Consider the following 230,686-nt stretch of genomic DNA (forward strand, 5'->3'; position numbering starts at 1 on the left):
AGCGTTCGTCCTGAGCCAGGATCAAACTCTCCATTAAAGACCAACCGAAGTTGGTTATAGAAAGAGCGATTAGCTCATGTTGAAACTGACGAGATAAAATATCTCATTGTTGATTTTGCGAACAAAATCATTTACTCACTCGTTGTTCAGTTTTCAAAGATCAAACTTCATTCTTTCTTACTTTGTTTCACCACCGCGTCTCAGCGGCGACTTAAATAATGTAACACACAACCTCGTTTTTCGTCAAGCATTTTTTTAAAATTTATTTTCTTGCTTGATGCAACACCTTTTATCCTGCTTTAGACAGTTCTAAATTATTCATGTTGCTTAATGGGGCGAGTTATAACTTAGCACATATTTTACATACTCGTCAAGCTAAAATAATCATTTGTTTATTTTCATTTCCTGTAAATTCTAAATCGCGCAAGAAAAAAGGAAGAATAGATCGTTTATCGACCTTTCTTCCTGATTAATTAACCTCCGCTCATCAAAGAAGGGAGTAGCGCAGTTCACGATTTTGTCCGCGATCCCTAAATTCACCGATGGCTGATTCTCTAATAAGTGAACGATAAACCAGTTTACGGAGCACGACGGTAAGATCTAATTGTAGATTTTTTAACTCAGGATGATTCATAAGTTCATCTATAGACCAAGGTTCCCGTCTGCTGCCTAATATACGGAATAGCGGAGAGGAGCAGTCCTCCATTTTTGACATGACTGAAAATTCACAAGCAAGCAGTACCAGTTCAACCCGTTGCTCCAGAGTCTCCGTACTTAATGTGAGCTCGTTATACAGCTTCTCAATTGTTCGATCCAGCGGCTGCACCTGAACCCATAAGTGAACCTTCGGATAAATCCCACGTTCAATGAGTTCAATAGACGCCCAATGATCCAGTGCCTTCAGGACACTTTGATAAGCGTCAATGATTCGCCCTTCTCGCACTGCTTTCTTACCTTGAACGTAATTGACCAGAAAGCGCGAGAACTCATGAAATCGCTTCTGCTCCCGCAGTGGATCGTCAAATTCAATAATTTCCTGTCTTAAAAGACGTACCCTGTCATCCCGTTCCCAGACAATACGACCTTCTAGCACATAATCTATAATGTTGGCTTGTTCACCTGCGATAATCCAACCCTTCAGACAACTAAGCGTTGTGTACAACACTTGGCATTTTAATCCATTACTATATAAGTGTTGAATAGATCGAACTGGCTCCCGGCCTTCTTCAATAATTAGAATGAGTTCATCAAAGTCGTACAACATTGAACCATGAAAATATTCTCCTGGCTTTCTGTACGAAATAACACCTATTGAATCTTCCTGCAACAATTCATCATGCATCAGGTTTAATTTGGTTAGCTGCACTTCACCCTCCATACCTGCAAGGCGGCTATAACCGCTAAATTGGATATTTGGATACATGTGATCATTTCTACATAAATAAGAGACTTCCTTCTTCAATTGTATAAATTTTTATCTTATTTAATTATTTCTTTCAGTGTTATCCAAGCGTTTTTATCTGCAAAGCTTCGACTCCACACACCAATTCCACCCAAGTTCAGTGATTGGGCAAGTTCTACTCTTGCTTTCAGGGATATCTGATCCTCTAGCCAAATCTTTTTGACCACACCGTCTTCGGTATACTCCACATAATTCTGACCTTCGGAAGCTCGAAATTTGGGTTTCAACTTAAATTGGGCTACGATTTCCGCCGCTGACTCCATACCAATTGATTTGGAGGTGACCTTAATCTTCCCTTCTTTGGGAGTCTCGGACCAAACACGAGTATATAACGGAATACCTAAAATCACTTTTTGAGGCGGCACTTCGTCTTCCTGAAGAATGCGCTTAATTGACGCTTCTGTCCATGGTAACGAGGCGACCGAACCGGCTTTTGGACTAGCTGCCCAATGCTCATCATACGCCATTACCATGAGATAATCAGTGATCGCGCCCAATGATTTTCGATCCAAGAAGGCAGACCACATCTCACTTTGAGATTTAGGCGTAACATCAATGGACAGTATCAAATCATGTTCCCGAGCCATCGGTTTAAGTTCCCGTAAAAATTGGGTGACATTGGGACCATCCTTTGTATGAACATTTTCAAAGTCAATATTAATACCGTCCAGATCATTTTCTTGGGCAAGTGAAATCATCTGATCTACAATCGACTTTCGACGTTCAAAGGTAGATAGTGCCTCTGTTGTTATTTCGGGATTAAAGCTGTTGCTCAACAAGCCCCACACCTCTATCCCCTTACGATGTGCCCAGCTGACATATGCAGGGTCCGCCTTGCTTTCTACAGTACCCTCATGATCAACGACGCTGAACCATGTAGGGCTCACCACATTTACTCCAGGCATAGGATCAAATTTGGAAGGATCAGGCCTACGATTATAGACGGCTTCCCAAGCGAGATTCACAGGTTTACCCTGCCAATGCTTCTCCGAGATTGACAAATCGTCCTTAACCGAAGGTATCACAAGTTCTTCTCCTTCAGAGATACAGTCTGACTTAATGTATCCTGCATAACCATTGTCTAACTGCACAAAATACCAGTCGCCCTGTTGAGACCAGATGCGTACTTTCGTCTGCTGTGATACATCTGCCAAAATAAAGGATAGACTAGAGGCTTCTTTACGCAAAGCTATCCTAGCATCCTGTTGCCCATCTTTCTTTTCTACACTACCTAGCCTGACCTTCTCTCCGGCTTTCATCAGAATGACGGCACCTGTTACAGGGTCTTCGTGGATGGATATACCATATACTTCACGTACAGCCTCAATGGGGACATACACCTCTCCACTGATTATCTGAGGAGCAGCGCTAGACGTATATGTTTTACCATTCAGCTCGCCTTGTGTCTTTGAAACATTCATATGGAGCAAGCTTTGTCTCGTTGCCATAATGACGGTTTGGCTGTCATCCTCATAACGAATTGTAGGGTCAATTTGGCCTTGTATCAATTTAAGCGGCATCAGCATGTTCTTACCGGAGCTTTGAGCTTCATATCCGGTCAACTTGCCCTTCATAAAAATAGGTCGGACACTCCCCTGCCAATCGGGTTTCTCGTGAAGAGGATTACCGTACCATACGACAGTAATTGCACATATAATCGCTGCGATTAATAGCAGGCTTGCCGCTCCTTTGAATCGAGAACGTTTACGGCGGCGTCTGGAATGATTTCTGGCCAATATGGAACCTCCATTTTAAGAAATTTTGATTTCTGTATTTTGTAACTTTAACAGATTACTTGAAACAAAAAACAAAGTGATTCAAATAAAAAAACGCGGTAAATCCCCACTTATGGGGAATTCCTCACGTTTCCAATCCATTACAATATATACATACCGCACAAAAAACTTCTATTCCTTGTTTCGTTACGATTGTTTGTTACTACAAGCCTTGCATACTCCGTGTAACTCCATACGATGTCCATGCACCTCGAAGCCAGTTTCCAACGCGGCATGGCGTTCCACATCTGCCAAATACGGATAACTGAAATCTTCAATCTTTCCGCATTTTTCGCAAATGATGTGATAGTGCTCCGAAATATTGGCATCATAACGACTGGCGTTATCTCCATAGGTCAACTCATGTACCATACCCGCTTCTATAAACATCTTTAAGTTATTATAAACCGTAGCCACACTCATACTTGGAAACTTGGACTCAAGCGCACGATATATTTCATCTGCAGTCGGATGCCCCATAGATTCCATTAAATAGTTTAATATGGCATGGCGCTGGGGTGTTATGCGTACACCTGTCTTCTTCAGAAGTTCCAAAGCATGCTGGACGCGTGCTGCCATATATGTCCACCGCCTTATCCCTTACTTGCAATCCTATCAATTACCACGCATCTATTTACAATTCACTTCTAAAGCTATTCACATTGTACGGTCTACTCAAGATTCTTGTCAACGCGCCGTATTGTCCCTGGATGTTCCTATAGAAGTATCGTTCACAGGAACTTCAGCCTCATCTGGAGAAATTCCAGTTACATCAGGCACAGTCGATCCCCCAGAATCATCCAAGTCAGGTAACGACGGCATCAGCAACTTTTTAATGGTTAAATTACTGTTACCCTCTACGCTAATCACATATTTGCCATCTCCGTTTTGGCCTGAAATGCTTTTACTGTCTATTTTAAACGGAAAATCAGACTGAAGATTACCATAACTGCTTGAACCCTCTAACTGAAAATCTCCATTCGATGGAAGATCCAATACGATATCACCGACAGCACTGTATATTTTCCAATCCCCACCTACCTGCTCGCTATGCACTTTGATAGCGCCATTAAGCGAATTTGCATTCAGCTTGGCTGTAGAATTCAGCACATTCATGTCACCATTCTGAGTATCAACGGTGATATCCCCTTCCGAACGAGCGACCTGAATGTCACCTACCATGGTGTGGAGTGACACGGCCCCTTCAATATCCCCCGCCTGCATATCTCCACGGTTCGTGCGTACATCCACATCTCCGGAAATCCGATGCAATTTAATTTGTCCGTTCAGGGTGCCTCCTTTGACATTGCCAATAGCGTCATTAACTGTGAGATTCCCATTACCGCTCTCAAGCCGGATGCTGTCGATAGCGTCAACTCCATTCAAGGTGATATTCCCGTTGGAGGTTCTAATCTGCATGTTGAACCGCCGATCCTCTGGTACGGTGATCAACATGTTCATACGAGGCTGACGTTTACTTGATGCTCCGTATGACTGTACCTCTGGACGAATCTGGATGGTCTTGCCGTCGGTAGAAGTCAGTGAAGAAGCTTGAGCAATCTTCTCCGCTTCGGCAGCAGGCGCTTGATCCACCCATAGAGTCCCACGTACCTCTATATTGGATACCGGCCGTCTGATCAGTGTTATATCTCCATTCACTGAATCAACTACTAAATCGGACGTCTGCATAGTTACCGGTACCAGCACACCGCCCATATCATACCGATTCTCTTTAGCCTGGCTAAAATCCATAGAGGCCGATGTCAGATTGAGACTAACCCGGTTCCACAGGTACATATAATGGTTTTGCTGGGTCACGATAAAAACCGAAGCAGCCACTACCAAAGCGGACAGAATCCCCTTTAAGTCAGGTCTAAAACGTCGTCCGTTGTCAGGCTTGCCCTCTTTGCGATAATACACACCAAAAAAAATCAGATACTCCAGTCCCCAAAGCACAAAGATTACAGGCCACCACACAAGGAGCTGAAGCATATATTCCGTGTTCTGAAGCACATCTACAATCAGCAAAATGCCTACAGCCATCAACAGAAGCGAAGAGGTGTAGCGGCCGACTCTTATTTTGCGGTGCACGCCTACTTCACCCTCTTTCTTTCAACTTTTTACGTTTAAAGGATAGAAAGGCTTCCCTTAGAAAAAGGAATAAACCGATCATCATTAATATAATGGCCAGCGTCAGAAATCCATAATCTTCGAAGAAAATGCTTAACCAGCGAGGTTTCATGCGGAACAGAATCATAAGTCCACCGCCTGCCACCAGTAGCACTGCAAAAGCAAAACCTCTTTCCCATGCATAAAAAGGACTGCTTTGCTGACCTCTAGCATCCATTCGTGCATATTGATCCGGCTTGCGCCGATAACGAACCATGTAATCCGCTGACTGTAGTACATCATATACATTATAAAAATATAATACGGGTATGAACAATCCAAGCAAAATAAGTAATGGGATGTTAATTCTCAATCCATCTGAGGAAACATACAGCATCGCAAAAATATCTAGCAGGAGCAATACAATAAATGTAAGTCCCCTAATAAACAATCCTAAGAAAAGATGTCCCATTCCTGGTATCAGTGCTGCCATGATAATAGCAATTACTTTGCGAAATTTAGCGTATTGCAGACGTCCCCGCTGTTTCTGTCCATGTGGCTGCCCAGGCTGTCCAGACGGTAACGGTTGTTCCAAGTTCATGCCATCCTCCCCTTTGAATTCCATACGTAGCTCCGCTGAAAAATGCTTTGATGGTTACATAGTACCCCAATCAGATTTGATAGTAACTGTAAAAAAAAGGGTTATGATCACTCGACGGAGACTGCAGCTATATCTTCCCATTGTCGTAAATCAGCTGCAATTCGTACCGCATTAAAGTCATGTCGGGCCAGCACCTCCAGGGAAACCTCCATACTCTGACGATCCGGATGCAATTCATGAAATGGAACATGCTCATGTTCTTTAATCATAATTTTACGTATTTCCACTTTTTCTTGCTCTAAATAAGTCGAAATTTGATCGAGCAATCCGTGAGAGGACAATCCGTACAGTGTAATAAGATGAGGCTTGCGTCCACGCATATACCGAAGTTCTAATTTGTTGAACACCCATAAATTTAAAAATACGAGCACCGTTGCTGCTATAGAAGGTAAATAGAAGCCTGCTCCCACCCCAAGGCCAATGGCAGCTACGACCCAAATGGAAGCAGCCGTCGTGAGTCCAGTAATGGATTTACCTGTGAACATAATTGTACCTGCCCCCAAAAAGCCTACGCCAGTAATCACCGCCGTAGCCAAACGAGCTGGATCTATACGCACATTAGCTTCTTTAATAAAATCAGCAAAGCCGTAAATGGAGAGCAGCATAATCAGCGCCGAACCAAGACTGACCATAATGTGAGTCCGCAAACCAGCAGCGTGATTGGAACGTTCTCGCTCAAAGCCAATGAATCCACCGAGTAGCATGGACAGTAATAGCCGTAAAATGATATGTGAATCATCTATAATCCACGGATTATTCATTCGAGTCTCTCCTCCCGGTTGTGTCGTGCTTCCTTGTCCGGGCACGCGGTTTGTGAGTATTATTCCACGTTATGCAAATGGTAGGTGGTTAATTCCACACCTGGGGCCACTTCTGCCGCGGAAACGGGTCGAAAACCATGTTTTCGATAAAGTGTCACTGCAGGAGTGTTTAAAGTTCCTGTGGTGACGATAAACAGCGGGACATTCTGATACTCATTCAAAACATGCTTCATTAAGGAGTCCGCAATCCCTTTGCGAAAATGATCTGGATGAACCATCATACGTGTAAGGGTAAGCGAACCAGACGATTCAGACTGCACAGCTAGCGCTCCTAGCAGTTCATCATCCTCCAACCACCCATAAAAAGACTCTCCACAGCTTCTAAGTGTCTCCAATGTATCCATTAGTGGAGGAATCTCATCAAATCCAATCAGCTCAGCTTCCAGTCTATAAGCGACGTGCTGAAGACGCCATATCTGACTGACAATATCATCATCTTCCAATGAACATAGGGTAACCATGCTGTTTGCCCTCCTAAGGAAACTATAATATGTCATTACGATTCTGATACTTGTTCGATGCCCATACGTTCTCTGCACTTATGCAAAAGAGGCCTGTCCCTAAAAGACAAGCCCCTGTCATAACTATGCCATTAACGGTTCAACACTTCTGTCAGCAACTTATTAGCGAGACCAGGGTTGGCTTTTCCCTTGCTCTCCTTCATCACTTGACCGACCAAGAAGCCGATGGCCTTTTGCTTGCCAGCTTTGTAATCCTCGACCGATTGCGGGTTGGCTGCTACAACTTGCTCGACAATTGTCAGAATTGCACCTTCATCACTGATTTGCACAAGCCCTTTTTCTTCAACAATTTGCTGCGGCAGTTTATCACTTTCCAGCATTTCCTTGAAGACCGTTTTGGCTATTTTGCTATTGATCGTCCCCTTCTCCAGTAGTCCGATCATTTCACCCAAGCCCCGACCTGTCAATTTAACCTGCGACAGTTCTACACTGGCACTGTTTAAATAGCCGAGTAAATCTCCCATAATCCAGTTGGATACTGCTTTGGCATCCTTGGTGTACTGAAGACTATCCTCGAACAAATCAGCCAATGGTTTGGAGGACGTAATTACCTGTGCATCATACTCAGGTAATCCATATTCCGAAGTGTAACGTGTTTTGCGCTGGTCGGGTAATTCAGGAATCGAAGCACGGATACGTTCTTTCCACTCCTCATCAATATGCAGTGTAACGAGATCCGGGTCCGGGAAATAACGATAGTCGTGCGCCTGTTCCTTACCACGCATGGACAGGGTTTTACCCTGTGCCTCATCCCAGCGACGTGTTTCCTGTACGATCGTTCCACCTTCGTCCAGGGTCTGTTCTTGCCGGAACTGCTCATATTCCAGTCCGCGCTGTACGCCACGGAAGGAGTTCATGTTTTTCAGTTCCGCTTTGGTTCCCAACTCTTTTTGCCCATGCGGACGAAGACTGATATTGGCATCGCAACGAAGCGAGCCTTCCTCCATCTTCACATCGGATACGTCACAATACTGCATAATGGCACGTATTTTTTCCAGATAAGCCTTGGCTTCTTCCGGCGAAGATATATCCGGCTCCGAAACGATTTCAACCAATGGTGTGCCAACCCGGTTAAAATCAACCAAAGACGCATAGCCACCATCAACATGGGTTAATTTCCCCGCATCCTCTTCCAGATGCAACCGGGTAATACCGATACGCTTGGTTTCACCGTTCACTTCAATATCAATCCAGCCGTTCTCGCCGATCGGCTGGTCATATTGCGAAATTTGGTAAGCCTTCGGTGAATCGGGGTAGAAATAGTTTTTGCGGTCAAACTTGCTCACATCAGCAATGGTGCAATTGAGCGCCATTGCCGCTTTCATCGCATAATCAACGGCTTGACGATTCAATACAGGCAATACTCCAGGATGTCCAAGACAGACCGGACATGTATGAGAGTTTGGCGGCGCTCCGAAGGATGTCGAGCATCCACAAAATATTTTGGACTTCGTATGCAATTCCACATGGACTTCAAGTCCAATGACCGTCTCATACTTCGATGTAGTTGTAGACATGAATAGGTTCCCTCCTTTTTGCCAAATTACAGCTGCGGACGCTGCTTGTGAAATTCAGTATTTTGTTCGAATGCATGCGCTACGCGCAGTACAGAAGACTCGTCAAAGGCTTTCCCGATAATTTGTAGTCCGACTGGCATTCCATCTGCAAGACCACAAGGAATACTGATTGCCGGCACGCCAGCTAAACTCACCGGAATCGTCAAAATATCGTTCAAATACATCGTCAATGGGTCATCCACTTGGGAGCCGATTTTGAAAGCGGTAGTCGGTGCAGTAGGTCCGATAATCACATCATATTGTTCAAATACACGATCAAAATCCTGTTTGATCAGTGTGCGCACTTTTTGAGCTTTCAAATAATAAGCATCGTAGTACCCGGAGCTGAGTGCATAGGTACCGAGCATAATCCGACGCTTCACCTCAGGACCAAACCCTTGCGTACGGGACTGATGATACAGATCAAGCAGGTTATCTGGATTGTCAGCGCGCACACCATAGCGCACACCGTCAAAGCGGGCCAGATTGGACGATGCTTCGGATGAAGCCAGTAGGTAGTATGTCGCAACCGCATATTCCGTGTGCGGAAGAGATACCTCTTCCCATACAGCGCCCAATCCTTCCAGAGTTTTCAGTGCATCAAGCACCTTTTCCTTGACCTGTGGGTCTACGCCTTCACCAAGATACTCTTTAGGTACAGCGATACGAAGACCTTTTACATCTCCGGTTAAAGCGTTCAAATAATCAGGAATGTCTACCTTCGCAGAAGTGGAGTCCTTCTGATCATAGCCTGCAATGGCTTGCAGGACATAGGCCGAATCCTGAACATTTTTTGTAATCGGACCGATTTGGTCTAAAGATGAAGCAAAGGCCACCAGTCCAAAACGGGATACCAGACCATAGGTTGGTTTTAGGCCAACTACGCCGCAATAAGAAGCGGGCTGGCGAATGGAGCCGCCTGTATCGGAACCGAGCGTGAAATAAGCTTCACCCGCCGCAACAGCTGCAGCCGAGCCGCCACTGGAACCGCCGGGAACACGTTCTAAATCCCAAGGGTTACGTGCGGGGAAAAAGCTGGAGTTCTCGTTAGAACCACCCATAGCGAATTCGTCCATGTTCATTTTACCAAGTGTCACGGTTTGCGCTGCGCGTAACTTGCCAACCACTGTGGCATCGTAAACGGGATCAAAATTTTTCAAAAACTGACTGCCACATGTTGTGCGTAGCCCTTCCGTCACGATATTATCCTTAATACCAACCGGCAGGCCAAACAACAATCCTCTTTCCTCTCCGGAAATCAGCTGATCATCCAGCTGACGTGCGGATGCCCGGGCCTGTTCCTCGTCAACGGTAATATAGGCTCTGATCTTGTCTTCCCGCGCATCAATTGTCTCCAGAGCGTGCCCCACCAGATCACTCACGGAAATTTCCTTTTGATGCAGCTTGTTATGTATTTCCGGCAATGTGTTATTAAACAAGCTCAATTTGCATCCTCCTTTCAAATGTGAAATCTATTCCAGAACAGCAGGAACTTTAAACTGTCCATCTTCTTCTTCAGGTGCATTACGCATCACTTGCTCATGCGTCAAACTTTCGCGAACTTCGTCGTCCCGCATGACATTGCTGACGTGCAGCACATGAGTGGTCGGTTTTACCTGCTCCGTATCCAGCTCATTCAGCTTCTCCGCATAATGGAGAATGGCGTTTAATTGCCCTGTCATCGTTTCTTCCTCATTCTCGGTCAAATTCAACCGGGACAGCCTGGCTACGTGACGGACATCTTCCTTGGAAATGTTCATTCAAAACCCTCCTCATGTATATATAAAAATCCAATAAGCGACTGGAATCGGATTTTGCAAAATCCTGGTATCAAAAATGTTACACCGAACTTTGAAATAACGTTTTTAATTATAGGATAGAACCCTATACAATTCAATCTTTGACGCGGTACAGAAGCAGACTGTACATTAATGAGGTAAATGTTACTAAAAGAATATAAAAAAAGCACCTTTCGGTGCTCTTTCAAGAAAACTATAGCAGCTGAAATCGTGCCCATTATATATTGTTAAAAAGAGTCGGCAACAGCCGATTCCTATATCCAAGCACGCAAATTGACTTGTCTGATAAAATCAGCCTGTGACAACAACTCCGCCGCGGTTTCTTCTTCCTCAGTCTCTACCGAATCAATACCACCGTTCATCACATGCATGAACAGTTGCTCATTATGGGTAGCAAGGGCATAATCTATCAGCGCTTCACGCTCAATCCGCTCGGCTTCCAGCTTGAGAATACTCTCTTCCAGCTCGATGTCTCCGGATGGTACAAAAAAATTGCGGTTCACCTTCGGTACGCGAATGACATAGTCAAAAGCATTGTCCGCATTACGGTCGTAAGCAATGATATAACCATGTTCGCCCACAGGAAGATTCTGCTCAAAAGCATCCGCGACGATCATAATTCTAGCTCCTAAATGATGCATCGTTAGCCCCCCCGTTTGTCTGAACTTATCTGCTAAGTCTACTAAAAAAAAGGTAGCTTGTCTATATCATCTATGTATCTTCATAATCGATCGTCTCCACGTCCAAATCTATGCTCATTAAGCCGTATATGCCAGTTTTGCGTAAGGGTTCCGCCCCGCCGTTTTACCTTTTTCCAAGTTATGATCTTCGGTTCGGAACCTACCACAACATCTTCAATATCTACTATTTTGGAAAGACGGAAACTGCCTTCGTTCTCACGTTGTACACCATATATATGTTTTCTTTTCATTCTTGCTCCCCCTTGTGATCTGATGGCCTCATGCCTCTTTATCCTCTTAATGGGCAAAAAAAAGAACGCAAACCGGGATTCATCCACAGCTTGCGTGCTTCGCGAGTTTAGTATGTAACTTTAATAAATTTATGTTAACAAAAATAAAAACCTTTGTCTATACATAATTTATATTTTGTTGTCGAATTGAGGCAAAACCTGTCACTTCTTTGATTTTGCCTCAATTAATTAACGTTTATCAAATTTACCGAATATACGGATTGTTGGCTTTCTCATAACCAATGGATGTTTTGGGTCCGTGACCAGGATAAACTGTAACGTCATCTCCAAGCGGGAACAACTTATTCTGAATGGAATCATACAAGTCGCGTTCCCGACCACCAGTCAGATCTGTGCGTCCGACGCCCTGACGGAATAGCACATCCCCCGAGAAAAGATCTTTGCCACACAAGAAGCTAACACTTCCGGGTGAATGCCCCGGTGTATGGAGCACCTTGAACGTGTGTCCGATTAGATTTAATTGCTGACCTTCCGCCAAATCATATTCGGCAGGTCCTGTCGAGATCGGTGGAGATGCCTCTGGCCACATCAGGGAGCCATTCAGCTTAGGAGATGTGAGCCAGTCTTGCTCCAAAGCGTGCAGATACACCGGGCATCCTTTCGCATTGCGAATCTCCTCCCCCCCTCCAATATGGTCAAAATGGGCATGGGTCAGCAGAATAGCTTCAATGGTTAGAGACTCAATCGCTCTCAGCAAAGGACCCGGATTCATTCCTGGATCAATAATAACGGCGCGCTGTGGATCATCCCCTTGAAGCAAATAAGCATTTGTTTGAAGGGGACCCAGATTAAAGCTGCGAATTGATAAGGTCATAAGTTAAAATCCCGAGATCAGCTCGCGTAATTCCTGAACAATCACAGGATGGACCTCGGTTCCCTCCCCATATTTTTCAGCCATTTCTTTGCGAGCTACTGCAATTTTTTCTTGATAGTCATCGGCTTCCCGATCTGGATTTTCACGTTTGAATTCGATCATAATTTGTTGGACATGTGCAGGGCGTGGTCCCCAGTGGCCAAGTACATGACCTCCTGTATCCGCAAAAATCACAATCGGCACAGCACGTCCGCCCATTGTCAGGAAGTCGTCCATCAGCGCCTGATGATTTTCCAGAATCAATACTTCGGTTGGAATACCGCTATTCTCCAGCGCGCGGAACACAACTGGCACATTGCGTACGACATCCCCACACCAGTCGGCAGCCAAAATAAGCACACGCAGATCATCACGATGGTTCAGGCTTTCAAAAAACTCCCGATCCTCTTCGCTGCTCCACACAAACTGATCGTATCCAGAGCGGAAGGCTTCTTTGTTCTTTTCCATGCCCTCCATAAATTGTTCAGGACTCAAGCCCTTGCCGAAATATTGCGATACGTTAGTACGGCTCATGTTATACACTTCCTTTTTTGTTTTTGGCTACAATCCATTTGATAACAAAATAAATGATCAAGAGCGCAAGAGCAACCAGCAAAATGGGTTTGATGTAAGGTGCCGCCACTTCGTCAATTTGCTCCCACTTGTCTCCCAGCACCATACCTAAATATATAAACAAAACAGACCAAGGTATAATCGCCAGCGTCGTCAAAATAATAAAGCGCCATACGTTCATTCGAGCCAACCCGGCAGGGATTGAGATCGCGTGACGAACAACAGGAATAAAGCGAGCTGTAAAAATGACCCCTGTGCCATATTTATTGAACCAGGCTTCAGCGTGGTCAACATGACTTTTTTTGATGAGTATGTATTTACCATACTTATCTAATACGGGTCTGCCGCCATAGCGTCCGATCCAGTAAATAAACAGCTGGGCCAGCACCCCGCCAATCGTTCCAAACACGACTGCGCCAAAAAAATTAATATGACCTGAGGACACTAAAAAACCGCCGTAAGCGAGGACAATTTCACTTGGAATGACCTCCACCATCAAGCCTAGCATAATACCAAAATACCCAAGACTACGAATGATCTCAAACAAATAATTAATGATACTAGATATATGGTCCATTTTCCCTTCCCACTCCCTGCCTGTTTCTCTATTTTCATTAGTGTATCACAGCGGCAGAACACGCCGCCACTTCACGCAATTATGGAGGTCAGTGACCTCGGCTCCTATGCCCGCATAAGTTGTGAGAGAGAGGAGGGGGTACAATATGCCTCCCGGCAAATTCCCCAAACATGACAATCCACAATCCCGTTTACCCACGGCTCGTGGTATCCGCCGCGCATGCAGCAAAGAGTTGTACCGAACCTGCAAACGTCTGCCTGTTCACATTGCCCCTGATCTGGTCAAGCAGGGCGAGGAGCTATACTGCCGCAAGGTTGCTGGACACCTCATCTGGATTGCAGAAAACCATAGTAATCGCAAACTACTGTGCGACTGGTGGGACGAAGATGTCAGCGAGGAGCTCGCGGCATTGTGGAAGGTGGATCGTGATGTCTTGTGCACCGCTTTTAGAAGTGCCTATGGCGGGTAGATGTTTGCGTACAGCAACCATGAACTGTAAACTACAAAAAAGTGGAGCCACCCTGCAGTGGCTCCACTTTTGCTATATTCTTAGCTGTGTGTCTGCTGCTGTCCCGCCCCTTCGGGAAGCAAATCCGCACAGGCACGTTCCAAATAAGGATCAGCATGTATAAAATCCCGAAATGCTGTGTACTCACGCCACAGAACGGATCGTTCTCCCGCTTGGCCTTTGACAGCACGAATCAGAATATTTTTAGGTGTGTGCTCCATGTCGATAAATTCCAAGAGCTGTGTCCGATACCCCATCATATCCAGCAGCTTGGCCCGGATTCCATCCGTTGCCAGTGCAGAAAAACGCTCCTTTAAAATGCCATGGGAGAGCAAAGGCTCCAAGACCGGGTTTTCCAGTTGGCTAAACAGCTCATGCTGGCAGCACGGAACTGATAAAATGACAGACGCTCCCCAGCGGACTGCCTTTTCCAGCGCTGCATCTGTTGCTGTATCGCATGCATGCAAGGTAACGACCATATCCACCTGCTCCAGTTCATTGTAGTCTGCGATATCTCCGACCAGAAACTCCAACTGTCGATATTGCAGCTTTTGCGCCAGAACATTACAGGTTTCAATAACATCTGCCTTTAAGTCCAAACCGACAACCTGCAAAGGTCGTTTTTGCTGTACTGCCAAATAGTGATACAAGGCAAAGGTCAAATACGATTTGCCGCAGCCAAAATCCACAATCGTCAATGGGCGGCCTACCGGAAGGCTGGGCAATACATCCTGCACCATTTCGAGAAAACGGTTGATTTGACGGAATTTATCGTATTTGCGGGCCAGTACCTTACCGTCCTCATTCATAATCCCCAGCTCAATCAGGAAAGGAATACGTTCTCCTTCCTCAAGCACATATTGCTTTTTGCGATTATGAGACAGATCGGCTTTACTTTTGCTCGGTGACTTTGTCAGAATGGATACTTTATATTTTTTACTGATCAGCACCTGATAGTCTGCATCCTTGGCACATAGAAGTCCTTGGCGGAATGTGTCCTCAAACAAGGCAGTCATGCGCTCATTAGCTTCATCAGGGGTCAGATTTTCATGAATGACTTTGTTGCTGTAATGAAAGGCAAACTGGTAATGCAGTTTGTTTTTCAATTCCACAGGTTTGATTTGCACTTTAGTAAAAGAAGCATCCTCACGTTTGCGCAGCTGACTCAGCGTTGCTGTTATGAGGGAGCCTCCCGTGGTCAATTGGTATACAAGTTCGCGCAGTGAATCCAAAAGGTACATCTCACTTTCTTTCATGTAATTGGGTGATCTCGGACAAACCCTCGATGATTTCCCGGCGTGAAATTCCACCCCGCTCTAGCTCTGCATCGGTCTTATCCAGTAACTGACTGTAAAATGCCTCTGCTTCCGATCCCAGCTCTGGCTGCTCCCATGCCAATCCAAACCAGACATCTGCGGCTTGGTCCAGCCTGTTTTCCCGCTCATAATGAACAGCTAACAGCTTGCTGGTTTCCGGAGAGAGTTCATATTCATGAAGCAGTTTTACGATACACGCTATTCGTTCAGGCAGGACCTGTAGATCACGAGTCGCGCCATTCAGATCGCTGTACAAATATAAATGAAGAGATTTCATTAAAATTCGTATGCCCTCGTCTAATCTGCTGGTCTCCATGTATATAACAGCTTCTTCTTCCAGAATGCGAGCCACTTGCTGAAGCTCATCCGCTTCCATCCCAGGGCCCATTCGGAAAAGCTCAATAATTTGTTCCGGCGGCAATCGTCTGAGCAAATCTGAACGAAGGCGAAACTGCTTGTTAAGTAGTTCATCTAGTTGTTTTAGCGCTTCAACGTGTTTATTTTCACGCCTCAGACCGAGCACCGATGCCACTGCTGATGTCAATTCTTCCATCATGCTAAGCAAATAATCTTTTCTAAGCAAGCCGTTCCCTTCCTTTCATCCTGATGCCTAGAGACCCAGCAACCCTGTCCCTTCTGATTGTAAGACATCCTTGTCTAAAAGCCAAATGCCGCCGACATGGCGTAAACTCATTTAGCACAATTACAAATCATTTATAGCATCAATGATCCGGCACTCAGAAAATCACGTACAACACGTAACATTCGGGTAGCACAGTGTTTTATAGCCGATCATGTGACCAACTTCAAATACAAGTATTCAAAAATTTGATATTGATTCTCCGTTAGTCTCATGTTATTTTTGTTTCATACGAAACAAAAATAATCTTTTTTAACATATTGATTCGCGAAATAAAATATAATATTTATTTTCTCTAGAAACAAAATCATGAGTTAATATTTTACGGGAAGGATGTTGAAGTATGGGAAAACAATTTAGTTCGATACTACCGGAATATCAGGAGTTCATACAGCGGCAGCATATTTTCTTTGTAGGATCAGCACCTGTATCTAAGACGGGGCATGTGAATATTTCCCCCAAGGGCTACGATTCTTTTTGTATATTGTCAGATCACAAGGTAGCCTATCTCGACTTGTCGGGAAGTGGCAACGAGACAAGTGCGCACATTATAGAGAACGGACGGGTAACCATCATGTTCTGTGCATTTGAAGGCGAGCCCTGTGTATTAAGGCTCTTTGGTACTGGCACAGTCGTGTTGCCCAATACAAAGCGTTGGAATGAGCTCTATCCTCTCTTCAATCCACTGCCTGGGGCAAGACAAATCATTGTTGTTGATGTTCATATGGTGCAACATTCATGTGGTTTTGCAGTTCCCTTCATGACTTACACGAGCGAACGGGAAAAGCTGAAGGACGTGGCGATTCAGATGGGCGAAGAAGCACTTAAAAAGTATGCATACGAGAAGAATTTAGAGAGTATTGACGGTTTGCCGACGGCGTTTGCCTTGAACAAAAACAATATGACTTAGGCATTTTGCACATTAACCAATAGGAAGCAACAAGTCAGCAAAAAACCGGATCCCCTCTAATACCACATCAGAAGGTTCCGGTATCTAGACTTACCTTACTCTACTTTTTCAAGTTCTGGTCTAAAAATGACAAGATGGCATTCGCTAATAACTGCGGTGCTTCGATCAAGCTCATGTGTCCAGACTGCGGTAGAGTAACCTGGGTTACCCCGGTTCGATCTGTTGTAAACGTCCGTGCTGGAGGAACCGCCTGATCCTGCTCCCCTGCTACTAAAAGAGCTGGCAATGCAGAAGCTGACAGCACATCCCGACGGTCCGGGCGCTCGCGCATAGCCAGTGATGCTCCTACGGCTCCTTGAGGAGGTGTTTTGTAGCCAATTTCTTTGACTTTGAGTAGTTGGTTCGGCATCGACTCCACATGTTCAGGAGCAAACAATCCTGGTACGAGTCCATCTACAAAGGTTGTAATCCCTTCCGTTTGAATGGTGGATACAGCCTTGTTCCGCTTTTCTTTACCTTCGTCCGTATCTGCATAAGCCGTCGAATGAATCAGTCCAAAGGCTGTCAGACGCTCTGCATGTCTCTGTACCGCGGAAAGGGCCAAGTAGCCTCCTAGGGAGTGGCCAAACCATGCAGCCTGAGGAATGTCCAACTGTTCCTGAAGTTTAAGCACATCGTCTGCCATTTGATCAATCGTATAGGCTCCGAGTGGAGCATCGCTGCGTCCGTGTCCACGCAAGTCTGGAACAATACAACGATAGCTTGGGGATAGCAAGGGAACAACCTCATCCCAATAGGAGGAGCTTCCGCAAAATCCGTGCAATAGAATGATCGGATCTCCTTTTCCTTGTTCGGCATAGCAGATCGTCGTTCCTTCGCATAATACCTTTTCCATGTGGAACCCTTCCTTCTCTGTATATAATCTATTCGTTCTGAATATATTAGTAAGTAGAACATGCTGATGTATATTATTAAGCAGACCATCAATATCTGAAACGGTAACCCGCTGGAAAATCTTGCGAAGCTGTTTTTAAACCAAATTCACAAGCCGCTGCATCTGCAATATATGCAGCCATCGTCATGACCAGGTGAAGCGACGTCATCTGGAGTGTCCAGTACGGTTTGGCACTGCGCTCATTCACAATCGCTGCAACGCTATAATGCCCGACAGACGGCAGAGACAGACCAACCGATCGCGCAGGGGTTAGCGGTTCACGGGCAACAAGGAACATTCCCGTTGAGCCATGCTGTCCAAGACAAGCATCTATGGCGATCACATGATGATCTTGGGGAATACGCTCCAAGTATGAAACCAGATGATCCGCATCACAAGGCTCCGTCATTGTGCCAATCACATTCGGAAAGCCTTGCTCCTTGAGCATGGTGCCTACCAGTGGCCCGAGTGAGTCACCCGACGAGCGATCTGTACCGATACATACAAAAGTCAACTTATCCATAGCATGCTGATGTTGAATTTCTCGGAAAAACGGTGCGAGTCCGTCGCGATCTGTTTTCTCTACATTAGTAGGTTCTAAGGGTGAGCGACCGGATGTAGAAGCTCGATTATACAAAGACAACTTTGTCCATCCTCCTTCATTCAGTTGTATATCGGTAATCTGGCTATCAGTACATTCTACAACAAAAACATGATACAATACAGGCAACTTCCCCTGTTATGAAAGGATGGAACATTAACGATGGATTTGTCTGTACCGTCTCATGCCAACATTGAGTATATGATTGAGGGCATTAAAACCAAGCTTCGTATGGCGAGTGGTGCTGCTATGCAGGCTTCCGCTTTCTCGCTAGAGCAATACGAGGACATCCATGATGTCTACGATATGGTGATCAGCAAGCCTAACCTCAGCATTTCAGAGGTTGAAGCCATTGTCTCCGAACTGGGTAGATTGCGTAAGTCCTCCTAAACCAGCTTGTAGGACAGACAGCTTGGCTATTTAAAGTTTGTCACCATAAATAAAGCTCGTATCTCCGGTCGTCTTAACAGACGCACAAGGGATACGAGCTTTATTTTTTCGATGCATATACGTATTTTCATACACTTCTTCCTTTACCCATGGACACTTCAAGGCAAATCTACTAATACCAGTTCAGATATTTCCTCATTCCCTGTAGCTAGTATCTTTAATGTACAGCTTTTTTGAATTCGCGCGGCATCACCAGGTCTTAACTGAAATTCCCCATCCTGACACGTAACTTCGACATGACCGCTAATGATATAAATGTGAGTACGGCGCTCTTCTTGCTGCGGATATTCAAGCTGCTGTCCCTTTTCCAATCTACTCAGATACAGATTTATATCCTGTGCAATGGATAGCGCTCCCTCCACCTCTGAACCAGACACTACAGGCTGAAGTCGATTTAGGCGTTCACTATGCTTGAATCTTTGTACCTGATAAGAAGGCTGAAGGCCAGGACTCTCAGGTAGAAACCACATTTGCAAAAAGCGAACCGGTTTTTCATCCCCAGGATTTCGCTCCTCATGTTCAATCCCGGTGCCTGCACTCATAACCTGGATCGAGCCGCTTTTCAGATCCTGTTCGTGGCCCAAGCTGTCGCTATGATGCAGAAGACCTTCAATTACATAGGTAACGATTTCCAAATCATGATGCGGATGTCTTTTGAACCCTTGCTGCGGTTTAAGCTCATTATCATTATGGGCCAGCATACATCCAAAATGGGCATTGCTCGGATCTTCATAATCTGCAAACGAAAAGCTAAACTCACTATGAATCCATCCTTTATTTGAGGTATGTCTCTCTGCTGATGTCACTATTTTAATCATCCTTAACACCTCCATGGATTTCAGTTCCGTAAAGCAGCCCTTACTTCGTGATTCCTAATCCACTTCCGGCCCTGGCATTACAAACGCTGTAATACGATCCCTTTACCCCGCACTTATATGCGTCAATCAGCCTATTGTCTCTGTCTGATTTTGCTCTCCAGTTCATTTTTCGTTAAGTTAATAGTACACAAAATCAATCTATCACAGCCATAAGGAGGCGATTTACTACATATGCTATCCCATGAACCTCAACGATTCCGATTCTTACCAAGCTATTTGCGTCGCAGTCTGTCTGCATCTATGATCATGATCGCTGTCTTACTTCTCATTGCCTATTCAGTAAGATGGATTGGCACAGCTCCTTTTCTATATTGGGATGAGCGCATTCAAGATATTGTTTTTCCAGACACAGCTGCTACTCATTACCAACTGCTACCCGTCGCCATCTTCATTACATCGTTAGGCTCATTCCGCATATCATTACTGATAGCAATCGGTACCGCAATCTTGTGCTGGGTCTATCTCCGTTCAAAAGCGTACTCCTTTGCCATCCTAAGCAGCTTTACCGCGATGTGGGTGCTAAATACGATCATAAAAGAATTTTTACAACGGGAACGCCCGTCTCTTCAACATTTGGTGGAAGCGGGGGGTTACAGTTTCCCCAGCGGTCATGCGATGATTTCCATGGGATTTTACGGAATGATATTTGCCATTTGGGCTATAGAACGAATGGTTCATAAGCGAACATTCTTCCTTCCGTGTGTTCTTGGTGCATTGCTCATTCTCTTGATTGGCCTCAGCCGTGTATATTTAGGAGTTCATTTTCCTACCGACATTGTAGGCGGCTATATTGCAGGTATGATCTGGCTGGTATTTACCGTTCCCGTGGTCTATTGGCAAGCGCGTCTGTGGCCTTCCTCCCCTTCATCTCTCCCCCGTCCATAAGCGCTCTAAGATGGCTTTTTGTTTCACTCACGGTCACAACGTTTATATACGAAGTAAGCAAGGCGAAGAAATAACGAAAGCTCAGAGATTCATCAAAAACATTATCGTTGTGTGAACTCAAGATAAAGGAGGCGATCCTTGTGTGGGGAATTGTCCTAAGTATTGTAATGGCTATTATTATCGGATTGATTGGCGATGCACTAGCTGGTCATGAAATGCCTGGCGGCATTGCGGGCTCTATGATTGCTGGATTTGTAGGAGCTTGGCTCGGTGCCATGATTCTAGGAGACTGGGGCCCAGTCATCGGAGATTTTGCAGTCATTCCAGCCATACTTGGAACCGCATTGTTCGTGTTCTTGCTCGGACTTGTGTCCAAACTATTAAGAAGGGCTACCTAACATTTATATATATTTTTTATTCTATAAAAGGAGTGATATATCATGAGTAACATGGACAATCAAAATATGGCAAGCACTTCAGGTTTTGCAAAGGGTTTATTCATTGGAGGTTTGATTGGTGCTGCGGCAGCCCTGCTGTTCGCTCCAAAACCGGGCCGCGATTTGCGTAGCGATCTGTCCGAAAAAATGACCGTTGTCTCCGATAAAACCAAGGATGTCGCATCCGCAGTCAGCAGCAAAGCAACGGATTTGGCTAAAACCGTTTCCACCAAAACAGCAGATGTAGCCAAAACGGTAGCCGAGAGCAAAGACAACATCGTATCCAGCGTAACTAAAGCCTCTGCGGATGTCGCTAATGAAGCGGCCAAAGCGGATAAAGAAGTTATGGATGCAACGGCTCAGGCAGCCAAGGACACTCAGAAGCAATTAAATGCAAATTCCTAATAACAACATATTTCGATTACAACCAAAATAAGCTCCAAACACTGAACAGCCAGCATGCAAGAAGCTGGCTGTTTTTAAATGATAGAAAGGCTGGGATGACCATGAACAAACCACACTCCTATGGAGATGATCTTGCCCGGAACAACAAGAGAACCTTTCACCCCCTGCAGACACAAGATCAACTAGACGAGGTTTCATCCAAGCAGACCTCACCTACTCATGTTAAAAAGCATGATCATGAAAGAGATTTTGATGTGAATGAACATCCTTTTGAGCTGCGCCATGAGGTTAAGCGGCTTAATAAACGCTTAGATCAAATTGCAGATACATTGGAAAAAGCAGAATTCAAAGATATTATAGAGAACTACTCCAGCACAAAAAGAAGAATTATCAGCAATCTGACGGCTGGGATTTCACGAGGTCTCGGCCTTACACTGGGTACAGTCGTCGTACTCGCCTTACTCGCTTGGTTGCTCAGCTTCCTAGTGCAGTTAAATCTTCCGGTCATCGGAGATTTCATCGCCGAATTGTTAGGATATATCAAAATGAGTCAAGGTACTAAGTAATTGTCTTCTATCTCATATAAAAACGATCCATCGTAACCGGTATTGACTCCCAAAATGCTCCCGGTTGCGATGGATCGTTTTTTGAATGTACATTGTAATTAGTTAAGCAGCCGCTACAATTTGTTGCGCTTGTTCGTTTTTAATAAATCTCCCGTCCACCCCTTCATCATCAGCCAGCCGTACATCCCCGCCATACTTAGCAGAGTAGCAACAATCACAATGGTGAAGCCCCAGCCTGTTTTAATCCAAGGCAGATTTTCAAAGTTCATGCCCCAAATAGCACCCACTACAGTGGCAGGCGTAAATACAGCGGTCACAATGGTGAGCGTCTTCGTAATCTCATTGCCCCTAAATGCGGAAATGGCATCATCTATGGAGATCAATGTGTCGATTTCCTTTTCATAATGGCGGAAAAGTCCCTCCATCCGAGTGACACGGTACAATAACTGCTTAAAAAAGCGATTCTCCTCCAGCTTATCCAGATATGCTTCGCGGGAAGCCGTGACCAGCTCTGAAAAAGGGATGAACATATTGCTCCAATACAACAGCTCGAAACGCGCATTCAATATAGAATCCATCAGCGTACGTGCATTCCTTTTCTCCATGTCCTCTTCCAGTCTTCTCAGGTTGATCTCAAACTTATCCATTCCCGTATGAAAATAATGAAGCACGGCTCTCGCCAAAACGAACATGCCGTCTGCTGCATCCTCACACTGTTCCAGCATGGTTTGGCGTTCTGCGGTATGCATAATTTCACGGGTATTTTGGTCTAGATTTAAGGTCACTAGCTTCTGGTTTAGGACTAGAAAATAAAACTTGTTGCAATTACGCTGACTGTCGATCTCCTCCTGAACGGAGTAGATCAACGATCCGCACATCAACGGCTGATTGCCATCTGGAAAGCGCACAGAAATAAAACTGGATGGAATGTCCCCTACCTTATCCAGCCACTCTGCGGCTTCTGGGAGCTTCTCCTTCAAGTGCTGTATGACTGAATCCTGCCAGTCCGCAGCACAGATATCCCACCATTCCCAGCCTCCACGAAAGGTAGAAATCTGTTCAAATGCTGTCATGGATTCCATCCTTTCTTTGTTTTTTCCGCTTTATAAAAAGGACACGCTTCCCTAATTGGAATAACGTGTCCTTACGATGGGACGTCAAATATTATAAGCCATGAATTCAGCGATCTTGTCATGAAATAGAGGAATTAGACATAATCTGCTTCAACTTTTCTGTTGCCCGCTTCTGAATACGGGAAACGCTCATCTGTGATACGCCCAACGTCTGTGCAATCGCACGTTGAGATTGACCGTCCTGAAATGCCAGAAGAAGCACTTTCTGTTCCTGCTCTTTCAGTTGGCTTAAAGCCTGCTGAAGATCCATCCGTTTTTCCACCGTGTCAAAATCGTTAGCATCTGAGCTAATAAGCTCACCTAACGTAGCTGCACTCTCTTCCTGAGATAATGGCGAGTCCAGTGAAACATAGTGGTAGCACTCGCGACCAGCAAGCACCTCGATCGTCTCCTCAACGGTAAGGTCCAGATACTCCGCAATCTCGTTCACATTCGGTGAGCGTTCTAATTTGACGGTCAGCTCATCAATGGCATGTTGAACAAGCGCTCCCTTTTCCTTGATACGGCGAGGAACCTGTATGTACCAGGATTTATCGCGCAAATAATTTTTCATATGTCCCAGCATACTTTTCATAGCGTACGGCTCAAATGGGATACCCAAGCTGATATCGTATTGCTGGAGCAGACGTATCAAAGCCATCTGACCGGTCTGATATAAATCCTCGTATAAGTCCGGACGGTTACGGGATATCTTCCCGGCAGCCATCTTGACCATAGGCTCATACTTGCGGATCAGCACGGTAGCAATTTCGTTATCTTTGGTTTGCTGGTACTCCCAGATTAGACCAACGGCTTCATCCATCGACTCCGGGGGAGTTACCTTTTCATTCATACTGTTTCCTCACTTCTGGTCAGACGCTTTACCAACACCACTTCGGTGCCTTTTCCTGTCTCATTCAAGATATGAACATCGTCCATAAGCGCCTGCATGAGATAAAAGCCCAATCCGCCGATCTGCGCATCATTCAACTCCTTGTCATGCAAGGATGCGATACGAGTCGGGTCCTCCACACGTTCAAAGCTCTCCCCTTCATCTTTGACACGAATGGACAACGAAGCTTCGTCAAATTCGAATGTTACTTCCACGACTCCTCCCTCATGACCATATGCATAGAGGACAGAGTTATTACAGGCTTCCGATACGGCCACTTTCATGTCTTCAATCTCCTCATAAGAGAATCCCATTTTCGCGGCAATACCATATAAATTTAATCTTACAATATCAACAAAGTCAGCTGTGGCCGGCAAATTAAGAACTACTTTTTGAATTTGAGCATTCATTTCTTTTTCTTTCCTTTCCTATTGGGAATTCTCCTGGGGGGCAAAGAATTTGGCAATACCGGTCATATCAAACAGTTTTTGAATCTGAGGCGGTACCTCTTGAACCGTAAACCGGGACTCCATCCCATGCCTTGCTTTTAAAATAGATAACAAAATACCAATGCCTGTGCTGTCAATGTATTTAAGGTCTCTCAAGTTAACAATCAAATCCTGGCTGGATTCCCCCACTAAAGGCTCCATGACCAGACGGAAATCAGGTGCTACCGAAAGATCCAATTCTCCACTCAGATAAACGGTATTTACACCATCGGCTGTTTCTGTGATCGCATTGAACTTCTCATTTTTATTAGTATTCATTGGCCTACTCTCCCAAAAAAAGATTTCCCTACATACTAACCCAATATACGAGTGTTTGAATCACGTTATAACTTTTTATACACCTGTAAAATACCACCAGCTAGGCTTCATTGATTCGGTCTTTACCTGGCTGCATTGGAAAATGGTCCGGTGAATGCCGGAGCAACGCCTGTTTTACACTGCTGATTTTAACGGGCTTACTAATATAATCGTTCATTCCAGCTTCAATACATCGGGGCTGAATCCCATCCATGACGTTAGCTGTCATAGCGATAATGGCAGGCTGAGATCTTCCCGCCAATTGTTCACGTACTCTACTCGTACACTCCAGACCGTCCATTACAGGCATCTGCAAGTCCATAAAGATATAGTCGTAGTCTTGATTCGCAGTGACCATATCAAGCGCCTGTTGCCCATCTGCTGCCACGTCTGAAGCCAAACCGAGCTTATCCAGTATATTCACCATCAGCTTCTGGTTGATGGGATGGTCATCCACGACCAGTACAGGTTTACGGGTTGGGGGCTCCTGTTGTGGAATTTCCCAATCGTGGCTGGACTCCCCCTCCAGTTCATTTTCCTTGGCAACGCCAAGCTTCATTGTAAAATGAAACGCCACACCCTGTTCTCCACTTGTATCCACACGGATATCTCCGCCCATCATATCCACTAAGGTTTTGCAAATAGCGAGTCCTAGACCCGTTCCACCATATTTGCGTGTCATTGAAGAATCCAGTTGGGAAAAGGGATGAAATAGCCTTCCAACCTTGGCAGGATCAATACCAATGCCTGTATCTTTTACAGAAAACTCAACGGTAAGCCCATTGTCGCTACGCTCTTTAACAGATGCGAAAACATATACCCCGCCCTGATCTGTAAATTTAACAGCATTGGAGACCAAGTTAATCAGTACTTGACGCAGTCTACCCATATCTCCATATAACACGGGAGGCATCTGTTCATCGAGAAAATAAACCAGTTCCAAATTCTTGCGGTTCACCTCTACGGTAAATAGGCTGAAAACTTCCTTGATACAGGAAACCAAATCAAATGGATACTCCTCAACTTCCATCTTGCCTGACTCCAGCTTGGTAAAGTCCAGAATATCATTAATGACTGCGACCAGCGCGTCCGCACTGCGACGGATGATATCGGCATATTCCTGTTGATCGTTTTGCAGCTCTGTCTCCATCAGCAGATCAATCATACCAATGACACCGTTCATAGGCGTGCGAATCTCATGGCTCATCATTGCCAAAAATTCGGTTTTGGCATTGGCAGCAATCTCTGCCGCCTCCTTGGCGGCAATCAGTTCGCTGTTCATCTTTTCCAGCTCCTGCGTCTTCTGATGAAGCAGCATGGACTGTGTTTTCAAGCGCTTGTTTGTTAGATACATTTGTACGAAGCCTTCAATTTTGGACTTGAGAATTTGAGGGATGAACGGCTTTACCATATAATCAATACCGCCCGCTGAATATCCCGCAAACAAATGCTCCGCTTCCTTGCTGTTAGCTGAAATGAAGATAATCGGAATATCCTTCGTCTTCTCTCTGGCCTTGATTAACTTTGCGGTCTCAATTCCATCCATACCCGGCATTTGCACATCGAGGACAACGAGTGCAAATTCATCTTTTAATAGACATCGCAACGCTTCTTCCCCAGATGTGGCCTTTACCAGATTATATTGTTCACTCTCCAGCACTGCCTCAAGAGCGAGCAGGTTCTCAGGTCTGTCATCTACCAGCAATATATGAATCGGTTCATGAAGCCCCATGGAATCCTCCTAAGCATCTCTATTTAATCTTCCGGTATATCTTCTCTACCCGGTCCAGCGGCTCGTAGGAATCACTATAATCGGTGAAATGTATGGATTCCTTGGCCCCAAGCACCAACACACCAAAATGACTCAAGCTATCGTAAAACAACCCATGTACGTGGTTGCGAAGTTCGTCGTTGAAATAAATCATAACATTCCGGCAAAAAATAACATTGAACTCGTTAAAAGACCGGTCTGTCGCTAAATTGTGCTCAGCAAAAATGATATTTTTTCGTAAAAAGGGGTGAAACATCACCGAATCATACTTGGCTGTATAATATTCAGAGAACGATTGTGTGCCCCCAGATTCCAAATAATTTTTGGTATACAGCTTCATTCGGTCGATCCCATATACGCCTTCCTTCGCTTGCTGTAAAGACAGGTTATTCATATCCGTCGCATAAATACGGGCCTTGTCATATAAGCCTTCCTCATGCAGCAAGATTGCCATAGAATATACTTCCTCACCTGTGGAGCAACCTGCATGCCAGATTCGGATATACGGATACGTTCGTAAAATAGGAATGATTTTTCGCCTGAAATTTAGAAACAGCTCCGGGTCGCGAAACATCTCGGTCACCGGAATAGAAAGACTCTGTACCAGTCTATCGAAGGCGCTGCGATCATGCAGCACCTTCTCCTGAAGTCCTGATATCGTGCTTACGTTCTCGGACTGCGCATGATAATAAATACGCCGCTTGATCGATGGCAGAGCGTAGTTGCGAAAATCGTAGCCGTACAGCCGATGTATACCTTCCAGCAACAGCTCAATCTCAATCATTTCCCGCTCATTGTCATTCGATTTCACTTCATTAGCAGCATTATCCGCCATATCCTTCGATGTCATAATCTCTCTCCAATTCCTAAATAGGTTTTGCCTGTATCGCTCTCAATCAAGTGTCAATTTATATTACCCATTTTTTTGGATTACGAATACAACCACACCCGCATTAATGATAAAAGCTGTTCGGTTTGAATCGGTTTTTTTACATAATCGGAGGCGCCTGCCTCAATACACTTGGAGCGATCATCCTTCATCGCCTTGGCTGTCAGGGCAATAATAGGCAACTTCTCGAATTGCGGCATTAATCGAATCCGTCGCATTGCTTCATATCCATCCATTTCCGGCATCATCATATCCATCAGCACCAGATCAAAATCAGGCGTCTGTTCGAGCATTTCCAGAGCTTCCCTTCCATTTTCCGCAAAGGTAACCTCCATACGATAGCTTTCCAGCACACTGGACAAAGCAAATACATTACGAATATCATCGTCTACCAACAATATTTTTTTGCCTTCAAACAGCTCTTCCTTGTTATAAAGCTTTTGCAGAATTTTACGTTTGTCCTCAGGAAGATTGGCCTCCACCCGATGCAGGAACAACGTAGTCTCATCCAAAAGACGTTCCGGTGATTTGACATCCTTAATAATAATAGACTCTGCATATTTTCGAAGTTGCGTTTCTTCTTTACTATCCAGATCTTTGCCTGTATAAATAATAATCGGCAGATCGGTGAGCTGCTCATTTTCCCGAATGCGGTCGAGCAACTCAAAGCCTGTCATGTCACTGAGCATCAGATCCAGTACCATGCAGTCATACCGCTGGGTGGCCAGCTCGTTTAGTGCTTCTTTACCTGTCGAGACCGCCGTAATGGCCACATCATCATGGTCGATGAGCTCAATAATGGACTTGCGCTGATTATCGTCATCCTCGACCACAAGGAGGCGTTTTACCATTTGGTCCGTATACGATTTTATGTGTGAAAATGCCTTATCCAGACTCTCCTTCGAAGAAGGCTTTTTGAGATAGGCAATCGCGCCCATCATCAAGCCCTGCTTCACATCATCAATGACCGAAATCACATGTACTGGAATATGACGTGTCGATGAGTTTCCTTTCAGCTCGCCCAAAATGGACCAGCCATCCATCACAGGTAACTGAATATCTAATATAATAGCGTCTGGCAAATAAGAATGAGCCATGTTCAGCCCATCGTCTCCTTTGAGAGCGATCAGCGCCTTAAAGCCTCGGCTACGGGCCATGTCGTACAAAATATTAGCAAAATTAATATCATCCTCAATAATCAGCAGCACTTTATCCTGCGGGGTAATCTCGTTTCGGTCGTCACCCGGATGTATGTCCTCCGCTCCGCTCTTCGCAGGCATCTGATATACAGGTAAGCGTTCAGCAGGCATAATCATTGGAAGATCTGCTTCCGCTGAAGTAGCGACACCCTCAAAATCCGGATGTACATCTGTACTGTCAAGCGCCTCTTTCGAATGAGAATCCATATTCTTTTCGGTAGGCGTTTGTTCCGGCAAATACAGTGTGAAGCAACTGCCCTGCCCCTGCTCGGATTCCACCGTAATGGCACCGCCCAACAATTTGGAAAGCTCACGGCTGATCGACAGCCCTAGCCCTGTTCCCCCGTATTTCCGGCTAGTCGTACCGTCTACCTGTTGGAAGGCTTCGAAGATCAGATCTGTTTTGTCTGAAGCAATTCCGATGCCCGTATCACGCACAGATAGAGCCAGATAGGATTTTCGTGGATTTAGCATACCCGGAAGCTGCTCTCCATTTACCCGAGATACCTTGAAACTTACAGAACCTTCCGTGGTGAACTTGAACGCATTGGACAGCAAGTTACGTAAAATTTGTTTGAGACGATAACCGTCACTAACAATGGCATCTGGCAAGTTCTCTTCAATTTCGGTATGCAGTTGAAGCTCACGTTTGGCCGCGACCGGAGCAAAATTCTGTTCAACAAACAGCTCCAGCTCCTTCAAATGGACCGTTTCATGATTAATATCCATTTTCCCAGCATCCACTTTGGATAAATCCAGAATTTCATCAATCATTTTCAACAAATCCGCGCCTGACATATAAATGGTTTGTGCATATTCGACTTGTTTGGGCTTAAGATTGCCTTCCTTGTTCTCAGACAGTAGCTGAGAAAGAATGAGCAAGCTATTTAGCGGAGTACGCAGTTCATGCGACATATTGGCCAAAAACTCGGATTTGTATTTGCTTGTGATCCCCAGCTGCATCGCCTGCTGCTCCAACTGGGCTCGTGCACGTTCGATCTCATCGTTCTTTTCTTCCACTTCTCGAACCTGTTCTTCCAGTGCTCTCGTTTTGGCAATCAGTTCAGTATTAAAATGCTCCAATTCTTCCTGCTGACGCTGTAACAATTCCTCGGAACGCTTAAGCTCCTCTGTTTGCTGCTCCAAATTCTCGTTGGAACGCTTGAGTTCTTCTTGCTGAGTTTGCAGCTCTTCAGACTGACATTGCAATTCCTCGGTAAGTGCCTGCGATTCGCGCAGCAATTGCTCAACTCGCATCCGTCCCCTGATGTTATTCAAAATGATCCCTAAGCTCTCCACTAACTGAGCAAACAGCTTCGTTTCCAGATCACTGAAGCGATCCAGTGACGCTATTTCCACGGCACCAATGCATTCATCCTCGAACATAATAGGGAAAATCATAATTCCCACTGGCTTACTTTCTCCTAAGGCGGAGCCAATGGACAAGTATCCTTCAGGCGCCTCTGTAATCAAGATCGGCTTACGATCCAGAACACACTGTCCAAGCAAACCTTCGCCCACTTGGATAACGTCTCTGATCGAGCCTTCGCCAGTCACCTTTGCATAGGAGCCATACAACTTGAATCGGTGGTCTTCTACATCTTTTCCTTGCAGGTAGATGGCTCCGTAACTGCCTCCCAGGATGGGCGTAAACTCACTAATGAACATCTGAGCAACCTGCTCCAGTGAATTCACACCACGAAACAGCTCAGTCAACCGAGCAGTATTGGCATTAAGCCAGGTTTGATCCTTCTGCGTTTGAAGGACGGAATGCTCGAATTTCCTTTTTTCATCCAGGTCTCCAGCCAATTGTTGAAACACACGAGCAACCTCTCCGATTTCATCTTTGGAGGCCACACTCATCCGGCTGATAGCCCTGTACTTTCCCTTGCCAAAGCCACTCATCATGAGGTTAACGGTATTTAGACCTTTGGCAATGCTCGGGAGCACCCACAAAATAACCAGTAAGCCCATGATCAGACCAGCAGCCATCAGGATTGTGGTAATCTGCACAGATTCCTCATAGGCCCGATTGGCTTGCTTCATATCGTTATCAATTTCCCGATCCTGAAAAACGGCAAGAGTATTAATGCTGTTCATTGCCTCCTCTTGAGCAGGCAGTCCAGTGCTATTACGGAAAGCATTAGCTTCCTCAATACGATCTTGTCCCAGTAAGGAAATGAGTCTCTCTTCGTAGTTTATGAAGTCTTTCCATGCAGCAGCCACCCTGTCAATCTGCTGTTGTTCTTCACTGGTGCCGGAATCCGTTTGCAGACTAGCCATCACTTTCGTACCCGCAGCGGAAAGATCATCGAGCTCGCGTTTGGCCTCACTGACAGAGGAGCCTGGATTCAAGATTAGATTGGCCATCACTTTAGCCATATCGTTCACCTGTCCGCGTATAGCTGTTGTTTTCCGGACCTTCACATATCGTTCTTGATAAACCTGGTTTAGCTGTTCATTCAGGCTCCCCATCCGGTCATAGCTGATTAGCGTCAGCACAAGGAGGATCGCCATAAGCGATCCAAAGCCAATCAGCAGCTTATTTCTGATTTTCATGCAAGCTCTCTCCCTCTTTCAGCGAAATCCAGATCAGGCACTTATCATCATCGCGATCCTGCGGTCCCCCGTCATTACGAAAAAATGCATCCAGCATCGCTTCTTCATTCCATTCCTCATACTTACGCAGACAGGCAGTCAGATAATCCAATTGTTCCTCATATTCACCTTCTACCGCCTCCAGCAAGCCATCTGTATACAAAGCGATATGCCCAGTTCCTTCGTAATAAATCGTGTGCATCTCTGCATCAATTTTATCAAACAATCCGACCGGGCTACACGCACGGTCTAATTTGGTTATACTGCCGTCCTGATTGAACAGCAAGCCGGGAGGATGCCCTGCATTTACATAGTCAATTCGCCGTGAACGAGTATCAATCACCATATAAATCGCCGTAAAATAATACTGTACCAGTTGCTTGCCCAAATCCAGTTGATTAAAACGACGATTCAGCTCTTGTATGACCTTCTCCGGCTCCACATACGTGGTCACCGTATCCTTAAGTACAGACGCAATGAACATGCAAAACAGAGAAGAAGAAATGCCATGGCCCATCATATCGAGCAAAATGACGGCATATCTCCCTTCCCCTAGCGGATACCATGAATATAAATCCCCCGCCAGTTCAAAGGAAGGCTGGTACAGTGCATTCGCTTGCAGCATCGGGTCCTGAATGGCAGGACTCAGCACCGCCTGCTGCACCATCGCAGCCAGCTTCAATTCATCCTGGATTCGCTGATCCCGGTCCTTATGCCAGTCCTTTTCCTGCTTGAGACGCAAGGCAGATCGAATACGAGCCATTAGCTCTACCTTGTTGATCGGCTTCGTGACATAATCGACGGCTCCCACATCCAAGGCTTCGGCCAATTTTTTAGAATCGCCTACAGCGGTAACCATAATAATCGGAATATCTTTTAAATGTTCATATTCCTGCACAATACTGCAAGCCTCAATGCCGTCCATTTCAGGCATCATCATATCCAGCAGCACCAAATCAATATCCGAAGGACGGGGCCGGAGACTAATGGTACGGTCGCCGATTCCCAGATGCTCCAGCATTTCTGCGGCCGAGCTGGCAGAGATTACATCGCGATAATTTTCTTTTTTTAGTATTTCACGAATAATAATGACATTCGTTGGATTATCGTCAACAATTAGAATTCTCATTGCTCTCTCCTTATCTGTAACCCATGTATTATACTATACCTGCTTAGGGGGCAACACCCATGTTGATTGGAAATAGCGTTTCCGTAAGCAGGCATTCCAAAAACATAGATAAGGAATGAGGCTGAAGCCCCATTCCTTATCTATGTTTTTGGAGGACCCGCGAAACACTTGTGCTGCGGCCAACATCCTCTTTTTCAAATCTAAGCTTGTTTGATCCTATGATGAGCTGGAAATATCACGCTTTTTTCGCAATAACCAGCACTTTACCCTGATCTAATTCTTTTTCATAAAAATCTGCTTCCGTATCTGTAAAACCCAAGGAAGTGATTTTAGCACGAAGCTCATCGCCACGGGAACGGAACAAATTCGCTAATGAGTCGAAAACGCCTTCTTCCTTAATCCCGATTTCCTTGGCAGCCACCGTATCGGCGATACGATCCGTCCGATCCTGATCATGAGCGAGCACGAACACATCCTCATAACGATAGCCCGTGTTACGCAACTCATTCACAGCTTCAACGGCTTGTACACCGTTCTCTACCACCTTGGCATAAGATTTATGATTGGTCTGATTCATGTTTCTCACGCTCCTTTAAGGATTGACTTCTCTGACTATTACACTTCATTCATCCATTTGAAACTTCCATATGATGTCACGCCTTGAAAAAATCGATCACCACTCCGTTTCATCAAAAAACTCAACATACTTCGGCTTATCAGACGTCTTATCCGTAAACACTTTGATCGCACGCTGCCCGCGTACATATACTTCTCCGTCTTCTGCCGTAAATTGCGAGCCGCCTAGCGCCTGATCCAGCGTTTTCCGTTGCAGTGGCAGCCACTTATCATTCACTTTGATTCGACCGGCAGCAGGATCAACATGCACATAAGAGACGACGTCATCACGCATACCTACCACGACATCCGGATATTGATATTCTGTAGAAAGCAGCAGCATATCCTTCTTGACTCGAAGTGGCTTGCCCAGTTTTTTTAATACATCCGCACGAGTATCATCCAGAGATATGCCATTTAAGGTCTGAAAATCAGCTGGCACAGCATGTGGAGCGGTTATCGTCTGAACAGCCCTTACCATATGCCCCGCTGTCTGCGGAGAAACGGTTTGCTGAACCGTATCCTGTCCGGAAAAGGGAGTGAGCAAACCAGCGGCTAGTAATAATGTCTTCATCATAATTCTCACCCTTTCAATGAATTTCCAATAGTTTACGGTTCAGCACTATACTACTGACGCATTTTCTGCCACACCCCAGCAGCGATGTCTACATAACCCAGCCAGTTCTTAGCCGGCTTGCCCGCAGGTTCCCCATAAGTGGCATTGTAGCTCTGAACCGTCCGCTCTGTTGCAGTCAAAGGTCTGTTCGATACCGTTGACTTGATTGTCTTCTCCGTTCCGGAAGGGCTGCTCGCAGTGCTTCGCGACTTCTGAAGCCGTGTCATTAACGCTGTTGAAGCCTGCTTGGCGGCCAGCGTCACTTCACTAAGTACCTCCCCCAGGTTTTTAACCGACTCCATCACAGGTTCCACTTGCTTCAATTTATGATCAACATCTGCGGTGATGTCATTTGCATGTCGAACCGTTTGTTTTACTTCATAACTCAGTTCATCGACTGTCTTTTGTACTTCCTGCAAGGTTTGAGTCACCTTATCCAGAGAACCTTGGGCTGCTTTCAAAGTCTTAATAAGGTAAATAACGAGAACGGCAAATGCGATAGCAATAATAAAAATGCTGACCTGTGTTAACATAGCGTAACCTCTCTTTCGTCTTTCACGATGATGTTTATGATTACTGCATAGTTACCCTCTATATTCGGACACGAAACAACGTCCAGACTGGTAGCATCTTGTGCTCCAAACGTTATGATTCACAGGCCCTTGCACCGTTTAAAACACCATATAATGATGGCACAGCCACGTTTAATCTGTAGAAGTCACCGTCATCTGCTACCACGCTCAATCAGGGCGCGAGTATGCCACATTATATACAATCAAAGGAGGATACAGAACATGCTGAAATGGTCGGCTTTATTCTTAGTTTTTGCTGTGATCGCCGGGATTTTAGGTTTTTTTGGTATCGTCGTCTCCGTAGCCGCTACAATCGCCAAAATGTTATTTGTACTATTTTTGGTGTTATTCGTTATTTCACTCTTTACCGGAAGAAAACGAGCCTCATAGGCATTGGATAATTGCTACGTCCAAAAGTGTTATGTATCATATGCTTATCAAAAAAGGATGTTCCCACCCTAGTCAACAGAGTTGTGGAACATCCTTTTTTGATGCAACTTTTAACAGTGAACGGCGTTATTATTGGATCACGCTGCCTCCAAACAGGAAACGATCCTGCCAAGGCTTGCTGAAATCCGTAACTTTTACACCACCGGCCGCTACAGAAAACGTATGGAGAAGCTTGTTGTCTCCCAAGTATACAGCTACATGCGTAATCGTTTGGGAGGAATTATCCAAGGACGTGTACGCCCCTGAAGATGCATTATAATTTGTAAAAAAGAGCAGATCGCCACGCTTCAGTGTAGTCATATCCGTATTCGGCTGACTATTCTGCTTGATCCATTCACCCTGTGAACGAGAATCTGCCGGAAGCTGGATACCTACAGCCTGACGGAAAATTTGGCGAGTAAATGCCGAGCAATCAAAAGTAGCCGTACTGTTGCGATCAGAACCATATTCATAAGGTGTTCCAAGGTAAGTCATACCTGTGTCAATAACCTGTTCAATTGCAGCCGCTGCATCACCAGAAGACAAGCTAACCGTCGATACAGGAGACGCTACCGCAGGTAGAGCAGTAGTATCTGAAGCTGGTGCAGCCGCAGAAGCTACTGCCTGCTGCACAACAACGCCCTCACCAATACGAATATATTGTGGAGATGAGCTGACATAGCCTACTGTACCGTCAGCAGTGGTGACCTTGAACCAATATGCGTTGCTTGAATCGGTAATCGTAACGACATCCCCTGTGTTCATATAGCCCAGAACCTCGGAAGAAGTGGATGCCTCCGCCCGCAAACGAACGGACGTTTGAATCGTAGCTTTCGTTTGACCGGCAGAACTATTCACTGAAGCCGAAGCCTCTTTAGTTGAAACATTTTTAACTGAAGCTGAAACAGTTTTAGCTGACTCTGAGGCTTCCGTTTTACGGCTGACAGGCGACGTGGCAGCAGCAGCGACGCTGGTAGCGCCAACTTTTATGTACTTGTCAGAGCTGCTTGTGTAGCCGGTTACTCCATCAGAAGTCTTGACCTTATACCAATAGTTGTTTGTTTTCTCCAATACCGTTACGGCCTCTCCCTGCTTCATAAAGCTGACTACATCGCCCGTAGTAGAAGGGCCAGATCTAAGCTTTACAGCCGCCTGGATAACCGCCTTCTGGCCTGTGGATGCTGTAGTCGATGCCGCTGCGTCAACCTGACCCGGCGCCACATGAATTGCTGCCAACAGCGCGGCTGACGTCATGAGCATTCCCATCACGCGTCTTCTCAATGTTGCACCTCCTGGCTGTTTTTACGAATTTGAAGAGCATAATTCCGACGAATATAGCCGGACATGCCTTCATTATAGTAAAAGCAGCAGGAAGAGAGATATAATCCAAACGTCACAAAAGATAGCGTGTACACCATTTTAGGTATAGGTCTAAAGTCACTTTTTATACTAATTATTTAATAATTAATCTATAATTTAGGTTCTACATGGACATGAACGTGCATCGTATTATGAACCTCTTGTAGACGTTCCTCAATCCGGTCGCTGATCCGATGTCCTTCGATCAAACTGAGCTGCGGATTGACCTCAATGACCACATCCACCAGCGCATGGTTACCGTGTACCCGTGCCTTAACGTCACGAATTCCCTCTACTCCAGGTATAAGAGCAATCGTACTCCGTAAGTCGGACAGTTCTTGCTCATCAAATCCATCAGTCAAGCTATGTGTGGAATCCCTAAAAATCTCCCACGCTGTTTTACAAATGATGAACCCTACCACAATCGCCGCAACAGTATCCAACCACGGCAGCCCAAACTGTGCCCCGATAATGCCCACTGCTGCTCCAACACTGACAAGTGCATCCGATAGATTATCCTTGGCCGCCGCCAGCAACGCCTTGTTGTTGATTTGCCGAGCCAGCCTGTTATTGTACAGGTACACTCCCAACATAATCACTGCACAAATCACAGCCACACCCGCAGAGGTAATATCCGGTGTTTGCTTTCCTCCCTTAAAAATGCTTCCGATTCCGTCAATCAGCACCTGCAAACCAACGACAGCCATAATAAAGGACGCCAGCAACGCCGCGATCGTTTCGGCCCGAAAATGTCCATAGGTATGGTCGGAATCTGGTGGTTTCTGGGAGATTCTTAGACCGATTAATACAGCAATCGACACCACAATATCGGTGACATTGTTGAATCCATCGGCCAGCAACGCGCTAGAAGCAAATATATATCCGCTAATCAGCTTAAAGGCGGACAGCAAGAGATAAGCAGCAATACTCACCCACGCCCCTCGCTCACCTTTTCGTATTTCATCATAGACATTTACCACAACCGAGGACACTCCTTCAAATAGATAGTTTGCAGCATAGAGACCTGCCCAGAAATAAAAATAGCAGCACAGCTGTCCTTACACTACTCCTCAAACAAGCAGCATAGCTGCTACTAAAAATAACAATTTTCCTTTGGATAACTGTTATTTTCAGGATAACAGACGTACTTTGTGTGGGTCTAGAGAAACAGTCTTTCCGCTCTACATCGCTGTAGGAACAACGAAAAAGTATTGCCAGGCACCATCCCTGTAGGTTACACAAAACAATTTTTCCTTCATGCAAAAAACAGACATTTTCCCTCCTGCCTTACTCCAGCGATGTGTTATCATTGTTGCCCTTGTCCCTTCTTTTAAAAACGTATAAAATGAGGACACAGCCGCGTTTTTCTTCAATCCAGCATGATTGACTTGAATCTGGCGGCAACAGGAGGAATTTATTCATGAGCGATGCTAACGAACCACGTAAAATTAATCTCGCAGATGCCATTCGGGAAAAGCTGGCACAAAAAAAACAGCAGTCCGGCGCTTCACAGCAGGGCGGCTTTCAAGGCGGTTCCACCAAAACACTGAAAAGCCAAAATACGAAGAAGCCGAACAACCAACGCCGTCGTACAGGCGGATCATAAGCCACCCCATAGGCTATATAGGGTACCGAAGAGCAGGCAAGATCTATCTTACCTCATTCTCGGAACCGATTAAGCTAAGGGCATGGCACAAAACGAAAAAAGAGGAGTCTCCCGGCCATATCAATGGCCTGATGGAGCTCCTCTTTCGTTTATCTATTTGCTGAAATTAGCAGTTCGGATGTTAGCCGATTTCTACCGGGTACATGCGTTCACGTAATTTAGCGATTTCTTCATTTTCCAAGTATTCATCATAGCTCATCGTACGGTCGATTACGCCGTTTGGTGTAATTTCCACGATGCGATTCGCAATGGTTTGAATGAACTGATGGTCATGAGAAGTGAACAAAATAGTCCCGTCAAAGTCGATCAGACCATTGTTCAGCGCTGTGATGGACTCCAGATCCAAGTGGTTGGTCGGTTCTTCCAGAAGCAGTACGTTAGCACCGTTCAACATCATTTTCGCCAGCATACAGCGAACCTTTTCTCCCCCGGACAGTACACTTGCTTTCTTAAGCGCTTCTTCGCCTGAGAAAAGCATACGTCCCAAGAAGCCGCGCAGGAACGTTTCATCCTGATCCTTGGAATATTGACGCAACCAGTCCACAAGGTTCAGATCCACACCTTCAAAATAAGTGGAGTTATCTTTCGGGAAATACGCTTGGCTCGTTGTAATCCCCCAGGAAAATTCACCTTTATCCGCTTCCAGTTCGTTCATCAAGATCTGGAAGAGCGTCGTTTTAGGCAGACCGTTCGGACCTACAAACGCAATTTTATCGCCTTTGTTCACAACCAGACTGAACTCGTTAAGCACTTGCTCGCCTTCCACGGTTTTGCTGACACTATCTACAGTCAGCAATTGTTTGCCCGCTTCACGCTCAGGCTTGAAGTTAATGAACGGATATTTACGGTTCGATGGACGGATGTCGTCCAGCGTAATTTTATCCAGTTGCTTTTTACGCGAAGTCGCCTGTTTGGACTTGGAAGCATTCGCAGAAAAGCGCTGAATAAAGGCTTGCAGTTCTTTGATTTTTTCTTCCTTCTTCTTGTTCGCATCGCGAGCCAGTGTAAGCGCAAGCTGGCTGGATTCGTACCAGAAGTCATAATTGCCGACATACATCTGGATTTTACCAAAATCAATATCCGCAATATGCGTACATACCTTGTTCAGGAAGTGACGGTCATGGGATACAACGATGACGGTGCCTTCATAGTCCATCAGGAAGTTCTCCAGCCACTGAATGGATTCGAGGTCCAAATGGTTGGTAGGCTCATCAAGCAGCAAATTGTTCGGACGACCAAACAACGCTTGTGCCAACAGAACGCGCACTTTGTCGTTGCCGCTCATCTCAGCCATTTTTTTGTCATGCAGATCGCGTGGAATACCGAGACCGATCAGCAATGCAGCCGCATCCGGCTCGGCATCCCAACCGTTCAGCTCTGCAAATTCGCCTTCCAATTCACCAGCACGCAAACCGTCTGCTTCGGAAAACTCTGCTTTAGCGTACAGTGCATCCTTTTCCTTCATGATTTCATACAGACGCGTATGACCCATAATAACGGTTTCCAGAACCGGAAATTCATCGTATTCATAATGGTTCTGCTTGAGGACAGCCATCCGTTCGCCCGGTGTCATGTGAACCTCACCTGAATTGGCTTCGATTTCACCGGAAAGAATTTTCAAAAAGGTGGACTTACCCGCGCCATTCGCCCCAATCAGGCCGTAGCAGTTCCCAGGAGTAAATTTGATATTTACGTCTTCAAAAAGTGGGCGTTTACCATAACGAAGCGTTACGCCGCTTGTACTGATCATATAAGCATACCATCCTTATCATTAGTAAAGTGCTAAACACAAAATTACCGACGGCAATAGTATAACACACAAAAGATCGGATTCGAACCGTAGTCTAAGCAGAACTGTCTCTGAATCTCATCCAATATCTTATAAATAAAATAAAAAAATGCTTCTGTCTTCACGATTGTCACCTGACAAACACCTCGACCAGAACCATTTTTATGTTTCAAATTCAATGAGATAACTCAAGGACAGATACCTTACACTCTCTCTGTACTTGTAAATGTTCGGAAGCTCCGACGCCTATCGGAATAAGATACATCCCCGCCTCCTCGTCCTGTCTTATGACTACTTTGACACCATAGACTGCCTGAATCAGTTCGGATGTAACGACCTCTTTAGGCGGACCATTCGCTATTATGCGTCCTTCCTTCATAGCGATCATCACGTCGCTATACCGAATAGCCTGATTAATATCATGCAGGACCATCACGATGGTCAGTCCGTGCTCCCGATTGAGCTGCCGAATAAGCTCCAAAATCTCAAGCTGGTAATACATATCCAGATAGGTGGTCGGCTCATCCAAAAATAAAATCGGCGTTCGCTGTGCCAAGGCCATCGCAATCCACACACGCTGCCGTTCTCCTCCTGAGAGCTGATCCAGTGTATGTGTTCTGCGTTCCTCCAGATTGGTGCAGGCTATAGCCCATTCGACTGCTTCCTCGTCCTCGTCTCGGCTGGTTGTGAACATGCTCTTATGAGGCAGTCTTCCGAAGCTGACAAGTTTTTCTACTGTCAGGTCGGAGGGAGCTTCGTTCTGCTGATGAACTACCGCTAATTGACGGGCCAGCTCCTTGGGCTTGTAGTGGGCTATCTCCTTGCCGTCCAGAATCACCTGGCCCATGCGAGGAACAGCATTGTTGGACATCACGCTGAGCAGTGTCGATTTGCCACATCCATTGGGGCCAATAATCGTAGTAATTCGTCCCCGCTCAATAACAGCATTGATCGCATGTAAACGGTCTGTTTTCCGATCATAGGAGAAGGTTATATCTTTAATGTCCATAGGTGCGATCCGCCTTTCTGATCAGGAATATTAGGAACGGTCCGCCAATGACTGCCATAATAATAGAGGCTGGAATTTCATTGGGAGCAAGCACCGTTCGCCCCAGTGTATCCGCAAGCAACAGCAGCAAACCGCCGCATAAGGCAGAGAACGGAATCAGCCACTTATGATCCGAACCAACCAGGTAGCGGGCACAATGCGGAACGAGCAGGCCGATAAAAGCAATCACCCCTGCGATAGCTGTAGCAGTTGCTGCAAGCAGCACTGCAATCACAGAAATCAAAAGTCGTGCGCGCGTCACGTTAAGACCCAAATTTTTAGCCGTTTTATCTTGAAGTGACAAGAAATTACACCAGGAGAAGACGAGCATGGCTAAAATTAGCCCAATCCCGCCATAGGTCACAATTACCTCAACATCTACCCATTTTTTCATAGACAAGGTTGAGGTGGTGACCTGATTAATGCTGGTGACCGCATAACTGCCCCGATAGTTAAACGACTGACCTAGGCCGGAAAAGATGGCGTTTACTGCCACCCCAATCAGAATAAGGCGAATGGGATGCAAGCCGGATTTCCATGAAAATCCGTAGACCATTAGACAGGCCAACGCACCGCCAATAAATGAAAAGAACGGCATCCAGAAATAAAGCGCGGGAAAGATGGTCACCGCGATCAGCGAGACCAAGGCCGCTCCCGAAGAAATGCCGATCACGCCAGAATCCGCCAGCGGGTTTTTCATGACAGCTTGCAGCAAAACACCCGCCACCGCAAGTGCTGCTCCCGCCATCACAGCTACGATAATTCTCGGTAGTCTGAGGTCCTTGACCACATTCACCTGATCATCTGTACCTGTCCACAATCCGGTCACCAACTGGCTCAAATTCACCTTGAGGCTGCCTGTCATCGCTGAATACAGCATGAGAGCGACGAGTAAGACAATTACAACAATAAGGCTCCATAATTTTTTGGACATGTCATCAGCTTCCTTTAATTCGAAGGATACAGCATTTTCATCAGCTCATCCAGCGCAGAGCTTGCCGCTAAATTCCCTGTGGTGCCAAACAACGGTTCAGGCAGGTCATAAACATGCCCTTTTTTCACAGCGTTGAAATGCTTCCAGATATCGTTAGTTTTGAACTCTTCATCGAACATTTTTACGACCTCATCCGGCATCCCGTGTGCAGCACGCAAAATGATATCGGGGTTGGATTGCTGCAAGGCTTCGGTATTATGGGCTATGAACTCCACTTTCTCGCCTTGAACTACATTTGTTCCGCCTGCAATTTTAACCAGATCTCCAATATAGGAATGTTCGGTAGCCACCAGATAGCTTCCCGGAACACCCAGTAGAATTAGTACTTTAGGAGACTTCTTGCCTTTGATTTTTTGCTGAATCTCAGCAACTTTGGCATCCAAGGCCCCATTAATCTCTTTCGCCTTTTCAGCTTTATCAAATCGGTCTCCCAGCTTTTGAATTTCCTTTTGCATATTCGCAAGGCTTTCAAAATTCAAAAATTCAGCATTGATGTTCAGGTCCTTAAACTTGGGTTCCAAATCATATTTGAGTGTGGTCACCGATAGTACATCTGTAGGTTTTAAGGACATTACTTTTTCCATATCAGGACTCATTGGATTTCCCACATCAGGGACATCCTTGTAACGATCAGGTAATACTTTGGTGCTTGTCGGCTTGCCGGCCAAACCCAAGCCCAGCGCATCCGTAATTTCAGAAATGGCTACTGTAGTCGCCACAATACGTGAAGTTGCTGTTTTATCATTAGACGACTTTCCGGTTGCATCTGATGCTGCCGTTGAAGTCGAACCATCGCTAGGGTTCTGTCCAGCCTGTGCTCCCCCGGAGCATCCGGCCAGCAATAAGATCATAATGCCGATTAACATATAGAAAACAAACGATTTCTTTTGAGTCAAAGCTGCATACTGTTTCATGAAAATCCAATCACCTCAATTCAAAATATAGAGCAACAGCGTGGGTCCCAATTTTTCGGGTATGTAAATGCTGACAAGTCTTGATGCCGGGGCACCAAGACTTGCTCGCATACAAGCTTTGCTGTTATTCAGGCTTTATTGATGGCATAACCTGAGGTTATTTCACCTTTAGGCTTGCTTCATCAAATTGGAACTGAACCGTATACCAGTGATCATATGGTACTCCGCCAAGGACCAAACCAGGCACAATGACGTGTGTGTAAGCACTGATTTTCTGGGACAAGTCCCCTACCTCAAATTGGACGATACGTGTATCACCGGATGTCGAGATCACTTCCACATCTTTTAGGGTACCGTTTTGCTCCACTTGTAGGGTTGGCATCCAAGAGCTGTTTTTCAAAGAGACTTGGATATAACGCTTGTCTCCCTTTTCAATCAATGTGGCTGGTTTATCGAGATAACCATCCATAACGGACGCTTCATTTGTTTTGTCTTTAAATACGTTGTAATTGATCGTGTATTGCTTCTCGGAAGCCGTTTGAACTGGTTGCTCAACTGCTGGTTTTGCTTCAGCTACCGGTGTGGTCGTTTCTGCTGCTTTGTCCGTAGAAGCTGCTGTCGGTTCAGTAGCGGTTGCAGTTGTTGCTGCATTAACTCCCTCACCTTTGAGTGACGCACGGTCAAATTGAATCTGTCCGCCGAATTTCTCATTAAAAATGTACTTCTCAGGCAGATATACCTGTGTGTACACACTCAGCTTTTTATCCAGATCAGGTACTTCGAAGGCAATTGTGTGTGTATCCCCTTTTGTGTCGGAAGCAACAATCGTTGGATTAGCATAACGGCCCTCAAAGTCCGTTTGGAATAATTTCAAAGCCTGATTGTCCGTTACGGTTACATGGGCCTGAACCTTACCATTTTTCACAATCAACTTCGCCAGACTCTGTACAAATGGAGCCACCAAAGAATCCTTGTCCGTTCCGTTTGCAAGCACACGGAAGTTCGCAGTGTACTCTCCATCGGCTAAGTTATTTTTCCCCTGTTCTACTTTGTCTGCTTTGGTTTCGTTGTGATAAGATACATTACTGGTATCGAATTTAAATTCAAAATCATATACCTTTTCTACTCGATCCTCCGCCTTGAAAACCATCGGCGCGCTACTTGCCACTTTAGGAGCTTCGTAGACAACCAGTTGACCTTTTACGTTGATCTTAAAGTCACTCACACTGAAACGAACGTCCTTCGTATTACTTGCTGCATCTTCCCGGGTCACTTCTGCATCCTGATAACCTCCACTTGCGTTATCCCAAATGCGCAACGCCTTAACTTCATTACTGTTTTGCAGCTTCAGACCTACAAACCGTTTGTCGCCTTCCACGACCAATTGCGCTGGTTCATTAGTGATGAAGCGTTGAGCCGGAGAATCAGATCCTGTGACACCATCTGGCAGCACAATGCTGAATTTCAATGCATATTTACCATTGGCAAGCTTGTCGAAATCCAATTTAACGATAGGATCAGCTGCCCCTGAAGAAGTAGGCTCCACAAAGCTGCGAATGGTGGCAGGCTCGAATTGGAACTGCACATCATATACGTGGTCGTAAGGGATGCCACCGAAATCCAATCCAGGTACGATGACATGCGTGTTCACTGTAACTTTATCTGAAAGATTAGGCACTTCAAATTGTACTGTTCTTGTATCTGCAGAGGTGGACTGTTCAACCACCTGAGCTTCAGAACCATTTACTTTAAACGTTTTAATCCAGCTGCTCTTGTCCATTTTAATTTGAATGATATTTTTACCAGACTGTTTTAACAGTGTAGCTGGCTTTTGCATATACCCATCCATCACAGATATGTCATTGCTTCCGTTTTTGAGTACGGAGAAATCAATGCTGTATCTGCCATTTTCAACTGGGGTTGTGGTTTCGTTATCCGGTCCTTTAGCTGTAATGCTGCTGCGGTCAAATTGAAGACGAAGCTTATGATCCATCTCATAAACCCCACCTGGATAGGTGGTGCTCACATGCACTTGTGCATTCAAAATTGCATCCAAATCGGCTACTTTGAATTTCACAACACGTGTATTGGCTGTCTTATCCTCACTTACAATATCTGCATCCGTAAGTGTCCCGTTTTGCTCTGTTTTGAATTCTGTTACAGTAGTGCTGTCTTTAATGGTGAAAGAAACTTCCTTTTGTCCCTTCAATACCGTCAAAGTCGCTGGAGACAACAGATATTGTGCCATGGTTGATGGCTGATCTTTGGTTGCGTGCAGGGTGTTAAAGTTAATAGAATACGTTCCATCCGCCAAGCTAGGTGATGTGGGCACAGATGCCAATTGAAGATCTACATTATAAGTATGCACGTAGCCCAGCTCAGGCCAGTTGATGCTTACCCATGCGCTTAACTTAGCAGGTATTTCTTCAACCTCGAATTCAATAACTCGTGTATTTGCAGTTTTGTCTTCACTTACTGTAGCAACATTAGTTAATACTCCGTTTTGCTCTACCTTAAAGCCGTCAATTTGCTTACTGTTTTTCAAGGTAAAACGGACATACTTCTTGCCATTACGTTCAATCAAGGTGCCTGGTTTCTCTGTATACCCATCCATCATAGACTTTTCATTCGTTCCATCCTTCAAAAGAGTGAAGTCCAGATTGGATTTTGTTTCCGGAGAGGTTCCATTTTCTGTGATACTATTTTTATCGAACTGAAGACGAAGTTTATGATCCATCTCATAAACCCCACCTGGATAAGTCGTACTCACATGTACCTGTGCATTCAAAATCGCGTCCAAATCGGCTACTTTGAATTTCACAACACGCGTATTGACTGTCTTGTCCTCACTTACAATATCTGCATCCGTAAGTGTCCCGTTTTGCTCTGTTTTGAATTCTGTTACAGTAGTGCTGTCTTTAATGGTGAAAGAAACTTCTTTTTGTCCTTTCGCTACTGTCAAAGTCGCTGGAGACAACAGATATTGCGCCATGGCTGATGGCTGATCTTTAGTTGCGTGCAGGGTATTAAAGTTAATAGCGTACGTTCCATCCGCCAAAGTTGTTGGTACAGGTACAGAAGACAGCTGAAGATCTACATTATAAGTATGCACGTAGCTAAGCTCAGGCCAGTTGATGCTCACCCATGCGTTCAGCTTGGCTGGCAGTTCTTTTACTTCAAACTCGATAACTCGTGTATTCGCATTTTGATCTTCACTTACAATAGAGGTATCGGTTAACACTCCATTTTGCTCTACTTTGAAGCCATCAATTTGCTTGCTATTCTTTAATGTAAACCGGGCATATTGTTTACCTCCACGCTCTATTAGTGAGCCTGGTTTCTCTGTATACCCATCCATCATAGACTTTTCATCTGTTCCATCTTTCAAGAGGGTAAAGTCCAAATCAGCTAATTTTTCTCCTGTGCTAGGAGGCGTTACCGGCGGTGTCACTGGTGGAACGGTTGGATTCTCCGTTGAGTTTTTGAGTCTCAAACTGGAAGGATCAAACTCAATCCATTCCTTCACTGAACGGTCTGGATCGGTATCTACATACCATGGAGAACTGCTGTTAAATCCAAACTCTGTATTTACATTTTGATGAAAATCATAAACATCGAAGCTAACAGTTCCCGAAGCTTTTCCGGAATCTACTTCTATTTTGGCGGGAACCGTTTCCCCGTTTTGTTCTACTAAAAATTTCGAAAGTCCTTGAGCCTCCGCAAATTTAAATGAAAAATGGTATTTTCCATCTTTAATGATCAAGTCTCCAGGATAGGTATAGTTTGTTTTAAAACTCGAGTCCTTGGTGCTTCCGCTGACTGTCTTTCGTAAAGGCTTATAATCAATCAGGTATTCTCCATCTGCATAAGTCGCTTCAGTAGTAGTTATAGCATTGGTAGGCTCAACATATGGACCGGGCAGTTCTACCGGATACTCATAAGTAACATACGTAGCACTAGTCACTGTAGTGCTTGAGTCAGGCAAATTCGACGAAGTGGTTTCATCCTCGGGTGTTGCTCCTGCGTATGGTGAAAATAAAGAAAACAACATTAGAATAGCAGCGAATGTCGTAATATATTTGTTAAATCGGCTTTTCAAGGTGATATATCCCCCTACTTAAAATATACTCATTTGGAGCTCTGGAACTGAGCTCCAAATGAGTATTCAATTCAAAATCATATTTTCAAAAAGAAACCCTTAGATATCGCTGTCGTCGAATTGGAACTGAACAACATAGTCGTGATCGTAAGGAATACCGCCAGTGTATTCTTTAGGTACGCTTACATGCAGTTTGACATTCAATTTTTGAGACGAGCTAGTTACCGGAAATTCAACTATTCTTGTATCGCCGGATGTGCTGACCACAGCCGCATTCACATACTGACCGTTTTGTTGAGTTTTAAATTCAGTAACCCAAGCACTTTTGGTAATAGCTACACGCACTTTGTATTGACCATTCGTAACAATCAGTGTAGCTGGTTTTTTCACATAACCATTGGTATCCATGTAAGATGGCTGAGTGGTTCCATCCTTATAAACGGTATAAGGCAATTGATACGTTCCATTAGGCAAAGCCGCGTTCGCTTGATTAGCTGAGAATGGGGCTAGTACCACAAAAACAAGCGCAGCCATCAATACAGTGAGCATTACTTTTTTCAGAGACAACTTCTCCATACGATTCATAATCATGTTCATGTTTTCAATCTCCTTTTACGTTTTATTTTGGATTAGATTTCGTCGAATTGCAGTTGTACATCGTACTTGCCTGTGTAGTTAACTACTGGGATTGTGATTTCAGCGTAAGCATTTACTTTTGCATTCAGGTCAGCTACTTCGAATTCCACTACACGAGTGTTGTTCGCCGTATTTGTGCTGACTACAGTCGCATCTTGCAGTACGCCATTTTGCTCTACTTTGAACGCTGTAATCAGATTGCTGCTCTTCACAGTCAGACGAACGACATTTTTGCCATTGGCTACCGTAACCTGAGCAGGCTTTGTCAGATAGCTGTCTAATCGAGAAGTTTCATTGGTTTGATCCTTCAGAACGGTATAATCTACGTTATAAGTGCCGTCGGCTGCTGCTGCTTTAGCAGAGAGTGGAGCCATCAGTGCAAAAACAAGTGCTGTCATGATCAATGCTACGAATACCTTCTTGAAAGAAAATTGCTCAAAGCGATTCATTACCATATTCATATCTACACACACTCCTTCATTTTTTATGCTTGAATTTATGTTGATTTTATGAACGATAAAGATAGCCTGAATTTACTTTTTGGAAGATTTGGCTGATTTCGCTGACTGGACGGCTGCAACTTTTTTGATGCTTTTGGAATCAAAAGCGAAGCGGATCGTATAGTCATGATCGTAATTGTATGCAGGGACAGTAACATGAATTTTAGAGATCAACGGGCTGTTGACACTCGCAATTGGAAATTGCACGGTGCGAGTATCGGTTTTGGCATCCTTTTGGATGACTTTGGTATCGATGATTTTGCCTTTATAATCCACTTTAAACCCGGTTGTCCATTCGCTATGATTCAGCTTAATTTGCATGGTCATTTGACCTTTCTTTACATACAACTTAGCTGGTTTTTCAAAATAATCATTAGCCATGGACACTGAATCATTTTCTGCCTTGAGAATATTGTATTTGAGCGTGTATGTACCATCCGCCAATTTTGGAGAAGCCGCAGCGGCTCCTACAGATGACGAAGTTGGCCAAAAGCTCAGCACACTCACCAGCAGAAACACAGCAATAATTGCAGAATACCCCTTCTTCATTTTGACAGCAGTCCCTCCCCACGAGAATAAACTAATTGATTATCATTCTCAATTAATAATTTAAAAAAAATAGCTCTTTTCGAGCTTGTCTCCCCACCTCTCTATTCCATAATTTCGCAAAATCAAGTAAACCCATCACCAATATATCTTACACTTTTCGAAAATGTCAATATGTATTTGTGTGTACGTAATCCCTTGATATATGCTATTTTTTAATAAAAATTTGTAGTTCCTTCTTCTATAATTCGAATGACTCTCTTTTATTTTTAGTTCAAAATTTATTTAAAAATTTGCTTTTTTCAATTGACAATCCTCAGTGATATTCATTATCATTCTCTTATACATAAATGAAAATGATTATCATTATTGTTTAACTTGAAAATTGCAGGAGGAATAACATGAAATCTTATGTGTTGTGGTCATCCGCAGCGCTTTTAATGGCAGTTACCGGATGTAGTAATGGTACCTCGACCGCAGATCACAAACCAGTCAGTGCTTCCGTATCTACCACTTCAAGCACGACAAGCGGCGCGACGATTCAAGTTACTGATTTCTCAAAACGGACGTTGGCGTTTCAAAAGGTCCCTCAACATATCGTTGCGCTCAGTAATGGCGATCTAGATATTATTTACGCATTGGGCGGGACAGCCGTGGGGAGGCCCAACTCCAATGGACCTTCCGTCGTACCTGCTGCTGAAAACGTTCAGCAAATAGGTTCCACTCATGAAGTAGATCTGGAGAAAATCACGATGCTCAAACCGGATGTCGTACTAGGCAACTATCCTATGAATGAAAAAGACATCCCAGCCATTGAAGGAGTCGGTTCACAGCTGCTGCTGACTGGGGCTAATTCAGTTCAGGATATCCAGTCACAAATTACGCTGTACGGACAATTACTGCAAAAGCAGGACGGGGCCGTAAAGCTGAACCAACAAATTGACCAACAAGTAGCCAAGCTGCAAAAAGAAACAGCCTCTACCTCCAAACCGAAGGTGTTGCTGGTTTACGGAGCCCCGGCCACGTACATGGCAGCGCTGCCGAATTCTCTAGGCGGAAACATTTTGGAAGTTGCAGGTGGTTCCAATATCGCCGCTGATTTTCCGGGCCTGCAAAATTTCCCGCAATATGCGCAGTTGAACACAGAACGTATCGTACAGGCTGACCCTGACTACATTTTCATCATGACCCATGGTAATACGGAAGAGGTTAAAGCCGCATTTATAAAAGAAATGCAGGAAAATGCAGCTTGGAACGGAATCCGGGCAGTCCAAAACAGCCAGGTCGAGGTTTTACCTTCAGATTTGTTCGGGACAAATCCAGGGACACGGGTCACTAAAGCGCTGGATTTGATGCACCAAAAGCTGTATCCGGCGAAATAGGCGATGGCGATGAACAAACTACAGCGCGCCAGAAGACGCACCATCGCCTGGATTATCCTTCCGATCTTATTGCTAGCCGTCTCTGTGTACGGTCTGGCCTACGGTTCGGTGTCGATTCCACTTCAAGAAATCAATCAGATTTTGCTACATAATGATGAATCCACATATCGCACGATCCTAATGGATCTCCGACTCCCCAGAGTATTGGTAGGTTTATTGGTAGGCGCTTGTCTCGCAGCTTCAGGAGCACTTCTTCAAGGCGTCATGAAAAATCCATTGGCTGACCCAGGCATTATTGGTGTATCGGCTGGAGGTGGACTTGCTGCCGTTATTACGATGGTGATGCTTCCACAGCTTAGTTACCTTCTTCCGGTAACCGCCTTTTTGGGAGCCTTTCTGAGTGCGATCGTCATTTACCTGCTGGCTTGGGACCGAGGGGCTTCCCCTGTCAAAATTGTGCTGGCTGGCGTTGCGATCAACGCGTTGTTGGGCGCGCTCACCAACGGCGTGATGGTCATGTACAGCGACCGCGTACAGGCAGTACTTCCTTGGCTATCTGGCGGGTTAAATGGACGCAGCTGGCATCATCTGGAGTTCATGGCTCCTTATGCTATCATTGGCTTAATCGCCTCTTTGTTTGCGATTAAGCCTGCGAATTTGCTGCTGCTGGGCGACGATTCAGCACAGTTGCTAGGCCAGCGGGTAGAGCTTCAACGGATGCTCATTATCTTGCTCTCTGCCCTGCTCGCCGGCACAGCGGTCAGTGTAGCCGGGCTGATCGGGTTCGTAGGACTGGTCGTTCCCCATGTTATAAGGCTACTCATCGGGGAAGATTATCGTTTCCTCCTCCCCCTTTCCATTGTGGGCGGTGGAACACTGGTTGTCCTAGCGGATACAGTCGCACGCTCTTGGTTTGACCCGATTGAGCTGCCTGTCGGTATTTTGCTGGCCGTCATTGGGGCACCGTTCTTCTTAATCCTGCTCAAGAAACGAGGGAATTTCGGATGACAGCCATTCAGGGTGAGCATCTCTCCTTACAACGCGGATATTTCCAGCTGGACGATGTGAACATTACCTTGCCCGCTGGCCAGCTCACCGCCATTGTCGGTCCCAACGGCTCAGGCAAGTCTACGCTTTTGCGGATTTTGACCCGGCTGCTCAAGCAGGACCAGGGCAAGGTTTCTGTACTGGGCAAGCCCGTGGAGGAATACAAGCGGCGTGATTTGGCTCAAACGATTACAATGCTGCCGCAAATGAAGGATATGCTGCCGTTATTAACGGTTCATGAGCTGGTCGCTTATGGAAGATCTCCTCATGCCAAGGGCTTGAGGACACGACCTACCAGACAAGATCAGCAAATTATCGACCATGTCATGGAAATCACGGGCATTCAGCCCTATGCAGATCGGATGTTCCATACTCTATCGGGAGGTGAACAACAAAAAGCGCGAATTGCAATGGCCTTGGCCCAACAAACGGGTATTCTTTTGCTCGATGAACCGACCACTTTTCTGGATATCGCCCACCAATTTGAAGTTATGGATATGCTGCGGCGTATTAATCACGAGTCCGGCTTGACGATTGTTATGGTACTGCATGATTTGCAGCAAGCTGCGGCCTATTGTCATCATATGATTGCGCTTAAAAGGGGACGAATCGCCGTTGCTGGCGAACCCCGTCAGATTTTGACGTCTGCTTTTCTTCGCGACATTTATGAAATGAACGCTACTATCAAATTTGAGGATGGCTATCCGGTTATTATACCGACCATACCACATCATTCAGGAGGAATTTAATATGGTTATCGTTACAAACACATCTAAAATCACACCAGGCAATGCCCATTTGCTCATCGAAAGATTTAACAAAGAGGGACAGGTTGAAAAGATGGAAGGCTTCCTCGGTCTGGAAGTGCTGCTGACGGAAAACACGAAGGATTATGAGGAAGTAACGATTAGCACACGCTGGAAGGAAAAAGAGAACTTCCAAGGCTGGACGAAAAGTGAAGCGTTCCGCGAATCCCACAACCACCGTCAAATTCCAGACTATATTATTGAAAATAAAATCACGTTCTATGAGGTTAAAATCGTTCGTCACCCCATTGCGAACAATGACTCCTCTTTGGCGAGTGAGATCGAAGCCGTTTAATTTTGGACGGTAGCATAGAACTAAAAAAAGCGGCTCGGCAGGCATTATTAATTGTCCGCTGGGCCGCTTATTGGATTTTTGCAAAATCCCCTTATATACGTATTTTATTGAATCCCTCAGATTCTGGTTGAGCAACGGCGTCCAATTTTCAGCGTCTCTCCGTGCCCCAGTACATGGATGCGTTCCTTTGCAATCCCCAAGCGCTCTCGCTCTACTTCGAGACGATCCAGCGCCTCTCTCGGCGTATCGTCCGCCAGCTTAAAGGCTCCATAGTGCATCGGGATCATCTGATCTGCGCCGCAATCCACAAAGCCCTGCAACGCCTCTTCTGGTGTCACATGCTGTGAGGTCATGAACCATTCCGGTTCATACGCGCCAATCGGCATAAAGGTCAGATCAATGGCAAAGCGCTCGCCAATCTCCTTAAACCCACGGAAATATCCAGTGTCTCCCACAAAATACAACGTAGGTGCCTCCGCTGAATCGGATTCTGCATGAGCATCTGAGTCTGTAACAGACGTGGCAGAGCCAATCACCTGCTGCTCACTTTGCAGAACGTATCCACCCCAATGCGAAGTATTGGTATCAAACGGCGTACGCCGTGTCCAGTGCTGTGCCGGAACAAATGTAATCCGCACCCCGCCTACCGTAAAATGCTCCCACCATTGCAGCTCATGGCAGTTGCGAAAGCCTTTGCGGATCATTTTCGACTTTAACCCCGAGGGTACGAGCATGAACGTGTCTGCACGATATAACTTCCGCAACGATGCCAAATGTAAATGATCATAATGCGAATGTGATAGCAGAATGATATCCAGTGGTGGCACATCCTGAATGCGAATGCCGGGTGGAGCCAGCCTTTTATCAAAAGCCATACGCTCTGCCCACACCGGATCAGTGACAATATTCAGCCCAAGGTACTGAATAAAAAAGGTGGAATGGCCCACCCATGTCGCCGTCGCCATTTCCCGATTATGATGCAGAAACTCCAGCTCCGGGGGATGGTTTGGCACAACGAACGTATAATCCTTTATTTTGCTGCGTCGCTCCTGTCGCCATTGTCTGAATTGCTTGATGGTTTTATCGGTATTTACATGATCCATATTGTTAAAACGCACTTTAGGCATGATGCAGCCCCCTCCCTGACAGACCCGTTCTCCAAAAACACAACGGTTCAATTTAACTATATATTGTCACTCAAATGTGAACATGAAATGATGCAACATCCTGATATATGTAAAGTATAATTCAATCACATCTGTAAAGGAAATTCAGCGATAATATAGCAAAACAGACCTCCCGGGTCTATCAGAAGGCCTGCTCCACATGTTATTGTCAGTCCTGTGGGTTTTTAAAGCGTGCCGAATAAATAAACAAAAACACAATCGCCACCACGATAATGATCGGCGACTCATACATGATCGTAAAATGCTCGAAAGCAACCACTCTAACTCACCCTTTCTTCCCCGCTTGTCCTCTTACATACTTTGCATCGAACAGGAACAATCTCAATATCAGGATCAGCGAAGGAATCAGCACTAGCAGACCCGCAACAAACGCCGTAATCAATGCATATGCCATCGTAGAGTTCGTAAAGCTGTCATATACATTAATGTAGGGATACAGAACATACGGAAGATGTGACCGGCCATAGCCATACCAGGCAAATGCAAATTGCAGCATCACCAGGATAAAGGAAATACCCAAATGGCGCCGCTGCCAGACCAGATAAACTGCCCCCACAAAGCATATGAAGGATGCGACAAACATCCAGGCCATACTGAGCATATTGGCAAAATGGTCCGGATTTTGTTTGTTAATCTGAAAAAATGCGAACAAACTCGCCAAAATCGTAGGAGCACTCCAGAGCAACGCGTACCCTCGTACAATTTCGAAAGCGACCTTGTCCCCTGCCCTTTTGGCATAAAAGCACAAAAACATCGCCGATATATACAATACACTCACCAGCGCCAGAATAATAACCGCCCACGTGTAAGGATTGCTTAGTAGCTGACCCCATTGGAGATGAACACCTGTGCTATTTTCCAAAATAATGCCGCCTTCCGAAATAGCGAGGACCGTCGACAGTGCCGCGGGAATCAGTAATCCAGTCGCACCGTACAACGCCATGTAGACGATATTATTTTTACCCGAATGCCCATACGTATTGTAAGCATAATATACTCCCCGGATTGCGAGCAGCACGATTGCAATACTACCGGGAACGAGTAACGCCGTCCCATAGTAATAAGCTGCATCCGGGAAAAAACCGTTCAATCCCACCACAAAAAAGATGAGAAATACGTTCGTAACCTCCCATACTGGAGACAGATACCGTTGAATGATATTGTGGATTTTGTTCTGGTGGCCTGTCAGCACACTGTAAAAGCTGAAAAAGCCTGCACCAAAATCAATGGATGCCACAAGCAAATATCCAAACAGGAAGGTCCACAAAATGGCGATGCCTACAATTTCATAGTTCACTTGCCTTCAGCCCCTTCCAGGCCCAGCTGTCTTATCTCTTCCACGGCATCCTTATTACGGAATAGTTTGCTGAGTACCTTGATGGCCGAGAAGCACAACACCAGATACAAAATAACAAACAACACTAGCATCCACCCAACACTTGTAGAAGTAGTTGCTGCTTCGGACACCTTCATATATCCGCGTAAAATCCACGGCTGTCTGCCGACCTCCGCAAACATCCAGCCCAGCTCAATAGCTACCATCGCCATCGGTCCGACCAGAATGAGCGCTAACAGCAGCCATCTGGGGTAGGGTTTGCGACCTGGCAAACGCTTGCGGATCAGATATAGCAGTGGGATGACGAGAATCAGCACTCCTGTGGTGATCTTGAGGTCAAACATATAATGAATAGACAGCGGCGGACGCTCCTCCACCGGATAGTCATTTAACCCCTTAACCTCCGTACTAGGCAAATTTCCGGCCAACACACTAAGTGCATAAGGCACTTTCAAGGCATATTTGATTTCACCGTTTTCATCCATAAAGCCACCATATACAAAGGGGGCGTGCGTCATCGTATCAAAATGCCATTCGGCGGCAGCCAGCTTCTCCGGCTGATATTTGGCCAGAAATTTACCTGATGCGTCTCCAATCATCACTGTACTGATGGCAAACACAATGGTACAGGTGGCCGTCAGCTTCAGCGCCTTTTTAAAATAAGGGTGGTTACGCCCTCGCAGCATGCTGTAAGCAGCCAGCCCCATCAGCACCCCTGCGCTCAATGTATACGAGGAAGCCAGTACATGAGACACTTTGGTCGGCGTGGCCGGGTTTAGCATAGCCTCGATGGGATGAATATTGGTCATGACTCCATTTTTGAGTGTAAAACCTTGAGGTTGGTTCATGAACGAGTTCACAGTCGTAATAAAAACCGCTGATGCAGACGAGGCAATCGCTACCGGGATGAGCAGCATTAAGTGAAAATATTTACTTTTAAACCGATCCCAAGTATACAAGTAGATGCCTAGGAATATTGCTTCGATAAAAAAAGCAAACGTCTCTAAAAATAGGGGCAATGCAATCGCTTGTCCAGCCACCCGCATAAAGGTAGGCCAAAGCAAGCTGAGCTGCAGCCCAATGGAGGTGCCTGTAACGACACCCACGGCAACAGTGATGACAAACCCTCGCGCCCATCTCCGGGCCAGTAGTGTATAATGCGGATCACCGGTTCGCAGCCCGCGCCATTCTGCAAGTGCAATCATTAAAGGTACACCAACGCCGATGGATGCAAATACGATATGAACAAACAGGGTAATCCCGGTCAGCATCCGGCTTAGCAATACAGGGTCCAGTGAAGACAAATGGGTTTCACTCCTTCATTTCACATTTTTAATAGGGAAAACTTCGAAATTACTCTTGATTACCAACTAGGGAGTCAAGCGAGCTATGCTTTTAATTACGGCATATAGCATAATGGCCGCAATTACTATACATACAATAATGAGCGTTCTTTCCTGCTTGCGGAACATAGGAACGCCTCCTTCACTTATCTATTGGCGCAATTTGGTAACCTACTCACAGTTTGGTTCATTCAACTGATTTTTAACCCTGCTTCTGTATGGAATGTAGCAGTATTTCTTGCTAGATATTGTCTTTTGCATGGCAATACGTTATATTAGTGATAGTTAGATAACCTAATTATATGAAAAGAGTGAACTTATGCCGCCAAAACAAAGTAAGCGGGACACCATCCAGCAGCCTCTTCCTCGTCTGGGACCAGAACCTTATCTGGAGTTAATGGATCAAACTGCCCTTGCAGAAACGGATCGGCAACTTGCCCGTATTGGTCTCTTCTTGCTATGGACCAGTGATAATACGCTCGACGCAATAGATTTGGATCTGGCTGCTTACGGCCTGACAGAGAGTAAGCTAGATTTATTGTTGCTGTTGACACTGCACCAATCCCAAGCTCAGATGAGCCCCTCTATGATTGCCGACCGTCTGGGAATTCGTCGTGCATCTGTTACATCTCTCCTGGACTGGACAGAGCAACGAGGCTGGATTATCAGAGAACATAGTTCTATAGATCGGCGAAAAATTCATGTACGCATTACAGAAGCGGGATCTCACCTTGTACAGCAAGTGCTTCCTGTATTTTGGTCTTCCTGTGCTTCCCTAGCAAGTATTTTGGAGCCCGAGGAGCAGATCGTTTTTTTGCGAATTATAGAAAAAATTCATCATCATATGGAAGATAAACTGGGGGTGGGCAGATAATTTTTTTTAAACATATAATTAGGTTATCTAATATATTTAATTGTTTGTATCTCAAACTACTTATTTGATGAAGGAGTGTTCTACTGATGAGTAAATTACGAACAAATGATAGCGTTATACAGAAGGAAAATGTTGCTCTCCCTTATACATGGATGATTGTAATCCTATGCTGGTCAGCGGTTGCCGTGATGTCCAGCCTGTACGTAACGATCCCTTTGGTCCCTCTCTTCGCTAAAGTATTTGGAAAAACACTAGCTGAAGCAGCTCTGCCGGGAAGTATCTTTTCCTTAGGCTTTGCGGTGGGATGTCTTATTTATGGAGGATTGTCTGATCGCTTTGGACGCAAGCAGGTTATCGTCGCTGGACTGCTCGCATTGACAATTCTATCGTTTTCCCTCAGCTTAACCAGTCAGTATTCCGTATTAGTTGCACTACGCTTGCTTCAGGGTTTGGCGGCAGCCACCTTTTCCCCCGTTGCTCTCGCATATGCCGTAGATATGTTTCCGACTGAAAAACGGGTAACAGCTATCGGCTTTATCAGCACTGGCTTTCTCGTGGCAGGTATTACCGGACAGGTATTTAGTATTGTCATTAGCGAACAAATCGGATGGAATATGGTATTTCGGATGCTAGGTGTTTTGTACGCCATCACCTTCCTGATCGTTCTTTTTTTCCTGCCTAAAGCTCCCTCTCCGCAACGAGGGGTTCGCATTTGGGCAGCCTTCGGCCAGTTGGGGAGCGTTCTGCGTTCGTATCCTTTATGGTTAAGCTACACAATCGCTTTTGTTCTTCTGATGTCCTTTGTGAGCATGTATACGGTTTTGGGAAGCTACCTTGGCAGTCCCGAATTTGGTCTGAATAGCAGACAGATGCTATACGTCAGATCCGCTGGCATCATCGGCATGCTTCTCTCACCGTTCGCCGGAAAACTGGCCCTGAAGTTCGGTGTTCACCTTTTACTACGTACAGCTCTTCTTCTTTCCATTCTCAGCTTGGCGCTGATGGGAATGGCGCATTCTCTAATAGCTATCGTGGTATTAAGTGTATGTTTTGTTAGCGGCATTGCCCTAAGTGTCCCTTCACTCATTACAATGGTTGGCCAGCTCAGCGGTACAGCAAGGGCCATAGCCGTCTCACTGTATACCTTCATTCTGTTTGCTGGTACGAGTCTAGCACCTATGCTTTCCATTCGTTTGATGGGAAATGGCGGCAATCAGATGACTACGTTTATGCTGCTGGCGGCAGTTCTATCTGTGGGATTTATCGCTTCTCTCCTGATCCATCAGAAGCAAAACGATTCGTTGAAGCGGAATGCATAGACAGCACCATCCTGCCTACTCCGTTTCCCTGTGACTTTTTTGAGTTCGGCCCATATAGCTGTTTTTATTCAAACAACCTCCATATCCATCAGGTATGCTTATATCAATAATGTGATATATGTCATTGTATTTTCTTCGTAAATAAAAACTCTCTCTTTGGAGACATACACAGAATGAGGTACAATACAGATAAGCTATATATGATATATGGAGAACTTTTGAACAGGAGGCTGTACCGAGCTATGAAGATAACATCTATCGAGCCAACTCCCAGTCCGAACACCATGATGCTGCATCTGGATGAGCGACTGGAAGCAGGTATCCGCAGAACATATACACGGGACAATGAACGTTCCGCTCCCCCATTTATCCGGCGTATGCTGGCGATTGAAGGGGTCAAAAGCGTGTTTCACACGACCGATTTTGTAGCCCTTGACCGTAAAGGAAATGCGGATTGGTCTACTATTCTGGGCCAAGTCCGGGATCAGCTAGGCGAGGAAGGTGCTGACGCAAACTGGGATTTACCGGAGGAAACCTCTGGGGAAGCGTTTGGCGAAGCACAGGTTTTTGTACAATTTTTCCGCGGTCTTCCCATGCAAATTCGGGTTAAGGCAGGACAGCAGGAGGAACGAATTTCCTTGTCCGACCGCTTCGTGCAAGCCGTTACCCGCGTGGCAAGTGCAACACTGATCAAGGAACGCAAGCTGAGCGATTACGGCGTCCGCTACGGTGAGCTGCCGGATATTGCCCGCGAGGTTGAGCAGGAATTAGAGGCAGCCTTTCCGCAGGAACGGCTGGAACAAATTATCCAGCAGGCGATTGCCCACGGCGCGGACAACAGCGAATTCGTAGAGGAACGCCGCGAGTGGAGCGATGCCGAGCTGAAGCAGGCCCTCCAACACGAGGACTGGCGCACACGCTATGCTGCGCTGGATCGGCTGGAGCCGACGCCTGAGCATTTGCCGCTGATCCGGCAAGCGCTACATGACGACAAAATGCAGCTACGGCGGCTGGGAGTCGTCTATCTGGGCGATATTCGCTCACCGGAGGCGATGGAACTGCTGTTCGAGGCGCTGCGCGATCCTTCAGCGGCAGTACGCCGCACTGCTGGCGACACGTTGTCGGACATTGGCGATCCCGTCGCTACCAGCGCTATGATCGGAGCCCTGTCGGACAGCAGCAAGCTGGTTCGCTGGCGTGCAGCCCGTTTTCTATACGAGGTTGGAACCGAGGATGCGCGTGATGCGCTGGAGAAGGCCGTCGATGACCCCGAATTTGAGGTCAGTCTGCAAGCTAAAATGGCACTGGAGCGCATCGAATCAGGTGAACAAGCCGCAGGTACGGTTTGGCAGCAGATGGCCAAGCGGAACTCTTGATTTAAGAATCGATAAGTGGATTTTCAAAAAATTGTCGATTGTCAGAAGGTGTACAGGTACGATATACTGTAGTTCGCTATACAATAAAATATCATGTCATACACCTCATCAACCTGTTTTATGATGAGGTAGAGGTCGCGGATGTAATCAGTACACTGGAGGAGACGCCAAGAGCCGTCTGAGATTCCAGTAGAAAGGTACACCCGCCGAAGTATGCGGAGCTGACTCTTTGTAAATACTCCGTATGCTGGGGCTGCTAACCGAAAGGAGCAGAACTGTCACGCGATGTCCTAACACAGACACGTGTGTTGAGCTATCTTGTTATAGAAGAAGGTATGGTGCGGAATGCATAGACAAGACCGCAGGCGTATTCCCTGCGGTCTTTTGATTTATACTCCCCCTCCTTCTGGCTCTTGCCCTGACATGAAATACAATTTCATGAAGGAGTGTTTGAACGTGCAACACAAAGCAACATCTGACGCAACCTTGCGTAAAAGTCTCAAAGCCCGTCATATGACGATGATCGCCCTCGGCGGCTCTATCGGAACAGGGCTATTCCTCGCCAGTGGAGGCGCGGTCGCCGAAGCTGGACCCGGCGGTGCCCTGCTGGCTTATGCAGCAGTTGGCCTCATGGTCTACTTCTTAATGACCAGCCTCGGTGAGCTGGCTACGTTTATGCCTGAATCCGGCTCTTTTAATACCTATGCAGGTCGCTTCGTCGATCCGGCTTTTGGTTTTGCCATGGGCTGGAACTTCTGGTACAACTGGGCAGTGACAATTGCTGCCGAATTGGCAGCAGCGACCGTGCTAATCAAATACTGGTTCCCGGAAAGCCACTCTGCCTGGTGGAGTCTGTTATTCTTGGCCATAATCTTCTTGCTGAATGCATTGACGGTCAAAGGCTACGGTGAGTCCGAATACTGGTTTGCGATGATTAAAATTGTGACTGTAATCATCTTTTTGGCCGTAGGGGTGCTGATGATTTTCGGCATCATGGGTGGTCCTGCGGTTGGCTTTGCCAACTTCACGGTAGGAGATGCCCCGTTCCATGGTGGATTCTTCGCTGTATTGGGCGTATTTATGGCTGCGGGCTTTTCCTTTCAGGGAACCGAGCTGATTGGGGTAGCCGCTGGCGAAAGCGAAAATCCGCGTGACAATGTGCCACGTGCCATCCGTCAAATCTTCTGGCGTATCTTGTTCTTTTATATTCTCGCGATTCTCGTTATTGGTTTGATCATTCCATATACGAATCCGAATCTGCTGCGGGGAGATATCAGTGATATCGGAGTCAGTCCGTTCACGCTCGTATTTGAAAAAGCAGGGCTTGCCATTGCTGCCTCGGTCATGAATGCCGTTATTTTGACTTCCGTACTGTCAGCAGGCAACTCGGGTATGTATGCAGCGACTCGGGTACTGTACGCTTTGGCGCGGGAAGGCAAGGCTCCCCGTTTCCTTGGGCGTATCAATCGACGTGGTATTCCTATGAATGCACTTTTGATCACGACTGCTGTTGGTATGCTTGCTTTTCTCGCCTCCTTGTACGGAGACGGTGTAGTCTATAACTGGCTTCTCAATGCCTCTGGAATGTGCGGATTTATTACGTGGGTCGGTATTGCCGTCAGCCACTATCGTTTCCGCCGTGCCTTTACTGCACAGGGTCACAGTCTGAGTGAGCTTCCCTACAAAGCCCGCTGGTTCCCGTTCGGACCGTTGTTTGCCTTTGCTCTATGTATCATTGTCATTATCGGGCAAGGGACGGATGCCTTCACTGGACAGGAGATTGACTGGAAAACGATGATCGCTACGTATATGAGTGTGCCGCTGTTCCTTCTGCTGTGGCTTGGCTACAAATGGATCAAACGTACTAAAATCGTTCCGCTAAAAGAATGTGATTTGAGTTCAAATCCGTCTTCGGATAAATAATAGAACATAGTGATAAAAGCCCGTCTCCACATATCAGGGAAAACACGCTGGTACACCTGGTCCCAAGACCATTATCCGCATGTTCCCCTGTATATGCCCGGAGACGGGCTTTTTCTTTTTCTGTTTATTTGGAAGAAGTAGCTACTTCAGCTGATAAAGACATAGATAAGGCACGACGACTAAAAATACCGTATATGACAGCAATCATCGTTAGCACTGCTGAAAACAAGTACAAATTAACGATACCCAGATGATCTGCAATCCAGCCCATTAAAAGCAGCGAAATACAAAACGTCAGGCTTGTCAGCGTAGCCTGGGCGGACAGCACCTTGGGCAAATCATGTACTGACACACTCATTTGCATCATCGTGCGGCGGGAGACGACCGACATTTCCGCAGGTAGTCCCATCAACAGCACGATAAGCAGCGTTAGCGGCGGTAATGTGTTCAGTGCATACCAAGCCGTCAGCAGCCCGTAGCCTGCCATCCCTGCCAGCATAGCGGGCAGCAGTCTGCGCTGCAAATGCTTGACACAGGCAAGGACTACGATGCCACCACCAATCGCACCTGCAAAATACGCCGCATTAATGTATCCCCACCATGCCTCGCTCTTGTGCAAAACCTGCTGAGCGAAGGCAAGCGTGAACGCGCCTACCCAAACCGATCCCCCCAGCAGGTCAATCATATCCATAAAAATAAGAGCCTTCAGTCTGTGACTGGCTCCGATGAGACTCCAGCCTTCACGCAGTATTTCTTTTTTACGTTTAGGAGGCACCGCTGGGCTCTCTGATTCCGGACCATACAGCTTATCTTCCAACTGCGCTGGAGGCAAGTCATGTTGCCCTTGTCCCGGCTCGGTTACAATCTCAGAAGCCAAGACATCCCCATTTTGTACCCTTGTTCCAGGCTGAAGCAAATAATGAGCTTTGCCCTCTAGGGGATCTCGAATCAAGCTGGTGAAGATCAGCGCTATCAAATACAGACCGCCAGCCACCAGCAATGTTTTTTCCGAGCCCAGCATAGCTACGAGCACACCACTAAGCCCCCACCCTGCTAATTGCACCGTCTGATCACTGACCGATACCAGACTGTTTGCCCGCATGAGTCCTTCCCCAGAAGCAAGGCGGGGAATCAGTGCATTGCGCGCAGGTGTAGTCCAGCCGTCCAGAAAGGACATGGCTGCCACCAACGCGAACACAATTACCCATACGGGCTCTGTGCCCGCTGACCATAAGTGTCCCAGCAGAATAGCGAAGAAAGCCAGTTGTCCAAACTGGGAAACGAATAAAATAAAAGGAAGCTGGAATCGGGCCAAAATGAGCGGTGCTAAAAAGCCGCTGATCATCTGCGCCCCCATCCGCAGCAACGGAACGAGCACCGAAGAGAAGATCGAGTCTGTTTCATGAAAGACCAAAGACACAAGTGCCATAATGTAAAGAATGTCGGCCGCATTGGACATCGTCTGCGTGCCAAGCAAATAGGTAAAGGAACGCTTGTGCATATAAATTAGAATACTCCTTTGATAAGGTGGCTTTTTTACAGCCGAATAATTAAGTCCATTTCAGGGTTACCCGAAGATTGCCGGTACTTCCGAGATCCGTAATCTGATAGGAAATGGATTTCAAGTCGAGTTGATACAAGGACTGTAAATCCTCCTTAAGACTTCGTTCCGTCCCTTGATAGCCAAAAGTAAGTGACGTTTCTCCCTTAGTTATCATCTTCCGAACCTGTTCCTTGATGTCAGCTGATGATTTAACCAGTCCCTTGCCGTCTTGCAATGGATATTCCAGGTTATTGTACAGTTTTTGATACACGGCAGCCTTTGCTCCTCCGGCAGCTATCAATGCCGATAACGTTTCGCGGTACGATGTGTTCGCCTGAGGGTACTGTTTCACCCACGAGTGATCCCGTCGCATTTCTGAATCCGTCAGCAGATAATATGAAGTGCTTACCTCGTTCGCGCGATCGGGGGTAGGGTCATCCCACGTCGTATCCATGTGATACCATCGGCCATCTAATAAAACAAGATTCCATGCATGCAACTGCCCTCCTGCTCTACCTTCCACAATCCGATTTGTAATCCCTGCTCGTTCGAGCATTTTATAAGCCAACAGCGAATAACCCTGGCAGACCGTGCTTCCCGTTTTCAGACCATCATAGGCTGTGTACTTTTGCTGTGCTTCATCATACTTCAGGCGAACGACGATCCAATCATGGATGGCCTTCACCTTTTCATGATCCGTCATTCCCTTCGTAATGATATCCCCCAGCACAGCTTGCACTGTGCTATCCACATATGCCGTCTGTTCCTTCGTTTCCCGGTAGCTTAAACGAATCGTAACCTGGGCGGAGGTGGTTGTGCCTGTATAGCTGAATGCGTAGCTTTTGATCGTATAATTCACATACGGATCGCTCTCCATCGCCTGTTGGATGGCTGTCTGTAACTGCTGCTTGAGACCGTTCACTCGCCCTTGATATGTAAAGGTCAGCGTTTCACTCCGCGTAGCCATTGCCTGTAAAAGCTTGTTTTGAAGCTGCTGCGATGATACGGAGGGAGTCGGCTTGACCGACGCCGCATACACATTGTTGCCCCACTCTACAGCCTGCGGCAGCAACACAGCCAGCGCTGCACCTGCAACCAGACATTTTACAAGCCTAACCCCGATTTTTCTGTTCATACAGAGCGTTCCTGCCCTTCTTAGCATAGTTGTAAACAGCTCTATCTTACCATAAAAACAGTTGCCCCAAACGCTCTAGTTTTGTCGGTTGCAGGCGGGTATGAGTGCATTTAAAGGCAGGTTGCGACACCTTAATCTGTTATATAACAGAGAGGGCTATACATAAACATGTCGTTCGCAGAGAATTTTATCACAGCAATCTAGTACTCCTCATGATATGGTACTGGCATCGGAAGTAAATGATATTGATTCTCATTCTAGATCAGAAAGGCTGAGCACCATGGCAGAATGTATCTCACTCCTTCGTACACCATTAGGTCAGACTGTGCGTTTGCAATCTCTTGCCCCTCTTCACCCCTCATTGCGCCGCCGTTTAACAGACATGGGCATCAACGAAGGCTCCATTATACGCTTAAAAAAGATCAGTTTATTGGGCGGCCCGATCGTCATTGAATGCAACGGCCAGTTAGTCGGCCTCCGCCAAAATCAAGTGAAGCAACTGGAGGTCGTTCCGACATGGACATGATCGCTCTTTTCGGTAATCCCAATACAGGAAAAACCTCATTATTCAACAAGTTGACTCGTACGTATGCAGAAGTAGGCAACTGGTCCGGCGTCACTGTGGAAAAGAAAACAGGAATCCTGCGTGACAAGTCTGCCGTATTGGTGGATTTGCCGGGTGCCTACTCTTTACTCCCTCTGTCGCTGGATGAAGGCGTCGCAACCCGTTATTTGCTGGAAGAACCGCCTGCGGCGCTAATTAACATCGTGGATGCTTCCCAGCTCCAGCGCAATCTATATCTGACCGTACAATTATTGGAATACGGCCGTCCGCTTGTACTTGGCTTAAACATGACCGATGTAGCCGATGCCACCGGTCTTCGGGTGAACAAGGAACTGTTGGCTGATCAATTGAACGTTCCCATTATTCCGATGGTGGCACGTACAGGTAGTGGAAGTAAGCAAATGCTTGCTTCCCTTCGAGAGGTCAGACATACATCCAATGCTTTTCAACTGGATTACGGTCCTGCTGTCGAAGCTGCTATTGCGGATATTTGCAACTTGCTGCCGCATACATCTGTGCCTCAGCTCCGCTGGGCTGCACTGCAATGTCTGGAAAACAATCCGGTCGTCATGGAATGGATGACGAATGAGACACTGCGTGAACAAGTAACTGCACGCATCCAGCGCTGCGAGGAAGAGCTTCTCAGGGAAGGGTATGCCAGCACCCCTGCTCAACATATTCGTTCTGTAAGAACAGCATGGATTGCTGAGCTATGCACCAAGGCAGTTGACACATCCAAACTCAGACCGCACAGCCTGACTGATAAACTGGATGCACTGCTAACTCATCGGTACTTGGGGATTCCGATCTTTTTACTGTTAATGTACGCTACCTTTAAGTTTACCTTCGATTGGGCGGGTACCATTCTTTCAGATATGCTGGATGAATTTTTTTCAGGGACACTCAGCAGCTGGATTACTGAATTACTCGTTCACTTGGACGCGTCCGCTTTTACGCAAAGTCTAGTCGTGGACGGCATCGTGGCTGGGGTCGGGGGTGTGCTTGTTTTTCTGCCTCAAATTGCTATTTTATTTCTGATTATCTCGGTAATCGAAGACTCCGGGTATATGGCACGGGTCACGATACTCATGGATCGCTTGATGCAAGCCGTGGGCTTGAACGGAAAAAGCTTCATTCCCTTCATCATCGGATTTGGCTGTAATGTGCCAGCTATTATGGCAGCACGCACCATTGAACAACCAAGAGAACGCCTCATTACAACGTTGCTGGTACCCTTTATGTCATGCTCGGCCCGCTTGCCAGTCTATGCGTTGTTTGCAGGTGTGTTTTTCCCGTCACATGCGGCGAGCATTATCATGCTGATGTATGTGTTAGGGATCACGGTATCGCTTATACTTGCCAAAATTTTTTCCAAAGTATCTATTTTATCAGGTGAGCCCTCCCTCTTTATCGTAGAGCTCCCTCCCTATCGGGTGCCGCAGGCTCTTACATTATTTCGCAGCACATGGGAGAAGGTCAAAGGCTTCGTCCGTAAAGCCGGAACGATTATTCTTGCAGGCTCTGTAGGCATCTGGCTCTTGTCCAATTTCGGTCCGCAGGGCTTTGGCGTAGAAATGGATGACAGCCTGCTCGCTACGATTGGAGGATGGTTTGCACCTCTATTGGCCCCTCTTGGTTTTGGCACCTGGCAAGCAGGCGCGTCTCTGCTTACAGGCTTTATGGCCAAAGAGGTTATCGTCTCAACGATGAATATCATTTATCATGTTCCCGATATGCAGGGATTGGAACTGCAAGTCAGTCATGCTTTTACATCGCTTGCCTCATTTAGCTTTATGGTGTTCATTCTGTTGTATGTGCCGTGTCTGGCTACAGTAGCGGTTATTCGCAAGGAGACACTCTCCTGGCGCTGGACCGCATTTTCTGTGATCTATCCTTTGATCGTGGCATATATCATCGCCGTCTTGGTCTATCAGTGTGGCAGATTATTAGGTTGGAGTTAAGTCAGACCCTAGAGTATATAAAAGGAAGTGGATTCCATGGTCAATATCATTATTTTATTGGTGATCCTCGGTTACAGTGCATGGGTGCTGGTAAGATTTTTGCGAAAAAGCCGCCAAGGCGCCTGTGCTGGCTGTTCATCGAGCAAGTCATGCCCAGGCTGTGCCGTGAGCTCGGTGAATGAGGATACCAGAAAAACAACGGCAGCTCACAAAGGTTAACCATAGTCATCTCACAATGGACGGATAGCAAGAAAAAAACTTGGCGACTGCTCTCTAAATACATTACAGGGAGCACTGTTAGCCAAGTTTTTTCATTGTTACTCTATTCCTTGAAAACATTTTAATCAGGGGTACTAATAAGCTAGTCATGTTGATGTGCTATATATAGGCGTTCAAGGTCAATTGTAGATCTTCCTGCATATGTTATCCGACCGTTTCGAAGAATGGCAACCTGGTCTGCTAATTTCTCAGCTAATCCTATAATATGAGTAGATAACAATATAACTCTGCCTTCTGCTAGATACTCCCGTAGTGTACTTCTAACAATCATCACTTGATCAGGATCTAATCCGTTAGTCGGTTCATCTAATATAAGAATTCTAGGTTCATGTAAGAGCATTGAAGCTAATGCAACTCTCTTTTTAGTTCCTTGTGATAACTCTTCCATTTTTATATTTTGATAATCTTCTAATTTGAATCTGTCCAGCCATTTAGCGATGCGCATTTCGAGTTGGTCCTTCGGTACCTGTCGTAACCCCCCAATAAGTCGCATCATTTCCAATACAGAAAGTGCAGGATAATAAAAAGGGAATTCTTGTAGATATCCTACCATTGATTTATAGTTTTGATTTTCAAAATCAATTATGGTTTGATTGAAGCGAATTGTACCTTTTTGTACCTGATGGAGACCAGCAATTAAACTTAATAAAGTTGATTTACCCGCTCCATTAGGACCTAGCAACACAGTAATTTGGTGGTCTGGGACATCCCAATTTAATCCATGTATAATTTCTCTGGAGCCGTAACTGAAAGAAACTTGATTCAGTTGTAAAAATGATGATTTATATTCTTGGGTCATCGTTGACTCACTCCTAAGATACCTTTTTATAAAAAAGTATAAATCTTGTATAGATCATAACTGATATAGCTACAAATAATACTTTATGAAATTGATGAAGATACAATAGTAATAGCATGCTCATTGCTATGACCCAGCTCCCAAGAAACTTGATACGGTAATTTCCTAAATAGTCTATGGATAAAAATTTGTAACCCAAAGGCATGCCCAAACTAATTAAAGTAGTTGAGAGGAATATACTCCATATAGTTTGGATTGATAAAATCACTGGATTAATCTGTAAATAAATCCCCCAAGACCACTGATGCATAAAAATAATCCCTATGTTTAAAACACATAAAATTAACCATTTAGTGCGCAGCATCTTCTTCCAGGCAAATAACGTTGCTTTATATATTAGTAGTCCTTTTTCCTCTATAATAAGACTCTTGACAGCCCAGATATCAACAGCAAACCATGATAATATCGCGCTACTGATTGAAAGAATAAACGGGCTTTCTCTAATAATATAAGAGTTTAAAACTTCAATTCCCAAAGCTAAAATAAAAAAAGAAAACAGGTTAACTGGCCTAATAATAAATAACAATTCCTTTTTTAGGAGTGGACATTGAGATAGCCATCCACGTCGTCCCAAAACTTTTTTTGAACCATGATACTGTAAAAAAACAGACCAAGAGCGTTGTGCAAAATAGAGAGTTATATATCCCATGCTTATACATAACAAAATCCAAGTCAAAATACGTACTGACAGAGACATTGGCAATATGAAATAGACTACAACCAGTGATAGAAAGAAAAAGCTTATTGCATAGCCAGAGAACTTTCTAAATAACGTTATATACCAAAATATCTCTGCTAAAAGCACACCTAAGATCAATCCTGAAACCATACTAAAAATGTAATTATGATGAACACCCCATAAGATCTGGCCAACTACGATCCATAAAAGTAATATTAGAAAAGGAATTTTCTTTACAATAGTATATTGGGTTAAAAACCAATTTCCCTTTCCTATAGACCACAAAAAACGTACTTCCTCCATTTTAGAAATCGATATACTTATACCAAATTGAATCAAAAAACCAATGATTCCATATATGATAGCCCACATCATTGCTTTAATACCCAAGCTGTTTAACCTTAAGGTAGCATTAGCTAATCCATTGGGAATTAAAATTAATAAAAAAATGAATAAAGCAGCCTCCATTTTAGTTAGCTTTCTGAGTTGCTTTAGATACAATATTTCACATAACTTTATACTTGTCATTTTTCTCGTCTCCAAGTCACAAAACTGGCTCAACCTGAAAATCAGTTTTCTTCAAATTATACAAATCAAAATATTTACCTTTTAAACCGATCAATTCCTGATGATTTCCTTGTTCTATTATTTCCCCTTGATCAAGCACAATTATTCTATCAGCTCGTTGGACTGTACTAAGACGATGAGCAATAATGATCTGTGTACAATGTCTCTCTTGTAAGAAATCTGTTATCAATTGCTCTGAAACACTATCAAGCGAACTTGTTGCCTCATCTAAAAGGAGAATTTGAGGTTCTGCCAAAAAAGCACGCGCCAATAAAATACGTTGCCGTTGTCCCCCTGAAAAGTTTAATCCGTTCTCGGAAACAACAGTTTGATAGCCTAAAGGGAGACTCATAATAAAACGGTGAATGTCGGCTTGCTTTGCTGCCCGAACTACCATATCTATGGTACAATCTCCATTGTCCATGGCGATGTTATCCAATATAGAAACATTGAATAATTTTGTCTCTTGTAGAATAACACCTATTTTTTGACGAAACTCTCTCAAATGCCATTGATCCAGCGGGATATTATCGACGCTGACTTCTCCCATTGAGGCCTTATAAAGTCCTAGTATTAACTTCGCCAAAGTACTTTTACCTGAGCCTGATGCACCCACAATTGCAACCTTTTCACCTGGGAATATTTCAAGATTAATATTTTTTAAAACATATTTTCCAAATCGATGATAATTAAAGGAAACATCTTTAAACTTAATATATCCTTTAAAAGTATGGTTCGGTTTATGGTTACCTGAAGGCTCCTCTACATTTTCAATAACATCTTGAATTCGTTGAATATATGTGCCCACAGTGACAAGTTCACTAAGAGTCGATCCTAAGGAAACAAGCGGTACCATAAAAGCAGTTGACAATGTTTGTAAGCCCAGGAGTCCCCCGAAAGTTATCCATCCCTCAAGCACATAATGGAATCCAATCCATAGAATTAGTAGGGGAAAAATAAACTGGATGCTAACTGTCATGGAATCAAGTGATGCATTCCAAATGACACGTTTTTCCGTATTAGTTAGTTGTTTTTTAAAAAGCTCCTCCCACTTCTTAAATACTCTACTCTCAAACCCTAAAACTTTTATGTCTGTAATTCCATGTATATGTTCTGATAAAAAACCATGCATCTCAGCCTGGCTCGAAGTCTCCTTTCGAGATAAACGGTGAGTAGTAAAAGAACTTAAAACGGTAATAAGTAACAATAGAAAACCTATAATTGTAACTAATAATCCAATTTGCCATAGTAGATTAATCATTAAAGCTGCATAAGTTATAAGTAAAAGCCCGTCAATAAAAATAGTTATAACTCGATTAGATAATACCCTTCTAATTGTTACATTAGAGTTAGCTCTAAATACCAATTCTCCTCCTTTTCGATTTTCAAAGAACTCAAAAGGAAGTTTGAAAAGCTTAGCGATAAATTGTGTCATCATAGAAGTATCCATTTGGGATTGTAATTTGGCAATCATGTAACCCCTTAAAAATTGGAATAACTGTGAAAATAAAAATATTGTAAAAATAGCCCACCCCAATGGGACCAGAAAAGAATTATTTTTGGATTCTAGTAAGTTGTCAACAGAGAATTGGGTGATCTTAGGTATTAAAACACCTAATCCTTGAAGAAGTATTGAGACCAAAAATACAGAAATAAGAAGTTTCCTACTCTTAAAGGCTAATTTGATATAGAACATCCATTTTGGCCTTTTTCTTTTACTCCGAAAATCCTTTAACGGGATTAAAGAAAGTGCAAAACCCGAATACTTCTCTGTGAATTCTTTGAGAGGAAGAATGAGTCTTCCAAAAGCCGGATCAAGGATTATTACCTTTTTCTTTTTTATTTTCTCAAGAACCACAAAATGCTGGTTATCCCATAACAAAATCAGAGGAGCGATTAGCTCATTTAATTGAGATGCAGTTGCCCGATATCCTCGTGATTTTAAATGATATGTACTTCCTATTTCTTGAAGTTGTTGCATAGATATACCTGCGCGTACTGCACCAACCTGATTTCTTAACTCTGTTAAAGAAATATTATGTCCATAAAAACCCAAAATCATAGCCAAGCTGGCTAATCCACATTCACTATGTTCCATCTGTTCAATAAAAGGTACTTTCTTATTAAAATTCAGAGGAATGCACCTCCATACCTTCTGTCAAAAAAACTAAGCCGTAATGATAAGCGAATATACCAATCTCAACTCTTGTTTTTATATTCCATTTCTCTTTAATTGAAGCCACAATTTCGGCAGTACGTCTCATACTGATAGATAAATTCTGGGAGATTTCGCTGTCTTTGTATCCTTGAGCTATACAAATTGCAACTTTTTGTTCTTTTGGAGACAAATTTTGATTTTCTCTCAATTTTCACTCCCCCTATGTCTTTTATGAATATTTTTTCATAATTAAGGAAGAAATTCAATACATATTCAATGAATATATTTGTAAAATTAAAAATAAAATCGTTTTTTTTGAATTTTTATAGGTTTTTGCATTAAAATGCACTTTTATGAAGTGCAAATTTTTAGGGAATATGATTATCATTAGGTTTGTCTTATATCACTACATTCCCGAGAGGAGTAAAGAATAATGACAAAAGAAGAAATGATCCAAGCATGGAAAAATCCAAAGCTTCGTGTAGCTGGAGAAGGGATTGAGCATCCTGCAGGCGACGCTTTGGTCGAGTTGAGCGCTGACGAGCTTTCTCGTGTACATGGCGGTTTAGGAGTGCAACCAGATTCTACTCCAACTATTACTGTTACTGTTATTGGTGTCACAGTACTAGTTTGTTTTCCAGGGCATGCCGGATAAAATAAGTGAATGCCACTCAGGTATACGCCTTAATTGGCGTATACCTGAGTTATTTTATTTCCTAAAATTGAGTTTTTTAACTTCATATAAACGAGGACGGGGTATTTATGAAAGAGCAGATCATGCGTGCTCTCTTTTTACAAGAACGTAAGAACCTTTTTGATCAAGCCTTTCAAGATTTTAATTATAAAAATTGGAAACAAGATAAAGAGAAGACGACAGAACTGATTGACGAATGGTTTAAATTTGCTCTTATTAGTACAGAATCCAAAAAGGAAGCTCGATTTAAAGCTTTAAGTATGAATGAAGAAATATTTGGAGCCTTGATTCAATCTACGGAAAATCTTAAATGGGATGAGAACTATTTAACGGTTATTAAAGAGTATCAAGCAGATTGGTTTCAAGTTTTGGAAGAGGCTCTAAAAATGAATGAAAATCAACCAGTTTTGCAAAATGAGTCTCGAACAATGGATATTCTTGTTCGTCCATTTATTATTTGGTCCAGAAATCAATTAAAACAGCACTTATGCAATATAGATAATGCTCAGGATTTTATTCTACATGAGAGTACGATAAATTCGGTCTTGCATACATTATCTTTTCAATTGACCCAAATCGCTGGTCGATCATTTGTCTTAGAACTAAATATAGCTAAAGCTTTGGGAGAATTAGAAGGGCTAACTCCGGAGGAACGATTTATCTCTTTCATTGAGAAAAAATTTGTAGGACATAAACAACTTGTATCATTTTTTTCTGAGTATGCAGTTATTGCCCGGACTTTAGCTGAAAGAACTATGCTTTTTGTAAATGTAACAAAAGAGACGTTAGACCGTTATCTCCTAAACAGATCTATGATTATCGATACATTTTCTTTACATTCATCAGAACTTATACGTATCGATGCTGGGTTCGGTGATTCTCATCAGCAAGGTCGCACAGTAATGCGGTTATATCTTGCAAACGGGCAATCGTTTATATATAAGCCAAAGCCATTAGATATCTCCCTCCATTTTCAAGAATTAATTCAATGGTTTAATGATAAAGGGTTTTCTCCTTTTCTCCAAAGAAATTCTGTTATCGCATTAGACGGTTATGGTTATGAAAAATTTATCGAAGCAAAACCTTGCAAAACTGAAGAAGAAATTCAATGTTTTTATACACGTTTAGGAGCGCTTTTAGCCATTATATATGTACTGGATGGGACCGATTTTCATTTTGAAAATTTAATTGCTTTCGGGGAGCATCCAATGCTGATTGATTTGGAAACCCTCTTTCACAACCAGGTATATCATAATGTCCCCGATTCCGCAGATATAGAAGCTCAGTTTAAAATCCGTAATTCTCCATTGGGCACTTCACTCCTCCCTATCTTGTTTCATCAAGATGATAAAGGATTTGGACTTGAATTGAGTGGTGTAAATGGGGAACGGCAAATGACACCCTACCCGGTGTTGAGTTTAGTAGATGTAAATACTGATAATATGAGATACATTAGAAAGTCTCAGTCCACTTCAACTGGTAACAATCGCCCTTCATTGGAAGGAGAATTTAAAAATGCAGGTGACTACACTGCTGAAATTGTAAATGGTTTCCAATCATTGTGTTCCATGCTTCTTCAATACAAAATGGATTTACTAGTCCCAACAAGTCCTCTCTTTAGTTTTAATAATACGCCAGTTCGTATCGTATTGCGATCAACACAATTTTATACAAATTTCCTTCTCGAATCTCGACATCCTGATTATGGTCGCGATGCTCTAAATCAAGAGAATCTACTTGATCGGATTTGGTTTTCTTGGCTGGATGATCGGATTATTTCTTCAGAACTGCAAGATTTACGAGCAGGAGATATTCCATATTTCATTGGTACTCCCAATTCACTTGACCTTTGGGATAGTTATGGCAGATGTATAAAAGATGTGTTTACCCGAACAAGCATGTCAATAGTAGAAGATAGATTGAGATCCTTAAGTACTGACAGTATTTCTTTATACAGCGATTGGATCTCTTCTTCCATAGCAGGCTCATCATTAGGAAAACATGTACATAAAGTACATGCTCCCTCTCAAAATGAAAAAGTAATGACAAGCGGCTACAGTCCAAAACCATTACACTCTGAAAACTTTCTTGAGACAGCAAAAATCCTTGGCGATGAGTTAATTGAAAAATCAGTGTTTAGCCAAAGCAAAAGGTATGTAACTTGGATTGGAATGAATCTAAATTATCGCGGACAACTTTATTTGTCTGCCTTAAGCCCTGGATTATATGATGGTACGGCAGGCATTGCATTATTTCTAGCATATCTCGGAAAAATCTCAAAAGAGGAGAAGTACACCAACATAGCTCTAGCTGCACTTGAAACAGCGCTAAGTAAAATACCTGTACACCTAAAATTCCCATCAGCCTTTTATGGCCAAGCTTCTCTCTTATATACTCTCTCTCATTTTGAGAGTTTATTAGGTTTTAACGATGCTTGGAGCAAGCGGAAATTGGACATTATAAGTAATTTGGAAGATAGCATAGACGAGGATACTTTCTTCGATCTCTTAGGAGGTTCGGCTGGAGTTATTCACGTTCTTTTAAATGAATATAGTCTTACAAAATCGGTTAAGACTCTAGAGGTAGCAACTCAATATGGAGAACACTTGTTAAAACATGGAGAAAAAAATAATGAGATGATTTCATGGACATCTAGTGTATCTCCAACCCCCTACGTAGGCTTTGGCCACGGTAGTATTGGTATTGCTTCAGCCTTGTTTCGTCTTGCAGCAGTTACTAAAAATAATTGCTACTATGCTACTGCCGAGAAAGCATTTGCTCACTTAACAGAATCCTATTCTCCAAACTATTTTAACTGGATTGATCAAGATATTAAGGAGAATCATGATCTGGCTAATTGGTGTCATGGGGCTAGTGGAATTGGCATAGGATTAACCTTATGTATGCCTTATTTAAAATCAAGTTTAATACCTGATATCGTCCAAAATATCGAAATAGCAGTTAATACAACTTTAAAATACGGATTTAATAAAAGTCACTGCATTTGTCATGGAAGTCTCGGAAATATTGAGTTATTAATTTTAGCTGGACAAGCTCTTAACCGTCCAGAGTGGGTTGCGGAGGCAAAGAAACAAGGCAACATTGCATTAAATTATTTTTTCGAGCATAGTAAATTTAAGACTGGTCTGCCCACTGCGTTAGATTCCCAGGGTCTGTGGCTAGGTTTGTCTGGAATAGGTTATCAATTCATGCGTCTCCATTCGTTAACTTCCTTACCAAGTATCCTCTCACTACAGGAGCCACTTTATAAGGAGTCCTCTTGCACTAAACGTCCTTAAAATTCAAAAGCCATAATAAAGGTGTCCTCATCAGGCAACCCTTATTATGGCTTTTATTAACGTAAAGTCTATTCAGCGATAGACCGCCAATTGCTCACTTAGCTCCCGCGTGTGTAGATAAACTTCACGGTATAGCTCATATAAGCCTTCATACTGTGCCACACGTTCCGGATTTGGCGTATATCTTGCTGCTTCACGCAGAAAAGCTTCAGCGCACGCTTGCAGCGATTCAAACCACCCGCTACCATATGCAGCCAGCATAGCCGCTCCCAAGGCAGGACCCTGCTCACTTTCCAGCTTGACGATATCCGCGTTAAAAATATCGGCCTGCATTTGCAGCCATGCCTCATTACGCGCACCGCCGCCGATGGAAATCACTTCATTCACCGTTTTGCCCGTGCCTCTGAGAATATCAATGGATTCCTTGAGCGAAAACGTAATTCCCTCCAGCACTGCTCGTGTAAAATGCGGAAGCTTATGCCCTGCATCCATCCCGATAAAGCTGCCTCGAATAGCTGCATCCGGATGAGGGGTACGTTCGCCCACGATATAAGGCGTGAACAACAGCCCTCGGCTGCCCGGCTCGATCGAATTTACATCCTCCAACAGTGCGTCAAAAGAATGTTCCGGCGCAAAGGTATCCTTAAACCAGGTCAAGCTATATCCTGCCGCGAGTGTAACCCCCATGATATAATAAGCATCCTGCTCACTATGATTAAAAAAATGTGCCCGTCCCTGAACGTCGATATCCTTGCGTTCCTCATAGGAAAGCACAACTCCTGAGGTGCCGATACTGCACAAGGTGCGGCCTTCGCTCAAAATGCCGGCACCAATCGCGCCACATGCGTTGTCTGCTCCACCTGCATAGACCTTGGTTTCAGACGAAAGCCCACTCTGCTCCGCAATCTCCGGCAATAGTGTACCCGTCTGGTCAAAGGATTCCACCAGCGGCGGGAACAGCGACAACGGCAGATCAAACGCAGCTGCGATCTCTTCGCTCCACTGCTTGTTCGCGATGTCTAGCAGCAGCGTGCCTGCCGCATCCGAATACTCCATCGCCAACTCTCCTGTGAGACAGTAGCGCACATAATCTTTGGGTAGCATAAAATGGGCCGCACGAGCCAGCACGTCTGGCTCATGCTCCTGCACCCACAGCAGCTTGGGTAGCGTGAAGCCTTCCAGCGCGCGGTTGCGCGCGATACTTAGCAGCGCTGGCCCGAGCTGTTCTTCAATACGGCGGCATTGTGCCGTTGTGCGCGTGTCATTCCATAGAATAGCTGGACGAAGCACTTGGCCTTCCTTGTCAGTCAGCACAAGCCCGTGCATCTGCCCCGAAAAGCTGATGCCGTCCACAGCATCTGTTCCGGTGATTCCGGCCTTCTCTACAAGCTCTTTCAACGATGCTAACGTCCCACGCACCCAGTCTTCAGGCTGCTGTTCGCTATACCCTGCTTTCGGCTGATGAAGAGGATATGACTGAGAGGTTTCATAAGCCACCTGCCCCTTGCGGTTGACCAGCACCGTTTTGACCGCACTGGTACCCAAATCCACGCCGATGACATAGCGCTCCAGCTCCTGTTTTAGCTTCTCCTGCATTGGAGTTCCTCCTTCCCTGTGATCGTACGGCCCTTATTCATATATAAATTCCGGCATTAATCAGCCAAAATGTATTGATTCAATGTTGCTTTCAGATATTCCTGACGACCGGACACGTTTTTGCGTGGTGCTTCGTTCGCCAGAGCATATTCAGCCAGGGAAGCAAGCGTTGCTTTTCCGGATACAATGTCTGCTCCAATGCCTTCTTTAAAGCTACTGTACCGCTTCTCAATAAAGTCCTCAAACACACGATCCTCGATCAGTTTGGCGGCTACCTTCAACCCTTTCGCATACGTATCCATACCTGCGATGTGCGCGAGGAACAAATCTTCTGGCTCAAACGATGCTCTGCGCACCTTGGCATCAAAGTTGATACCGCCACGGCCTAATCCTTCATTTTGCAGTACTTCATACATGGTTAGTGTGGCATCATACAGATCAACCGGGAATTCGTCCGTATCCCAGCCCAGCAGCAAATCACCTTGGTTAGCATCCAGGGAACCCAACATGCCGTTAACCCGTGCTACACGTACTTCATGATCAAAAGTATGACCCGCCAAAGTGGCATGGTTAGCTTCCAGATTAAGCTTGAAATGCTGATCCAGATCATATTTTTGCAGGAAGGCAATCGTCGTCGCCGCATCAAAATCATACTGATGCTTGGTTGGCTCCTTCGGTTTTGGCTCAATCAGGAATTGAGCGTCAAAGCCGATTTCACGCGCGTAGTCCACGGCCATATGGAACATCCGTCCCAAATTGTCCTGTTCCAACTTCAAATCTGTATTCAGCAGTGTTTCATAGCCTTCACGGCCTCCCCAGAATACGTAGTTATCTGCGCCCAGACGTTTGCCCACTTCCAGTCCTTTTTTAATTTGAGCAGCTGCGTGTGCGTATACATCTGCATTGCAAGTCGTCGCAGCTCCATGCAAATAACGTGGATGGCTAAACATGTTCGCCGTGTTCCACAGCAGCTTTTTCCCCGTAGCCTTCATGTGCTCCTCAATCAGATCCACGATGGTATCCAGATTGCTGTAAAATTCCTTCAGTGACGCGCCTTCAGGAGCAATATCCACATCGTGGAAGGCGAAATAAGGTAAATTCAGTTTATCCAGCAGCTCAAAGGCAGCTTCCACACGTGCCTTCTCCAAATCAAGTCCGGTAAACTTGGACCATGGGCGTTCCGCAGTCTCTACTCCAAAAGGATCAGAGCCGCCTGCAACCAGCGTATGCCAATAGGCCATACTAAAACGCAAATGCTCCTCCATCGTTTTTCCCGCTACTATTTCCTGAGGATTATAAAATTTGAACGCAAAAGGATTATCGGATTGCTTGCCCTCAAAGTTAATTTTGGATACTTGTTCGAAATAAGCCATTATAAGTTCCTCCTTTGTAGTAAACGTTTACAAAAATGATTCTAGCACAGCCAAGAAACTTTGTCTATTGCTTAAACTAAGTTTATTTTTATGATATAATAACGGGAATTACATCAACAGGAAGGGAAATAACCATGAATGTTACTGGCGATCAGGCGCTTGTCAAAAAGCTGAATAAATCCATTGTATTGGAGCGCATCCGCCTTCATGCCCCTCTATCCCGGGCACAGTTATCCAGTCAAACCGGATTAAACAAGGCCACCGTGTCCAACCTGGTTGCAGAGCTTATCACCGATGGATTGGTGTATGAGACAGGATTAGGAGAATCCAGCGGTGGGCGCAAACCTTTAATGCTGCTGTTCAACAGCCGTGCAGGCTTTGTACTTGGTATCGAGGTTAGTGTACAGTACATCAAGGGCGCTCTGACCGATCTGGCAGGTACCATTGAAACAGAGCTTACCCTTTCTCTAACCCAGCATGATCCTGACTTTGTCATCGAACAAATCCGTAAGCTCGTTCAGAAGCTCATGCAGGTCACCCCTCCCTCCCCTCACGGTATTGTCGGCATTGGGTTGGGGGTACCAGGGATGGTGGATGAAACCGGAAATGTTTTATTCGCACCCAATCTGGGCTGGGAAGAGGTTCCGCTACGGCAGCAGCTGGAGACAGAGCTGGGTCTTCCCATAGTGGTGGATAATGAGGCCAACGTCGGTGCACAAGGCGAATTGTACTATGGTATGGACGCCGATCATCGGCAGCTGGTGCGAGATCTTGTCTACATCAGTGCAGGCTCCGGGATCGGGGGCGGAATTATCATTGATGGCAAGCCGTATCAAGGGGCTTGGGGATACGCGGGCGAGAGCGGGCATATGTCCATTGACTGGAATGGGCGCCTCTGCTCCTGCGGCAGCCGAGGCTGCTGGGAGCTGTATGCTTCGGAGAAGGCGTATGTAGCATCCACATTGAAGCTGCCCGCACATAATACAGCGGGATTATTACCGTTTGCCCAGCAAGGTGATGTGAGTACATTAAGCGTCCTTGGTGAAATCGGGCGATATTTGGGTGTGGGTATTACCAACATTGTGAACAGCCTCAACCCTGGCATGCTTATCATTGGCGGCCCACTCGCGGAAGCCAGACCTTGGTTGGAGCAAAGTATGCGTGAAGTGATTGACGAACGTGCCCTGCCCTATCACCGCCGGCAACTACAGATTCGTTTCTCCACGCTTGGCAGCCGTTCGACGATGCTAGGTGCCGCCTATGCGGCAACAGCTCCTTTTCTCGGGCGTGTACGTGTATCTTTATAAAAAAAGCGTACAGGAACACTCAGGTTCCTGTACGCTTTTTTTGCTTAGGATTTTGCAAAATCCGTTGTCTGCTATAAGGTTGGATTAAGCGTTCAACACTTTTTCAAACTTGGTTTTGTTCATACCGGAAATACGTTCTTCTCCGATCAAAGTCAATGGAACAGCGCGAATGCCCATATCCCAAACCTCTTGCGCAAAAGCTTCATTGGTTTCAATGTTGCGTTCTTCGTATTCGACACCTTTTTCAGCCAGGTAGCTTTTTACTTGACGGCAATGCGGACAGTTTGTAGATGTGTAAACTATTGCTTTTTCCATGAATATCACCTCATCATTTATTTTGTTACATTATATTTATTCATACTTCCAAATATCATTACAGGGCCAGTGCGCTGTGCTCCAGACTTTCGATGTATTTCTCGCTGTCCATAGCAGCCATACAACCACTACCTGCTGCGGTAATCGCTTGTCTGTAGCGTGTATCCTGTACGTCGCCACAAGCGAATACGCCAGGCACGTTTGTTTCGGAGGTACCCGGATTGACGACGATATAACCGTTCGCATCCGTTGTAATTTGTCCTTCGAGGAAGCCTGTATTCGGATGATGACCAATTGCCACGAATACGCCGCTCACTGTAATGATTTCCTCTTTACCTGTTGCGTTGTTTAGCACTTTCAAGCCAGTTACTCCGTTTTCGTCTGCAACTACTTCGACAGGAGTACGATTGAGCGCCCATTCAATTTTGCTGTTCGCACGAGCACGATCCTGCATAATTTTAGAAGCTCTCAATTCTTCACGACGATGTACCAACGTTACTTTGGAAGCAAAGCGAGTCAGGAAATTAGCTTCTTCCAGTGCAGAGTCCCCACCGCCGATAACAACGATTTCTTTGCCGCGGAAGAAGAACCCGTCACAGGTAGCGCAAGTGCTCACGCCGCGTCCGATATTATCTTGTTCACCGGGTATCCCCAGGTATTTGGCAGTCGCCCCTGTGGAAATAATCAGCGTATCGGTAACCAGTTCACCCAAACCTTCTACATCCAGTGTAAATGGACGAGCAGTTGTGTCTACCTTGTTCACCCAGCCTGTGCGGAATTCAGCGCCAAAACGCTCCGCTTGCTTACGCATATTATCCATCAAATCAGGTCCCATGATTCCTTCAGGAAAGCCTGGAAAATTCTCAACTTCTGTAGTCGTGGTTAATTGTCCACCTGGCTGTGGTCCCTCGATTACCAGCGGGTTCATATTAGCACGTGCCAGGTAAATAGCGGCGGTCAAACCGGCAGGGCCGGTACCTATAATAATGGACTTGTACATATCTTGGTTCCTCCTAAAATATCATAAGTATTATATAGCGAGTTTTCGGTACCGGGCGCTGGGCTGCTGCATATACTCTAAAAGTAGTGCCAGCAGAAGCTCATCCCAAAAAGTGGACACCCGGATGTTGTAAAAACGAATTACTTGTTTTCTAGCTTCTTATGACTTAGACTGATTCTAAATCCTAATTTCATTATGCGGAAAGAGCTGTAGACAGTCAAATGAAGTTTTCATGAAGCGAAGTTTAAAGATAAATGAGGTATGGAGGGATTATCCCGATTATGAATGACGTTTTCGTAGGTAGCTTAATTTCTGCCCTGTCCACCGGACTCGGCGCCGTACCTATATTGTTTATGCGTAATATCACGCATCGGCTTCGCGATGTTCTGCTGGCTTATGCCGCAGGAATTATGACCTCTGCATCCGTGTATAACCTGATTCCAGAAGCGATCCAGCATTCCAATTGGTTCGTGCTGACTGCGGGAATTTTGCTTGGTTGCCTCGTATTACTGGTGATGGAAATGTATATCCCCCATGCCGATTTGGAGGACCCGGATTCCAAAACTTTTCAATTGGAGTCCAAATCTTTTCTCATTATTGCAGCTATTACGTTGCACAACTTGCCGGAAGGGCTCTCTGTTGGGGTCAGCTACGCGAGTGAGACTCAGAATCTAGGCAATCTCATTGCCTTCTCTATCGGTCTGCAAAATGCCCCTGAAGGCTTTATTGTAGCGTTATTCCTTGTGAATCAAAACATCGGTCGTTTCAAGGCATTGGGCATTGCTACCCTAACGGGAGCTGTGGAAATCATCACCAGTCTGATCGGCTTTTATTTAAGCAGTTGGGTGAACGGACTGGTGCCGTATGGCCTTGCTTTTGCCGCCGGGGCTATGATGTTTATTGTCTATAAGGAACTGATTCCCGAAAGTCACGGGGACGGTAACCAGCGGATCGCCACATTCTCTTTTATTCTTGGCTTGATTACGATGATCGGGCTAACCGAATGGCTATAGCCGCGCAGCACAAAAAGGCTGCTTTTCTGCCTGTAATTCAGACAGAAAAGCAGCCTTTTTGCCATGTTCAAATGATGGGACCTCATTTTTTTTGGTTCATGGAACGCAGTGCTTCACGGTACTGTTCGTCCTTACTTTTGGAAGTCCCTTTCTTCCCATTGGATCTTGGGGAACCTCCATCCTTTTCTCCGTCCTTTCCAGCAAAACCACGCAAAGCTGCACGATAATCCTGATCCCCGTAAGCACCTTCTATGTTCTTGCGATCTTTTTCCACCTTCATATCCGTTTGGATATCAGGCAACTTCTGATGCTCCTTGGCACGATGTTCTTCAACTTCGGAATCCTTAGGCGGCATCTCTCCGTTATGTTCCGCTAATTCATGCGCCTTGGGTTCCACTTGCACAGGATAAGGACGTTTACTTCTTTGCCGGGATTCCTCTTGGCTGGGGCGATTCTTGGCCGAGGACTTGCGCGTCATCTTTGTGTTAAATACCAGCAAAAAGATCAAGGCAACCACAGCTACTGCGATAAAAGCAATGGTCATCGGCGGCCTCCTATTCTCTTTCAGCGCTACGGTACCGTCCCGCCATCTCAGCAACCCGTTTGCCCAAAGAGCGACCTAACGCAAGATCATCGTCCGTTGGAAGGTTGGGCGGTCCATCGGGGTCTGTCTCCACCGGACATGTTACCCCTACACCGTAATAGGAGCCGTAGAGCGCATTTTCCGTGATGCTAGCGGGCAGGCCTACAATAATCATGCCTTGATGAAGCATAGGAGTAATCAAATTCAAAAGCGTTGATTCCAATCCACCATGAACGGTAGCAGTTGTGCAAAATACTGCACCGATTTTGTCCACCAGCTTGCCCTGCGCCCACAAATATCCGAGCTTGTCAATCCAGCTCTTCAGACCGCTGCTGATGGTACCAAAATGACCCGGGCACCCCCATATGATCGCATCCGCGCTTACTAGCTCATTCACATCGGCCTCATTAACATGCTTTAGCGCCACTTCTGTGTGATCTAGACGTGCGCCTTCTGCGATCGAGCGAGCGAGACGTTCGGTATGTCCATTTTCACTGTCATATACAATCATGATTCTGGTCGTCATTATGCGCATCATCCTTTATCAGCATGATCATCCTTTTTGCATACGCTCTTAACCTTTCCCAGAATCCATCTGAATATTATGAATCGTTTGACGCATACTTTGAACATCCAAAAACACTAAGGAGGCATGCACAATATGAATTCGCGCGCCATATTAGTTAATCTGCTAGTAATTATTATTATTCTGGCAGGAGGTGGAGCCGCCGCCTATTACTACAATCAATCCGCCAACTACATAAAAACCGACAATGCACAAGTGAGCGGACAAGCAGTTACTGTTGCCTCTCCAAGCGGAGGAAAGCTCACGGGCTGGAACGCTGAAGTTGGTAAAACGTACACCGCTGGCAGCTCGCTTGGTAGTGTAGAGGGAGGCGGAAGCCGGATCAGCGTTACGATCCCGACTGACGGTACCATCGTACAGCAAACTGCAGTCAACAACTCAGTTGTCGGGGCGGGCACACCTTTAGCGAAAGCATTTGATCTGAACAATCTTTGGATTACTGCCAATATAGACGAAACGGCTGTGCAGGATCTCCAAGTAGGCCAGACCGTAGATGTGTATATTGATGCTTACCCAGATACATCCCTGACCGGTAAACTCGAAAAGATCGGTCTGGCAACCGCATCCACCTTTTCACTGCTGCCCACCTCCAATACCACTGCCAACTATACCAAGGTGACGCAGGTCGTGCCTGTCAACATTTCCATTCAAGGTTACAAGGGCCTAGGTATTATCCCGGGAATGAGTGCAACAATCAGAGTTCACAAGTAGGAGGCTGTCATGGATCAAAAAATGTCCGTCGGACGCATTCTGTCCGTGCTACTGCTAGGCGCCTTCATTTCGATTTTGAATCAAACGCTGCTTAACGTGGCTATTCCACACTTGATGAATGACTTCAATGTATCTGCCACAACCGTTCAATGGTTATCCACCGGATATATGCTAACAAACGGAATTTTGATTCCTATCACTGCTTTTCTGATTGAGTCATTCGGAACACGTGCACTGTTCATCTCCGCGATGGGGTTATTTACTGCCGGGTCTGTCGTCTGTGCTGCCAGTACCGGCTTTGCGCCTATGCTGGTTGGACGTGTTATCCAGGCCAGCGGAGCAGGCATCATCATGCCTGTGGTCATGAACGTTTTCCTGACTGTGTTTCCTCCAGAAAAACGGGGCGCTGCCATGGGTACTATGGGAATCGCCATGATGTTTGCCCCGGCGATTGGACCGACTTTATCCGGCTATATTGTGGAGCATTACAGCTGGCGGCTGCTATTTTTACTCGTTATTCCGCTGGCGGTCATTGATATTCTGTTTGCCATACGCTGGCTCAAAAATGTATCCAAGCTAACGAAACCGAACTTTGACCTGTTGGGAACCATCTTCTCCACCCTTGGGTTTGGCTTCCTGTTGTATGGCTTTAGTTCGGCTGGAGACAAAGGCTGGAGTAGCAATACGGTAATCCTTACACTCGCTGCCGGGGTTGTGTTTATTGTATTGTTTATCGTGCGCGAGCTAAATATGATACAGCCGATGCTGGAGTTCCGTGTGTTTAAATATGATATTTTTACTGTATCAACCTTAGTTGGGGCTACCGTCAACATGACGATGTTCGGCGGGATGCTGCTACTGCCAATCTATTTACAAAATATACGCGGCTTTACACCGCTGCAATCCGGTCTGCTGCTGTTGCCGGGTGCACTGCTGATGGGTGTGATGTCACCGATATCAGGGGCAGTATTTGACCGTATAGGCGCAAGGCCGTTGGCGATCATTGGACTGATCATTACAGCAGTCACGACATGGGAATTTAGTCTGCTGACCGATGCCACCACCTACGGACATATTATGATCATCTATACGATTCGCAGCTTCGGAATGTCATTGCTGATGATGTCCGTCCAGACGGAAGGGCTAAACCAGCTACCTGCCCATCTCGGCAGCCATGGTACTGCCATGTCCAATACAGTACGGCAAATCGCTGGATCTATCGGTACCGCTTGGCTTATTACAGTAATGAGTAGCCGGACTACAGTTCATATGGCAGATTATGCGAATGTCGCTACCACAGCGAATGCTTCTGTAACGGAAGGCGTATCGCAACTGGGACAAACCCTTGCACAATCGGCGGGTATTTCTGCGGAAAGCGGCTCTGCACTCGCGCTACAACAGGTATACCGAAGCGCTGTTACAGAATCGACGATCCATGGCATTAATGATGCCTTCATCATTGCAACCGGGATTGCGCTGGCGGGATTATTGTTTTCCCTGTTCTTGCGGCGATCTACACCGCGTCATAGATAGGTGTACAGCAGTCGCAAATTAAAGATATGAGATGAACCTGCTTTGCATACAAAATAGACTGATACTGCCAAAGAAGGAGCATTCATCCCCCTTGGATGTAAGAGGGTTGAATGCTCCTTCTTGTTTGTAATCTTGTGATTTGTGAATTGGATTATGGTCTTATGAGCGCAATAAACGCAGGCCGTTCAAAATGACAAGGAGTGTGCTGCCTTCATGTCCAATGACCCCAAAAGGCAGGGCTATATCTTGCACAAAGTTACTGATCACCAGCAGCACAATGACACTTACCGCGAAGATCATATTTTGTTTGACCACTCGCTGCGCCTTGCGCGCCAGTGCTATCGTCGGAGCAATCTCCTCGATTCCGTCGTTCATTAGCACCACATCTGCAACCTCCAGTGCTGCTCCGCTGCCATGCATCCCCATGCCCAGTCCTACGGTTGCTGCGGTCAAAGCCGGAGCGTCGTTCACACCGTCGCCGACCATAACGACATGCCCGTATTGCTCTCGCAGCATGCGAATATGACTGACTTTGTCCTCCGGCATTAAGCCAGCATATACGGCGTCGACTCCAGCCTGCGCCGCGATCACGGCAGCCGTTTCCGGTCGGTCTCCAGTCAGCATGACGACCCGGATACCCTGTGCTTGCAGACGTTTCACGGACTCTTGTGCCTGTGGACGCAGCTCGTCACGCAGCGCCAGCATCCCGGCAATCCGATCATCCGCAAGAATGATGGATACGGTTTTGCCCTCGGCTTCCAGTCGGGCCCGACTCTCCACCCACTCTGGTCCAGCCAGAAGGCCAGGTTCATCCAGTACATTCGTGCGACCGATTTTCCATTTCACCCCACCTATGATGCCTTCCATTCCCCATCCGGTAAGAGCCTGCACTTGCTCGGCTGTGAGAAGCTCTCTCTGTTCCAATTCAGCTTCGGCTTTGGCTACAATCGCTCGTGCCAGCGGATGTAAGGAATAGCTTTCGATTGTCGCGACAATGTGCAATAGCTCATCAGCATCGTAATCTGGGGCGGTAATCCAGTCCGTGACCACGGGTGAGCCCTTCGTTAACGTGCCCGTTTTGTCAAAAGCAACGACAGATGTCAATGCCATATTCTCCACATGCGCGCCACCTTTGAACAGAATGCCCCGCCGGGCACGGTTGGAAATGGCCGATAGCATCACTGGCATAATGGATGACACGAGCGCACAAGGTGAGGCCACGACAAGGAACACCATCGCCTTGTAAAAAGCCGCTGCCCATGTCCAGCCCAATACAATGGGCGCACCTACAATGACGATCAACGTGACGGCAACAACAATTCGGGCGTATACCGATTCGAATGTTTTAATAAACCGCTGGGAATCGGGAACTTCGGTCCGTGCCTCTTCTACCATACGAATAATTTTTGAAAATAAAGTATCTTCCGAGGACTGGCTGACCTCCACATACAGCACGCCTTCTCCATTGATGGTGCCTGCATATACTTCGTCACCTGCCATCTTGTTTACCGGAACAGATTCCCCGGTAATGGATGCCTGATTCACTGCCGACACACCTTTGGAGACTCGACCGTCCGCCGGAATTAGTTCGCCCGGCTTAACCAGCAGCAGGTCGCCTGGCAACAGCTGCTCAATGCCAACCGTTTCTGTTCCCTCGTGAGACAAGCGCAAAGCTGTTTCCGGCTTCAACGCCATGAGCTCGGAAATATCCTTACTACTACGCTCCGTGGTATAGCTCTCCAGCGCACCGCTGAGTGCAAAAATAAAAATCAGCATGGCTCCTTCATTCCAGTAGCCAATGGCCGCAGCTCCTAAAGACGCAGCGATCATGAGTAAATTAACATCCAGATCATGTTCTCGGATCAGGGTTTCAATCCCTTCTCTGGCTTTGGACCAGCCTCCAAGGGCATAAGACACCACATAGAGAATGACGGATAGCCATTGCCACCAATGTGAAACCCCCCATGCCATCAGCATTAGTATTCCACTGCCTAGAGCAGCCTGCATCTCCTTATTTTTCAGCATGCTTTTGAGCTGAAATTGCGGCTTGCGATTTGGACCGGGGCGTCCGCTGCCACTGTTTTTTGAAAGTGCTCGGTTAGAGGGAGACAATGTATCTTGTAGTCGTTGAACTGCTTGCATCATGTCACGTTCCTTTCCATTTTTTGTTCCTTGTACTTGCATTTCATTGAGAATGATATCCATTGTTAAGTGCCCTAAAATAGCACATGCTGCTTCGGGAAGCCCGAAGCAGCATGTTTGGCAATGAGAATGATAATCATTTTTGCATCTATACAATTATTTTGGCTTAGAGAAACTTTTGTTTTATTATATACCCTTTCTTTTCCGCTTGTAAACTGCTAATAGCCTAAATAAAAAAGATACCCGCGTAAACAACGCAGGTATCCTCAATATTTCAAAGCGTTCTATCACATAAATTCTTCAGGCTAAAGTGGAAACTTCCACGCATGGGTGTGTGCAGTTTCTGAAGTGTGTTGCCGATTGGCTTGCTGTTGCAGCCTCCAACGCGCAGCCGCAAGACGTACAGTAGGAACTGCTGGGTCTGAGCAAATGACCCCCGTTAGCTCGTTCTCCCAGATCCAATTCCCATCTAGGAAATGGTGAATTTTATCTATCGCCACCCATATAGGAACCTCAGGCTTTACACGCCGAACAGCTTCCATTATGCGTTTTATCGTATCATTAGCATTCTCATGCCCATCAGCAACAGATGGAATCAACGGATCCCCAGCTCTGATACCATCAGATGGAGCTGATAAAACTTCTAAAATGACCGTATCGGCAAAGCGTGCCAAATCTGCGGCTTGAGCCGCCTGCTTGGTCTGTCGTGCGCTCACTTCGGACATGTCATCGGCGTTGTCCGACTTCTCCGACTGTGCGGATTGCTCATCCCCTATTTGACCTGCATTAGGCAGCAAACTTGTATCAACCGTCAAAAGTACACCTACCCGATATGGAACGCACCGCAGGCGGCCACATAACGTTTGCTCGGCAACGCCGTCAATCCAGTCTCGGATGGTCTGGAACTGGTTTACGTCAGTAGGATTGCGTACCATAATCTCCAGCCGTGGTTCTCCTCCCTGTCGCATGCTTCGCAACGCTGCACGCAGTAGGGCCTCCAACTGCATATCTTGCAGGCTTCCAATGCCCACTGCATTGTTCTGCTCAGTCAAAGCTATAGTCAACGGCAATCCGTCCAGCAACTCAAACAAGCCTTCGTACTCTGTTTCCAGCAGGCCAATGATTCGTCGGGACAGGTGCTCACACAATCCAGGCAAACCAGATGCTTTATTAAATGTTGTGTACGTCTCGGATGCACGGGAACCGGGGACAAGGATGGGATCGGGCTCCCCGGCAAGGGCATGAATCTTTTGTCCAGACTCTGCCGCGTCCAAATAGGCATAGCATAATTCCCTCACGCGGCCGGATGCCAGTGACAATGGACCATGCAGAAGGCTATAACCGTCAAGATCGCGTATTCCTGTACTTTTACGACTCATACTTGCAGGAGCATCAGCATAAAGCCGTATGGAGGTGTCGCTGTATTCATCGCTCCATTTTAGTAGTGTGTCCATGGCTTGCTCTGTATCATTGCCGTTATTCAGCATCGATTCTCCAAGTAATTCCGGGTTTGCAGCCAGCAATGCCTCCGCTCGACTGATTGCACCCTGCTCGGCTAAACCAACCAGCCAGCCCAATGGATCTTCCTCCTGTGCAGCAGATACTTGATGGCTTCCTGCTCTTAGCGTCTCCATAGCCAATCTCCGTGCAGCAGACTTCTTACCTGGCTCTGGAACGTTGCAATCCCTGCTGTTTATGCCACCCAACAGCTCTGCGAATACATGCATCAGTTTAGCCTCCATGCTATTAATCCATCCTTTCTTTCGTCAGCAAGTTGGCACACACGAATTCGAGTACCCCTCCAAATAAAGAAAACGCTTACTCATTACTGAGCAACCGAATGTTACGTGGGCCTTACTTATTAAGTCCCTACCTTAAACGTATTAGGCCCTCCCCACATTTATACATCTCTGCACAACTACTATATATGAGAAAAATAGATCTATACTGCGGAAAGCACATGTCTGCACAAAAAAGGCAGCTATAAAGAAACACCCCCTGTTTTCATAGGATGCCTACATCCAATGTTAACGGGGGGTTCCCTTTTTATTCGTCAGTACCAACCTTCAGCACACGCATCACATTTAATACAGCTAGCAGTGTTACACCAACATCGGAAAATACAGCCTCCCACATGGTAGCAATACCAAACGCGCCCAATGAGAGAAATACTACTTTGACACCTAGCGCAAATATAATGTTTTGCCATACGATACGGCGTGTGCGTTGAGCAATATGAATCGCCGTCACCAGCCTTGAAGGCTCGTCGTTCATGATTACGATATCTGCTGCTTCAATTGCAGCGTCTGAGCCCAAACCACCCATCGCCACACCAACATCTGCCAAAGCAAGTACAGGTGTATCATTAATTCCATCGCCTACAAACAAGATTTTATCGCTCGTTTTTTTACTTGCAGACAACTGCTCAATGGCTTCGGCTTTATGCTGAGGCAACAGTTCTGCCCGTACTTCATCCAGGCCTAACTGACGTCCTACAGCTTCGGCAACTGTCCGATTGTCACCTGTTAGCATGATGGTTTTTACCACCCCCAGCTTTTTCAGCGAAGCAATCGTCTTGGCCGCGTCCTCCTTAACCTCATCCGATATTAGAATGCACCCGACATACGTTCCGTCTACAGCCACATGTACGACCGTTCCTTTATCCAATGGTCCTGCTTGCTGCGCCACATTAAAAGCAATATGCTCCCGCTCCATCAGCTTAGCGTTTCCGGCCAATACCAAGCGCCCATCGATCTGAGCCTGAATCCCGTGACCGGATATTTCGCTATATTGCTGGACTCGCTCCGTTTGAAGTTCATTGCCATAAGCTTCACGCAGAGAAGCTGCGATAGGATGCGTGGAGTGCATCTCGGCCAATGCAGCAGTCTCCAGCAGACTTTCCTTCGTAAAAGTTTCGGCAGGATAAATCCCTGTCACGTGGAAAACACCTTTGGTGAGCGTACCTGTTTTATCAAAAACAGCATATTTCACATGATTCAGGGCTTCAAGATAATTACCGCCCTTGATCAGCACACCTGAACGGGAGGCTGCCCCGATTCCGCCAAAGAAGCCCAGTGGAATAGACACCACCAGCGCACACGGACAAGAAATAACGAGGAAAACAAGCGCACGATATAACCAATCTGCAAACAATGCACCCGGCACAACCAGCGGAGGAACAACCGCCAGCAATAACGCTACAATAACCACTACAGGAGTATAATATCTGGAAAATTTCGTGATAAACTTTTCAGTCGGCGCTTTTTTGGCACTCGCATTTTGCACCAGTTCCAAAATTTTAGAGACCGCGGATTCACCAAATTCTTTGCTGACCTCTACCGTCAGAAGTCCGTTCGTATTCACAAATCCACTCATCACGCTGCTTCCCGGCTCAACGGTACGAGGCACAGATTCACCGGTCAACGCCGAGGTATCGACATGCGACTTGCCTTCTACAACCTTACCGTCCAGCGGGATCTTCTCACCCGGCTTGATCACTATCAAATCTCCAATACGGACCTCTTCTGGGGACACCCTTCGTACGGACTCAGCCGTCTTCAGGTTGGCATAGTCTGGTCTAATATCCATCAGATCGCTGATGGACTTACGTGAACGGTTAACTGCAATGCCTTGGAATAGCTCTCCGATTTGATAAAAGAACATGACAGCCACGCCTTCGGGGTATTCCCCAATAGCAAATGCGCCCACCGTAGCCAGCGTCATCAAGAAATACTCATCAAAGGCCATTCCACGCACCAAGCTGCGTGCAGCCTGCAAGACAACATCACCGCCAACGATGATATATGCCACTAAAAATAGAGCCAGCTTGCCCACACCTTCGACAGGTAACCACCAGGCAACAGCCGCAATAACCGCTCCTATGGACAGACGTGCAATCATGCGGCGCATACCGTCCGTACCATGATCATGCGTATGCCCGGCATGACTATCGTCATCATGCGAATGTGAATGTGAATGAGCATGGGTAGCTTCACCATGATCGTGCACTGCATGGTGATTGTGGTGCATGTGTGCATGATTACCGTGGTCGTGCCCATCGTGTGCGTCATGTGCTTCATGGCTATGACCACCATGACTGTGAGCAGCATGCTTTCCATCATTGTGATTATGTCCTTCACCATCATGGTCATGACCGCATGCGCAATCCTCTGTGCAGCTTGCCTCTACTGCACCAGCGCCACTTCGACTGTCTTCGCGCAAGCGTCCACCCGCACTTTTGGCAACCATCCGAACATGAGGCTCAAGTCTGTGGACCTTCCGTTCCGTTTGGCGAAAAACCTCTTCTTTTTGATCCGAAGTTGTGGTCATCGTCAACGTTTTTGTTACAAAATTGACCGAGCAATCAAGGACCCCTTCTATTTTACTGACTCCATTTTCAATCTTTAGAGCACAGTTGGCGCAATCCAAACCTTCCAAAACCCATTCATGCCGTTCATTTCTTTTTAGAGCATCCATAATAATTGGCCTCCAATTAGCTATATATGAGCAACTGTTCATATATTATTTGTTAAGGTCATTATATTCAGGTTTAGGGGCAAAAGTCAATGATCATAGCCCTTTTTAACGAAAAAAAATCGACTTCAATGGACAAACACCAAAAGAGCGCCAATTGCTTGGCGCCCTGCTGTTGGTTTGTCAAAAATCATTGATGTGATATGTGCTGATGGGTTTGCAAAAAAATCTGCTCCACATGATTATCATCCAGTGAATAAAACACTGTCTTGCCTTCCTTGCGTCGTTTGACAATGCGCAGGTTGCGCAAATAACGAAGCTGGTGGGATACCGCAGATTGGCCCATGTTCAACACCTGTGTTAAATCATGAACACACAGTTCCTTTTGAGCCAGGGCATAAATCAGCTTGATCCGTGTCGGGTCACCTAGCGCTTTAAACAGCTCCGACATTTTGTATGCGATGGAATCCTCAACTAGGGAAGATTTTATACGCTCAATTTCCTGATCTGAACCGTGACAAGCCGGCTCACAATCCAAAGCTTCCGTTTCAGAATTCATCCTTTTCACCCCGTGTATTTCGACTTGATGCTCCTATTATAGCAAATTCGTAGAATTTACGAATAGCTTATATTACAGCTTGCCCTGTAACCGAAATTTTCCTAATTCAACGTTTTTAATACTTCATCATTGTAAGGAAATATTTCTTTTATCTGTTGATCACGTAATTTTACTGCAAATGCCGGATCAACCAGCAATGCACGTCCAACTGCAACCAGATCAACTTCCTCTCGTTCTACTAGCTCCACGAGTTGTTCTAATCTGGCCTCTACACTACTCGATTGATCAGTCTGACGATCATTGTTTTTTTCCAAATCACTCAAAAAGGCCTTCTCCAAACCAATTGACCCCACCGTAATCACTGGCTTGCCTGTTATCTTTTTGGTCCATGCTGCCAGGTTTAGATCTGACCCTTCGAATTCTGGCTCCCAGAAACGGCGGCTTGAGCAATGGAATACATCCACCCCAGCTTGTACCAATGGGGCAAGGAACTGTTCAAGTTCCTGTGGTGTCTGTGCCAGCTTTTCTCCATAATGGTACATCTTCCACTGGGAGAATCGCAGTACAATTGGAAAATCCGGGCCTACTGCACGGCGACAAGCCTCAATGACCTCGACCGCAAACCGGGTACGCTGAACCAAATCGCCTCCATATTGATCGGTACGCTTATTGGTTTTGTCCCAGAAAAATTGATCTATTAAATAGCCATGTGCTCCATGAAGCTCAATGCCGTCAAACCCCACCCGCTTGGCATCGGCAGCGGCTTGAGCAAAGGCTGCAATGATATCCGTAATTTCCGCCTCCGTCAATGGCTCAACTACCTTTTCACCTGCGGGAGAAATACCTGAAGGACCGACAGGCAATGCCTCGGGATTCGGTTGGTTATCCGCACCTATTTTCCGGGCTGTACCCACATGCCAGAGCTGCGGTATAATTTTGCCGCCGGCCGCATGAACCTCCTCTACTACCTTAGCCCATCCTTTCAATCCCTCACCATAAAAGTTAGGGATGCCTGTGTGCTCCACAGCGGCGGGATGATTGATAGCCGTTCCCTCTGTAATAATCAATCCAACAGCATTTTCTGCACGGCGACGATAATACGCGGCAACCTCATGTCCTGGAATACCTTGGGGAGAAAAATTTCGTGTCATGGGAGCCATAACCATCCGATTGGGAAGCGATAAGTTACCTATCTTAAAAGGTTTAAACAATATTTCGGTGTTCATGACGTTTTCCTCACTCTCTCATTAGTATTATCTTTTTCACTCTTCTGTTATACAATTCCATTTTACATATATATAAACTTGTGTTCAATAAGCCACAGTTAAATTCCAGCAGGTCCTTTACAAAAAAAGAGGAAGCGGCATAGAGCCGCTTCCTCTTATTAGTGTGACTTATTAGTGTGCTACCATGTTGTATTCCATAATCCATACAGAACCGCCAACGACAGTCAACAGGATCACAACACCAAAGATCAAAGTCATAACATTCCAACGTGGTCCATTGCTTTCACGGATGTGCATGAAGAAGAAAAGCTGAACCAGAAATTGCAGCACTGCCGCGGCTAAAATAACAACCATGGTCGAAGTGCGGCTCAACATATGATTCATAACCACGAAGAGAGGGATGATGGTCAGTACGATGGACAGAATAAACCCGATAACATAGGATTTCACTGAACCGTGAGAATCATCATGACCATGCGAACCCGCTCCTGATTGATGCTGTGCCATCTACATCACCCCCATCAAATAGACAACTGTCAGCAAGAAGATCCAGACAGCGTCCAAAAAGTGCCAGTACAAGCTCAATGCCGAAACTTTGCCCTTCGTCTCTGGAGTAAGTCCGCGTTTTTTCAACTGGAACATAAGTCCAATCATCCAAACCAGACCTAACGAAACGTGAAGTCCGTGTGTTCCGACCAATGTGAAGAATGCCGACAAGAACGCACTGGTTCCAAAATTGGCACCTTCATGTACCATCTCAACAAACTCGTAAACTTCAAAACCGATAAAACCAAGACCCAGGATCGCTGTCACGATTAACCAGCTGATTAATCCCTTCATGCTTCCTTTGTTCATAGCCAACACAGCCAGACCACTTGTGAAGCTGCTTGTGAGCAAGAGGAACGTTTCAATAATAACGCCCGTCATGTTAAACAGCTCTGCGCCACCTGGTCCTCCGGCTGTGTTGTTCCGAAGGACAACGAAGGTTGCGAACAAGGTACTGAACAGGATTACGTCCGTTACGAGGAAGATCCAAAAACCAAGCATCTTCAATTCTTGCGGATCGTGATGCCCGTGGTCATGATCATGGCTGTGATGTGCTGCAGCTTGTGCCATTATACAGACCCCCTTATTGCCGCTTCCGTGCGTTTTACTTCATCCGCAGGGATATAGTAGTCGCCATCATAGGAGAAGAACGAACGGCAAATCATACAAATTGCCACGCCGATCAGCCCTGGAATATAGAAGAACGACCATCCAAATACGAACCCGAAACCTGCAATGAAAAAGAATACCGACATAATGAATGGAATCGCCGAGTTTTTCGGCATATGAATCGCTTCAATTGGCGGTTGCTTTCTGAAAATACCTTTTGCACGTTTATCTTTTTCTGCCCACCAGTCATCGCGTTCTTCTACTTGCGGAATGGTAGCAAAATTGTATTCCGGTGCAGGTGAAGGAATGGACCACTCCAACGTGTGACCGCCCCAAGGGTCGCCCGTTGTATCCTTCAGCTTGCGGTAATTTTTGATACCCAGAAGAATTTGAAGAACCTGGAACAAGAAACCAATCCCCATCAGGAATGCCCCAACGGTTGACACCATGTTAAGCGGCTGCCAGCCAGTATCCCAGCCGTAAGTGCTCAGACGACGTGTCATCCCCATCAGACCGAGGGAATATTGCGGAATGAAACATACATAGAAACCGATATTCCAGAACCAGAAAGCCCATTTACCAGGCGTTTCAGGCAATGTGAAACCGAACATCTTAGGCCACCAGTAGTACAGACCTGCCAAGTAACCGAACACTACCCCACCAATTAGAGCGGAGTGAAAGTGAGCGATCAGGAAGTAACTGTTATGGAACTGGAAGTCCGCAGGCGCTACAGACAACATGACGCCCGTCAAACCTGCAATCAGGAAGTTCGGAATAAATGCAATAGACCACATCATCGGAGTTTTAAATTCGAGTTTACCCCGGTACATCGTGAACAGCCAGTTAAATACTTTAACCCCTGTCGGTATTGCGATAACCATCGTCGAGATCGCAAAGAATGCATTAACATCTGCGCCAGATCCCATCGTGAAGAAGTGATGCGCCCACGTGAAGAAGGACAGGATCGCAATAATGAACATCGCGTAAACCATGGATTTGTAACCAAACAATTTCTTTTTGGAGAATACGCTGATAACCTCGGAATAAATACCGAAGGCTGGCAATACTACGATGTATACCTCAGGGTGACCCCACATCCAGATCAAATTGATATACATCATCGGGTTACCGCCGAAATCAAGGGTAAAGAAGTGCCCTCCTCCGAAGCGGTCAAGGAATAGCAATGCTAAAGTAACCGTCAGAATCGGGAACGCGAAAATGATAATAACACATGATGAAAATACGGACCACGTAAAGACAGGCATTTTCATCCAAGTCATACCAGGTGCGCGCATTTTAATAATGGTAACAATAAAGTTGATCCCTGTAGCCAATGAACCTATACCAGAAATCTGAATACCCCAGATATAGAAGTTCTGACCGACGCCAGGACTAAATTGCAGTTCTGAGAGCGGTGGATAACTCAACCAGCCTGCATCTGGCGAACCGCCGATAACGAAGGACAAGTTGAACAACATCGCACCCATAAAGAAAAGCCAGAAGCTCAATGCGTTCAGGAAAGGAAACGCAACGTCGCGCGCACCAATTTGAAGGGGTACGGCGATGTTAAACAAACCAAACATCAACGGCATTGCCATAAACAAGATCATGATTGTGCCGTGAGTTGTGAAAATCTGGTTGTAATGCTCAGGATGTAGGAGTGTCACATCCGGTGTAGCAAGTTGAATACGCATCAATAATGCATCCACGCCTCCGCGGAATAACATCAAGATGGCCGCAAGAATATACATAATACCGACTTTTTTATGGTCAACCGTAGTCAACCAGTTTTTCCAAAGCCAGCCCCATTTTTTGAAATAAGTGAGCACAAACACGATCCCGATCGTTGCTAATGCGATGGAAACGTCCGCTCCATAGATCATCGGGTCTCCAGTAACGAAGAAAGTGGATGCAAACTCTTTTATTTTGTCAAGCATTGGGGGCCTCCTTCCCTATAATCATTTAATTGTGTCCGCTCATGTCCATTCCAGCATGATCTTCTGTGCCGGATTTGGATGAATCTTCTGTGGATGTAGCTCCGCCATGTCCAGCATGGGGGTTAGGAGCGCCTTCCACTACATACTTGTTAACAATCTCTTTGAACAAGCCGTCTGGAATCGAAGAATATTCATCAGGCTGGGACAAACCTGGTTTTGCAAGCGCCAAATAGCCGTCTTTCGTCAGCGGCTTCGACTGCTTCTTGATGTCAGCGACCCAGTTTTTATACTCTTCATCCGACTGGACTTCTACATCAAAACGCATTTGTCCAAAATGCTCACCGCTAAAGTTTGCACCCGAGCCAAAGTAAGTTCCTTCGTGATCGGCCTGCAAATGCAGTTTCATGGCCATGCCTGACATGGTGTAGATTTGACCGCCCAATTGCGGAATCCAGAACGAGTTCATCGGGGCGTCAGCAGTCAGTTCAAAACGGACTGGAACACCTTTAGGAATGTGAACTTGGTTCACTGTAGCTATACCTTCCTCTGGGTACATGAAGAGCCATTTCCAGTCCAGTGAAGTTACTTGAATCGTTACTGGCTTTTGCTCACTTGCCAACGGCTTGGAAGGCTCCAGCAAGTAGGTATATCTCGCAGTGATAACCGCAATAATACAGATAACGATAATTGGAATAGCCCACCATGTGGTTTCCAGCTTTTTGCTGTCATCCCAGTGAGGTTGATACTTCACCTTGTTTGTTGGGGTATCGCGATACCGCCAAACGATGAAGAAGGTCAAAATCATAACCGGTACAATTATAAGCGCAGACAATGCAGTTGTAAGAATGATCAGCTCTTTTTGTGCTTGCCCAATTGGTCCTTTCGGATCGAAAACAACGTATTTTCCGCCAGCATAAAAACACGTCCAGATGAGCAATGCTACCGTGAGCACGGTCAAAACCAACGCAATAATCGCTTTTGGTTTTTTGTTCATGTTGTTCCCCTCTCCTTAAAATAGTAAATTACTCAAAACTTAACGAACTCCTGTAATCTTGCCCTTATATAAGATAGCAGAAAAGCGGCCACTTTTTTTATTGTTAACAGAATTGTCGATTATTTGTCCGATTTTTGTGAAAAACCTCTCTAAAAATAAAATTTCTCTTGCAAATTCAAAATTTCTTTTTAATTCAAAAATGACATATAAAAACGTTAATTATGCATCTTGAAGTATCTTAAAAAAGCTATACTAAAGCAAAAATCGGGACTCCTTACAGTTATCATGCTACACTGCTCGAAGCCCCGCGCTGTTGTTTTCATTATCAGTTTTACATCATTTTTTCAATTGTATTAACGATGCCCGTTCTCTTGGTCTTCCTTCTTACGGGCAATGACAAATGATTTCCCGATTAGAAAAATGAAAATTCCGGCAGCAAAGGCGCCAATGCCTGTCATTAAATAGATATTACGATCGGTTAAATTCCCTATATCAAGCAAAATAAGAATAATACCTACAATGCAAGCGATCAAAGAAATAACAGATACCGTGCGGCTCATTTGGTTATCACTTGATCCTGATTTTCTAAAATTCGAAGCCATACCCTCCACTCCCTCTAGTTTAAAATAGTTTAAAAAGTGCCCTCGCCAGGTATTTTTTTCAGTATGCACATTTTTTATTTTATTATTCCTGCCGGTCTCTACATACTAGAACCATCTGTAATTCATCTTGGCTATTATTACCCCAGAGGACCTCCTATTTAAACAAACGGGAGCGGAGGCAGACCTAAATTTGCTTTATATTCAGATCATTTCTCTTGATTTAACGTCTAGTCTCCAACCAGTTATTACTTACTACATTTCGATACCAATAGTAACTTTCCTTGGGGGTACGGACTTGTGTGCGAAAATCGACATGAATCATGCCAAATCTCATATTATATCCCTCTGCCCACTCAAAATTGTCCATAAGTGACCAGGCCATATACCCTTTAACATGAAGGCCGTCATGAATTGCCCGGTGTACCTGTACCAAATGCTGCTGCATGTACGAAATTCGACGGTCATCCTGCACCTTTCCGTTTACGACTTCATCATTGATACAAGCCCCGTTCTCTGTGATGTATATATCGATGTTACCGTATTTTTGCAAATAATGTAGTACCTCATACAGCCCACGTGACTCCACCGGCCAGCCGATATCCGTTACAGGTAGTCCCATATTGATTTCTTCAGATTGAAGAAAGCCTGCTTCCGGATTAAAGCGATTAACCGACATACTATAATAATTGATACCGATCATATCTATAGGTTCACCGATAATGTCCATATCTCCATCTTGTATAGGTACGGTGGCTCCCTGCTCCGCAAACCAGTCTACCAAAAACTGAGGATACGAGCCTTGATAAATAGGCTGGAGAAACCAGTCACTATGCAGAGAAATCGTGCGCGCACAAGCCGCTTTATCTTCCTCAGAGGTGCTGTAAGGAACAGCCCAGGAGACATTGGGAGCGATACCGATCTGGCCACTGGTGCCTAGCTCGCGGAATCGGCGTACAGATAGGCCATGCGCGACCAGCAGATGATGTCCTACATCAATCGCTGTCTGGAGATTCGTCAGACCCGGAGCATGAACTCCTAACATATTGGATAAAAAAGCGATGCACCAAGGTTCATTGAATGTGAGCCAATGGTGTATCTTACCGTGAAACTCGCGGAACATCGTTTCTGCAAAGTGGACAAATGCCTGAATTGTACGACGATTTCCCCATCCTCCCGCATCCTGTAGCGCCTGAGGCAAATCCCAGTGATACAGTGTACAAAACGGTTCAATCCCGTTGTCGTTCAACAAATCAACAACGCGATGATAATAGTTCAATCCTTCTTGATTGACTTCACCGTCACCATTCGGGAATATACGCGGCCAGGACACCGAGAACCGATATGTACGAATGCCCAGTTCCTTCATGAGACGGATATCTTCTTCGTAGCGATGATAGCTATCACAAGCTACATTCCCGTTATCCCCGTTAAACACTTTACCCGGCGTATGGGCAAAGGTATCCCAGATCGACAGCCCTCTCCCATCCTCCTGATAAGCCCCCTCAATTTGGTAGGCGGCTGTTGCAGTCCCCCACATAAAGTCCTGCGGAAATTGAAAAATAGTCATTGTGTCTCTCCCTCTCCCTCAATTATAATCGTATGTTCATTCGTTTTTTCCTGCTTTTTGGTAAAAATCCATGACAAAATAAATCCTCCGTGCTTGGGATCAGGCTGAGCCTGACGAGCATCTGCGCTAAACGGGTGTGCACTGCGAATCGTGCAGCTTCCCGTCTGGACAGATGCGGTAAGCTCCGCACGGACGAGCCGCGAACCGGACCACTCCATGCTGACCGTAATCCCGCCGCGTCCTTTCAAGCCGCTGACCCTTCCCTCCGGCCATGCCGATGGCAGGGCAGGCAATAGCGTCAGCTCACCCAGGCGGCTTTGCAGCAGCATTTCTGCGATGCCTGCCGTCGCACCAAAGTTACCGTCGATCTGAAAAGGCGGGTGAGCGTCGAATAAATTAGGGTAGGTCGATCGCGACAGCAACGTGCGAACATACCGATGCGCAGTGTCGCCATCTTCCAGCCGGGCGTACAGGTTAATCAACCAGGCACAGCTCCACCCGGTATGCCCGCCGCCATGATCGAGCCGGCGGCGTAACGATATGCGGGCCGCCTCAGCCAGCTCCGGAGTATCGCGGATATGGATCTGTCGGCCGGGATAAACCCCGTAAAGATGCGAAACGTGTCGATGACCAGGCTCCGCTTCCTCAAAATCGACCAACCATTCTTGCAACTGACCGTGACGGCCGATTTGATAGGGGACTAATCGTTCCCGTGTCTCTTCGCAGCGCTTGCGGAATTCATCGTCTAATTCCAGCAGGACTGCGGCTTGAATACAGTTGCTTAATAGCTCCCGAATCAGCGTCATGTCCATCGTGGAGCCCATGGATATACTGCAATCCTCGCCTTCGGGCGTGATGAATTTATTTTCAGGTGATGTGGATGGGGACGTTGCGAGCCGACCATCCGGGCCCTCCGCGAGCCAGTCCAGGCAAAAGGCCGCCGCCCCCTTCATAAGCGGATAAGCCTGTTCTGCCAAATAGGTTGTATCCAAGGTGAACAGATAACGTTCCCATAGGTGAGCAGTCAGCCATACACCTCCAAGCGGCCAAAATGCCCAACTGGCATGGCCACCCGACGGTCCGGCGTATCTCCATACATCTATATTGTGGTGTGCTGTCCATCCTTGAGCTCCATAATGGATGGAAGCAACCCTGCGCCCCGTACGGCTGACTTCTCCAATCATGTGCAGTAATGGCTCATGGCACTCGGCAAGATTACACACCTCTGCGGGCCAATAGTTCATCTGTGTATTAATATTGGTTGTATAGTTACTGTTCCAAGGCGGCTGTACCCGGTCATTCCAGATGCCCTGAAGATTGGCGGGCTGACTGCCCGGACGTGAACTGCCCATTAGCAAATAACGTCCATATTGGAATAACAGCACTTCCAGTCCCCGGTCTGCCTGACCTTTCTGATAGCGTTCTAATCGCAGATCCGTCGGGAGAACGGACTCGTCAGTTAGCGTGTCACTTCCCAGTTCTAATGCAACACGGTCAAACAGCTTCCGGTGATCCTGCTCATGGCGTTGCCGCACCTGCTCACTTCCTAGCGAAATCGCTCCGTCTAGAATGACCTTGCATGCTTCTGCCGACTCTGTTGCATCACTATTCGGCATAGCCTGAAATCCCCGAAATCCGGTAGCCGCTGCCAAATACACCGTGATTTTATCCGCGTCCGAGATGATCAACGCTCCGTCATCCCTCGTCGTCAAGGTTCCTCCCTCGGGAATAACCCTCGCCTGAACTGCAAAAGCCATCCCCAAATCATTTTCGTAAACGACAGACTGTGGATGATCACCGTGATAATTAGATTCCACATGACTGGGCGCTCGTCCAGTCAACGTAATAAAGTCCCTGGTCGATTCCTCGGATGGATCGTTATCGCTAGCCCATTGGGAGGAATCAGAAAAATGCACATCCTCTCCAGCTTCATCATCACAAGAATGGGGTGTGGTCATGCGCACAGATGCATGGATTTTCCCGACCTTATTCGCAGTCAGTGACACCATAATGACCCCATCGGGTGCACTGGCGATAACTTCACGAGTATAGCGGACTCCATCACTCTGAAAAGTGACCGTTGCCGTTCCGGTCTGCATATCCAGTTCCCGTTCATAATGCGCAATCTCCCCTAGGTTCTCCTGCGTAATCCACAAATCTCCCAAAGGCTGGTAGGCTTCTGTATCGCGGCCCAGCATGTTTGAAGTAATCAGTTGTTCGGCTTCTTTGTATTTTCCATCTGCAATCAGCTTTCTGGCAGGTTCTAAATATCGCAATGCATCATACTGAACGCCATCCCTGGGGAATCCGGACCAGAGCGTATCCTCGTTTAATTGCAAATGCTCCTCCCTGATTCCGCCAAATACCATAGCTCCCAGCCGTCCATTGCCGACTGGCAATGCTTCTTCCCATACCTCAGCAGGCTGGCGATACCATAACCGCAGGGACTGTGGTCTTTCGCTTTTCGTCACGACAAACCCTCCCTCATCAGGGGCAGACAAAGCGCTGCTACAAATTGGCCCTAGCGTATGCGCTCTGTCACTCCGAGATTTCAAAGTTTGGATAAATGGACTTACTATTTGGACGCTTTCCCACTCCATAACTCCACTCTGTCCTTCACCAGTTGCGTATATTGCTGTTCCATTTGGACAGCTCCGGCGGCATCCAGTTCTTTAATCATGTTGTCGTATATCGTATCAAAATTGGAAGCTGGTGCTAATATCGCTTCCGGTATCCGTTTGCGGATAATGTCTGTCGTTTTTTTGAATGTAACGTTATAGTTGGATTCATTGTCTGTCGTTATGTTATAGGCCGCGCCCCAAGGCTTCACATCAAATTCTTCTTTTCCTGGAAACAGTTCCTTCCACGTTTTTACGCCATACGCTTTAAGTGATTCTTTCTCCGGCTTCGAATAAGCCGCGATAATTTGTTCCGGGAATTTGGCAGTGTAGTAGTTACCCGTAGAGTCCTTCACTCCGTCACCATAGTGTCCGCTCATTAATGTGTATAAGTCTATTCCAGTGGATTTATTGAAGCTGGTTGTATTGTTCGTTTTTTGATCCAATACATCGGCAGGAATGACGCGTTTGCCATCTTTGATTTCATAGTGCTTGCCTTCGATTCCCCAGTTCACTAGCACCTGTCCCTCATCGGATGCTAAATAATCCAGAAATTTAATAGCCCGCACCGGGTCCTTGCAACTTTCCGTAATCCCTACACCATAACCGGACGCAAATCCTGTATCCTGAAAGGAACGATCCTTATATTCCTCCGAAAGTGTAACTGGAAAATGTGCATAGCTGGCATCAGACTTACCTGACGCTTTTAATGCATTTTCGGCATCCTGATAACCCCACTCTTGGTCGATCAGACCCAGGACACGGCCGCTGGCAATTTTGGATTTGTATTGGTCACTTTTTTGTACAAACGAATCTTTATCGAGCAGCCCTTCATTGTACATGTGGTTCAACCAACGGAAATATTCCTTTTCTTCCGGACGTTTGTAATGAAGCTTGGCTTCAAATGTTTTGGGATCAATAAAATATTCACCATCATCCGGCGCTCCAGTCGTCTGGAAGGCAGGGTTCGTTACGGTAATCATAATTCTCCAGTCGTCCGCATCCAGCGTGAGAGGGATCGTTTTTTTGCCATTGATCGTCGGATGCTTGGCTGTATAGGTTTTGAGTACGTTTTCAAAATTCTGTAAGGTTCTTACCTTGGGATATCCCAGCTCCTTAAGCACCTTATGCTGAATTTCAAATCCTCCCGTCGCATCAAAACTCTCCTGTCCAACACCTGCATACGTAGGAATAACATAGATAGCTTGATCTTTATTGCTGTATTTCAGCCGATCCATATAGGGACCGTAGAGCTTTTTGAGGTTAGGCGCGTGATCGTTAATCAGATCAGTCAGATCAATCATGGCCCCGGCATCCACAAGCTTGTTAATATTTGCTTTAGGAGAGACCAGGTCTGGGTATTCACCACTTGCTGCCATCAAAGCAATTCGGTCATCTCCACCTCCGCCGCTGACATCAAATTCCGCATTCAAAGTTACACCTGTTTTCTTGGTGATTTCCTTGCCTATTTCATCTTTCATTCCATTCCATTGCGGGCTTGTATCTGCTCCGAAGAAGCTAAACGTAATCGGATCTGTGCCGCTGGATGAGCCTTCCTTCGCTGCTTTATCGCTTCCACCGCAACCTGCGAGTGCTGCAAGAGATACGGCGAGCAAGGGAATCAGTGCAAATCTGGACCAGTGTTTTTTCATGTTCAAGACCTCCTGCATTTGTAGGATTTTACCGTTGTGAATGGACTGTAACGATTTGATTGTTATGATTTAACAGCTCCCAGTGTCATACCGCCTACAAAATACTTTTGTAGGAATGGATATACGAGCAAAATAGGAAGCGTGACGGTAATCGTGATTGCCATTTTAATCGACTCTGGCGAAATTTGAGCCATTTGCTTAGCCATATCGTTGCTATTCGCCATATTGGCGCCGCCTTGCTGCGTACTTTGCAGTATCTTCATCAGCTCAAATTGCAACGTTGTCCATTGTGCGGCGGTTCCGTTGTACAAGTACGTATCAAACCATGCGTTCCATTGATTTACCGCTAAAAAAAGAGCAATTGTCGCCAGTACAGGCTTGCACAGCGGTAGAATAACCTTCCAATATATTATAAAGTCATTTGCTCCATCCAGCTTGGCAGACTCCTGTAACGCATATGGCAAACCATCCATAAAGGAACGAATGACAAAAACGTTAAATGCGCTGATCAGCCCCGGAAAAATATACACCCAGAACGAACCCAGCAAATGCAAATCACGCATCAAAATAAACACAGGCACCATCCCGCCGGAAAAATACATCGTCAACGCCAGAAACGTGGATATGAACTTGCGCGCGCGGAAATCGACCCGACTCAGCGTAAATGCAAGCATAGAAGCACAGATGAGTCCCAGCAGCGTTCCAACCACTGTACGTAAAATGGATACCTGCAGACCCCGAAGCAGGCCATCGTATTGGAAAATCGTTTTGTAATTTTCGAGTGTAAACTGGCGCGGCCATATATAAATACCGCCACGCACCGTATCCGTCGAATTGTTCAGGGAAATTGCCAGTACGTTCAGAAACGGGTACAGCGTCAACACCACGATCAGAGCCATGAGGATATAGTTGAACAAGTCAAACAGCTTTTCTGACCGTGTAGCGTTAAATGCCTTATTCGTCATTTCGCTTCTCCCTCCCTACATGATGCTTTCTTTGGTCAGTTTTTTGAATATACCGTTCGCTGTAAACAACAATAGAATGCTAACCATTGAGTTGAAAATGCCTATTGCCGTCCCGTAAGAGAAGCGGCCCAAATTAATCCCGTAATTCAGTGCATACAAATCCAGCACTTCCGAATAATCCGTTACGAGACTGTTGCCAAGTAAGAACTGCTTTTCAAAACCATTGCTGACCAGATGCCCGATCGCCATAATAAACAGAATGGCGATAGTCGAGCGGATACCCGGCAGTGTAATATGCCACATCTGTCTCCAGCGGCTGGCCCCATCCACACGCGATGCTTCATACTGTTCCTGGTCAATTCCTGTGATGGCGGCTAAATAAATAATCGTATTCCAACCCGTCTCTTTCCATATGTCGGAAGCGGTTACAATGTACCAAAACCAACTCCCCTTGGCCATGAACTGAATCGGTTCATCCACAATATGAAGCGCTACCAATATATCGTTAACAATCCCTCCGTCAATGGACAGCATTTTCGTCACCAATCCGGCCACAACTACCCATGATACAAAATGCGGGAGGTAGGATACTGTCTGCACAACTCGCTTGAACAGCATACCACGCAACTCATTTAGCAGAATTGCAAAAAAGATCGGTACAACAAAACCAAAAACAATACCCATCAGGCTCATCGCCAGCGTATTGCGTAATACCAGATAAAAACGTTCATCCTGAAAAAGCTCAATAAAGTTGTCCAACCCTACCCACTTTTGATCCCAAAACGATTTGGCTGGTTTATAATTTTGAAACGCCATTGTCCAGCCCCATAGTGGAAAATAACTGAAAACAAACACCCATATGACGAAAGGAATGGACATAAAGTAAAGATACTTTTGCTGTTTCACGCTGTTCCACAGGCCTTTTTCACCGCGTTCGGGCTTCGATCCGCGAGCCCTACGCGGTCTTCCACGATTGGATTCAGGAATCGTAGTATCAGCGCTGGAAGCGGTTTCAGTTGAAGATCCCATAACAAGCTCCTCCTCATCTCTAGATACTATTATCATACTTTGCTGGCTCAGAAGCGGGTACCCGACGAATTAGGAGAAAAATCAGTTCAAAATTAGATATATGGGGAGTGGATTAAGATTTACATTGAAGCCACTACGCATGCGGATGGTGCTTCCCATCGCTGTTGTCCCCGGATTTCTTGGATAAGCAGACAAAGGTTGAAATCCGAGGACAAAGGCGACCGCTATCGCTTGTACAGCACCATTCCGCCTGCTCCGTTCTCATGTAAATTCCCTGAGAGAAGAAAAAACAAAAGATCAGCTAATGTAAGCTGATCAGAGGTAAAGGATAGGGCATATTGCACCACAGCTGGATGATGATATATATACACATACTGTCCCAATTCACCTAGTTAAAAGAAAAAAAGCTTTCTGGCATCAATGTGCCAGAAAGCTTTTTTTGATTTATTTTACTGTGATCGTCCCGTAGTACATGTACATGCCACAATTATACTCATATATGCCCGGTTTCAAGTCCTGGACGGTAAAATAATTATTTTCGTGATCCAGGTAAACGTCCATTCCGATCTTCAACGACTGTACTTCATCAATGCAAGTAAAAGACGTCATTTTCTTGAAATTGATCTTGGTTGGAACGCCGGCTTTCACTTCAATATTTTTAGGATAGAAACCATCCCCTTTTACACCCACTGTCACAATCTCGTATTTGGCTTCATCTGGCTCCTCCTGAGCTTGTTTAGGTTGAACGGCCGGAAACGACGACACGCTCCCCTGAAAATAAAACAAGACAAATCCGCCCATGATCAAGGCTACAAAACCAATCAGCATCAAATGCCAATGTTTAGAGATGAGTGTTTTCATTTCTATCAGCCCCCTCCAGTTGAATGTCTACATGAGCATGTGACGCATCAACTCTAACCAGTATATAAAAGTTAATCGAAATTTTAAATACCTTGTTTCAAAGCTTCTAGCAGATGAATCATATTATCCGACACGGTGATCATCACTAATTTTCCAGATCCGGATGATCCAGCTTATACAGATTACGGTACCGGGCATGATCGCGCCAAAGCTCATCATGACTGCCTCGCATGGAGATGGTGCCTTGTTCCATAAAGATCACCTCGTCCATATGCTTCATCCCCGTGAGATGATGAGTGATCCAGATCAATGTTTTGCCTTTCAGTACGCGAAACATCGTCTGCATAAGTTCATGCTCCGTCAGTGGATCAAGCCCCACTGTCGGCTCATCCAGCAAAACAATCGGATGGTTTTGCAGCAAAATCCGCGCCAGTGCAATGCGCTGCCTTTCTCCACCGGAAAAGCGAAGGCCCGTCTCCTGCATTCTTGTATCGTAACCCTCTGGTAAAGAATCAATCAGGGCTCCAAGCCCTACCTGCTCCGTCACTGCACGAACCTCATCGAGCGTGGCATCGGGTCGCCCTAAACGAATATTGTTCGCTACCGTCGTATCGAATAAATACGGTTGCTGGTTTAGCACCGCAAACAGACTGGAGTATGCTCCACCTGTAAATACGGGCACGCCTGCGACAGTGACGCTCCCTTCATCAGGTTGCAATGCTCCCTGAATCAGATTCAGCAGCGTAGACTTGCCCGCACCACTGCGGCCAAGCAATGCAACCTTCCCCCCCTGCGGTACGTGTAGGGAGATATTACGCACACTCCATTCCTGCGTTGCCGCATAGCGGAAGCTTACGTTGTTCAGCAGTAGGTCTCCCCCGTGGCTTAATCGCTGAGCGGTAGCCTGTTCTTCTTTAGTATCTGCTGCATCGTCTGCTGCTGGTTGTCCTGCATCTGATCGTGCTGCAAGTGCAGATGTATCTTTCTCGGAATCCTTTAGCCGTCGAAGTGAATCCTGATACTCCGGCGCATGAACCACCGCTTCTCCAGCGCGAACGAAGGCATCCAGCAACGGAAAAGTTACTAAGGCAAAGGATGCCAGCCATGTGGCTTCAATGCGATTCTGTGCTACCAGTCCTCCGGCCCACACAGTCATAATTACAATTCCGCCGCCTACAAGGCATTGTGCGATCCAATGAGAACGCCACTCGTTCCGACGAAGTGAATTTTCCACCATGGCAGCCCTCTTGTGACGTTGTGTAAAGGTGTTAAGGAAATGCCCAGTCCGTCCACTCAGCACCAGATCACTCATGCCGAACAAAGCATCCGTCAGTTCCTGATAGGCTTTACTCCGTTCCTGCTTGAACGTAAGCCGTTTGGCGAGTGAGGTCCCAAGTGAGATAGCCGGGGCGATGAACAGCAAAAATCCCCCATATAGCGCCATCATCAAGGCAAATGTTCCGTCCATCCAGCCAAGCGCCAAGATGCCTGCTGCATAAATCAGCAAAGCCGATAACGCAGGCAGAACCAGCTTCAGATAGATATTTTGAAGCTGCTCAATGTCCTCCGCCAACAATCCCAATAGATCCCCTGTACGAAATTTGCTGCGAATCATCAGCGCCTGCGGTTCCACTGCCCGATACAAGCGTACCCGCATACGAGACACAAGGCGCAGCGCAGCATCATGGCCTACCAAGCGTTCCAGATACTGAATGACGGCTTTACTAAAACCAAACGTTCGCACAAGCACAATGGGCACATACACCATTAATATATTTTCAGGCTTTAAGGCCGAACGAGTAATCAGATGACCGGACGTAAAGAGCAGCGCGCCTGCACATCCAATGGATAGTGCACCCAAAAGAGCCGCTGCCAGAAAGGCCCAAAAATAGTGTTTCAGATAAGGCAAAAACCAGCCTTGGCTACTATTGTCCGTTGCTCTCATATCGTCCGTCCCCTCCTTCCGACATTCCCGTCAGCAATCGGTAATATTCTCCCTTTTGGGCAACTAGTTGCTGATGGGAACCTACCTCTTCCAGACGGCCTTGATTCATCATCCAGACACAGTCCATATCCGGCATCCAATGCAGCCGATGGGTGGCAAGAAACATTCTTTTGTGTTTCAATACGGACAAAATGGTCTGTTTTAACTCCCATTCTGTCTCAATATCCAAATGTGCTGTAGGCTCGTCCAATAAAATGATCGGACGGTTACTAAGCAAAGCCCGCGCCAAGGCAATCCGCTGTGCCTGCCCTCCACTCAATGTCCGACCTGCTTCCCCAATAGGCTCATTCAAACCACCCGGAAGGCCATTCACCAGTTCACGCAGTCCAACCGCGTCAATCGCCCACTCTACCTGCTGGTTGGATGCTTCCGGTTCATAAAAGCGAATATTATCTGCCAAAGTAGCGCTAAACAAGTAAGGATGCTGTGGAATATAGGCAATATGCCGTTGCCATTCAGCTTTGGTAACCACAGATAATCGGCATCCATTAAGGGTCAGCTCACCTGAAGTGGGGTCAGTAAAGCCGCCAAGCAGACTAAGCAATGTCGTTTTGCCTGCACCGCTCGCTCCGACGATGCCAATCATGTTCATGTGCGGTTCAACACTTGCAGACACATGTTCAAGCCGGGCGGAGCCGTCTTCATTAAGAAAACACACATCGGACAGCTTGAGGATGTCCTGCCCCGTGATGTCTAATCCTTTATCATTAGCTGTATTCGGATCTATCGTTTCATCCTCTGCAACGAGAATGGAGCGTATCGCTCCCCAAGCCTCCTTACCGTCCAATGAGGCGTGATAGTCTGATCCCAACTGGCGTATAGGCATAAAATATTCCGGTGCCAGAATAAGCACCGCAAGCGCTGCCTCCAGTCCCACCGAACCACTAATCAGACGCAGCCCCAAGCCTACTGCTACAAAAGCGACCGACAGCATACTGAAAAAGTCGAGGGCAAATGAAGAAAGAAACGCTACCCGCAGCGTACACATCGTTGCCGTACGGTATTGGTCGCTGACCTTCCCTACGGTTTCCCCATGCGCCCGACTGCGTCCCAAAAACCTTAGTGTCTGTAGGCCACGCAACGAATCCGTGAAGTGATGTGATAATAGACGATAGGAACGCCACTGCTTGTCTGCCTGCTTTCGCGCCGCCAAGCCGAGTAAAATAAAGAAGCCCACCAAAATCGGCATCGTAGTCGTCAAAATCACACCTGAAATCATATCTAATGTGAAAACATACACAAGCACCAGTAAGGTTACAGCCATCATGTCTATCATACGAGGAATGGATATTTCCAAATAATTGCGAAACCGATCCATACCATCCAGCGCTAGCGTCACCAACTTGCCGCTTCCTTCCCGTGCGGCAAAACCCGGACCCCGCTCGAACAAACGCGCAAGCAGACGCTCCCGTAAGGAAGCGCCTGCTGCTTCGGCGAAACGACCGGCTGTCCGGCGTTGCAGCCAGATCATCGTATGCCTCACTGCAAAAGCCGCGAAAAACAATGCCAGCGACGGCCAAGCCATTACCAGCGGATTTTTATTAAACAAATCCGTTACAGCCTTTGCCAAAAAGATGGCTTGTGCAATTACCGCTGCTCCCTGGAGCAGGGAAAGGGCGGCCAGCAGCAGCATTACTGGCCGAATGCCCTTTAATTCAAACCAGGCTTTATCCATTAGTATTCCAGATGATCCTTCTCACTGAGACGCTTATGGAAAACAAAATAGCTCCACGCCTGATAAGCCAACACAAAGGGTAAAAGCGTTGCTGCAACAATCGTCATGGCTTTCAGTGTGTAATGACTGGAGCTTGCATTATATATCGTCAAATCAAAAGCACTGTTGATCGAGCTCACCATAAATCTTGGGAACAAGCCAACGAATAACGAAACGAAGCTTAGCAAAATGATGACACCTGTCATCCCGAAAGCCCACCCTTCGCGGCGCTGCCTCAGGAAATACCATGTCAGCACATAGGCGAGAATTCCCACCGCTACCGCAACATACATAAAGGGACCGCGACGTGCAAATAAATCCGTTGCAAAATAAGTCCATACCACCATACCAGCAAGTAGAATTCCCAAAACCGGAAGAAATTTGGACGCGATCACACGAGCACGATCTCTGACTTCACCAATCGTCCGCAGAGAAATGAACGTCAGCCCGTGCATGAGGCACATTCCGACCACTGTCAGTCCAATCCATACGGTGTATCCATTGAACACATCCAAAAATCCGGCTTTCAAATCCATGTTTTGCTGAATAGGTACACCTTTCACCAAAGCCGCAAAGGCCATACCAAACAGCATCGGCGGCAGGAAGCTGCCAATCAGAATGCAAGTATCCCACGTTCCTGTCCACCCTTTTCCTTCGGCCTTGCCACGGAACTCAAAGGAGACTCCTCGCAAGATCAAACCTAGCAAAATAAACACAAATACCAGATAATATCCGCTGAACATCGTTGCATAAAAATGCGGAAAGGCGGCAAACATCGCACCTGCTGCTGTAATCAGCCACACTTCGTTGGCATCCCAGAATGGACCAATCGTATTGATCATCAAACGTTTTTGTTGGTCATTACGCGGCACTAATCCTGTTGCCATCCCCACGCCAAAATCAAAGCCCTCTAAAAAAAAGAAGCCTGTAAACAACACTGCGATCAATAAGAACCATAAATCATTTAACGACAATGCTGTCACCTCCTTGAGCAAATGGATCATGAATGACTGTATGCTGATGCGGCTCAATATCTGGGCCTTTACGAGCGGTGCGAGCAAACAGGAATGCCAGTACACCCGTTAAAATGAGATACAGCGTCGTAAATGCAATCAGGGAGAACAGCACTTCTCCTGCTACAACGGTAGGTGAAACAGAATCTTTCGTTTGAAGCAAGCCAAACACAGTCCACGGCTGACGTCCCATTTCTGTCATGATCCAGCCTGCTGTATTCCCAATGAACGGGAGCGATATCCCCCACAGCATAAGGCGGAAGAACCAACGATGTGAGCCCTCCAATTTTTGTCGAAAACTCAGGTAAGCTCCGTACAGAGCAAGTGCAATCATGGCACATCCTGCCGCAATCATAATGCGGAAGCTCCAGAAGGTCGTACGGACAGGCGGAATATAATCACCTGGACCGTAGGTCTTTTCATACTGTGCTTGAAGTTCCTTCATACCAGGCACAGAGCCGGAAAACTTGCTATACGACAGAAAGCTCAGTGCAAACGGAACCTTAATCTCAAAGGTATTTTCCTGCTTATCAGGATCAATATTTGCAATAACCGTCCAAGGCGCCGGATCGCCGCTGTCTCCCCACAGAGCTTCACTGGCTGCCATCTTCATGGGCTGTGTTTTGATCAAATATTGAGCCTGTCCATGACCAAACAAAGGAATAGCAATGGCACAGATTAATGCAACAATAATGCTCAATTTAAAAGAAGGTTTAAAAAAGTCCATATTCTTTTTATGCATTAGCTTCCAAGCACTAATACCTGCTACGAGAAAAGCGCCGGTTGCAATGGCAGCAAAAATGGTGTGAGGATACTCCCACAAAAGCTGCTCGTTCGTTAACAAGGCAGCAAAATCCTGCATTTCTGCCCGGCCATTTACAACCCCATATCCTACGGGACGTTGCATGAATGAATTGGCAGCCAAAATCCACAAAGCCGAGAGCATCGTACCGATCGCTACTAGCCACATGCAAATTAAATGGACAGTTTTGGATAATCTTTCCCAGCCGAACACCCATAGACCGATAAAGGTCGATTCCAGGAAAAATGCGAGCAATGCTTCAATGGCTAGCGGCGTACCAAATACATCACCGACAAAACGGGAAAAGTCCGACCAATTCATTCCGAACTGGAACTCCTGCAAAATCCCGGTGACTACCCCTAGCGCAAAGTTAATCAGCAGAAATGTCCCCCAGAATTGAGCCATTTTTTTGTACAAATCCTTTTTCTTGATAACATACATAGTCTCCATAATTGCCACCAACAATGACAATCCAATGGAGATCGGCACATAAACAAAATGAAGAATCGTAGTGGTTGCAAACTGCAACCGTGCCAAATCCAATACGTCCATGATGCTGCTCCTCCCCTGTACTTCCCTTAACAATGATTTAATGTTTGTGATCTGAAGTCTTTTGTGTTTGTGATTATATTCACACTATTACATATGAAACCGTCACTTTTTTAGGAAATGACCCACTCAGCTAACTTGCCATGGTTGCCATAACCGGGCTTCAGATTATCCCCATTATATAGAATAAATTTAAATGAAATAGAATCAAAAATGTGAACATCGTGTCAAAGTTGTGTCATAACGATGGCGTTTTTATGAAAATGCCTTAAAATCCATAATGAATGTGACATTTTCTATTGATCCGTCCTTTTTCAACATATAAAAAAAGCCTCTCTTCATTCGAAGGACATACCTCCGACATCTGCAAGAGAGACTTCATAACGTTAAACCTAGGAAATCGATCAACAGCCATCTGTTCCTCCGTTTTTTTGGGTCTGATTACGGTAGGAGGAAGGTGACATACCAACATATTTTTTAAATTTACTATGAAAATAATCTGCATTCGCATATCCCACGCGGCCCGCCACTCGGTGCACCTTAATCCCCTGTGCAAGCAATTCCCTTGCTCGCTCAATCCTTACCTTATCCAGGTAGGCATTAAAGGCCTCGCCTGTATGACTTTTGAACAGTTTGCCCAAATACCCACTATTGTAATTGAACATATCCGCCAGTAACTCCAGTCGCAAATTTTCATCATAATGACCATGTATAAAGTCAATCATTTGCTTCATGATGATCTCCTTGCCACCCGTATCAGTCTGGCCAATCCACTGCAACACATGCTCGAGCGAGTGATCCACCAGCTCGCCCAATGTTGAATAAGCATATACATTGGTAATCAGGTTAGAGTGCTCCTCCAGCACGGTCCGGCTGTGTTCTTGTCCAGCTGCATACTTGTTCAGTGCCAGTGTGAATGTCTGAGCGAATGCCGCCTTGATTGCAGATTCTGTACGATAAATCTGTGGAAATTGGACTTCCATGTCCTTAATGACACGGGTCGCCACTTTACCATTAGCCATATCCAGCGCATAGTACAGCTTTTCTGCATAACGCATGGGGTCATCCGAGGCTCTATCAGACGCTTCATCCATTTCAGCATGGACTGTCTCCCATTCACGTAGGTCTCCAGGAAGCATGACTCTTTCTGCCCGGAACAAAAACGTACGCTCCAATAATCGTAACGCTTGTTCAAAAGATCTGGGGATATCGCTAAGAATGCCTACCGGAGCGCCAGCAGCCCCATAGATTTCATTTACCCAAGGCTTTAGTTCCTGTCGCCATGCAGCCAGCAACTGAACAGCATCTTGCTCCGTTTTTAACATGGCGGGAAGCAATAGGCCCGTATATATTCCAGCCTCAAACACAATGCCTCTATCCTGATCACGACACAATTCCGCTAGCCGCTGCTTTGCTGCCAACTGCCGGGCTTGCCGATCCCAGTCAGGTATACGCAAATCCAGCAGAATCACCTGATAGCTACTCCAGTCCAATGCTGGTAACGCTGGCTGTTGTCCATGCTTTCCAGCGTCGCTTTGGTGATCAGCTTGCTTGGATGCACGATGGCTGGGTTCTACAGCATCCCGAGGGTGCTCTGAATGAACCGGAAACAACAGTGCTTCAATCCAATCGCGCTCATGCGAAGATGGACTCCCCCACTTTCCATCTCCCTTTTCATTCTCAATGCTTTGTCGTACTCGTTTCAGCTCTAACGTCATTTCTTCCTCATCAACCGGCTTCAACAGATAACCATCCACCCCGAATCCCATGGCTTGCCTAGCATAATTAAAGTCTGCATATCCGCTTAAAATGAGAAAGTGAAACGGCTCCCCATTCATTTGGCGTATGCTTTGTATAACCTCCAATCCACTCATCCCAGGCATACGAATATCTACAATGACCAGTTCCGGTCGATGCTCTCCGAACTTTTCCAGAGCCTCGCGTCCGTTCTCTGCCGTATCGACGATGCGAAAGCCACAATCCCCCCAGTCAATAATGGAAGACAGTCCTTCACGAATCGCAGGCTCATCATCTACAATCATCGCTTTATACATTCGACGCTTCCTCCCTTGGTATGGAAAAGTATACGGTTGTTCCTACCTGTAATGCGCTTTCAATATGCAGACCATAACGTTCACCATACATCAATGTCAGACGTTGATGAACATTACGCAGACCAATACTGCTCCCTTCCGGCTCCTCCGTACCCGTGATCCGAGCCAACAGACGGGTCAGTTGTTCTTCCTTCATGCCAATTCCATCATCAGCCACTTTAATGTGCAGTTCTCTTTGTTCTATTGTGATATCTACCTTCACGGTAACTGGCTCTTCCTTATTTTCTAGGCCATGAATAACTGCATTTTCCACTAGCGGTTGTATGATTAAGGGAGGAATCGACATGTCCTTCGCGCTTTCTTCCAAATTCACTTCATAGACCAAACGATTCCCAAACCTGAACTGCTGAATTTGCAAATAGGATCGCACCATATCCAGCTCCTGTAATACGGTTGTTTTACCACTGCCAATCTCCAGATTCCTGCGCATCAGCCTGCCAAGCAAACGGACCGTCGTTGCAATCTCTGCTTCCCCATTCAAATGTGCTTTCATTCGAATGGATTCTAACGCGTTAAACAGAAAATGCGGATTAATTTGGCTTGCCATCATTTTTAGCTTGATATCCTTTTGTGCCAATTCAAGCTTGTTGTTATGCTCACTCGTCTCATAGACCTGTGCCATAAGCTGGCGGATACTACTTACCATGTAGTTGAAACGGCGCGATAAATCACCGATCTCGTCCCTTCCCTCCACACTGGATACTACATGAAAATCACCCGCCGCTACCTGACCCAGCTCATAGCTCAGCCGCTGGAGCCGTTTGGTAATAAGCCAGGAAATGATGGTAATCAGAATCAGCGCCATGATGAGTACCGCTAGTACACATAATGCACCAATCAGGCTGACCCGGTTCGCCCCCTGCACGATATGTTCCGTGGAAAACACCGAAATAATTGTCAATCCGCTCACACTTGAGGTTGGCAGCAGCTCATCCACAATAATGTTCGAGGGCGTTCCATTGATTTTTGCTTCATATATCCCCTTACCTGCACGCTGGACATCAAAGCCTAAATGTAAATCGGTCAACGTCTGACCTACCGACTGTGGATGGGTAGCTGCGACCACAATCCCGTTGCGATCCGCAATCAATGTTTCAAAGGGCTCCTTGCTTAGCATATGATTCAACTCGGTCTGACTCAGTGCAATCATCAGAACTCCCTTGGAATTGTATTCGGGAAAAGGAATTTGCCGTACCAGGCTGAGGCGATTAACCGGGGTATCCTCCTTATCCTGAATGTAAAACCAGTTAATCGCCGTCCCCTTCAAAGCCTCCTGGAACCATGGCTGCCGCTCAATGTTAGAGTCCACAGGAATAAACTCCAGATTGTTGACCAACGTCGGATTGTACGAATAGAACCGGATTGTAGCAACCTCTCTATATTGCTGGGTGTACTCATTAAAATCCTTGTATTGATGGTACGCATTCATGAGCTCCACCATGCCGGGATAACGACGGTTCGCCATCTCCTTTAGCCTTTTATCGAACATCAGCCCATTTGAAATATCTGTTGGCACACGTAGTAAATTTGCTGTCTGGCTCTTAATCTTTTCCACATTATTTACCGTCTGGGCAATCGCACTGTCCAGTGCCTGCTCTCGCAAATAAAAAGTAACGCAGCCGCCCACCACCAGCACTGGGATCATGACAATCAGTACGTAGGAGAAGAGCAGCTTATTCCGCATACGCATATTATTCATCAGATGCCGGACTCCACGATACATGCCATCCCTCCCGCGAAATAAGCGCTTACATGTTTTCAGTTTAAAGCTTCACAACATTTATATCCATATTTTCTTGCAAAATAAAAAGGTGGTGAACGGAGTCACCACACTTTACAGATCACGAACTATTTACGTACAAAAGGTTCGATATGCACTCCCTGTGGCAGCTTATGCGGATCTTCCGGGTTGATACGGTCATAGAACATAATGCCATCCAGATGGTCCATTTCATGCTGTACAACAATCGCTGCATAACCCTTAAACGTTAACAGCTCCTGAGTTCCGTCCGGCAAATTGGCCTTGATGCGAATCTTCTCGTAACGCGGTACATATCCGGGTATATACCGATCTACAGACAAGCATCCCTCCCCCTGTTCCAAGTAAATCATGGATGTAGAGTGGCTGACCAGCTTCGGATTAAACAGGGCGTATTCTACCGTTTGGTCTCCGTCCTCATAATAAATAGCACACATTCTTTTATTTAACCCAACCTGGTTGGCGGATAGTCCTACACCCGGGCGCAGCTCATAGCGGGTGGCCAGCTCTTCATTTTGGCTATTTTTCAGATAATCCAGCATCCATTGCATCTGTTGAAGATCCTCTTCAGACAGCGGCAGACATACCGGATCAACCTTTTTGCGCAAAATCGGTTCCCCTTCACGCACGATATCCTTCGTGAGAAGCATGTCCATCGATTGATTGCTCATTCGTCAGCCTCGATTCATTTAAATAAATATACGATCATGTGATGTACAGCAAAAGCTGGAGAATTCCGCGCTTTTCTGCAAGTTTTATCCCATAAATTATATCTATTCATGAAATGAATTGTCAAAATAGAGCGAAAATATCCTCTCTTATAGATTAAGTCATTAAAATATTCATTGCGTTAATTGTTTATCTAATTAAATTATACTTATGCTCTTTGTAGTACTGAACCAAAAACCTCCTAAACCAATGAAGTGTTCAGGAGGTCTTTAACTAGCTTTTCTTACGATTAAGACGGCTGTTCTAATGCTTCAGGTGTTTCACTGAACAGCTTTGCCTTCGGATTCGGCTGTGTCCAGGTATTATAATATTGCGAATTCTTGCCGTAAGAATTGTCAATGACAACATGCGGCATATCAAGCAGACAGGCCAGAATGTGACCGTGCAACCGTGAAGTGCGAACCTCACGGTAAGAACTGAACAGCGTAACCGCCTTGTTCATGAGATGGTCAGTGTACTTGTACCAGAATGTACGGGTAGGCAACGGGCCACCAATTTTCTTATTCAAACGGTAAAACTTTTGGAAATAGACGATCCCCTTCACTTCCAGCGGAGTGAATAAAGTATCCCAGTCCAGACGGTGAGAGGCATCAGCCTCGTCATCGAATTTCTTTTGCCCCCCCACCGTTTCAATATCCGTACGCAGGAAGTACAGTACATCCTTAACGGTTTCCGTAGTTGGCTTCAATGGCCAAAGCTGGTGCGCCATATCAGGACATAATGTGATGTTGCACTGGTTCAGCTTATCCTTAGCCCACTGATAAGAGCGTGTATCCCGCACAAACATATGTAGATCGGGGTGAGCATTAAACAGGGCAGCCACCTCATTAGCCTTCTGTTCAGACTGGAAGTGGATCGTCTGCGGCATGATAACAATTCGGTGGTTAGGGAAATCACGAACGATGCGTTCTCGCAAATTTTGGTGATTTGAATATAAGTCGCCAAAGTTGCCACCACCGTGGCATACGATAATCCAGTCGCCCGGAATATGAAGCTGATCGGGAATATCCATGGCGCTATAACGGGCACGGACACGAATATCATTATCCTTAAAGAACGCTTCGGTGCCTTTCATGATCAGTACATCCCCACCGTTATTATAGACGGGATAATCGACATAAATAATATTCGAACCTTGAGGGACTACGTCGAGAATGACGCTTAGCTTATTTTTTAGTTTAGCCATGGGATGCGAATTCGGCATCTTTCAGTTCTCCCTTCCTGCGCTTCTTTTGTATAGTCTGTAAGACAAATGTAATATCACTTTTATCAAAAATGATCCGGGATAGCGGAACATTGAAAAACATGGGGAACGAGAACAGCGAGAACGCCAACCGTACACAAGCACCTACAAGCAGAGCAATAGCAATGCCGTCCAGACCGAAGATCGGTGTACAAATAAAAAACAGACCGACGGTGATCGCATAGGCTACAATTTGCCGGAACAGTACCAGTCCCGGACGACCGAGTGCGTTAAAGGCCGAAGCCAAAATCCATGAGCCACCACCAATAATACATTCCAGTGACAGCAGGTAGAACGTTAGCGATGCTTCCAGAAAAGCGGGACCGTACAGCAATCCCAGCATGTATCGGCCAATGAAGAGAGCCGGTACAATGACGATTAGCATCGCAGCCATAGAGATGCGAAAAGCACGGCCCACCGTTTCGACAATTTTGCTGTGTTCCATCCCTGTCACCTTCGGGAAGGTTACATTAGTGACGGCATTTTGCACCACATTGAACACACGGGACAAGGCGTAGACAACAGAGTACAGACCGAACGCTTTGGGTGACAGCAGCGCCACAATGACGATTTTGTCCGTTTGTGTGGACAGCGTCCCCATCAACTCCATCCCGTACACCCGCGCTCCATAGCTATAATAAGGGCGCAGCACTTGGCGGCTGGTCAACGGACGAAATGCGCGCAAATTCATATGCTTGCGCAAACGGAGGAACGCCCACATGAGCGCAAGGAAACTCGCAGCAAAATTCACTGCCCCCGCCAGTTGCACATTGAGTAAGCCCATCAGCCACAGGGTCACTAGACCGATGAAATTCAGTAACGGATAGTAAAACAGCAGGCCGTTATATACGCTAAATCGATCCAGTCCTTGCGATAATGCCGTCGTGAGTGCTGTAAGCACCGCTAACGGTACTGCTGCCGCACAATAAATCTGCGACAGTTGGATGATGTCTGCACCATAGCCATTCAGCCACAACGGCATACATATCCAGGCCACCGCTCCCGCCAACAGACTGGCAGGCAACTGAATCCAGAGCGACAACGCCAGCAGTTCTTCCGTCGTGCCTGTTTTCTTCTTGAGGTTATAAATTAACGATGTTGGCAAGCCGAAGCTCAATACACTGCCGATCAGCGTAGGCCAGAACAGAACAGCCGCCAGTTCACCTTTCCCCTCTACTCCGAGCATACGTGCGGTCAGGATGGAAGTCAGGGTCGTGACGATTAGCACAAAAAAATTATTAAAGCTTGTGCGCATGATCGTTTTGGCGAGACTGTCACCCGTGAATACTTTCCTTGCTGCTGTCCATGTGCTCATGTTACGTCCAACTCCTGTTCCTTATTAAGCCTCTCGTCTCTATGCTCACATCGCGTCTTTTGACGCACCTCCATCAGCCTACTGTTTTTTTGGAATTGCGTTCAGACAACTGTCCTCCGCTAACAGGCTCCTTCGTACTTGAGAAAATCTCTTTCAGTGCTCTTCTATAGCCTTGAATGGCTTTATGATTTTTTTTGGGTCTTTCCCTCAAAATCTGATACAACGTCGTCCAATATAGGGCTGCATAACCGATCGGCCCAGCCCCCTCGTCACGTAGTAGATGAATATGATTCATCACCCGCATATAAGTAACCTGTTCCATATTGTCGCGCGAGGACGGCGATTCGTGATGAAGCAGCGTAAGCGCCGGATTAATATACAATGGACCGCTTTTCATGGCGATACGGGAAAGTAATAAATCCTCGCCGACGCTATAGCTTTGCAACCAAGGTACCGGCTCCAGACTTAGAATCGCATCACGGCGAAATGACATATTACAACCATGAAAAAACTGGGTCTTAAACGTCTTCTTGGCCTTATGCCAGTTGTACATCGAGCCAGACTGACCGCTGAGGGACAATCTTCCTTTGGACAAGGATTGCTGGAACGAAAGCAAGCAGCGAATCGTACCCATGAAACTGTTACTCATTCCCTGTGCTATGCCGCCAACACCAGCTGCCTGCGGATACGCCTCATAGGTGCGCATTAACTCATTCAAGTAGTTGCTCGGCAGCTCAACATCATCGTCAAGGAACAAAATGATGTCACCTTGGGCAAGCTCCACTGTCTTTACACGTGATAACCATAGTCCGGGTTGCTCCTTACGATGATATCGGTAGGCAATTCCCGCTCTGCCCAACTGACGCTCATAACGTTCCAGCACATGCTTTGGCAGTTTTCCGTCATCAATAATCCACAGCTCGGTTTCACATGCCTCTGGTGCTCCCCCCATGGCAATTGAATTGATGCATCGGGTCAGATCGTCAACCCGATTGCGGGTGCACAGAGCAATGGACAAGCTTAACATCATACTCCCCCTTTATCCTGTCAATGTGTATAAAGCAGATTACTGAACCGCCGGGCCTAAATATTCGTTATATTTTTGCTTACGCGGGTTCAGAATGAACAACACCCCCTGCTTGTATCCATCTGCTGCGTTAAAATTACGGCGCAGCGTTTCTTTGAGCATCAAGTAGGTTAAGGTCCATAAAAGAGCTCCATACTGGATAAATCCCGCCTTTTTTAGGGCAAGAAAATAATAGTGGTTAATTGCTGTCGCCTTGGCTACTTTGCCCGCCTTATCGCGCGAGCTTGGAGATTCATGATGGATGATTTTTAAGTCAGGATTAATCACCAGTTTGCCGTAACGGCTCGCTAACTGGCACATGTACAAGTCGTCAGCCACCGCATAGCTGGTCATCCACGGATACGGCTTCATGTCCCGAAGCGCATCCCTCCGAAATGACATATTGCAGCCATGGAAAAATTCAGTGTCAAAAGTCTCAGTTGCTTCGCTCCAACGCAGCAAAGAACCTGCCAGACTACTGGGTGAGAGCTTGCCAAGGGAAGAAGACATCTGAAAAGTCAAAACGCCAAGCAGCTTTCCTGCCCGGCTTGAATGTAGTCCCTTTGCAATCCCTCCAACACCTACAATCGTTTCATCCTGTTCGTAGGTATCGAGCAAGCGCCGGATATAGAGTTTATCGTCCAGTTCGGCATCATCGTCAAAATACAGCACAATATCATACCGCACGAGAGACAAGGCCTCATAGCGGGATAACCAAACGCCGGGACGACTTTTTTTATAATATTTGAGAACACCTTGAGGCAATCTGGATACCATGTGACGGTACTGTTCAATCTGTTGGTCGGAAATATCGCCGTCATCAACAATCAGCAGTTCTACAGCTGTATGCTCCAATTGCTGCTGTGCAGCAATAGATTGTATACAGCGTGTCAGGTCTTCGATCCGGTTGCGGGTACAAATGATGATGGAGACATCGGACATGCCATTACCTCCTGTGTGTGTATCCAGATGTTTGGAAGAGATATTCAAAGTTTTTCCAATTGCTGGATTATATATGTTTATTGTATCTTTGACAGCGTTTGAGTGTATATACCTCTTTTGTATACTTTTTCAGTCTCCAAAAGGGTAGACAATCCTCAAAAAAGAGCAAAAAAAATAGGATCGGCCTCTTGCGCCAATCCTAATCTATCCTTGAAAATCCAAAAATAATGTCGCATTCACATACCGACGCGCCATCGACAAAAAATAACTATTTTGCACCGATACCGCTGCTACCAGCAAAGTATTACGCACTGCTTCACACTGGTTGGGGGTCAAGTGCTGTAAACGACAAGTATATTGATCTGCAGCCTGTACCAGCAGTTCTTCTGTCGCAGCTTCCTGCCGCTTCTGTCCTGTAGCAGAATTTCCGTTGTCTTTGGCATACCCTGCTCCTGTCACATCAAGCAGTTGGTCTCCGTTCGCATCCAGTTCTTCAAATAAAGTTGAATATGCAGCGTACAAATCGACCGGCTGAATCAGATCATCCGTATCATCTTCAGGCTGTTGGAACAGGATATGAAATAGCTGACGGATGGATTCAAAATCAAGACATGATTTTAAATCTTCCACGATAAGCAATATGGCTGCCTGGTTGACTGAGTATTTTTTGCCGATCTTCGGAGCGCCGAGAAACTCCTTAAAATCACGTTTGACCCAATTTTGCATAGAGGCGAGTGAGACATGGCTATATTCCACCAGTTGGCCTAGAGAAACAATTTCCTGCAGCGAAAAGGCTGCGCTGTGCTTGCCCTTGATGATTTTATCCAGCACAGGCGTCACTTCGGTATATAGAAATGTCGGCATGGTGCTACCGGAACGGGCAAGATGGCTATGAGTGCGCCTCCAAGCGTCTTGGAGAACAGCCAAAGGCTGCAAATCGCTGCGACCTTCCATGGCCAGCAGCAAATGGGCCATATCACGGCGAGTGAGGGTAAAAGACTCCATCTGCTTTCCTCCCTTTGTTACATTTCAAGTTCATTCGAACTCATCATACGCCCTTAAACTAGGCTTGTAAAGTGAAGCAATGAGCCGTGCGGGTTCTATTATGCCTTATTTTTCGTGTAAATTAGAGGTAGGTGACCTGCTACGATTCCATATGAACCTTGTATATTTTCTTTTAAGTTCTTAAAATAAGTTCAAGTGAACTCAAAACAGAGTTCCTTAAAAAATTGAACGAAAAAGGGATGAGTGAAAATTATATGGGTATAGGTGTCAGTCTATTTTTGTTTGCGGTGTTGATTTTATTTAGTGCTTTCTTCGTGGCTACCGAGTTTGCGATTATTAAAATCCGTTCCAGCCGGGTAGATCAGCTGGTCGTGGAGAACCGTAAAAACGCACTGGCGCTACAAAAAGTCGTCAATAATCTGGACGGCTACCTGTCCGCCTGTCAGCTTGGTATTACGATTACAGCGTTAGGACTCGGTTGGCTCGGTGAACCGACTGTAGTCAAACTGCTGGAGCCTCTCTTTCAACAGCTCAACATCAATGGGGAGTTTTCACATATCCTGGCCTTTATTATTTCATTTGTCATTGTAACTTACCTGCACGTGGTGATCGGCGAACTGGCTCCCAAAACATTGGCGATCCGCAAAGCGGAAGCTGTCAGCCTGTTAACCTCTCCAGTCATCGTGTGGTTTAACCGGATTATGTATCCGTTTATCTGGCTCCTTAACGGCTCGGCCAATCGCCTGGTTCGTCTGTTTGGTCTTCAACCGGCTAGTGAGCATGAAGAAGCGCACTCTCAGGAAGAAATTCAGATCATTTTGTCCGAAAGCGTGGAAAGTGGTAAGATCAATAACACCGAATATGGCTACGTAAATCGTATCTTCGCTTTTGACGAGACCGTTGCCAAAGAAATTATGGTGCCACGTACAGATATGGTATGCTTGTTTACGAATCGCTCGCTCAAAGAAAACATGCAGACTATTCACGAAGAACAGTATACCCGTTTTCCGGTAGCGACAGACAGCAAGGATCAGATCATTGGTATGATTAATACCAAGCAGCTATTCCTTGAGTATGATCGCAATCCCGAGCTTGTTTTCGATAGCCTGATTCAACCGATCTTGACCGTTCCGGAAGTTATTCCCGTCAACACGCTCTTGAAACGTATGCAGAAGGAGCAGGTTCATATCGCTCTCCTGGTCGATGAATATGGTGGAACCTCTGGTCTGATTACCATTGAGGACATTTTGGAGGAGATTGTTGGCGAAATCCGGGATGAATTTGATAAGGATGAACGGAAGGAAATCGAGAAACTGACGGAGAACAGTTATTTGATGGATGGTAAAGTGATGCTTTCCGATCTGAGTGATCTGACGGGCTTGACATTGGACGATGAAGACGTGGATACTGTCGGAGGGTGGGTGTATAGCCGGGTTCCGGAACCGAGACAGGGCAAGGAATTCATAGAAGATGATGTGAAATTTATCATTCGAGAAATGGGTAAAAATCGTATTCGTCGGGTAGAAATTATTTTACACCACAAATCCCCGACCTCGGAAATGGAGTCGGAATCGGACACTTCTTCCCAGGAGTGAACCTTTGTGGTCTGAGCGACCAGCATACTGCACTTGGCACTTGCGTTCACTCCTACTGAAATGACATATTTTTAGGGCAAACGACTCAGGTTGTTTGCCCTACATGCGTGTAAGGAGGAGCTAATAAATTGGATATTTTATCATCTATTATTATGGGGATTATTGAAGGGCTGACAGAGTTTTTGCCGGTCTCTTCGACGGGTCACATGATTCTTACGGCTGATCTTCTAGGGTTGAACACCGAGAATGATACGGTCAAAACATTTGAGGTTATCGTACAATTAGGTGCTGTGATGGCGGTCGTTGTATTATACTGGCGCAGATTCCTCAGCCTGTTTGATTTCAGACGCAAAATCTCGTCCCAGCCACGTCTAAACCTGTTACATATTATTTTAGCCATGATCCCTGCGGGATTAATTGGTGTACTGTTCCGTGATGTAATCAAGCAATACTTGTTTGGTCCTGAAACGGTTTTGTACAGTTTGGTCATCGGGGGCTTGCTCATGATCGCGGCTGAAAAATTCCATCCGCCTATTAGATCACATACGTTGGATGAGATCACGTACAAACAAGCCTTTACCATCGGTGTGTTCCAAGTCCTAGCTCTGTGGCCAGGCTTCTCTCGTTCAGGCTCAACTATGTCTGGGGGCCTATTCGCACGTGTAAGCCATACGGCAGCCGCAGAATTTACATTCCTCGTATCTGTTCCGGTCATGCTGGGTGCATCGGGGATTGATATGATTAAAAGTATGGATCATCTGTCTATGAGTGATTTCCCGGTGTTCGCAGCCGGCTTTATTACTGCATTTATCGTTGGTATGCTGGCAATCAAAACGTTCCTCGGTCTGCTCAAGCGCTTGAGCTTGACTACGTTTGCCATCTACCGTTTCGTGCTGGCGGCTGTGTTCTTTTTCATTATTTTGTAATCATTGTTTGGTATCCTACAACCAAAAAGGGATATCCAAGTGGCCTTAAGGTCAGCCTTGGATATCCCTTTTGCTATTTCGCTGCTTGGGTAGATCATCCTGATCTAGATCTACCATGCGAACTAATTACTGTTTGGATTCCAGCGTAGTCAGATATTCCGAAACTTGAGCTGGCGTTTTGGCGTATTTGCTGTGCAAATGAGCAATTTTCTCCCCATTACGGAACACGAGCAGGCTTGGAATGCCACGTACTTGATTTTCTTCGGCAATCGGCTGAAACTTCTCGGCATCCAGGGCAAAGAAACGCTTATCCGCGTTCTCCTTCATAATGCCGTCCATAAATTTATCCAGCGTCTTGCAATCTGGACACCAGCTGGTATCAAATTTCACGACGGTTAGACCGTCACCGTTAATTAAATCCTGATATTGCTGCTCAGATTCGATGCGTTCCATTCGTTGGTCCCTCCTAGAGTGAATTGATAATATCTTCACATTCACATATGAATGATAAATCAGGCTTATTCCTATATTGTAATGATTCTTGTATATATTGCAACTGGGATGAGTACATGTTCGAGCGTATACTTCATTTATCCTATTATGGCTCGAGTCAGCGGTATTGCGCGTCATAACGATTGGCTCGGCAGATTTGCTGTAGCGTCTCTCGCTCGTGCTCAGTTAGCGGTGCAATATCTGCTGCAGAAATATTATGCTCCAATTGCCCCAAAGAGCTTGCACCCGGGATCACAGCCGCGACAGCCGGATGAGACAGGCTATAACGGATTGCTGTCTGCTCCATACTACGCTCTGGTCCTGCAAATGCCTTTAATTGCTTGCGCATGTCCAGTAGCTCTGCTTCTTCGTAGTCTAGGTATCCCTTCGCTGCCTTTTCTTCCCCCTTGTCAGCCAATACACCGCTTGCCACGGGTCCACGTGCAATCACGCTAATTCCCCGCTCCTGCAGCAAAGACAATACTTCCTCCTCTGCACGCCGGTCTAGTAAACTATACTGATTCATAACACTAACGATATTCGAGCGTTCCACATATTCACGGATAACATGCGGGCGAATGGAGGAAATACCATAGTAGCGGATGACACCCTCCTGCTGCAGTTGCTCGAAAGCCTCAATGGTTTCATCGATCGGATCGTCAATCGTCCCTCCGTGCAGCTGATACAGGTCGATATAGTCCGTTCCCAGGCGGCGCAGACTCTCTTTAACGGCGGACAGGATATATTTCTTGGACGGGTCCCATCCCCAGCCCTCCTGTCCCGGTATACGCCGATTGCCGACCTTGGTCGCCAGGATAACATCCTGCCGCCGTCCACGGATGGCTGCCCCCACAATTTCTTCATTGCGTCCATGCTGGTACAAATCGGCCGTATCCAACAGATTTACGCCTCTGTCTAATGCTTCATGAATCAAGTAAACGGCTTGCTGCTCCTCCGTACCGATCGACATACATCCTAGGCCAATCTCACCTACCAGCAAATCCGAAGATCCCAGGCGGTTTTTTTTCATGGTTGTCTCCCCCTTACGTTCGTTATTATGTAACATCAGATATTGGATATTTCTTTATTATACGTATTCAAGCGGCCCAAACCAAACTTGAACCGGCTCATTAGTACGGAGGTAAATTCATCCAGTAAAAAAATAAAACGTTTTGGGCTCTTCAATCCATCCTTATCTATAGATGCCCATGAACCGGCCGGACATGGCAGATAAAAAAGGGAGGTCCGCATGGAAGACAAAGAACTTGCAGAGTCCGCCTGCCAAGGGGATGAGGATGCATTTTTCACCTTGATCACCAGACACAACCGACGACTCTACGGCATTGCATACAGCTACCTGCGTAATGAAGCAGATGCACTGGATATGCTTCAAGAAGCCACTTACCGTGCATGGTCCCAATGCAGCAAATTGAGGGATCCCGCGGCGCTGATTCCATGGATCATCCGTATTCTGATGAACTGCTGTATGGAAGAACTCAAGCGACAAAAACGGCGCCGTTCCCAGATTCCTGTTCTTGTCACGGAAGGGGTTGGCGAAATGGTAAGTGACAGCAAGCTGGACATGCAGCAAGCCCTGAGCCGCCTTAAAACCAAATATCGGCAAGCCCTCCTGCTGAGATATTACGATGACATGACCGTACCCGAAATTGCGAAGATACTTGGCAGATCAGAAGGAACCATCAAGACCTGGCTGCATCAAGGGCTGAAGCAGCTGCGGCACAAAATCCATCATGGAGGTGAAATACAGCATGGCTGATCAAGAGGAGTTGTGGTTCAAGCAGCAGGTACAGGAGGCCAAACAAGCTGCCCAACAAGTGTCTGCCGAAGCGATGAATCTGGCTATGCGGCGTGGTATACAGCGGGCCAATAGAGGTAAACCCCTTCGGGGCACAGGATTTTGGTCCATACCTGCAGGCAGGCTAAAAATCATAGCCGTTGTTCTGCTCGCCTTGTGTATCGGGGGCGGAATCTGGGGAACCCGGCATTGGCTGACACCGCAAACGGCGACAAAGCCGGTGCAACGACACCATGAAATCCCGACTTATGTAAGTCGTCTTTTCGGTGAGCAGGACAACTTTACACTCGCGCTTCAGCAAGCAGCAGCACATGATATCTATTGGCCAGTAGAACAAAGCTTTATATCCGGAGATTATAAGGTAACCATTGATGGAATGGCTGCGGATAGCCAGCGGATTATTATTTTATATACGGCTGAAAATAAAGGCTCCAAATCCCCCTTGCAGCTGCAAAGCAATGTCAAACCACGGCTGCTTGGTTCGGATGGCAAGCCGTTAGATGGTTCCTTTACTTGGGATACCCGCAGCAAGGCTGGTCCTGATCAGACCGTGGTCTCCAACGTTATGGTCTTTGATTTTGAACAGCCGGGGCAAATCCCCAACGCACTAACCTTGTCCGCAGTCTGGCAGGCTCAGGCCCGGCAAGGTTCTTCTGTCAAGCCCCAGGCAGAACACTTTAGCATTCCCTTGACTTTGAAGCCAGGACCGGATGCTGCACTGCGCGAAGTGAAAGATCTCAACCGGGACATTGCCGTCGAAGACCAGCATATCGAGCTGCGGCGGCTCATCAGGACACCGTTAAGAACGGATGTGGAGATTCGCTTTAAACCTACAGGGGGACGGGAGATTATAGATACGGATCTTTTTATGAGTCTGGTTTCCAGCCAAGTTAACCGTTCTGCCCATCCATCCTATGAAAACCTACTGAAATACGATCGCACCATTACGACCAAGCAAGGACAATTCTATTACTTTACAAGCAGCTTTTTCTCAGAGCATAAACAGATTTGGCTCAATATTAGTAACCTTCGATTGAAACCGGATAAAAGCGTATTTATTACTCTTAATACGATAACCAAAACAATCGTTAAATCTCCGGATAAACACATTAAACTCGATCAATATATTAATAATCCGACACATCAGCGACTTCGTTTGTATTTAAGATACCAGTTTACGGAAAACTCAGGCGGCCTCTATTTTCAAATGGCAAATACGTTCATTGACGGCAGGGGACAGCGACATATACTGGCTGATGCAGGTACCGGCCTGGACGGATTTGTAATCTCAAACCATGAGCAGTATCCGCAGCCACTTACTTTTGAGATCGTGGATTATGGAGGACATTCCCGGGGATTTCCGCAGCCTCTGGAAATTCAGATACGTTAAATCAGCCACTCATCCGAATGCTATCTAAATAAACGCCAAAGGATCGAGATGCCATATCTCTTCCTTTGGCGTTTATGATTAAAAACCAATCTTAAAACATTATTCAAGCAACCACTTAACGGCACGGGGAAACTGGTGCCGAAAGTGATCTATGTGGTGCACGGCTCCCTCAACTTTGATCAGCCGTACCTCACGTTCCGTAAAACCATGCGCAAGCAGCACCTCGTGTGCCTGGAGGGTCAACGGTACCATGTCTTTTTGCACATTCGTCTTCCCTTCGCCCTCACGGGTCCCGACAGAGATGTATATACGGTGTGTCCCAGCCATTACAGTGGCAAATGATGCAGATTGCATATAATTGATCATACCGGGAAACCAATACGAACCCGAGATCGAACCAATACGTCCAAATATATGCTGATAACGGAAGGCTGCATAAATGGAAATCAGTCCACCCAACGAAGCACCAATCATCCCTGTATGCTCCAACCCAGTTTGCACTGGATATTTTGCCTCGACGTATGGCATTAATTTTGTAACTACAAACGTCAGATACGCATCTCCGCCACCGCCAAAAGCAGGTCTTCCCTCTACTAAAGCAGCTGCCTCCCAAGGCGTATAATCATCCAGCCGATTCACAGGCTGAATGCCCACCAGCATTACACGGGGCAGCTCTCCCGTAGAAAAACCTCTTTCCAGCTCATCCAACCCGCTTAGAAATAAAGAGCTGCCATCCTGTACATACAGCACAGGATACAGCTCATTATGATTCACAGATACGGGAGGTGTATAGACGTGCACAAGATACCCATCTAATGAAATTTCATCTACATGACCTTTCATCCTACATAGTCCCCCATGATGTAAATGTATGCATTACAGTGCAGCATCTATTTCCTTGATCATTTCAGATACGGATTCCAGACCATTACCTGACAGGTACCAGTAGTTAGGATCCAGGTATACAATATGACCGTTTTTATATGCATTGGTTTTCTTCACCAGTTCATTCTCAATGGTTTGTTTACCTGTAACCTGTTCCTTGCCTTCCTCGACCACCACAGCCCCACGGTCAACGACAAAAATATAATCAGGATTTTTTTGCTGTACATATTCAAAAGAAACCTTTTGTCCATGCGTCGATACTTTAATGCCAGGATCTACAGGAGTTACGCCAAAAGCATCATGAATGATACCGAAGCGGGATTGTGAGCCGTATGCACTCAGGCTTCCTTCATTTGTCAGTACGATCAATCCTTTAGCCTTGCTCGCTACAGCCTTGTCATGTACAGCCTTAATGGAGCTATCAATCGCAGCCAGTTCTTGTTTGGCAGCTTCCTCTTTGTCGAAGATTTGCCCCAGCGTTTCAACGTTTTTCTTAAAGGAATTGATATAATCCTTGGTGTCTACAGCCATCGAAATCGTGGGTGCAATTTTGCTCAACTCTTTATATGCATCAGCTTGTCTGCCACCAATGATGATCAGTTCAGGAGAGAGATCACTGATTTTCTCGTAATCCGGCTCAAACAGCGTGCCCGCACTTGCATATTTGGAATCTTTATATTTGTTCAAATACGTAGGAAGATCCTGCTGCGCTACCGCCGCAACGTCTACGCCCAGCTTATCGAGCGTATCCAATGAACCAAAATCAAAAACAACGACATTCTTCGGATTGACTTTGACTTGGACCGGGTTTTCATCCAGTGCGTGTTTGACCGATACAGTTTTGGATTCCGTTGTTGCAGTTGAGGAGCCATCGCCAGTCGCTTCCTGTGTTGCCGGAGCCGCTTTGCCACAGGCCGATACGACCAGTACCAGTGCAAGCATCAGTGTTAAAAACATCAAATTTTTCTTCATTTTACATTCCCCCTAAGTGAAGTACACACAAATTTTATGATCACCGATCTGTTGAATCGGAATATCCATATCGTACAAATCTTTTAATAGCTGACTATCTATCATCTCGTCAGCCGTTCCTTGCTTTAGCAATCTGCCATTCTTCATCCCGACAATATGGTCCGAATAGCAGGAAGCAAAGTTAATGTCGTGAAGCACCACCAGAATCGTTTTGCCCAGATCATCCACTAAATTGCGTAGCGTCTTCATAATCTGAACCGAATGCTTCATATCCAAATTGTTCAGCGGCTCATCCAGTAGTATGTATTCCGTGTCCTGTGCCAGAATCATCGCAATAAAAGCCCGCTGCCGCTGTCCCCCACTGAGCAAATCAATATGTTTGTCCTTCATATCCTCCAGTCCCATGTAGGCCATAGACTGCTCTACCATTTTGCGATCCTCGCTGTTCAATCTGCCCTTGGAATACGGAAAACGGCCGAAGCTGACCAGCTCCTTCACGGTTAAGCGGATGTTGACATCATTGGTCTGTTTTAAAATGGATATCTTCCGGGCTAGTTCCTCACTTTTGGTCAGGCTCACGGCCTGTCCGTCAATGAGGATTTCTCCCTCATCACTATCTGTTAGGCGACTGATCATCGACAACAGGGTGCTTTTCCCAGCGCCGTTAGGTCCAATAAAGGAGGTAATGGTGCCTTTAGGTATAGTGACGGACACCTGCTCCACCACATTTTTATTTCCGTAGCGTTTGGTTACGTTTTTGACTTCTACCATGATTTATTCTCCCGCAGCAAAAGGTACAGGAAGTACACCCCCCCGATAAAGTTAATAATGACGCTGACTGTTGTCGATAAGTCGAATACTCTTTCTGCCAGCAGTTGGCACCCTGCCAAAGCAATGACACTAACACAGATGGAGGCCGGAATAATATAACGGTGCTGATAGGTCTTCATCACCTGATAAGCCACATTGGCCACAATTAATCCGAGAAACGTGATCGGCCCGACAAGTGCCGTGGATATGGAGATGAGAATCGCTACAATAATTAGCAATCTTTTGATGATATAACTGTAAGGGAGGCCTAAATTAATGGCATGCTCCCGTCCGAGCGACAGCACGTCCAAGTACTTAATGAACCTCCACGCATAAGCAAATACAAGTACAAGCACGAATACAGAAAGCCATAACAGTTCGGTGTTTACATTACTAAAGCTGGCAAAGCTCTTGTCCTGAATTTTCGCAAATTCATTTGGATCAATCAGTACCTCCATAAAGGTAGACAGACTGTTAAACAGCGTCCCGAACACCAGACCAATCAGCAGAAGTACATAAATTCCCCGTCCATCCTTGCGGAAAATTAACTTGTATAGCAATCCCGCGAACAACACCATCATCCCCACTGACAGCAAAAAGTTTAATTCTTTGCTGGTCGAAATCAATGGGACGGAACCAAATGCAAAAATAATCGTCGTCTGAATCAGCATATACAGTGAATCCAGCCCGATAATACCCGGAGTCAAAATCTTATTATTCGTAACCGTCTGGAAAATAACGGTCGCAAAAGCAATGGAGCCACCTGTCAGAATGAAAGCTGCGACCTTTTTCAATCGTCGCGGCAACGCGTAATGCCAGGTGTGCGGAAGATCGATAAACACAAAAGCAGCAATCAACACAAGCGCGGCAGCGGCTAATATTCCGATTTTTAATTTAGGATTCATAAGCCCTTCTCTTCAGCAGCAAATACAAGAACAACGCGCTCCCGATCACACCAACCGTAAGCCCTACAGATATTTCATATGGGTAAATGATCACCCGTCCCAAAATATCGCAAAACAGCACAAAGACGGCGCCCAAGATCGCTGTATGAGCCAGGCTCTTTTTCAGATTATCCCCCATATACATACTGACCAGATTGGGTACAACCAGCCCCAAAAAGGGAATCGTACCAACGGTTAAGATGACAACAGAGGACACCAAAGCCACGATCACCAAACCCACATTGACGGTGCGCTTGTAATGTACGCCCAAGTTGGCTGCAAAATCCTCACCCATACCTGCAATTGTAAAACGATTCGCATATATGTACGCCAACGCGACCAAAGGAACACTAAGATACAGCATCTCATAGCGACCACTCATAATTAGAGAAAAATCCCCCTGCATCCACGAAGAAATGCCCTGAATCAGATTGTATTTGTAAGCAAAAAAAGTCGTCACCGAATTTAAAATGCCCCCAAACATCAGACCAACAAGCGGAATAAATACCGGGTCCTTGAACCGGATTTTATCCAGTATCTTCATGAAAATCAGCGTTCCCCCTAAAGCGAATCCAAAAGCCGTCAGCATCTTCGTCCAAAATCCTGCCGCTCCAAACACCATAATGGCCATCAGCACACCTAATCGTGCCGCATCCATCGTCCCTGCGGTGGTAGGCGAAACAAATCGGTTCCGAGTAAGCTGCTGCATGATGAGCCCGCAGATACTCATACTCGCCCCTGCAATAATGATGCTGATCAAACGTGGGAATCTGCTAATCAGGAGCACCTGCGCTTGATCGTTAGATAAGTGGAACAAATCAAGTGGAGTCACATCATGAACACCGATGAACACCGAGGCGAAAGCCAGTACCAGAAAAGCCAGTATTAAATAGCGCAATTTCATCTCTAACTAAGGGAGCCTGTCCAATAACTCGTACCAAGCTTCGGCCCTGTCCTCCCCTCCAATAATGATAATCATTATCAAAACAACTAGGATAAATTATAGCAGTGATATTGTATCTGTCAAATTCTTTGAATTGTTTTAAGCATGACCAAACAGCCGTGCGATAACCAGTGAGCAAATACGAGCAAAATCCAGTAAACTAGAAAGAGAGCCCGTGAGTCCAGCTATATTTAGTTGTGAAAGCATATAGGAGGAAAAAGATGAACCGCATATTAATCGTTGAAGATGATTTAGCTTTGAGTAATGGCATTACTCTCGCTCTTAAAGGACCTAACAACGAATTTGTGCAAACACATGACCTTAGTACTTCAAAAGAACAATTGGCAAGCGCTGCTTTTGACCTAGTGATTCTTGATCTAAATTTGCCAGATGGAAACGGACTAGATTTTTTAACCGATATTCGTAAAACAACAACTTTGCCGGTCATTATTTTAACTGCACATGATATGGAAACAGATATTGTAACTGGTTTGGAATTGGGCGCCGATGACTATATCACCAAGCCCTTCAGTCTGATGGTATTAAGGGCAAGAGTAGACGTCCAGTTAAAAAAGATCAAGCGTGTTCTTGCAGAAACCATTCAGATAGATGCTTTTGCTTTTTCATTTGATAAGATGGCGTTTGCTAAAAAGGGTACACCTGTGGAGCTAAGCAAAACGGAGCAGAAATTGCTTCGCCTCTTAATTGATCATCGTGGGAAGATCCTTACCCGTGATCATTTGGTAGACAGCATCTGGACAGATGGCGCTGAGTATGTGGGCGAAAATGCCTTGTCAGTCACCATAAAAAGGCTACGTGACAAGCTGGAGGACCTTCCTTCCTCTCCTCAGTACATTAAGACTGTGTACGGTATCGGATACACTTGGGCGGTGAAATGAATGACGACCCTGAATTATGCGTGTTTTGGAATTGCTATTACTGCTCTTTTCATAGCCGGGGTTACCATTCTTCTCTATCGTAAGAACGTACATAAAACAATGAAGACTATGGATCATATGATTGAAGCTGCAATTAGTGGCGAGTTTTCAGAGCGTGTTTTTGACGAATCCGTCTTATCAGCAGTAGAGGCCAAGCTTGCGCAATTTCTTTCCATTTGCTCCGTTTCCTCGAAAAATTTGTTGGCAGAAAAAAATAAAATAAACGAGCTCATTTCTGACATCTCGCATCAAACGAAAACACCTATTGCTAACATCATCCTCTACTCACAACTGCTTAATGAATATGATTTGCCACCGGAAGGCTCCACTTGTGTAAAGGCTTTATCCACACAAGCCGAAAAGCTTCATTTCCTAATCCATTCCTTAGTAAAAACATCACGGCTTGAAACAGGGATTATTAAATTGTCGTCAAGGCAGGAGTCAGTTCAGAAGCTACTAACTACTGCACTGGAACAAATTATGCCGAAGGCAAACGCTAAAGGGATTTCGATTACTATGGAGAGTAAAGAAGAAATCCAGGCCTGTTTTGATTTAAAATGGACGGTTGAGGCGATCTATAATATTTTGGACAACGCCGTCAAATATACAGAAATTAGCGGGAATATATTCATTAATGTGAGTGCTTATGATTTATTCTGCCGAATTGATATTACTGATAATGGCATTGGAATTGCTGAGGAAGAACACAGTAAGATTTTCAAGCGCTTCTATCGGTCACAAACTGTAATCTCGCAAGAAGGTGTCGGGATTGGACTATTTTTAGCAAGAGAAATTGTTTCGGCTGGGGGCGGATACATCAAACTATGGTCACGCCGAGGCCGTGGTTCCACCTTCTCGATTTTTCTCCCCATAGACAAGTAATTCTTACAACACTGTTAGAATTCAGAAAGATTGTAGAAAGATTGATATGGTAAAGTCTGTATTGCGAAGTATTGGTGATACAGACTATTTTTCATGGAGGAGAAATGAATGACTCTGTTAAAAACTCAGGAGTTGAAGAAGTATTATGGTAACGGGGATACTGCTGTTCATGCCCTAGATGGGGTGAACCTGGAGGTGAAAAGCGGAGAATTTGTGGCCATTGTCGGTACGTCCGGGAGCGGCAAATCTACCCTTCTCCATATGCTGGGTGGACTTGATCGTCCGACAAGTGGAAACGTTACGATTGACGGTAAAGATATTTTCGCATTAAAAGATGAAGAATTGACTATATTTCGCAGACGAAAAATTGGCTTCGTGTTTCAAAATTACAACCTGGTACCTGTTTTAAATGTCTACGAAAATATTGTGCTTCCGATTGAACTGGATGGTAAAGAACCGGACAAAACCCACATAGATAAAATTGTACATACCTTGGGTCTGGACCAAAAGTTGAATAACCTGCCCAACAATCTATCGGGGGGCCAGCAGCAGCGCGTAGCTATCGCCAGAGCATTGGCAGCCAAGCCCGCGATTGTTTTAGCAGATGAACCCACCGGGAACCTGGACAGTAAAACCAGTCTGGATGTGATGGGATTGATCAAAGTATCCAGCCAGCAGTTCCGCCAAACAATAGTGATGATTACCCACAACGAGGAAATTGCGCAAATGGCAGACCGGATCATCCGTATTGAGGACGGTAAAATAGTCGGCGGTGATACAAAATGATCAAGGTAAAGAACAAAAAAGCAATCCGCAAGCTGGCAGATAAAAGTTTCAAAGTAAACAAAGCCCGTAACCTCATTGCTATTGTTGCTATAGCACTAACCTCATTGCTATTTACAACACTGTTCACTATGGGGATTGGCGCTGGGGAAAGCTTACAACGGGCGACCATGCGTCAGGCAGGTGGAGATGGGCATGCCGTACTTAAATATATAACGGATGACGAATTTAATCATGTCAAGAATCATCCGTTGATCAAGGAAATAGCTTATAACCGTATATTAAGCGACGAAGTTAAAAACGATAAATTTCTAAAACGTCACACAGAGTTCTGGTATTACGATGATGTAGGGATGAAGCTCGGTTTTATTGAGCTTAAAGAGGGGCACAAGCCTGTCGCAGAAAATGAAGTGATCGCAGACTCCAAGACGTTGCAGCTATTGGGTGTTCCTTTGGAGGTTGGAGCACCTTTGAGGCTAAAGCTTGACATACGAGGTAAAGAAGTGCAGCGTGATTTTATCCTTTCCGGCTGGTGGAAAAGCGATCCTGTGTTTAACACAGGACAAATATTCGCCTCCAGATCCTATGTCGATGCTCATGCAAAGGAATTACAAAGCACCTATAAAAAAGATCATTTCTATACAGGAACCATTAGTGCATATATGATGTTCGACAATAGCTTTGATTCGCGAGGAAAGCTCAATAAAGTGATTACCGAAAGTGGATATTCGCTTGACGAAGATGCACCGAACTATATCGCGAGTAATGTAAATTGGGCATACATCTCAACCAATTTTAGTCTAGATACAGAGACCATCATAGCGTTAACTTCTGCCCTGTTACTGATCATGTTTACCGGTTATTTGATCATCTATAACATTTTTCAAATATCGGTGATGCGAGATATCCGTTTCTATGGTCTTTTAAAAACGATTGGTACAAGCGGCAACCAGATTCGTCGGATCATTCGCAGACAGGCGTTAGTTCTTTCAGGGATAGGAATCCCGATTGGATTAATAGCAGGTTTTTTTATCGGTAAATCACTCGTGCCTTTTATTATAAATATGAGTGTATATAACGGTACTGAGATATCGGTATCCCCTAACCCTTGGATTTTTGTCGGATCTGCTCTGTTCGCGCTCATTACTGTAATGATCAGCACTTTCAAGCCAGGCAGAATTGCGGCAGCTGTCTCGCCAGTTGAGGCAGTAAGATACACAGACGGAAATACCAAGGGCGGCCGTAAGCTGAAAAAATCCACTGAAGGCGCTAAAATGATCCACATGGCTCGCTCCAACTTGGGGCGCAATAAAAAACGCACCGTGTTGGTAGTCATCAGTCTTTCGTTAAGCCTTGTACTTCTTAACACGGCCTTCACCCTGTCTCAGAGCATTGATATGGATAAGTTTGTATCCAAATTCAATGACACTGACTTTCTCATTGCTCATGCTGAATATTTTCATCGCCCCTATTTTAGCGGCCCTAAAAATGGGACCTCCGAGAGTTTTATTCAGGCTGTACAGACACAGCCCGGCTTTGAAGAGGGCGGTCGCTTGTACGGCGGCAGATTAGTGCTTACTGTCGAGAATGGAAAATACACCAATGAGGACGATGAGACAGATTCTCGCGGCAACTTCATCGCGGCAGTATATGGGCTGGAAGATTTACCACTGCACCGGTTGCGATTACTAGACGGTGAGCTTGATTTTGAGAAGCTGGCTTCCGGTAAGTATATATTGGAAGGGGTAGATTTAGATGACCATGACATCCCCCAGATGGAAAAGGCTCTGTATAAGGTGGGTGAAAAGGTCACGCTTCACAGTTATATGGGAGCAGCAGAAGCTCCGCTGGATAAAGAGTATACTACGCATGCATTCACAGTACTTGGTCATGTTGCAATTAAATATAGTACCAATTCTGATCGCCGTTCAAGTACGTATAACTTCTATCTTCCGGCGAATATTTACAAGCCGCTTGCGGAGCAGCCTGCTGTGATGAGCTACGCCTTTAATGTATCCCCTGATCAGGAAGATGCCATGGAGAGCTTTTTAAAAAGTTACACCGAAACTACAGAGCCAGTAATGAACTACACATCCAAGTTTACTTCAATGAATGAGTTTTCAGGTATGCAAAACACCATCATGATGATCGGAGGCACGCTCAGTCTGATTATCGGCCTGATTGGTATCCTCAACTTTGTAAACGCAATTCTGACGAGTATATTGACACGGCGTCAGGAGTTTGCCATGCTGCAAAGTATCGGCATGACCAAAAAGCAATTGCGGGGTATGCTGATTTATGAAGGGCTATATTATGTTCTCGGCACCGCCCTATCCTCCATTTTATTAGGGATCATATTCTCTATTTCAATTGTGAAACCCCTAAGCAGTATGATGTGGTTTTTAAGCTATCACTTTATAATCTGGCCACTTCTAGTCTTGTTGCCTTTACTGTTCTTGCTTGGGATACTTATACCAATAGCAGTCTATTCTATGAATAACAAACAAAGTATTGTGGAGCGGCTTCGAGAATCAGAGTAGATGCACTTAAAATATGAAAGTAAAATACCCATGAGCGCCAAAAAAGATGACTCCTGATCCATTCAGAGGTCATCTTTTTATGCCTAGAAAGGTTCTTATTTGCAGAACAACTATCCCCTCCACTCTTCCCGTAAAAGCCCCATTCGGATCGAATCATAATACTCTCCATTATAATATCTGCACTTGCGAAGCCTGCCTTCCAGGGTCATGCCCAGCTTCTCTCCAACCTTCATCATCCGATGATTTCCTGACCAGGTTGTAAAGCCTACTCTTACTAGAGGCAATGTATTAAACAAATGGTCGATCCACAATCGAAGTGCTCTCGTACCATAGCCACCACTCCAATACCCCGAATCATAAATACCTATCCCCATTTCAAGCCATTGGGAAGGCTGATGCTCCCAATAGTAGCTTACTGATCCAATGATCTTGCCTTCCACTTCAATGAGCCAAAAGTCATCTTGTCCGATTCGCTTTTCCTTCTCTTTTAAATACTCCTCAAAGGAAAGCTTCTTATGCTCATAGTAGGGTGCATCCCATTGCTTCCATTCCGGGGCTTCTTCCTTGTAAGTTAGCGTCCAAAGCGCATATAGGTCTTCTTCTGTAGCAGGCCTAATCGTTAAATCCTTTTCTGTATACATCGAGTCCCTCCTTTTATCATAAAACGCTCATTTCTATGCTGGATTATATGATGCTTTATTCTATCTGCTTTTGCATAATATCGAGTATCTAGTTTATCTATCTTTGGAGCCAGCGCATAATTCATGTTGACAAACAATCAAAAATAATATATCTTAATATCAAGATAATAAATATAAAGAAAACTTTACGGCAACGGTTTATTTTACTTTGAAAAACCTAATCATATAAAACCAAGGAGGACAAATAATATGAAACTGTTAGGATTGCATCACGTTTCGGCGATTACAGCAGCAGCGGCTAAAAATGTTGAATTTTATACTCAGGTATTGGGACTTCGGTTGATCAAGAAAACGGTGAACCAGGATGATGTTAGTGTGTATCACCTTTTTTACGGAGATGAGCGTGGAACTGCGGGTACAGAAGTCACTTTCTTTGAAATTCCACATGCGGGACAAACTCGTACAGGAAATAACAGCATTTCAGCTCTCTCCCTACGGGTACCAAATGACAAGGCACTGGATTACTGGAAAAACCGCTTCGAGCAGCTGGATGTAAAACATGGCGAAATTACGGATCAAGCGGGGCGCCTGGCACTTTCGTTTGAGGATTTTGAAGGACAACGCTTCTTCCTCGTTTCAGATGAGCATGATCACGGAATGCGCGGCGGCACGCCTTGGGAGAAAAGCCCTGTCCCTGCCGAATACGGCATTGTAGGACTTGGGCCGGTTCATCTGACCATTCCCAAAGCGGAGAATACTATTCTCATCCTTGAACAGGTTATGGGCTTCCGTAAAAAGGGCTCCTATCCTTCCCCTGTTGCTGGACAAGCGGATGTGGTCATCTATGAAACGGGTGAAGGCGGTACAGGAACTGAGGTGCATCTGGAAGAGCGCAACGATCTGCCACAAGAGCGACCAGGACGCGGCAGTGTGCACCATGTAGCTTTCCGTGTTGAAACCGAGGAAGAGCTCAAACAATGGGTAGACCGTATTGGGCAGCTGCAGATTTCCAACTCTGGTTTTGTAGATCGCTTTTATTTCCGTTCCTTGTACTTCCGTGAGCCGAACGGCATTCTGTTTGAATTGGCTACCGATGGACCGGGGTTTGACACCGATGAGGAATTGGAGTTTCTGGGCGAATCCCTATCACTGCCTCCATTTTTGGAGTCGCGCCGTGCTTCGATTGAGGCCAATCTTAAACCGCTTAACACTAAACATTAATAGGGTTATATTTGCTCTAAAATCACACAAAGCCGGGACTCCTACATCATGTAGAGGTTCCCGGCTTTTTTCGTGCAATTGCCCTGCTTTTACCTATAAAACATGTCATTTGCATGCTTTTCCGCTTTGACAGGTAAGTGAAATGCCCTTTTTAGTTAGCTTACAGCTTTTTATCATCCACACTGTTCAGCCATGCTTCGATTTCTCCGATTACTGAGGCAATGCAACCATTTTGGAATGGCGAGATGAGTCCAGCCAGCTCAACCAATCCGGTAAAGGATCGACTTCCCCCAGCACGACACAGCTTCAAATAATCTTCCCACGCTGCTGTCCGGTCGATACTCATGCGTTTCCAGAATTGGAACGCGCACAGTTGCGCGAGTGTATAGTCAATGTAGTAGAACGGAGATTGGAAAATATGCCCCTGTTTGTGCCAGAATCCGCCCTGCTCCAGATACTCGTTGCCTTCATAATCCAGATGCGGTTTATACTTACGTTCAATGGAGCGCCATGCGCTTTTACGTTCGGCTGGGGTCCAATCCGGATGTTCGTATACGGCATGTTGGAATTCATCCACGGCTACGCCGTAAGGAACGAACAGCAACGACGAAGATAGATGTTCAAAGTGATATTTGTCCGTATCTTCCTCGAAGAACAGATTCATCCAGGGCCATGCAAAAAACTCCATGCTCATAGAGTGAATCTCAGCCGCCTCCATCGTTGGCCAATGGTACTCGGGAATTTCAAAATGTCGGCTTTCATAGACCTGGAAGGCATGACCTGCTTCATGCGTCAATACGTCGATATCACCGGACGTACCATTGAAATTGGAGAAAATAAACGGCGTGCCATATTCGCTCAAAAATGTACAATAGCCTCCACTTTGTTTTCCCTTTTTGCTGATCAAATCCATTAATCCACGTTCGATCATAAAGCTGAAAAATTCATGTGTTTCCGCTGAAAGCTCCTCATACATGCGTGCTCCATTACGAAGGATCCACTCCGGGTCACCTTTAGGCGTAGGATTGCCTGACAGGAAGTTGAAGCCTTCATCGTAATAGCGAAGCTGATCTACTCCAATCCGTTCGCGCTGGCGCTCTTTCAGCTTGGTTGCCAGAGGAACGATGTGCTTCAGCACCTGCTCGCGGAAATTGGCTACCATCTCTGCGTTGTAATCTGTACGTCCCAAGCGGGCATAGCCCAATTCTACAAAGTTGTCATAGCCCAGCTTGTGTGCCATGCGTGTACGTACCTTCACCAGTTCATCATAAATCCGGTCCAGCTCGTCCTCATGCTCACTCATAAATTGATACTTGGCCTCGGAGGCCTGTTTGCGTGTCTCGCGGTTGGTTGCCATTTCAAATGGCAGGAGCTGTGACAATGTGCGTTCTTCCCCCTCGAACGGGATCTTCGCTGAGGCAATTAATTGGGCATATTCCGAAGTCAACTTATTTTCCTGCTGCAAATCCTCAATGATATCCGGGTGGAACGACTTGAGCGCCACCTCGGCAATACTGAAAAGCTGGCTCCCCCATTGGCTCTCCAACTCAGCTCTAAATGGAGACTCCACCAACGCCCGGTAATAATCGGTTACATACTCTTGGATAACCGGCATGAAATCATCAGCGTACTCTTGCTCCGCTTTGTAAAAAGCATCTTCCGTATCAATGGAGTGCCGAACTTCCACCAATTGCAATTGCGTTTCCACGTTACTGCGCAGCTTGTTAATCGCATGAATAACTTCATTTTGACGTTCTACATTGTCCGCTTCACGAAACTGCTGCAACAGCATTTTAAACCGCTGTTCAATTTCAGGTTGCACTGGTCGGCTATAAGCCATTTCGCTGAATAATGTCATTGCTTCGTTTCCCCCTTTAATGTAATAAATCTGATGCCTATTATACAGTACGATTAGACCAAACTGGAAGCTGGAATGCCAAAATAATACAACCTTAAAAGCCGCAATACCATGTATTGCGGCTTTTATGCCTCATCTAACTCTATATATCAAAAAGTCACTGTAAAAAACAATCTAATATATATCCAGTCTAATGGAGATTTATAAGTATCTCTAGGATCGCAGACCTTCGTACCTTTATTGATTTTGCAAACGGTGTGCCACATGCAGGGTCGGACCAACAAATTCATTAAGCTTGAAGCCACCTTCAATGGCCTGTGTAATGAATTTCTTGGCCTGATCCACAGCTTCACGTACAGTCAGCCCTTGTGCCAAACCAGCCGTTACCGCAGCCGAAGTGGTACAGCCTGCACCGTGGGTAAAGTTGGTTTGTACAACATCCGCTTCAAACCAGTCAAAAGTGATTCCGTCATACAGCAGATCCATCGCTTTACCTGCGCGAATTTTGCCACGGTCCTTGATCAGCACATGCTTAGCACCACGGTCGTGGATAATAGCAGCCGCTTCCTGCATTTGCTCCAGTGTCGTGATCGGTCCTTTCTTCGCCAGCTGCGAAGCCTCGAACAAGTTCGGTGTTACCAGATCAGCGCCAGGAATCAACAATTCCAGCATGGCCTCTGTATTTTCCGGTTGAAGCACTTCATCCGTGCCTTTGCACACCATAACCGGGTCAATCACAATCCGTTTCAGTTCATGCTTTTTCAAGTGGCTGGCCACCAGTTCGATGATATCTACGGAACCCAGCATACCGGTCTTCATTGCATCAAAACCGATACCTTCCAATACAGTACGCAGCTGCGCCTCAACCACGTCCAACGCAACAGGATATACAAGATGGTTCCAGGTTTTAGGTTCCATCGCAACTACGGTAGTCAATACAGTCATGCCATATACACCAAGCTCCTGAAAGGTTTTCAGGTCCGCCTGAATACCTGCTCCGCCGCTTGTGTCGGAGCCGGCTATCGTTAGTGTTTTGGGAATCGTCATTAGTATATGCTCTCCTTCACTTTCTGTGCTGCATTTATCCTAATCCTGCATGCGAAACTTGTCAACGCGCAAAACAGTCCTTTCCATACGAAAAGTCACAAGAACCAGCAACAGCTAAAAAACGAGAATATCCCCCTTTGAAATGAGAACATCCTCGTAAGTACGTGTTATATGAAGAATTTGAATGAATTTTAGACTTATAAATACCCACCCGTACTGTGATCATAGGCATGATTTTTTTCATTTGCCCGTACGCCGAGGCAAAAACTCTGATACAACTGCTGCTGTCTTGGGGTAGCAAAATTCCGATGCTGCTCAAATAAAGCCATACAACCAATGATATGCTCGGTATAGCTGTTATCGACAGACAGTTGCAGGCAATGTAGTGTTTGTTCCAACCCTTCGGGGTAATCGCCTTTTCGAAAATAATATTCCGCATACACCTTACAAAAGGAGGCAAAGCGAAATGCATTAAAGTGCTTGCGATAATGTGTGTCCCATTGTTCCGGGGCAAGCTCCCAGAAACTCTTGAGTTGCTGGCTGAACAGCTCCAGCTCAGCATCCACGAAATAACCAAACCGATTCGCTGATTCGAGCAACGTATTCAAGCCTTCCAATGTCTCATCCGGATGCTCGCGCAGGTAAGTAATATATTCATAGATTGCAGAGGTGTTGCCCATTTTGATTTCTATACAAAGTCGGTTGCCCTGTGCATATACACGATGCAGGTTGACTACTTTCCAGCCTTCCTCGTCCAAACCCTCAAACCAGCTTAAATCTGCATAACCTTCAATCCATTGCTTGGATTCCTCATATCTACCCTGAAACTCATAGCAGCTGGCCTTGAGCAGATGCCCTTGAGCATAGTAATAAACGAGCGGCTTAAGCAGCTCCAGGTGCTCATCTCCAAAACGGTTCCGATTGCGATACAATGCCTGCGCCAGCTCTCTTAGCTCGTCCGCATACATTTCCATCTCGGACCATTGCATTTTTAAAGCAAACACTTGAGATAGCATATGTAAGCCTTCCAGTGCATAAATTTCCGGTAGACGACTACGGTATAAATGGAATTGTACAGCAGCCTTCAAGTTCCGTTGGTTATCCTTAATCTGAATCTGGAATATGCGAAAATAGCTAATCGCCAACCGTTCGGAGTGGGTATACTTCTCACTCTCAATAACACAATCATACAAAAGCATGGAGGCTTCATGTCGGCCATCCTCAAACATCGCTTCTGCAGTCTCAAAAATAGCCGGAATATTTGATAAATCGTCCATCAAATAGCCCAGCACACTGCGTATACAGTCCAGCTTGTTCAACTCTGAGCAACGAAGAAGAAATGGACGCAACCTTCTCCAGTGGGGCAAGGAATGAATAAAACACTCATCTACATACATCTCGAACAAAGATCCTTCTTCCAATCCCATCGCCTCAGTAATCAGATCAAGCTGATTAACTGAAATAGGCCGTGGTGGGTTTCGGTTAAGTATACCGCTAAGTGTACCCGGATTTACCTTGGAAGCATCTGCAAAACATTGCATCGAAATACCTTCACTTTGAATATACTTTTCTATCTGTGCGCGGATCGTGGTGTTTTTTTCCAAAGGGACACCCCCTCAAACGAATGATGGTGACTTTTTCATTACCTTTTAAACCAAAATTTGTTTAATCAAAGTATATGTCTAATTATACGAGAGGTCAATAACTTTAAACACGACTCAGGACATACAAAATCACGAGTTTCGTACGATTTTAAATCTGTTTTATGAAAAAAGACCGTCCTCTGAGAGACAGTCTTTCTCTATTATTTTGATGCTGTGGACTTAGAAGATCACAACTTGCAAAATGATTTAGAATCACCGAAAATCAAGAGCAAACTTAGCGTATCCTTCTACCGTCAGCCCTTCATAAAGCAACTCAGAATAAGCATTGGCGACATGCGTTGCTTGGGGCGAGGTTAGGAACGTCACATGTGGACGACCCGACCATGGGGCGAGGGACCAGTGACCGTCAGCCTTTGGCGTCAACGTCTTCATATGCCGCACATACTCAGTCAGCACATGCCGGTTCTCATCCGGTGAAGCCAGTACAATTCGCTCCCCACCTGGATTAACCAACGCAGAGGAGAACGCGCGATAGTTATTCGTAACAACCAGATAACTCCGCTGCATATCCATCGGTTCCCCTTCAAAAGACATATGAATGATTCTGTGCGCATCTAGGTCCTTTAGTTCCCCGGCAGCATCATATCTGGCTGGCTGTGTTACATCAATCTGGTACTCGATGCCATCGATGATATCAAAATTAAAGCTTGGAAACTCAGAATTAATCAGCTCTTGCTCCTCCTCTGCCGAAGGATCAATTTGCCGGAATTGACCGGCAGACCACTCCAGCCATTCTCGAATTTCTGCCCCACTCAGTCGAACGACATGCAGCGTATTCGGAAAATTGTACAGATCGGCGATATGTTTGATCGCCATCGTCCCTGCGGGAATATCGGTATAATACGCTGGACCATATCTGCCCCCTGTTTTAAAAGGAGCTGCTGCCGACAGAACGGGCAACCCCTCATACTCGCTCCCTTGTAGCTGCTGTTTCACATACCAAATTTGTGCATCATTCACAAGCTGAACCGAAGCATCATCCATCACCTGGGCAAAAAAGCTGTTCACTGCTACCGTCGTTCGACCTACAGGTGCACGAATATAATCCAGGGTTCCAGCATGTTCATCTGCTACCGCCTGCTGAATAGCAGTATCTGGTTGGACGAGTGCTTCCTTGCGTATCGGGTCATACACCGGACGTACCTCGGCAGCAGATGCAGCCACTTGCCACTTACTCCCAATAAGAGCCAGATCCAGATCAATGATACCCAGATGATCTCCCCAGAAGCCCGGCTCTACTGCTGGAATGCCATGGATGGTGCCCTGCTCTGCATCAACACCTGACATACCTATAAACGAAGGGCCAGGAAATACTTTATGTGCATGACCAAACACAATGGCATCGACCCCTTCCACCCTGCTCAGATGCAGCACCGCATTTTCCATATTGGGGGTTTCGGGAATATCCTCAAAGCCTGCATGAGGCATAGCAATAATGAGGTCGGCTCCAGCCGCCTGCATTTCTGGAATAAACCGTCTGGCGGTTTCCAACATATCTTTGACGATAAGTTTTCCTTCCAACCATGCCTTGTCCCATTGCATAATTTGCGGAGGCACAAAGCCGATGACTCCCACCTTCAGCAGATGCTTACCGCCTGCTTCATCCTCTACCGTCTTATCCAGCAATAGATAAGGCGTGAAGTAGTTTTGTTCTTCCTCTCCCGCTATATAGATGTTGGCATTCACATAAGGAAACTGTGCTCCTCGAAGGCAAGTCTGCAAATATTCCAACCCATAGTTAAATTCATGATTACCAATACTGCCTGCCTCATACCCCAGCAGATTCATTGCTTTATAGACGGGATGCACCTCGCTTGGGTCCCGTTGGAGCCGCTGTACAGCATAATCTCCCATCGGATTCCCCTGAATCACATCTCCGTTATCCAGCAGCAGGTGATTGGGCACTTCTGCCCGAGCCGTGTGAATCAGACTAGCGGTTTGCGCCAGACCGTAATGCAGTGTTTCCTGATCTGTATAATAATCATAATTCCACAAGCTAACATGCAGATCGGTGGTAACCATAATGCGGAATTTCACCTTCACAGCACCTGCATATTCCCGCCCTGTCTTATCATTAACGTCCAAAATATCCAATCTTGTTCTCTCCCTCAGCTTCGGTCATAGAGCTTGAATAAGTCTAACAAAGCACTGTTAAGAGAATGTTAAAATAAGCAATTCGCATAAATACCGCTTATGTTCTTTAGCAAATGATAAATTTTACATCATTTTTACCAAAGTCAGGAGTGCTTTTTACCCTACCTGTGGGACTAGCTGTTAAGATTTGGTTTGTCACTGAATTTACAGGTTTTTTAAATTTTCGTTATTACGATGTTTAGGGGGAAATTATTTTGTTCAAAAAAGCACTGACCTTGTGCATGACCTTCACACTGGCAGCGGGTTTAGCCGCTTGTGGCTCAAATGCAAGCAATAACAACAGCGCCTCCACTCCGGGTACAGATGGCTCTAAAAACGAAAGCACAGCCTATGTCCCTAAGGAGTTAAAGGTACAATTCGTTCCTTCTCAAAATGCAGATACCCTCGAAGCCAAAGCTAAACCGCTCGAAAAACTGCTGGGGGACAAACTCGGAATCCCGGTGAAAGTAACCGTATCTCCTGACTACAATACGATTGTGGAAGCCATGTCTTCCAAACAGGTAGATGTAGGGTTCCTTCCGCCTAATGCTTATGTACTGGCACACGATAACCGTAAAGCGGCCGACTTGCTCCTGCAAGCTCAACGCTATGGCATTGAAGATGCCACAGGCAAGGACACGACTGAAAAAGTAAACTTTTATAAAGCAATGATCGTGGTGAAAAAGGATTCTCCAATTCAAAGTCTGGCTGATCTGAAAGGCAAGAAGGTTGGCTGGCAAAATGTAACCTCCTCCGCAGGCTATGTGTACCCCGCAGCAGAGCTGAAAAAAGCTGGCGTGGACCCGGACACAGATGTGCAGGGTGTGACGATCAAAGGCCACGACGCTGCTATTCTGGCGCTGCTGAATGGTCAGGTTGATGCTGTCGCTGTTTTCCAGGATGCACGTAACACAGTGAAGAAGGAAATCCCGGACGTATTTGAAAAGACACGTGTCATTCATTACACAGCTAAAATTCCAAATGACACCGTCAGCGTACGTTCCGATATGGATCAAACGTGGAGAGACAAAATCGCCCAAGCCTTTATTGACATTGCCAACGATCCTGAAGGCGGCGAAATCATTAAAGAAATTTACACCCATGTAGGTTATGAAAAGGGCGACGATAAAAACTTCGATTCTGTGCGTGAATACGCCGAAGCTGTCGGCCAAGCGGTAAAGTAACAGGTACGAAACAGGCTTTACGAATGACAGGGCAGCACCGTCCATGTATTCATGGCGGTGTTGTTTTCATTCCACCCTATCGGAGAGAAAGTTGGGAGCATATGATTGAATTTCGAAACGTATCGAAAACATACCCGAACGGCACCAAAGGGTTGAATAATATTAATTTGACGATTCAGGAGGGAGAAATGGTCGTCATTGTAGGCTTATCCGGTGCCGGTAAGTCCACCCTGCTGCGTTCCATTAACCGACTGCATGACATCACGTCTGGCGACATCGTTGTAGGCGGCAAGTCTGTTACGTCTGCCGGAAGCAGCGAGCTGCGGCGTATTCGCCGTGATATCGGCATGATCTTTCAAAGCTTTAATCTGGTTAAGCGTTCGACGGTGCTTCGCAACGTACTTTCCGGCCGCGTTGGTTATCATTCGACGCTGCGGACCATTCTCGGTCTCTTCCCGAAGGAAGATATCGAGCTGGCACTAACGGCGCTAGAACGCGTGAATATCCGGGAAAAAGCTTACAGCCGAGCCGATGAGCTGTCCGGTGGCCAACAGCAGCGCGTATCCATCGCGCGTGCTCTGGCGCAGGAGGCTAAAATCATTCTGGCAGACGAGCCTGTCGCGTCGCTTGATCCACTGACCACCCGCCAGGTGATGGACGATCTCCAGCGAATCAACCGTGAAATGCAGATTACGACCATTGTCAATCTGCATTTCATTGATCTGGCGCGCGAATATGCAACACGGATCATCGGATTACGCGCTGGAGAGGTCGTCTTTGACGGCACACCGGAGGAAGCTACGGATGAAGCCTTTGCGGAGATCTACGGCCGGGCCATCAAGCATGATGAACTGCTGGGAGTGGGATCATGAAGCCCGACTCTACTGTCCAGCCGCTCTCTTCGACGCAACCGTCACCATCTGCTGGACCGCCCCAGCCAAGTAAGCCGCCCGCAGGGCCACCTTTGCCAGGACGCTACAAGCGTTACGCCACCTGGATGATTTTTATCGTGGTGCTGGTAGCCTGCTCCATTCATACAGATGCCACGCCTTACCAATTGATCGTTGGATTACCGGAAATGGGCAAATTGCTGGAGGAAATGTTTCCTCCAGACTGGAGTTACCTGCCTACCATCTGGAAACCGATGCTGGAAACGATCCAGATCGCTATTGTCGGCACGACACTGGGAGCCATATTAGCAATCCCTGTCGCGTTGCTGTGCGCCTATAATGTGATGCCGCGCAAGCTGATCTCGCTGCCGATGCGCACGATCCTGAATCTGGTACGGACGATTCCCGATTTGCTGTTTGCCTCGATCTTTGTGGCTGTATTCGGCATCGGACCGTTTGCAGGAATGCTCGCCCTGCTCTTCTTCTCCTTCGGGATCATAGCCAAGCTGACCTTTGAGGCGATTGAAGCCATTGATCCCGGACCACTGGAGGCCATGACTGCTGTTGGCGCGAGCCGCATTCAAGTTATCGCCTTTGGTGTGGTTCCGCAGGCATTGCCTTATTTTGTGTCGTACTTGCTGTATACCTTTGAGGTTAATGTGCGCGCAGCATCTGTTCTGGGGCTCGTTGGCGCTGGCGGCATCGGTCTGCTGCTTGACCGTTCCCTTGGGCTGTTCCGATATGACCGGGCAAGCATTATTATTCTACTGACCCTCGTCATCGTCCTTGCGATTGATTACGGCAGTAACCTGCTACGGAGGAAGTTATTATGAATGATCCTACGCTTCGCAGACCTATTGGCTCCCGCCTGCGCTTTTGGGCGTTAGCTATTCTGCTAATTATCATTTACATTTGGGCTTTTCGCGGGATGCAGTTTGAAGGATTACAGGGGACGGCCAAAAGCGTCTCTGTCGCGATATTGGACGGTTTCCTTCATCCCGACTGGTCGTTTGTCTACATCCCTGAGGGGGAGGATTTGCTGCGTGGGTTGCTGGATACGCTGGTTATTTCAGTGCTTGGAACCTTCGTGTCCGCATTTGCTTGCCTGCCGTTTGCCTTTTGGGCATCCAGCAATATGAGCCGTCTACGCCCTTTATCAGGTAGCGGGAAGTTTGTACTTAGTGTCATCCGGGTATTTCCCGAAATGATCGTCGCCATTCTATTCATTAAAGCCGTAGGTCCCGGCTCGTTTGCAGGTGTGCTTGCCCTCGGCATTCACTCCATTGGCATGCTGGCCAAGCTTTTCTCAGAAACGATTGAAAGTGTGGATCACGGGCCGCAGGAAGCTCTGATCGCGTGCGGTGCCAACCGTTGGCAGGTCATTTTCTTCGCCGTGCTGCCGCAGGTGATTCCACAGTTTCTTTCCTATTCGCTCTATCGTTTTGAAATTAACATCCGGTCCGCAACCACGCTCGGTCTGGTTGGTGCAGGTGGTATTGGTACTCCGCTGCTGTTTGCACTCCAAATGCGCAACTGGAACCGTGTAGGCGTCATTTTACTCGGCATTGTAGTCTTAATCATTTTGACCGATCTGGTATCCGGCTGGTTGCGCAAACGGATCGTGTAATTAAAATTCTCTAAATCAACAAAAGCCTCTCCGGTGTAAAAGGGACCTGCTATGCTCCCATTCACTCGGAAGAGGCTTTTGCTGTTCAACAACTCCCAGCTAATTCATCTATGACCCGCCGGACTTCCTCTGCCGTATTGTAAAAATGCGGAGCCAAACGAATAATATCCTTTCGTGCCGACACAATCATATTTCGGCTCCTCAAACGCCTCTCTACCGCCGACACATCGGCTACTTCAACAGCGAGCAGACTTGGTAAAGTGCCTCCTCCAGCAGGTATGCGTATGTGTAACCCTTTGCTACGTCCATATTCAACAGAAAAGTCCAACAGTTCATTCATATAGGTCTGAATGTTCGTGACCCCAATTTCCAGCAGCAGCTTTAAGGCTGCATTTGCGGCAAAAATGCTAATGAAGGAAGGTAATCCTGTCTCAAAGCGGCGGGTTCCCGCTGCCGGAACCGGATGAGCAATATCAAACCGGGAGGCGGGCTCCTGTCCGAGCCAGCCCGTAAGACGAGGCTTGAAGCGTTCTATTCGATCCTTGCTTATATAAAGAAAAGCCACTCCCGGTATCCCCAGCATATATTTGCGTGCTCCCGCGACCAGAATATCTATGCCCATCGCCTTTACATCCACCGGAATCATTCCTGCAGACTGATAGGCATCCACGAACAGTAACGCCTGATTTCGGTGAGCTATATGTGCAATGGATTTGAGATCTTGCTGAAATCCGTTGGTATAATTCACATGGGACACCATAATAAGTGCAGTATTCTCCGTAACATGCTCCTCATACTGCTCTATGGTTACTTCTCCCTCCGTAGAAGGGATACAGCAAATATGATCACGAAACATCTCCTGTGCCTGCCAGATGTGTCCTACCGTCGGAAAGTCGGTATCTGCATACACAATCCATTCTTTTCCCGGTACATAAGGAAGGGCAGTAGCCACACCAGCAATCGCCTCAGAGGCTGAGGACATCACCGCAATTTCGTCAGGCTCCGCCCCGATGAGCTTGGCAAAATGCCCTCTGGCTTCTTCCAAACGTGCCATAGATAGGTCGCCGTTAAGACCGTGTTGCAGCAAGCTTCGATGATATTCCTCAATGGCAGCGGAAACCGGTCTCGATATCGCCCCCTGGGAACAGCTCCCTACATGGATATGTGAGGACAGCACCGGAAACAACTGACGGTAGGACTGAAACGGATGTTTCATATTTCCCTTCGCTCCTCTTGGGCACACCAACGTGCCTTGATATGATCATTTTATTATCCATATAAGCCACCTTAGAACAAGGGCCTCTCTTCCCATCTTCTCGCCGTTAGCAGACGATAGACACAAAGAGAGGCCCTGTTGGATCATATACACAATCATTAATTAATGCACGCGTTTGCGTCCAAACCAGCTTTTAAGCACCAAGGTTGCCAAAGCAAGTAACAGCAACAACGAGGCCACCGCAAAAGATGCCGAGAACTGATACTCGTTATACAAAATCTCCACATGCAGCGGAAGTGTATTCGTCTCTCCCCGAATATGTCCCGAGACGACGGACACTGCACCAAACTCGCCCATGGCTCTCGCATTACACAGAATAATGCCATACAGCAAACCCCACTTGATGTTCGGCAGCGTCACTTTCCAGAAAATACGCCAGCCGCGTGCACCCAGCGTGACCGCCGCTTCCTCCTCCTGCTGCCCCTGATCTTCCATCAGCGGAATAAGCTCGCGCGCCACAAAAGGAAATGTAATGAACAGCGTTGCCAAAATAATGCCCGGCAAAGCAAATATAATTTTAATATCATGCTCATCCAGCCACGGCCCAAGCCAGCCCTGTGCGCCAAACACTAATACATACATCAGGCCTCCGACGACAGGCGAAATCGCAAAGGGCAAATCAATCAAGGTGACCAGCACACCTTTGCCGCGAAAATGAAATTTTGTGATCAGCCAGGCGGCCGCTACACCAAATACCGTATTCAGCGGAACCGTTATCGCTGCCACCAGCAGCGTCAACCGTAATGCAGACATAGCATCCGGGTCCCGTAGCGCCTCAACGTATACGCTCCATCCCTGCTTGAGTGCTTCGGTAAGCACGACGATTAGCGGCAATACCAACACCCAGAGCAAAGCTAAAAAAGCAGCACCAATGAGCGTCCACTTTACCCAAGGGGCTTCAGTTGTAACTCTATTGGGCGGTGCGGATGAAGGCACTGGTGCAGAAGCAAGCTCCTGCCCAGTTATCGCTTGTGACATGATGTATCCCTCCTTGAACACGGGGTTTAATGCGCAGGCCTCTACTGTCTGCATGCTAACGTTAGACAGTTACATTAGACTGCACGGCGCCGCGACCAGCGCTGAAAACTGTTAATCACGAATAACAACACGAATGAAATGACCAACAGCATCAACGCCACCGCCGTAGCCCCTGCATAGTCATTTTGCTCCAGCTTGGACATAATGAGCAGCGGAGCAATCTCGGTCTTCATCGGCATATTTCCAGAAATGAAGACGACAGAGCCGTACTCGCCAATGCCGCGGGCAAAGGCAAGCGCAAAACCCGTCAGCAGTGGCGGTACCAGTTCCGGTACAATAACGCTGCGGAAGGTACGCCATCTGCCCACTCCCAGCGTAGCCGCCACCTCCTCCTCATCCTTGTCCAGCTCCTCCAGCACCGGCTGAACTGTCCGTACGACGAACGGAATGCCAATAAACATCAACGCGAGCGTAATCCCCGTCTGTGAGTATGCCATTTTCCACCCAAGCGGTTCGAATAGTGAGCCGATCCAGCCGTTCTGTGCATATAGAGCGGTCAACGCAACCCCTGCCACCGCCGTGGGCAAAGCAAAGGGCAGATCAATGACCGCATCAAAAACTCGTTTCCCCGGAAATTCATAACGCACCAGTACCCAGGCGATCAATAAACCGAGAAACAGATCGATCAGCGCCGCGGCTGCGGCACACAAAAAGCTCACCTTGTAGGAAGCTAGCACCCTGGCATCAGTCGCCACGTCCCAAAATTTCTCCCACGTCAGCCCGGTTGAATTCAGGAGCAGTGCTGATAATGGCACCAGCACCACCAGACTGAGATACAGTACACTATAACCCATTGTTAACCCGAATCCGGGAAGTACGCGTTTTCGGGTGGCTTGCATTTGACTCATGTTCTGTCCATCCCTCTCTGCATCCTTTGACTATGGCACTCGCGCCTACAGATCACTCGCCTTTACACTCCACTTATGTTATGAACTACCAGGTACATAAATCTGGTCAAAAATACCCTTGTCACTAAAATGCTTTTGCTGTGTCTCTTTCCATGTCCCAAATACATCCTTCAAGGTTACGAGCTCCAGCTTAGGAAATTGATCCTTGAACTTTGCCGTCACACTCTCCAATGTTGGGCGATAATAATTTTCGGCAGCAATGGTCTGCCCTTCTTCACTGTACAAATATTTCAGGTACGCATCCGCCACCTCGCGTGTACCTTTTTTATCTACCACCTTATCGACTACCGCTACCGGAGGTTCAGCCAAAATACTGATCGACGGATATACGATATCGAATTTATCCGCACCTAGCTCCTTCACAGAGAGCAGTGCTTCATTTTCCCAAGCGATCAGCACATCGCCAATTCCACGCTCTACGAAAGTCGTCGTCGCTCCACGTGCTCCGCTATCTAGTACAGGCACATGCTTATACAGCTCCTGTACAAACTGCTGGGCTTTGGCTTCATCGTTATTGTTCTTTTTGAGCGCATAGGCCCAGGCTGCAAGATAGTTCCAGCGGGCTCCGCCCGATGTTTTAGGGTTCGGTGTAATGACCTGCACATCGCCGCGGATCAAATCGTCCCAGTCCTTGATCCCCTTCGGGTTCCCTTTACGTACCAATAACACGATGGTTGATGTGTACGGGGAACTGTTATGCTCATATTTACTTTGCCATCCCTCTTTAACAAGCCCTTTTTCCTGTAACGCATCAATATCATAGCCCAGGGCCAGTGTAACCACATCTGCATCCAGTCCGTCCTGTACAGAGCGGCTTTGCTTGCCAGATCCTCCGTGGGATTGCTTGATCGTGACCTTCTGCCCTTTCTCCTTCTCCCAATGGGCGGCAAACGCTTTATTATATGCTTCATACAACTCACGGGTCGGATCATAAGAAACATTGAGCAACTCCACTTCCCTAGAGCCAGAAGCAGAGCTACCATCCGCCTGCGTCCCTTCCTTGCTTGCCCCACAAGCACTTAGCATCATTGTTAAAACCAAAGATAGTCCGAGAAAAAGCCGAATTTTGTGTTTCTTCTTCATCAAGACACCCCTCATTCTATGTAATTTGTAAATACACATTCATTTACGCCTGTTATTTACAGACACAATCAAAAAAAAGGGCGGAGAATTCCCTGATGCAGCCCTGATAGGTCAAACCTGTCGCGTGTACAGTGTCTGCCTGCTGTTCCTAGAGGTTCTCCGCCAGAATGGCGAGGTTATACTTTCATACTTCCACACTTTAATTCTTTAATTCCTACCTGTTTAATGAGTTATAGGGATATAATACGAGAGTTTATGAGGGATGTCAAACCTTTTTTTGGTATGGGATGATCTAATAATTTGCTTTCTTCAAGGGGGGGACAGTCAGAAACATTGTATACGTTTCCGACCGCCTAGAGGGCATGGGTACACGTGGAATACGACTTAGTTGGCTACCGTTTCAAGATTAATCGAAAAAACTCCAAATTGCTTCGGATTGTCCGTAGCTCTTCTCAGCCACAGCTCACCCGATCCCACCATAACTCCCTGATAATTAACAAACAAATCATCTGTCTTTTGGTTCACTAGCGCCTCACGAATCGCGTCCGTAAAGATCTGATCATATTTAGCCAGAAAATCTTTCTTGTTCGGAATCGTTAGCGACTTTTCACTATCATTGACACGCAGAGGGTACAAAATATAATTGGCTACCTTCTCCTTGTCATTGTCGGCAACAGCCTTCTGCAACGCTTTGAATGTGTCCAAAAACGCTTTAGGATCTTGAATACCTGCTACCTCAAAAGGATTTTGAGATGCATTGGGCGCTGCTGGAAAAGATGTATCTGATGAAGTAGCTGGGGCGGAAGGAACTGACTTTTGCGCATCAGTACCGCTGTTTTCTGCACTCCTGCTCTCTTTAACTGCTTTGTCACTTTGGGCTGAACCGTTCTGATTGCCTCCAGCACTGTTCTCGATCATACTTGTACTGCTTCCAGCATCACTCGGTTCAGCATTATTATCCTGGCCGCAGCCTGTAAGAGCTACAAATGTAAGTGTAAGTAAAATGGCTGTAAGTGACAGCCTCCGTGACATTTTGTGATTATCGGATTCATGTTTTTTGGGCACAACGGGTCATCCTTTCTGCTTTCTACTCTGACCTATTCTGTTCATTAAGTCTTCAACCGTTCTATTGTAACATAAGTAGACTAATGACCGCATGTCGTGCCCATTCTGGAAGGAGCTTACAGTGTAATATATGCGAAAGTTTTAACGCTTCCTCGTGATCCAGCGTCCGTACTTACTTTCAAAATCAGCTCTTTCAAGGAGCCATTTGCAGCTTCATTCTGCCCCTCTGGCTTGATAAACAGCAGATCGTGGCGTTCTCCCGGCTGCAACGTTCGGCTAGAAAACCCGCTCGTTGTGCCTTGCAAGTCTGATCCATTCGAACTGTTGAGCTTGTATCGTACGGGTTGCTTTCCTGTATTCTTGATACTGATGTACAGCTTACGCCCCTCTTCAAATCTAAAGCTCGTTTGTCCTTGTCCTCCAAATTGCATCTCCTGGTCATGTACAATACGTTTCGCTGCACTCCCTTGCTCACTCTGCATACTAAGTGGAACAGTCGAATGACTCTGATTTATTCTGTAATAGTTGATGACGGGACGCTCATATTGGCAAAAGCGACATAACCTACGATCACCCCCGCAACGCCCATACCCATTTTTCCACCATTTCATATCCCTCCTACAAAAGATATGCTGAAGCTACATTATATCAATTCAGTCGTCACCATGATGGCACACAGGTAGCTCCTCCAAATCTGCTACTTGGATCGTCAGTGACTCCAATGATTCCAATTCAAACAAAGCCAGATGGTAGTGTTCATATATCCTGTTCAAAGATAGTCAGATGCTTCAGAGAATGCAATTCTCTAATCCGTTCAGGATCTCCCGTCAAACCATACTGCATGAGCTCCACTCGATCCGGTTGATACCGAATAGCAGCAAAAGGGTGGTTTGCACTAGGGTATAACCCCTTGTTGCCAAACTGCGCCTAAAGACGCTAGCCTGACCATGTTCTGCTCAGGCTCAGTGTTATTTGTCACTTTTACTTACCAGTTAGACTACCCTGGGCTCCTTATCACGGAGAGCGTTATGCAGGTCACGGCAGAACAAATTGCACAGATGTATAAGGCTTGATGGCAGATGGAGGTCTTCTTTCGTTTGATCAAGCAACATTGGAATATTCCAACGCTGTTTGGTGCGACCCCAAATGCGGTCTATGGGCAACTGTTCTGCGCGCTCATCGTCTATGTCCTACTCAAATACTATTCGATGCTGCTCAAACGACGTGGCCCAACCATGCCATACTCTCCTGCCCGATTTCCTCGACTTTTCTATCTTCACAAACTGCCTGGTGAATGGCTTATTCTAATTCAGCTCGTTCTTCTCCAGAATACTTCCATTTTTATGGATTAAATTACTTATTATAGTTAATCAACAGGCATGTATGACAAATAACATGATGATTTTTACAATAGAAAATTTAGAGGCGTTTTTAATGATAGTTTAAAAGTGATAGGAGGTGAATTAACATGGAAAAGGTTAAGGTTTTGGAAACTGTTGATTTTGAAATGGAAGTGCAAGCACTATGTGATCCTGATGACTGTGCGCATGATTGTCTCGTAAAAACGAATGATTGTGACACTAGTTGGTCTCCGTGGAACTAATGAAAGAATAATTCTGACTAACTAAGAATCTCTTAAGCCCCGAAATCGGATTTGATTCTAGCACACTTAACAGTGTAGTCTGGATACTGAGCCGATGGAGGGGATTTTTTATGCAACGAAGAAGGTTTACGATCGAGTTCGAACAGCAGGTTATTCAAGAGGCCAAGGAAGTAGGCAATGCGTCTCAGGTTGCTCGTCGACAAAACATCAAACCCTAAACTGCTTTATCGTTGGATCGAACAAGCAGAGCATTGAGATTGGCAACGAACCGTCCTGTCGTCCAAGACGATTAAGGCATACACACCCTCATCCCAGGAGTTTCGCTCCCTAGAAGGCGAGAACAAGCAACTCAAGGGGCTTTTGGGTGAGGAGTATCTGGAAATTTCTGTACTTCAAGACTTGCTAAAAAAGCAGAACCCAGCTTATCGGACAAAATCGAAATGCCGACAAGTGGATTAAGCTGGGACACGCGGTAAGCCGCATTTTTGGATCCGAGCAGATTTACTATTACCGCAGGAATAATCAGCACACGTCCCGTTCTAATAAAGGCGGAGTCGACCTGTGCCTGGCTTTTCGATTCGTTTCTCAAATCCAGGCAAAACATCCGCGTAAGTTAGCAAACAATCGTGAAAACACGGCAGCCAACCCATTATGGGAGTTGGACATTAAATATGGCTATATCACAGGCGAGTACCGCTTTTTTTCTGTTATGGGTGCTGGATGTTTACGATCACGAGGTGATTGATTTTTATATGGGGTTGTCTTGCGAAGGCCAGCATGCTGCTGGGCTCATTCAACGTAGTTTGTGGAAAAGAAAACTATTGGATCTAACGTCCGTCCGGTGATTCGAACCGATAATGGTCCACAGCTTACTCAAGTCAGAATGAGACATTATAATAAATTTGTGTTGTAAGCACTTACGATACAGATATTTTTATTAGGGGAGAGATAAACATGAATATATTAGAAACCAGAGAGCTCAGAAAAACTTATGGCAGCGGAGATACCGAGGTTCATGCATTGGATGGAGTCAACATGGAGGTAAGCACTGGTGAATTCGTGGCTATCATTGGGACATCCGGCAGTGGAAAGTCCACCCTTCTGCATATGCTTGGTGGGTTGGATCGACCTACAAGCGGAAACGTCACCGTAGACGGCAAGGATATCTATTCTCTGAAAAATGAAGAATTGACCATTTTCCGCCGAAGAAAGATTGGCTTCATTTTTCAAAATTATAATCTAGTTCCAGTCTTAAATGTCTATGAGAATATTGTACTACCTATTGAACTGGATGGAAACCAACCGGACAAAGCCTATCTGACTCAAATTACGAACACGCTGGGACTTGAGAACAAATTAAACAATCTACCGAGCAATCTTTCAGGGGGGCAACAACAGCGGGTAGCTATTGCGAGAGCACTAGCGACGAAACCAGCCATTATTCTGGCCGACGAGCCTACTGGCAATCTGGACAGTAAAACCAGTCTGGATGTCATCGGGTTGATCAAAGTCTCCAGCCAACGCTTCGCTCAAACGATGGTGATGATTACTCATAATGAAGAAATCGCGCAGATGGCAGACCGCATCATCCGCATTGAGGACGGTAAAATTGTAGGTGGTGTGACCCGATGACCAAAGTAAAAAACAGTAAGGGCGGCGTTCATAATTTATCAAATAAAAGTTTTAAAGCGAATAAAACCCGCAATATTATTGCGATTATCGCTATTGCCTTAACCACTTTGTTATTTACATCTGTGTTTACTATGGGGATTGGCGCGATGGAAAGTTTCCAGCAGGCAACGATGCGACAGGCCGGTGGGGAAGCGCATGCTTCTCTCAAATTTATCAACGATGAGGAATTTAATCACATCAAAGACCACCCTCTTATTAAGGAGATAGCATATTGCCGCTCGTTAAGTCAAAAGGTAACAAACGAGCAATTTTTAAAGCGCAAAACGGAGTTCTGGTATCGTGACGATCTAGGGCTAAAGCTAGGATTGGTTGAGCTAGAAAAAGGCCACAAACCGGTGGCAGAAAATGAGGTTATCGCGGACTCTAGCACCTTACAGCTACTGGGTATTCCCCTGAAAGAGGGCGTCCCATTGACCTTGAAGCTTGAGGTTCACGGCAAAACGGTGCAGCGTGAATTTATCCTCGCCGGCTGGTGGAAGAGTGACCTCGCCGCCGGGATGGACGTAGGCACAATCTATGCTTCTAAAGCTTATGTGGATGCCCATGCTGAAGAATTAATTAACACATATAAGCAGGATTATAATCGGACCGGAGCCATCAGGGCAGATATCATGTTCGATAACAGCTCGAACATCCAGGGAAAACTTGATCAAGTGATTACAGAAAGCGGTTATTCCCTAGACCAAAATGCACCGAACTACATTGCAAGTTCTGTGAACTGGACGTATTTTTCCAACACTTTCAGTTCGAACCCTGAAGTCGTCTTTGTCTTAGCTGGTGGTCTGTTACTGATCATGCTTACTGGCTATTTGATCATCTATAATATTTTCCAAATCTCGGTGATGCGTGATATTCGTTTCTACGGTCTTCTAAAAACCATCGGCATAAGCAGTAGCCAACTCCGTAGGCTCATTCATAGACAGGCATTATTTCTTTCCTTGGTCGGAGTTCCCATCGGCTTACTTGTGGGTTTTGGGGTCGGAAAATCGCTTCTCCCTCTGCTTATGAACACTTTTGGGCACGCTGAGGTAACCCTATCCCCCAACCTATGGATTTTTATCAGCTCCGCTTTGTTTGCAGCCATTACAGTTATCATCAGTATTTATAAGCCTATTAGGATTGCAGCGACTGTATCTCCAATCGAGGCAGTAAGATACGTAGACGGAGCTATCAAAAAGGGTAAGAAAAAACTGAAAAAATCAACTAACGGTGCTAAAATGCCGCTGATGGCTCAAGCCAACTTAGGGCGCAATAAGAAACGGACTACTTTAGTGGTGATTGGCCTTTCTCTAAGTCTGGCGCTACTGAATATTACTTTTACATTATCCCAAAGTCTGGATATGGATAAATATGTGTCTAGAAGCATTGACGCTGACTTTGTGATTGCACATGCAGGTTATTTTCAAGAACATTTCACAGGTCCTGACAATGCAACGACGGAAAGTTATATCCAGGCCGTACAAGCACAACCTGGCTTTGAAGAAGGTGGACGATTGTACAGTGGCAGCAATTTACTCACTGCTGATTGTAAAGAGACCTTAAAGGGAGACGGCACCGACGCTCGTGTCAACTTATCTGCAACCCCAGGCATTAATGCTTGTGGCTCTTTACCATACGACACCGACGCTCGTGGCAACATATCAGCAGCAGCATATGGTCTCGAAGAGTTTCCTCTTCACCGACTACAACTAATTGACGGTGAGCTTGATTATGGCAAGCTGGCTTCGGGTAAATATATCCTGGAAAATGTCATACTGGATAACGATGGTAATCCCAAAATGAAATATTCGGCATATAAGATAGGTGAAAAGGTTGTCCTTCATAACTATATGGACACAGCAAAAGTCCAGGAGTATACTAGCCATGAATTCACAGTCCTCGGTCATGTCGCCCGAAAAGGAATTAATAATGGTGTAATAGGTGCTAATGTTGAATTCTTTCTTCCGGCGGATATCTACAAAACACTTGTGAAGAAGCCTACGGTGATGAGTTATGATTTTAATGTATCCAACAGTAAAGAAAAAACGATGGAGAGCTTCTTAAAGAACTATACCGGAGTAAAGGAGCGAACGATGCACTATCGATCCAAATCTACCGTAATTACCGCGTTATTAGGTATGCGAAATACTATTTTGATGATTGGCGGTATGCTCAGCGTTATTATCGGTTTGATTGGTACTCTTAATTTTGCAAACGCGCTTCTAACTAGCATTCTGACCCGCCATCAAGAATTTGCTATACTACAAAGTATCGGTATGACTAATAAACAATTAAAGACAATGCTCATTTATGAGGGTCTGTACTATGTGCTCGGTACTAGCATATGCTCCATCTTATTAGGAAGCTTATTTTCCGTCTTGATTGCAAAACCCTTGAGTAACGTAATGTGGTTTATGAGTTATAAATTTATTATTTGGCCGCTGATCCTCGTGCTGCCTGTTCTGCTCGTGCTTGGAATCTGTCTTCCTCTCGCTATTTATTCTCTGAGCAACAAGAAAACTATCGTAGAACGACTGCGAACAGCAGAATAAATCCCCCTGTAAAGAAAATGACCTAGTCAAAACTTCTGGCTAGGTCATTCTTGGTTATTCAATTATATAATTAATACACGGTCCCTAACTAGCTCCCTCTTGTAACTCCCCATGCTGATTGATATACATAAAGAGCAGAGCCTGTAAAATAAAGTGTGTAAACTCCCTGAAGTTTATTATAATAATTGAGAAAACAGAGAGAATACATAGCACGCAGCAATTCTAATGTGGGATGCTGCCACCAACAGGTAACATTGCAATCACAATTACCATCGCCGGACTACATTTTGGTGATGGATCGTGCTTATGGGAAACTGGAGCGTCTGGATGGCTTCAAAAACTTAGGGCAATCCTTTGTCATTCGGCTTCGCGACAACGTTCATTTGGAAAGGCCTCATGCCCTATCCCGCCTCCAAAAGATAGATTCATCCGTCATTCGAGATATCACCTGCCAGTGGGGACATCGCAGTGTCGTTCCAAGCAACGTCATCTTGTGGTGATGTTTTGGGATTTTGAGGGTCGGGAAATCTGGGTCGTTACCGATTTAATGCAGGTCACGGCAGAACAAATCGCACAGATGTGTAAAGCTTGGTGGCAGATGGAGGTCTTTTTCCGTTGGATCAAGCAACATTTGAATATTCCAACTCTGTTTGGTGCGACCCCAAATGCGGTCTATGGGCAACTGTTCTGTGCGTTCATCGTCTATGTCCTGCTCAAATGACTATTTTATGCTGCTCAAACGGCGTGGCCCAAACATGCCATTCTTTCTTTGCCCGATTTTCTCGACTTTTCTATCTTCACAAACTACTTGATGAATGGCTGATTCTAATTCAGCGCGTTCTTCTCCAGAGTACTTCTAGTTTTATGGATTAAATTACTTATTATAGTTAATCAACAGGCATATACTTACATAATCGTTTTACAATTTCTATTAAATCCTTTCTCACTTGTTTATATATCTCTTTGCGTTTATACTTCGGAGTAAACACGATGTGATATTTACACACTTCGTGGGCGCTAAACTATTATTCCAGTTTTTCATTTAATACCATTTTCTCTATCGAGCCTTGTTTATCTCCATTTTATCGGTATGGTCTTATTGGCCAAACCCTTGTTCCCTCCACCCGCATAGCGGGTGGTTTTATGTTTCGCGCGTTTCACGCACTCAACTGGCTAAGCCTAAATAAAAACAGCCAAACTCATATCTATTATGAGTTTGGCTGTCATATTTTTCAAACTCGTTCAAAGGAATCCGTACGGTGGCTCTCTATCTAGATAAGCCGAAATACAGCTTACATATTATTCTGTCACCGTTCCGTAGATCAGCACGGGGGCTTCCGCATGATCCGCAATACGGATGTTCGCGTAGATTTTCTCTATTACTTGGTCCACGTCTTCACGGTTCGCATGGATTGTAACCAGTGAATCGCCTTTTTGAATCGCATCGCCGACTTTTTTGTTCAGCATCAAACCGACAGCCAAATCAATCTCGGATTCTTTGGTCGCACGGCCTGCTCCCAGCAGCATCGCGGCAGTACCGATTTCGTCAGCCACGATTTCAGCTACCACGCCGTCCTGCTTTGCAGGTACTTCAATAAGATACTGCGCTTGTGGCAAGCGTTCTGGATGATCCACTACAGAAGCGTCGCCGCCTTGGTTCGCAATAAACTCTTTGAATTTCTCCAGTGCTTTGCCGTTACGAATGACCTCTTTAAGCTTCTCTTCGGCGTTTTCGAGGGAATCTGCTTTTCCGGCCAAAAATACCATCTGACTGCCCAAAGCCATACACAGCTCTTCCAGATCTTTGGGTCCTTCGCCGCGCAATGTATCGATCGCTTCTTTAACTTCCAGTGAGTTCCCGATAGCCAGCCCCAACGGTTGACTCATGTCGGAAATAACTGCCATGGTCTTGCGACCCACATTGTTCCCGATACTTACCATGGCATGTGCCAGCTCTTTGGCATCTTCTACTGTTTTCATGAATGCGCCCGCACCTGTCTTGACATCCAGTACGATGGCATCAGAGCCGGCAGCGATTTTCTTACTCATAATCGAGCTGGCAATCAACGGAATTGAATTTACCGTTGCTGTAACGTCACGCAAGGCATACAATTTTTTATCCGCAGGTGTCAGGTTGCCGCTTTGTCCGACGACCGCAATTTTGCTGCGATTCACCAAATCTACGAATTCATCCTTGGTGATCTCTACGTGAAAGCCTGCAATGGCCTCCAGCTTGTCGATCGTTCCGCCCGTGTGCCCGAGGCCGCGACCTGACATTTTCGCTACCGGAATGTCTAAGGCTGCTACAAGCGGAGCCAGTACCAGTGTTGTCGTATCACCCACACCGCCAGTGGAGTGCTTATCGACCTTTACACCTTCAATCGCGGACAAGTCAATCGTATCTCCTGAATGAACCATTGCCATGGTCAAATCAGCACGTTCCCGTTCGTTCATATCTTTGAAGAAGATAGACATCGCCAATGCACTGACCTGATAATCAGGAATTTCACCCTGAGTATAGCCTTGGATAATAAAGTTAATTTCCTCAGTGCTCAGTTCTTTTCCGTCACGTTTTTTTTCAATCAAGTCTACCATTCTCATATGTCATTTCTCCTCACTGTGCGTATGATCGTTTACAGGGATACTGCTGTATCCAGTGCAACTTCCATCATTTCTTTAAACGTGGTTTGCCGTTCCTCTGCTGTCGTTTCTTCGCCTGTCAGCAAGTGATCACTTACCGTCAGAATGGTCAGGGCGTTTACGCCAAACTTGGCTGCCAGCGTGTATAAAGCCGAAGTCTCCATCTCCACACCCAACACACCGTATTCCATCAACTTTTGTACCACTGATTTGTCATCACGGTAGAAGCTGTCTGAGCTGAATACGTTGCCGACATGCATGTTCAATCCTTTGGCAACCCCGCGATCATAAGCGCCCTTCAAGAGAGGGAAGCTGGCAATCGGGGAGAAATCGTAGCCGCCAAAGATATGGCGGTTCATGCCGGAATCTGTACAGGATGCCTGTGCTAAAATGACGTCACGAACGTGCACATGCTCCTTCATTCCGCCACATGTACCCACGCGGAACAAGTTTTTCACCCCATACTCGCTAATCAATTCGTTGACATAAATACTGATGGAAGGCAGCCCCATCCCGGTTCCCTGTACAGACAGGCGTTTGCCTTGGTACGTTCCCGTGAATCCGAGCATTCCGCGCACCTCGTTGTAGCAGGTCACGTCCTCCAGATATGTTTCAGCGATAAATTTCGCCCGTAGCGGATCTCCTGGCAGCAAAATTGTTTCTGCAATCTCTCCAGGTTTGGCTCCAATGTGTACACTCATGTTTTTTATTCCTCCGTCCCATTTGTCCATGCTGATATCGTTACTCATTTCGTTACCAATAATCTTGACTGCCTTCGTTGCTAGCGTCTAGATTACTGAAGTTCTGCTAAAAAGCTAGTTCCATGCTCAGGCAGTTTTACACCAAAGTTATCCGCTACTGTCGCTCCAATATCCGCAAACGTCTTGCGAACTGCCAGTTCCTTGCCTCCAGCTGCAAAACGAGGGGAATAAGCCAGCAAAGGCACATATTCGCGGGTATGATCCGTTCCGCGATAGGTTGGGTCATTCCCATGATCTGCGGTGATGATCAACAGATCGTCATCGGTCATTTTGGCGAATACCTCGGGCAGACGGGCATCGTAATCGTCCAAGGCTTGACCATATCCCTGCGGATCACGACGATGACCGTATACAGCATCAAAGTCCACCAAATTCAAGAAGCTTAATCCGATGAATTCCTCGTCCAGCGTAGCCACCAGCTTATCCATGCCATCCATATTGGACACTGTGCGCACTGCCTTCGTTACACCCTCGCCGTCATAAATGTCAGAGATTTTACCCAAGGCGATTACATCCAGGCCTGCATCCTTCAGTTCATTCATTGTGGTGCGACCAAATGGCTTGAGCGCATAGTCATGTCGATTGGAGGTACGAGAGAAGTTCCCTGCCTCACCTATGAACGGACGGGCAATAATGCGACCCAGCATGTACGGATCTTCCAGCGTGATTTTACGGCAGAACTCACAGATCTCATAGAGCTCCTTCAAAGGTACAACTTCCTCATGCGCTGCAATTTGCAGTACTGAATCCGCTGAGGTATAGATGATGAGTGCGCCGGTTTTTACATGTTCTTCGCCCAGCTCATCAATGATTTCCGTGCCGCTGGCTGGCTTGTTGCCAATAACTTTGCGGCCTGTATGCTCCTCAATGCGCTGAATCAGCTCATCTGGAAACCCATCCGGGAATACACGGAAAGGAACTGCAATATTTAAGCCCATGATTTCCCAATGACCTGTCATCGTATCTTTGCCATTGGAGGCTTCCTGCATTTTGGTGTAATACGCGAGTGGCATATCGGCCGCTGGTACACCTTCTATGGAACGAATGTTGGACAGACCGAGCTTACCCATATTCGGCATGTTCAGACCGCCGCGTTCGCGTGCAATATGACCAAGTGTATCTACATCATAATCATCAAACTGGGCAGCATCCGGTGCTTCGCCGATACCAACCGAGTCCATAACGACCAAGTGAATCCGTTTAAATTTAGACATTATAAAAATCCTTTCCTGACTCGCTGTTTTTTTTACAAAAACAACCCTGCAATCGTTGCCGACAGCACGCTAACCAGCGTCGCCCCGTACAACAGCTTCAGACCAAATCGGGCCACTACATTTCCCTGTTTTTCATGCAGACCCTTCACAGCCCCGGAAATGATACCGATGGACGAGAAGTTTGCAAAGGATACGAGGAATACCGATACGATCCCGATCGTACGCTCGGACAAGCCTGTTTGTTTGGTCAGATCCAGCATGGCCACAAATTCGTTGGATACGAGCTTGGTAGCCATAATGCTGCCTGCCTGCACTGCCTCGTTCCACGGAATCCCCATAACAAAGGCGAACGGTGCAAACACATAGCCAAGCAGCGCCTGAAAGCTGATACCAAACAACCAGGAGAAAATACCGTTAACCATGGCAATCAGCGCCACAAAACCGATCAGCATCGCGGCTACCGTAATAGCAACCTTGAAACCATCCATAATATACTCCCCGAGCATTTCGAAGAAGGACTGCTTCTCTTCCTCTTGAACCTCCAGTAAATCGTCTTCCTTCTCAATCTTGTACGGATTAATAATGGAAGCGATAATAAAGCCGCCAAACAGGTTTAATACCAAAGCGGTAACCACATATTTGGGGTTCAACATTTGCATGTAGGCTCCCACAATCGACATAGACACCGTAGACATCGCAGATGCACACAATGTATACAGCCGGTGTTTTGGCAGCAGACCAATTTGTTTCTTAACGGAAATAAACACCTCGGATTGACCCAAGATAGCCGAAGCTACAGCGTTGTAGGATTCCAGTTTACCCATTCCGTTTACTTTGCTCAAGACAAGCCCGATATATTTAATAATAAAAGGAAGCACTTTTACATATTGTAAAATCCCAATCAGCGCGGATATGAACACGATTGGCAGCAGTACACCGATAAAGAACGGTGCTGCTCCTTCATTCGCAATTCCGCCAAAAACGAAGTTAATCCCTTCCATAGCATAACCAATCAGACTATTAAAACCTTTTGCAAAACCTTTAACTAGAATTTCACCAATCTCTGTATTCAGCAATACGAAAGCAAGCGCTGCTTGCAGAACAACCATAACTATCAGCGGACGATACCTGATTTTACGCTTGTCACTGCTGGCAACGTAAGTAAGTGCAAATACAACAAGCAATCCCACCAAAGCGATTACATATTTCATTTCAATTCCCCCTCATTACATTAAGCGCTTACATTGCCCATAAAAAGAATGCGCCCCAAAGAGGCATTCTTTTTTTTATTTCCCCAGATCCGCAGGTCGAAAGGCACCCGGCAGTAATTGATCCACCGTCCACTCTTCCGTATTGCCATGAAGGTTTGTCAGATAAATTTTGGTATCTTGATGAGCAAATTCGGAAATGACCTGACGACAGGCCCCACATGGAGACACAGGCCCTTCCGTATCAGCTGCAACCGCAATCGAATCAATTTTTCGGCAGCCTTCGGATACCATTTTAAAAATCGCTGTCCGCTCTGCACAGTTGCATAAGCCGTAGGAGGCATTTTCCACATTGCATCCGTGATAAATCGTGCCATCGCTTCCGAGAACCGCAGCACCCACTTGAAAATTCGAATACGGAACATATGCCTGATTACGCGCCTCAAGCGCTTTCTGAATCAATTGATCCTTCATTGCGAATCCCTCCATGACTTTAAAATAAACTTAATAGGAAGATGTAGATTGCTCGCCCTCGATGATTTTCACACCGGAACTTGCACCGATCCGACTTGCGCCAGCTTCTACTAATTTTTGCACATCCTCCAGGCTGCGTACGCCACCAGAAGCTTTGACACCAATATCAGGTCCTACTGTTTTGCGCATCAAGGCTACGTCTTCCACAGTAGCTCCACCTGTAGAGAAACCCGTCGAAGTTTTCACAAAATTCGCTCCAGCTTTGACGGACAGCTCACACGCCAGTACCTTCTCTTCGTCTGTCAGCAGGCAGGTTTCGATAATCACTTTGACCAGTGTACCCGCAGCTGCTTCCACAACCGCACGGATATCCTGCTCGACGAGCTGTACATCGCGCGCCTTCAAAGCGCCTATGTTAATAACCATATCAATTTCAGTTGCACCGTTAGCAATAGCATCTTTCGTTTCAAACGCTTTCGTTGCCGATGTATTGGCTCCCAGTGGAAACCCGATAACCGTACAGATAGCCACGTTTGTGCCTGCGAGCTGTTCAGCTGCATAAGCTACCCACGCCGGATTCACACATACGGAAGCAAACTGGTATTTTTTTGCCTCAGCAGTCAGTTTTGTAATTTCATCCTTCATCGCATCTGCTCGCAACAATGTATGGTCGATTAATGCTGCAATGTTCATATCTAAAAGCTCCTTCATTTAATAAATAGTGTGAAGAAAATGAATCGTTTATTTCTCTGTGATGAGATCATCATAGCACGGCTCTGAACATATGTAAAACACATTTTGAAATTATGTTCACGCTTGTACACAGGCCGTTCACCTACAATTCATGTTACCCTGTAGGCACACGCCGTAACCATGTTTAATTGAATTGAGGCCAACATGTTCTATTGCAAAAGTGCTTGTGCCGTAAACTGGTCCGTCACCAAGATATTCGCATACTTGCCACGCAGTGATGCCCGAATGGCCTCTACTTTGCGCTGACCTCCAGCTACAAGGATGGACTTCTCCTTCTTTCGCAGCTCAGGTAAATCAATTCCAACGGTACGGCTGTTGATTTCCTGACTGCATATGTTGCCCTCATCGTCAAAAAAGCGCGAGCAAATATCGCCCTTGCCGATTTTTTGCAGCAGCTTCTGCTCTTCATGGTTAAAGTATCCTAATCGGAACAGCAGCGCATCCTCCTTGACCGTACCCACCGTAAACACCGCAATGTTCGCCTGCTTGCCAAGTTGAATGATACGCTGGATATGCCGATCCTTCTCGACCATTCTCTTAACAGCTTGACTGTCGAAAATCACAGGTAGTGGCAAATACCGAGCTATGGTGTTAAAGGCTTCTGCGAACAAATTTACGGTTTCCACGGCATAAGTGTTGACATGTGAATGGCTTACGCCTCCTTTGAGTTGAACCACCTCAACTCCCTTGACCTGCTTTTGCTGAAGATGAAGCGCCACCGCATGCATGGTTGTTCCCCATGTCACACCAATAATATCAGCATCCTGTACCGTTTCATGCAAATAATCGGCTGCTTTTTTGCTAATATGCTTCTTGATCTCCTGGTATTCATTTAATGGCGAATAACAGACCAGCACGGTATCCAGCCCGTATTTCTTTTTCACCTGCTCTCCGAGCGCGTCCATATCCTCCATCGGGTCCACAATACTGATCCGCACGTATCCCTGTTCCTTGGCAGCCTGAAGTAACCGCGATACTGTAGGACGTGAAACCCCAAGTCTGACCGCAATATCTTGCTGACTGTAATCGTTCAGATAGTATAATCTGGCTGCCTCGATACTTAATCGCTGCTTTTCATGATCCATTCTACCTCAACCCGCTTATCTTAAAATGTAGTGCCGTCGGACATAGCCTTAGCCCCAACACTATATATGTAGGGAAACTCGAAGCCACGCTTTGTCCGTTAGGCTGTTATTTTGGAAGATTTAACTGCTCGTTTGTGATATTCTGTGATTAACTAAAACCATTTTACCGCATCCTCCACTTTATCGTTCCATCTGTCAAAACGCAATAGTTAACCCAATTTACTGCTAGTTCACAACTTGTGATGGACTTATCTAAATATGTAAGGAGAATTGCTATGTCTGAATTTATTGTGTGCAGTCTGGCGGACAAGAAGTTCGCGTTAAACTTTCTGGAAGTAGAAGAAGTCATGAATGCCAAAAAAGGGACGCCGCTCCCCTTTTCCGAAGCATGGCATGAAGGAATGGTGACCATTCGTGGCGACGTATTTACAATCCTTAATCTACGCAAAAAACTGCTTCTTCCCGCATCAAGCGACTCCTCCGAGGACAAAATGATTTTGCTCAGTCGTGCGAAGATTGCCCTGCTTGTCGATCAGGTGGAGGATACGGCATCTGCTGAAGACAGTCAGCTACAAAGCAACGAGGAAGAATGGCAACGCGAATTGTTTCCTACTGTGATGGAGCATCGGGGTGCTCTCATTCCGGTGATCGAGATGGACGCTTTTCTCGCATCCACCAAGACGAACTAAAATAAAAAATACTCCCGAACCTTGAGCCAGCTTGCACTCACTGTTCGGGAGTATTTTCCGTTATTGGAGTCCCTGCCCCTCTTTCATATGAACCAACGTATTCAGCTGCTCCAGCAGCGTATTTCCACCAGTCAGCGATATCGTACCAATTTTCTCGCAGATTTTTTCCATGAATTCCAGCTCTTTGAGTCGATAGAGGGTGGCGTTTTCGTCCATCAGCTTGGCTGTGTTGAGCAGACTCCGAGTGGATGCCGTCTCTTCACGTCGTGTGATGAGGTTAGCTTGCGCCTTCTTCTCTGCCAATAGCACCGTATTCAGAATATCCTTGATATCCCCCGGCAAAATAATATCCTTCACCCCTGCTGACGTAAAAGTCACTCCATATTCGTCGCTCTGCTCATTTAGTCGAGTCAAGACATATTCCGCAATTTCCTGCTTCATTTTGAGCAAATCATCCAGTTTCATTGTGCCTACATATTCACGCAACAACAGTTGAAGCGTAATGTACATTTGCTCCTCGTATGCCCGAAATTCCAATGCCCGCAGCGGGTCGATGATACGGTACTGACAGACAAAGTTAAGGCGCAGCATGATTTTGTCCTCTGTCATGATTTCCTGACCCATCAGGTCCATCTGCTGCTGTCGCATATCTAGTGTTTTGATCTCTGTATTCACAGTGGACAACCAAAAATAATATTTGCCCGGTTTTAGTTCACCTTGCAGCACATTATCGTAATACAAAAAGCCCAATTCATGACTGGCCACCTGAAGGGCTTTCCAGAAGCCCGGTGTCTTGGACAAGAAGGCTTGCCCCAAAGACTTATCAATTGCAGGCTGCCGCGTATCTGCACGAACAAAACGATGCTCCTTGAGCATGTTCCAAAATGCATATTTCCCTGCTGTCAGCAGTTCCACAAACCGATTGTCCTCATAATGTAACACATATTCATGGTCCTCTACATCAATGACAGTCAATTGCTCCAGCAATAGAGGATCTGTCAAAAACAGACGAATATCATGATCTGGTACAAAAAATGATTCAGCTACATTCAAAACTTCAACGGCTTCCTGCTGAAATGTCTTCAATAGGTAAGTCCCTGGGTGCAGCAACTTGTGGTAGCTTCCTTTTTTGAACAGCAGTCCGCGCTCATCGGCTTTAATCGTTATCTTCTTAAACATCGTATCACTCCTAGTGTTAAAAATCCTCAACTTAAAAATGTACATTTTCCGCGTGTAGCGGCTCCACGTTCCATTTGATCTTCCGATCGCTGTTGCCCCTGAATTTTTGGATTTGATGAACCCCTTATAGGGTTAAAATTCAGGGACAAAGGCAAACGCTTCGCTTCTCCAGATTCAAACGGACCGCTCCGCTTATTCGCACGTTGAGTCAAAACACATTTTTAAAATGAGGATTTATTTTTATTTGTTGTAGCAGGGGGTGGACCCTTACAGAGCATCCCTCCGGTTGGAGGGCGGGGCCAAGCTTAAGGAAAAAGAAAGGGGCCGCCTGTTCCCGTGTTCCGGGGATGGAATTCACCAGCTCAACATCGACTGTGAATCCGTATTCCCGAAGCCTCGGGTCCTGTCGGCGCTTACTCTCTCCGGTATCCGCTGGCCGCATAGCCATCGCCCCGGTATCTGTCATCAAGACCAGACATGGGATGCTCTTATTGGGGTCTTTTCATTGTTTTATTCGATCATTCGAATACTCTACCAGAAGTCGCGTGGAAGGCGATTGGGAATCGAACCCTTAATGTTGGTGGATGCATCAGATTTACAGGATACCTGACCCGATCAGGGCAGGCACTGCGGGACCATTGGAAATCCTCGCCTCGGTAATATCTTCCTGCATCAGCCTTTATCATTATTACGCACCCTTGCATTCACGAACATGGCGAAAGTATTACGACCCCATAAAAAACAAAAAAAGACACGGAGGAAGCGCAGATGCTTCCCTCGTGTCGTTCTCTTACCATTCACCTTACAGCTCTTTTTGACATTTTACCATGATAAACTTGAATGGAGGTTTGCTTTCCATATTTTTATGTGGCTCAACAATTTCGGAAATTTCTATTAGTCCATATTTTCCGAATTCTTGTTTTATTGAGTCAGAATCATAAAAAAACATTTTTACCCCTTCCATGATCTCGAAATAGTCTTTATCCAGCTGTTTTCCCTTTCCATACATTGGAGCTTCTTTTGAAATCGTAGTAAAAATCATATATCCGTTTGGCTTTAGTTGATGATAGCAATCTCTAATAAACTTATCTCTCTCACGCTTATTCAACAAATGAATAAGTGCATAACAAAATATACCGTCATAAAGCTTGTTATCAAAAGGCATATCCGTTACGGAGCCATGAAAAATACTAATATTAAGCTCTTTTTGTCTCGCCAAATCAATCGCTGTTTTTGAAATCTCAATACCTGTTACATCTATTCCGTTATCAACAAAAACCTTGGCATTTCTACCATATCCAATACCAGGTATCAATATATCCTTAACGTTGTTTACAAGAAAAAAGTCCTTTGTCAGGATTGCTGAGTCTGAAGGTTCAAAGCCCCACATCATTTGATTTTCTATAAAGCTTGATTCCCAAAATTCTGTCATACCTGTATCTCCTCTATATTGATCATATCCATAATTTCAAATTTATTCAGGAGCAAGCCCGGGCTGGAACGTGTCCAACTCCTCGGTTGCGGAAATTTCGGAAACCCCTGTCGTTGTAGAGGCCGTCTGGTGGGTATAGCTGAATGAAGGAGTCTCATATTGCAATCCCGCCTTTTCATAGGTGAACCAATAGCTGACGGCCTTCCCGATGGAGAGGTCTGTAACCCGCTGTTCCCAAACACCAGCGTTGTTGGTCATCCGGTAATTGAGCTGTTGTCCACCTGATAAAGTATAATGCACGTCAACATAGGCGGAGGCTGTTTTGGGAGTAAATTGAAGCAGTGCTTCATGATCGCTGACAAAGCGGGACCGTACAGTGTAATCCTCCGTTTCTCCGCCTCCCTCATTGCCGCCAGATGCTGGCTCTGTAGTTACCGAAACAGCTTGACTGGCTGCAGATAAGTTACCGGCTGCGTCCTGAGCCTTAACGGTAAAGCTGTAAGTAGTAGCTGCATCCAGTCCTGTAATTGAAGCGGAAGTACCGTTTATTTTTGCCGCCTGAGCCCCGTCCTTATACACGATATACCCCGTAACGCCAACATTGTCTGTGGCTGCCTCCCACTCCAGAGTGACCGCCGAAGCCGTTTTGGTCGTAGCTCGCACATTTACCGGGCTTGATGGAGCTTCTGTATCAGGTTGCGGATTGCCGCCGCCGTTTCCATTTCCGGTATTAAAGCTGTTCGGCTGCACGGTAATGCTGTGTCCATCTGAGAAGGTTACTGTTTTGACCTGGTCTGTAAAGTTGTAGGCCACATAGGTTTTTACACCGTTCTTATGAAATACGGCAGAAATAGGTGAATTGGCGGTGACACTGCGGTCGATGTTGCCTACAGCATCCAAATTATAAATCCAGTGGTAGGCATTCGCCTTGGAATTCCCAGCTTCCGGTGTCATCGTCGCTACGCGTGCACTGAATTTGGCCTTGGCATCGGACGGGTCCGAAATCGCCCTGTACATATACACAATATCTTCCCACGGACTGAAATTCCCTCCGCTTTTTTGCAGCAGATTGCTAAAATTTTTAGCCGCATATTCCGGATATTGTGTCAGGTACAAGGAAGCCGAGGTAATTGGCAGCCAGTTGATACCGTGCACCTCTGCGGGGTTATTGGTCCACCATGTTGCATTCCCCACCGTTTTACCACCCCAGATCATACTTGCCGTCGCGCTTTGCATCCTTGAAGGGGTGTTTGTGCCTTGTACATCAAACCAGTATTCGTTAATCGCATTCATCTCCGTTGTATATAGATAGATGCCCAGATCACGAGTTTGGGTATTTCCCGTCGCCTCGCCCCATAAAATCAAACCGGCCCAAGCATTCATCGCTTCCGAGGAGGATTCATTATTGTTGCCGTCGCCAAATTTAGCATGACCGGAAGCCCAGGTGTGACCGGCATAGGGATCAAAATTACGTAAATACGGAAATTTCGAATCAGATCTGTCGGTATTGGCAATGTCGCGAATGAGCAGCTGCACCATCTGTCCCCATTGTGAATTGGATGCCCAACTCTTATCCACCCGTGCAATTTCGGCCGCAGCCTTAATAAAGTATCCATAATGGAAATGATGGTCATTTAATTCTACTGCACTGCCAAAGCTGTCGGGATAACCGATTAATGTTCCCCAATTGCTGTTGTACACAAATAGATTCGAGCTTTTCAGATTTCCTGAGCTGTCACTGGCCTTAAACCAATCCTGCAGCCGACTTTTGATCTCATTGCGGAACTGGGTCGCTGCTGCGGTATTGCCAACCTGGTCGGCAATTGGCGCCAGCGCTGCCAGCTTGCCCAAACGTTTTCCAGTCCAGTACGTGTCTTTGTCTCCAGAGTAGACTTCCGCTTTCGCCTCGTCTATATAGCTGTACAGCTTATTTTTATCATAAGATCCCAAATCGGGCAAAGAAGGGAGTACCCCTGTAAATTTCATCTTCGTTTGAAAAGAAGCACCTTCCGCCGTTTTCATCTGGCCGCGTACAGAATTGTACGTGTAACCCAGCAGGGACTGTGATGAGTTTTTCCACTGATGTGGATATAAGGCAAAAATAGTGCCCGCTTGTGTACCTTGCTTCGCAGTTGTTGTAACGGTAAAGGTGGTCGTTACCTCGGAAGAGGCTTCGTTGTAGCTGTACTCTGCTTTGGAGTTTGTAACAAAAGAATAGGCGTATTGCTGAAATTTGTCCAAGGTCGCTGTTGTATTGTCAGGCAAAGCCGCCACTGTAAAATAGCTTTTCCCGTTTAATTGATTGATCAGAGTACTCGATCCAAGGCCAGACCAGGTACTGCCGGAAGGACCAAACAGACCATAGTGTGAGCCATTGATTGTAATGCCAAGCACTGGGGAGGTAGCTGAGCCGGACCAGACCTCTGGCACCTCATTGAACGAGAGCTTCGGATTGCCGCCGCCAAATTCAAAAAAAACATAGGGAGAGCCATGTCCATAGGTAGCGCTCATTTTGTTGCTGCCGCTTTGAAATAAGGATTTAACAAACCAATCACTGAAACCATCCACCTTGGCAGCTGGAAATGAAGCGCTTACAGAATGACCGATGGTAAAATCGTTCACATCATCCATCCAGCCTGCGATGTATCCCGGATTGACCGTAATTTTACCGCTTGGGTTAAAGATGCGCAGACCGTTTTGTTGATTTTTCAAGGCAAGTGGATGCGGATATTGAGCCTCGGAGTAGGGCACCCAGGCCAAGCTGCTCCACCAGTCGTTGGTAGGCATTGGGCTGGTTACATTCGCTGTCTTATAAATTTCGTTTTGCGGTGTAGCTGCTCCGGCAGGTAATATGGTTGAATATGAGCCTGTGCCTTGTGTGACCTCACCCGAAAAGGCTTTAGTAGAAACCGGTGCAGCTAAAAACATCAGACTGGCACTTAACAAGCATAATATCATTTTCTTCACAACCAACATCCTCCTTTAAATTCCCTTATCTCTTTCCCTGCAAGCCTTTTCCCTTTTCTTCCAAGCTGAATTCAACTTCATTGTGCTTGATCACTATTTCCAGGTAAATCCTTTTATTTCTAAATTTTAACTAAATGAGGCGAAAGTATCTAAAAATACATAAGAAACCAGGACGAAAACCCCAAGTATTGTGTAATTATGTTATCTGGTTTCACCCCATAAGACATTCACCTTATGAGTTATTCACCCCATTAATCATTCATCCTACTAATCGTTTAATATATAAAAAAAGAACCCTCCAGGCCTTTTAGCCCTTCAGATCCTCTGTTCTTTAAGTATATTAGCTTTTGAGTTTTCAAGTCCTTTTGCCCTTCCCATGCTCCACACACCATTTCGAAAAATGAGTGACTTTGCGGTGGGCAGCAGCGGAGCGGAGGGGTTGAATCTGGAGAAGCGGTAGCGTTCGCCTTTGCAGTGGGATTCTTACCTTTAAATATCTTATACAATCCGAAGAATTCCACTGCAACAGCGATCGGAAGATCAACCCCTTCGCGGAGCGTCCTTCTCCACCCAAAAACAACTCACTCATTTTCCTCGCTCAAAATACCCTTCTATTTTCCAGTCCACGCCAACCTGCGTTACGCTCAAATCCTGCAAGGCCACCGCATCGCTCATTGCAGATACGCCCTCTCCCCCGAGAAAGCCCGGGGCGGAGCGCCCTCCAATCAGCTTCGGCGCTATATACAACACCAGCTTGTCTGCCAATCCTTGCTGCACGAACGAAGCGTTCACCTCGGCCCCGCCTTCCACGAATACCGATGAGACCTCCGCCGCCCCCAGAATGTCCAGCATTTGCGGTAGGTTGACCCGTTCACTGTTTTCATCCTGTGTCGGATATACCTTCACACCGAGCTGTTCCAGCTGGCTTCGCTTGCCTTCATCGTAAGTCCGCCCTGTGAATATCCAGGTAGGCGCCTCTCCATCTGTAATAACACGAGCATCCAATGGAATACGAAGCTTACTATCCAGAATGATACGAATCGGATTCCGTCCTTCTGGTAGACGAGTCGTAAGCTGAGGATTATCATGAATCACGGTCTGTACACCGACCAGGATGCCTATATGCTCGTGACGAAGACGATGCACATCCTCCCGTGCAGCCTCAGATGTGATCCACTTGCTTTCAGAGGTTCGCGTTGCAATTTTACCGTCCAGCGTTACTGCCGATTTGATCGTAATAAAAGGACGCTTGTTCACGATATATTGATTGAACACTTCATTCATATGGATGGATTCCTGCTCACATACTCCGACAATGACCTCAATGCCTGCATCTTTCAAAATCTGTACCCCTCTGCCGGAAACCAGCGGGTTCGGGTCCAGTGCTGCAATCACCACCCGACGAATGCCAGCCTTCACAATCGCTTCCGCACACGGGCCTGTCCGGCCGTGATGGGAACATGGCTCCAGCGTTACATAGATCGTCGCTCCCTGAGCATGTTCCCCTGCCATACGCAATGCATGAATCTCGGCATGGGGCTCGCCAGGCTTCAAATGAGCGCCGATCCCAACGATACGGCCATTATTGACAATGACTGATCCAACGAGCGGATTCGGCTCTGTTTGCCCTTTGGCACTTCTGGCATTTTCCAGTGCCAGGCGCATATATTTTTCGTGAGTGTTCATAGAACCTCCCTGAGATCGGAATCCCGCAAATGGCCGGATCGTTCTACTTTTGTATTCAAATACCGTTCATTATATTGCGACACATCGCCCCAGAGCGGCATACGCCCCGCCACATTCATACCTGACTTCTTCAAGGCATCCAGCTTTTTAGGGTTATTTGTAATCAGAGTTACTGGTTTTTGTCTCAAGTGCTGAAGCACACTAATGGCATCCGCATAATTGCGTGTATCATCTTCAAAACCCAACTGATGGTTGGCTTCGACGGTATCCATGCCTTCTTCTTGCAGAATATAAGCCATGGCTTTACTAAACAAACCGATCCCGCGACCTTCATGATTTGCTAGATAGAACAATGCACCTGTTCCATGTTCCACAATCATTTTCATCGACTGGTGGAGTTGAAATCCGCAGTCACAGCGCTTGCTACCAAAAATATCTCCAGTATGGCAAATACTATGCATGCGAACTAATGCATTTTCTGACTGCTCGAGATCACCGTACACCAATACACTTGATTGTTGTCCCTCTGCCAAATTCAGTGTGGACAATCGCTTCACAATTGTCTCAGCATTGGCATTCAGTAAGTCCTGACGATCTTCCTCATCCCGTACAGGCAACCAGCAATACCATTGAAAAACAATCGTTTCCCCTTCCAAATTAACTGGCAGCTTGATCGGTCCTACCAAAATCGTCGAAGATTGCTTTCCACGAATAGTTTGAATTTTATCGTTAAGTAGCGTAGCTACATCTTTTTGGTTCATCTCTCTGCACCATCCTTTATATAAACTCTATATATGAAATGCCTCGCATTTCTCAGGCTAATCGTTGTTGTCAGGGTGTTACATCATTGAACTATGTGTAAGAAATGTTCATGAAACGTGGATTCCATGGTCAGTTGACGCTCCTGAAGCTCGGTGACAGCCTGCAGTCGTCCGTCTGCGAAAGCCTTCAGGTCTTCTGCCGTATATACCTGCTGGCGTAAACGAAGAAGCTCACTGGCCAGCACATCGGCATCCTTCAAAGCGGCGTTCAAGCCAAAAGCTCCCGTGGGTGTCATGGTATGCGCCGCATCTCCAATCAGGACCAGTCCGTTCTGTGCCCATGTGTCACTGCGGCTGCTGAAAATATCCAACGGTACGAAGTCCTTCCATGAACGAATGTGATCATGCACACTATGCTTCAAATCCGGAAAAGCCTCCGTAAACAATTGTATAAATGGTTCAAAAGATTGCTTAAACAGGGTGAGAAAACTGCCCTCCTCCACATTCCAGCCAATTTGAATATAGCCCTCAGCCTGTGAAAATAAAGCCAACTGGCCTCCGTTGACCAGTGCCAGACGAGTGACGGGCTCCCACCCGGCAGGTGCCGCGATTTTAGCCCATAGCAGATCATAGCCGTGGCGAATGTTCGTCACAGGCATCTGCGCCAGCTTGCGTACAGTCGAATAGCGTCCGTCTGCCCCCACAATCAAAGAACTGTGAATCGTAATCTCATGACCGTTCTTATCGCAGGCTGTCAAGCCCGTGTATCCCTGCTCGCTGTCACCTTCCAACGCAGTCACAGTTGTACCTGCCAGGCAACGGAAGGACTCGTAGGTGGACGCCTGTTTGAGCAGCGCCTCTAAAAATCGAGGTTGTGGAATATGCACTCCCACATTACCATGGATTGAAGCTGGCTCGACCGTTTTGATCTGCTGCTGATGCTGCCAATATTCGATTCTTGTGGAGGCGAGAATATGATCCTCATGAATTTGTTCGAGCAGCTTATGCTTTTGGATCACTTCCTGACCCTCATCGTTTAAAATTTCACCGCGGAAAGCCTTTCCGGGCACGCTCTGACGCTCAATCAATATCGTCGAAACACCCTGCTCCGCCAGTAGACAGGATAACAAAGTCCCTGCGGGCCCCCCTCCAACTACGCACACTTCACATTCCAGCTTCATCCGACTTCCCCCTGCGCCCAAACCATAACCTCAACGATTAGTTCGTATCTGTTCATTTAATTACGTCATTAATAATATCAAATTATGTTCAAATTTTAAGTATTAATATCTTAAGCTCCGTAGCAAAGCTAACAAGTTACTTTATGTAACAAAGTATATTTATATCATACCATTTCGTCAAGTAATAAATTTATGTAAAGTAAAATCATTTACTTTTAACAGTGAATCGTTAATAATAGGAGCATGAGGTGATCACATGAACATTCCGCAGATGTGCCCACGGTTTGAAAAGGCTATGGAGCTACTGAGCAAGCGTTGGACGGTGTTGATCGTATTTCAACTAACGAATGGTCCGCAACGTTTCGTCGCTATTGAGAATTCAATTCCTAATTTAAGTGGAAAGGTCCTTTCGGACCGTTTGAAAGAGCTGGAGGAAGAAGGAATCATACAACGTATGGTTTATCCTGAGAAGCCTGTACGGATTGAATACTCCCTTACAGATAAGGGACGCGATTTAGCTCCTTTATTTGACCATATCGGTACTTGGGCTACACGCTGGATTGAGGTTCTACCAGCACTTGAACAGCAATGATTCATATTGAAGCAAAGAACGCCTTTGCCCTAGGTACAATTCGTACTTATCGTGCAAGGCGTTCTATTTTTCATGTGACGGAGCATTAATGGTCCATCTTAGATCGCATCCAGAATTTAAACGTTTCCCTCACTGCAGCGTTGCATTTCCTCACGGATCGATTGCACCCGTTTTTTCCCCCACTCATACATCATTTCCACAATCGGTAAAATCGTCATCCCCAGCGCAGTCATCGAATACTCCACTTTTGGGGGCACTTCGGGATACACTTCCCGGTGCACAATACCGTCCTCCATCAACTCCCGCAGTTGGTTGGTCAGCACTTTATGCGACAGCTTCGGAAACAACCTTTGCAGGTCACTGAACCGGTGCGGCCCTTCCACACCCAGATGCCATAAAATAACGACCTTCCATTTCCCGCTTAGCACAGATAGCGTTAGTTCCTTTTCGCAGTTGTAGTCTCCGTTTACAATTTTCTCCCGTATTTCGTCTCTCAGCGTATCAGACATATATCAATTAACTCCTTCTAAATCATCATGATCTTGCACATTAATAGTAACCTCCAGGTAACCTCCGTACTTGAAAGTGCATTCTTCACAGCCTGACGAAGCCACCCTACAATAGTAAATAACGTTACACATTCAAGGAGGAATAGAGTATGAGTAAAAAGGCTCTTTTTATTATACCCCCAGAGCGCTTTAATGAGGATGAATTGTTTAAACCAAAGGAAGCGCTGGAGCAAGCAGGCGTTACTGTGACACTAGCGAGTACAAAAACAGGCGAAATCGTGGGTGACTACAATGGTAAAGCGACGGCTGATCTTGTTTTTACAGACGCTGTGCTGGCTGACTATGATCTGGTATCTGTAATCGGCGGATCAGGAACAAATGATCATCTGTGGAATAATGCAGATCTCCAAGCTTTGCTGAAACAAACTCATGAGCAAAAGACTTTAGTGGCTGGCATCTGTGCAGGCTCTGTAGCCGTGGCTCAAACCGGACTGCTCTCTGGCAGAACAGCTACATGCTATCCAGTGGATGTACAAAAGGACCAGCTCCAAGCGCATCAAGCCGAATATGTCGCTCAGCATGTCGTTGCGCATAGCGATATTATTACAGCCGACGGTCCAGATGGTGCACAGGAATTCGGCGCAGCACTCGTCAAAGCCTTGCAATAAGCATATCTGCAAAGTTCCAGATGGCACTTTAAACAGCACTCCAACAAGCCGCATCACGTCCTTTCTATTGTATGGGACCTGATGTGGCTTCTTTGTGTCATTTTCATGCTTAAGTGATTAATTTAATTGTATGGTCCTGGATTTTCGTGTTAGCTTTAAAGAATCGACGTTTAGCATAGGAGGCTTATATGCCGTGTTTATGAAAGGCAAAATCCATTTACATCAAGTAACGTCCGAATCGTTGCGACTGGGCGCCTTATTATCATTAGTAGGGGGTTTTTTGGACACATATACCTTTGTTGGAAGAGGCGGTGTTTTCGCCAACGCACAGACAGGCAATATCGTGCTGCTGGCTGTCAAAGTCATTCAGGGGCACTGGATTCAGGCATTATCCTATATCCCGCCCCTGATCGCCTTTTCACTGGGCGTTTTTGTTGCTGAAGGGATTAAACGCAAATCAACCCACCGTTTAACTCCAGACTGGACCCGCGCAATTCTTTTACTGGAAATTGCGATTTTTTTCATCGTGGGATTGATTCCGCAAGGAGTTCCCAATACGGTAGTCGTGGTGGTCGTCTCGTTCGTCGCTTCCGTGCAAATGACTTCCTTCCGCAAGCTCATTGATGTGCCGTACACCTCCACGGTCAGCACCGGTAACCTTCGATCAGCTATCGAGGCTGTGTATGTCGCTGTAACGACCAAGGACACGAACGCTGCCATTCGAGCGATGCGTTATGGTGTCATCCTGGCCGCCTTCTTGGTAGGAGCCTTGCTGGGGGGATTTCTGACTTTAACGATTGGGGACAAAGCCGTTTGGGGCGCTGTTGTTGTACTTATTTTTTCTTTTATTTTATTTACAGAAGAGGAAAAGTGGAAGCTGCCACTGCGTCACTAATCCTCTATTACATCAGCCCTGAATGAACTGTCGCTGGGCCGTTTCGAAGAAATTCAAGAGGTCATTGCGGGACGAAAATGCTGCCTGAGCAGATTGGTTGCTACCGCCCCCTTTGCCCTGAAACGCGCCCAGATTTTCCTTTAAAAACGCTCCGCAGCTAATGGATTGGGTACCGTTGTGTGCGAGAATGATTTTGTTTTCTGCTGTTGTGGCAAATAAAACAAGCAAATCACGCTCAGCGGTCAGCTTGGCAGCCAATTGCTGCATCTCCTGAATGGATTTTTGTTCAAATACATGAGCAAGAACATGCCCCTGTACAGCAGACAGTAACTCTTTCGCCTGGTACGATGCATTTTCCTCTTGTAGGAGCTCTGCTTGCGCCTTGAGCTGCTTATGCTCCTGCTCCCACTTTTCGAATCGAGTCAAAATATCCTTTCGCCCAGTATTGAACTTCGCAGATAACACGTCCAAAATCCGAACACTATCATTAAAGTCGTGGAGTGCGCGAGCACCACATTTGAAATGGATTCTCGTCATCCCTTTTTGCTTTTCCCATTTCAAGCATTTAATCATTCCAATTTCCCCGGTCTGAGCCACATGTGTACCACCGCAAGCATTATATTCAATGCCTTCGATCTCAACAATCCGAATATTTTCCGTCACTTTAGGCATTTTCACAAGCGGAATGTCCTTCAATTGCTCATGGGTTACAAAATAGCTTTTTATGCTGCGGTTATTATAGATTTGCTGATTTACTTCCTGTTCGATTGCCGATAGCTGCGCAGATGTTACTTCCGAACAGTTGACATCGATTGTGGCGTACTCTTGTCCCAAATGAAAGCTTTCTGTACGCGCACCCAACAGCTCCAGGCAAACCGCTGACAGCAAATGCTGTCCGCTATGCTGCTGCATATGATCAAATCTGCGCTCCCAATCCAATTGGCAGGCCACTTTCCCCTCCTCCGGCAAACGTTCTACTTTATGCCAAATATCTCCATCCTCTAGAGCAACATCTAATACACGGATGCCCTGAATCGTTCCTGTATCACACGGCTGACCTCCGCCATGCGGATAAAAGGCCGTTTCCTCAAGCATAACAAAAAATGCTCCGTCTCTTTCCATGCTCTGTGTAATATGAGTGTCCCACTCCGTAAGATTTGGAGCAGTGTAATATAATTTGGCAGCCATTTCAGTCCCTCACTTTTGGGTATCTTTGTCTTGTCTCGTCCGATATTCACTTATTATCAAGCACTTCACTGTAAATATCAATGCAGTGAATAGCTTGAACTACTGCACGAACAACCTCCATGTGCTAAGAAATCTGCATGACGATTAACAAAATTTAGCTTGAAATTCATTTTTGAATCGATTAAGATTAGTCGGCTAACTAATTTGTCGACTGGAACACAATGTAAGAAGAAAGGAGAACCTTATGGATTTTGATTTACGGGACTTGCCCACTCGTGAAGCGCTGCAAGAATTTTCTATGCGTATCCCAGAGATTGATGTAAGAGCGACAGAAGCGATGCTATTTTTTATGCGCGTATCCTCCAGTCTTTTTAAAGTCAGCTTTGAAGGCTTTGAGAAGTTTGGTATATCTCACGGAAAATTTTCAATATTAATTCTTCTGTATCGCAACATCCAAACTGGGTTGCTGGCTACAGAGCTTGCGGAGAAAGTAGGGGTTAGCAAGCCTACCGTTACCGGTCTGCTTGACCGTCTGGAACGCGATGGGCTTATTATGAGATCCGTTCATCCTTCCGACCGCCGTATGAGCATTGTTAAACTGACCAAACAAGGAACAGAAATGATGGAGAGACTGCTGCCTGTACATTTTACATGCACTTCCACACTGATGAGCCATCTATCCAACGATGAAAAAGAACTGCTCCTGACATTACTGAAAAAAATAGAAAGCGGCATCCCTGAAGCAAAAGAGATATATAAAGCAGCAAAGCCAGAGTAAGTTTTAATTTTTGCATTTTAGTTAGCTGACTAACATCTAAATTATTAAATAATAGAATAAATAAAATGTACATAATCAGGATATTTATTCGAGTCTAGGTTGAATCCATTTTATGAACATAAGGAGCATATTACCCATGAATCGCACACAAGTCACCAGCCTTATCATCCCTGTCATTTCTATTGCCTGTCTGATCGGCGGGGGGTTCCTGCTTCAGACTAACGGACAAGACCAAGTCACTACTTCGCGATCCGTTAAAGGCACAACGCTCAATGCTGATAGCATTCATGTATCTTTTGAACAAGTAGGCGGCAAAGTCCTAAACATCCCGGTAACAGAAGAAACGAAAGTGAAAAAAGGAACTGTCCTTATGGCTTTGGATTCCAAAGATGTGGATTTGCAAATTGAGCAGCTGCGGACACAAATCGCGCAGTTCAATACACAGATCAGCCAACAGCAAAAATCCATCCAATTAGGGTACACACGAGCAACAACTCAGGAAAAACAAGCACAGCTGGATATCGCGCAAGCTCAAGTCACTGAGAGCAAAAGCCAAGCGGCACTGCTGCGGGCACAGGCAGCTGAGCGTCAAGCCACTGCTGCGGAACAACAGGTCAATAATGGTGCTCGGGATGAAGATGTTCAGCAGCAACGAATTGCCGTAGCTTCTGCCACCAAAAGCGTTCAGACGGCTCAGACCAACTACAAACGTAATAAAGCACTTTATGATGCAGGAAGTGCATCCAAAGCAGTGTTGGATGATGCTGAATCCTCATTGACTTTAGCGACAAATCAGTTGAGCCAGCAAAAGGAGTCTCTTCAAAAGCTGCTCCATGGCGCTACTCCTGAAGAACGTATGCAGGCCAGTGAACAGACCACACAAGCAGCGGTTGCGGTAAAACAAGCCGAGGAGGAAATCCGTGGTGCCCAATTGTCCGTCGATCGTTCCAAAACCCAACTGGAAACCATTCAGCAAAGCCGTCAACAGCTAGCAGATCAGAAGCTGGCTATCGACCTTTTAAAGCAACAAAAAGACACACTGGAAGTTCAGCTTAAAACATTGCTGCTCAAAAAAGAGCGGCTGGTATTAAAGGCACCACAGGATGGCAAGGTTACTTCGATTAGTACAAAAGTCGGCGAAAATGTCGCACAAGGGGCGCCTGTGATTACCCTGGAAACCAACGATTTATATTACGATCTGTATGTGAATGAAGAACAAGCGGGTAAATTCAAGGCCAATCAAGAAGTTAAAACCCGAGTATCTGCTCTCAACAAGGACTTGAAAGGTACCGTACGTTATGTGACCGCTGCGCCGCAATTCGCTAATGTAAAGATGTCCCGTGAAAAAGGTGAGGCAGATACCGCCACATTCCAAGTACGTGTATATGTAACAAGAGAAGCCGCTTTGCTACCAGGCATGACAGTTGAGGTGAATACGAATGAAATCACTTCGTGATGAATGGACGTATCTGGTTCACTCCAAGTATCCGATCATAGCTATCATCTTCCCGCTGATTGCAGTGCTGGGGTACTCCCTGCTGCTCCCAAGCAGCCAAATTAACGATGCTAACGTGGTAGTGGTGGATCAGGATAACACAGCCTACAGCCGTGAGTTGATTCAGAAAATAGATGCTTCTCCATATATGAACGTAGCTGAGATTGTTTCGTTTACGGACAACCCTGAGCAGTATTTTTACCACGAAAAATATTTAGCCGTTATTTCCCTGCCGCACGGTTTAGAGGACAATCACCATCGTTCCCTTTCCAGCCGTGTGGGTCTCATTCTTGATAACACCAACGTTCAATCTATTACTTCCATTCGTACAGCTATGCAGGAAATTAGCGTTTCCGAGAATATGGAACTGTCTGTTCCAGCTATGTTGAAAACGGGGATGAACGCCGAACAGGCTCAGGGAGCTCTCAATGGTATCGCCTTAGAGGTGCGTTCCCTGTTTAACCCAACCAATGATTATCAGAACACGACGATACTTGCCTTCACTTGTATGTTCTCTTTTATGATACTCAATATCAACAGCTTACCTATCGTTGCCAGACTAAGGGTTTCCAAGAGACTGGCTGCCGAACTGCAAAATCCATTCAACATCCTGCTGCGTATTCTTCCTTATACGCTGTTTTCGACGGCTGGCTTAATCTTCTCTCTCGGGATGCTTAAAATGTTTGGGGGAGGTCGTTTCGAGGCCAATCCGATCCTCTTCATGATTCCGGTTGTCCTATATGTATTCGGTACCGTATGTTTCAATATCCTGGTTGCATGGGGCGCTGCACATCCGGGAATTGCTATTGGAAGAATGGTGATGGTGCTCATGCCTGCTTTTGTGCTGTCGGGAGCTGTTCTTTCCAGATCACTGTTTCCACCTTTAGCGATTCAAATCGGTGATTTTTTCCCCTTCGTATGGATGTACAAATTCCTGCGCACCATGGGACTGCGGAGCGCGCCTTTTCAGGAGATGCTTCCCGAACTCGGTTCTCTGTTACTATATGTTGGTGTACTCTCCATGCTGGTGATCGCCAGAGCACTGTGGGAAAAACAGAAGCTGGCCAAGCAAACTGCGGGTTCTGCTTCTGAAAAGGGATCACCACTTCACGTTGTTCCAGCAAGCTCAACTGGCGGCGGGTTATCTATGCAAGGGACACCGTCAGCACCTATGCACGAGCCTATAAAAGGATAAAGTCTCGTCTGTAAAATAAAAAAGAGTTAAGTGCTATCTAATGAGCCTTAACCCTTTTCAATAATCAGGATTTTGCAAATTCCTCAACAATATGAAATTCTCATTGTTATCAGAATAAGTTTTACTTATATGCCAGACCTAATTGATAAGCGTGCTCCAGTAAACCTTCAATGTATTCTTTCGATTCGGACAAAGTATCATAGAAGAACTCCACCTTGGACTCTCTTACTCTTGCGTAACCAGCAATGGCTTTATTCAAATAATTAGTAACCAAATCGTGATATTCATACTTGATCAGATGTTCTTTCGTCCCTCCCGCCAAGCACATCCACAGAACCTGCTTTGTCGTGAACTCCTGAAGTAAACCTATGTTCCACACTTTATCCAGGTACCCTTTTAGCATGGACGGGACACTATACCACCATAGTGGAAACACAAAGACCAGAGCATCCGCAGCCACTATTCTATCCATCTCTTTCCGTGTTTCAGGGGCATATTGTTTATGGGTCGTATTCCAATCCAGCTCATCTGCAGCGCTGTACACCGGATTGTATCCATCCCGATCCAAGTCCAAAATATCTACCTCGTGCTTATTCTCTTTCAATCCCTCTACAAAACGATTCATAACCGCAAGGGTAAGTGAATCTTCTCTAGGATGCGTGACGACCAATAGAACTTTCATATATCCGTAACCTTCTTTCTCCTCATAATTAGTGAACCCTGTCTACAGATGCTATTATGGATGTTATACATTAAAGTGTGAAGTACGCACTTCAATGTACTGTAGGTACTTTAAGGTTCCTTAGTGCCTTTTGTATTACAGATCGGAGAGGGGGAAAGTCTATGAAAGACAAAGCCAAAACCTATATGCTCGGAATCGAGGCAACTTTGGAGGTCATCAGTGGAAAGTGGAAAGGTATTATCCTACACCATTTAACCAGCGGCAGAAAACGTACATACGAACTTCGTCAACTCATTCCGAAAATCACCCAAAAAGTGCTCACCCAACAGCTTAGAGAGCTTGAAAAGGATGGAATCATCCACCGCATCATTTATAACCAGGTTCCACCCAAAGTGGAGTACGAGCTTAGTGAATATGGCTGGGATTTTAAAGATTTGCTTGATCGTTTTTGCTTATGGGGAGAAGATCATTTGGATAGGATCTATGGAGATAAAACAAAGGTGCTGGAAGAGTATTCTGTGAAGGAAAAAAACGCCAAACAAGCACCACCTCTTTAAGGAGGCGTGCTTGTTTGAAATACTATAGCTGTGTACCTTGTTTATTCACCAGTCTCCGCAAATTTGCGAATACGAGCTCCTACTTCATCCCGCACGCGCTGGAATACACTCCATTTCTCCTCTTCTGTTCCTTGTGCTTTAGCCGGATCATCAAATCCCCAATGTTCACGGCGCACGTGCGGAGGTGTGATAGGACATTTATCGGCAGCATCTCCGCATAAGGTCACAACTAAATCCGCGCTATTCAGCAAAACAGAATCAATAATATCTGAAGTTTGACCGGAAATATCCAACCCAACTTCATTCATTGCCTGCACCGCTTTAGGGTTAAGGCCGTGTGCTTCAATGCCCGCACTGTATACATTCCAACGGTCTCCCAAGTATTGCTTAGCCCAGCCTTCTGCCATTTGACTGCGGCAAGAGTTACCAGTACACAAAAAATAAATTGTCTTCTTTTCCATCATTAACGTCTCCTTCGATGTTCAATTACGAAATGATTAACCACAGATATAAGCCCAGCAGGGTAATAAAAAGTGTAGGAATAGTTAAGACGATGCCTGTTTTAAAATAAGTACCCCAAGAAATTTTCACGTTTTTGGATCGAAGCACATGCAACCACAATAATGTGGCTAACGAACCGATTGGGGTTATCTTCGGTCCGAGATCCGACCCTATAACGTTAGCATAAATAAGAGCCTCTTTGACTATACCAGTTGTATGGGTGGCATCAATGGCAAGCGCATTAATCATGACCGTAGGCAAGTTATTCATACCCGACGAGATAATCGCCGCAATAAATCCCATGACCATGGTGGCCACAAACATACCTTGATCAGCAGCCGCTTGAATCACATGGGACAGCAGATCCGTCAAACCGGCATTACGCACACCATACACCACAACATACATCCCGATGGAGAAAAACACGATGGCCCATGGAGCGCCCTTGATGACTTCTTTCATGGGTACCACAGGGCTTCTTCTAGCCATCAGCAAGAAAAAGATGGCAATGATACAGGCCACCACCGAGACGGGAATGTCTAAAAATTCGCTTGCAAAGTAGCCAACCAACAATATTGTGAGAACAACCCAGGACATACGGAACATCTTTGGATCTTTTATTGCATTTGCAGGCGTGATTAACTGTGTCGTATCAAACGTTTTAGGAATTCTTTTGCGAAAAAAGAGATACAGTACCACGATACTAGCCAATAAGGAAAACAGATTAGGTACAATCATACGACTCGCATATTCCATAAAACTGATTCCAAAAAAGTCGGCTGACACAATATTAACGAGGTTGCTGACTACAAGCGGAAGCGACGTCGTATCTGCAATAAATCCGCTCGCAATGATAAAAGGAAACACCATTTTCTCATCCAATTTCAGTGCCCGAACCATCGCCAGTACAATTGGTGTCAAAATTAAGGCCGCACCGTCATTGGCAAAAAAGGCAGCAACTACGGCACCCAGCAGGCTCACATAGACAAACATCCGGGTTCCGCTTCCACGGGCTATCCGTGCCATGTGAAGTGCTGCCCATTCGAAGAAACCAATTTTATCAAGAACTAATGAAATCAGAATAATGGCAACAAAAGCTAGTGTTGCATTCCAGACAATCTGAGTCACTTCCCAAACATCATGCAAATCGACGACACCTACCAATAGAGCAAGTACAGCTCCTCCGCAGGCGGACCAGCCAATAGACAGATTTTTAGGCTGCCAGATCACTAGCACTAAAGTGGCTAAGAATATAATGCAAGCCAACAAAATCAATGTTCTAAACCTCCATTACATTACCTTATAAACATATACTTATATTAAAAACACAGTTATTCCACAAGGAGATAAACGGAACAGGCTTTAGGATGAACAAGCTGAGGAATCCGGTCCACAAGATGCGATCGGTTCCTCTTTATTCAGCCATTTTAAAATCTGCTTGGAGCCTGGCATACTCTCAAGAACAGCTTGAATATGCGGCTTATCCTCTACGTTTAAGGAATAGTATACCCACTGACTTCGTCGTTCTTCTTTTACAATTCCTTGCGACTTTAATTTTCTAAGATGTTGGCTGATTGCTGGCTGCGACATATCAAAAATATCTACAAATTCGCAAACACACCATTCTCTTTCTCTTAGCAGGGAAAGAATGGCTAATCGGGTTTTATCCCCCAATAGCTTTAAATGATCGGCTATACAACCTAGTTGATCCAATGTATGACCTCCTTCCAATAGAAATAATAATATGCTTATATACTAATATGGATTAACTTTAATATCAAGAACGCTCAATACTTATTTGTTCACCAATTGCAGAATCCAGTCTTTTATATCCACAATACGCAGTGTTTTGGGCTGTGTATTCGTTCCAGAAATAATTAGTGGAACAAGGGAATCTTTTTCGTGCAGCGATCCATGGGCTCCCCCTCCGATGTGGGTAGGGGAACTTTCGCTGACGAGTTCGTATCCCGGTTGGACCGTGACGACAACATATCTTCCCTCATGCGAATTCATTGCCCCGTGTAGCCTCGCCAAAATATCTGGATATTTTCCATATTTGATCCGGTTATTATTTACCGTAATATCCACAAGGTCCTCTTCGCCCGATAATGTCCACGATTGTCCATATTCATCCATATATTTTCCACCGGGACGATAAGAAAACAATTTACCCTTTTTGCCTTTTGTAACATGAATATGGTTTGTACCATCTTTCATAGCGATAATGTCGAGCTTGTTCTCCTTTTGTAAAGACTTCACCACATCGGATAACTCTACGTTATCGTTTATTGCATAGATATAGGCCATCCGTTCATTAGCGGCAATCACGATCTGGTCATCACTTCTTACGGGTTGATTTAATTTTGCAATACGGTAATGGCTTAAAAGAGACCTTAAATCAACAGTCGCTGCCTGTCGATCATCATATACAGCGCTTTGCGCACTATCGCCCATGACAATCCATATCGCACTGTTTACAGCCTCTTCCCACGAACCGTATGTGTTCAACACAGTTTGCAGTGCTTGGTCCGCTTTTTCAATTCCCTTTAGTTGAGTGGGACCCTTTCTATGCGCCAAATTATCATTCTCTGGGAAGTAGGCGATAGTTACATCTGGAAGTTTTTTCTGGCTGATTAAAAAAGCGGTATCCTTTGCGGAAAATTCGTTGTTCATCCCAAATTTTTTCCACACAGGAGTGTTCCAGCTATTTTTCGGATTCAATTGTGCCAGAGCTGCATAGGATAACCATTTAGGTCCTGTGACTATCATTTTTTCTGGTACTCTACTGCTATTCGCTATGAAGTCAGGCACTTTGAGGGCATGTTTCGTTCTTCCTCTAAAAACAATAGCATTGATGGACGCGGATTCTTCCCCTTTATCAGCCAATTCCTCATGGATGGTTTTCGTTTTTTTGTTCAGATGAACTTGGTTTAATTGGTAAATGGCATCTAAAAATACTTGCAGTTGGTCTATCTTTAGGGCTTCCTTGGCACCATTTCCGTAGAAAATCATGCGTTTCCTTGAGTCGCTGTACCACACAAGTCCGGGCACATGATGTTGGTCTGCATACGTCCCCGTTAATAAGGTACTGTCGATGGTCACAGACATCGTGGGAAATGAACTCACTACATGTGGGAAATATTTCCCTTGATGAAGGAGATATTGCATTGCCGGAGCACGGCCTTCTTGAATCGCATCCTGCAAAGGCTTATCCATTAAAGAATCAATCATGATGAATATGACCGGTTTGGCCTTATTATTCACTGGGATATGGGACTTGATGCTTTGTTGATTTAGCTGTTGACTGGAGTCCGCCCTGCAACCGACGATTAGTAAACTTAAACTTAGCACTAGTACAATCGTGATTTTATACTTTATTCCCATTTGTGTATCCCTTTCTTTGAAAAACACAATTCCCTTGATTTTTTTATTTTTGCTTACACTAAAAAAAATTATTCCGAAATGAATTTTTTTAATCTAATATGCCAAATTACTTCTAGTGACTCGAATAATTAGAAAGCTGGTGAACTCCCATTAACATCCCGTTCTCACCTAGACTGTATCATTGGTTTGTCCGTCCAAAGTGGTTTACTAAAAAATATATCCATGATCATGTGCATTCCCATTTTTCCTTTGATAGCCAAACTGTACTGGATTTTGGCTGTGGTACTGGAGCAAATTGCTCCATGTTTAACCCGTTGTATTATGTTGGAATTGATCCTGACGCCCAACGAATTGATTATGCAAAGCGATTATATAGCCACCATGCATTTCAAGTATTTAATAGTAATAATTTACCATTTGATAATGAGTCGTTCGACTACATACTTATTATCGCTGTATTACACCACATTTCTTCGGATGAAATATCTAGCTACATGAAGGAATTCCAAAGAATCCTAAAGCCTAACGGAACCATTGTCATTATGGAACCATGTTTATCCAAGAAAAAACCGCTATGTAACTGGTTTATGAAATGGTACGACAACGGAGAGTATATTCGTAATGAAAAAGAATATATTCAATTGTTTAGAGATCAGGATTATGATTGTAGGGTCTTAAAACGATTCCGAAAATGTTTTTTATATCACGAGTTGTTTTTTTCAGTAAAACCAAAATCTTTAATGGGAGGGGAAAATAACAATGACTACTACAAGCATAAACGGATACTCGATGCACTATATTGATTCCGGTGAAGGAATGACCATCCTATTTATCCACCCTCCAGTACTCACAAGTTTAAATTTCACATACCAAATCCAAGGACTATCGCCCGATTTTCGAACTGTAGCTTTTGATATCAGAGGACACGGTAAAAGTCAGCCTTCCGAACAAACGGTTACTTACCCTCTCATCGCCCAGGATATTAAGCATTTGATGGACCGGATGAGCTTGGATAAAGTATTTTTGTGTGGATATTCTACCGGCGGCTCGATAGTACTTGAATTCCTCCTGACTTATCCAAACCGAGCATGGGGAGGCATTGTTATCAGTGGAATGTCGGAGGTAAACGATTGGCGCCTAAGAAACAAAATTTCTTTGGGCATTGCTCTATCCAAAATCGGCGCAGTTGGTACGATTGCGCTTTCGATTGCTTGGTCACAAACGAAACAGCTACCTTTGTTCCGTAAGTTATTCAACGATGCGAAGCAGAGCCATCCCGGGAATGTCGAACAATATTATCGTTACAGCTTGAAGTATAACTGTACCTCACGGCTCGGGGAAATCCATCTTCCTGTCCTGCTCGTTTATGGTGAAGAGGATAAACACTTTCATCCTTATGCCAACATATTGCATCAGCAATTACCGAAGAGTGAGCTTGTTTTCATTAAAAAAGCCGATCACCGCCTCCCTACGAAGGCCGCTGGAACATTGAATGAACTGATCAAGCAGTTCATAGAACGCTTCAGTGAAAATAATTTATAATATTTTATACAATGTAAATATACAAATTATGCTAAAGTCATATATAGTTTAGGTTGGATAGGTATGTAAGTTCTGCTTCTAAACCTAAAGGGGTGTAAAAATGAAATGCTAAAGCGTATTCAAAATCTTTTCTTTATCCCTAACTACCCGCTATTTATGATCTGTATGTTATTGCAAGGTATGGCTATTTCCATAAGTGCACCTTTTTTAGCTGTATATTTTACAAGTACACTTGGCGTATCTGTGGGAACCTTTGGTGTGTTTACAGCGGTGACTTTGATTTGTGGTATATGGATAAGCTCCCTTATTGCCAAACGCTCCGATACCGGGTTAGACCGCAAACAAATTTTAGTGATTTGTACGTTATTTAATGCTGTAGCCTTTGCTGGATATCTTGTAATCCAAAATTTTTATGTACTTTTTATTTATATGACTGTCTTTACGGCAATTGGCGCCCCTGGGATGCCACAGTTATTTGCCAGTGCACGTGAGGCGGTAGATCGCAGTAAATCTGCGGATCATGCCTTTGCGAATTCAACGCTTCGTTCTATGTTTTCTCTTGGCTTTATTACCGGGCCGCTCTTTGGTTCCTTCTTGATTGCACATACGGGCTTTAAAGGTATTTTTGTCGGTACGACCTCTATTTTTGTACTTATTGCCGTTCTTCTATTCTTTTTTATCAAGCAGCCTCCTGTTCAAGCTAAAAATAAGGATCAACTTTCACTTCATCACATTACATTACATAAAAATATTAAAATTCTGATTCCTTTTCTAGTTCTTACTCTGCTTTATACGTCTCACTGGATGAATAGTTTGAACATTTCCTTGTTCATCATCCACAATTTAAAAGGTGACACGAATGACGTTGCCCTAGTATCCAGTATTTGCGCAATCTTAGAGATACCCTTGATGCTCATGCTGGGTGTACTAGCAGCCAAATACTCCAACCGTTTGCTTATATTTTTAGGGGCTCTAACAGGCGTTGTCTATTATCTTCTCGTCCTTATGTCTACGGAGATGTGGCAGCTATTTGTGGGACAGCTTCTTCTAGCCTTCTTTGTTGCAGTGATATCAGCCATTGGTATCAGCTACATGCAAGATTTGTTGCCATCTCTGCCCGGATATGCCTCGACACTGTATTCCAATGCGACAACGATCGGAAGACTGGCGGGGAGCTTGATGGGCGGATTGTTCGCTCAATGGATGGGTTATCGAAACTCCTATTGGGTATGCTTATTCCTGATTCTCTGTTGCCTTGGTCTGCTCGCGATTTCAAAAAAATTAGAGTTTGACAACTCGGCTGCTCTACAAGAAAGAAATCACAGTCTATAGGACAGCACCAATACAAAAAGCAGCACGTAATCTGGACGAGAACCTGAAGTCCGTTTACGTGCTGCTTTGTTATGCTATCATGCCATGCATGGTCCAGATTGGTTACATCGTAAGCCTCCGCACACGCACCCTATTTTTCTCGCATCCTAATTTCCTATAGTAGAGAAACGACTCATAATTGCATCTGCCGCATACGTATAGCCGCCAGCCTGACGTAGTGATTGGCCAACTACATGCGCCTGTTGTTTATAGATGGCTTGATTTAAAACCTCTACCAAAGCAGCTTTTAAGATAGCGGGTGTAAGCTCATTTTTATTCACAGCAATACCCGCTCCCAGCTCTTGTACCCGATTGGCCACGATCGGTTGATCCGATGTCATGGGAACCAGAACCATTGGCACGTTGTAATACAAAGCTTCGCTTGCACTGTTCATTCCCCCATGTGTAATAAAGGCATCTACACGCTGGAGCATTTCCAGCTGCGGAATATAGGGCTTGATCATAAAATTGTCCGGGATATTGACTGCCAATAATTCCATCTCCGCATATTGGCCTGATGAAAGTACAAATTGCACAGGCAAATCGCGAAATGCTTCAAAGCAAAGCTTGTAAAACTCCAAATCTCTATTAAGAATAGTTCCCAATGATATATAAACAACCTGCGGATACAAAGCACGAAGCTGTTCGAACGGAAAAGAAGGTGCATCTTTACGAGGTACAATAGATGGACCTGCAAAAATATAACTATCATCCAGCTTTTCAGCTTGCGGTTGAAAATAACGGCTTGTATACACGACCTTTAGGCTGTGGGAATGTGAATCGAGTTCATCAATAGCGGGGACGGAAACCTGAAACTCCTCAGCTAATTGATGTACTACTTTCATGGTGTCATCATAAAGCTCTCTCACTTTTATATCATGATCATCCCAGCCTTGATCAGATCCCAGAGGCTCTACGAAAGCAAACGAACAGACCGTGCATACCGATGGTATTCCCAGTCTCTCTGCTATAATTTTGCCTCCCCAACCCATTAAATAGTCATAAATCAAATAATCATACACCTTATTTTCAATTGCTTTCATAACCTTTGGAATAATCGGTTCAATCAAACCTTTAACGATCATATTCACGAATTGATAATGATGTTTATATTCAGCCGGCTTTAATACAGGATTATGAATAAATGCATCCACACTAAATGAATAGGTGATCAGGTTTGCTCCCGTTTGTTGAATTCTCGTACCAAATTCCTCTGAACACACATAATCCACTTCTTCACCTCTGTCAACCAGCTGCTTCACTAATCCTAAGGACGGATTAACATGGCCTTCAGCAGGCGTGATCATAACCAACACACGTGCCATCCTACACCTCCAACATAATAATATGTTCAACTAAAAATAATTGTAGGGTTTTTCATGATGTTTACGAACAAGATGTACATTAGCCTCGAGTTTATTACCACCTGTTATGCGCCTAAAAATACATCTCATATTCAATATATAAAATATTTACCATAATAACAAATGGTTTCAATTTTAGATTATGTATGTACCACATCCAAGTTTGCTCACAAACACGCACATAAGCGGAGGAAACGCTTAAAGCGTATCCCCCCGCTTATCTATTGAACATCAAATTTATAGACGCCAATTCCAATGATCTGTCCCGCTCAGAACAGCTTCAACAGTGTACTGGTCTGCTTCGTCAGCTGTAAGCTGTTTGGCCCAAGGTACACGCCCGCTACTTCCTGCACCTGGTCCAAAGTTGTCGAACTCTCCAAATCTTGCGGTCTGCTCATTGGATTCCTTACCCCAATTGTTCCAACCACCCGGCTTGATATGGTCATCCATATAGGTCTTCAAAAAAGTAACATGAGCGTAAGGACGCCATGGTCGCCCAAGATCCACCTTGCCTGTCAAGCCAGCTTCGGTTGTCAGACGACACTGAGTAAATACAAAACCTGGCTGGTTCTCTTCTGTTGAAGCTGCGGTTACGTATCCGGCACGCAGGCTGTGTATGATCGAATTATCAAACACAGCAGGTGCATTGCCAAATATAAAATCCACACTGCCACTGATGTAGCTGTCCTTAAAATACTGTCTGCCACGGTTTACGAGCAAAGTATCCTGTAGGCCGGTAATTTTGACATTATGATACTTGCCACGATCACCTTCGGCATATAACGCTACAGCCTGCACCTGCCCGGTCCCTTCTGTGTTGGCGACCGTCACATTTTCCATCACAAAGTCAGGACTTTGCACACGCATGGTATAGCTGTTGCTCGTTCCTAATTCTTTCCCGTCCACTATGGTCTTGGCTGTATCATCAAAAGCAATGATCGTTTTGTCCCGATCTTCTCCGATAATGCTCAGATTTTTTTTGGAGGAATTCACCTTTATTTTTTCACGGTAGGTACCGTTTTTGAGATGGATAATAGTCCTTGTGTTGCTGTTGTCAGGGACTGCATCAATAGCTGCCTGGAGAGATGTATAGTCAGCAGGGCCATAGGTCGATACAACCACACTAGTGGGAGAGGTTCCTCCTGAGTCTGTTAGCTTGCGGACCTTAACATTGCTGAATTCCGACGTATTGTAATTCCATACATCGTTTTGTTGTTTGGATGCATCGGTAGCTAGCCCGAACAGTAAGGGTTGATTCTCTGGAAAGTCCACGACTGCTTCACCCACTTTATCCCAATTTGTTAGACCATCGGCGGATATCCATCCGGTCAGCTTTTGCCCTTGTCTCACCAGACGAACCGAATATGGCGTTGTAATAAATGTTTCCATTGACGCGCGCTTGGTTTTACCATCTGTTTGATCACGACTAATAAGAGTCCCCTGTTTACCATATTTAACAAATGATAAAGACATAAAGGCCATTTTTGATCCAGGCTTCAGTGATTCACGAATCATTACACCTGCTTCGGCATTATCATCCACAGGAGTAATCTTCTCCACACGGGCTGTAATTTCACCATCCCCCTCCCATTTCTGATAAGCATAATGGAAAAGATCAGCCTGACCGTCAATGTCCCCCGCTGATTTTAGTCGTATGCTGCTGCCGTTTGCATCTTCTTTTAATACCTGAGTATGCCCTTTGATATAGCCATCGTTGCCCTCAGAGCCAACCTCTTCGCTGAGCCAGCTTCCCGTTGGTACAGTCGTGTTGACGTGGATAGTGACAGGATTGGAAAATGCAGCAGTTCCCTTGCGGTCTGTCACCCGTGCAATAATGTAATGGGTGCCGTCCGTCACATGATTCCAGCTGATTTGATAAGGCGCATCCTCTACTTTTCCAGCAAGTTTGCCGTCAATGATAAATTCAACGTGGGCAATGCCATCTTGGTCCTTGGCCGTTGCAGTTATGGTCGCATCACGTCCGGCTTCCAAAATATCGTTATGCTTCAGCGAACGTCCGCCTTCATCCGACACCTGAACGACGGCCTCCGGATTATCTACCCCACTTCCATTGGACAGCTTCTCAATGAGATCATTTAAATAGACTTCCAGATTCGTATAGCCCTTGGCAAAATGAGCATACTCGCCTGTGCCGGCAAGCTCCTGACCGTTGCGGTCGTCTGCATTTTTGGGGTCCAGCCCATGGGCGCGTTCCCATTCATCCGGCATACCATCATGATCACTGTCAGTAAGCTCCGTGTTGGTTACGCTATAATCATCGTAAATCCATCCTACCTCACGCGGAGAATTGATAAACGCACCCGTTCCATTCTTCACATCATTCATAATGCGGGCGTCCACCGCATCTCTTCTTGGCAGCGTGGCTCCTGAACCGGCAAGCACCTCAGTGTATGCGGTCTGTGCATCTGTCGCTTGATATGGACCATACGCATCCGGTGAAATCCCGTTGTCGTATTCCCCTCTGACTTCAATCGGCTCTGCCAAACGAGTGGAAGGATCAATAATCGATCCAATGGATGTTCCAAGCTGCCAGTTGTCCTTAGTAACCGATTCGTTGCCGTACATGTAGTTGCCACCAATAAACATGCGTGTTTTATATTTTTTACTACCCACGTCTACAAAGATTTGACCGCGAACATCCTTATATGTGTTGGGGCCATACTTATAATAGTTATTCAGCACATTATACGATCCTTCACCACCACCGTATGAAGAGAAAAATCCCCAGTTATAAATGACATTATTGGTCATTTCCACAGCGTCGATTTGTTTTTTATCGGTTGGGAAACGCGGGTTGCGGCTTGCATTGTGTGCCAACAAGTTATGATGATAGGTGGAATTTCGACCACCCCATATGCCGCCATAGCCGTGGCGACCTTTTTGGTGCGTGGTCATTAGCATACTTTCGGACGCAATGGACCATTGTACCGTCGTATTTACGTTATCGTACAGACTCAGTACCTCATCCACAGACCAGCTAAAGGAGCAGTGATCAATCATAATGTTTTTATGATATCTGGATCCTAATGCGTCATCCTCACTGGGGTAACGGTCGGTTAATCGAAAACGCAGGTAACGGAGAATGACGTTATCTGCATCAATCCCTGTCGTGTAATCGCTTACAGTTATACCATCGCCAGGAGCTGTCTGACCTGCAACCGTCAGGTTGTTGCCCAGGATTTTAAGTGGCTCCTTAAGATGAATGGTTCCGCCCACCCGGAATACGACCGTCCGATTATCCGAGCTGACCGCTGCACGAAGAGATCCGGGGATCACCTTCTCACCTTTGCCGTAATCCTCCAGCGTGGTAACTTCGTAGACTTCACCTCCGCGTCCACCGGTAACATATTTACCGCCACCTTCAGCCCCCGGAAACGCCGGAATATTCGTCGCTATTTTTTCTACTTTTGCCATCTCTGTCCCTACCGCAGTCTCTGCTTGAATCAGTGGTGGGCACAAAGTCAACAACAATGAACCCACAACCACATTACATAGCACCTTTCTCCATGTACGCTGCTTGCTCATATTCTGTTTCCTCCCTAAGATTTTCTTTCACACCAGCGCATATTTTTATAAAAGAATGATCCGAGACGTTCAGAAGTGTTTTCACCTCCTTTCATCAATCTTTTCTGCTTTTACCGTGGGCAGGTGTCATATATACTAGGATATATGAATGCGCTTACTTATCTTAATTTGCAAAGGAAGAAGCACATGAATGAAATGAAGGAAGACAAATATGTCATCGGAGAACAACAATTCTCCATTCATCACATCTACCGTACCGGCTTCACAGTTATGCCCAGACCTCATGTTCATGAGAACTATGAGCTGTATTTTTTGCTGCAGGGCGAACGCATCTACTTTATGAACGGCAAGGTATACACCGCTCGCAAGGGCGATCTGATATTCATCCTCCCTCATGACTTACACTCTACCGCCAGCACGCAATTGGAGGAAACAGAACGCATTTTGATTCATTTTTCTCCGACGTTTCTCCCACCGCAGGATCGTGACATTCTGGATCTACCGCCGTATCAGCAATCCGCGTTGCTTCGCTTACCGGCTAGAGAACAAGTCGAAGTTGAACGACTGTTCCTGCAAATGAATAGCGAATGTAGGAACAAGCAGCCTCTGCATGAGCGTTGTGTACAGCATTTGCTGCTGGAAATGCTTATCCTGGTGCACCGATCGGAAGCGGCCGAGCGTAGTGAACTTATTTCATCTCATCCCATGCATCAGAAAATCACAGAAATTTCATCTTTTATTCAGGATCATTTCAATGAGCCGTTAACTCTCGAACAAGTGGCCGCCTGCTTTTTTATTAGTCCAGCCTACCTAAGCCGCATCTTTCTAAAATTGACTGGCTTTCATTTCAGCGAATACATCCGCGTCGTGAGGGTTAGGGCGGCTCAAACCAGACTGCGAACCACCAAAGACAAAATCCAGAGCATTGCGGAGGATGTCGGCTTCGGTCATGCCTCCCATTTTAATAAAATCTTTAAAAAAATAACCGGGCTCTCCCCTCTTCAATACCGTAAACAGGTTCGATAGGTATTCAGTGTAAATAATTAGGCGCTAATTTTATACATTCGCTCTTGTCTTGTTTTTCCATTTTTATATCTGCTTGCTCTTTCATGGAACTAAAGACGAGCCGCCTGGATTAGGTAATTTACACGACAAAAAAGCCATACTTCGCTGCAATGTGTGCAACGAGGTATGGCCTATTCCATCATTCATTTTACCTCTTCAAGATGATACTCATCGTTTATCCGTGACCTCTATTGTAATGCTTTGATATTCTGAAGCAGCATTTCAATATTTTCTTTCTTTGTGGCCCAACTGGTGCAAAATCGAACAGCAGTATGTGTATCATCAACCTTTTCCCAAAAGGAGTAAGTATATTTTTCGCTCAATGCCTGTAATATGCGATCTGATATAATTGGAAACTGCTGATTGGTTGTAGAATGATACAGGAAAGAAAACCCTTGCTCGGATAATCCTTTTTGCAGCAACATGGCCATATCTATGGCGTGTTTGGAAATCTCAAAGTATAAACCGTCCTCAAACAGCGTTTCAAACTGAATGCCCAGCATTCTGCCCTTAGCCAGCAGTCCTCCTTTTTGCTTGATCATATATCTAAAGTCTTTTTTCAAAGCATCATTTAGGATAACGACGGCTTCTCCCATCATTGCTCCAATTTTAGTGCCGCCAATATAAAACACATCGCACAGCTTTGCTATATCTGCTAATGATACATCGCTATCCTCTGCAACCAAACCATAGCCTAAGCGGGCTCCATCTATAAACAGCGGTAAACCATATTCACGACAGACTTTACTTAACACTTCCAGCTCCGATCGGCTATAGATCGTTCCATTCTCGGTCGGTTGAGAAATATAAACCATCCCGGGTTGTACACAGTGCTCAGGAGCAGAATCACTCCAGTGAGCGTCGTATAGTTCCTTTACCTGCTCACCCCGGATTTTCCCATCCTCGCTTGGCAATGTCAGTACTTTATGTCCAATAGCCTCAATTGCTCCGGTCTCATGCACAGCAATATGTCCAGAAGTTGCCGCAATCACACCTTGATGCGGACGCAAAATCGAAGAAATGACCGTTGTATTGGTCTGTGTACCTCCAACCAAAAAGTGTACATCCGCATTTTCGGAGTCACACGCCTTTTTAATATAAGCTCTGGCTTTTTCACAATGATCATCCATACCATAGCCTGGCGTTTGTTCCTCATTCGTTTCCAGTAGTCGCTGTAATATACGTTCATGGGCACCTTCGGTATAGTCGCATTCAAATCGTATCATTCTGTATCCTCTCCGAAATATCCAATTTCTTCTGAATTAACAACATAGAAGCATGTAATTCTTCAATCTCTATTTCTGAAAGTCCTTGAACTAATCTTAGAATTTGCTCATCAGACCTTTCATTCAATTGGTTGTAGAACGTTTTTCCTTTAGGTGTCAGACGAATTAGATTTGTTCTATTATCCACCGTTGAATTTTCCTTAACAAGAAAGCCCTCTTTGCAAAATTTAGCAATGATCCTGCTCATATAGCTGCGATCAATTTTAAGAGATTCGACCAGCGTATTCGCAATACATGGCTCGATCAACCCGATCTCTATAATGACACGTGCCTCGGTAAAGGAATATCCGCTATCCAGCACATGTCTATCTAAAACACCAAGTAAATTCGTATAGAACCGATTAAAACGCCTCATATCCGCTATGATATTAGCATCTATATTGACCATAACTCCCCCTATTTAGTGGACTTTTGCAACAATTATAGTACTGATATTTGTTGACTATGTCAACAAATAAAAAGATCGTACATGAAGACCTTCGCCTCATGTACGATCCGTATTCTAAAAGAAATATTGAAGTATATTGTTTTCTGTATTTACCTACAAGGTCAATGAGCTATCGGTGTTTATAGACTTTTCCTGCTTCTGCTTCCGCTTCAGCTTCAGATGAGCTACGACCATATACAGCGTCGGAACGACAAACAAGGTTAAAATGGTCGAAAAGATCAGGCCAAAGATAATGGTCGTTGCCAACGGTTTGAAGAGAATTTCTCCTATGGTGGCGATAGGGATCATCCCCACAATCGCAGTTAGCGAAGTAAGCAAGATCGGACGGAAACGGGCAGAACATGCCATAAGGATCGCGTCTGTCAGTTCAGCTCCTTCACGCCGCGCATCTTCAATAAACTCTATCAATACAATACCGTTGCGCACAACGATACCAGCCAGTGAAATGATCCCCATAATACTCATGAATCCAATTGGCATGCCTGAAATAAAGCTTCCAAGAATTCCGCCTGCCGCTGCCAGATACACAGTGGTCATAATAATGAGCGGTGTGGTGATGGAGTAAAACTGCATGGTGATCAAGAGCAGGATGAGAAAAACAACGATAATGGCTAATTTGCCTAAATCTTTAAAAATATCAGACTGCGCGGATGTTTCTCCTCCCATCGCCCAAATGTAGCCTGGTTCAAACTGTGTATTCGTTAGTTTGCTACGAATGTCATTAGTAAGTTCTGTAGCCGTACGCCCATTCGCATTGGCTGAGATCGTTACCGTCCGTTCCAAATCATAGCGGTGGATTTGCTGAATGGAAAAGCCCGGTTTCATCGTGACTAACTGGGATAATGGAATTTGCTCTTTTGCCGCATTGGTTACGCTTAATTGTTGGAACAATACTTCAGGATCATCGTTTGGTTTATTCATGTATATATTGATATCCAGCAATTCCTTACCTGTATCAAAATCCGTAACATTGACCCCATCCCCCATTAACAGCAGAGTTCGTGTCAAATTAGAATAGGTAACCCGATATTTATCCAACGCTTGTGGATTGACTTGGAAATTCAGATTATAGCTTTGCATCCCCATATTATCGGTCACGTCTATTGCTCCGGGGGTGCCTGCAACTATTTCTTTGACTTTAGCTGTCATGTTTTGCAGTTTATCAATATCTTCTCCCTTCACTCGGATAGACACCGCACTGCCGACCGGGATACCTAATTGAGGAACCCGAATGCTGATCAATGCAGATGGATATTTTGCTTGCAGCGTATGAGTCCAGCTATCCACTGTTTTTTGGAGATCGAATAGCCCCTCTTTTCCAACGACAGCAAGTTGACCGTTGACCGCTCCCCCGGAGCCGTGACCGCCTGCAACATCGCTATACATCTGAGGCGCTCCTCCACCTGCCGTTGCCGACAGCCGTTCTGTTTCTGGTTGTTTTTTGACCCACATGCCAATATCGTTAATAACCCGATTGGTTGCCTGCAACGACGTTCCTTCTGGCATCGTTACGCTGATGGTGGCATCTGCTTGATCGGATTCTGGGAATAGTTGAATGGGAACAACCGCAAGTAGTCCATAAGCGGCTGTACCAATCATAAGACCAACCAGCGCTGTTAAAAGTGGACGCCGTAGTATTCTTGGCATCCAGTTTTTAGAGTACACATTGGATAGAGACTGGATTTGATGCCCCAGAAGCCCAGGTGGCTTAACGGTTTGGTTCCTCTCTTTTCCTTTACGACGTTGATCATACCATTGGCGGAAAATAGGAATAATCGTTAGTGACATAATCATGGAAGCCAGCATGGTTAACGAAATAACGGTAGGGATCGGTTTAATAAAGTCTCCGATATTACCCGGCAGGAATAACAGCGGGGCAAATGCTGCAACCGTAGCTAGCGTAGCTGTAACGATCGATAAGGATACCTCTTTGGTTCCTTTAATGGCTGCCTCCGTAGCATTTTCCCCAAATTCAGAGCGTCGGCGTTCAATGTTGTCATTGACCACGACCGCATCATCAACCAATATCCCTAGCACGATGATGAGTCCGATGACTGATATTTGATTCAGCGTAGTTCCTGTCATAGGCAAGAAAATAAAGCCGATGGCGATGGAAACAGGAATGGCCAACGCTACAAATGCAGAAGTTAGCAAATTCAAACCTAAAGTACATATCACAATGACCGATAAAATAGCAATAATCATCTCTTTGGTCAGGTTTCCAAATATATCACTCACTCGATCATTTTGTGCAAAAAGCAGTTCAAAATGTACATTCTTCGGCAAACTGCTCGCAAGCTGATTGATTTTAGCTGTTGTTGCTTTGGATACCGTCGGCACATCCGTTCCTATATCCCCGCTTACACTGATCGAAATAGCAGGCTTGGTATTCACATACGTATAACTAGCTGCTTTTTTAAAAACAAGCGAGGCAGTACCTATATCCTTCAAAGATATCGGAAATCCATCGTCATTGCTTGAAATCTGGACGTTATTCAGAATCGATGGGTCCGTTGAGGCATTTACCGTCAGCTGATAAGTACGCTCATTGAAATCCATACTTCCTGTAGGTACTCTATCATTCTCATCCTTGATCGCTTGGACAACCTGCTCCCAGGAGAGGTTATATTGTTGCATCTTTTGCGTGTCTAAACTAACTCGTACCTCTTGCTCGGGTACTCCTTGAATATTGACCTGCGAAATACCAGGGACTGTTTTTAATTGATCTTTCCATTTGTTCATTAATTCATTTAATGAGTACAAATCCTCAACCTTATCAGAAGTAATCGCATATGAACCAATGAAAGAGCTAGTCATGCTATCATTGATCATAGGCTGCATCGCATCCTCTGGAAGCTCAGATTGTGCATCCTGCACCTTTGTACGAAGATCAGCCCATACTTTGGTCGGGTCCGCATCATTCAAAGCTTCTATGATGATACTGGATTGGCCTTTCGATGAAGTAGAGGAAATCGTTTTGACACCTTGTACTGCTTTAATTTTCTGTTCCATGATCTTAGTAATGGTTTGCTCGATTCTTTCAGGTGAGGCACCCGGATAGATCGTTGTAACACTAGCTGTCATAGGAATAACATCAGGCTGCTCCTGTTTGGGTAATGATGTAAAATTGAAGAGCCCTAGCAGTATGCACATGCCAAAGAAAATAAGCGTAATTTTCTGCTTTTTAACAATATATTTAATCATTCGGACGACTCCTCCGCTTTCCCAAGCACATCATTCCCAATTAAATCGCCATTAAATAAGGTTCCTGCTCCTTGTGTAACGATTTGATCGCCTGCCTGTAGTCCGGAGAGAACTTCGAATTGATTATTCGTCACTTTTCCCACTTTAATCGTGGTTTTAACAGCCTTACCATTCACAGCTTTAAATATATAAGGGTCACTTCCATTGCTAATCACGGCTTCCACAGGCACTAACAGTGCTTCCGCTTGATTCACACTTTTAGATGCGCTGATGACTTGACCAGGTTTCCAATTCAGTTCAGGATTAGGAATGCTAACTTCCACATTAATACTGCCCGTTTTGGTATTCGTGGATGGATAGATTTGAGTAACAGTCCCTGTTCTAATTTCATCATAGAGAGAAATATTTACTTTTTGGTTTTTCTTCCATGATAAGATTTCGCTGTCCGGTACGGGCAGAAGTACTTTTAAGGTCTTGATATTCCCGACAATGAATGCCTCACTTCCACTGGAGCCCAGTTGACCATCGGCTACTTTTTTTTCAATGACTACGCCAGCGATCGGGGAGGTTAAAGTAGCTTTTTTAAGTGACAAGGATGACTGTTCATAAGCAGCCAATGCATCCTCGTAGGTAGCCTGCGCCTGAGCTTTACTGGCTAGCCCTTGCTGTTTCGTAGCCATAGCGGTCTCCAGCCCTGCTCTGGCCTGCTCTACACCAGCTGAAGCCTGGGCACGTTGTTCCTGTGAGGCTCCCGCAAGCAAGAGAGACAACTGCTCTTGTGCGTCACTTAAACTTTTTTGTGCATTCGTTAATTCCAGCTGTGCATTCTCATTTTCCGACAATGATGCTGCACCTGCCTGGAACAGACTTTGCGTCCGTGCGGCATCCGCTTTTTTCTTATTGTAAGCATTGGTGGCCGCAGTAACCGCATTTTGTGACTGTGCAATTTCCTGCTTTTTGGCGCCATTGTTCAATTCCTGCAATTTCGATTGGGCCGCATCGACCTGGGATTGTGAACTATGAATACCCGCCTGTGCCGATTGAACAGAAGCCTCCGCTTGGCTAAGACCAGCTTTTGCCTTTTCCATGGTGGCCTTGGCCCGATCCAGCTGCAGCTGGTAGGCAGATGTATCTAACTTCGCAAGGACGCTCCCTTTTTCTACGGAATCCCCTACCTCGACCATAGTGTTCAATATACGTCCATCCGCTTCAAAGGAAACACTAGCTTCATTACTTGCCTGCAATGTTCCCGCCAGATTAAAATCATTGGCCAAAGGTTTCATTACAAGCTTCTCTACTTTTACCGGATGACTTGCTTGTGTTACAGAGTTCTCCGTTGCACTGGAGCAACCGGAAGCTACTATAGCTAATGCAATCCCCGTAATCATGATCCTGATTCCTTTTTTCTTCAACTTCATGTCATCCTCCCTGATTCTCTCTTCTAAAGGTGCTATCAGCAACCCGTGGGTCATGTAAACTTTTTTCATTTCTTTTTTCATGTTATAACAATGAACACACAAAAAAATCGTACAAAGGGGCAAGCACCTTATGTACGACTGGGCAATGAAAAACATCTTTTCAGTTAACATCTCTAAAGCTGTAAAATCCCACGTTCCAACGAAACAGCAACGGCTTCAGATCTGGAATCAACACCAAGCTTATTATAAATATTCGTTAAATGCGCTTTGACGGTACGCTCGGAAATCCCCATATCAAATGCTATTTCCTTGCTTTTAAAACCGTGTGCAACAGACTTTAATATATGCCTTTCCTTATCCGTAAGAACTAAGCTGCTCTCGCGGGATTCTAGCTTGGCTTCTTTCTTATTCGTTGCAGCGAACACCCTTGCTGTTATTTCTGGCTGAAGCAACGTTTCACCCCTTAGCGCTGACTCAATCGTGCGAAACAGGTTTTCCCGGCTGGTATCTTTTAATAAATATCCTTTTGCCCCCAAAGAAAGTCCCTTAATCATTAAATCATCTTCGTTATAGGTAGTCAGGATAATGACAGGCGTTTCATTTTGTTTTTCTCTGAGGGCTTTCATTGTTTCCAAACCACTCATTTGTGGCATATATAAATCTAGCAATATGACATCCGGTTGAAGCTCCTCGATCAGTTTAAGAGCAGTTGCACCTTCTCCGGCCTCACCAATAACTTCATAGCTGTCATTGGTCTCCAACACCAGCTTTAACCCTTCTCTAACGACCCAATGATCGTCGACGATTAAAATCTTGTATTTCATGATAGGTCTCCTTTAGTAAGAGGCGCCTCTATTTTTATAGCTGTACCTGCTTGCAATATACTGTTGATATTTATGTTTCCACCCAGCATCCGTACACGTTCATGTATCCCTATTATTCCGTAATGTCCTGTTTGCTTGGCAATAATATTCGTATCAAATCCTTTTCCATCATCACGAATCTCAATTTTAATCTTGCCTTCGTTATCTAAGATATTAATCCATACGGTATTCGCATGTGAATGCTTCGCTACATTGGTTAAACATTCGCTTATAATAAACAGTCCATGCTCGAACAGCAGTCTGGGGACTGAAGCTTTAATTTTGATATTGCGTATGACACGAATGCTCGTAGCCATTGTAAATCGCTGTATTTCTTCCTCCACTGCTTCTGCAAAATCAACTTCCGAGATCGTTTTCGAACGCAGATTGTCTATGGCTCGCCTTGAATCAGACAATGTCCTCCGTACTTGTGACATCGATTGTTGGACAATCTCTTGGGCTCTTTGCGTACTTCCTTTGCTCAGATGAGCGTCAATGGCTTCCAGCTGCATGATTAGCCCAGCAAGCCCTTGAGCCAGCGTATCATGCAGATCACGGGCCATGCGTTGTCGTTCATTGGCAATTGTAAGTTCTTCCACCTTTTGATGTGCGATTTCAAGCTCTTTCAGAACATTTTGTGTGCGGATTCGTGCCTTGACTTGTTTGAGAAAAAGAACCGCATAAGCTACTATAACAACGGCAATTAGAAAAAATAGCGGGATGAACAGCACAAATTGCCTGCCGTCATTGTGAGAGACCACAGCCACACAAAAAAGAACGTAGGAGATCAAAAATACAAGAATGACCTTCAGCGGCTTATAATAAATACCTATACTCTGACCCACCAAAACGGGCATTAAACCCACTAGTACTATGGAGAAACTTTCAGGTAGAAGAAATGCACTTGCAAAGATCAAGCCCCCTTGTATCACAAAATAAGCCCATGAAAAATATTTTGCCACTCTATGAGCATGCAGGTACAAAAGGATGTACAATATGATAATTATAGTGAATAAAGAACTTTGCAGCAGATTTAAACCACCGAACAAATGTTGAAGAATGACAGACTCACTATAAATTATAAAAACCCATATGATCGTTAATATTTTTGAAATATCCTTGTTCTCAACTTCACCTTCACTTTTACTTTCACTTGTTTCCGGATTTAGATTTTGAACCTGAACATTAGATGCATCGTTCATAATTCCCTCCTACAATTCTGAATTTCAGCTTTTCAACTTATTAAGATATGCCGCTATGACGGCCTGGTCTATTTCGTTTGAACAAAAATCATTTATATATCATTTTACAAAAAAACGAAAGGAAAAAAACGTACACATGGGCAGTTTCACTTGTACGTTTGGGCATTGAGTACTTTTTGTTCGATACTATCCATTATGGCGTCATATAAAAAGCACGCAGCAGGTTATCCTGTGCGCGCTTGACCACTCTCTATTCTTCTTCCAACTCATCTGGTACATCATATTTATTGATATGTGAAGTCATTGCTGCAACAGCTTCGCTGGCATCCGTGGTGGCCGGTACTTCTCTGACCACATCATCCGTCTGATCCCGAAAATTCAAACGATCTGCCTCGATCTCTTTCTGTTGATTCGGTTTCATTTTTCATGTCGCTCCTTTTTATTCAAGGGTCTGATCTCGTTCTGTTAACGCGTACAAAGGCACTTCCCGTTCCTCTTCCGGGTTGTTCAGCGCATAGATTCGTGCCGTCTTACGCTGTTCATTCACATGCTGAATATAAATGGGTAGCCCATCGCACAACACATTCGCCATAATGGAAGAGGACGCTATTTCTTGTGCTCTTTGAACATTCATTTAGAAAAAACCTCCCTTGCTAAATCGCGTTCGTCTTTACTATGCACGAGGTAAATATTTGTTATACACATTTCATGTTAACAAGCCCTTGTCCTTATTGTTTAGAATTGTGTTGGCGAATTTTTATGAAAGGATATCATTTGAAAAAATAAATATTATTGTTATTATGGATTGAGAGATTCAGTTAAAACTGCATCTTAAATGAAAGAGAAGGAAAGGAGCAAGGATGGATGTTAAACGTATTAATGGTTAATTTTCCGGCAGAAGGACATGTAAACCCCACGCTTGGGATCACGCAAGCCTTTGCAGCACGAGGGGACCAGGTTCATTACATTACAACTGAGAAATACAAGAATAGACTCGAAGCAGTTGGAGCGAAGGTTCACCTGCATCCTGATCTGGTCAGGACTGCTTCCATTGATACCAACACTCCGACAGGACTGAACGCATTTTTGAATATTCATATCCAAACTTCGATGGACATCTTAGCCATCACCCAGGAGCTGTCCGAGCGTATTCAATTTGACTTGGTGTTCTATGATCGATTCGGAGCTGGTGAATTAGTAAGAGATTATTTGAATATTCCAGGCATTTCTTCATCCCCATCTTTTCTCATTTCAAATCATCTGATGGCTGCCAATCTCTTTCGCTCCGACGCTAAAGTACCGTTTCAGCCTGATGAACAAGTCACGACTTCACTGCATCTCATGAAAGAAAGATTCGGTGTTGCTCCCAAAGAAATGGTTCAATTTATGAACAATTCAGGGGCTTTGAATGTTGTGTATACGAGTAAATATTTTCAACCGAATGGTGAACAATTTGGGGATGAGCATCTTTTTATTGGTCCCAGCTTTCCGGAGCGTAAAGGAGAAAATTCATTCCCGCTGGACAGACTACAGGATAAAAAGGTTTTGTATATTTCGATGGGAACTGTTCTGGACCACACTGAAGACTTTTTTAACACCTGCATTGAGGCTTTTTCCGATTTTGAAGGCATCGTCGTGATTGCAGCTGGCGAGAAAGCTGACTTTACGAAAATTAACCCGGCCCCTGAGCACTTTATCATCTCGTCTTATGTTCCTCAATTGGAGGTATTACGTCATTCAGATGTATTTATTACTCATGGTGGAATGAACAGCGTGAATGAAGGAATTCACTTTAATGTACCCTTGGTCGTGCTGCCTCAGGACAAGGATCAGCCTATGGTCGCGCAGCGGTTAACGGAACTTCAAGCTGGCTATCGAATAACTAAGGATCAAATCAATACACAAACGTTAAGAGATGCCGTACATGAGGTCATGTCAAACGCAGCGTATAAAGAGGGCGTACAAAAAATAAATGACAGCTTCCAGCAATCCGGCGGTACCAAAGAAGCTCTCGCAAAAATTGATGCTTATCTTGATGCTTATCTGCAACATAAGCGCGCCTAAAATCACACGAGCAAAATGGCCACAAAAAAACAGGAATCTGACCATCCACGGTCAGGGTTCCTGTTTGTGGTGCGATTCTATGCGAGGATATCCCACTTCTGGAACGAGACAATCGTACATTTTCCGCTCGCAAACGCATGAATACCTGTTGATTCCATTCCGGGATACACTCTTCCGGTGAGAACATATTCACCGTCGCCGATGAATATTTCCACAGAGCTCTTATCGACGAAGATCCGCAGCTCTATACGTCCCTCTTGTAAGCCTAAGGGCACTCTTCTCTCTCCGCCCGGTCCGATACCGGCACGCTCACGGTTAAAACGGAACAGACCGTCATCGGGACGATACGAGAGTACAGTCTCCTCTTCGCCGCCCACCCGCAGCTTCAAGCCGAATTCATCAGTGTTACCAGCCTCAAACTCAAATACCGCCTTCAGTTCGTAGCTATCTCCGAACGTCTCCATGATCTGCTCGCCTGTCAGCAAGATATCCCTCTGTTCGAACAGATTGGATCGGTAATTTTCCACCTCTTCAAGCGGACGGAACAGCAATCTGTCGTGGTCGATCACCGCTTCCCGCGGAAGACTCATCGCACCAGCCCAGTGGTGTCCCTGCTGGGTTGGCATCTCCGACTCCCACATATCCATCCATCCGATGATGATACGCCGCCCTTTATCGTCCAAGGTTGACTGCGGGGCATAGAAATCGAATCCGTGATCTACCTGAGCATACTGCTCTGCCGTAAATGTTCCAGCCTCCGCATTGAAATCACCTATACCGTACATGGTGGAATGCAGATTACGGTATGCTTCTCCCTGAGCAGGCATGCGCTGTGGAGACAGCATGAATACGTGCCGACCGCCAAGCGGGAACAAATCCGGACACTCCCAATTATCGCCGTAGCGTCCGTCACTCACAGCCAGCACATTGACATACGTCCAGTTTCTCAGGTCTTCAGATCTGTAAAGCAGTACAAGCCCGTTCCCTTGGGCATCATTAGAGCCAAGAACGACGTAGTATTGATCTTCGTGCCTGAACACCTTAGGATCACGGAAATCTTTGCGGCTGACCCTGTCCGGTATGGCGTCATAACCGATGACCGGATTGCCCTCCCACTTTTCGAATGTCACCCCGTCTTCCGATACTGCAATTCCCTGTGACTGCTTGTAATCCTGATCCTTGTCAGGCCCGGTTACAACATGTCCGGTATACATCAGGACAAGCTTCCCGTCCTGCTCAACCGCACTGCCGGAGAAGCAGCCGTCCCGGTCGAACTCACCGTCCGGAGCCAAAGCGACCGGCAGATAGTCCCACTTCATAAGATCGCGGCTGACTGCGTGTCCCCAGTGCATCGGTCCCCACACCGATTTATACGGGTAATGTTGATAGAACAAGTGATACTGCCCGTTATATTGAATGAAACCGTTCGGGTCATTCATCCAGCCAAATTCAGCCATTAAATGGTAGTTCAGCCGATAATCCGGCCGCAGCATATGCCTGGATTGGGAAATAAATTGATCTGCATTCTCTCTCGTATACACTCTAGTATGTTTGATAAGGCATCCTACTCCTACAGTTATTTAATCGAACCTTGCATAACACCCTGAATAATATATTTTTGGGCGAACAAATAGATGATAATGATCGGAAATATCGTCAGTACCAAACTTGCCATCAATGGACCATAATCCACTGTATAGGTCCCATAAAAGTTGTACGTGGACAACGGAAGTGTCCTCTGCTCAGGATCAACCAGAATGAGGGAAGGCAGCAGAAAATCATTCCAGATCCACAGTACATTGAGAATAGAAATAGTGGCAGTCGTGGGCATCAATACCGGAAACACAATCCTGAAGAATGTCTGAATCCGTGTGCAGCCGTCAATTAGTGCCGCTTCCTCCAGTTCCTTCGGAATACTCTTTACGAATCCATGATAAATGAAGACGGCCAGCGAGCTGCCAAAACCGATATACATGTAAATCAGCGACCACTTGCTGTTCAGTAGATCAAGTGAGCCGTAAATTTTCACCAATGGAATCATGATGGCCTGGAATGGGATGATCATGGAAGCTACCATCAGCATAAATGTATATTGGTTGAACTTGGTGTTGTTTCTGACAAAATAATGAGCCGTCATCGCCGCGAACAGTGAGATGAACAAGACACTTAACACCGTTATAACCAATGAGTTGGTGAAGGCAGCGATATAATCCATTTTATCGAATGCATTCATATAGTTGCTCATATCAAAACTCTCTGGAAGCGATAACGGATTCGAAGTGATGGCCATATTTTCCTTGAACGAATTGATCAGCAGAAAGACGAACGGTACGATGAACAATATGAGTATAACGGTCAGCACAATGAATTTGATCATGGAGGAAGCGATTCTTTTGCTTGCCATTACGCCTCCACCTCCAACTTCTTGCTAAAATAAACCTGAAGCAGAGTGATGAGAGCAACCATCAGGAACAGCACGAATGCTTCTGCCTGTCCCACACCATAATCACGGGAAAGGAATGCCTTTTCATACACATGCATCGACACCATTTGAGTACTACTGAACGGTCCGCCTTTCGTGAGCGCGAGGTTGACGTCATAGACCATAAACCCACGCTGCAGGGACAAAAATATACATACGATGAAAGAAGGAACCATCAAGGGCAGCACCATTTTTCGCAGTCTAGTCCAGCTGTTCGCCCCATCAATGCTTGCAGCCTCCATAATATCATTCGGTACACCCGTCAATCCTGCAATATAAATGACCATCATGTAACCCGCGTTCTGCCACACGGTTACAATCACGAGTGTCCAGAACGCTTTGTCAGGATCAGCCAGCCAAGTCGTGCTGAGCGCCTGAATGTCGGCATGTTGTCCCAAATAGACAAGCACGTTGTTGAAGATAAACTGCCATATAAAACCGAGTACAATGCCGCCGACAAGGTTGGGCAGGAAAAATCCTGCCCGGAAAATGCTCTGTCCTTTTAACCCTTTAGTCAGCACATAAGCCAGCATAAAAGCGATAACATTGATAAGAACAACGGTATAAAATACATATTTGAGCGTCAAGGCGAACGATTTCCAAAACTCAATATCCCGAAAAACGGCCAGATAGTTTTGGATGCCAACCAGCGATAGTGTCGTGGAAATACCATCCCAGTTTGTGAACGTCAAATAAATGCCGTACAAAAATGGAATGATCATTACCGTTATGAAGGCAAACAAGGTTGGCCCGGTGAACAGCAGCCGTGTCCGTAGCCGGTTCCATACTCCTTTTTCCGCAATCATGGTGATCCCTCTCTTTGTTTCGGATTTCTCTCTCTATTTCCGGGTAATTTGACAATAAGCCTTATTTTACGGTTTTCCAGTAGTCTTCGATTTCCTTAGCCAGTGTTGCGCGATCGCCTTGTTTCGCCAGATACTTTTGCATGGAAGATCCTAGCTTAGACCAGTGGTCGGCAGGCAGCAAGCTCATCGACTGCTCTGACTTGCCTTTTGCAATATAATCCTGAATGGATTTGCCAAGTGGATCGGCCGCAGGCAGTGTAATATTTTTGAACGCCGGGATAATGTTCGCTTTGTTTACGAGGAAATCCTGACCTTTCGCATCATAGACGATCCAGTTCAAGAACTTCTTCGCCGCCTCTTGTTGCTCCGGCGTACTCTTCTCCTTGTCAATGACAATACGTTTGGAAACAGCAGATGAAATTTCCTGATTGCCATAGTCATCGGCATTGTTGCTGATGGGTACAGGCAAGAAACCATATTCTTTGTTAGCCGTATCAAAACCGCTGATTTGCGGCCATGCCCAGTTGCCCATGAACCAAATGCCAACCTCGCCTTTGCCGAGCAACTCCGGTCCACGCTCATAAGCACCTGCCAGTGGGGAAGCCTGATCGATATTGTATTTCATCATGACGTCGAATGTATCCATAAGTCCGTTAAATACTGGATTGGTAGCCAAGTTAGCCTGGCCCGCTTTCAGTGATGCTATGAATTTGTCCACTTCAGCCATGTCTTTGTTCTGGCCTGCATATGCTAGAGGCAAATAATGAGCACCTAGGGACCAGTCCATTGGTGAAATCACCAATGCTTTCTTCCCGGATGCCTCGATTTGTTGAAACAGTTTTTCAAGGTCATTTCGAGTATTAATTGTGGTGGGATCGAAGCTTCCGCCTACCGCTTTATCAACAACCGCTTTGTTATAAATGAATCCGTAGCCTTCAACAGCCAGCGGAAACGCGTAATTTTTACCGTCAACCGTCGTAGCTGTGGTAGCGTTTTCAACAATGTCCTTATTCCACTTTTCTCCGCTTAAGTCGAGGATACGGTCCTTGAATTTCTCCACATCACCTGTATCTAGCATGGTCATGGTTGGCGGGTTCCCGGATGCATACAATGCAGAGGCACGCTCAAAAGGCGAGCCACCGGTCGGAACCGGCTGGATTTCAACAGTGATGCCGGGATTGTCTTTCTGGAACGCCTTAGCGGCATCCTCCAGCTGTGAAAGGATTTCACCTTTGGAGTTCAAAAGTGTAACTTTCACATTTCCCGCATCCGCTGATCCCCCTCCAGAAGCCGAATTACCTTCTCCTCCGGAGCCGCCGCATGCAGACACCACCATAACCAAAAGAAGCAGCATTACCATCCATTGAACTCTTTTGAATTTCCTCACTTGTTGTCATCCCCCTATTTCTATAATGGCTGCTGTACACTTAAATAAAACGCTTACAAACGGATTATATGTCAAAGATTCAACTTATGTCAATCGTTTGACATGTTAATCCTTTAACATTTACTAAAAAAAATCTGTTCCCCTTGTTAAAGGAACAGATTTCATTCAGGTCGTTGCACGCTCAATCAATTCAACAGGCAGCAGATTGACAGGCTGTACCTGCTCGCCCTCTGCCTGCTTACGAATCAGCTCGACCGCCAGCCTGCCGATCTCTGCAATCGGCTGTCTTACCGATGTAAGTTCAGGCGTCAGCCAGGAAGCAGCGCTTACGTCATCAAAGCCTACAATACGCACATTCTCCGGCACATGCCGTCCGGCGCGGATATATTCTTTCAATGCAAAAGCGGCAATAATATCGCTTGTAGCAAACACCCCATCCACATCCGGATGTTCATGAACGAGTTTGGAGATCATTCGCTCGTACTCCTTTTGGTCGAACACATTCAAGTCCGTTTGAACGATTACATGCTCGACACTATGCCTGTCCACAACATCTTTGAATGCTTTAGTCCGCTCATTGGACAGCATGTTCAGCTCCAGATTTCCACATATATGTGCAATTTTCCGGCACCCTTTGCGAATGAGCAGCTCCGTGGCCAGCTCGCCTCCGCGAAAATTGTCCGAAGATATGTACGGAATATACGGGTCAATCTGCCTGTCAAATGTCACAATCGGTGAATTCAAATGTCGGTACTCTTCTACCTCCAGGGTATGACTCCCCATAATGATGCCGTCTACCCGGTTTCGTTTCAACATATCGATATACACTTTTTCCTTCACGGGATCCATATGTGAATTGCAGAGTAGAACCTTGCACCCCTGCTGATAGGCATAGTACTCCACCTGATTAGCAAGCTCACTAAAGAAAGGATGCGAGACATTGGGAATAATAAGGCCGATAATATTGGACTGCTTGCGTAGCAGGGATCGTGCTATTTCATTCGGTTGATAATTAAGCTCTTCCATTGCATCGAACACTTTTTTGCGTGTAGTTTCGCTGATATAGCCCCGGTTATTCATTACACGGGATACTGTAGTGACCGACACGCCCGCTTTTAACGCCACATCGTGAATTGTTGCCATATGAACCTCTTCCCGAACAAAATACATACATATAAACTATACCCTCTCCTCACCATTTCGACAACCTTGGGTATTATGTTAACCCATACATAAAACAGCGACAGCCGTAGACGAGAACTCGTCCTCAACTGTCGCTGTTTCATTAACTACCGTATCCCTTTAGTCTCCGTAACAATCCCCAGCATCATTCTCTTATATTGCCAGACATATCGCAAATTCCTAACTCGTTGGGTTTTCGTATACAGTTTCCAGATAAGTATTTGTCTCCGGCGTTATTTCCTTGTTTATGTTGTAATACGGTTTTAAGCCCTCATCCTGCTTTCCCCGTGAAGAAATGCCAATCGCTCCCGTTCGTTGAACAGTTTGCAGTTGAGTGGTTACCACACCGTTACGTTAGAGCTCCCACTACTCTGATATCCTTCTGTTGCTAACACCTGGTAAGACCAGTTGTTCCCCAGATGCATTCCTTTGCTCGCCCATGCCTTCACGTGATTGCTGAAAGTGATCGTGGAGTTGCCCCCTGTCGGTCTCTTCGTCTGTCGAACACTCCAGTACTGAATAAACGTCGTTTTTTGGCCTTCAATGGAAGGTGCGTCGTATCGCATTGTTGTGTAGATGTCATATGTGCCCCCATCACTGGTCACTGTACCTTTATACGTTCCGGTAGGTCGATAAGTACCCCAGCTATCAACGACGTAATATTCGATGAGTGCGTTTCTCGTCCACCCGTAGAGAGCCAAATATCCATTACCGGACGGCGCCCAGACACCGGCATTGTAGTTAATCGTTCTGTTGGGCGATCCAGTAGTCCAGCCTTTGCCGACAACAAAATTCCCGGTATCCTTCCATGTAACGCTGTAATTACCGCCTGATCCATTAACAGCATTGACCGTCCCGCCGCCATCGGTCCAATTTTGCCAGTAGTCTGTCGCTGCACTTGAGGTTGTTGCAAACACTCCAAAACTCATGGAAGCTGCAAGAACTACCGTTAACATTTTCTTACTAAACTTAAACATACTTTACCTCCTACAATTTTTATATTTGCATTCTACACCTGCTTGTCGGTCGATTCTCTGTTGCAGTGCATCACTCATGTGAACCATATTCCGTGTTTTCTTACTTTCACCTCCTTTATATGTAAAATTATATAATAATAGTGATCACACAACCACTTGGCAAATTAAATATTAAACTTTACTATGTTTAGATTTCCCTGAGTTTTAAAATAGTGCAGCGCCAGCGTAGCGGCTCATGATGTGTGCATGCCATCTTGGATTTGGCCCACAGTTCTTTCGCTCCGTAGGCTACATGAAGCGAACGACAGGAATATAGAGTTCTTTGGCCGCGGTGCCCTCACTCTGCGTAAACGCTCTAGTTATCTGCGCGAGTAGCAGTGCATTTTAAACCACAACTTGAAAAAATTTAGGTTTTTTAAAATTATATTTAGAGCTTTAAGTTTGCTATAGCGTACGCCTTTTTCCCTTTCATTTGGAAAAAAACACCCGGCAGGATGTGTACCGAGAGAAATACGGCATACACCCAAACCGGGTAAGGGATTAGAAAATAATATCAATGGCCTCTAGCACATCTTGCTCCTGTTCGGATTGCCCGTTCAGGGAAATATCCTTCAACAGCACCGAAGGCTGTTCGCAAATTTGGGTGATGATCACGAGCAGGTCCTGAGCGAAATTGTCGATCAGATTGCGCGTAAACAACTTGGTTGCATATTCAAACTGCCCGTTCATTCCCTCATCCAGCAACGAAATGACCAAGGTAAGATCAAATTGGGAAACCGTATGAGTTTCCGGATAAGATTCGATCTTGATATCCCCGAAGCTTTGAACGTTATCTTCCTTGGTTTCCAGAACAAACATGACATCGAATACAGGATTGCGGCTTTGATCTCGCGGCGCCTGCAGCTTTTTCACAAGCTCCTCGAACGGATAATCCTGGTGGTCGTAGGCCCCCAGCATCGTTTCTTTGACTTCGTTCAAGTAAGCGAGGAACGTCTTCTCCCCGGACGGATAATGGCGAATCGCCAAAGTGTTGACAAACATTCCGATGAGCGGCTCCAGGTCGGCATGTGTGCGGCCCGAAGCCGGCGTGCCTACAATGAAGTCTTCTTGTCCCGAGTACTTGCTGAGCAGGATTGAATAGGCCGCCAATAACACCATATAAAGGGTGGCACCGTTCTCTTCGGCGATGCGCTGCAAGCTGTCAGTCATCTGCTTGTCGATGCTGAAAGGCAGCACATCTCCCTCAAAGCTGCGAGCGGCAGGTCTGACAAAGTCCGTAGGCAGTTCAAGCGTCGGCAGTTCGCCTTCCAGCACGTCCAGCCAGTAGGCTTCCTGACGTTTCAGCCGCTCTTTTACAGGTTCGGACTGCTGCCAAGCGGCGAATTCCTTGTATTGAATCCGAAGCGGTTCCAGAGTCTCGCCGTTATACAGACGCAGCAGCTCTTCGACGAAGATGCCCATCGACATGCCATCTGTGACGATATGATGAATGTCCAGCATGAGCAGATGCCGTTCCGCTTCCCATTCGACTAAGCCCACACGCAGCAGCGGCGGCCGCTCCAAATCAAAGACGCGCACAAAGCCGTCTACGATGCTCTTCGTTTCACTTTCCGTCGCTTTCGTATACTCGACGGCAAACTTCAAGTCCGGATAAATCCGTTGTACCGGTTCGCCGTCGACCATTTCGAAGCCAGTTCGCAAAATTTCGTGACGAGCTATCAATCCTTTGAGCGCCGCCTCGAATTGATTCCGTTCCAAGCGCCCGACGAGAACCGTCATGCCGGACATGTTGTAGCTAAGCTCGGCGCCTTCCATCTGCTGCTGGATGTACAGCCGTTTTTGCACGGAGGAAAGCGGATAGTAATCCCTCTTATCCAGAACCGGAATGGAGAGGTGTTCCTGCCGCTCCAATTGGCTGATCGCTTCGGCCATCGCTTCGATGGTCGAGTGCCGGAACACATCGCGCAACGGCAGGTCCACGCTCAGCTCCTTGTGCACCTTGCTGACCAGCGTCGTCGCCCGCAGGGAGTGCCCGCCGAGGTCGAAGAAGTTGTCCGTCACGCCAATCGTGACCGACCCGAGCACGTCCTGCCAGATGGCGACCAGTTTCGCCTCCAGTTCGGTGCGCGGCGCCACATATTCACGGCCTGCGCTTGCTCCCCCTTCCGGCGCCGGCAGCACCTTCCGGTCGATCTTTCCGTTCGGCGTCAGAGGCAGGCGCTCCATCTCCACGAAGTACGACGGGATCATGTACCCCGGCAACTCGCTGGCAATCGCCCGCTTCAGGTCCAACGCCGTCAAGCCTTCTTCCGCTGTATAATAAGCGCACAAAGCTTTCTGACCTTCTTGATCTTCCCTGACGACGACGACCGCTTCCTTCACGCCACCTACACTCAGCAGCTTCGCCTCGACTTCGCCCGTCTCAATCCGGTACCCCCGGATTTTCGCCTGGTTGTCGATCCGGCCGATGAAGTCCACGTTCCCGTCTTCCATCCACCGCGCCAAGTCTCCCGTGCGGTACAGCCGCTCGCCCGCGGCGAACGGGCTGTCTACGAACTTCTCTTCCGTCAGCTTCGGACGGTTCAAGTACCCGCGCGCCACTCCGACTCCGCCGATGACCAGCTCGCCCAGCACCCCGACCGGCACCGGATTCAGGTGCGCGTCCACGATGTAGAATTTCGCATTCAGCCACGCTTTGCCGATCGGCACATTGCCTGTCTGCGGCAGCTTCGCCAGCTCCTCTTCGTAGAAGCTGGAGTCGATCGCTGCTTCCGTTACCCCGTATGCGTTGATGATCCGGAACCACGAGCCAAAGCGTTCCTGCAAGGTCCGGTAATCCGCCACGCTGCAGCTGTCCGAGCTCGTGATTAACAGCTCCATCCAGCTCATATCCAGTTGCTGCTCGTGCACGTACTCCAGGAACGGCACGATCAGCGCCGGCGTCGATTCGAAGATGGTGACCCGCTCCCGCTCAATCCAGTGGTGCAGACGAGACGGATCGATCCGGTCGTCCTTCGGCACAATCACCATCGTGCCTCCGTTGTACAGCGTCCGCGCGATATCTCCCACGAACACGTCGAATGAGAAGCTTGCGAGCTGCAGTAGCCGCACCGGGAACTGATCCAACTGGTATTCCCGCCGGTAGCCCGCCGCCGTGTTCACCAGGCTGCGGTGCTCGATCATCACGCCCTTCGGCTTGCCCGTCGTTCCCGACGTATAGATCACGTACGCTAGATCCTTCGGACGGGCTTCATGGAAGCTGTCGGTGCCAACATTCTGATGGCTCTCATCGCCGTCGTCCACAGCATCCGTCAGCTTGCCGGAGACCATGCCCGAGCCAATCGGCGCATTCGCCCGCTCCTCGCTGTACGACGCTTCGTCGTCCAGGTACAGCACCGCCGCCAGCGCCAGCTCCTCTTCGCCAAGCCAGGCTTCAGCACGCTCTCGCAGCGCCGTTTGCGTCAGCAGTACCTTCGCTCCGCTGTCTTCGAGCATGAACCGCACGCGCTCCGCCGGATAATCCGGGTCGAGCGGCACATATGCCCCGCCCGCTTTCCAGACGGCCAGCACGGCCACCAGCAAGTCCACCGAACGCTCGGCGAGAATGCCGACGATCGACTCTCGGCTGATGCCGCTTGCGCGCAGCGTAACCGCCAAGCGGTTCGCCCGCTCGTTCAGCTCCGCATACGTCAGCCGGTCGTTCTCGTACACGACGGCCTCCGCTTCCGGCGTGCGCTCCGCCTGTTCCTCGAACAGCCGGTGGAACGCGGCCGCAGGAGCCGCTTCCGGCTGCGCCGGGTTAAACGCGCAGAGAATTTGCTCTTTTTCCGCCGGTGTCAAAATGCCCAGCTCGGCAATAGTCGCCGACGGGTTGCGGAGAATGGATTCAAGCAGCTGCAAGTAGTGAGCGGCCAATTTCTCCACCGTTTCGGTTTTATAAAGAGCAGTGGCGTATTCAAACAGATATTCCAAGCCTTCCTCGATCTCCGTGACGTCCAAGCTGAGATCGAATTTAGAAACAATTTCTTCGCTGGCATACGTCGACAAATGGAGTCCGGGAAGCTGGATTTCCAAATTCTCTGTATTCTGCAAAGCAAACATCGTATCGAACAGCGGATTGCGGCTTAAATCGCGAGCTACGTTTACCTTATCCACCAGTTCCTCAAACGGATAATTCTGATGTTCAAAAGCGCCCAGCGTCGTCTCCTTGATTTCCTTCAAGTAGTCAAGGAACGTTTTACCGGCAGCCGGATAACTGCGGATGGCCAGGGTATTGACGAACATCCCGATCAGCGGCTGAACGTCGCTGTGATTTCTTCCCGCAATCGGCGTACCGACCACCACGTCTTCTTGCCCTGTATACTTATGCAATAATATTGTATAACCAGCAAGCAGAACCATGTAAAGCGTTGCGCCGTTCTCGGCTGCAAGCCGTTTCAGACCCTCGCTTTTCTCGCTATCCATAAACAATTGCAGCGTGCGGCCCTCGTAGCTCTGCATAGACGGGCGCGGATAGTCCGTCGGCAATTCCAAAACCGGCAGCTCTCCGCGGAACATGTCGAGCCAGTAGGCCTCCTGCTTGGCAAGCTGAGCTTTCTGCTCGTCCGATTGCTGCCATACCGCATAATCTTTGTATTGAATGCGGAGCGGCTCCAACTGTTCCCCGCTGTACAAGCGGACGAACTCTTCGATCAGTACGTCAATCGAAACGCCGTCGGATACGATATGATGCGTATCGAACATTAGAATGTGCCGGTCCGGCGCCAGTTCGGCAAGGCCTACCCGCAGAAGTGGCGGCTTCGCTAGATCAAACGGACGAACGAATTGGCGCACCGTTTCTTCCGCCTGCTCCCCGCTGATCTGCACATATTCCACCTGGAAGGCGGCTTCTTCGTAAATTCGCTGAACCGCTTCGCCTTTTACCATCTCAAAGCCGGTACGCAGCGTTTCATGACGAGCTACGAGCCCGCGGAACGCTTCTTCAAACCGCTGCCGGTCGAGCTCTCCTTCGAGCAGCATAGCTCCCGGTATGTTGTAACTCAGCTCGGCTCCTTCCAGCTGGTTCAAGATATAGAGACGTTTCTGAGCGGAAGAGAGCGGATAATACTCGCTAGGTTCCGCAGCCGGAATAGCCGTGAACGAGCCGATCTCCAGCCGCTCCATAGCCGCGGCCATTTCCTCAACCGTCGAGTAGCGGAATACGTCGCGAAGCGGGAATTCAACGCCTAGCTCCTTATGCATTTTGCTGACAAGCGTCGTCGCCCGCAGGGAGTGTCCGCCGAGGTCGAAGAAGTTGTCCGTTACGCCTACCGCCTTCTCCCGAACAAGCACATCCTGCCAAATGGCGACCAGCTTCGCCTCCAGTTCGGTGCGCGGCGCCACGTATTCGCGGCCTCCGTCTGCTCCCCCTTCCGGTGCCGGCAGCGCCTTCCGGTCGATCTTTCCGTTCGGCGTCAGAGGCAGGCGCTCCAGCTCCACGAAGTACGACGGGATCATGTACCCCGGCAGCTCGCTGGCAATCGCCCGCTTCAGGTCCAACGCCGTCAAGCCTTCTTCCGCTGTATAATAAGCGCACAAAGCTTTCTGACCTTCTTGATCTTCCCTGACGACGACGACCGCTTCCTTCACTCCACCTACACTCAGCAGCTTCGCTTCGACTTCGCCCGTCTCAATCCGGTACCCCCGGATTTTCGCCTGGTTGTCGATCCGGCCGATGAAGTCCACGTTCCCGTCCTCCATCCACCGCGCCAAGTCTCCCGTGCGGTACAACCGCTCGCCCGCGGCGAACGGGCTGTCTACGAACTTCTCTTCCGTCAGCTCCGGACGGTTCAAGTACCCGCGCGCCACTCCGACTCCGCCGATGACCAGCTCGCCCAGCACCCCAACCGGCACCGGATTCAGGTGCGCGTCCACGATGTAGAATCTCGCATTCAGCCACGCTTTGCCGATCGGCACATTGCCTGTCTGCGGCAGCTTCGCCAGCTCCTCTTCGTAGAAGCTGGAGTCGATCGCCGCTTCCGTCACGCCGTATGCGTTGATGATCCGGAACAACGAGCCGAAGCGTTCCTGCAAGGTCCGGTAATCCGCCACGCTGCAGCTGTCCGAGCTCGTGATCAACAGCTCCAACCGGCTCATATCCAGCCCCTGCTCGTGCACGTACTCCAGGAACGGCACGATCAGCGCCGGCGTCGATTCGAAGATGGTGACCCGTTCCCGCTCAATCCAGTGGTGCAGACGAGACGGATCGATCCGGTCGTCCTTCGGCACGATCACCATCGTGCCTCCGTTGTACAGCGTCCGCGCGATATCTCCCACGAACACGTCGAACGAGAAGCTTGCGAGCTGCAGCAGCCGCACCGGGAACTGAGCCAACCGGTATTCCCGCCGGTAGCCCGCCGCCGTGTTCACCAGGCTGCGGTGCTCGATCATCACGCCCTTCGGCTTGCCCGTCGTTCCCGACGTATAGATCACGTACGCCAGATCCTCCGGACGGGCTTCATGGAAGCTGTCGGTGCCGACATGCTGATGGCTCTCATCGCCGTCGTCCACAGCATCCGTCAGCTTGCCGGAGACTATGCCGGAGCCAATCGGCGCATTCGCCCGCTCCTCACTGTACGACGCTTCGTCGTCCAGGTACAGCACCGCCGCCAGCGCCAGCTCCTCTTCGCCAAGCCAGGCTTCAGCACGCTCTCGCAGCGCCGTTTGCGTCAGCAGTACCTTCGCTCCGCTGTCTTCGAGCATGAACCGCACGCGCTCCGCCGGATAATCCGGGTCGAGCGGCACATATGCCCCGCCCGCTTTCCAGACGGCCAGCACGGCCACCAGCAAGTCCACCGAACGCTCGGCGAGAATGCTGACGATCGACTCTCGGCTGATGCCGCTTGCGCGCAGCGTAACCGCCAAGCGGTTCGCCCGCTCGTTCAGCTCCGCATACGTCAGCCGGTCGTTCTCGTACACGACGGCCTCCGCTTCCGGCGTGCGCTCCGCCTGTTCCTCGAACAGCCGGTGGAACGCGGCCGCAGGAGCCGCTTCCGGCTGTGCCGGATTAAACGCGCCAAGAATTTGCTCTTTTTCCGCCGCCGTCAAAAGCTCCAACTGATTCACGCGGATGTTCGGGTTAGCCGCAACCTTCTCCAGTGCTTGGGCAAAATGACCGTGGATCAGCCTGATGTCTTCCTCTCTGAACGTCAGTGCATTGTACGTAAACCGCAGCAAAATATGCTCTTCCGGAATGACGGTAATGTCCAGGTCGTAGTTCGTTTGCTCTGGCGACTGGATATTAGCGATTTTCAGCGCTTCTTGGTCTCCGCCGACGACCTGCTCAATCTGTTCTTCCATCGGATAATTTTCAAAGACCATGATATGGTTGATCAAGTCTCGCTTTTGCTCGCTCAGCGACTGAATTTCGAACAGCGGGAACGTTTCGTAAGCTCCCGATGCCAGCGCTTGATCCTGGGTTTTTCTCAAGATATCGGCTACCGGCTCCTCGGCTTTGCCTTGAATACGGACCGGGATCGTATTAATAAACAGGCCGATCATGCTTTCGATGCCCGGAATTTCCGCTGGACGCCCGGATACGACGGAGCCGAATACGACATCCTCGCTGTTGTTGTATACCTGCAAAACCAGTCCCCATACGGTCTGCATGAACGTATTGAGCGTCACCTGCTGCTGGCGCGCCACCCGCTCGATTTGCCCGGTCAGTTCCTTGCTGAGTTCCACATCGATTTCAGCCGCTTCAAAAGCGCCCTGCTTCAGCTGCGTTTTCTCCTGGGGCAGCTTGGTCTGCTGATCGTAACCCGCCAAATACTCGGACCAGTAACGCGAAGCTTTCGCGGCATCTTGAGCTTCCAGCCATTCGATATACCGGGAGTACGAGGTAACCGGAGGAAGCTCCAGCGTCTGCTTCTCCTGGAAAGCGAAGTAGGTGTCGAACACTTCCTTGATCATGAAGGACATGCACCAGCCGTCCATCAAAATGTGATGGTGACTCCAGATCACATGGTAGGACTCGTCGCCCGTGCGCAAAACTGTCACGCGCATAAGAGAGCCTTGGGCCAAATCGAACTTGTTCGCTTTATCCGCGCTGACGAAATCGGCTATCGTCTTCTCCGGGTCTTCATCGCTTACCGAGCGAATATCTTCGAAGTACACTTCACACTTCCGCTCGCGGAATACCACTTGAATCGGCTCGTCTCTCCAGCCGGTAATAAAGTTGGTCCGTAGCGCCTCATTCCGCTGCACCAGCGTATCCAATCCTTGGGTGAAGGCTTCGACATTCAGGCTTCCGTACAGATCGAAGGTCACCTGTTCGAAGTAAGCTTCCGAATCGGCATCCAGCAGGCTGTGGAACAACATCCCTTTTTGCAGCGGAGTCAGGGTGTATACATTCTCCAGTTCGCCGAGCGCCGCCGTATGTTCGGCCAGCCGCTCCAGTTCCTCCACTGTCACATCTTGAAGCAGTACGTCGCTAGGCGTAAGCTCCGGCCGCTCTTTCGATACGCAATGGCTGATGACTTCACGCAAGCTCGAATGAAGCAGGGTGCCCAGGCGCTCTACCGTTTCCCGTTTATACTGGGTTTCCCCATAACGGATCGTGAGTTCCTGCACTCCTTCCGACACCATACCGTTGATATCGAGGACATAATCCATCACTGCATTCGGACTTGAATCGGAGCCCGGGCTGAACGGAGACGGCCGCGAGCCGCTGCTTTCGTAATCCTGGTCGAACTGACCCAAATAGTTAAAGCTGATCTCCGGCTCCAAAGCGAAGCGCTCACCGTCACGCGGCGCCGACAAATAACGCAGGATGCCGTAGCCGATTCCTTTGTTCGGAATGCGGCGCAAGCTTTCTTTAACCTGTTTCACCTGATGACCGAGCGCCTGGGCGTGACCCGGCTCCAGAACGACAGGGAATTGGCTTGTAAACCAGCCTACCGTGCGCGTAATGTCCACATCCGGCAAAATATCTTCCCGGCCGTGGCCTTCGAGATTCACCAGCACGCGTTCCCGGCCGCTCCAAGCTTTTATCGCGAGGCCAAGCGCGCAAAGCAGCAAATCATTCATTTCCGTATGGTAAGCACGGTGTGCCTGCTTCAGCAGCTGTTCGGTTTCCTCCGCCGTCCAGCGAACGGTCACGAGCCCGCTGTCCTTCCGCTTGGATCTGCCTTGTTCAAAATCTTTCGGAAGCGGCTCATAGGTCAATTGCTCGATATGCTGCCAATACTCTCTCTCGCTTTCCATCGCCGGACCGTTCGCATAATCAGCGAGCTGTTTCGCCCACGTTTGGAATGAATCCGTTTTGAGCGGCAGACGGATCGGCTGCCCTTGCAGCGCCTGCTCATAGCCGGCAGCAAAATCCTCAAGCAGAATCCGCCAGGATACGCCGTCTACGACCAAGTGATGGATCGCGATGAGCAGGTGGTCGCCGTCGTCGCAGCGGAACAAGCCGAGCTTCACCAGCGGACCGTTTTCCAGATCGATGCTCGCTTGAATGTCATTTGCCTTAGCCTCTACCGCTTCTTTCACGTCGCCGACTCCCTTGAAATCGACAACTTCCAGATCGAACAGCGCTTCGTTCTCCCCGGCGCCGCGGTTCCAGGCGGTATAGCCGTTCTCGGTTTGGCGGTAAACCGTACGGAGAGCATCGTGATGCACGACAAGCTGACGCACCGCTTGGCGTAAAGCTTCTTCATCAAACCCTTGCTTGGAGAACTGCATGAACGCCTGGTTGCTGTGATGCACGTCGGCCGGATTTTGTTCAAAGAACCAGCGCTGAATCGGGGTCAAGATGACCTCTCCTGTCACTTCGGCCTGGCTTGCCGTTCTCTCCGCCGTTTGCAGCTGCAAACTAAGGGCGGAAATCGTCGGGTAATGGAACAAATCTTTCATGACCAGCTTATACCCCGTTTGCAAAAGACGGGACGATACCTGCAAGGCCTTGATCGAATCGCCGCCGAGCGCAAAGAAATTGTCCATCGTGCCGACCTGATCTACGCCCAGCACCGACTGCCAGACCGACGCAAGTGCTTGCTCGGCAGGAGTACGAGGCGCCGTGTATGCAGCCTCGGCACGAATGCTTCCTTCCGGTACAGGCAGCGCTTTACGGTCGATCTTCCCGTTCGGCGTAAGCGGCATTTGATCCAGGCGCATGATGCGCGAAGGCACCATATGGGAAGGCAGCGCGGCGTCCAGATGGGCCACAAGCCCTTCCAGATCGAAGCTGGAATCCGCTACGACATACCCGCACAAATATTTCTGCCCCCGCTCGTCCGTCCGGTCGATGACAAGCGCTTGACGCACGCCGGCAAAATTTTTCATGGCCGCTTCAATTTCACCAAGCTCGATCCGATAGCCGCGAATTTTCACCTGGTTGTCGATCCGGCCGATGAAGTCCACGTTGCCGTCCGGCATCCAGCGCGCCAGGTCGCCCGTCCGGTACAGCCGCTCCCCAGCGGCGAACGGGCTGTCTACGAATTTCTCCGCCGTCAAATCCGGGCGGTTCAAGTAACCGCGGGCCACACCCGCTCCGCCGATAACCAGCTCGCCCAACACCCCGATCGGCACCGGCTTCAGATTCGCATCCACGATGTAGAACTTGGCGTTCAGCCACGCTTTGCCGATCGGCACGTTACCCGTCTTCGGCAGCTTCTTCAGCGGCTCGTCATAGAAGCTGGAGTCAATCGCCGCTTCCGTTACGCCGTAGCTGTTAATAATACGGAACTGCGAGCCGAAGCGCTCCTGCAAGGTGCGGTAATCCGCTACGCTGCACGTATCCGAGCTTGTGATCAGCAGCTGCATCGAGCTGAGGTCCAGATCCTCGGCATGCACATGCTCCATGAACGGCACGATCAGCGCCGGAGTCGATTCGAACACCGTCACAGCGTAGTCGCGAATCCAGCCGTAGAGGCGGGTTGGATCAATCCGGTCGTCCTTCGGCACGATGACCATGGTGCCGCCGTTGTACAGCGTCCGCGCAATGTCGCCGACGAACACGTCGAACGAGAAGCTGGCGAGCTGCAGCAGCCGGATCGGGAACTGATCCAGGCGGTATTCCCGTCGGTAGCCCGCCGCCGTGTTCACCAGGCTGCGGTGCTCGATCATCACGCCCTTCGGCTTGCCCGTCGTTCCCGACGTATAGATCACGTAAGCCAAATCGCGCGGCTTGTTCACATTCGCCGGATTCGATGCGAGATCCGCCGCTAGTACGTTCTTCTCGGCTTCTGCCGTGGCGGACTTTTCGGCAGCAGCCGTTTCCGCTTGCGCCAAAGCCTCCGCCTCTGCGCCTGCTTCGCCCAAAGCTTGTACGCCCACAGCCGCTTCCGCCGCTCCGAGGCTGTACGTCGCGGCGTCGTCAAGCGCAAGCACCGTTTGCAGCACTAGAGCTCCGTCGCTGCACCAAGCTTCCGCCTGCTCCAGCAGGCGGGTCTGCGTGAGCAGCACCGACGCCCCGCTGTCCGCGAGCATATACTCGATCCGCTCCGCCGGATAGTCCGGGTCGAGCGGCACATAAGCGCCACCCGCTTTCCATACGGCGAGCAC

General features: G+C 46.2%; 200 protein-coding genes, 1 pseudogene and 1 riboswitch (1 of these 202 cut by a window edge). Of the genes and pseudogenes, 59 read left to right on the plus strand and 142 right to left on the minus strand.

Annotated elements, in window-relative coordinates; all coding sequences use genetic code 11:
• Nucleotides 1–487 precede the first annotated feature (487 nt).
• From ACU1JV_RS18810 to ACU1JV_RS18880, 15 genes are all read right to left on the minus strand, one after another.
• Nucleotides 488–1,366, minus strand: coding sequence for a nucleotidyltransferase-like protein (locus ACU1JV_RS18810; protein ID WP_231124596.1), 879 nt, complete (start codon nt 1,364–1,366; stop codon nt 488–490).
• A gap of 113 nt (nt 1,367–1,479) precedes the next feature.
• On the minus strand, nt 1,480–3,198 hold the full coding sequence (locus tag ACU1JV_RS18815) for a glycosyl hydrolase family 18 protein (RefSeq protein WP_413986991.1): 1,719 nt from the start codon (nt 3,196–3,198) through the stop codon (nt 1,480–1,482).
• Between the two features lie 186 nt (nt 3,199–3,384).
• The gene (locus tag ACU1JV_RS18820) at nt 3,385–3,816 is read right to left on the minus strand and encodes a Fur family transcriptional regulator (RefSeq protein WP_013373015.1); all 432 of its coding nucleotides are present in this window, start codon (nt 3,814–3,816) and stop codon (nt 3,385–3,387) included.
• Between the two features lie 108 nt (nt 3,817–3,924).
• On the minus strand, nt 3,925–5,328 hold the full coding sequence (locus ACU1JV_RS18825; RefSeq protein ID WP_413986992.1) for a DUF4097 family beta strand repeat-containing protein: 1,404 nt from the start codon (nt 5,326–5,328) through the stop codon (nt 3,925–3,927).
• Nucleotides 5,329–5,335: 7 nt separating this feature from the next.
• Nucleotides 5,336–5,971, minus strand: coding sequence for a hypothetical protein (locus ACU1JV_RS18830; RefSeq protein ID WP_413986993.1), 636 nt, complete (start codon nt 5,969–5,971; stop codon nt 5,336–5,338).
• 83 nt (nt 5,972–6,054) lie between these two features.
• Complete coding sequence (locus ACU1JV_RS18835) at nt 6,055–6,768, minus strand: MgtC/SapB family protein (protein WP_413986994.1); 714 nt, start codon at nt 6,766–6,768, stop codon at nt 6,055–6,057.
• Between the two features lie 59 nt (nt 6,769–6,827).
• Nucleotides 6,828–7,289 carry a GNAT family N-acetyltransferase gene (locus ACU1JV_RS18840; protein ID WP_013373019.1) on the minus strand — a complete coding sequence of 154 codons (462 nt, stop codon included), beginning with the start codon at nt 7,287–7,289 and terminating at the stop codon, nt 6,828–6,830.
• Between the two features lie 131 nt (nt 7,290–7,420).
• Nucleotides 7,421–8,866 carry an Asp-tRNA(Asn)/Glu-tRNA(Gln) amidotransferase subunit GatB gene (gatB, locus tag ACU1JV_RS18845; RefSeq protein WP_013373020.1) on the minus strand — a complete coding sequence of 482 codons (1,446 nt, stop codon included), beginning with the start codon at nt 8,864–8,866 and terminating at the stop codon, nt 7,421–7,423.
• A gap of 26 nt (nt 8,867–8,892) precedes the next feature.
• On the minus strand, nt 8,893–10,350 hold the full coding sequence (gene gatA, locus ACU1JV_RS18850) for an Asp-tRNA(Asn)/Glu-tRNA(Gln) amidotransferase subunit GatA (protein ID WP_025675437.1): 1,458 nt from the start codon (nt 10,348–10,350) through the stop codon (nt 8,893–8,895).
• A gap of 27 nt (nt 10,351–10,377) precedes the next feature.
• Nucleotides 10,378–10,665 carry an Asp-tRNA(Asn)/Glu-tRNA(Gln) amidotransferase subunit GatC gene (gatC, locus tag ACU1JV_RS18855; RefSeq protein WP_013373022.1) on the minus strand — a complete coding sequence of 96 codons (288 nt, stop codon included), beginning with the start codon at nt 10,663–10,665 and terminating at the stop codon, nt 10,378–10,380.
• A 293-nt stretch (nt 10,666–10,958) separates the two neighbouring features.
• A complete protein-coding gene (locus tag ACU1JV_RS18860; RefSeq protein ID WP_025675434.1) occupies nt 10,959–11,345 on the minus strand; it encodes a hypothetical protein in 387 nt (128 codons plus the stop codon).
• Nucleotides 11,346–11,425: 80 nt separating this feature from the next.
• Nucleotides 11,426–11,635 carry a hypothetical protein gene (locus tag ACU1JV_RS18865; RefSeq protein WP_040102895.1) on the minus strand — a complete coding sequence of 70 codons (210 nt, stop codon included), beginning with the start codon at nt 11,633–11,635 and terminating at the stop codon, nt 11,426–11,428.
• A gap of 244 nt (nt 11,636–11,879) precedes the next feature.
• The gene (locus ACU1JV_RS18870; protein WP_165082486.1) at nt 11,880–12,509 is read right to left on the minus strand and encodes an MBL fold metallo-hydrolase; all 630 of its coding nucleotides are present in this window, start codon (nt 12,507–12,509) and stop codon (nt 11,880–11,882) included.
• A 3-nt stretch (nt 12,510–12,512) separates the two neighbouring features.
• Complete coding sequence (locus ACU1JV_RS18875; RefSeq protein ID WP_013373026.1) at nt 12,513–13,082, minus strand: thioredoxin family protein; 570 nt, start codon at nt 13,080–13,082, stop codon at nt 12,513–12,515.
• A 1-nt stretch (nt 13,083) separates the two neighbouring features.
• Nucleotides 13,084–13,698 (minus strand): DedA family protein, encoded by a 615-nt coding sequence (locus tag ACU1JV_RS18880; protein WP_025675429.1) that lies wholly within the window; start codon nt 13,696–13,698, stop codon nt 13,084–13,086.
• Between the two features lie 145 nt (nt 13,699–13,843).
• On the opposite strand from ACU1JV_RS18880, the gene ACU1JV_RS18885 reads away from it, so the two are divergent.
• Nucleotides 13,844–14,167 (plus strand): hypothetical protein, encoded by a 324-nt coding sequence (locus tag ACU1JV_RS18885; RefSeq protein WP_025675428.1) that lies wholly within the window; start codon nt 13,844–13,846, stop codon nt 14,165–14,167.
• Nucleotides 14,168–14,247: 80 nt separating this feature from the next.
• On the opposite strand, the gene ACU1JV_RS18890 is transcribed toward ACU1JV_RS18885, so the two are convergent.
• Together ACU1JV_RS18890 and ACU1JV_RS18895 are read right to left on the minus strand one after the other, a co-directional pair.
• The gene (locus ACU1JV_RS18890) at nt 14,248–15,462 is read right to left on the minus strand and encodes a class I SAM-dependent methyltransferase (RefSeq protein WP_413986995.1); all 1,215 of its coding nucleotides are present in this window, start codon (nt 15,460–15,462) and stop codon (nt 14,248–14,250) included.
• Nucleotides 15,449–16,105 (minus strand): DUF6483 family protein, encoded by a 657-nt coding sequence (locus ACU1JV_RS18895; protein ID WP_413986996.1) that lies wholly within the window; start codon nt 16,103–16,105, stop codon nt 15,449–15,451. The genes ACU1JV_RS18890 and ACU1JV_RS18895 overlap by 14 nt, the downstream gene beginning before the upstream one ends.
• Before the next feature lie 400 nt (nt 16,106–16,505).
• Between ACU1JV_RS18895 and ACU1JV_RS18900 the strand changes: the two genes are divergently transcribed.
• On the plus strand, nt 16,506–17,072 hold the full coding sequence (locus ACU1JV_RS18900; protein WP_013373031.1) for a pyridoxamine 5'-phosphate oxidase family protein: 567 nt from the start codon (nt 16,506–16,508) through the stop codon (nt 17,070–17,072).
• Between the two features lie 100 nt (nt 17,073–17,172).
• Here the strand turns inward: ACU1JV_RS18900 and ACU1JV_RS18905 are convergent, their stop codons facing one another.
• Together ACU1JV_RS18905 and yyaC are read right to left on the minus strand one after the other, a co-directional pair.
• Nucleotides 17,173–17,967, minus strand: a complete 795-nt coding sequence (locus ACU1JV_RS18905) for an alpha/beta fold hydrolase (RefSeq protein ID WP_013373032.1) — start codon at nt 17,965–17,967, stop codon at nt 17,173–17,175.
• Between the two features lie 88 nt (nt 17,968–18,055).
• A complete protein-coding gene (gene yyaC, locus ACU1JV_RS18910; RefSeq protein WP_013373033.1) occupies nt 18,056–18,649 on the minus strand; it encodes a spore protease YyaC in 594 nt (197 codons plus the stop codon).
• A 120-nt stretch (nt 18,650–18,769) separates the two neighbouring features.
• On the opposite strand from yyaC, the gene ACU1JV_RS18915 reads away from it, so the two are divergent.
• On the plus strand, nt 18,770–18,997 hold the full coding sequence (locus tag ACU1JV_RS18915; protein ID WP_013373034.1) for a DUF1128 domain-containing protein: 228 nt from the start codon (nt 18,770–18,772) through the stop codon (nt 18,995–18,997).
• A gap of 158 nt (nt 18,998–19,155) precedes the next feature.
• Here the strand turns inward: ACU1JV_RS18915 and ACU1JV_RS18920 are convergent, their stop codons facing one another.
• Nucleotides 19,156–19,875, minus strand: a complete 720-nt coding sequence (locus ACU1JV_RS18920; protein ID WP_019688597.1) for a pirin family protein — start codon at nt 19,873–19,875, stop codon at nt 19,156–19,158.
• Nucleotides 19,876–20,106: 231 nt separating this feature from the next.
• Between ACU1JV_RS18920 and ACU1JV_RS18925 the strand changes: the two genes are divergently transcribed.
• From ACU1JV_RS18925 to ACU1JV_RS18940, 4 genes are all read left to right on the plus strand, one after another.
• Nucleotides 20,107–20,820: a phosphatase PAP2 family protein gene (locus ACU1JV_RS18925; RefSeq protein ID WP_040102889.1), complete on the plus strand. Its 714-nt coding sequence runs from the start codon at nt 20,107–20,109 to the stop codon at nt 20,818–20,820.
• A 140-nt stretch (nt 20,821–20,960) separates the two neighbouring features.
• Nucleotides 20,961–21,218, plus strand: a complete 258-nt coding sequence (locus ACU1JV_RS18930) for a GlsB/YeaQ/YmgE family stress response membrane protein (protein ID WP_039276219.1) — start codon at nt 20,961–20,963, stop codon at nt 21,216–21,218.
• Nucleotides 21,219–21,260: 42 nt separating this feature from the next.
• The gene (locus ACU1JV_RS18935) at nt 21,261–21,662 is read left to right on the plus strand and encodes a YtxH domain-containing protein (protein WP_413986997.1); all 402 of its coding nucleotides are present in this window, start codon (nt 21,261–21,263) and stop codon (nt 21,660–21,662) included.
• Between the two features lie 95 nt (nt 21,663–21,757).
• Nucleotides 21,758–22,228 carry a DUF5665 domain-containing protein gene (locus tag ACU1JV_RS18940; protein WP_413986998.1) on the plus strand — a complete coding sequence of 157 codons (471 nt, stop codon included), beginning with the start codon at nt 21,758–21,760 and terminating at the stop codon, nt 22,226–22,228.
• A 113-nt stretch (nt 22,229–22,341) separates the two neighbouring features.
• On the opposite strand, the gene ACU1JV_RS18945 is transcribed toward ACU1JV_RS18940, so the two are convergent.
• The 11 genes from ACU1JV_RS18945 to ACU1JV_RS18995 all read right to left on the minus strand — a co-directional run bounded on the left by ACU1JV_RS18945 (nt 22,342) and on the right by ACU1JV_RS18995 (nt 34,388).
• Nucleotides 22,342–23,301, minus strand: a complete 960-nt coding sequence (locus ACU1JV_RS18945; RefSeq protein WP_129549971.1) for a magnesium transporter CorA family protein — start codon at nt 23,299–23,301, stop codon at nt 22,342–22,344.
• Nucleotides 23,302–23,419: 118 nt separating this feature from the next.
• On the minus strand, nt 23,420–24,193 hold the full coding sequence (locus tag ACU1JV_RS18950; protein WP_013373041.1) for a sigma-70 family RNA polymerase sigma factor: 774 nt from the start codon (nt 24,191–24,193) through the stop codon (nt 23,420–23,422).
• Entirely contained in the window at nt 24,190–24,642 is a 453-nt protein-coding gene (rsbW, locus tag ACU1JV_RS18955) for an anti-sigma B factor RsbW (protein ID WP_165082504.1), read from the minus strand. Before rsbW ends, ACU1JV_RS18950 begins: the two co-directional genes overlap by 4 nt.
• Nucleotides 24,643–24,660: 18 nt before the next feature.
• On the minus strand, nt 24,661–24,999 hold the full coding sequence (locus ACU1JV_RS18960; RefSeq protein ID WP_013373043.1) for an STAS domain-containing protein: 339 nt from the start codon (nt 24,997–24,999) through the stop codon (nt 24,661–24,663).
• Between the two features lie 100 nt (nt 25,000–25,099).
• The gene (locus tag ACU1JV_RS18965) at nt 25,100–26,770 is read right to left on the minus strand and encodes a response regulator (RefSeq protein WP_025675411.1); all 1,671 of its coding nucleotides are present in this window, start codon (nt 26,768–26,770) and stop codon (nt 25,100–25,102) included.
• Nucleotides 26,771–26,789: 19 nt separating this feature from the next.
• Nucleotides 26,790–27,659: a CheR family methyltransferase gene (locus ACU1JV_RS18970; protein ID WP_025675409.1), complete on the minus strand. Its 870-nt coding sequence runs from the start codon at nt 27,657–27,659 to the stop codon at nt 26,790–26,792.
• An 80-nt stretch (nt 27,660–27,739) separates the two neighbouring features.
• Nucleotides 27,740–31,456 carry a response regulator gene (locus ACU1JV_RS18975; protein WP_413986999.1) on the minus strand — a complete coding sequence of 1,239 codons (3,717 nt, stop codon included), beginning with the start codon at nt 31,454–31,456 and terminating at the stop codon, nt 27,740–27,742.
• Complete coding sequence (locus ACU1JV_RS18980) at nt 31,440–32,624, minus strand: PP2C family protein-serine/threonine phosphatase (protein WP_058831093.1); 1,185 nt, start codon at nt 32,622–32,624, stop codon at nt 31,440–31,442. Before ACU1JV_RS18980 ends, ACU1JV_RS18975 begins: the two co-directional genes overlap by 17 nt.
• Nucleotides 32,625–32,859: 235 nt before the next feature.
• Nucleotides 32,860–33,201, minus strand: a complete 342-nt coding sequence (locus ACU1JV_RS18985) for a general stress protein (RefSeq protein ID WP_013373048.1) — start codon at nt 33,199–33,201, stop codon at nt 32,860–32,862.
• Between the two features lie 96 nt (nt 33,202–33,297).
• Nucleotides 33,298–33,816 carry a hypothetical protein gene (locus tag ACU1JV_RS18990; RefSeq protein WP_013373049.1) on the minus strand — a complete coding sequence of 173 codons (519 nt, stop codon included), beginning with the start codon at nt 33,814–33,816 and terminating at the stop codon, nt 33,298–33,300.
• A 50-nt stretch (nt 33,817–33,866) separates the two neighbouring features.
• The gene (locus ACU1JV_RS18995; RefSeq protein ID WP_058831092.1) at nt 33,867–34,388 is read right to left on the minus strand and encodes a DUF948 domain-containing protein; all 522 of its coding nucleotides are present in this window, start codon (nt 34,386–34,388) and stop codon (nt 33,867–33,869) included.
• A gap of 261 nt (nt 34,389–34,649) precedes the next feature.
• Between ACU1JV_RS18995 and ACU1JV_RS19000 the strand changes: the two genes are divergently transcribed.
• Nucleotides 34,650–34,817 (plus strand): DUF1328 domain-containing protein, encoded by a 168-nt coding sequence (locus ACU1JV_RS19000; protein ID WP_013373051.1) that lies wholly within the window; start codon nt 34,650–34,652, stop codon nt 34,815–34,817.
• 129 nt (nt 34,818–34,946) lie between these two features.
• Here the strand turns inward: ACU1JV_RS19000 and ACU1JV_RS19005 are convergent, their stop codons facing one another.
• Nucleotides 34,947–36,137 carry a C40 family peptidase gene (locus ACU1JV_RS19005; RefSeq protein ID WP_058831091.1) on the minus strand — a complete coding sequence of 397 codons (1,191 nt, stop codon included), beginning with the start codon at nt 36,135–36,137 and terminating at the stop codon, nt 34,947–34,949.
• Nucleotides 36,138–36,325: 188 nt separating this feature from the next.
• Complete coding sequence (locus tag ACU1JV_RS19010) at nt 36,326–37,195, minus strand: cation diffusion facilitator family transporter (protein WP_013373054.1); 870 nt, start codon at nt 37,193–37,195, stop codon at nt 36,326–36,328.
• 440 nt (nt 37,196–37,635) lie between these two features.
• Here ACU1JV_RS19010 and ACU1JV_RS19015 point away from each other — a divergent pair, with 440 nt between their 5' ends.
• Nucleotides 37,636–37,821 (plus strand): hypothetical protein, encoded by a 186-nt coding sequence (locus ACU1JV_RS19015; RefSeq protein WP_007432127.1) that lies wholly within the window; start codon nt 37,636–37,638, stop codon nt 37,819–37,821.
• Between the two features lie 181 nt (nt 37,822–38,002).
• Here ACU1JV_RS19015 and ACU1JV_RS19020 read toward each other — a convergent pair whose 3' ends face one another.
• The 8 genes from ACU1JV_RS19020 to isdC all read right to left on the minus strand — a co-directional run bounded on the left by ACU1JV_RS19020 (nt 38,003) and on the right by isdC (nt 48,410).
• Nucleotides 38,003–39,631 carry an ABC-F family ATP-binding cassette domain-containing protein gene (locus ACU1JV_RS19020; RefSeq protein WP_013373057.1) on the minus strand — a complete coding sequence of 543 codons (1,629 nt, stop codon included), beginning with the start codon at nt 39,629–39,631 and terminating at the stop codon, nt 38,003–38,005.
• Between the two features lie 214 nt (nt 39,632–39,845).
• Nucleotides 39,846–40,679: an ABC transporter ATP-binding protein gene (locus ACU1JV_RS19025; RefSeq protein WP_058712535.1), complete on the minus strand. Its 834-nt coding sequence runs from the start codon at nt 40,677–40,679 to the stop codon at nt 39,846–39,848.
• Complete coding sequence (locus tag ACU1JV_RS19030; protein WP_413987000.1) at nt 40,669–41,652, minus strand: FecCD family ABC transporter permease; 984 nt, start codon at nt 41,650–41,652, stop codon at nt 40,669–40,671. The genes ACU1JV_RS19025 and ACU1JV_RS19030 overlap by 11 nt, the downstream gene beginning before the upstream one ends.
• 14 nt (nt 41,653–41,666) lie before the next feature.
• Nucleotides 41,667–42,626, minus strand: coding sequence for a heme ABC transporter substrate-binding protein IsdE (gene isdE, locus ACU1JV_RS19035; protein WP_413987001.1), 960 nt, complete (start codon nt 42,624–42,626; stop codon nt 41,667–41,669).
• Between the two features lie 157 nt (nt 42,627–42,783).
• Nucleotides 42,784–46,725: an NEAT domain-containing protein gene (locus tag ACU1JV_RS19040; RefSeq protein WP_413987002.1), complete on the minus strand. Its 3,942-nt coding sequence runs from the start codon at nt 46,723–46,725 to the stop codon at nt 42,784–42,786.
• Nucleotides 46,726–46,824: 99 nt separating this feature from the next.
• Nucleotides 46,825–47,322, minus strand: a complete 498-nt coding sequence (locus ACU1JV_RS19045; protein WP_413987003.1) for an NEAT domain-containing protein — start codon at nt 47,320–47,322, stop codon at nt 46,825–46,827.
• A gap of 32 nt (nt 47,323–47,354) precedes the next feature.
• Entirely contained in the window at nt 47,355–47,822 is a 468-nt protein-coding gene (locus ACU1JV_RS19050) for an NEAT domain-containing protein (protein ID WP_013373063.1), read from the minus strand.
• A 72-nt stretch (nt 47,823–47,894) separates the two neighbouring features.
• Nucleotides 47,895–48,410, minus strand: coding sequence for a heme uptake protein IsdC (gene isdC / locus ACU1JV_RS19055; RefSeq protein WP_064963550.1), 516 nt, complete (start codon nt 48,408–48,410; stop codon nt 47,895–47,897).
• 398 nt (nt 48,411–48,808) lie between these two features.
• Here isdC and ACU1JV_RS19060 point away from each other — a divergent pair, with 398 nt between their 5' ends.
• Genes ACU1JV_RS19060 through isdG form a run of 4 tightly spaced genes read left to right on the plus strand, consistent with a single transcriptional unit; the run spans nt 48,809 to nt 51,937 of the window.
• Complete coding sequence (locus tag ACU1JV_RS19060) at nt 48,809–49,789, plus strand: ABC transporter substrate-binding protein (protein WP_413987004.1); 981 nt, start codon at nt 48,809–48,811, stop codon at nt 49,787–49,789.
• A 9-nt stretch (nt 49,790–49,798) separates the two neighbouring features.
• On the plus strand, nt 49,799–50,797 hold the full coding sequence (locus ACU1JV_RS19065; protein WP_413987005.1) for a FecCD family ABC transporter permease: 999 nt from the start codon (nt 49,799–49,801) through the stop codon (nt 50,795–50,797).
• Nucleotides 50,794–51,585: an ABC transporter ATP-binding protein gene (locus ACU1JV_RS19070; protein WP_413987006.1), complete on the plus strand. Its 792-nt coding sequence runs from the start codon at nt 50,794–50,796 to the stop codon at nt 51,583–51,585. Before ACU1JV_RS19065 ends, ACU1JV_RS19070 begins: the two co-directional genes overlap by 4 nt.
• A gap of 1 nt (nt 51,586) precedes the next feature.
• Entirely contained in the window at nt 51,587–51,937 is a 351-nt protein-coding gene (gene isdG, locus ACU1JV_RS19075) for a heme oxygenase (RefSeq protein ID WP_025674837.1), read from the plus strand.
• 116 nt (nt 51,938–52,053) lie between these two features.
• On the opposite strand, the gene ACU1JV_RS19080 is transcribed toward isdG, so the two are convergent.
• From ACU1JV_RS19080 to ACU1JV_RS19095, 4 genes are all read right to left on the minus strand, one after another.
• Nucleotides 52,054–53,064 carry an MBL fold metallo-hydrolase gene (locus ACU1JV_RS19080; RefSeq protein ID WP_137079267.1) on the minus strand — a complete coding sequence of 337 codons (1,011 nt, stop codon included), beginning with the start codon at nt 53,062–53,064 and terminating at the stop codon, nt 52,054–52,056.
• Nucleotides 53,065–53,272: 208 nt separating this feature from the next.
• Nucleotides 53,273–53,383, minus strand: a complete 111-nt coding sequence (cydS, locus tag ACU1JV_RS19085) for a cytochrome bd oxidase small subunit CydS (RefSeq protein ID WP_014278118.1) — start codon at nt 53,381–53,383, stop codon at nt 53,273–53,275.
• A 6-nt stretch (nt 53,384–53,389) separates the two neighbouring features.
• On the minus strand, nt 53,390–54,421 hold the full coding sequence (locus ACU1JV_RS19090) for a cytochrome d ubiquinol oxidase subunit II (protein ID WP_090738223.1): 1,032 nt from the start codon (nt 54,419–54,421) through the stop codon (nt 53,390–53,392).
• Complete coding sequence (locus tag ACU1JV_RS19095) at nt 54,418–55,764, minus strand: cytochrome ubiquinol oxidase subunit I (protein WP_013373071.1); 1,347 nt, start codon at nt 55,762–55,764, stop codon at nt 54,418–54,420. The genes ACU1JV_RS19090 and ACU1JV_RS19095 overlap by 4 nt, the downstream gene beginning before the upstream one ends.
• A gap of 358 nt (nt 55,765–56,122) precedes the next feature.
• On the opposite strand from ACU1JV_RS19095, the gene ACU1JV_RS19100 reads away from it, so the two are divergent.
• The 4 genes from ACU1JV_RS19100 to ACU1JV_RS19115 all read left to right on the plus strand — a co-directional run bounded on the left by ACU1JV_RS19100 (nt 56,123) and on the right by ACU1JV_RS19115 (nt 61,295).
• Nucleotides 56,123–56,677, plus strand: coding sequence for a MarR family winged helix-turn-helix transcriptional regulator (locus tag ACU1JV_RS19100; protein ID WP_058710434.1), 555 nt, complete (start codon nt 56,123–56,125; stop codon nt 56,675–56,677).
• 86 nt (nt 56,678–56,763) lie between these two features.
• Nucleotides 56,764–57,996 carry an MFS transporter gene (locus ACU1JV_RS19105; protein WP_413987007.1) on the plus strand — a complete coding sequence of 411 codons (1,233 nt, stop codon included), beginning with the start codon at nt 56,764–56,766 and terminating at the stop codon, nt 57,994–57,996.
• Between the two features lie 242 nt (nt 57,997–58,238).
• Entirely contained in the window at nt 58,239–59,372 is a 1,134-nt protein-coding gene (locus ACU1JV_RS19110) for a virulence factor (protein ID WP_025674828.1), read from the plus strand.
• A gap of 121 nt (nt 59,373–59,493) precedes the next feature.
• A riboswitch (Lysine riboswitch) is annotated at nt 59,494–59,696 on the plus strand.
• A 132-nt stretch (nt 59,697–59,828) separates the two neighbouring features.
• Nucleotides 59,829–61,295 carry an amino acid permease gene (locus ACU1JV_RS19115; protein WP_013373076.1) on the plus strand — a complete coding sequence of 489 codons (1,467 nt, stop codon included), beginning with the start codon at nt 59,829–59,831 and terminating at the stop codon, nt 61,293–61,295.
• A 124-nt stretch (nt 61,296–61,419) separates the two neighbouring features.
• Here ACU1JV_RS19115 and ACU1JV_RS19120 read toward each other — a convergent pair whose 3' ends face one another.
• A complete protein-coding gene (locus ACU1JV_RS19120; RefSeq protein ID WP_413987008.1) occupies nt 61,420–62,796 on the minus strand; it encodes an MFS transporter in 1,377 nt (458 codons plus the stop codon).
• 49 nt (nt 62,797–62,845) lie between these two features.
• Nucleotides 62,846–63,973, minus strand: a complete 1,128-nt coding sequence (locus tag ACU1JV_RS19125; protein WP_025674823.1) for a transglutaminase domain-containing protein — start codon at nt 63,971–63,973, stop codon at nt 62,846–62,848.
• 280 nt (nt 63,974–64,253) lie between these two features.
• On the opposite strand from ACU1JV_RS19125, the gene ACU1JV_RS19130 reads away from it, so the two are divergent.
• From ACU1JV_RS19130 to ACU1JV_RS19140, 3 genes are read left to right on the plus strand one after another with little or no spacing between them, the layout of a single operon-like run.
• Entirely contained in the window at nt 64,254–64,499 is a 246-nt protein-coding gene (locus tag ACU1JV_RS19130) for a FeoA family protein (RefSeq protein WP_080567882.1), read from the plus strand.
• Nucleotides 64,490–66,499: a ferrous iron transport protein B gene (gene feoB / locus ACU1JV_RS19135; protein WP_413987009.1), complete on the plus strand. Its 2,010-nt coding sequence runs from the start codon at nt 64,490–64,492 to the stop codon at nt 66,497–66,499. Before ACU1JV_RS19130 ends, feoB begins: the two co-directional genes overlap by 10 nt.
• Nucleotides 66,500–66,535: 36 nt before the next feature.
• Nucleotides 66,536–66,718 (plus strand): FeoB-associated Cys-rich membrane protein, encoded by a 183-nt coding sequence (locus ACU1JV_RS19140; RefSeq protein ID WP_013373081.1) that lies wholly within the window; start codon nt 66,536–66,538, stop codon nt 66,716–66,718.
• 142 nt (nt 66,719–66,860) lie between these two features.
• Here the strand turns inward: ACU1JV_RS19140 and ACU1JV_RS19145 are convergent, their stop codons facing one another.
• The 4 genes from ACU1JV_RS19145 to ACU1JV_RS19160 are packed head-to-tail and all read right to left on the minus strand — an operon-like array spanning nt 66,861 to nt 71,249.
• Entirely contained in the window at nt 66,861–67,577 is a 717-nt protein-coding gene (locus ACU1JV_RS19145; RefSeq protein WP_064963558.1) for an ABC transporter ATP-binding protein, read from the minus strand.
• Between the two features lie 13 nt (nt 67,578–67,590).
• Nucleotides 67,591–68,844: a hypothetical protein gene (locus tag ACU1JV_RS19150; protein ID WP_064963559.1), complete on the minus strand. Its 1,254-nt coding sequence runs from the start codon at nt 68,842–68,844 to the stop codon at nt 67,591–67,593.
• 16 nt (nt 68,845–68,860) lie between these two features.
• Nucleotides 68,861–71,023, minus strand: coding sequence for a peptidase domain-containing ABC transporter (locus ACU1JV_RS19155; RefSeq protein WP_413987514.1), 2,163 nt, complete (start codon nt 71,021–71,023; stop codon nt 68,861–68,863).
• On the minus strand, nt 71,007–71,249 hold the full coding sequence (locus ACU1JV_RS19160; protein WP_064963561.1) for a response regulator transcription factor: 243 nt from the start codon (nt 71,247–71,249) through the stop codon (nt 71,007–71,009). The genes ACU1JV_RS19155 and ACU1JV_RS19160 overlap by 17 nt, the downstream gene beginning before the upstream one ends.
• Nucleotides 71,250–71,474: 225 nt before the next feature.
• Here ACU1JV_RS19160 and ACU1JV_RS19165 point away from each other — a divergent pair, with 225 nt between their 5' ends.
• Both ACU1JV_RS19165 and ACU1JV_RS19170 read left to right on the plus strand, forming a co-directional pair.
• Nucleotides 71,475–71,696, plus strand: a complete 222-nt coding sequence (locus tag ACU1JV_RS19165; RefSeq protein ID WP_013373086.1) for a mersacidin family lantibiotic — start codon at nt 71,475–71,477, stop codon at nt 71,694–71,696.
• A gap of 107 nt (nt 71,697–71,803) precedes the next feature.
• Entirely contained in the window at nt 71,804–75,034 is a 3,231-nt protein-coding gene (locus ACU1JV_RS19170; protein WP_413987010.1) for a type 2 lanthipeptide synthetase LanM family protein, read from the plus strand.
• 72 nt (nt 75,035–75,106) lie between these two features.
• On the opposite strand, the gene xylB is transcribed toward ACU1JV_RS19170, so the two are convergent.
• A complete protein-coding gene (gene xylB / locus ACU1JV_RS19175) occupies nt 75,107–76,630 on the minus strand; it encodes a xylulokinase (RefSeq protein ID WP_413987011.1) in 1,524 nt (507 codons plus the stop codon).
• Between the two features lie 56 nt (nt 76,631–76,686).
• Entirely contained in the window at nt 76,687–78,003 is a 1,317-nt protein-coding gene (xylA, locus tag ACU1JV_RS19180; RefSeq protein WP_413987012.1) for a xylose isomerase, read from the minus strand.
• Nucleotides 78,004–78,137: 134 nt separating this feature from the next.
• Between xylA and ACU1JV_RS19185 the strand changes: the two genes are divergently transcribed.
• Nucleotides 78,138–79,310, plus strand: coding sequence for an ROK family protein (locus ACU1JV_RS19185; protein ID WP_413987013.1), 1,173 nt, complete (start codon nt 78,138–78,140; stop codon nt 79,308–79,310).
• A gap of 84 nt (nt 79,311–79,394) precedes the next feature.
• Here ACU1JV_RS19185 and ACU1JV_RS19190 read toward each other — a convergent pair whose 3' ends face one another.
• Both ACU1JV_RS19190 and trxB read right to left on the minus strand, forming a co-directional pair.
• Nucleotides 79,395–79,625 carry a glutaredoxin family protein gene (locus ACU1JV_RS19190; protein WP_013373091.1) on the minus strand — a complete coding sequence of 77 codons (231 nt, stop codon included), beginning with the start codon at nt 79,623–79,625 and terminating at the stop codon, nt 79,395–79,397.
• Between the two features lie 58 nt (nt 79,626–79,683).
• A complete protein-coding gene (gene trxB / locus ACU1JV_RS19195) occupies nt 79,684–80,625 on the minus strand; it encodes a thioredoxin-disulfide reductase (RefSeq protein ID WP_013373092.1) in 942 nt (313 codons plus the stop codon).
• A 281-nt stretch (nt 80,626–80,906) separates the two neighbouring features.
• Between trxB and ACU1JV_RS19200 the strand changes: the two genes are divergently transcribed.
• Nucleotides 80,907–81,638 (plus strand): ZIP family metal transporter, encoded by a 732-nt coding sequence (locus ACU1JV_RS19200; protein WP_013373094.1) that lies wholly within the window; start codon nt 80,907–80,909, stop codon nt 81,636–81,638.
• 82 nt (nt 81,639–81,720) lie between these two features.
• Here ACU1JV_RS19200 and ACU1JV_RS19205 read toward each other — a convergent pair whose 3' ends face one another.
• Together ACU1JV_RS19205 and ACU1JV_RS19210 are read right to left on the minus strand one after the other, a co-directional pair.
• The gene (locus ACU1JV_RS19205) at nt 81,721–82,182 is read right to left on the minus strand and encodes a hypothetical protein (RefSeq protein WP_090738208.1); all 462 of its coding nucleotides are present in this window, start codon (nt 82,180–82,182) and stop codon (nt 81,721–81,723) included.
• Between the two features lie 10 nt (nt 82,183–82,192).
• On the minus strand, nt 82,193–82,747 hold the full coding sequence (locus ACU1JV_RS19210) for an NAD(P)H-dependent oxidoreductase (RefSeq protein WP_165082543.1): 555 nt from the start codon (nt 82,745–82,747) through the stop codon (nt 82,193–82,195).
• A gap of 135 nt (nt 82,748–82,882) precedes the next feature.
• On the opposite strand from ACU1JV_RS19210, the gene ACU1JV_RS19215 reads away from it, so the two are divergent.
• Entirely contained in the window at nt 82,883–83,518 is a 636-nt protein-coding gene (locus tag ACU1JV_RS19215; protein ID WP_013373097.1) for an HlyD family secretion protein, read from the plus strand.
• 9 nt (nt 83,519–83,527) lie between these two features.
• The gene (locus ACU1JV_RS19220; RefSeq protein ID WP_129549990.1) at nt 83,528–85,051 is read left to right on the plus strand and encodes a DHA2 family efflux MFS transporter permease subunit; all 1,524 of its coding nucleotides are present in this window, start codon (nt 83,528–83,530) and stop codon (nt 85,049–85,051) included.
• A gap of 159 nt (nt 85,052–85,210) precedes the next feature.
• Here the strand turns inward: ACU1JV_RS19220 and ACU1JV_RS19225 are convergent, their stop codons facing one another.
• The 28 genes from ACU1JV_RS19225 to ACU1JV_RS19360 all read right to left on the minus strand — a co-directional run bounded on the left by ACU1JV_RS19225 (nt 85,211) and on the right by ACU1JV_RS19360 (nt 123,087).
• Nucleotides 85,211–87,193, minus strand: a complete 1,983-nt coding sequence (locus ACU1JV_RS19225) for a heavy metal translocating P-type ATPase (protein WP_318652735.1) — start codon at nt 87,191–87,193, stop codon at nt 85,211–85,213.
• A gap of 305 nt (nt 87,194–87,498) precedes the next feature.
• A complete protein-coding gene (locus ACU1JV_RS19230; RefSeq protein WP_413987014.1) occupies nt 87,499–88,935 on the minus strand; it encodes a PEP-utilizing protein in 1,437 nt (478 codons plus the stop codon).
• A 304-nt stretch (nt 88,936–89,239) separates the two neighbouring features.
• A complete protein-coding gene (locus tag ACU1JV_RS19235; protein WP_413987015.1) occupies nt 89,240–91,669 on the minus strand; it encodes a heavy metal translocating P-type ATPase in 2,430 nt (809 codons plus the stop codon).
• Between the two features lie 187 nt (nt 91,670–91,856).
• Complete coding sequence (locus ACU1JV_RS19240) at nt 91,857–92,225, minus strand: ArsR/SmtB family transcription factor (RefSeq protein ID WP_007432172.1); 369 nt, start codon at nt 92,223–92,225, stop codon at nt 91,857–91,859.
• Nucleotides 92,226–92,326: 101 nt separating this feature from the next.
• Nucleotides 92,327–93,451 (minus strand): NADH:flavin oxidoreductase, encoded by a 1,125-nt coding sequence (locus ACU1JV_RS19245; RefSeq protein WP_165082553.1) that lies wholly within the window; start codon nt 93,449–93,451, stop codon nt 92,327–92,329.
• 171 nt (nt 93,452–93,622) lie between these two features.
• On the minus strand, nt 93,623–93,958 hold the full coding sequence (cyoD, locus tag ACU1JV_RS19250; RefSeq protein ID WP_013373103.1) for a cytochrome o ubiquinol oxidase subunit IV: 336 nt from the start codon (nt 93,956–93,958) through the stop codon (nt 93,623–93,625).
• Nucleotides 93,959–94,567 carry a cytochrome o ubiquinol oxidase subunit III gene (gene cyoC, locus ACU1JV_RS19255; protein WP_013373104.1) on the minus strand — a complete coding sequence of 203 codons (609 nt, stop codon included), beginning with the start codon at nt 94,565–94,567 and terminating at the stop codon, nt 93,959–93,961.
• On the minus strand, nt 94,567–96,543 hold the full coding sequence (locus ACU1JV_RS19260) for a cbb3-type cytochrome c oxidase subunit I (protein ID WP_013373105.1): 1,977 nt from the start codon (nt 96,541–96,543) through the stop codon (nt 94,567–94,569). Before ACU1JV_RS19260 ends, cyoC begins: the two co-directional genes overlap by 1 nt.
• Nucleotides 96,544–96,568: 25 nt before the next feature.
• On the minus strand, nt 96,569–97,537 hold the full coding sequence (gene cyoA, locus ACU1JV_RS19265; protein ID WP_013373106.1) for a ubiquinol oxidase subunit II: 969 nt from the start codon (nt 97,535–97,537) through the stop codon (nt 96,569–96,571).
• A 353-nt stretch (nt 97,538–97,890) separates the two neighbouring features.
• A complete protein-coding gene (locus tag ACU1JV_RS19270; protein WP_013373107.1) occupies nt 97,891–98,139 on the minus strand; it encodes a hypothetical protein in 249 nt (82 codons plus the stop codon).
• Between the two features lie 220 nt (nt 98,140–98,359).
• The gene (locus tag ACU1JV_RS19275; RefSeq protein WP_025674786.1) at nt 98,360–99,706 is read right to left on the minus strand and encodes a GH1 family beta-glucosidase; all 1,347 of its coding nucleotides are present in this window, start codon (nt 99,704–99,706) and stop codon (nt 98,360–98,362) included.
• The gene (locus ACU1JV_RS19280; protein WP_413987016.1) at nt 99,703–102,177 is read right to left on the minus strand and encodes a glycoside hydrolase family 95 protein; all 2,475 of its coding nucleotides are present in this window, start codon (nt 102,175–102,177) and stop codon (nt 99,703–99,705) included. Before ACU1JV_RS19280 ends, ACU1JV_RS19275 begins: the two co-directional genes overlap by 4 nt.
• Nucleotides 102,178–102,281: 104 nt before the next feature.
• Nucleotides 102,282–103,976: an ABC transporter substrate-binding protein gene (locus ACU1JV_RS19285; RefSeq protein ID WP_413987017.1), complete on the minus strand. Its 1,695-nt coding sequence runs from the start codon at nt 103,974–103,976 to the stop codon at nt 102,282–102,284.
• 62 nt (nt 103,977–104,038) lie between these two features.
• Nucleotides 104,039–104,941, minus strand: coding sequence for a carbohydrate ABC transporter permease (locus tag ACU1JV_RS19290; RefSeq protein WP_446724612.1), 903 nt, complete (start codon nt 104,939–104,941; stop codon nt 104,039–104,041).
• Between the two features lie 15 nt (nt 104,942–104,956).
• Nucleotides 104,957–105,970 (minus strand): ABC transporter permease, encoded by a 1,014-nt coding sequence (locus ACU1JV_RS19295; RefSeq protein ID WP_413987018.1) that lies wholly within the window; start codon nt 105,968–105,970, stop codon nt 104,957–104,959.
• 444 nt (nt 105,971–106,414) lie between these two features.
• Nucleotides 106,415–106,831 carry a cupredoxin domain-containing protein gene (locus ACU1JV_RS19300; protein ID WP_013373114.1) on the minus strand — a complete coding sequence of 139 codons (417 nt, stop codon included), beginning with the start codon at nt 106,829–106,831 and terminating at the stop codon, nt 106,415–106,417.
• Nucleotides 106,832–106,976: 145 nt separating this feature from the next.
• Nucleotides 106,977–108,776, minus strand: a complete 1,800-nt coding sequence (cydC, locus tag ACU1JV_RS19305; protein WP_413987019.1) for a thiol reductant ABC exporter subunit CydC — start codon at nt 108,774–108,776, stop codon at nt 106,977–106,979.
• Nucleotides 108,757–110,511: a thiol reductant ABC exporter subunit CydD gene (cydD, locus tag ACU1JV_RS19310; RefSeq protein WP_413987020.1), complete on the minus strand. Its 1,755-nt coding sequence runs from the start codon at nt 110,509–110,511 to the stop codon at nt 108,757–108,759. Before cydD ends, cydC begins: the two co-directional genes overlap by 20 nt.
• Nucleotides 110,511–111,524: a cytochrome d ubiquinol oxidase subunit II gene (cydB, locus tag ACU1JV_RS19315; RefSeq protein ID WP_025674771.1), complete on the minus strand. Its 1,014-nt coding sequence runs from the start codon at nt 111,522–111,524 to the stop codon at nt 110,511–110,513. The genes cydD and cydB overlap by 1 nt, the downstream gene beginning before the upstream one ends.
• Nucleotides 111,511–112,917: a cytochrome ubiquinol oxidase subunit I gene (locus ACU1JV_RS19320; protein WP_025674770.1), complete on the minus strand. Its 1,407-nt coding sequence runs from the start codon at nt 112,915–112,917 to the stop codon at nt 111,511–111,513. Before ACU1JV_RS19320 ends, cydB begins: the two co-directional genes overlap by 14 nt.
• A gap of 401 nt (nt 112,918–113,318) precedes the next feature.
• Entirely contained in the window at nt 113,319–114,968 is a 1,650-nt protein-coding gene (locus ACU1JV_RS19325; RefSeq protein ID WP_413987021.1) for a response regulator, read from the minus strand.
• Nucleotides 114,961–116,751, minus strand: coding sequence for a cache domain-containing sensor histidine kinase (locus ACU1JV_RS19330; RefSeq protein ID WP_013373120.1), 1,791 nt, complete (start codon nt 116,749–116,751; stop codon nt 114,961–114,963). Before ACU1JV_RS19330 ends, ACU1JV_RS19325 begins: the two co-directional genes overlap by 8 nt.
• 125 nt (nt 116,752–116,876) lie before the next feature.
• Nucleotides 116,877–117,458, minus strand: a complete 582-nt coding sequence (def, locus tag ACU1JV_RS19335; protein WP_016324730.1) for a peptide deformylase — start codon at nt 117,456–117,458, stop codon at nt 116,877–116,879.
• Nucleotides 117,459–117,745: 287 nt separating this feature from the next.
• Nucleotides 117,746–118,720 (minus strand): polysaccharide pyruvyl transferase family protein, encoded by a 975-nt coding sequence (locus tag ACU1JV_RS19340; protein WP_040102847.1) that lies wholly within the window; start codon nt 118,718–118,720, stop codon nt 117,746–117,748.
• Nucleotides 118,695–120,074, minus strand: coding sequence for a lipopolysaccharide biosynthesis protein (locus tag ACU1JV_RS19345; RefSeq protein WP_013373123.1), 1,380 nt, complete (start codon nt 120,072–120,074; stop codon nt 118,695–118,697). The genes ACU1JV_RS19340 and ACU1JV_RS19345 overlap by 26 nt, the downstream gene beginning before the upstream one ends.
• 73 nt (nt 120,075–120,147) lie before the next feature.
• Nucleotides 120,148–121,101, minus strand: a complete 954-nt coding sequence (locus ACU1JV_RS19350) for a glycosyltransferase family 2 protein (RefSeq protein WP_413987515.1) — start codon at nt 121,099–121,101, stop codon at nt 120,148–120,150.
• Nucleotides 121,102–121,140: 39 nt separating this feature from the next.
• Nucleotides 121,141–122,082: a glycosyltransferase family 2 protein gene (locus tag ACU1JV_RS19355; protein WP_413987023.1), complete on the minus strand. Its 942-nt coding sequence runs from the start codon at nt 122,080–122,082 to the stop codon at nt 121,141–121,143.
• Between the two features lie 204 nt (nt 122,083–122,286).
• Complete coding sequence (locus ACU1JV_RS19360) at nt 122,287–123,087, minus strand: DUF1836 domain-containing protein (protein WP_058711501.1); 801 nt, start codon at nt 123,085–123,087, stop codon at nt 122,287–122,289.
• Between the two features lie 254 nt (nt 123,088–123,341).
• Between ACU1JV_RS19360 and ACU1JV_RS19365 the strand changes: the two genes are divergently transcribed.
• Together ACU1JV_RS19365 and bacA are read left to right on the plus strand one after the other, a co-directional pair.
• Complete coding sequence (locus ACU1JV_RS19365; RefSeq protein ID WP_192811785.1) at nt 123,342–124,682, plus strand: hemolysin family protein; 1,341 nt, start codon at nt 123,342–123,344, stop codon at nt 124,680–124,682.
• Between the two features lie 128 nt (nt 124,683–124,810).
• Nucleotides 124,811–125,608, plus strand: coding sequence for an undecaprenyl-diphosphate phosphatase (gene bacA / locus ACU1JV_RS19370; protein ID WP_013373128.1), 798 nt, complete (start codon nt 124,811–124,813; stop codon nt 125,606–125,608).
• Nucleotides 125,609–125,734: 126 nt separating this feature from the next.
• Here bacA and ACU1JV_RS19375 read toward each other — a convergent pair whose 3' ends face one another.
• Nucleotides 125,735–126,061: a thioredoxin family protein gene (locus ACU1JV_RS19375; RefSeq protein WP_019688638.1), complete on the minus strand. Its 327-nt coding sequence runs from the start codon at nt 126,059–126,061 to the stop codon at nt 125,735–125,737.
• Nucleotides 126,062–126,218: 157 nt separating this feature from the next.
• Entirely contained in the window at nt 126,219–127,130 is a 912-nt protein-coding gene (locus tag ACU1JV_RS19380; RefSeq protein ID WP_165082574.1) for an aldo/keto reductase, read from the minus strand.
• A gap of 219 nt (nt 127,131–127,349) precedes the next feature.
• Between ACU1JV_RS19380 and ACU1JV_RS19385 the strand changes: the two genes are divergently transcribed.
• Together ACU1JV_RS19385 and ACU1JV_RS19390 are read left to right on the plus strand one after the other, a co-directional pair.
• Nucleotides 127,350–127,877 carry an RNA polymerase sigma factor gene (locus tag ACU1JV_RS19385; protein WP_413987024.1) on the plus strand — a complete coding sequence of 176 codons (528 nt, stop codon included), beginning with the start codon at nt 127,350–127,352 and terminating at the stop codon, nt 127,875–127,877.
• Nucleotides 127,870–129,306 (plus strand): hypothetical protein, encoded by a 1,437-nt coding sequence (locus ACU1JV_RS19390; RefSeq protein WP_413987025.1) that lies wholly within the window; start codon nt 127,870–127,872, stop codon nt 129,304–129,306. Before ACU1JV_RS19385 ends, ACU1JV_RS19390 begins: the two co-directional genes overlap by 8 nt.
• A 99-nt stretch (nt 129,307–129,405) precedes the next feature.
• On the opposite strand, the gene ACU1JV_RS19395 is transcribed toward ACU1JV_RS19390, so the two are convergent.
• From ACU1JV_RS19395 to ACU1JV_RS19415, 5 genes are read right to left on the minus strand one after another with little or no spacing between them, the layout of a single operon-like run.
• Nucleotides 129,406–130,149 (minus strand): alpha/beta hydrolase, encoded by a 744-nt coding sequence (locus ACU1JV_RS19395; protein WP_413987026.1) that lies wholly within the window; start codon nt 130,147–130,149, stop codon nt 129,406–129,408.
• 33 nt (nt 130,150–130,182) lie between these two features.
• Entirely contained in the window at nt 130,183–131,163 is a 981-nt protein-coding gene (locus ACU1JV_RS19400; protein ID WP_264217642.1) for a siderophore ABC transporter substrate-binding protein, read from the minus strand.
• A gap of 12 nt (nt 131,164–131,175) precedes the next feature.
• Nucleotides 131,176–131,934 (minus strand): iron ABC transporter ATP-binding protein, encoded by a 759-nt coding sequence (locus tag ACU1JV_RS19405; protein ID WP_413987027.1) that lies wholly within the window; start codon nt 131,932–131,934, stop codon nt 131,176–131,178.
• The gene (locus tag ACU1JV_RS19410; protein WP_017425553.1) at nt 131,928–132,878 is read right to left on the minus strand and encodes an iron chelate uptake ABC transporter family permease subunit; all 951 of its coding nucleotides are present in this window, start codon (nt 132,876–132,878) and stop codon (nt 131,928–131,930) included. Before ACU1JV_RS19410 ends, ACU1JV_RS19405 begins: the two co-directional genes overlap by 7 nt.
• Nucleotides 132,868–133,821, minus strand: a complete 954-nt coding sequence (locus tag ACU1JV_RS19415; RefSeq protein ID WP_413987028.1) for an ABC transporter permease — start codon at nt 133,819–133,821, stop codon at nt 132,868–132,870. The genes ACU1JV_RS19410 and ACU1JV_RS19415 overlap by 11 nt, the downstream gene beginning before the upstream one ends.
• 260 nt (nt 133,822–134,081) lie before the next feature.
• Between ACU1JV_RS19415 and ACU1JV_RS19420 the strand changes: the two genes are divergently transcribed.
• The 4 genes from ACU1JV_RS19420 (at nt 134,082) to ACU1JV_RS19435 (ending at nt 139,003) form a co-directional block, all read left to right on the plus strand.
• Nucleotides 134,082–134,759, plus strand: coding sequence for a response regulator transcription factor (locus ACU1JV_RS19420; RefSeq protein ID WP_025674742.1), 678 nt, complete (start codon nt 134,082–134,084; stop codon nt 134,757–134,759).
• Nucleotides 134,760–135,680: a sensor histidine kinase gene (locus ACU1JV_RS19425; protein ID WP_064963589.1), complete on the plus strand. Its 921-nt coding sequence runs from the start codon at nt 134,760–134,762 to the stop codon at nt 135,678–135,680. It begins immediately after the preceding gene.
• Nucleotides 135,681–135,788: 108 nt separating this feature from the next.
• Complete coding sequence (locus ACU1JV_RS19430; RefSeq protein ID WP_264217640.1) at nt 135,789–136,466, plus strand: ABC transporter ATP-binding protein; 678 nt, start codon at nt 135,789–135,791, stop codon at nt 136,464–136,466.
• The gene (locus ACU1JV_RS19435; protein ID WP_413987029.1) at nt 136,463–139,003 is read left to right on the plus strand and encodes an ABC transporter permease; all 2,541 of its coding nucleotides are present in this window, start codon (nt 136,463–136,465) and stop codon (nt 139,001–139,003) included. Before ACU1JV_RS19430 ends, ACU1JV_RS19435 begins: the two co-directional genes overlap by 4 nt.
• Nucleotides 139,004–139,113: 110 nt before the next feature.
• Here ACU1JV_RS19435 and ACU1JV_RS19440 read toward each other — a convergent pair whose 3' ends face one another.
• Nucleotides 139,114–139,644, minus strand: a complete 531-nt coding sequence (locus ACU1JV_RS19440) for a GNAT family N-acetyltransferase (RefSeq protein ID WP_413987030.1) — start codon at nt 139,642–139,644, stop codon at nt 139,114–139,116.
• Between the two features lie 249 nt (nt 139,645–139,893).
• Between ACU1JV_RS19440 and ACU1JV_RS19445 the strand changes: the two genes are divergently transcribed.
• Nucleotides 139,894–140,865, plus strand: coding sequence for a ring-cleaving dioxygenase (locus tag ACU1JV_RS19445; protein WP_413987031.1), 972 nt, complete (start codon nt 139,894–139,896; stop codon nt 140,863–140,865).
• Nucleotides 140,866–141,025: 160 nt separating this feature from the next.
• Here the strand turns inward: ACU1JV_RS19445 and ACU1JV_RS19450 are convergent, their stop codons facing one another.
• From ACU1JV_RS19450 to ACU1JV_RS19465, 4 genes are all read right to left on the minus strand, one after another.
• Nucleotides 141,026–142,723, minus strand: coding sequence for a M3 family oligoendopeptidase (locus ACU1JV_RS19450; protein ID WP_413987032.1), 1,698 nt, complete (start codon nt 142,721–142,723; stop codon nt 141,026–141,028).
• A 237-nt stretch (nt 142,724–142,960) separates the two neighbouring features.
• The gene (gene thiD / locus ACU1JV_RS19455; RefSeq protein WP_413987033.1) at nt 142,961–143,770 is read right to left on the minus strand and encodes a bifunctional hydroxymethylpyrimidine kinase/phosphomethylpyrimidine kinase; all 810 of its coding nucleotides are present in this window, start codon (nt 143,768–143,770) and stop codon (nt 142,961–142,963) included.
• Between the two features lie 197 nt (nt 143,771–143,967).
• Nucleotides 143,968–145,374, minus strand: coding sequence for a hypothetical protein (locus ACU1JV_RS19460; RefSeq protein ID WP_013373159.1), 1,407 nt, complete (start codon nt 145,372–145,374; stop codon nt 143,968–143,970).
• Nucleotides 145,375–145,626: 252 nt separating this feature from the next.
• Nucleotides 145,627–147,528 (minus strand): bifunctional 2',3'-cyclic-nucleotide 2'-phosphodiesterase/3'-nucleotidase, encoded by a 1,902-nt coding sequence (locus tag ACU1JV_RS19465; RefSeq protein ID WP_413987034.1) that lies wholly within the window; start codon nt 147,526–147,528, stop codon nt 145,627–145,629.
• 254 nt (nt 147,529–147,782) lie between these two features.
• Here ACU1JV_RS19465 and ACU1JV_RS19470 point away from each other — a divergent pair, with 254 nt between their 5' ends.
• From ACU1JV_RS19470 to phnE (ACU1JV_RS19485), 4 genes are all read left to right on the plus strand, one after another.
• Nucleotides 147,783–148,751: a phosphate/phosphite/phosphonate ABC transporter substrate-binding protein gene (locus ACU1JV_RS19470; protein ID WP_013373161.1), complete on the plus strand. Its 969-nt coding sequence runs from the start codon at nt 147,783–147,785 to the stop codon at nt 148,749–148,751.
• 101 nt (nt 148,752–148,852) lie between these two features.
• On the plus strand, nt 148,853–149,623 hold the full coding sequence (gene phnC / locus ACU1JV_RS19475) for a phosphonate ABC transporter ATP-binding protein (protein WP_029514360.1): 771 nt from the start codon (nt 148,853–148,855) through the stop codon (nt 149,621–149,623).
• Nucleotides 149,620–150,474: a phosphonate ABC transporter, permease protein PhnE gene (gene phnE, locus ACU1JV_RS19480; RefSeq protein WP_016324733.1), complete on the plus strand. Its 855-nt coding sequence runs from the start codon at nt 149,620–149,622 to the stop codon at nt 150,472–150,474. The genes phnC and phnE (ACU1JV_RS19480) overlap by 4 nt, the downstream gene beginning before the upstream one ends.
• Nucleotides 150,471–151,268 carry a phosphonate ABC transporter, permease protein PhnE gene (gene phnE / locus ACU1JV_RS19485; RefSeq protein WP_413987035.1) on the plus strand — a complete coding sequence of 266 codons (798 nt, stop codon included), beginning with the start codon at nt 150,471–150,473 and terminating at the stop codon, nt 151,266–151,268. The genes phnE (ACU1JV_RS19480) and phnE (ACU1JV_RS19485) overlap by 4 nt, the downstream gene beginning before the upstream one ends.
• A gap of 85 nt (nt 151,269–151,353) precedes the next feature.
• Here phnE (ACU1JV_RS19485) and ACU1JV_RS19490 read toward each other — a convergent pair whose 3' ends face one another.
• The 6 genes from ACU1JV_RS19490 to ACU1JV_RS19515 all read right to left on the minus strand — a co-directional run bounded on the left by ACU1JV_RS19490 (nt 151,354) and on the right by ACU1JV_RS19515 (nt 157,249).
• Nucleotides 151,354–152,484 carry an aminotransferase class V-fold PLP-dependent enzyme gene (locus tag ACU1JV_RS19490; RefSeq protein ID WP_413987036.1) on the minus strand — a complete coding sequence of 377 codons (1,131 nt, stop codon included), beginning with the start codon at nt 152,482–152,484 and terminating at the stop codon, nt 151,354–151,356.
• Between the two features lie 162 nt (nt 152,485–152,646).
• Nucleotides 152,647–153,522, minus strand: coding sequence for a sulfate ABC transporter permease subunit CysW (gene cysW / locus ACU1JV_RS19495; RefSeq protein ID WP_013373166.1), 876 nt, complete (start codon nt 153,520–153,522; stop codon nt 152,647–152,649).
• Between the two features lie 74 nt (nt 153,523–153,596).
• Nucleotides 153,597–154,430, minus strand: a complete 834-nt coding sequence (gene cysT, locus ACU1JV_RS19500; RefSeq protein WP_413987037.1) for a sulfate ABC transporter permease subunit CysT — start codon at nt 154,428–154,430, stop codon at nt 153,597–153,599.
• 78 nt (nt 154,431–154,508) lie between these two features.
• The gene (locus ACU1JV_RS19505; RefSeq protein WP_413987038.1) at nt 154,509–155,573 is read right to left on the minus strand and encodes a sulfate ABC transporter substrate-binding protein; all 1,065 of its coding nucleotides are present in this window, start codon (nt 155,571–155,573) and stop codon (nt 154,509–154,511) included.
• 384 nt (nt 155,574–155,957) lie between these two features.
• The gene (locus ACU1JV_RS19510) at nt 155,958–156,638 is read right to left on the minus strand and encodes a hypothetical protein (protein WP_413987039.1); all 681 of its coding nucleotides are present in this window, start codon (nt 156,636–156,638) and stop codon (nt 155,958–155,960) included.
• A 116-nt stretch (nt 156,639–156,754) separates the two neighbouring features.
• Entirely contained in the window at nt 156,755–157,249 is a 495-nt protein-coding gene (locus tag ACU1JV_RS19515) for a hypothetical protein (RefSeq protein ID WP_413987040.1), read from the minus strand.
• 486 nt (nt 157,250–157,735) lie between these two features.
• On the opposite strand from ACU1JV_RS19515, the gene ACU1JV_RS19520 reads away from it, so the two are divergent.
• Together ACU1JV_RS19520 and ACU1JV_RS19525 are read left to right on the plus strand one after the other, a co-directional pair.
• Nucleotides 157,736–157,990 carry a hypothetical protein gene (locus ACU1JV_RS19520; RefSeq protein WP_058831042.1) on the plus strand — a complete coding sequence of 85 codons (255 nt, stop codon included), beginning with the start codon at nt 157,736–157,738 and terminating at the stop codon, nt 157,988–157,990.
• A 116-nt stretch (nt 157,991–158,106) separates the two neighbouring features.
• Nucleotides 158,107–158,241 carry a hypothetical protein gene (locus ACU1JV_RS19525; RefSeq protein WP_301336228.1) on the plus strand — a complete coding sequence of 45 codons (135 nt, stop codon included), beginning with the start codon at nt 158,107–158,109 and terminating at the stop codon, nt 158,239–158,241.
• A gap of 349 nt (nt 158,242–158,590) precedes the next feature.
• On the opposite strand, the gene ACU1JV_RS19530 is transcribed toward ACU1JV_RS19525, so the two are convergent.
• Nucleotides 158,591–158,830 carry a hypothetical protein gene (locus ACU1JV_RS19530; RefSeq protein WP_172800040.1) on the minus strand — a complete coding sequence of 80 codons (240 nt, stop codon included), beginning with the start codon at nt 158,828–158,830 and terminating at the stop codon, nt 158,591–158,593.
• Between the two features lie 82 nt (nt 158,831–158,912).
• On the opposite strand from ACU1JV_RS19530, the gene ACU1JV_RS19535 reads away from it, so the two are divergent.
• From ACU1JV_RS19535 to ACU1JV_RS19555, 5 genes are all read left to right on the plus strand, one after another.
• On the plus strand, nt 158,913–159,086 hold the full coding sequence (locus ACU1JV_RS19535) for a hypothetical protein (RefSeq protein WP_155617200.1): 174 nt from the start codon (nt 158,913–158,915) through the stop codon (nt 159,084–159,086).
• Between the two features lie 109 nt (nt 159,087–159,195).
• The gene (locus ACU1JV_RS19540; protein ID WP_058831041.1) at nt 159,196–159,873 is read left to right on the plus strand and encodes an ABC transporter ATP-binding protein; all 678 of its coding nucleotides are present in this window, start codon (nt 159,196–159,198) and stop codon (nt 159,871–159,873) included.
• Nucleotides 159,870–162,464 carry an ABC transporter permease gene (locus ACU1JV_RS19545; protein WP_413987041.1) on the plus strand — a complete coding sequence of 865 codons (2,595 nt, stop codon included), beginning with the start codon at nt 159,870–159,872 and terminating at the stop codon, nt 162,462–162,464. The genes ACU1JV_RS19540 and ACU1JV_RS19545 overlap by 4 nt, the downstream gene beginning before the upstream one ends.
• Before the next feature lie 254 nt (nt 162,465–162,718).
• The gene (locus tag ACU1JV_RS19550) at nt 162,719–162,964 is read left to right on the plus strand and encodes a transposase (protein ID WP_172800041.1); all 246 of its coding nucleotides are present in this window, start codon (nt 162,719–162,721) and stop codon (nt 162,962–162,964) included.
• Nucleotides 162,919–163,185, plus strand: a complete 267-nt coding sequence (locus tag ACU1JV_RS19555; RefSeq protein WP_413987042.1) for a transposase — start codon at nt 162,919–162,921, stop codon at nt 163,183–163,185. Before ACU1JV_RS19550 ends, ACU1JV_RS19555 begins: the two co-directional genes overlap by 46 nt.
• Nucleotides 163,186–163,354: 169 nt before the next feature.
• On the opposite strand, the pseudogene ACU1JV_RS19560 reads toward ACU1JV_RS19555, so the two are convergent.
• The 8 genes and pseudogenes from ACU1JV_RS19560 to ACU1JV_RS19595 all read right to left on the minus strand — a co-directional run.
• Nucleotides 163,355–163,471 (minus strand): annotated as a pseudogene (locus tag ACU1JV_RS19560) (transposase); the annotation flags it as partial.
• A gap of 292 nt (nt 163,472–163,763) precedes the next feature.
• Complete coding sequence (locus tag ACU1JV_RS19565) at nt 163,764–165,065, minus strand: pyrimidine-nucleoside phosphorylase (RefSeq protein ID WP_165082610.1); 1,302 nt, start codon at nt 165,063–165,065, stop codon at nt 163,764–163,766.
• Between the two features lie 32 nt (nt 165,066–165,097).
• A complete protein-coding gene (deoD, locus tag ACU1JV_RS19570; protein ID WP_013373173.1) occupies nt 165,098–165,805 on the minus strand; it encodes a purine-nucleoside phosphorylase in 708 nt (235 codons plus the stop codon).
• A 92-nt stretch (nt 165,806–165,897) separates the two neighbouring features.
• Nucleotides 165,898–167,079, minus strand: a complete 1,182-nt coding sequence (gene deoB, locus ACU1JV_RS19575; protein WP_413987043.1) for a phosphopentomutase — start codon at nt 167,077–167,079, stop codon at nt 165,898–165,900.
• Between the two features lie 32 nt (nt 167,080–167,111).
• On the minus strand, nt 167,112–168,290 hold the full coding sequence (locus ACU1JV_RS19580) for a NupC/NupG family nucleoside CNT transporter (protein ID WP_013373175.1): 1,179 nt from the start codon (nt 168,288–168,290) through the stop codon (nt 167,112–167,114).
• A gap of 75 nt (nt 168,291–168,365) precedes the next feature.
• On the minus strand, nt 168,366–168,761 hold the full coding sequence (locus ACU1JV_RS19585; protein WP_016820386.1) for a cytidine deaminase: 396 nt from the start codon (nt 168,759–168,761) through the stop codon (nt 168,366–168,368).
• A 30-nt stretch (nt 168,762–168,791) separates the two neighbouring features.
• The gene (deoC, locus tag ACU1JV_RS19590) at nt 168,792–169,454 is read right to left on the minus strand and encodes a deoxyribose-phosphate aldolase (RefSeq protein ID WP_013373177.1); all 663 of its coding nucleotides are present in this window, start codon (nt 169,452–169,454) and stop codon (nt 168,792–168,794) included.
• A gap of 209 nt (nt 169,455–169,663) precedes the next feature.
• Complete coding sequence (locus tag ACU1JV_RS19595) at nt 169,664–170,599, minus strand: sugar-binding transcriptional regulator (protein ID WP_013373178.1); 936 nt, start codon at nt 170,597–170,599, stop codon at nt 169,664–169,666.
• A gap of 275 nt (nt 170,600–170,874) precedes the next feature.
• Here ACU1JV_RS19595 and ACU1JV_RS19600 point away from each other — a divergent pair, with 275 nt between their 5' ends.
• Nucleotides 170,875–171,288 carry a chemotaxis protein CheW gene (locus tag ACU1JV_RS19600; RefSeq protein ID WP_025674697.1) on the plus strand — a complete coding sequence of 138 codons (414 nt, stop codon included), beginning with the start codon at nt 170,875–170,877 and terminating at the stop codon, nt 171,286–171,288.
• Between the two features lie 60 nt (nt 171,289–171,348).
• Here the strand turns inward: ACU1JV_RS19600 and ACU1JV_RS19605 are convergent, their stop codons facing one another.
• The 6 genes from ACU1JV_RS19605 to ACU1JV_RS19630 all read right to left on the minus strand — a co-directional run bounded on the left by ACU1JV_RS19605 (nt 171,349) and on the right by ACU1JV_RS19630 (nt 180,494).
• Nucleotides 171,349–172,467, minus strand: coding sequence for a slipin family protein (locus ACU1JV_RS19605; protein WP_413987044.1), 1,119 nt, complete (start codon nt 172,465–172,467; stop codon nt 171,349–171,351).
• An 802-nt stretch (nt 172,468–173,269) separates the two neighbouring features.
• Nucleotides 173,270–173,899 carry a class I SAM-dependent methyltransferase gene (locus ACU1JV_RS19610; protein ID WP_413987045.1) on the minus strand — a complete coding sequence of 210 codons (630 nt, stop codon included), beginning with the start codon at nt 173,897–173,899 and terminating at the stop codon, nt 173,270–173,272.
• A gap of 42 nt (nt 173,900–173,941) precedes the next feature.
• A complete protein-coding gene (locus ACU1JV_RS19615) occupies nt 173,942–176,866 on the minus strand; it encodes a glycosyl hydrolase (RefSeq protein ID WP_413987046.1) in 2,925 nt (974 codons plus the stop codon).
• A gap of 585 nt (nt 176,867–177,451) precedes the next feature.
• Nucleotides 177,452–178,552: a bifunctional diaminohydroxyphosphoribosylaminopyrimidine deaminase/5-amino-6-(5-phosphoribosylamino)uracil reductase RibD gene (ribD, locus tag ACU1JV_RS19620; protein WP_413987047.1), complete on the minus strand. Its 1,101-nt coding sequence runs from the start codon at nt 178,550–178,552 to the stop codon at nt 177,452–177,454.
• The gene (locus ACU1JV_RS19625) at nt 178,549–179,313 is read right to left on the minus strand and encodes a GTP cyclohydrolase II (RefSeq protein WP_040102821.1); all 765 of its coding nucleotides are present in this window, start codon (nt 179,311–179,313) and stop codon (nt 178,549–178,551) included. The genes ribD and ACU1JV_RS19625 overlap by 4 nt, the downstream gene beginning before the upstream one ends.
• Nucleotides 179,314–179,396: 83 nt before the next feature.
• Nucleotides 179,397–180,494, minus strand: coding sequence for an FAD-dependent monooxygenase (locus ACU1JV_RS19630; RefSeq protein ID WP_165082627.1), 1,098 nt, complete (start codon nt 180,492–180,494; stop codon nt 179,397–179,399).
• A 256-nt stretch (nt 180,495–180,750) separates the two neighbouring features.
• Between ACU1JV_RS19630 and ACU1JV_RS19635 the strand changes: the two genes are divergently transcribed.
• Nucleotides 180,751–181,086, plus strand: coding sequence for a winged helix-turn-helix transcriptional regulator (locus ACU1JV_RS19635; protein ID WP_013312049.1), 336 nt, complete (start codon nt 180,751–180,753; stop codon nt 181,084–181,086).
• 116 nt (nt 181,087–181,202) lie between these two features.
• On the opposite strand, the gene ACU1JV_RS19640 is transcribed toward ACU1JV_RS19635, so the two are convergent.
• Nucleotides 181,203–181,595 (minus strand): winged helix-turn-helix transcriptional regulator, encoded by a 393-nt coding sequence (locus ACU1JV_RS19640; RefSeq protein ID WP_446724614.1) that lies wholly within the window; start codon nt 181,593–181,595, stop codon nt 181,203–181,205.
• Nucleotides 181,596–181,744: 149 nt separating this feature from the next.
• Between ACU1JV_RS19640 and ACU1JV_RS19645 the strand changes: the two genes are divergently transcribed.
• Together ACU1JV_RS19645 and ACU1JV_RS19650 are read left to right on the plus strand one after the other, a co-directional pair.
• Entirely contained in the window at nt 181,745–182,263 is a 519-nt protein-coding gene (locus ACU1JV_RS19645; protein ID WP_413987048.1) for a DJ-1/PfpI family protein, read from the plus strand.
• A 193-nt stretch (nt 182,264–182,456) separates the two neighbouring features.
• Nucleotides 182,457–183,158: a YoaK family protein gene (locus tag ACU1JV_RS19650; RefSeq protein ID WP_413987049.1), complete on the plus strand. Its 702-nt coding sequence runs from the start codon at nt 182,457–182,459 to the stop codon at nt 183,156–183,158.
• A 12-nt stretch (nt 183,159–183,170) separates the two neighbouring features.
• Here ACU1JV_RS19650 and ACU1JV_RS19655 read toward each other — a convergent pair whose 3' ends face one another.
• Complete coding sequence (locus ACU1JV_RS19655; RefSeq protein WP_413987050.1) at nt 183,171–184,346, minus strand: alanyl-tRNA editing protein; 1,176 nt, start codon at nt 184,344–184,346, stop codon at nt 183,171–183,173.
• A gap of 244 nt (nt 184,347–184,590) precedes the next feature.
• Here ACU1JV_RS19655 and ACU1JV_RS19660 point away from each other — a divergent pair, with 244 nt between their 5' ends.
• The 3 genes from ACU1JV_RS19660 to ACU1JV_RS19670 all read left to right on the plus strand — a co-directional run bounded on the left by ACU1JV_RS19660 (nt 184,591) and on the right by ACU1JV_RS19670 (nt 187,814).
• The gene (locus tag ACU1JV_RS19660) at nt 184,591–185,124 is read left to right on the plus strand and encodes a MarR family winged helix-turn-helix transcriptional regulator (protein WP_413987051.1); all 534 of its coding nucleotides are present in this window, start codon (nt 184,591–184,593) and stop codon (nt 185,122–185,124) included.
• Nucleotides 185,125–185,260: 136 nt separating this feature from the next.
• A complete protein-coding gene (locus ACU1JV_RS19665; protein WP_413987052.1) occupies nt 185,261–186,580 on the plus strand; it encodes an HlyD family secretion protein in 1,320 nt (439 codons plus the stop codon).
• Entirely contained in the window at nt 186,564–187,814 is a 1,251-nt protein-coding gene (locus ACU1JV_RS19670) for an ABC transporter permease (protein ID WP_413987053.1), read from the plus strand. Before ACU1JV_RS19665 ends, ACU1JV_RS19670 begins: the two co-directional genes overlap by 17 nt.
• 121 nt (nt 187,815–187,935) lie before the next feature.
• Here the strand turns inward: ACU1JV_RS19670 and ACU1JV_RS19675 are convergent, their stop codons facing one another.
• The gene (locus ACU1JV_RS19675) at nt 187,936–188,496 is read right to left on the minus strand and encodes an NAD(P)H oxidoreductase (protein ID WP_209949881.1); all 561 of its coding nucleotides are present in this window, start codon (nt 188,494–188,496) and stop codon (nt 187,936–187,938) included.
• Between the two features lie 161 nt (nt 188,497–188,657).
• Here ACU1JV_RS19675 and ACU1JV_RS19680 point away from each other — a divergent pair, with 161 nt between their 5' ends.
• Nucleotides 188,658–189,053: a winged helix-turn-helix transcriptional regulator gene (locus ACU1JV_RS19680; protein WP_413987054.1), complete on the plus strand. Its 396-nt coding sequence runs from the start codon at nt 188,658–188,660 to the stop codon at nt 189,051–189,053.
• A gap of 41 nt (nt 189,054–189,094) precedes the next feature.
• Here the strand turns inward: ACU1JV_RS19680 and arsC are convergent, their stop codons facing one another.
• The 4 genes from arsC to ACU1JV_RS19700 all read right to left on the minus strand — a co-directional run bounded on the left by arsC (nt 189,095) and on the right by ACU1JV_RS19700 (nt 192,938).
• Nucleotides 189,095–189,514 (minus strand): arsenate reductase (thioredoxin), encoded by a 420-nt coding sequence (gene arsC, locus ACU1JV_RS19685; protein ID WP_413987516.1) that lies wholly within the window; start codon nt 189,512–189,514, stop codon nt 189,095–189,097.
• A gap of 25 nt (nt 189,515–189,539) precedes the next feature.
• The gene (locus ACU1JV_RS19690; RefSeq protein ID WP_413987055.1) at nt 189,540–190,829 is read right to left on the minus strand and encodes an arsenic transporter; all 1,290 of its coding nucleotides are present in this window, start codon (nt 190,827–190,829) and stop codon (nt 189,540–189,542) included.
• An 87-nt stretch (nt 190,830–190,916) separates the two neighbouring features.
• Nucleotides 190,917–191,267, minus strand: coding sequence for an ArsR/SmtB family transcription factor (locus ACU1JV_RS19695; RefSeq protein ID WP_413987056.1), 351 nt, complete (start codon nt 191,265–191,267; stop codon nt 190,917–190,919).
• 81 nt (nt 191,268–191,348) lie between these two features.
• Nucleotides 191,349–192,938: an alkaline phosphatase family protein gene (locus ACU1JV_RS19700; RefSeq protein WP_413987057.1), complete on the minus strand. Its 1,590-nt coding sequence runs from the start codon at nt 192,936–192,938 to the stop codon at nt 191,349–191,351.
• Between the two features lie 173 nt (nt 192,939–193,111).
• Here ACU1JV_RS19700 and ACU1JV_RS19705 point away from each other — a divergent pair, with 173 nt between their 5' ends.
• From ACU1JV_RS19705 to ACU1JV_RS19715, 3 genes are all read left to right on the plus strand, one after another.
• Nucleotides 193,112–193,741 carry a class I SAM-dependent methyltransferase gene (locus tag ACU1JV_RS19705; RefSeq protein ID WP_080567883.1) on the plus strand — a complete coding sequence of 210 codons (630 nt, stop codon included), beginning with the start codon at nt 193,112–193,114 and terminating at the stop codon, nt 193,739–193,741.
• The gene (locus ACU1JV_RS19710; RefSeq protein ID WP_413987058.1) at nt 193,698–194,480 is read left to right on the plus strand and encodes an alpha/beta fold hydrolase; all 783 of its coding nucleotides are present in this window, start codon (nt 193,698–193,700) and stop codon (nt 194,478–194,480) included. The genes ACU1JV_RS19705 and ACU1JV_RS19710 overlap by 44 nt, the downstream gene beginning before the upstream one ends.
• A gap of 105 nt (nt 194,481–194,585) precedes the next feature.
• Nucleotides 194,586–195,812 carry a sugar efflux transporter gene (locus ACU1JV_RS19715; protein ID WP_413987059.1) on the plus strand — a complete coding sequence of 409 codons (1,227 nt, stop codon included), beginning with the start codon at nt 194,586–194,588 and terminating at the stop codon, nt 195,810–195,812.
• A gap of 146 nt (nt 195,813–195,958) precedes the next feature.
• On the opposite strand, the gene ACU1JV_RS19720 is transcribed toward ACU1JV_RS19715, so the two are convergent.
• Together ACU1JV_RS19720 and ACU1JV_RS19725 are read right to left on the minus strand one after the other, a co-directional pair.
• Complete coding sequence (locus tag ACU1JV_RS19720; RefSeq protein ID WP_413987060.1) at nt 195,959–197,176, minus strand: macrolide family glycosyltransferase; 1,218 nt, start codon at nt 197,174–197,176, stop codon at nt 195,959–195,961.
• Nucleotides 197,177–197,452: 276 nt separating this feature from the next.
• Nucleotides 197,453–200,761, minus strand: coding sequence for a pectinesterase family protein (locus ACU1JV_RS19725; RefSeq protein WP_413987061.1), 3,309 nt, complete (start codon nt 200,759–200,761; stop codon nt 197,453–197,455).
• Between the two features lie 186 nt (nt 200,762–200,947).
• Here ACU1JV_RS19725 and ACU1JV_RS19730 point away from each other — a divergent pair, with 186 nt between their 5' ends.
• Nucleotides 200,948–201,787, plus strand: a complete 840-nt coding sequence (locus ACU1JV_RS19730; RefSeq protein ID WP_413987062.1) for a helix-turn-helix transcriptional regulator — start codon at nt 200,948–200,950, stop codon at nt 201,785–201,787.
• 227 nt (nt 201,788–202,014) lie between these two features.
• Here ACU1JV_RS19730 and ACU1JV_RS19735 read toward each other — a convergent pair whose 3' ends face one another.
• The 8 genes from ACU1JV_RS19735 to ACU1JV_RS19770 form a co-directional block, all read right to left on the minus strand.
• Complete coding sequence (locus ACU1JV_RS19735; protein ID WP_413987063.1) at nt 202,015–203,052, minus strand: threonine aldolase family protein; 1,038 nt, start codon at nt 203,050–203,052, stop codon at nt 202,015–202,017.
• Nucleotides 203,039–203,500, minus strand: a complete 462-nt coding sequence (locus ACU1JV_RS19740) for a MarR family winged helix-turn-helix transcriptional regulator (protein ID WP_013373204.1) — start codon at nt 203,498–203,500, stop codon at nt 203,039–203,041. Before ACU1JV_RS19740 ends, ACU1JV_RS19735 begins: the two co-directional genes overlap by 14 nt.
• A gap of 153 nt (nt 203,501–203,653) precedes the next feature.
• On the minus strand, nt 203,654–206,764 hold the full coding sequence (locus tag ACU1JV_RS19745) for an efflux RND transporter permease subunit (protein ID WP_434954161.1): 3,111 nt from the start codon (nt 206,762–206,764) through the stop codon (nt 203,654–203,656).
• A complete protein-coding gene (locus tag ACU1JV_RS19750; protein WP_413987065.1) occupies nt 206,761–208,182 on the minus strand; it encodes an efflux RND transporter periplasmic adaptor subunit in 1,422 nt (473 codons plus the stop codon). Before ACU1JV_RS19750 ends, ACU1JV_RS19745 begins: the two co-directional genes overlap by 4 nt.
• Before the next feature lie 173 nt (nt 208,183–208,355).
• Nucleotides 208,356–209,006 carry a response regulator gene (locus ACU1JV_RS19755; protein WP_025674660.1) on the minus strand — a complete coding sequence of 217 codons (651 nt, stop codon included), beginning with the start codon at nt 209,004–209,006 and terminating at the stop codon, nt 208,356–208,358.
• Nucleotides 209,003–210,247, minus strand: a complete 1,245-nt coding sequence (locus ACU1JV_RS19760; RefSeq protein ID WP_413987066.1) for a sensor histidine kinase — start codon at nt 210,245–210,247, stop codon at nt 209,003–209,005. Before ACU1JV_RS19760 ends, ACU1JV_RS19755 begins: the two co-directional genes overlap by 4 nt.
• A gap of 250 nt (nt 210,248–210,497) precedes the next feature.
• On the minus strand, nt 210,498–210,668 hold the full coding sequence (locus ACU1JV_RS19765) for a hypothetical protein (RefSeq protein ID WP_013373210.1): 171 nt from the start codon (nt 210,666–210,668) through the stop codon (nt 210,498–210,500).
• An 18-nt stretch (nt 210,669–210,686) separates the two neighbouring features.
• Entirely contained in the window at nt 210,687–210,881 is a 195-nt protein-coding gene (locus tag ACU1JV_RS19770) for an H-type small acid-soluble spore protein (protein ID WP_413987067.1), read from the minus strand.
• Between the two features lie 230 nt (nt 210,882–211,111).
• Between ACU1JV_RS19770 and ACU1JV_RS19775 the strand changes: the two genes are divergently transcribed.
• Complete coding sequence (locus ACU1JV_RS19775) at nt 211,112–212,311, plus strand: macrolide family glycosyltransferase (protein WP_413987068.1); 1,200 nt, start codon at nt 211,112–211,114, stop codon at nt 212,309–212,311.
• Nucleotides 212,312–212,388: 77 nt separating this feature from the next.
• On the opposite strand, the gene ACU1JV_RS19780 is transcribed toward ACU1JV_RS19775, so the two are convergent.
• From ACU1JV_RS19780 to ACU1JV_RS19810, 7 genes are all read right to left on the minus strand, one after another.
• Entirely contained in the window at nt 212,389–213,852 is a 1,464-nt protein-coding gene (locus ACU1JV_RS19780) for a glycoside hydrolase family 32 protein (protein WP_413987069.1), read from the minus strand.
• A gap of 35 nt (nt 213,853–213,887) precedes the next feature.
• A complete protein-coding gene (locus ACU1JV_RS19785) occupies nt 213,888–214,715 on the minus strand; it encodes a carbohydrate ABC transporter permease (protein ID WP_330706570.1) in 828 nt (275 codons plus the stop codon).
• Nucleotides 214,715–215,599, minus strand: coding sequence for a carbohydrate ABC transporter permease (locus tag ACU1JV_RS19790; protein WP_013373216.1), 885 nt, complete (start codon nt 215,597–215,599; stop codon nt 214,715–214,717). The genes ACU1JV_RS19785 and ACU1JV_RS19790 overlap by 1 nt, the downstream gene beginning before the upstream one ends.
• Nucleotides 215,600–215,660: 61 nt before the next feature.
• Nucleotides 215,661–216,986: an ABC transporter substrate-binding protein gene (locus ACU1JV_RS19795; RefSeq protein WP_446724615.1), complete on the minus strand. Its 1,326-nt coding sequence runs from the start codon at nt 216,984–216,986 to the stop codon at nt 215,661–215,663.
• Nucleotides 216,987–217,151: 165 nt separating this feature from the next.
• The gene (locus ACU1JV_RS19800) at nt 217,152–218,156 is read right to left on the minus strand and encodes a LacI family DNA-binding transcriptional regulator (protein WP_413987070.1); all 1,005 of its coding nucleotides are present in this window, start codon (nt 218,154–218,156) and stop codon (nt 217,152–217,154) included.
• A 350-nt stretch (nt 218,157–218,506) separates the two neighbouring features.
• Nucleotides 218,507–219,145 (minus strand): glycoside hydrolase family 11 protein, encoded by a 639-nt coding sequence (locus tag ACU1JV_RS19805; RefSeq protein ID WP_013373220.1) that lies wholly within the window; start codon nt 219,143–219,145, stop codon nt 218,507–218,509.
• Nucleotides 219,146–219,685: 540 nt separating this feature from the next.
• A protein-coding gene (locus tag ACU1JV_RS19810; RefSeq protein WP_446724616.1) for a non-ribosomal peptide synthase/polyketide synthase crosses the window boundary here: on the minus strand, nt 219,686–230,686 show its 3' portion. Its footprint extends 7,938 nt past the window's final position; the window shows 11,001 of its 18,939 coding nt (coding positions 7,939–18,939); its start codon lies off the right edge, out of view — the gene reads right to left on this strand; the stop codon is at nt 219,686–219,688.

The organism is Paenibacillus sp. T2-29 (assembly GCF_052921365.1).

Coding starts and splice junctions, on each gene's coding strand:
- ACU1JV_RS18820 (WP_013373015.1), bottom strand. CDS start 3,816: ATGGCAGCACGCGTCCAGCATGCTTTGGAACTTCTGAAGAAGACAGGT.
- ACU1JV_RS18830 (WP_413986993.1), bottom strand. CDS start 5,971: ATGGAATTCAAAGGGGAGGATGGCATGAACTTGGAACAACCGTTACCG.
- ACU1JV_RS18835 (WP_413986994.1), bottom strand. CDS start 6,768: ATGAATAATCCGTGGATTATAGATGATTCACATATCATTTTACGGCTA.
- ACU1JV_RS18840 (WP_013373019.1), bottom strand. CDS start 7,289: ATGGTTACCCTATGTTCATTGGAAGATGATGATATTGTCAGTCAGATA.
- gatB (WP_013373020.1), bottom strand. CDS start 8,866: ATGTCTACAACTACATCGAAGTATGAGACGGTCATTGGACTTGAAGTC.
- gatC (WP_013373022.1), bottom strand. CDS start 10,665: ATGAACATTTCCAAGGAAGATGTCCGTCACGTAGCCAGGCTGTCCCGG.
- ACU1JV_RS18860 (WP_025675434.1), bottom strand. CDS start 11,345: ATGCATCATTTAGGAGCTAGAATTATGATCGTCGCGGATGCTTTTGAG.
- ACU1JV_RS18865 (WP_040102895.1), bottom strand. CDS start 11,635: ATGAAAAGAAAACATATATATGGTGTACAACGTGAGAACGAAGGCAGT.
- ACU1JV_RS18870 (WP_165082486.1), bottom strand. CDS start 12,509: ATGACCTTATCAATTCGCAGCTTTAATCTGGGTCCCCTTCAAACAAAT.
- ACU1JV_RS18875 (WP_013373026.1), bottom strand. CDS start 13,082: ATGAGCCGTACTAACGTATCGCAATATTTCGGCAAGGGCTTGAGTCCT.
- ACU1JV_RS18880 (WP_025675429.1), bottom strand. CDS start 13,698: ATGGACCATATATCTAGTATCATTAATTATTTGTTTGAGATCATTCGT.
- ACU1JV_RS18885 (WP_025675428.1), top strand. CDS start 13,844: ATGCCTCCCGGCAAATTCCCCAAACATGACAATCCACAATCCCGTTTA.
- ACU1JV_RS18890 (WP_413986995.1), bottom strand. CDS start 15,462: ATGAAAGAAAGTGAGATGTACCTTTTGGATTCACTGCGCGAACTTGTA.
- ACU1JV_RS18900 (WP_013373031.1), top strand. CDS start 16,506: ATGGGAAAACAATTTAGTTCGATACTACCGGAATATCAGGAGTTCATA.
- ACU1JV_RS18905 (WP_013373032.1), bottom strand. CDS start 17,967: ATGGAAAAGGTATTATGCGAAGGAACGACGATCTGCTATGCCGAACAA.
- ACU1JV_RS18915 (WP_013373034.1), top strand. CDS start 18,770: ATGGATTTGTCTGTACCGTCTCATGCCAACATTGAGTATATGATTGAG.
- ACU1JV_RS18920 (WP_019688597.1), bottom strand. CDS start 19,875: ATGATTAAAATAGTGACATCAGCAGAGAGACATACCTCAAATAAAGGA.
- ACU1JV_RS18925 (WP_040102889.1), top strand. CDS start 20,107: ATGCTATCCCATGAACCTCAACGATTCCGATTCTTACCAAGCTATTTG.
- ACU1JV_RS18935 (WP_413986997.1), top strand. CDS start 21,261: ATGAGTAACATGGACAATCAAAATATGGCAAGCACTTCAGGTTTTGCA.
- ACU1JV_RS18940 (WP_413986998.1), top strand. CDS start 21,758: ATGACCATGAACAAACCACACTCCTATGGAGATGATCTTGCCCGGAAC.
- ACU1JV_RS18945 (WP_129549971.1), bottom strand. CDS start 23,301: ATGACAGCATTTGAACAGATTTCTACCTTTCGTGGAGGCTGGGAATGG.
- ACU1JV_RS18950 (WP_013373041.1), bottom strand. CDS start 24,193: ATGAATGAAAAGGTAACTCCCCCGGAGTCGATGGATGAAGCCGTTGGT.
- rsbW (WP_165082504.1), bottom strand. CDS start 24,642: ATGAATGCTCAAATTCAAAAAGTAGTTCTTAATTTGCCGGCCACAGCT.
- ACU1JV_RS18960 (WP_013373043.1), bottom strand. CDS start 24,999: ATGAATACTAATAAAAATGAGAAGTTCAATGCGATCACAGAAACAGCC.
- ACU1JV_RS18965 (WP_025675411.1), bottom strand. CDS start 26,770: ATGGGGCTTCATGAACCGATTCATATATTGCTGGTAGATGACAGACCT.
- ACU1JV_RS18970 (WP_025675409.1), bottom strand. CDS start 27,659: ATGACATCGAAGGATATGGCGGATAATGCTGCTAATGAAGTGAAATCG.
- ACU1JV_RS18975 (WP_413986999.1), bottom strand. CDS start 31,456: ATGAAAATCAGAAATAAGCTGCTGATTGGCTTTGGATCGCTTATGGCG.
- ACU1JV_RS18980 (WP_058831093.1), bottom strand. CDS start 32,624: ATGAGAATTCTAATTGTTGACGATAATCCAACGAATGTCATTATTATT.
- ACU1JV_RS18985 (WP_013373048.1), bottom strand. CDS start 33,201: ATGAATCAGACCAATCATAAATCTTATGCCAAGGTGGTAGAGAACGGT.
- ACU1JV_RS18990 (WP_013373049.1), bottom strand. CDS start 33,816: ATGATGAAGACATTATTACTAGCCGCTGGTTTGCTCACTCCCTTTTCC.
- ACU1JV_RS18995 (WP_058831092.1), bottom strand. CDS start 34,388: ATGTTAACACAGGTCAGCATTTTTATTATTGCTATCGCATTTGCCGTT.
- ACU1JV_RS19000 (WP_013373051.1), top strand. CDS start 34,650: ATGCTGAAATGGTCGGCTTTATTCTTAGTTTTTGCTGTGATCGCCGGG.
- ACU1JV_RS19015 (WP_007432127.1), top strand. CDS start 37,636: ATGAGCGATGCTAACGAACCACGTAAAATTAATCTCGCAGATGCCATT.
- ACU1JV_RS19020 (WP_013373057.1), bottom strand. CDS start 39,631: ATGATCAGTACAAGCGGCGTAACGCTTCGTTATGGTAAACGCCCACTT.
- ACU1JV_RS19025 (WP_058712535.1), bottom strand. CDS start 40,679: ATGGACATTAAAGATATAACCTTCTCCTATGATCGGAAAACAGACCGT.
- ACU1JV_RS19030 (WP_413987000.1), bottom strand. CDS start 41,652: ATGTCCAAAAAATTATGGAGCCTTATTGTTGTAATTGTCTTACTCGTC.
- isdE (WP_413987001.1), bottom strand. CDS start 42,626: ATGAAACAGTATGCAGCTTTGACTCAAAAGAAATCGTTTGTTTTCTAT.
- ACU1JV_RS19045 (WP_413987003.1), bottom strand. CDS start 47,322: ATGAACATGATTATGAATCGTATGGAGAAGTTGTCTCTGAAAAAAGTA.
- ACU1JV_RS19050 (WP_013373063.1), bottom strand. CDS start 47,822: ATGAATATGGTAATGAATCGCTTTGAGCAATTTTCTTTCAAGAAGGTA.
- isdC (WP_064963550.1), bottom strand. CDS start 48,410: ATGAAGAAGGGGTATTCTGCAATTATTGCTGTGTTTCTGCTGGTGAGT.
- ACU1JV_RS19060 (WP_413987004.1), top strand. CDS start 48,809: ATGAAATCTTATGTGTTGTGGTCATCCGCAGCGCTTTTAATGGCAGTT.
- ACU1JV_RS19065 (WP_413987005.1), top strand. CDS start 49,799: ATGAACAAACTACAGCGCGCCAGAAGACGCACCATCGCCTGGATTATC.
- ACU1JV_RS19070 (WP_413987006.1), top strand. CDS start 50,794: ATGACAGCCATTCAGGGTGAGCATCTCTCCTTACAACGCGGATATTTC.
- isdG (WP_025674837.1), top strand. CDS start 51,587: ATGGTTATCGTTACAAACACATCTAAAATCACACCAGGCAATGCCCAT.
- ACU1JV_RS19080 (WP_137079267.1), bottom strand. CDS start 53,064: ATGCCTAAAGTGCGTTTTAACAATATGGATCATGTAAATACCGATAAA.
- ACU1JV_RS19100 (WP_058710434.1), top strand. CDS start 56,123: ATGCCGCCAAAACAAAGTAAGCGGGACACCATCCAGCAGCCTCTTCCT.
- ACU1JV_RS19105 (WP_413987007.1), top strand. CDS start 56,764: ATGAGTAAATTACGAACAAATGATAGCGTTATACAGAAGGAAAATGTT.
- ACU1JV_RS19110 (WP_025674828.1), top strand. CDS start 58,239: ATGAAGATAACATCTATCGAGCCAACTCCCAGTCCGAACACCATGATG.
- ACU1JV_RS19120 (WP_413987008.1), bottom strand. CDS start 62,796: ATGCACAAGCGTTCCTTTACCTATTTGCTTGGCACGCAGACGATGTCC.
- ACU1JV_RS19125 (WP_025674823.1), bottom strand. CDS start 63,973: ATGAACAGAAAAATCGGGGTTAGGCTTGTAAAATGTCTGGTTGCAGGT.
- ACU1JV_RS19130 (WP_080567882.1), top strand. CDS start 64,254: ATGGCAGAATGTATCTCACTCCTTCGTACACCATTAGGTCAGACTGTG.
- feoB (WP_413987009.1), top strand. CDS start 64,490: ATGGACATGATCGCTCTTTTCGGTAATCCCAATACAGGAAAAACCTCA.
- ACU1JV_RS19140 (WP_013373081.1), top strand. CDS start 66,536: ATGGTCAATATCATTATTTTATTGGTGATCCTCGGTTACAGTGCATGG.
- ACU1JV_RS19145 (WP_064963558.1), bottom strand. CDS start 67,577: ATGACCCAAGAATATAAATCATCATTTTTACAACTGAATCAAGTTTCT.
- ACU1JV_RS19150 (WP_064963559.1), bottom strand. CDS start 68,844: ATGACAAGTATAAAGTTATGTGAAATATTGTATCTAAAGCAACTCAGA.
- ACU1JV_RS19165 (WP_013373086.1), top strand. CDS start 71,475: ATGACAAAAGAAGAAATGATCCAAGCATGGAAAAATCCAAAGCTTCGT.
- ACU1JV_RS19170 (WP_413987010.1), top strand. CDS start 71,804: ATGAAAGAGCAGATCATGCGTGCTCTCTTTTTACAAGAACGTAAGAAC.
- xylB (WP_413987011.1), bottom strand. CDS start 76,630: ATGCAGGAGAAGCTAAAACAGGAGCTGGAGCGCTATGTCATCGGCGTG.
- xylA (WP_413987012.1), bottom strand. CDS start 78,003: ATGGCTTATTTCGAACAAGTATCCAAAATTAACTTTGAGGGCAAGCAA.
- ACU1JV_RS19185 (WP_413987013.1), top strand. CDS start 78,138: ATGAATGTTACTGGCGATCAGGCGCTTGTCAAAAAGCTGAATAAATCC.
- ACU1JV_RS19190 (WP_013373091.1), bottom strand. CDS start 79,625: ATGGAAAAAGCAATAGTTTACACATCTACAAACTGTCCGCATTGCCGT.
- trxB (WP_013373092.1), bottom strand. CDS start 80,625: ATGTACAAGTCCATTATTATAGGTACCGGCCCTGCCGGTTTGACCGCC.
- ACU1JV_RS19200 (WP_013373094.1), top strand. CDS start 80,907: ATGAATGACGTTTTCGTAGGTAGCTTAATTTCTGCCCTGTCCACCGGA.
- ACU1JV_RS19205 (WP_090738208.1), bottom strand. CDS start 82,182: ATGACCATTGCTTTTATCGCAGTAGCTGTGGTTGCCTTGATCTTTTTG.
- ACU1JV_RS19210 (WP_165082543.1), bottom strand. CDS start 82,747: ATGACGACCAGAATCATGATTGTATATGACAGTGAAAATGGACATACC.
- ACU1JV_RS19215 (WP_013373097.1), top strand. CDS start 82,883: ATGAATTCGCGCGCCATATTAGTTAATCTGCTAGTAATTATTATTATT.
- ACU1JV_RS19220 (WP_129549990.1), top strand. CDS start 83,528: ATGGATCAAAAAATGTCCGTCGGACGCATTCTGTCCGTGCTACTGCTA.
- ACU1JV_RS19225 (WP_318652735.1), bottom strand. CDS start 87,193: ATGCAAGCAGTTCAACGACTACAAGATACATTGTCTCCCTCTAACCGA.
- ACU1JV_RS19230 (WP_413987014.1), bottom strand. CDS start 88,935: ATGGAGGCTAAACTGATGCATGTATTCGCAGAGCTGTTGGGTGGCATA.
- ACU1JV_RS19235 (WP_413987015.1), bottom strand. CDS start 91,669: ATGGATGCTCTAAAAAGAAATGAACGGCATGAATGGGTTTTGGAAGGT.
- ACU1JV_RS19240 (WP_007432172.1), bottom strand. CDS start 92,225: ATGAATTCTGAAACGGAAGCTTTGGATTGTGAGCCGGCTTGTCACGGT.
- ACU1JV_RS19245 (WP_165082553.1), bottom strand. CDS start 93,451: ATGAACACCGAAATATTGTTTAAACCTTTTAAGATAGGTAACTTATCG.
- cyoD (WP_013373103.1), bottom strand. CDS start 93,958: ATGGCACAGCATCAATCAGGAGCGGGTTCGCATGGTCATGATGATTCT.
- cyoC (WP_013373104.1), bottom strand. CDS start 94,567: ATGGCACAAGCTGCAGCACATCACAGCCATGATCATGACCACGGGCAT.
- ACU1JV_RS19260 (WP_013373105.1), bottom strand. CDS start 96,543: ATGCTTGACAAAATAAAAGAGTTTGCATCCACTTTCTTCGTTACTGGA.
- cyoA (WP_013373106.1), bottom strand. CDS start 97,537: ATGAACAAAAAACCAAAAGCGATTATTGCGTTGGTTTTGACCGTGCTC.
- ACU1JV_RS19270 (WP_013373107.1), bottom strand. CDS start 98,139: ATGGCTTCGAATTTTAGAAAATCAGGATCAAGTGATAACCAAATGAGC.
- ACU1JV_RS19275 (WP_025674786.1), bottom strand. CDS start 99,706: ATGACTATTTTTCAATTTCCGCAGGACTTTATGTGGGGGACTGCAACA.
- ACU1JV_RS19285 (WP_413987017.1), bottom strand. CDS start 103,976: ATGAAAAAACACTGGTCCAGATTTGCACTGATTCCCTTGCTCGCCGTA.
- ACU1JV_RS19290 (WP_446724612.1), bottom strand. CDS start 104,941: ATGACGAATAAGGCATTTAACGCTACACGGTCAGAAAAGCTGTTTGAC.
- ACU1JV_RS19295 (WP_413987018.1), bottom strand. CDS start 105,970: ATGGGATCTTCAACTGAAACCGCTTCCAGCGCTGATACTACGATTCCT.
- ACU1JV_RS19300 (WP_013373114.1), bottom strand. CDS start 106,831: ATGAAAACACTCATCTCTAAACATTGGCATTTGATGCTGATTGGTTTT.
- cydC (WP_413987019.1), bottom strand. CDS start 108,776: ATGAGAGCAACGGACAATAGTAGCCAAGGCTGGTTTTTGCCTTATCTG.
- cydD (WP_413987020.1), bottom strand. CDS start 110,511: ATGGATAAAGCCTGGTTTGAATTAAAGGGCATTCGGCCAGTAATGCTG.
- ACU1JV_RS19320 (WP_025674770.1), bottom strand. CDS start 112,917: ATGGACGTATTGGATTTGGCACGGTTGCAGTTTGCAACCACTACGATT.
- ACU1JV_RS19325 (WP_413987021.1), bottom strand. CDS start 114,968: ATGTATAAAGCGATGATTGTAGATGATGAGCCTGCGATTCGTGAAGGA.
- ACU1JV_RS19330 (WP_013373120.1), bottom strand. CDS start 116,751: ATGTATCGTGGAGTCCGGCATCTGATGAATAATATGCGTATGCGGAAT.
- def (WP_016324730.1), bottom strand. CDS start 117,458: ATGAGCAATCAATCGATGGACATGCTTCTCACGAAGGATATCGTGCGT.
- ACU1JV_RS19340 (WP_040102847.1), bottom strand. CDS start 118,720: ATGCCGAATTCGCATCCCATGGCTAAACTAAAAAATAAGCTAAGCGTC.
- ACU1JV_RS19345 (WP_013373123.1), bottom strand. CDS start 120,074: ATGAGCACATGGACAGCAGCAAGGAAAGTATTCACGGGTGACAGTCTC.
- ACU1JV_RS19350 (WP_413987515.1), bottom strand. CDS start 121,101: ATGTTAAGCTTGTCCATTGCTCTGTGCACCCGCAATCGGGTTGACGAT.
- ACU1JV_RS19355 (WP_413987023.1), bottom strand. CDS start 122,082: ATGTCCGATGTCTCCATCATCATTTGTACCCGCAACCGGATCGAAGAC.
- ACU1JV_RS19360 (WP_058711501.1), bottom strand. CDS start 123,087: ATGGAGTCTTTTACCCTCACTCGCCGTGATATGGCCCATTTGCTGCTG.
- ACU1JV_RS19365 (WP_192811785.1), top strand. CDS start 123,342: ATGGGTATAGGTGTCAGTCTATTTTTGTTTGCGGTGTTGATTTTATTT.
- ACU1JV_RS19375 (WP_019688638.1), bottom strand. CDS start 126,061: ATGGAACGCATCGAATCTGAGCAGCAATATCAGGATTTAATTAACGGT.
- ACU1JV_RS19380 (WP_165082574.1), bottom strand. CDS start 127,130: ATGAAAAAAAACCGCCTGGGATCTTCGGATTTGCTGGTAGGTGAGATT.
- ACU1JV_RS19385 (WP_413987024.1), top strand. CDS start 127,350: ATGGAAGACAAAGAACTTGCAGAGTCCGCCTGCCAAGGGGATGAGGAT.
- ACU1JV_RS19390 (WP_413987025.1), top strand. CDS start 127,870: ATGGCTGATCAAGAGGAGTTGTGGTTCAAGCAGCAGGTACAGGAGGCC.
- ACU1JV_RS19395 (WP_413987026.1), bottom strand. CDS start 130,149: ATGAAAGGTCATGTAGATGAAATTTCATTAGATGGGTATCTTGTGCAC.
- ACU1JV_RS19400 (WP_264217642.1), bottom strand. CDS start 131,163: ATGAAGAAAAATTTGATGTTTTTAACACTGATGCTTGCACTGGTACTG.
- ACU1JV_RS19405 (WP_413987027.1), bottom strand. CDS start 131,934: ATGGTAGAAGTCAAAAACGTAACCAAACGCTACGGAAATAAAAATGTG.
- ACU1JV_RS19410 (WP_017425553.1), bottom strand. CDS start 132,878: ATGAATCCTAAATTAAAAATCGGAATATTAGCCGCTGCCGCGCTTGTG.
- ACU1JV_RS19415 (WP_413987028.1), bottom strand. CDS start 133,821: ATGAAATTGCGCTATTTAATACTGGCTTTTCTGGTACTGGCTTTCGCC.
- ACU1JV_RS19420 (WP_025674742.1), top strand. CDS start 134,082: ATGAACCGCATATTAATCGTTGAAGATGATTTAGCTTTGAGTAATGGC.
- ACU1JV_RS19425 (WP_064963589.1), top strand. CDS start 134,760: ATGACGACCCTGAATTATGCGTGTTTTGGAATTGCTATTACTGCTCTT.
- ACU1JV_RS19430 (WP_264217640.1), top strand. CDS start 135,789: ATGACTCTGTTAAAAACTCAGGAGTTGAAGAAGTATTATGGTAACGGG.
- ACU1JV_RS19435 (WP_413987029.1), top strand. CDS start 136,463: ATGATCAAGGTAAAGAACAAAAAAGCAATCCGCAAGCTGGCAGATAAA.
- ACU1JV_RS19440 (WP_413987030.1), bottom strand. CDS start 139,644: ATGTATACAGAAAAGGATTTAACGATTAGGCCTGCTACAGAAGAAGAC.
- ACU1JV_RS19445 (WP_413987031.1), top strand. CDS start 139,894: ATGAAACTGTTAGGATTGCATCACGTTTCGGCGATTACAGCAGCAGCG.
- ACU1JV_RS19450 (WP_413987032.1), bottom strand. CDS start 142,723: ATGACATTATTCAGCGAAATGGCTTATAGCCGACCAGTGCAACCTGAA.
- thiD (WP_413987033.1), bottom strand. CDS start 143,770: ATGACGATTCCCAAAACACTAACGATAGCCGGCTCCGACACAAGCGGC.
- phnC (WP_029514360.1), top strand. CDS start 148,853: ATGATTGAATTTCGAAACGTATCGAAAACATACCCGAACGGCACCAAA.
- phnE (WP_016324733.1), top strand. CDS start 149,620: ATGAAGCCCGACTCTACTGTCCAGCCGCTCTCTTCGACGCAACCGTCA.
- phnE (WP_413987035.1), top strand. CDS start 150,471: ATGAATGATCCTACGCTTCGCAGACCTATTGGCTCCCGCCTGCGCTTT.
- ACU1JV_RS19490 (WP_413987036.1), bottom strand. CDS start 152,484: ATGAAACATCCGTTTCAGTCCTACCGTCAGTTGTTTCCGGTGCTGTCC.
- cysW (WP_013373166.1), bottom strand. CDS start 153,522: ATGTCACAAGCGATAACTGGGCAGGAGCTTGCTTCTGCACCAGTGCCT.
- cysT (WP_413987037.1), bottom strand. CDS start 154,430: ATGAGTCAAATGCAAGCCACCCGAAAACGCGTACTTCCCGGATTCGGG.
- ACU1JV_RS19505 (WP_413987038.1), bottom strand. CDS start 155,573: ATGAAGAAGAAACACAAAATTCGGCTTTTTCTCGGACTATCTTTGGTT.
- ACU1JV_RS19515 (WP_413987040.1), bottom strand. CDS start 157,249: ATGAAATGGTGGAAAAATGGGTATGGGCGTTGCGGGGGTGATCGTAGG.
- ACU1JV_RS19525 (WP_301336228.1), top strand. CDS start 158,107: ATGGAAAAGGTTAAGGTTTTGGAAACTGTTGATTTTGAAATGGAAGTG.
- ACU1JV_RS19535 (WP_155617200.1), top strand. CDS start 158,913: ATGGCTATATCACAGGCGAGTACCGCTTTTTTTCTGTTATGGGTGCTG.
- ACU1JV_RS19540 (WP_058831041.1), top strand. CDS start 159,196: ATGAATATATTAGAAACCAGAGAGCTCAGAAAAACTTATGGCAGCGGA.
- ACU1JV_RS19545 (WP_413987041.1), top strand. CDS start 159,870: ATGACCAAAGTAAAAAACAGTAAGGGCGGCGTTCATAATTTATCAAAT.
- ACU1JV_RS19565 (WP_165082610.1), bottom strand. CDS start 165,065: ATGAGAATGGTAGACTTGATTGAAAAAAAACGTGACGGAAAAGAACTG.
- deoD (WP_013373173.1), bottom strand. CDS start 165,805: ATGAGTGTACACATTGGAGCCAAACCTGGAGAGATTGCAGAAACAATT.
- deoB (WP_413987043.1), bottom strand. CDS start 167,079: ATGTCTAAATTTAAACGGATTCACTTGGTCGTTATGGACTCGGTTGGT.
- ACU1JV_RS19580 (WP_013373175.1), bottom strand. CDS start 168,290: ATGAAATATGTAATCGCTTTGGTGGGATTGCTTGTTGTATTTGCACTT.
- ACU1JV_RS19585 (WP_016820386.1), bottom strand. CDS start 168,761: ATGAAGGATCAATTGATTCAGAAAGCGCTTGAGGCGCGTAATCAGGCA.
- deoC (WP_013373177.1), bottom strand. CDS start 169,454: ATGAACATTGCAGCATTAATCGACCATACATTGTTGCGAGCAGATGCG.
- ACU1JV_RS19595 (WP_013373178.1), bottom strand. CDS start 170,599: ATGGATCATGAAAAGCAGCGATTAAGTATCGAGGCAGCCAGATTATAC.
- ACU1JV_RS19600 (WP_025674697.1), top strand. CDS start 170,875: ATGTCTGAATTTATTGTGTGCAGTCTGGCGGACAAGAAGTTCGCGTTA.
- ACU1JV_RS19605 (WP_413987044.1), bottom strand. CDS start 172,467: ATGTTTAAGAAGATAACGATTAAAGCCGATGAGCGCGGACTGCTGTTC.
- ACU1JV_RS19610 (WP_413987045.1), bottom strand. CDS start 173,899: ATGACAGAATTTTGGGAATCAAGCTTTATAGAAAATCAAATGATGTGG.
- ribD (WP_413987047.1), bottom strand. CDS start 178,552: ATGAACACTCACGAAAAATATATGCGCCTGGCACTGGAAAATGCCAGA.
- ACU1JV_RS19625 (WP_040102821.1), bottom strand. CDS start 179,313: ATGAACCAAAAAGATGTAGCTACGCTACTTAACGATAAAATTCAAACT.
- ACU1JV_RS19630 (WP_165082627.1), bottom strand. CDS start 180,494: ATGAAGCTGGAATGTGAAGTGTGCGTAGTTGGAGGGGGGCCCGCAGGG.
- ACU1JV_RS19635 (WP_013312049.1), top strand. CDS start 180,751: ATGAACATTCCGCAGATGTGCCCACGGTTTGAAAAGGCTATGGAGCTA.
- ACU1JV_RS19640 (WP_446724614.1), bottom strand. CDS start 181,595: ATGTCTGATACGCTGAGAGACGAAATACGGGAGAAAATTGTAAACGGA.
- ACU1JV_RS19645 (WP_413987048.1), top strand. CDS start 181,745: ATGAGTAAAAAGGCTCTTTTTATTATACCCCCAGAGCGCTTTAATGAG.
- ACU1JV_RS19655 (WP_413987050.1), bottom strand. CDS start 184,346: ATGGCTGCCAAATTATATTACACTGCTCCAAATCTTACGGAGTGGGAC.
- ACU1JV_RS19660 (WP_413987051.1), top strand. CDS start 184,591: ATGGATTTTGATTTACGGGACTTGCCCACTCGTGAAGCGCTGCAAGAA.
- ACU1JV_RS19665 (WP_413987052.1), top strand. CDS start 185,261: ATGAATCGCACACAAGTCACCAGCCTTATCATCCCTGTCATTTCTATT.
- ACU1JV_RS19670 (WP_413987053.1), top strand. CDS start 186,564: ATGAAATCACTTCGTGATGAATGGACGTATCTGGTTCACTCCAAGTAT.
- ACU1JV_RS19675 (WP_209949881.1), bottom strand. CDS start 188,496: ATGAAAGTTCTATTGGTCGTCACGCATCCTAGAGAAGATTCACTTACC.
- ACU1JV_RS19680 (WP_413987054.1), top strand. CDS start 188,658: ATGAAAGACAAAGCCAAAACCTATATGCTCGGAATCGAGGCAACTTTG.
- arsC (WP_413987516.1), bottom strand. CDS start 189,514: ATGGAAAAGAAGACAATTTATTTTTTGTGTACTGGTAACTCTTGCCGC.
- ACU1JV_RS19700 (WP_413987057.1), bottom strand. CDS start 192,938: ATGGGAATAAAGTATAAAATCACGATTGTACTAGTGCTAAGTTTAAGT.
- ACU1JV_RS19710 (WP_413987058.1), top strand. CDS start 193,698: ATGACTACTACAAGCATAAACGGATACTCGATGCACTATATTGATTCC.
- ACU1JV_RS19715 (WP_413987059.1), top strand. CDS start 194,586: ATGCTAAAGCGTATTCAAAATCTTTTCTTTATCCCTAACTACCCGCTA.
- ACU1JV_RS19720 (WP_413987060.1), bottom strand. CDS start 197,176: ATGGCACGTGTGTTGGTTATGATCACGCCTGCTGAAGGCCATGTTAAT.
- ACU1JV_RS19725 (WP_413987061.1), bottom strand. CDS start 200,761: ATGAGCAAGCAGCGTACATGGAGAAAGGTGCTATGTAATGTGGTTGTG.
- ACU1JV_RS19730 (WP_413987062.1), top strand. CDS start 200,948: ATGAATGAAATGAAGGAAGACAAATATGTCATCGGAGAACAACAATTC.
- ACU1JV_RS19735 (WP_413987063.1), bottom strand. CDS start 203,052: ATGATACGATTTGAATGCGACTATACCGAAGGTGCCCATGAACGTATA.
- ACU1JV_RS19740 (WP_013373204.1), bottom strand. CDS start 203,500: ATGGTCAATATAGATGCTAATATCATAGCGGATATGAGGCGTTTTAAT.
- ACU1JV_RS19745 (WP_434954161.1), bottom strand. CDS start 206,764: ATGATTAAATATATTGTTAAAAAGCAGAAAATTACGCTTATTTTCTTT.
- ACU1JV_RS19750 (WP_413987065.1), bottom strand. CDS start 208,182: ATGAAGTTGAAGAAAAAAGGAATCAGGATCATGATTACGGGGATTGCA.
- ACU1JV_RS19755 (WP_025674660.1), bottom strand. CDS start 209,006: ATGAAATACAAGATTTTAATCGTCGACGATCATTGGGTCGTTAGAGAA.
- ACU1JV_RS19760 (WP_413987066.1), bottom strand. CDS start 210,247: ATGAACGATGCATCTAATGTTCAGGTTCAAAATCTAAATCCGGAAACA.
- ACU1JV_RS19765 (WP_013373210.1), bottom strand. CDS start 210,668: ATGAAACCGAATCAACAGAAAGAGATCGAGGCAGATCGTTTGAATTTT.
- ACU1JV_RS19770 (WP_413987067.1), bottom strand. CDS start 210,881: ATGAATGTTCAAAGAGCACAAGAAATAGCGTCCTCTTCCATTATGGCG.
- ACU1JV_RS19775 (WP_413987068.1), top strand. CDS start 211,112: ATGTTAAACGTATTAATGGTTAATTTTCCGGCAGAAGGACATGTAAAC.
- ACU1JV_RS19785 (WP_330706570.1), bottom strand. CDS start 214,715: ATGGCAAGCAAAAGAATCGCTTCCTCCATGATCAAATTCATTGTGCTG.
- ACU1JV_RS19790 (WP_013373216.1), bottom strand. CDS start 215,599: ATGATTGCGGAAAAAGGAGTATGGAACCGGCTACGGACACGGCTGCTG.
- ACU1JV_RS19800 (WP_413987070.1), bottom strand. CDS start 218,156: ATGTATTTTGTTCGGGAAGAGGTTCATATGGCAACAATTCACGATGTG.
- ACU1JV_RS19805 (WP_013373220.1), bottom strand. CDS start 219,145: ATGTTTAAGTTTAGTAAGAAAATGTTAACGGTAGTTCTTGCAGCTTCC.